This is a genomic window from Flavobacterium agri (genome assembly GCF_013401995.1).
In the GTDB taxonomy this organism is placed as follows: Bacteria; Bacteroidota; Bacteroidia; order Flavobacteriales; family Flavobacteriaceae; genus Flavobacterium; species Flavobacterium agri.
Map to the genome: position 1 here is coordinate 173,015 of NZ_JACBJI010000004.1, position 230,686 is coordinate 403,700.

Sequence of the window (230,686 nt, forward strand, 5' to 3'; positions counted from 1 at the left end):
GTAAGGTTGGGCACTTTGCGCAATTGCATTTTTACGCGTTGCGACAAATCGTGCTTGATAAGCGGCGTGTTCGATTTGATTGCGGCCAACGTTTCGGCGGCTTTTTCTTGCGGGAAAATACTCAAATGCACCGATGCTACCGACAAATCTGTAGTCACGGAAACCTTTGACACCGAGATGACAAGGTTCGAAATCGCGTTCTTGCGCACTTCTCCTTGCAAAATATCGACCAAATCTTTTTGCAGTACGCCTGCGATTTTCTTTTGACGGTTTGTTTCCATGCGGCAAAGGTAGGGAAAGTTCGGGAGTTTGTGGTTCGGGAGTCGAGAAGAGCGTTTCAGGATATAGGGATTGAGGATGGTATTTTAAGATTTGGTGTAGAAAAACTGTAAGGGAGTGAAGGGCGAAATTGATAATTTTAGCCCGGGTGGGCGCGAAAGCCGTCGTCCAGAATTCGCTTTTGAAGCTGATCCGGCTACCGCTTCAAGGTTCTTTCCAAAATCCGTTTGCCGCAACGCACAAAAGTAGCTTCCGTCGGTCGCTCTTTTGTCGCGGCGACAAATCGGTTTTCGGTTCAAAACGCTTTCCGCTTGTATCCGGGCTAGGAGTAATCGTCTCCGAAAGAAGTTTATCTTTACGGTCAAATCCAATGCAATGAACAAAATCGAACACATCGGCATCGCCGTAAAATCTCTGGCCGAATCGAACATTCTTTTCGAAAAACTGCTCGGCGTAGCGTCTTACAAAGAAGAAGAGGTCGCGAGCGAAGGTGTCAAGACTTCTTTCTTTCAATCCGGCCCGAACAAAATAGAACTGCTCGAAGCCACGAATCCAGACAGTCCGATTGCGAAATTCCTCGAAAAAAAGGGCGAAGGCATCCACCACATCGCTTTCGACGTGACCGATATCATCTCCGAAATCGAACGCCTCAAAAACGAAGGCTTTACCGTACTTAACGAAACGCCCAAAAAAGGCGCCGACAATAAATTAGTGGCATTTCTTCACCCGAAAGGCACGAACGGCGTGCTTGTCGAACTTTGTCAGGAAATCAGATAGATATGGAATTCGGTACAAAATCCATTCGGCCGTTTTTAGGCGCGAAAGACTTCGAGATTTCGAGGCGTTTTTATCGTGATCTAGGTTTTGAAGAGGTTTCGTTAGGCGCGCAGATGTCGGTTTTCAAGACAGGAAATTTCGCGTTCTACCTGCAAAACGCTTACGTGAAAGACTGGATCGACAACACTATGGTTTTTATGGAAGTCGCCGATACGCGCCAGCTTTGGAGCGATTTGTCCGCGCTCGATTTGCCTTCGAAATATGAAAACGTGCGTCTTGTCCCAATCCGTGAAGAAGCTTGGGGAAGGGAATTTTTCGTGTACGACCCGTCGGGAATTTTGTGGCATTTCGGAGAATTCAATCAACCGTAACCCATCGATTCCTGAATGAAGAACAAAGTCAAAATTCTTCGCGAGCAAAAAAACCTCACCCAAACCGAATTGGCCGAAAAGTCCGGGCTGTCGCTGCGCACGGTCCAAAGAGTCGAGTCGGGCAGTCCGCTCAAAGGGTTTACGCTCAACGCGATTGCGAAAACGTTGGGCCTTGAGCCGCAGCATCTTTTTCTTGATACAGAAGAAAACGCCGCCGTCGACCGGGCGAAACTCATCAATTTGTCGGCTTTGTCCGGTCTGATCGTACCGTATGGAGGCGTGATTTTTCCGCTGATCCTCATCTATCGCACCAAAGACCCAAAAAACAAGGAGCTCGGCAAAGGGATACTTGGCGTCCAGATCGTTTTGGCGACCGTGCTTTCTATATTGATGATTGCGAGTCCGTTCGTGCAACACGCATTTTCAATCAAATTTCCGCTGTTCCTGATCTTCCTGATCGCATTTCTGTGCGTAAAATTGTTGGTGATTCTCAAAAACGGCATCACCCTGAATCAAAAACACGAGCTTAGTATTAAATTGAAAATCAACTTCTTATAAACGCGACGTGCTATTGTCGTAAAACTGTCGTATCGATTTTGTGTGAAAATGGTGGGTAACATCCGAATGTTGCACCAAAACATTCACATGAAACTCTTCAAGAAAATTGCGCTAGCTTTCGTTATTCTTTTTGCACTTGCTCTTTTGGGCGGTTATTTCTATTTCGAGAACAAGTTTTCGCCTCCCGAAAATTATTTGACCGTTTCAGGATCGGTTCAAGACATACCGCTAAAATGGCATCCGGACGGTTCGCATTCGGCGGTTTATTTGCCCGTCAAGATTTCGGGAATCGACAAAACGTTCTATATGCAGCTCGATTCGGGTTCGCCTGTCACGTTGTTTTACAAGACTTCGCTTGAATCGATTGAAGGATTCCGTCAGAAAATCGATGTCGAAAAAAAGCAGGTTTCTCTGAGTTTCAACCTCGGAGAAATGCAAGTTTCTTCTCAAAATTTCCAGGTTTTGGAGTACGGCGAAAAGGTAGATTTTGAAAATCCATCCGCCAAAAATATCATCGGCACTATTGGCACGGATTTGTTCGAAAAACGCGTCGTTACGCTCGATTTCAAGGCAAACTCTTGTTCGTTTGAAAGCACATCCGAACAAAAAGGCTTCGAAGAAATGGAATTCAAAAAACGACGTATGCTGTTTCCGGCATCAATCGAAAATCGGGAACTCAAATTACTTTACGACTCGGGAAGCAGCGCGTACGAACTTATTACGAACCAGGAAGAATGGACAAAATTCAAATCTCCGAACGCCCAAATCAAGACCGAAAGCGGAAATTCGTGGGGAAATACGCTCAAAGTCATTTCTGCTGCGGCAAATCGGCAAATCGGAATCGGGAAAACGACGCTAAATCTGTCGCAAGTGACGTATGTGGAAGGCACTTCGGCATTTCAGGATTTCCTGATGAAAAGCTCGGGAATGCAAGGTATGATCGGCAATAAACTCTTTATAAACCACAAGTTGATATTGGATTGCAGAAACGAGCGATTTAAAATCGATTGATCCTATTTGTTTTATGATGTGGTTTTTAAACCGAAAATTCGTTTCGATTCTCAAAGAAGAAAATTTTTTAGGCCCTGATCTATATGAGATACCGTATGATTTTGAGTTGCTTCCGACCGTGCGCAAAAATGCCAAAAAACCCTTGCAACCCTTAAAAAATAGTGTAAATTTGCAGCCCTAACCCGGTCCTATAGCTCAGTTGGTTAGAGTCCCTGACTCATAATCAGGTTGTCCTTGGTTCGAGCCCAAGTGGGACCACTTCAAACCGCAATCAGTATTCTTTGATTGCGGTTTTTTTATTTTCAAGGCAATTGGAAAAATTAACGTTTAATACAGTTTTTCTGTAACAGAGTCTTACTCTGCATCTCTACCTTTATAGAATACACGCCAAAATCCGTTTTTATGAAAGCTTCAGCACTTATCTCGTTTTTGCTACTGCCTGTTTTTGCTTTTTCCCAATCCGATATCGAAAAAGTCATGCGTGGCGGTGAAATCATCCTTAGCGGCTTGACCATCCTGAAAATGGCAAGAGCCGATGATACGAAAAAGGATTCGAAAACCGTCCAGAGTTTATGCGTCAAGAACAAGCTGCTTCAAAAAGTGACCTTCCGTCTTGTGGGCAAAGACACCGAAGACAACGAGATAAAGAAAGAACTTGTCGTTCCCAAAGATGGGAAAGAATGCCTTTTTGAGATTCCCAAGGCGATTTATACCTACGAATTTGTGTTCGCGACAGGCGAGATATATAAAAAAGGAGAATATAAAGTAGAGGATGAGGTGACTTTCACCCTAAAAGACCCATAACCGTCATGGCTGTTTTTCGGTGAGGTATTTCCAATATCGTTTGGGCACGTGCTGAATATGAAGTTTCATGTTCTTGCGTGCGGGAATATTGGTGTTCTTGAAATAATCGTTCCACAGCAAACCATACAATTCTTCCTTTTGGTGTAAAGTGCCAGACGGAAGAGAAATCCCGCTTTGTTGAATTTCCGAAACTATGTCAAAAGTGATTTCTTCTACTTTTTCCAAATCATAGAACAAGCCATATTTACGCTTTACGTCATAAATGATCCATTGTTGGTCGGCATATCGGTTTTTGAAAAAAACAGAAATGAGCGGAAGCACGTTATAATCGGGTTCGATAGGAGCGTAAAAAATCCCGTCGGCCGTTTCCTGAAATCGGATAAACGCTTTCATGCGATGGCGTTCGCGGTCTACGCTATGGGCTATTTTAGAAATCGCCATGACCGACGCATGACCGTAATTGGTTTCCACGCCATCGGGATTGTCAAAAGCATATCGTGCGAAGTCGAACAAATGTTGGAAGCTTTCGGGTAATTCCGAGAGATAAGCTTTATAGAAACGCTGCTGCCAGTCTGGCGAAATTTTCTTTTTAAGACCGGCCCAAACGCGTTTTGCTTTCGTCTCATCGGTTATCACATCGTGTTTTTCATCCAAAACCCCAGGCTGATAATTGGCATCCGAAAACAATCGAACACTTTTCGGCTTAAAATCGTAAAAATCAAAAATTGAGGTGAGCAAACCCTCAAAACTACCATCGAAAACAAAAGTCATCTCGGGGATCAAAATAAGGTCAATTGGTTTTGGGGTATCTTGAGGTATTTGCTGTTGCCTTTAGTCAGTATGGACGATTTGACCTTGAATGCATCGGGCGAATTCAACTGGAAAATACTGTCGGCGCAGCGTATGAAATGTTTGGCTCGGTTCCAGGAAATTCCTATCCGCTGCAGTTGATCCGAACGAAGCTTACCGAATTTTCTCGCTTCGACGATTTTTTTGGCCGAACCGACACCGATTCCGGGAACGCGCAGTATCATTTTATAATCGGCGGTGTTTACGTCTATCGGAAAATATTCCATGTTGCGCAGCGCCCATGCCAATTTCGGGTCAATATCGATGTCGAGATGAGGGTTTTTCGGATTGAGGATTTCGCTCACGTCAAAACCGTAGAACCGCATCAACCAATCGGTTTGATACAATCGATTTTCGCGCAATAAAGGTGGTTGCGATCCGATTATTGGCATACGCGAGTCGTAACTGATCGGAATATATCCCGAATAATAAACGCGTTTGAGATCGTAATTTTTATAATAAGCGTCGGCACTGTACATGATTTCCATATCCGTTTCGGGCGTCGCGCCTATAACCATCTGCGTGCTTTGTCCCGCAGGAACGAATTTTGGCGAATGGCGAAGGATTTTCTTCTCTTCCTTATATCGTACAATACTGTTTTGGATGAAATCGAGCGGCTTTTTGACGTCTTCGTGCGATTTGTCGGGAGCCAGAAGTTTGAGGCCCGCTTCGGTCGGCATTTCGAGATTGATACTCATCCTGTCGGCATAAAGACCAGCTTCGGTAAGAAGTTCCTGACTTGCTCCGGGAATCGTTTTCAAATGGATGTATCCGTTGAATTTGTGCTCAAGGCGCAGCTTTTTGACGATACGCACAAGACGTTCCATCGTAAAATCGGCATTTTTGAAGATTCCGGAGCTTAAGAAAAGTCCTTCAATATAATTCCTGCGATAGAAATTCATCGTCAGGTCTACGACTTCCTCTACCGTAAAAGCGGCACGTTGTACATCGTTACTCTTGCGCGAAACACAAAAGGCGCAGTCGTAAATGCAATGATTGGTTAACAGAATTTTAAGGAGTGATACACAGCGTCCGTCCTCTGTATACGTGTGACAAATGCCCGAAGCGCTGCTGTCGCCTAACCCTTTATTAGTGTTTTTCCTATTACTGCCACTCGAAGAACAGGAAACGTCATATTTGGCGGCATCTGCGAGGATGGCCAGCTTTTTTCGGATTCTATCGGACATTTGGGGCGAATTTTCCTTAAAAATACGGGAAACCGTAACGATTAATTGTCCAACAATCGTTAAAATTGCAATATCAATGATTACAATTAGTAATTTTTGATATTTTGCACGTTCTCAAACTGTAATAAAAACTAAATTGCTGAATTGTACGTTAATATGATTTAAATGTTGAATGGTTTGATATGAAGTCGTACATTTGCCACCGCGAAATTTCGGAAATGTTCGGTTTATGACAAGAAATTGTTAATTCTGTCGATTTATTTCGGCTTTGGTAGATTAATATTGGATTATGTTTAAAAAATTAATTTATTTGCCGAAAAATTTTGCTAAAAAGATTTTTTATTTACTTTTACGGCCTATGAAATTTGTCCCAAAAACAACTTTAGCTATTCAGTCTAAGGCATTGCTATCGCTTGCCCTGACTATGGTTTCGGGTATTTCATTGGCAGCTCCAAACGAACCGCCGCCGCCATCTCCGGGGCCAGTTCCTCCGGGAACGCCAATAGATAATGGCGTAATCCTGTTGGTAATTTGCGCCGTCGTATTCGGATTCTATAAGATACACCAGATAAAAAATAAAAAAGCCCAGATGTAAATCAGGGCTTTTTCTTTTACTGTTCGCGCATTGCGTATAATCGCGATATATATTTTCCGACAACATCGAATTCAAGATTTACTTTTGTGCCGACCGTAAAATGCTTGAAGTTGGTGTGTTCGAAAGTATACGGGATGATTGCCACGCTAAATTCGCCCGGTTCGGAATCCACCACGGTAAGACTTACACCATTCACGGTGATCGAACCTTTTTCAATCGTGATGTTGTTGATTGACTGATCGTACGAAAAACGGAATTCCCAACTGCCGTTTCCTTCTTCGGCGGCTATGCACAGACCGGTTTGGTCAACGTGACCTTGCACGATATGGCCGTCTAGTCGGTCGCCAAGCCTCATGCCTCGCTCCAGGTTGATTTCGTTTCCTTCTCTCCAATCGGAGATGTTCGTCTTCAATATGGTTTCGTGGACGGCCGTGACCGTATATTGTTTTCCGTTGATGGCGACGACAGTCAGGCAGATGCCGTTGTGCGATACGCTTTGGTCGATTTTGAGTTCCGAAGTGATTTCGGAAGTAATGGTCAAATTGAGGTTGTCCCCGTCATGCTCTACGCGTTGGACAATCCCCATCGTTTCTATGATTCCCGTAAACATTGGCTTTTATTTCCTAAATTTGCCATCAAAATTACCAAATAATAACGTCTGGGCATGACCAAGAAAGCAGAAAATATACTTGTAGGAATATCGATAGGAGACCTGAATGGGATAGGGAGCGAAGTAGTTCTCAAAACCTTCGAGGATTCCCGCATGCTTGAGCTTTGCACGCCCGTGATTTTTGCCAATGTCAAGATTCTTTCTTTCGTGAAGAAGACATTCGATTCGCAGTCGACACTTCACGGAATCGATTCGATTGACCAACTTATTACTGGAAAAATCAACGTACTTAATGTTTGGAAAGAGCCCGTAGATCTGAACTTCGGGGCGAACGACGCCAAAGTGGGCGAATATGCCGTAAAATCGTTCAAGGCCGCAGTTGAAGCTTTGAAAGATGGGAAAATCGACGTTTTGGTCACGGCACCCATCAATAAGTACAATAGTCAATCCGAGGAATTCAAATTCCCGGGACATACTGATTATCTGGCTCAAGAGCTCGAAGGAGATGCTTTGATGCTGATGGTTCAGGAGGGATTGCGAGTTGGATTGCTCACCGATCACGTTCCTGTAAACGAAGTAGCGTCGCATCTCACGGAAAACCTCGTGCGCAAAAAAATCGAGACGATAAAGAAAACCCTGATTCAGGATTTCAGCATCAATAAACCGAAAATTGCGGTGTTGGGCCTGAATCCGCACGCCGGAGACAATGGCGTCATCGGAAAGGAAGACGAAAACATATTGAAACCGACGATCAAGAAAATGTTCGAGGCGGGAACAATGGTATTCGGGCCTTATCCGGCCGACGGTTTCTTCGGAAGTGGCCAATACGAAAAATTCGACGCGGTTATCGCAGCTTACCACGACCAGGGTTTGGTTCCGTTCAAGACGCTGGCTTTCGGTAAAGGCGTGAATTATACGGCAGGCCTGGATAAAATCCGTACGTCGCCAGACCATGGTACGGCCTACGATATCGCAGGCAAGGGAATTGCCGACCACAGCTCGTTTGCGGAAGCGGTTTATCTCGCGATCGACATTTTTCACTCGCGAAACAATTATGCTGAAATCGCAAAAAATCCTCTGAAAATCAAGGAAAAACACCTCGAATCAAAAAAAGGCAATTAAGTCTTTTGTTGTTGTAAATATTTTTTATCTTTGCCCACCCGAAATACGGGGCAAATTGTGTGATGATGAAACAGTTGAATGAATTTTTAATTTCGTTCGCGGGATTAAAACTAGGAAAGCACCAATTTGAGTATCAGATTGATAAAAAGTTCTTTGACGAGTTTGGTTACGACGAATTCGAATCGTGCGACATCACTGCAAATGTGGTGCTCGAGAAGAAAACGACAATGTTGGAACTCAGTTTCAAGCACAAAGGAACGGTTTACGTGCCTTGTGATTTGACGGGCGAGATGTTTGATCTTCCGATAAAAGGGAAGCTCAAAGTGATCGTGCAGTTCGGGGACGAGTTCAACAGCGACAACGAAGAATTGCTGATTTTGCCTCATGGCGAACATCAGGTAGACGTTTCTCAATATATATATGAGATGGTCGCGTTATCGATCCCGCAGAAAAGAGTGCATCCAGGAATCAAGGATGGCACGCTCAAATCGGAAGCTTTAGATAGGCTCAACAACATGAACGTAACCCACAAAGAAGTCAAATCAGACGAGAAAGAAGAAAATACCGACCCGCGTTGGGATAAATTAAAGTCACTGTTAAAAGAAAAATAAAAGAATAAAATGGCACATCCTAAGAGAAAGGTTTCCAAAACCAGAAGAGACAAGAGAAGAACACACTATAAAGCAACCGTAGCTACAATCGCAACTTGTCCTGTAACAGGGGAAGCTCACTTGTACCACAGAGCTTACTGGCATGAAGGCAAAATGTACTACAGAGGCCAGGTAGTTATCGATAAGACTGAAGCAGTTGCCTAATACGCTGTGATTCAGAACATATAAACTCTCACGTTGTGGGAGTTTTTTTTATTGCCCTGAATTTTAGTCGGAAATAACGATTTCGGAAGCAGCCGGTTTCCGAAATTTTTTGTAATTTCAACACCTTTTACGGGAAAATTCCCCAAAAGAAAATTACCGATCCTATGAACAAAATCACAGCCGCAATCACTGCTGTAGGAGGTTACGTACCAGATTTCGTACTCTCCAATAAAATCCTTGAGACCATGGTCGACACCAACGACGAATGGATCACTTCAAGAACCGGAATCAAGGAAAGAAGGATTTTGAAAGAAGCAGGAAAAGGGACTTCCTATCTTGCCATCAAAGCGGCCGAAGACCTCATTAAAAGAGGGAATGTCAACCCGGCCGAAATCGATATGGTTTTGCTTGCCACGACAACTCCCGACATGCCCGTAGCGGCTACTGCCGTTTATGTGGCTACGCAAATCGGGGCGGTCAACGCATTCGCTTACGATCTGCAGGCGGCCTGTTCGAGCTTCCTTTACGGAATGTCGACGGCGGCGGCTTACATCGAAACCGGACGATACAAGAAAGTGCTCGTGATCGGAGCCGACAAAATGTCTTCGATCATCGATTATACAGACCGCGCGACCTGCATCATCTTTGGGGATGGCGCAGGCGCTGCTCTTTTTGAGCCAAACGAAGAAGGCCTCGGATTCCAGGACGAATTCCTTCGTTCAGATGGAATCGGACGCGAATATTTGAAAATCGACGCGGGCGGATCATTGCTTCCTCCATCGAAAGAAACCGTCGAGAACCGCCAACATTACGTGTTCCAGGACGGTAAAACCGTTTTCAAATACGCCGTTACCGGAATGGCCGACGTATCCGAAAAGATCATGCAGCGCAACGACTTGTCGAAAGACGACGTGGATTGGCTTATCGCACACCAGGCGAACAAGCGTATCATCGACGCGACGGCACACAGGATGGAACTTGACGACGCGAAAGTGTTGGTCAACATCGAAAAATACGGAAATACTACCTCGGGAACTTTGCCATTGTTGCTGAGTGATTTCGAACACAAGTTCAAGAAAGGCGACAACCTGATTTTCGCGGCATTCGGCGGCGGATTCACTTGGGGCGCGGTTTACTTGAAATGGGCATACGACGCTAAATAACTAAAACATACCAAATTACAATCTTATGGATATCAGAGACATTCAGAACCTTATCCGCTTTGTAGCCAAATCGGGAGCTACCGAAGTTAAACTGGAGATGGACGATTTCAAGATCACCATCAAAACCACAACCGAAGCCAGTGCGCCCGAGGTGACCTACATCCAGCAAGCACCTGTTGCCGCATTGCCGCAAGCTGCCGCTCCGGTTGCCGCTCCTGCCGCTGCTGCAACGCCGTCTGCTCCTGCTGCCGCTGCATCGGAAGATTCGAAATACATCACGATCAAATCGCCGATCATCGGAACTTTCTACCGCAAGCCAGCACCAGACAAGCCGACTTACGTTGAAGTAGGAAGCAACATCCAGAAAGGCGACGTGCTTTGCGTGATCGAAGCGATGAAGCTTTTCAACGAAATCGAGTCTGAATACTCTGGAAAAATCGTGAAAATCCTTGTGGATGACATGTCTCCGGTAGAGTTCGACCAACCGTTGTTCCTTATCGATCCGTCTTAAAAATATTTTGAATGTTGAACATTGACTTTCGGATAGGGGCAACCTTGTCAGAATGTCGGTATTCAACATTTTTCATTTAAAACAGACTACTATGTTCAAGAAGATATTGATCGCAAACCGAGGGGAAATCGCATTGCGCGTGATCCGTACTTGCCGCGAGATGGGCATCAAGACCGTTGCGGTTTATTCGACTGCCGATGCGGAAAGCCTTCACGTGAAGTTTGCCGACGAAGCCGTTTGTATCGGACCTCCGCCAAGCAACCAGTCGTACCTTAAAATGTCGAATATCATCGCGGCTGCCGAAATTACGAATGCCGACGCGATACATCCGGGTTACGGCTTCCTTTCCGAAAATGCGAAATTTTCGAAAATTTGCCAGGAACACGGTATAAAGTTCATCGGAGCATCTCCCGAAATGATTGAGAAAATGGGTGACAAGGCCACGGCAAAAGCTACGATGAAAGCGGCTGGAGTTCCTTGCGTTCCGGGTTCTGACGGCTTGTTGGAATCGCTAGAGCACGCCAAAAAAGTCGCCAAGGAATCGGGTTATCCGGTGATGATGAAAGCGACAGCCGGTGGCGGTGGAAAAGGAATGCGCGCAATCTGGAAAGAAGAAGAGCTTGAAAAGGCTTGGGAAAGTGCGCGTCAGGAAGCTGCGGCTGCCTTCGGGAACGACGGTATGTACATGGAGAAACTGATCCAGGAGCCACGTCACATCGAAATCCAAGTCGTTGGCGATGCTTACGGAAAAGCATGTCATTTGAGTGAGCGCGACTGTTCGGTACAACGTCGTCACCAAAAATTGACCGAGGAAACGCCTTCTCCGTTCATGACGGACGAATTGCGTGAGAAAATGGGAAAAGCTGCCGTACGCGCTGCCGAATATATCAAATACGAAGGTGCAGGAACCGTCGAATTTTTGGTCGACAAAGACCGCAATTTCTACTTCATGGAAATGAATACGCGTATCCAAGTCGAACACCCGATCACCGAGCAGGTCATCGATTACGACTTGATCCGCGAACAAATCCTTGTGGCTGCAGGTGTGCCGATTTCAGGAAAGAACTATCTTCCGCAATTGCACGCGATCGAATGCCGTATCAACGCCGAAGATCCGTACAACGATTTCCGTCCGTCACCGGGCAAAATCACCACATTGCACGCTCCGGGCGGACACGGTGTGCGTCTCGATACACACGTCTACGCGGGTTATACGATTCCGCCGAACTACGACTCGATGATCGCCAAGTTGATCACGACGGCCCAGACGCGCCAGGAAGCCATCAACAAGATGAAGCGCGCGCTCGACGAGTTCGTGATCGAAGGCATCAAAACTACGATTCCGTTCCACCGTCAATTGATGGATGAACCTGCTTACGTCGAAGGAAATTATACGACGAAATTCATGGAAACTTTCAAGATGAACGATCCGGAATAAATCATAAGTCAATAAAGGAAACCTGTCAGAAATGGCGGGTTTTTTTTATGCCGTTACCGCACTTGTTGGATCGTAAAAAACGAATCCTCTTTCGCACTCAGCAAACCTACATTGATCAGGTCGCTGCTTACCTGAAAACGGATGGTGTCGTCTGTGTTCAATTTGACCAAAGTTTGCACCGTGCGGATAGGAGGCGTCACGTTTATTGCCGTTACCACAACAGTTATTCCGATATTGGCAAATGAACTGCGAGCAATCACCACATTGTTTTTCAAGATGTTGACGCCGAAATTCGTCGCGACACTTACCGCGCTGTTGGCTTTGATCTGGACGCTCACGGCATAAATTCCGGCTTCTTTTGCCTTAAAGGTATTCGTGCCCGTATCGAATTCATCGTTTTCGTCGAAATCTTCCTGATTGAACGGGATTTTGACCGTACCCGAGGTGAGGCTCAACGATTGGTCCGAACTCGAACTGAATCCGCCTTTCACAAACGATTTCAAATGGCTTTGCACAACCTTTTTAGAAGAAATGCGTTGGACGTTGCCTTGGCTGTCCGAAACCATGATCGAGTCTTTGGCAGCCGTTTCCCGTGAAATTTGCGAAGTGGTGCGTATTCGCATCGTGCCGTTGACGTCAAGAGTGGCAGTAGGAGAAACCGTATTGATTCCGATTTGGGCGCATAAGGGCGACCCTGCCAGGATGAGCAAAAGTAGTAACGCTTTCATGATGAGGTGATTTGGGACTAGAAAGATACTACTTATTTAAAAATAATCGCAATATGCGAATTATTATTCTGTGTGATAATCGCAAAAAACACAACAGCCGACCTCTGAAATTTCAGAAGTCGGCCGTGAAATGTGATTGAAAAATTCTGCCTTTAGAGTGTTTCCTTCAACCATTTAAAGAATTCACGTTGCCAAACCATGGCATTCTGAGGTTGCAAAACCCAGTGATTCTCCTCTGGAAAATAAAGGAATCGGCTTTTGATGCCAAGCAGTTGCGCCGCCTGGAACGCCTCTTGTCCTTGACCGATCGGCACGCGATAGTCCTTTCCGCCTTGGATGATCATGATCGGCGTGTCCCATTTGGTCACGTTGTTGATCGGGTTGAATTCGCCATACGTCTTTTGTGCCGCGGCATTGTCTTTTTCCCAATACGCGCCGCCGGCATCCCAATGGTTGAAGAACACTTCCTCGGTAGTTCCGTACATCGATTGCAGGTTGAAAACGCCGTCGTGCGCGATAAACGTCTTGAATCGCTTGTTGTGGATTCCGGCGAGGTAGAACACCGAATAACCGCCATAACTCGCGCCCACGCACGCCAAACGGCTTTTGTCGACGTATTTTTCTTTTGAAACATCATCGATAGCGGCCAAATAATCTTGCATGACCTGTCCGCCCCAATCTTTGGAAATCTGTTCGTTCCAAGCGACGCCGTGACCCGGCATTCCCCGTCTGTTAGGTGCGACGACTATGTAGCCTTGCGCCGCCATCAACTGGAAATTCCATCGGAACGAATAGAACTGCGAAAGCGCCGATTGCGGTCCGCCCTGGCAATATAGTAAAGTCGGATATTTTTTGTTAGGATCGAAATTCGGAGGCAAAATCACCCAAACGACCATTTTCTTGCCATCGGTCGTATTCACGATGCGCTTCTCGATTTTGCTCAAAGCCAATTCGTCATACGTCGATTTGTTCACGAATGTCAATTGTTTCCACGTTTTTTTCTTCAGATCGTACGCGTACAATTCGGCCGCGTGGTTCATATCGGTACGGCTCAAAATAGCGGTGTTTCCGGTAATGTCTACGATTCCGGCCACGTCAAAAACGCCGTCGGTGATCTGTTTTACCTGAACCGCGATTTTGGTCAATCCCGGGAAATTGACTTCGAACAACTGTTTCGTTCCGCCAACGGCAGCCGTAAAATAGATCTTCTTTCCGTCTTTGCTCCATACGAAATCGTCGACGGTTCCGTCCCAATTCGCGGTAAGATTCATGTTCATGCCTTTGAAGCTGACGATGATGTCGTTCTTGTCGGCTTCATAACCGTCGCGTTTCATCTGAAGCCACGTCAAATCGCCATTCGGGGAAAACTTCGGATGCGTGTCGTAACCCAAATTCCCTTCGGTGCGATTGATGGTTTCACCCGTCGCGAGATCGTATTGGTAAATGTCCGTATTGGTGCTTTTCGCATATTCCGTACCCGCTTTTTTCTTGGCGACGTACACGATGGTTTTTCCGTCTGGCGACCAATTGTAATCGGAATCGTCACCGAAAGGTTTCTGTGGCGAATCGAACGGCTCGTCCTTCAAAATGTCTTTTCCTTTCGAACCTTCTTTGTTCTCACGGAAGAAAACATGGTTGTACGAACCCGTATTCCAGGTGTCCCAATGGCGGTAATCGAGTCCGTCGTAAATCTGCACGTCCGACTTTTGGAGTTCCGGATAGAAATCTTTCCCGTTTACCTTGACGAGCTTCACTTCTTCGTTATAAACGATGTGTTTTCCGTCCGAAGAAACGTTTTTGTCGTTGAGCAGCGATTTGTAATCGGCCACTTCGACAGGATTTCCACCTGCGACGGGAATCGTATAATACTTCGAATTCGATTTGTTTTCCTCGACCGACGGGGTCGAAACTTTGTACACGATGTTCTTTCCGTCCTTGGAAATGCCCAGTCCGGAGACGCGGCCCAGTTTCCAAAGCGTTTCCGGCGTCATCGTGCTTTGTGCCTTGACAGCGGTCATACTCAAGATGGTAAGGGTTATTAAAGCGGCTTTTTTACTCATTTTTTTTACTGTTTTTTTCAGGAATCCGAAAACCTAGAAATTCCCATGCGTTGTTTGAAAATGTGCCTAAAAGTAGTAAAAAAAGAAAAGCTGCCCGAGTGAGGCAGCTTTCCGTATTGAGTTAAAATGTGCTTATTGTTTTACGAAACGCTTCACGTTCGAATTGATTTCGAGCAAGTATGTTCCGGCGTTGACCGTTCCTACCTGGATCGCTCCGCCGTTTACTTTTCCTGTAAGGATTTGTTGTCCGAGAAGGTTCACGATGCGGAAAGGCGTATTGTCTTCTACATCGGTTACATTGAGGATTTCGCCTTTTACAGGGTTAGGGAAAACGTTGAAAACAACAGGAGCGACGCCGCTTTCATCCATTCTCGCAGACGATACGATGTTGACCGTATAATCCTCGACTTGTCCGTACGTGAACGTCTCGCACGAAGTCGGTACGCCATTGTATTTCATCGAAACGCGCATTCTTGTCGCGCCCAAAGCGGCCGTTGCCGGAATCGTGATCGATCCGCTTACCGGAGTCGTGGTCGTTGCCGTGCGTGTCCAGGCCGTTTCGCCTGAATCCGAGAAATCTCCGTCCTGGTTCCAATCGATGAAAACGGCGTAACCTTCGCTGTAAACAGATCCCGTCCAAGTTGGCGTAACCGTGACGGTGTAGGCCGAACCACGCGTCACGTTCGTAGAGATCGCGGTAAAGTTCGTGTAACCCGTTCCGCCTGTAGACGGATTGTTGATCGTGCCGAATTGTACGCGCCCGATCAATTCGTCCTGGACGTTATTTCCTTGAGACGTACAATACGTTACGGAATTCGACAACGTAGTCACCGAAACCGTGTTGCTATTGGTCGATACGTTTCCGGCGGCATCTTTCGCACGAACATAGAAACTGTAAGTCGTTGCAGCGGTCAATCCGGTCGCGGCATACGAAGTTGTCGTAGTCGAAGCGAGGAAAGATCCGTTTCTGTAAACGTCATAGCCCGTTACGCCGACATTGTCTGTAGAAGCTGTCCAAGACAAATTGGTCGCGGTTTGGGTTGTTCCCGAGGCGGCCAAATTTGTCGGAGCCGATGGAGCCGTCGTGTCTGCAGGAGCAGCCGAAGTCGTCACAGAAACCGTGTTGCTGTTGCCCGAAATATTTCCGGCCGCGTCTTTTGCACGCACATAAAACGTATACGTTGTCGAAGCGGTCAAACCGGTAGCAGCATATGAAGTCGTGGCCGATGATGCGAGGAAAGCCCCGTTTCTGTAAACGTCATATCCTGTAACGGCGACGTTATCGGTTGAAGCTGTCCAAGATAAATTCGTGGTTGTGGATGTAGTTCCCGAAGCGGCCAAATTGGTCGGAGCCGATGGAGCGACCGTGTCGGTAGAACCTGCCGTAATCGTAAAGTTCGCGTTCGACATGTCGAAGAAGATATGGTTCGTTCCTTTTACCATGATGCGGTTTTGCGTTCCCGCGGTATTCGGGATCGTAACGGCTTGCGATCCGTCGTTAGGCGTTGCAGCCAAAAGTACGGTCGGGAACGTATTTCCGCCATCTGTAGAAAGCAAAATGTCGACATTGGCGCAGTTCACACCGTTTGCGGTAGTTCCGGCAACGGCCCAAGTCACGGTTTGGGTAGATCCGCCAACATAAGAAACCGCTGTGTTCGGTGCGCTAACTGTAAACGGTCCGGCCGTAGCATTTACGGTTACGACCATGTCATCCGAATTGTTGGCTGCGAACGAACCTTGGTTATCGCGAACCGTAAAACGGAAATTCATCGTACGTGCAACCGTCGGAACAGCTTCCCATGTCCAAGAAGTCGCACCTGTTTTTACGGTTTCCAATCTTGGGAACATGTGCGCCGGGCTTGTGATTGGCGAATACGAACGGAAAGCCGGTCCGCCTGTTTTGGTCGGGCTTGGCATCGAATTGCTTGTCGTACGCTTGTCCATTTGTTCCCAACAATAAGTGAGCGCGCCTCCGTTGGCATCGGTTCCCGTTCCCGTCAGGATGAATGGAGTGCCTTTTGGAATCGTATAATCTGCGCCTGCGTTAGCCGTCGGAATCGCGTTTCCGGTCACGGTCATGGTTTGGCAAGTCGTCGATTTCACATAATTCGTGATTTGTTGGATAGAGACCGCATGGAAATATGCGTCGGAATGCGCCTGAACATCGGTAGAGCCCGTAATTCCGGCATAACCCATGATCGTCGATCCAGAACCCGGCTCGCACTGGGCGATCGTACCTTCGTTGCTCATAGAGAACGTGTGGTTGCCTCCGAATTGGTGTCCCATTTCGTGGGCTACATAATCGATGTCGAAATTGTCGCCCGACGGAATTCCATCGGCTGGAGACGTATATCCCGAACCTTTTCCGAGTGGCACGGAAGTCGTCGGATTTTTGCACACGCAACCGATACAGCCTGCGTTTCCGCCGCCTCCGGTCGCACCGAACAAGTGCCCGATGTCGTAATTCGCGCTTCCGATGTTATTGGTCAAAGTCGTCTGCAATTCCTGGTTCCAGGCGCCGCCGGCTCCGGTCGAAGCATTCGAGTAGGGATCCGATGAGGCCGAAGTGTAAATCACGACGTCCGTATTCGAAATCAGGTTCATGTGCACGCCCATATCGATCTCGAAAACACCGTTCACGCGTGTCATCGTATTGTTGATCGCGGCCAGCGCAAGGGCTTTCGTGCCTCCGAAATAAGCGGTGTATTCGCCAGTTACCGACATCGCAAGGCGGTAATTGCGCAGGTTTCCGTCGTCTGCGTTCGGACGCAAAAGCTCAGCTTCGTTGAGTTCGTTCGTGGCTTGTTGGATTACGCGGCAATCCCATTGATTAAGCGAGGCTGCCTTGTCCGATTTTTTATAAACCGTGTAAACACTTTGGTCAGTAGTGTACGGTTCGATGAACACGGCCGATTTGTCGCCGTTGATCACCATCGACTGCAAGCCGAGTGGCGAAATGCTGAAATATACCGTGGCACGCGGGTCGTCAACACCTTTCCCTGTGTACGATCTGATTTCGGGATAACGGGCCGCGAGTTCCGGATCCATGTTTGAGAATTCGGTCACGCGAAAGCGGTCGAAACCGCCGTCGGCATTGGGCAGCGATACGATCAAGTTCGATTCCTTGACCGAAAACCGTTGGGGCGCCGTGGTCAGCGATTGCCGCAACTGGTCGGTGTTCAGGGCAAACAGCCTCGGATTCTGGATCGAAGTCTTGTTTGCCACGATTTGTGATTCGGGGCTTTTCACAGTGGGCCTCCAAACCTGTCTTCCTTGCTGAGCGAAGGAAAACCCGGTAATTGCGACGAATGCAATGGAGAGTAATCTGTTCTTCATAAAATCTAATTTGGGTTAATAGTGAATAGTTTAACTCAAATATAGAAGGATTTGACTTTGAGTGATTCAGAATTCTAAGAAAAAAATTGACAAATCGACAAAAGGCAATCTATGATTGTGTTAAATCGATAAAGATGTCGGAAAATACTTGAAATATCGTCAGTTGTAATGTTTCAGTTGAAAAGCCTATTTTTAGCAAAAATTTGAAAATGGAACTGAGTTACTGGGAACTGAAAAACTGGTTTTCCAACGTCGATTTTACGATTGTCGGAAGCGGTATCGTCGGGCTTCACACGGCTTTGCGATTGCGCGAACGCTTTCCGAAAAGCAAAATCCTGATTCTTGAAAAAGGCGCTCTTCCGCAAGGCGCGAGCACGAAAAATGCCGGTTTTGCGTGTTTCGGAAGCCTTTCGGAAATCATCGACGACCTTGCGACGCATTCCGAAGAGGAAGTCATCCAACTCGTACAAAAACGATGGAACGGCCTGCAATTGCTCAGAAAAGGGCTTGGTGATTCCGTAATCGATTTCAAGCCTTTCGGCGGATACGAACTATTTTTGCAACAAGACGAATTTCTGTACCAGGATTGCCTGCAGAAAATGCCGTTCATCAACGATTTGCTGCGTCCGTTCTTTAAGGCCGATGTGTTTGCGAAACAAGTGGATCGTTTCGGATTCGGCAACATTCACGAAAATGTCGTCTTCAATCCGTTCGAAGCCCAAATCGATACCGGAAATATGATGCAGGCGTTGCTCAAGAAAGCGATCGAGAATGACATTTTGATCTTGAATCGCATTACGGTAACGGGTTTTTCCGACAATGGAAGCCATGTTTCCATATCGCTTCAGGACTTCGCTTTCAACACCGACAAACTGCTTTTCGCGACCAACGGTTTCGCCGGTCAACTGACCCAAAATGCCGTGAAACCGGCACGCGCCCAGGTTTTGATCACCAAACCGATTCCCGATCTCGACATAAAAGGCACGTTCCATTTTGACCGCGGGTATTATTATTTCCGCAACATTGGCGACAGAATCCTTTTCGGAGGCGGCAGAAACCTTGATTTCGAAGGCGAAACCACATCCCAATTCGGCAACACCGAAATCATCCAAAACCGTTTGGAGGAATTGCTAAAAGCAGTAGTTTTACCCAACACGCCTTTCGAGGTCGAACATCGCTGGAGTGGCATCATGGGAATCGGCGCGAGCAAACGCTCGATCGTGGAAGCGCTTTCGAACAATGTGTTCTGCGGTGTGCGTCTCGGCGGAATGGGTGTGGCCATCGGCAGCCTCGTAGGTCAGGAACTCGCCGATTTACTGTAATCTGATATGCTTAGAAAGATTTTCAACTTCATAAAAAAAGCGGCACTTTGGTTTTTTGCCGTTTCCATTTTTCTTGTGATCCTGTTCCGGTTCGTGCCGGTTCCGTTTACGCCTTTGATGGCTTTCCGATTTTTCGAGAACACCTTTTCGGACAAGACCGTGTATTTCGACCACGATTGGGAACCGCTCGAAAATATTTCACCCAATCTTCAAAAGGCCGTGATCGCAAGTGAGGACGCCACATTCATCGATCATTACGGATTCGATTTCAACGCGATCCAAAAAGCCATGAAATCGAACAAGAAAGGCCGAAAACTTCGCGGCGGAAGTACGATTTCCCAGCAAACCGCCAAAAATGTCTTTTTGTGGCAAGGCCGGAGCTGGGTGCGCAAAGGGCTTGAAGCCTATTTCACGGTTTTGATCGAAGTCTTTTGGCCAAAAGAACGCATCATGGAAGTCTACCTGAACAGCATCGAAATGGGTAACGGCGTCTACGGCGCACAAGCCGCTTCGAGGCATTGGTACAGCAAGGACGCGAACCAGCTCACCAAACGTGAAGCCGCCGGGATTGCCGCTATTTTGCCGAACCCGAGGAAATTCGAAGCCAGCTATTCGTCTTCGTACATCAACCGTCGCAAGACCAGGATCATGAACAACATGCGTGGGGTGAAACTCGATTATTGATGCGTACTCCGATTTTCTTCTTGTTGTTTTGCTCGATGGTTTTTGCCCAAAAAAAGCAAATCGGAGCCGTTTTCGAGAACGACCTGTACACGTCTTCGGTAAACGACAAATACTATACGAACGGCATCGAATTCTACTACAAATATCTGTCAAGCGACACGATCGGGAAAGCGGTCAAGAAAATCAACGAGGTCAGGATCGGGCAGTACATTTACAATCCACAGACCGTAAAGGCAGCCGATCCGGGTGTGCACGACCGTCCATTTGCGGGTTATCTGTTCGGTCAATTCCAGAAAGGATGGTTCTACAAGAAAGAATCGGTTTTCAAATTGACGGCACAAGTCGGCGTCATCGGGCCTTCTTCTATGGCCGAAGAAGTACAGCGCGGCATCCACGGCATCTTCAATTACAAACCTGTACAAGGTTGGGATTACCAGATTCATGATTTGATAGCGCTTCAGCTCAACGCATTCTATTCAAATCCGATTTTGAAGTCGGAATACATCGATTTGCATGCGAAGGCCAATGTTTTCGGCGGAACGGCTTTTGTCGGAACGAACGCTTCGTTGCTGTCGAGAATCAGCCTGAAACCGCTTTTGGACATTTACGATTCGGCACTTTACGGCGCATCGGTCAATTTCGACCCCGACGCCTTCAAAAACCAAAGCGAATTTTTCTTCTATATCGCGCCGGGTTTCAATTACCAAGCGTACGACGCGACCATCGAAGGCAGTATGTTCAACGACGACAGCCCGATCACGTGGGATTTGGTGCGCGCACGCTTTATTGGCGAGGCCGGATTCAAATACCGAAAAAACCAATGGGATTTGTCGTATGCGTTCGTCTACCGCGGAAAAGAAGTCGACAATTGGGTGAACAAAGGCTACTTTTTCGGATCGATACAAGTGGCTTGGCTCATCAAATAAAAAGCGGTCGGTACAATCTCCAGTGCTTGTAAATCAGGATTCCGTTGAAAATGGCGACCAAAAACGCAATCGCAACGCCCGGAATAGCCAAAAACAAATGGAAAAGCAAAATGTTGATCGAAATCGGCGCGAGCAAAATGATTACGAACGGCACCCATTTCTTTAGCAAAAGCATCAATCCGATAAAGACTTCAAGAAGCCCGACGATGGGGAAAATATAACCCGTCGCGCCCAAAGAGTTCATGAATTCGCCGGCAGCACCGGTTGGCGCGTCCATTGGCAGAAAGTGAAGGAATTTGTTGCTTCCGAACACGACGAGCATGATGCCAAGCGCGATTCGGACAATCATCGTAAATTTCGAATTCATAAAATTTGTTTTTACTGATTAGAGATATGGTAAAAATATAATTAAAAAAGTATAGGATAAGTAGTTATGAGTAAAATGTTGTGAACAATTAGAATTCGATGAATGAAAAACATCCGAATTGCGCAACCGCTTCATATCGTTCAAATCACTAATTTGCAGTATCAACAAAAACGTACAGAAAAATGACAGCACACGAAATTGATTACGAGATTTTCGGCGAGGAAATGCAATACGTCGAAATCGAACTCGATCCGCAGGAAATCGTCATTGCAGAAGCCGGAAGCTTCATGATGATGGAAAACGGCATCCAAATGCAAACGATTTTCGGAGACGGAAGCCAGCAACAATCGGGTTTTATGGGCAAATTACTATCGGCCGGAAAACGCATGCTTACGGGAGAAAGCCTGTTCATGACGGCTTACCAGAACCAGAATATGCGCAAGAGCAAAGTGAGTTTCGCTTCGCCTTATCCCGGAAAAATCATCGCTTTGGATCTGAGCCAGCAAAACGGCAAATTCATCTGCCAGAAAGATGCGTTCCTGTGCGCCGCGAAAGGCGTTGCGGTAGGCATCGAATTTTCGAGGAAACTCGGTCGCGGACTTTTCGGAGGCGAAGGCTTCATCATGCAAAAGCTCGAAGGAGACGGCATGGCGTTTGTCCACGCGGGCGGAACGTTGGCCAAGAGAGAACTCGCCGCTGGCGAAATCCTAAAAGTCGACACCGGATGTATCGTCGGGTTTTCGCAAACCGTTCATTACGATATCGAATTCATCGGCGGGATCAAAAACTCGATTTTCGGTGGCGAAGGTTTGTTTTTTGCGACGCTCCAAGGCCCGGGAACGGTTTATATACAGTCGTTGCCGTTCAGTCGTTTGGCCGACAGGATCATCGCATCTGCTCCGCGTTCCGGAGGAAGCAACCGAGAGGAAGGCAGTTTGCTCGGCGGGCTTGGAAACCTGCTCGATGGCGACAATCGATTCTAATCGAAGCCTAATAACTAAGCCACGAATGACACGAATTTCACCAATAGATTAGTGGAATTCGTGCTATTCGTGGCTAACTTTTTAAAATAGGAGACCGACGGCTAGATGTTAAAATTCACGCCCAAAACGACATTCCTTCCAATATTCGGAACGCCATCGACTTTAAGGCGCGACAAATGCGCGATATACGTTTTGTCCGTCAGGTTGTTTCCGTTCAGACTTACTTCAAAAGCGGTTTTTCCAAAAGTCACTTTTCCGCCGAAACCTGCATTGAATAAGGTGTAACCGCCGCTTCTGGTCTCGAATCCGCTCACGTTATCTTGATCGAAAGTCGTCGAAACGTTGAAGCGCGCGAACCCGTTTTTGAGCCAATTTTTGATGTTGAACTCAGTGCGGATCGTGTTGTTCCAGTTGTTGGCCGGAATCAACGGCAAATAATCCCCATTCTGCTTTTTTCCGGTGACGGATTCGAAACTGCTCTCGACGTGTAGCCAATCGAGCGGATGCGGATGGAAATGAATCCCGGCCTCGCCGCCAAAAAGCTGTGCATTGTCCTGAGTGTACGCAAAAACATCGTTGTCTTCCAAAACCTCGCCCGTCGGTTGGGTGTAGATGTAATTGTCGATGTGGTTGTAAAATCCGTTCACGAAGATTTCGAAATGCGTGCCTTTGAATTCGAGGTTCAGGTCGGCTTGCACATTCTGCTCGTTGTTGAGGTTGGCGTTGCCGATTTCGTATCGGTTCGTGCCTTCATGGACGCCGTTCGAGGTGAGTTCGGCCAGATTCGGGGCGCGGAAACCCGAAGCCAGGTTGAGGCGTAAAATCCATTTCGGAGACAAATCGGTTTTATAACCCAAGGACGCGTTGAAGCTGTCGAATTGGCGATCGATAGCGGCAAACGAGCCTTCTTCGCCGATGATTCCGTTGGCCTCGGAGGTAATGTGCCTATTGTCGTAGCGGATTCCGGCCTGGATCACATTCGAATTCCAGGTGTAGTTCGTCGTTCCGAAAACCCCGAAATCGTTGACTTCGGCATTCGGGATCAGATATTCTTCACCAAAATTATCATTGGTTTGGTGCATGCCTTGGATTCCGGCGATGATTTCGAATTTGCCGAATTGCGGAAAATGATACTTCAAATCGTAATTCAACGTCTGGAGTTTCATGCGCAATACCGCGTCGTTGCTGTCTTCGAACTCGCTTCGGTCGTTAAAGATGTAACCGATGTTCGCATCCAAAGACGATTTTCCGAAGAAAAAACTGTTGTGAAGGCTTGCGATGTGGTTGTCGATGCCTTGACGCGGGAATTCGGTGTTTTTGCTCGTGGATTGTTCGGCTATGCCTTCTTCGGGAATGCCTAAATCCAGACGATTGTAATTGTATCGGAACACACTCGACATTTTTTGGTTGTTGTAACCGATTCCGGCTTTGATATCGGTTTCATTGTAACGTGTGTTGGTAACGCGGTCGCCGTCTCCGGTTTCGTAATCGGAATGCGTGTTGTAGCCGCCTCGCAACGAAAATTTCCAATTGTCGGTAGAACCTTTTACGCCAAGCGATGTGCTGCTTCCGAGCGTATTCGAATAAAAACGCTGTCCGAAATCGGCTTTGACCGTATTCGCATCGGCAAACTTTTCGGGATTCACATATAGAACGCCACCAAGCGCATCCGATCCGTAAAGCAAAGACGCCGGACCTTTTATGACCTCGACGCTTTCAACGCCCGAGTCGCTCAAACCCAAACCGTGCTCGTCTCCGAATTGCTGGTTTTCAAGCCGCACGCCTTGCGAATACACGAGAATGCGATTCGAGCTCAATCCGCGGATTACGGGTTTTCCGATCGAAGTTCCCGTAGAAACCTGGGAAACTCCTGGAATCGTCGTAATGCCTTCTGCCAAAGACGTGATGCCTTGTTGTTGCATCTGCTTCACGCCCGCATGCTCGACTTTCATCACGTTCTGTGATTGCAGTTTGTTGAATCCTGTCGAGACGACGACTTCGTCGAGTTTGTGCTCGCTTTCGGTCATTGTGATGTTCACGGGCGATTGGGAAACAGAAACGTTGAGGTTTTGGGTTTCGAAGCCGATGAACGAAAAAACGATCTGCAGTTTCCCCGTCGGGATGTTGTTGAACTCGTATTGACCTTCGATATCGGTAACCGTTCCTTTGTGCAGTTCGGGAAGATAGACCGAAACGCCGATCAACGGTTGGTTTTGCGCATCGGAAACCTTTCCCGACAGCGTGTTCTGGCCATAACTCATAGCCGCAAAGCCCATGAACAGGGCAAAGAATATGTATTTCATTTGATTTTCAGTTATCGTTAAAACAGCTTTGTCCGGATATTTCGGACGGTCATATTTAAGCGATAACTATTGGCGGGCCGCGGTGAGCGAATAAGCTTCCGACGAAATACGAAGTGATTTCTTTCGAACGGAAATACGAATATCCTTGATGGATTTGGACTTTCTGAACCGGAATTCTCGTGATTTCGGTACCGATGAAACCGCTGAAGTTGAAATGGCACACGAAACAATTGTCTTCCTTGTGGTGCTGGTGCGACAATTCGTGCTTCGAATCGGTTTTGGCGTGATGGCACTTAGGCGTCTGGAATTCCTCGACAATATGCTCAACCGAGTGCACCGACTGGAACACGACCGAGAAAAGCACGGCCGCGACGGCGAAAAGGTTGAATATGGCGAATCTGGATTTCACGACGGTAAATTTAGCCACGAATGGCACTGATAAACTCTAATTATTTGTGAAAATTAGTGTCGTTCGCGGCTCAAAAGTTACACGAGCTTGTTCGTTACAAGATATTCCGCGATCTGAACCGCGTTAGTAGCCGCGCCCTTTCTCAAGTTATCGGCAACAATCCACATGTTCAACGTATTCGGCTGGCTTTCGTCCCGACGGATTCTGCCCACGAAAACCTCGTCCTTCTGGTGCGCGAACAACGGCATCGGATACTCGAAAGCGTCGATGTTATCCTGAACGATGATTCCCGGAGTTTCAGACAATATTTTTCGGATATCGGCCACTTCGTAATCGTTCGCAAACTCAATGTTGACCGACTCGCTATGTCCGCCCATGACCGGCAAACGCACGGCGGTCGCGGTTACGTGGATGGTGTCGTCCGAAAGGATTTTCTTGGTTTCGCGCGTCATTTTCATTTCCTCTTTCGTGTAGCCGTTTTCTTCGAACACATCGATTTGAGGAATGATATTTTGGTGGATTTGGTATTTGTACGCTTTTTCGCCTTCGATCCCGGCGTATTCGTCCTGCAATTGCTTCACGGCTTTGACGCCCGTTCCCGTAACCGATTGGTACGTGGAAACGACGACGCGTTTAATCGTGTATTTTTTGTGCAAAGGCGCAAGAGCCAAAACCATCTGAATCGTCGAACAGTTTGGGTTTGCGATGATTTTGTCGTCTTTTGAAAGTTCGGAAGCGTTGATTTCGGGCACGACCAATTTCTTTGTCGGATCCATTCTCCACGCCGATGAATTGTCGATTACCGTGGTTCCGGCCTCGGCGAATTTCGGTGCCCATTCCAACGAAGTTCCGCCGCCTGCCGAAAAAATTGCGATTTCCGGTTTCATGTCGACCGCCGTCTGCATATTCACGACCTTATACTTTTTCCCTTTGTACTCGATTTCCTTTCCGACCGATTTCTCGGATGCGACTGGAATCAATTCTGTAATCGGGAAATTTCTTTCAGCAAGGACTTTCAGCATGACTTCGCCTACCATTCCGGTAGCGCCTACGACGGCAACTTTCATAATGTGTTGTGTTTAAAATGAGTTGCAAAAGTAGTGAAAGTTCAAAGTTGTTGTTCGATAAATCTCACGCAACGAATCGGTGCTATTCGAGAATTATCTTGTGACTTCCGACAAATTTGCCTTCAACATCCGTGATTTTTGCGATATACATGCCTTTGGAAAAACCAGACAGAGAAATCGCTTTGCCATCGGATACGATCTGTTTGAGGACCGATTGTCCGAAAACGGTGAAAAGCTCGATCGTATATTGACCTTTTTGCGACTCACAATGAAGTTGGCCATGTGTCGGATTCGGATACAGCCTGAAGCGGATCGGCGAGGATTCACCGGTTTTCAGTCCGGAATCTTTTAAAAAACGGATGGCATACCCCGCAGTGGCCGGATAGTATCCATTGTTTACGGCTGTAGTTGCCGATGACATCGAAAAACTGTAAACGGCGCCTGGGGTGAATTCGGTAGTCGTCCAAAACGCATTGGACGATCCAAAATAGGCAGGAAGTGAAAAATTGCCGTCATAATAGCGGATACCGTTCGGAATGGCCGAAAATCCGCTGCTGTTCGTCGCGCCGACATTCGGAGTGTTCCAGAGCGTCGTCGATTTGAGTGCAATCCCTGCCGTAGCGGGCCCGCCTACAAAGGCGATCAGTTCATCCCATTCCGCTTTTGTGGGAATGTGCCATCCTTCGGGAGCAAGACCACGCGGATCAGTTACAGAATCCCAATCGTAAATTTTGCCGTAAATAGTACCATTGGAAGGATCGTTCAAATAATTGCTCCAGGCACCGTTAGGGGAATCGTGCCAATTATTCGCAGTCGTACGTTCGGGAATTATGTCGCCATTGTTGTATTTTGTGACATTCAAGTTTCCGACAGCCCATTCCTGGTTTCCTATAATCACGGACGCATACGTGTTTCCATCAATATCAACAACACCGACTCCTGGAGTTTGGGCCAAAGCAATTGAAACAAAAAGCAAAAACGGGTAGAGCTTCAACATGTTTTTTTTAGCTAAAATACGATTTCTCAAGTTGTTCCAAAAAAAGACCACGCCTTTCGAGCGTGGTTTAATTAGAATATGTAATGTAGCGTACGGTAACGTGTTTTAAGGACGGTTTTTCAAAGCGTCGCGGATTTCCATAAGCAATTTTTCCTCGTTGGTCGGGCCAGCAGGCGCGGCAGGCGCAGGCGCCTCTTTTTTGCGCATACTGTTGACTCCTTTTACGAGCAAGAAGATTACGAATGCAATCACGACAAAACCTATCACGGCCGCGATAAATTTGCCGTAGAGAATCCCGCCATCGGTCTTGAGTTGTTCGATGTTTTCGAGTTGGGCCGCCTTGAGCGCCGGAGTGAGCAATGCCGGAGTTATCACATCTTCTACCAAAGACGTTACGATTTTACCAAATGCCGCCCCGATGATGACCCCGACCGCCAAATCCATGACGTTACCCTTGGCAATAAACTCCTTGAATTCTGAAACCATTCCCATAAGTTAAAGTGTTTGAAAATTAATACTGTGTTTTATTGGCTGTATCGAAGTTAGCTAAAAAAATGTTAAAACAACCGTATCATTCCCGATAAAATACGCGTTTGACCCGTTGTGAAATACTCGTCAGAATCTCATAAGGAATCGTCCCGAGTTGTTTCGCCATATGGATCACGCTAGGATCTTCGCCGAAAATCACGACCGGATCGCCTTCTTTGCACGTAATTCCGGTCACGTCGACCATAAGCATGTCCATGCAGACGCTTCCTGTGATCGGCGCTTTTTTGCCGTTGACGTTCACATATCCGATGCCGTTGCCCCAATGTCGTGAAATACCATCGGCATAACCGATCGGAATGGTCGCGATCTTGGTTTCGTGCTCGGCCATGAATCGTCGGCCATAACCCACGCTGTCTCCGGCCGGAATCGTCCTGATTTGCGAAAGGATCGACTTTAATGTCCCGACATTTTCAAGGTATTTCTGTTCCGACGCATCGTTCGAAATGCCATACAACCCGATGCCCAAACGCACCATGTCGAATTGTGCTTCTGCGTAATTGCTGATTCCCGACGTATTCAAGATGTGGCGTATCGGATCGATTTCGAGTTCGGCAATCATCAGCGACGACATTTTTTCGTACAAAGCGATCTGTCCGAGCGCGAACGCATGATGTTGCAAATCGTCGCTCGTGGCCATGTGCGACAGGATACTTTTTATCTTGACCGATTTGTTTTCCTTCAAAACCGAAATCAATTGGGCAAGTTGCGGCTCTTCGAAACCCAACCGGTGCATGCCCGTGTCAAGTTTGATATGGATCGGATACTGCTCGAGTTTCTTCTCGTTGGCGATTTTCAAAAACGCGTCGAGACCTTTCAGACTGTATATTTCGGGCTCGAGTCCGTATTGGATGATCGAGGTGAAACTCGTCGATTCGGGATTCATCACCATGATCGGAAGCGAAATGCCCTGTGTTTTAAGCGCGATTCCTTCATCGGCGAAAGCCACGCCCAAGTAATCGACCTTGTGGTGTTCGAGCAAACGCGCGATTTCGAAACCGCCGTTTCCGTAGCTGAACGCCTTGACCATGATCATCATTTTGGTTTCGGGCCTTATTTTGGATCGGAAGAAATTCAAATTGTGCGAAATCGCGTTGAGGTTGATCTCGAGTACGGTTTCATGCGTCTTTTCCTCCAGAAGCGATACGATTTTCTCGAATCGGAACTGGCGCGCGCCTTTGACGAGAATGGTTTCATGACCGAAATTGAGTCCGTCGAAAGCGGCTAAAAATTCGTTCGTCGTATCAAACGTGACGCAATTCACGAATTTGTGCTTGAAAGCCGAAATCGTCTCGCCAATCCCGATCACACGGTTGATCTTGTTCGAAATCACGAGTTGGGAAACCCGCGAATACAATTCTTCGTTGGTCAATCCCGACTGGAAGATATCCGAAAGTATAAGTGTTTTTTTCTTGTGCTGTTTCTGGGTTTCGAGAAAGTCGAGCGCAATTTTAAGCGATTGAAAATCACTGCTGTAACTGTCGTCGATTACCGTAGAATTGTCGATGCCGTTCTTGACTTTAAGCCGCATTTCGACCGGGAAAAGCATCGCCAGTCGGTTCTTTATCTCCAAATTATCGTATCCGAAATGCAGCAACACCATCAAACAATGCATCGCGTTCTCAATGGAAGCGTCGTTGCGGAACGGAATCTCGACCTCGAATGCGCGTTCGTTCCAGGTCACCGAAATAAACGTGTGCTCGCCTGCGTTTCTTCGGACCAAAAACACATCGGCAGATTCGTCTTTGAAACTCCACGAAAAGCGCTTAGTCGTTGACGGAATGAACGCTTCGATCGTTTTGTTCGAGTTGTAAATCAGCAATTCGGAATGCTTGAACAACTTGAGTTTTTCCTTGATTTTTTCGGCGATATTCGAAAATCCTTCGTCATGGGCGGTTCCGATATTGGTCAAAATTCCAATCGTAGGCGTAATGATCGGTTCGAGTTTTTCCATTTCGGAAATCGTGGAAATCCCCGCTTCGAAAATCCCGAGATTGTGTTTTTCATTGATAGAAATCACAGAAAGCGGCACGCCAACCTGCGAATTGTAGCTTTTCGGGCTTCGGATGATGTTGAAATCTGGCCCGAGCAAAAAGTTGAGCCATTCCTTGACGATCGTTTTTCCGTTGCTTCCCGTAATACCGATTACAGGAAACTTGAAATGGTTGCGATACCAGGTCGCGAATTGCTGCAAAGCCGCCAAAGTATTGGGAACGACGAGAAAATTCGCCTGGTTCTTGACTTCTTCGGGAATGTACGAAACCACGAAATTCATCACGCCCGAATCAATCAATTCACCAATGTAATGATGCGCGTCGTTGTTCGGGCCCGAAAGCGCGAAGAACAAGGTTTCAGGGCCGTTTTGAAGTGATCGGCTGTCTATGGAAATGTGCGAGATATCGGCAGAATCGAATTCCCCGACCCATTGGGCGCCGAGAACCGACAAGATGTTTTTTAGCGTGAGATTCATCAAAGACGGACGCTGTTTGACGCGTACCACCACAAAAATAACACAATCGGTGCTAGGCTCGCATCAATTTTTAACGACAATCTTAAACGTAGCCACAATTTTGGAATTGGTTTTGAGCTCTGCGAAATACAATCCGTCTTGAACGGTGGACAATTCGATTTGGAAATGATCGCCCGCGGTTTTTCGCAATCGGACAGATTGGACTTTCCTTCCGGTCACATCGAAAAGTGTCATTTCTGAATCTTCCGGAAAATGACCTGTTATGCTAAAATGACCATTGTTCGGGTTTGGGTAAAGCGAAAAAGAATTGATATTGGTTTGGGAAACGGACAGAAGAGTGCTTTCGAACTTCGTGATCATGGCATTTCTCATGAAGTTCAAAGTTGGTTGGACAGCACCGTTTGTGGCGATTCCGGTATCGCTGTCGGTAAACCCGACGAGGTAAATTTCGTTGTCGGCGTTCAAATGGATCTGCAATGCGCCATCAGTATCTTCGCCTCCGTATAGATTCGCCCAAACAAGGCTTCCGCTAGGCCCGAATTTCATAAACAGCGCATCGGCATTTCCGTTCAGGCTTTCCTGGAACGAGTCCGGAGTGACTATTTGAGGATTGGAACTGACGGTCGCGAAATACACATTGCCGTCTCCGTCTAGCGAAATGTCGGGTTGATGCGGCTGGGTCGCATATCCGTATGGAATGTAAGTACCCCAAAGGCGCTGGCCTTCAGAATCGAATTTGGACAGGAAGCAATTGTTCACGCCAAGACTCGAATACTCCGGCAAATACGCATTTTCGGTCGCGATTTGCGTCTCGCTTTGGGTTTGGCCCGCAATATAGATGTTGTTTGATTTGTCTATTTGCAAATCTAGTGTCTGATCGGAGCCATCGCCTCCGTAATACGTGCTCCAGACACGATGTCCGGTAGCACTGAATTTAGAAAGGAAAGCGTCCCATCCGCCCGATCCTGTCTGCTGGAAAGCACCCGGTGCGGCATAATAACCCATGTCGTCCCCGCTTCTTTCGGTAACGACAATGTTTTGTTCCATATCTACCGCGATTCCGGCAATGAAAAGTGCCCAGGCTGCGGTATTGTTTTGGCTCATGTCAGGCCCGTAATATGTGGCCCAAACCCGGTTTCCGTCGTTGTCGAATTTTGAAATAAGCGGATACGTCCCATACCAATAGAGAACATAAGGTGGCACTGGTAACGGGATTTCTACCGGAGGCGGCACGGTTTCGCGAAAAGCGCCCGGTGTTCCCAAGTTGGAACTTCGGGTTGTGCCGGCACAATAGATATTCCCGGAATCGTCTATGTCTAAATATCCTACGAAATTGGATTGGTCGCCGTTGTAATAGGTTGCCCAGGCAAGTTCACCATCCTCAGTAAACTTCGCAATAAAGGCATTGTTCATAGTTTCGGGGGAAACGCTCGGATTGGACAACTCCTGCTGATAAGCACCGGGGGTGACTATATTTTGAGATGAGCTGGTCTTACCGACCAAATACACCGAAACTTCCTGTCCGATCGTTTTTGTTTTGATGGCATGCGGAACCTCATTGCCTTGGCCTCCGTAATAGGTGGCGTACAACAATGCTCCGTCTGGAGAAAATTTAGCCAATACCAAATCGTAATAGCCCAAATGTTGCGATTGATGAGAGTCCGGCCCCATGAAACCGTCATAAGCCGATGGCGTTTCCGTTGCGGTGACAACCCACAGATTGCCGCGGCTGTCAAGGTCGCTCAAGACAATATTGCCTTCATTTGTGCCAAAATAGGTTCCCCAAGCCTTATCGTATTCGAAAGGTTCGGTGTTTTGGGATTCGACACTAACTGAGAAAAAAAGTAAAAAAATAAAGATGTTTTTCATGGTCTGCATTTTTATGCAGATACCATGATACTGAAAAGGTTGCGTAAGAAATCAATGGCTCAATTCAGACAAATCGTCTTTTTCATCTGTAGTAGAAGCATCGCGCATCGCGTTGAAGTAAGCCGCGCGGCTCAACGGCTCGTATTCTTCGGTTTCGCCCAAAAGGACTAACCTTTCAGAATCTGATTTACGGAAAGAATAATGCGCCAAATTCCCGGTTCGTGTACAAACCGCGTGTACTTTCGTCACGTATTCGGCAGTTGCCATCAAAGCAGGCATCGGCCCGAACGGATTGCCTTTGAAATCCATATCGAGACCGGCGACGATAACGCGGATTCCCTGGTTTGCCAAGTCATTACAGACGCGAACGATCTCGTCGTCGAAAAACTGCGCTTCGTCAATCCCGACGACATCGCAGCCTTGAGCCAAAATCGAAATGTTCGCCGCGGCCGGAACCGGAGTCGAGCGAATCTCGTTCGAATCGTGGGAAACGACCATCTCGTCGTGATAGCGCGTGTCTATCGCAGGCTTGAAGATTTCGACCTTTTGCTTGGCGAATTGGGCACGTTTGAGGCGTCGGATGAGTTCTTCGGTCTTACCCGAAAACATCGAACCGCAAATGACTTCTATCCAGCCGAATTGTTCTTTGTGGTTAACTGTATTTTCGAGAAACATTTCGTAATTTTCGCGGTGTAAATGAAACGGTTTTCTTTAATTTGCGGGAGCGGAAACCGTCGTAAAATTTGTCTATTTCACGCCCTGAAAGCGTCGATTCCAAAAGTAGAAAATTTTTGTCGATTACGGCTTCCGACCAAAAAAAATCAAGTCAACTCACGCCTTACCATACCATAATCTCCAAGTCATGAAAAAGAAGCTCGAAGCCGAACTTATCAGCCTTGCACACCGAATTTTACAACTCAAGAACAAAGAAGACATCGCGGTTTTGCAAGAAGAAGCGCGTAAACTGTACGAGAAATTGTCGGTGCTTCGATTCGTAGAGGAGAATTTTTCTGATGCCAAACCCACGATCGGCCAACCCGAAATAGAAGAAAAACTCGACAAGGCGTTCGATTACGAACAAAAAATCGTCGTGGGCGAAATTCCGGCAGCCGAAGAAGTGCCTGCGGCCGACGAGATTTCATCGATGATGGAGAATTTGGCCGCTTCGAAATCTGTAACCGACGAACCGACGGCTTCCGAGGAAGAAACGTCCGAAAAAGAAGAGACGCCATCCGAAGAAGTTTTATCTGAAGCGACGGAATCGGAAGAAACATCTAAAGCGGAAACATCTGAAACGGAAGAACCCGCCCACGAAATAGCATCGCCTACATTCGAGGCAGCCGAAGCATACGTTCCCGCCGAGGCGACCGAAGAAATAAAACTGGCCGAAGAAGCCAATGAAGCGACCGCTTTGTTCTGGGAAGCGAAACCGGAAGAAATGCCGGCCGCCGAGACGAATACCGAAGCGCCGAAAGACGATGAGCAAGACGATATTTTCGCTCCGAAATTCGAGTTGAGTTTCGATGAAAAATCGGAAGAATCGCCTAAAGAAGATACGCCATCGCCGACTTTCACGTTCGACGATCTTCTCGGGAAAGATTATGCCGACCCGGTTTTTGTGACGCCCGAAGAATTGCAAGGTTCGATCGAGGCATCCAAACCCGAGGAAGGGACACCCGAAGAAATCCCGGCCGAAACCGCGAGTGAAGTCATTCCGATTTCGCGTTCTTTCGACAAAGGCAACGTGATTCCGCTCAACAAAGACGAACGTGGCGTGACGCTAAACGACAAGTTGTCGAAAGGCATTACGATCGGGCTCAACGACCGTATCGCGTTCATGAAACAGCTTTTCAACAATTCGAGCGAAGACTACAACCGCGTACTTTCGCAGCTTATCACGTTCGATAATTATACGGACGCCAAAGATTTCATCGACACCATGGTGAAACCCGACTACGACGATTGGAAAGGCAAAGAGGAATACGAGCAGCGCTTTTTGGAAATCATCGAAAAACGTTTCCAGTAAATGGGTAAGCTGTTCCTCGTCCCGACGCCGATCGGCAATCTCGAGGATATGACCTTCAGGGCGATCCGCGTGCTCAAGGAAGCCGATTTGATTTTGGCCGAAGACACGCGCAATTCGGGCAAACTGCTCAAGCATTTCGACATCGCGACACACATGATCTCGCACCACATGCACAACGAGCACAAAACCGTTGAGCAATTGGTGTCGCGCATGAAAGCGGGTGAGACGTTCGCTTTGATTTCGGATGCGGGCACGCCAGCGATTTCCGACCCCGGATTTTTACTGACACGCGCCTGTGTCGAAAACGGAGTGGAAGTAGAGTGTTTGCCGGGCGCGACGGCTTTTGTTCCGGCCCTTGTGAATTCGGGACTTCCGAACGACCGATTCGTGTTCGAAGGCTTCCTTCCTGAGAAAAAAGGCCGCCAAACGCGATTTTTGGCACTAGCCGAAGAAACGCGTACGATGATTTTTTACGTTTCCCCACACAAACTCGTCAAGACTTTGGGCGAATTCGTGCAGTATTTCGGCGAAGACCGACAGGTTTCGGTATCGCGCGAACTTTCGAAATTACATGAAGAAACGGCGAGAGGAACGGCTGCCGAAGTTTTGAAGCACTTTGAAAAAGGAACGGTTAAGGGTGAAATTGTGGCGGTTGTGGCCGGAAAAACCGGCAAGTGATTTTGGCCACGAATTACACAAGTACCACCAATTACAATCCTCACTAAATCTCGCGATGGACAAAACATTTAATGGCGAATACAAACCCTTTTACCTAAGATTATTCAAAAAGATTTCACCAGTAATTTTGATAGCGTTCATCGCGGTTCTCAATGTGTTTTATGGACGACGATCCGGAATATTCGCCGATTACAAAATCGAATTTTCGGTCGTCATGGCCATCGCTGCGACAATCGGTTTTTTTTATCACATGAATCGCATTCGGACTGTTGTGACCGAGGTTCAGATATCCGATTCGAAATTCAAAATTTTCGGGTACGATTTCAACTCGAAATTCGAGGACGATCTCGATTTAAGCAAAACGTTTATAGAAGTCGTCGAGGAATACGTCGGTAAAAACAACAGTGTTTATTGTTTGGAAATAATGTGCGAGGACAAATTTTATTACATCAATAAATCCTCCGATTGGAATTATCAGGTACTTATCGACCTGATCAACGAATACAGCTTAAAAACCGGAAAAGTGATTCCCAGCTTAGGTTTGTTGAAAGGTGCCTAAAACGGCGCATAGTTTAACGGGAGCCAGATTATTCGCCCAAGTCTACAAACTCGAACTTCTTTCCGCTAAACAATCCCAAATCGCTCAATTTCAAATCGGGGATCACCAATAAAGCCATAAACGACAACGTCATGAACGGCGCTTTCAACGAGCTGCCCATTTCTTTTGCCATCGCGTCGATTTGCTGATAAAGTCTTCCCGTTTCGACGCAATCTTTGTCGCTGATGATTCCGGCCACGGGTAACGGCAAATTCCTTTTCGCATTTCCGTTTACCGCGCAAATCCCGCCTTTGTTCTCGATGATGAGGTTCACGGCCGAACAGATTTCCTCGTCCGAAGCGCCGACCGCTATGATGTTGTGCGAATCGTGTGCGACCGAACCCGCGATCGCGCCTTTTTTGAGTCCGAAATTCTTGATGAAAGCGACGGCTGGTTTGGCTTCGCGGTAGCGGTTGACGACGACGATCTTGAGCATGTCGTTTTCTACATCGGAAACCAATTTTCCGTTGTCGATTTTGGGTTGCAGATGCAATTCGTTCGTGATCAATTGCCCGTCCAGAGCCTCGATGACGCGGATTTTGTCGGAAGTGGCATTCACTTGGAAATCGACGGGATTTTTAAAACCGATGTTGAACGCATTGGGTTTCTCGAATGCAACCGATCCGATGAAGGATTTTCCGTTTTCGGCGACCAGATTTCCGTCGATAAACGTCTGCAAAACCTTGAAGTCGGTCAAATCCTCGACGACGATAAAATCTGCGGAAGCGCCGACCGTGAGATTCCCTACATTCATGCCGTAATGTGAAATCGGGTTCAGGCAAGCCGCCTGCAACACGTTAAAAACGTCGATGCCTTTCGCGACGGCACGCGCACAAAGTTGGTTGATGTGACCCAAAAGCAAATCGTCGGGATGTTTGTCGTCTGAACAGAACATCATGTTTTCGAAATTCTCGTCCAAAAGCCCGATCAACGCCTCGAAATTCTTGGCGGCACTGCCTTCGCGGATGATGACTTTCATGCCGAGTGACAGTTTTTCGGCGGCTTCTTCGTACGTAAAGCATTCGTGATCGGTCGTGATGCCCGCCGAGACGTATTTTTTGAGCTGTTCGCCGCGAAGTCCGGGCGCATGTCCGTCGATCGGTTTGTTGAAATGCTTGGCCCATTCAAGCTTTTTGTGCACTTCGGCGTCGTCGAAAATCACACCGGGATAATTCATCATTTCGGCGAGGTAGTAAATGTCGGGCGAGGCGAGGAGTTCGCGGATTCCGTCCGAATCGATCGTTGCGCCAGCGGTTTCGAAACTTGTCGCGGGCACGCACGACGGCGCACCGAAATGGAACTTGAACGGTGTTTTTTTACCGTTTTCGATCATGTAACGCACACCATCGGAACCCAAGACGTTGGCAATTTCATGCGGGTCGGAAATCGTAGCGACCGTTCCGTGGGTGACGGCGATTTTGGCGAATTCCGAAGGCACGAGCATCGAACTTTCTATATGGATGTGTGCGTCTATGAATCCGGGAAGGATAAACCGATCGTAGTCGTGATCAACTTTTGTAATCGAGGTGATTTTTCCGTTTTCGACAAGTATTTCGCCTTTGTAGATGTAACGGTTTTTTATGTCGACAATTTGGCCCTGAATGCGCATGATTGTTGGTTTTGTGACGGCAAGTTTGTGATTTTTTCTGAATCCGAAGGTAAATCGTCCATCAAAATTCGTCTAAAATATAATTGCGCAACCAAACAATTGCATATATTTGCAACTGAATCATTGCGAATTATGAGAAGAGATGTATTCCAAGCAATTGCCGATCCGACGCGACGCGCGATTTTGAGCCTAATAGCGGTTCAGTCGCTTACGCCTAATTCCGTAGCAGAACATTTCGACCAAAGCAGACAGGCGATTTCAAAGCACATGCAGATTTTGGTCGAATGTGAATTGCTGAAACAGGAACAGAAAGGACGCGAAATCGTATATCATCTGAATCCGAAAAAAATAGACGAGGTCGAACAATGGCTCAACGCGTTCAAAAAATTGCTCGCGGGCCGATTCGAGCAACTCGACGAGGTATTGCAACAACTTAAAAACGACAACAAATGAAAACAGTACCGTTCATGTCCTTCGATGTCGATAAGGACAACAAGAAAATTACCGTGAACCGCGAGTTCGCAGCCAATAAAGATTTGGTCTGGAACGCCTGGACGAAAAGCGAAATCCTCGACAGATGGTGGGCGCCGAAACCGTATAAGGCCGTCACGAAATCTATGGATTTTTCGGTCGGCGGGCTTTGGCATTATTATATGTTGAGTCCTGAAGGCGACAAACATTGGTGTCGTGCCGATTATAAATCGATTGAAACCGGAGCGAGCTATTCGTATATCGATGCGTTTTGCGATGAGAACGCTAAACTCAACCAGGATTTCCCGAGCACGAACTGGAATATCAGTTTCGAAAGTAAAGGTGATACGACCATGGTCAACATCTTGCTTACGTACGATTCGGTAAATGATCTTGAAAAAATCCTCGAAATGGGCTTCAAGGAAGGATTTACGATGTGTATGACGAATTTGGATGAGGTTTTGGGAGAAAGCGGGAAGTGATTTTGTGCGATATTTTTGGACTTCTACTTTGGATCCAGACCTAACAGGTTTTCAAAACCTGTTAGGTCTTTCCCGAAGTTAAGGTTTTTTCAAAACATTGATTTACAGATTTCCTGCCGTTTTTGTTAAACGCGAAATTTTCTCCAAGCGCGATTTTTTGTGATGGAAATATGCTTACTTTTACCACATCTGCACCATCCAAATTTTTAGTATATGCGCTGGACTTTCCCTTCTTCCGTCGACTCCCAAACCGTTTCCGAACTCGCCCAAACGCTCAATGTAGAACCGCTTGTCGCGCAATTACTTGTGCAAAGAGGTATCACAACTTTTGACGATGCGCGCAAGTTTTTCCGTCCTACATTAAACGATCTGCACGATCCGTATCTGATGAAGGATATGGACAAAGCGGTTGCGCGTATCGAGCAAGCCATCACAGCAAACGAAAACATCTTGGTTTTCGGAGATTACGACGTAGACGGAACGACTTCGGTCTCTCTCGTTTCGACGTATCTGCGAACGCATCATCCCAATGTCGCGACGTATATCCCGGATCGATACAAAGAAGGTTACGGAGTTTCCTATCAGGGCATCGATTATGCGCACGATAACGATTGTACGCTGATCATCGCGCTCGACTGCGGCATCAAATCGCTTGACCACGTCGATTATGCCAAAAAGAAAGGCATCGATTTCATCATTTGCGACCACCACCGTCCCGGTGACGAATTGCCCGATGCGGTTGCGGTGCTTGATCCCAAACGTTCCGACTGCGAGTATCCGTACGATGAATTGTGCGGTTGCGGCGTCGGATTCAAGCTTGTACAGGCGTTGGGGAAAAATAGGGGTGAAACCATTGAAGATTTGCTGCAATACCTCGACTTGGTCGCCACGGCCATTGCAGCAGATATCGTACCGATGACGGGCGAAAACCGTATCCTGGCGAAGTTCGGTCTTGATGTAATCAATTCGAATCCGCGGCCGGGTATCAAAACATTGGTCCAACAATCCAAAAAAAGCCGTTTCGATATTACCGATGTCGTGTTTATCATCGCGCCCAGAATCAACGCCGCCGGAAGAATCCGACACGGGCATCATGCGGTAGATTTGCTGACGGAATCCGATTTGGATCTTGCCGAAACGTATGCTTCCGAAATCGAGAAATACAATGCGGACCGCAAAACACTCGACAAACGGATAACGCTCGAGGCTTTGTCCCAGATCGAAGACAACAATGAAACCGAACGCTCCACGACCGTTGTTTTCCAGGACGATTGGCACAAAGGCGTCATCGGGATCGTGGCTTCGCGTCTGATCGAGACGTATTATCGACCGACATTGGTCTTCACGAAATCGGAAGGGAAGTTGGCGGCATCGGCTCGTTCTGTTCCTGGATTCGACGTGTATAACGCTTTGGAAGCCTGCGCGGAACACCTCGAACAATTTGGCGGACACATGTATGCGGCCGGATTGACATTGAAAGAGGAAAATTACCTGATGTTCAAGGAAGCTTTCGAAAAAGTCGTGTCCGAAACCTTGCATCCCGATTTGAAGACACCCGAAATCAATATAGATGCCGAAATAGAATTTGACGACATCACGCCCAAATTTTTCAGGATACTCAAGCAATTCGAACCGTTTGGACCTCAAAACATGACACCGGTTTTTTTGACGCGCGACTTGTTCGATACCGGATTCGCCAAACCGATAGGGGAAGAGAGCAAGCACCTCAAGCTTTTCGTACGCCAGGGTGATTCAGGCGGAATTGGCGCAGTCGGTTTCGGGTTGGGCCATAAATTCCCGATGGTCCAAAACCAAAAGCGATTCGACGCCGTGTATTGTATCGATGAAAACGAGTGGAACGGCAAGGTTTCGCAGCAATTACGCGTCAAGGATATCAAGAAAACGGACGATGTGGGGTGATTTTTTTGGTGAAATCGTAATTTTTGGGATTCTCGATGTGATCGGAGCCACCGTCCGATGGTTGTTCTTCGCCATTTGGAATGCCTTATTCGACAGGCCTTACCGAAATATGAAATACTTTTTGACAGGATCACGTCGCAATAACGAAGAATACGACGAATCGATAAGCCAAGCAATCAATTGGATAATAGCGATTCTTTTTATAGTTGGGATAATGTTTCTTTTCGTTAGTTAATTATTTAGAATCAATTTAAATAAATTTTATATTTGCGTGAATCGCTTACGCAAAGCCATGAGACAAATCGCACCACTTTACTATAACGACCTCGGAACAGCATTTTATTGGAAGAAAGACGGGAAAACCCTAACGGACAAAGTCCAGATCGTGTTCAAGGAAACGGGTTTCCATTTCGACGAAGCGGAATTGGACACTTTTGCCAAACTCATTGACGAAAGTTGTCGCAAAAACACGTGCGACGGTTGCGGATTGCGTCACGAATGCATGAAATTCCTTCTCAAAACGCCGGTTTCCCAAATCGACCTGGCTGTTTCGAAATACGAGCTAGACGGAATCAAAGACTTGGTTCTCGGAACTTTGTTCAAGATGCGATTGCAGAAATTCGTGTACGGGATCGGACAGAATTAATTCTCGTATTTGAGAAGTTCGAACGAATTCCCGTCGAAAACCCCATATGTGAAATACGTGATCCAATCGCCGAGGTTCACGTAAGAAGAATGTTCGCCCACCTTGATGTTCATCGGCAAATGACGGTGTCCGAAAATCAGATAATCGTAGTGTTTCGATTCGAGTTTGCGCTTTGAGTACTGTACGAGCCACTCTTTGTCTTCGCCCAAAAACTTCACGTCGGCGTCGCCCGAAATCAATTTGTTCTTGACCGAAAGGTATTGGGCGAGCTTCACGCCCAAATCGGGGTGCAGCCATCTGAACAGCCATTTCGAAAACGGATTCGTAAATACCTTTTTCATGCGTTTGTAACCCTTGTCGCCCGGGCCTTTTCCGTCTCCGTGACCAATCAGGAAATGCTTGTCGTTGAACGTGAATTCCTTGTTGTCGTGATAGACCGGGATGTTGAGTTCCTTCTCGAAATAACCGTTCATCCACAAATCGTGGTTGCCGACGAAAAAATAAATCGGGACGCCGCTGTCGCGTATTTCGGCCAATTTGCCCAAAACGCGAACGAAACCTCTCGGGACGACCATTTTATACTCGAACCAAAAATCGAAAAGATCGCCCAAAATAAAAATGGCGGCCGCGTCGTGCTTGACTTCATCGAGCCAGGCCACGAATTTCTTCTCGCGCGGCAAACTCGTTTCCATCGTAGGCGCGCCCAAATGCTGGTCTGAGGCGAAATATATTTTTTTGTTTGGAGGTAACTGCATCTTATTCGTTGTCGCTAGCGTACCATTCGGCATAAGAAGTCTCGGTTTCCTGGAGACGCAGCGAATGCAATTTGATGTTTTCGGGAAGACGCGATTTTATTTTCGAAGCGAAATCGATCACCATGTTCTCGCTCGTCGGCTGATAATCGACCAAAATGACGTGATGCCCGCGCGTTTTGAGTTCGTCGGCCAATTCCACATGAGGTGTATTTCCGTTAAAAACCGTGGCGTGGTCGAATTTGTCGACGATTTCTTCACGTACGATGCGTTTGAGGTCGGTAAAGTCGATGACCATCCCGAATTTTACGTGGTTTTTATCCTGGTTCGGTTTTCCGATGACGGTGACCGAAAGTTTATAACTGTGGCCGTGCACGTTTTTGCACTTGCCGTCGTATCCGTAAAGCGCGTGCCCCGTCTCGAAACTGAACTGCTTGGTGATGCGGATGTTCGCCATTGTCTTGATTTTGGGCAAAGGTACGGAAAAGTGCTAAAGTGCTGAGGTGCGAACGCGCTTAAGTCTTGCTCTGCAAAAAGCTTGTTTATTAAGTTGTTCCAATCACTTTTTCTTGAACTGATTCAGCGCGTTTTTCGTAAAATCGGAAAGCACGAGGTTGCCCGAAATCGCGGCGCGTTCGTACAACAGCGTTCCCCAATGGTCGGTGTCGTGCCACAATGTTTTCTTCATTTGCGTCAAAGCTTCGGGATTGTAAGATGCGAGCGTTTTGGTAAAACCGTCCAAAGCCTCATCGAGCGAGTCGGTATTCTTGTAGACATTCTCGTAAAGCCCTTTTTCTTTTGCCCAGTATGCGCTTTTCCAGTCGGTGGCGCAAAGCGTGAGTTCGGAAAGCGCGGCCAGTCCCATTTTGCGTTCTACGGCCGGCGCGATCACGAAAGGCCCGATCCCGATGGCGAGTTCAGACAATTTTATCAGCGCTTGTTCGGTCGCCAGAACGTGGTCACAAGCCGCGGCCAAACCAACGCCTCCGCCGACGGTTTTTCCTTGGACGCGTCCGATGATTAGTTTCGGACAGCGTCGCATCGCATTGATCACATTGGCGAAACCCGAAAAGAAACGAGTTCCTTCTTCAAGATTTGAAACCGCAAGTAGCTCATCGAACGAAGCGCCTGCACAAAAAGGTCCGTCGCCTTCGCTTTTGAGCACGATTATGCTGATATCGTTGTCTTTTCCCAAAGCTTCGAAAGCTTCGGTAAGTTTTTGCAAAGCCGCCGACGGAAACGAATTTCCCGAAGGATGACCAAAAGTAACGGTTGCGATTCTGTCTGTTTTTTCGATGCGGAGCGTTCCGGGAACTGTCATGGGATATTTTTGGTTAAAATTACGCTTTTTGAAAAAACTGTTTTGTGCTTTTGACTAAAAGACTATCTTTGCCCTCGCTTTGGGGATGTAGCTCAGTTGGCTAGAGCGTTTGGCTGGCAGCCAAAAGGTCGTGGGTTCGAGCCCCATCTTCTCCACAGAAATACTTCAAAGCACAAGACCCTCGGATCATATGATTTCGAGGGTTTTTTGTTTCCAAAGACCTATGTTCGGAATAATTTTTTTGTAAACCCAATCGTCGGGAAGCCGCATGAGAAAATGCAGGACATAAAACCCGCTTCCATACACCAGCCATCAAACTATTGTACTTAAATTTCCTACATTTACGCGCAATTCCTACAAACCTGCCAAGTCTAAATATGTACAAGATTAGTCGAATAACACTTTTTATCGCTTTCCTTTTTGGTTTTTCAGCAGCCTATTCCCAGGACAAAATCATCGATTCGTTAAAAATTGTGCTTCGAAATCCTAAACTTCATGACACCACCAGATTACGGGTCATTTCGGATGTCATGGATGCCAACTACCATGACCAATACGACAAGAACTACTTGCATCTGAACGACATGATGGGAGAACTGGCACTTAAGAACTATCAAAAAAAGACCGGCGCCAAGTTGCACAAAATATACGCCGAATGGCTAGGTGCGTATTATTCGGCTGTAGCGGCTGACTATTCCCACCAAGAAAAAAACGACGAGTCATTGCGCTACCACAATTTGGCGATTGAGACTTTAAGGGCGGTTAAATCGTATGACGACATGTACGCCGCCAATCTTAATAAAGCCCAATTGTATACGTTGATCAAGGAAGAGGACAAAGCGATCCCGCTCATATTTGCTTCGCTTAAGTATTACGAGAAAAACCCTCAGCGCAATTTGCAGCAATTGTCGTTTGCGTTATCTATGATGTCGCACGTGTACCGAGAGCAAAAAAAATGGGAGACATCCATTCAGTATTGCGCCCAGGCCGTGAAATATTACGACCTGTCTTACGCCCAAAACCCGAATAACCGCACGCTTAGCCTAAAGGCAACGTGTTACAGCAATATGGCTAACGCCTACAGCAAGCTCCAACGCTATGACGAAACGTTGCGATATTGCGACAAAGCGCTCGAAATTGCCAGAAAGATAAAGTCGAACGGGCAAATCGCGCAGATTTTGTCGAGGATTGCCGACACGAAAATGAAACTTTCCAAATTCGAGGAGGCGGAACAAACATACCAGCAAGTGCTGGACATGAAAAATCTCCAGCCTAACAGCATCCCCGTCGCCCTTTGCAATTTTGGCATGGGCATCCTGAATTTCAAAAAAGGGAATCCGGACAAAGCCCAGCCTTTTGCCGAAAAAGCCATGGAAATAAGCAAGACGACTGCAAACGTAACGCTGCAGAAAGACATCGCGACCTTGCTGTACGACATTTACGTCGCCAAAAAAGAGCACGAGAAAGCTCTTGCGATTTATCGTTTCCACGAAAAAATATCCGATTCCAGCCAAATCCAATCGTCGAGGAATGAACTGGCGCAACAAATCCTTAAATACGATTTCGAAAAAAAGGAACTGCAGCAAAAGATCGTACAGGACAAGAAAGTGTCCGACCTGAAACTCGAAGCGCAACGAAAATCGGCTCTGCAAAACTCCAAGAACAAACTGGCCCGTCAGCAGTTGGTCTACGATTTCGAGAAAAAGCAGTTGAACGAAAAACTGATCCAAGGAAAAAAACTTACCACGCTCAGGTTAGAGGCCGAAAAGAAAACGGCCGAAAAGAACAATTTGCTTTTGGGCCTTTCCGCGCTCCTTGTGTTGTTTGCATCGGGCGGCTATTTCTATTATCGACACAACAGACAGAAACAGGCCATTACGGTATTGGAGAAAAATCAGATAAAACAGAAACTGCTCATCACACAGATGAATCCACATTTCATATTCAATTCTGTACAAAACATCACGAGTCTGATCAACAACAAACAAAACAATGAAGCGGTAGATTATTTGGGTAAATTCTCGAAACTGACCCGGCAAATCCTCGAAAACTCGAACGAAAACTACATATCGCTCGAAGAAGAGGTAGAAATGATCGAAAACTACCTTTCGATACAACAGCTTTTATATGAAGACAAATTCACCTACACCGTAATCGTCGAAGAAAACATCGATGTCGAATCGATGTTCCTGCCGCCTATGCTCGCCCAGCCGTTTATTGAAAATGCCATAAAACACGGATTGAGCAATACGTTGGAAAACGGAAAAATAGCGGTTCATTTCTATTTGGACGACAACAAACTGTTTTTCGAAGTGACCGATAACGGCAAAGGATTCGACACCGAGAAAAAAGTGAGCAATCACAAGTCGTTGGCGATGACCATCACCAAAGAGCGCCTCGTCAATTATACCAAGAACAAAAATTTTGTCGTGCAGACAGACAACCTTTTGAATCCGGAAGGCACGATCAGAGGTGCGAAAGTCGTGTTCGAGGTTCCTTATATTTACGAAAACTAAACACTATATGTTACGAGCCGTAGTCATCGATGACATCGAAAAGATCCGCAAGGGAAACATCGCGTTGATCAACGCCAATTGCCCCAATATTTCGATTGTCGGGCAAGCCGATTCGGTAGCGTCCGGAATAAAATTGATCAAACAAGCGACGCCAGACTTGGTTTTCCTCGATGTCGAAATGGCGGACGGGACCGGTTTCGATTTGTTGCAAAAAGTAAGTCCGATAACGTTCAAGGTCATCTTCATCACGGGCTACGAAGACTTTGCGATCAGGGCGTTTCGCTTTTCGGCTATCGATTATCTGTTGAAGCCTTTAGACAGCAAGGAGTTGAGAGATGCCGTCCTGAAAGCCGAAAACGCGTTGAGCACCGACGTCTTCGAGATGAAACTACACAACTTGCTTACCAATCTTGAGCGCCCTAAAAACCTCCAGAAACTGGTGCTCAAGACCAACGACAAAATATATTCGGTCAACATACAGGACATCATCAACTGTGAAGCGGACAAAAACTATACTACGTTTTATTTCGTAAACGCGCCTAAACTACTGGTTTCCACGAACCTCAAAGAATACGAAACCATGCTCGGGCCGCACAATTTCTTCAGGACGCACAAATCGCATTTGATCAATATGGCGTATTTCGATCACTTCATCAAATCGGAAGGCGGAAATACCATAGTGATGAAAAACAAGGCTTCTATCCCGCTTTCGGTGCGCAAAAAAGAAGAATTCCTGATTTTGCTCGACAGCCTCTAATACGTTTATACGCTAATCAGCAACGTTAATCTGCGAAAGCCGAACGCTGGTTCATTGACCGAATTTTCCGTTTTTCTTTGATTTAGTTTTGCCCTGTATTCCTATCGAATGATGGTTTCATCAGTAACAAAATAACAGAATCAAATGAAAAAACAAGTAGTATTTATCGGGTTGCTATTGCTTTCTTTCAGCAATACCAATGCACAATTATTGGGTAAACTCAGAGGCGCCAAAAACCAGACGGAGAATGCCGCAGAGGTAGTTTCGGAAGGAAGCAAAGCGGTCAAAGGAGCCAAAAAGAAAGCGGGAAGCGCAGCGGCTAGCGGACTCAAACTGGACTGGAACGAGTTTCCGCAAACGCCGGCAATCACATTCAACTCGCTGCTTTACGGAACCAGCGGCGGAAGGTGCGACAATTACACCGGCACGTTCATTCCGCACAAAACGGCAAGCGGGAAAGACGTTGACCCTATTTACGACCAGGCCGAATACTTGAAAATTAAGATATACAAGGATGGCAAGTATCTGAATTATTTCGAATATGAAGGCGACCAGGTTTTCGACGACGGAAAGAAAACAAAGTTCAATTCCCCTAAAGACCGTTACAAACGCGATGGCGAATGGGTCGGATGGTCCGAAATGTTTATCAACCAATGGGGACCGGGCAATTTCAGGCTGGATTTCATAGCCGGCGACAAAATGTTCTATTCGTTCGATTTCGAGTTGCACAAATTGACGAACGATGATCCTTACGGTTCAATTAAAGAATTATGGGTGACGCGCGGGCCGTGGAATAACTTCGCCTACATGAATTACGCCGATACAGGCAACCTACTCTTCGGTTTTTATATCACCCATGAGGAATTCAAGCCATTCCCGGAAAACCCGAAGAAAACGACGAAAAGCGTCAAATGGTCAGCGAAAATTTTCAAAGACAACAAATTGTACGCCCAAAACTATGGCAACGGACCGAGTACTGCCCAGGTTGAGCAAGCCAAATGGAATGAAGTCCAGTGTGCCTTCAAACTGGTAGACAAACCGGGCGAAATCAAATTTGCGAGCCTGACGGATGGTGCCTATAGAGTCGAACTTTCAATTGATGGAGAAGCCAAGCCAAGAAAGTACAACTTTAATGTGAAGGACAAAAAAATAGTACAAATCCCGGAACAGGACCGAACCAAAAACACAGATCCGACGCGTCTGATAGAAGGATGGAATGACTACTTCTGGATGAAACTGGAAAAATAATATTTTGTTGTTTGAAGGAGCAGGGGAAGCACCGGCTGCGTTTTCGGGTAGATTTTACGGTCTGCCCGAAAAAGCCGGAGTTAAAATAATATTTTTCCTACTATAAATTTCCTACAAAATAAAATTATACATTCGCGCCACTTATAAATTTTTAAATCAAATGAAACAAAAATTACTATTTGCCTTTATCATTTCACAGGCTTTTTTCGGTGCCAACGCGCAACAATTCGGCAGCCGCACCGTGTTGAATTCCAGCCTTCATCGGCACTCGTCTTTTGTTTTTCACGACATAGACGACGACGGCGACATCGACATCCTTGCGACGACGTCTACCGGAACCGTATCGTCCTCTGCTAACCAGGTGTGCTGGTATAAAAACCTTGGGAACGAAACGTTCTCTGCTAGAACGATGATCAGTTCTGCCTATGAAGACGTGACAACCGTGCGCTTGCTCGATGTAGACGAGGACGGAAAGAAAGACCTTGTCATAGGCGACAGAGAAATCGGACTGTCGTGGATCAAAAATATGGGATCGGGTTTTTTCGGTACGAAACAGGATTTGCCGTACAACAGTTATCTGACGACGTTCGAGGTCGGCGATATGAACAACGACGGCAAAGAAGACATCATCGTAGCGCAATTGAACGGTGACAGCCTGCATTTCGTACGCAATACCGGTAACGGCACTTTCGTGTATGATAGCATGATTTACGCCATAACCGACAATATCTATTCGATAGCTTTCGGCGACCTGGACCAAGATCAAGTAACCGACCTGATCGTTTCCACAGGCGGCACGACAACCCAGAAAATCATCAAGTTCGAATACGTGAATAACGCTTTCGTGCAATCGTTCATTTATTCAAGTCCGACATCGCCGTATGTGTATCAGTCGTTTTTGTACGATGTAGATAACGACGGCAAAGACGATGTTGTAACCGGCAGTTCCGATTGCGGCAGCTATTGGTTCAAAAATTTCGGGAACAACGTGTATTCCGGAATCACGCCTTTAAGCATGACCAACTGCAACAATTACAATTTTGGCCATGTTGCAGATCTTGACCTCGACGGCTTTCAGGATCTTGTGTACTTCCGATATGGCCAGATCAACTATAAAAATGGGACGGGAATTGGCGAACTCAGTACGACCATTACCTCAATAACCGGAAATTCTGCCATAGAAGGCGAAATCGGCCGCACGAATCTGTTCGACATCGATGAGGACGGCGACCTTGACGTCTTCTACAGTACCGACAACGAATTCGGATGGTTTATGAACAACGCTTCCGCTTTGAGTACGCCTGAAAGCGAGGCTGTAAAATTTATGGTTTACCCGAACCCGGCAACGTCAGAGCTCAACATCGTTTCGATAAAAGCCGTCGACAGCTATAAAATCTACGATAACGCCGGAAAATTGGTGGCAAACGCAACTTTTTCAAACGCGATCACCGATTGTAAAATCGACCTTGGCCAATTGAGCAGCGGATTCTATTTTATCGATATCCAATCCGGATCATCGCGTGAAATCAAGAAGTTTGTGAAAAACTAAAATCGCAACGCGTTACTTCAAAGCACAAAACCCTTGAATCATACGATCTCAAGGGTTTTTTATTTTGGGTCAATCGGTTTTTATGCGTTTCATGATATCGGCGAACTCAATACCATCGAGAAAAGCAACGACTTCGGTAATCTTCCCATTCTTCATTTTTATATACCAGGAATAAGATGATTTGTACGGTCGGCCGTCGAGTGCGATGGCTTCTCCGTCCCAAAGCGCGATCACCATATCGCTGTCTGCAAAAATGCTCCGAACGGTAGGTTTTATCTTCACTTTGAGTTTTTTATTGAGCGGAATGATCACCTTGTCAAGGAATTCCTGTTTTGAAGTGTAGACTTTCGAGTACGGGGAAGATCCTGTGATTTCCCAATGTACGTCATCGGTAAGTAAGTCGAAAAAATTGCCGTTCCCATTGTGCCATTCCTGAAAGGCTTTGACGATGATTTCTTTGTTTGAAGATTCTTCGCCGCTGTAATGCTGCGCGTTTGCTGAGGTTGCGAAAATGATCATGATGAGTGTCGTGGTTAAAAGTTTCATCGGGATGTTTTTTAAGATTGGTTTCAATAAAGGAAACAAGCCCGAAAATATCGGGCCTGCTTTAGGGTTTTGGCATCAGATGGTATTTTCCCAAGCTTTGAGCTGATGTTCTTTGAGCATGTCTTCGATGACTTTAGGAACCACATTCCTGAATTTCCCTTCGTCCGACGGAACGATGTCGATCATGCGGTCGATCATTTCTTTAGGATCCATTTTTCCTTCGGGAGTGGCAAAGAAATCGTCGAAGCCTTTGCGCAAGTCGGCTCTTTTCGTGAAGTTCACCTCGTCATCGAGCCAACGGAACGGATTGTCGGCCATGGTTTCGTTATAGCCGGTGTAATAAGCGCCGGGATTGATGGTTTGGACTTTGATGCCGTATGCCGCAAGTTCCTGTTGCATGGCTTCTGCGAGAGATTCCAAAGCGTGTTTTGTCGACACATAGGTTCCCCAATTCGCAGGTGTGAACAAGCCTCCCATCGAAGAAGTGAAGACGACTTTCCCTTTTTTGCCTTCCCTTACCCACTTTTGGACGACGCCCTGGGTAAGAACCAATGGTAAAAAGACGTTCACCTCATAATTTTTCCTGACGATGTCGACCGGAATTTCCCAAACCGGTCCGGCTTCTCCCATCCCGGCGTTGTTCCAAAGGATGTCGAAGTCCCACTTGAGTGCTTGTTTGATGTCGTATTGATCGGTAAGATCCAAACGTTCTACCCTGATTTTGTCGGATAATCCCAATACTTCGACTTCTTCGCGAAGCGGGGTTACTTGTGACGATACGTGCACGGTGGCGATGATGTTGTGTCCGTTTTTTGCCATTCCTATTGCAGCTCCTTTTCCGAATCCTGAACCTGCACCTGTGATTAAAATCGTTTTCATGATGTAAAAATTTAGTTGTTATTGAATTGATTGATTATTGGATTTGATTTAAAATTTCCGCTCCTGCCGTGGCGATTTGAAGGTCTTCCGGGACTGCACCTCCCGAAACCCCGATGTATCCGATGATTTCGTTGTCCTTGAGGATGGGAAGCCCGCCCGCGAAACCAACCAGTCCGTCATTGGTGGCCGACATTCCGTAAGTTCCGGCTTCGGGTTTGAGGTATTCGCCTACGTTTGCACTGCTCGTCCTGAAAAGGCTTGCCGTTTTCGCTTTCTTGACGGCGATGTCTATCGATCCTAAAAAGGCGTCGTCCATTCTTTCAAAAGATTTTAAATGCCCCGCGGTATCCAAAACCGCGATGTTTGCATTTACGTTGAGTTGTATCGCTTTCGCTTTTGCTTGCTGTACAACCTGTCTTGATTCGTTGAGATTGATTTCCATGATGTAGTATTTTTTTTGTGTTTCAAATTGTTATTGCAAAGTTGCATCGCGAAAGGGAGGATGTTTATAGGAAAAAAATGCACGTTTTTATGAAAATCAAACCTTACAGTTTGCTATTTCTTTAACTTTATAAGCCAGTATCCGACTATGAAAACAAGTTTAGACCTCAAGGAAATAGATATTCTGCGCGGCTTCCCAGACCTTACGCCCATTTACAGGGAATCTCATGATTCCAAACAGATAAAGGTGTTCAATCGGGAAATCGAGGACTGCAGGAATTATCTTTCGGCGAACCGAAGGGAATTCTATAAGATCTTGATGATTACGGGAGGTGACGGGATTTTTACGTTGGGTCTCAATAAATACCACATCGATAAACCGACCATCATTTTCATCCATCCGAACGAAATCATCTCATGGCAGAAGACTTCGGGTGAATCGGCCGGATATTATTTGCTGTTCAAAAGAGATTTCATCCATCATAATCCGGTATTGAAAGCCACGATAGAACGGCTGCCGCTATTCAATGAAAAAGGGAAAAGCGTGATCTGTATAGACGAAAACGATTTGCCGGGATTCATTCGGCTTTGGGAAAGCATGTATAACGAACAGGCCAATCAATTTGGTCACGAAGCGATTCTGGCCTATATGCAATTGTTGATGATTGACAGTGCTAGGATGTCGAAATTCCCGATTCCCGAAAGTACGGGAGAAGAATACGACCACATCCATCGGTTTTTCGAATTGTTGGAGAAAGAAATGTCGGGAATCAACTATACGAATCCTATCAGGTTGAGAACGGCCTTGGAATTCGCGGATTGCCTCAAGCTCCATCCGAATTATTTGAACAGGGTTCTTAAAAAAAGAACCGGACAGAATGTGAGTACCCATATCAAGGGCAGGCTTCTCGACGAATGCAAAGCGCTTCTTTTACAGACCACCTGGACTTTGGAGCAGATCAGTTATGCGGTCGGTTTTTCGGATCAGCCGAATTTCAATTTCTTCTTTAAAAAGAATACGGGTTTTACTCCGAATGAATTTAGGAAAACGACTTGAAGGCATGGTTTGACCTTGTCGAAAATCTATTCAATTCCAATAAAAACCCTCGAAATCACAAGGTCTCAAGGGTTTTTATTTGGTGGATATCGATAAACTAAGCGGCCATCATCCGGAATTCCCGTGGCGACTGTCCCGACTGTTTCTTGAAAAAACGGCTGAATCCGTAGATGTCGTCGAAACCCAGTTCGTATCCGATTTCCGAAATGTCCTTTTTGCTGTAGTGCAATAGCCGGCGCGCTTCCAACTCGATGCGATGATGGATCGTATTCAAAGGTGACGGTTCGCCCATGCGATTCAATACATTGGTAAGCGTCTTGGGCGATTTGTGCAACAATTCGGCGTATTCGGACACACTGTGTTTATCCCTGAAATGCTTTTCGACAAGAAAATTGAACTCCCGTACCAAATCGTTTTGGGCGTCGCCTAAACCGGCCATACCACCTTGATTCTTGTAAATACGCGTACACAGGATCAAGATCCGCTTGAGCATCATCTGCAGCATTTCGAGTTGCAGGTCGTCCTTCATCATAAATTCGAGCCGCGCCATGTGCCATGCGGTTTCCACGATCTCGAGATCCATTTCTTTAAGCTTCACCAGAGGAATCCGTCCGGCGGCGTAATACAGAATTCCTTTGCAGCCGACTTCGCTGTCGTGGTTGATCACGCAATAGAATTCGGTATTGAAACGAAGCAGTTCCACGCGGTCGATCTTGACGAATTCGACGCGATGGAACTGCGAAAGCGTAATGATGTCGTTGGCGTCGAACGAATGGCTCGCGCCGTCTATCCTGATCTCGTTCCCATTTGAGCGGAACCACAGCAATTGTAATGTTCCCGGAACATTAACGGCAAACGACGAGGCGTTTTTCTCTGTTATTGTCTCCAATTCAAAATATTCGTTTTGTGCACCTCTGAATATCATACACCAACTATTAAAGGTAAGTGCCGAAGCGTTCGAAGTGGCACGTATACCCGTTCGGATTACGTACCAAATAATCCTGATGCTCGGGTTCGGCAGCCCAGAATGTGCTATAAGGTTCCAATGTCGTCACCACTTTGGCAGGCCATCTGTTCGAATCGTTTACGATGCCGATGACCTCATGTGCGGTCTGCAGCTCTTCTTCGTTTTGGAAAAAAATCGTAGAACGATAGCTCGAACCCAGGTCGTTGCCTTGTCTGTCAACGGTTGTCGGGTCGTGCACCCTGAAAAAATAGTCGAGGATTTCCTTGAAGGAAGTTTTCGCCGCATCGTACGTGATTTCGATACCTTCGGCATGTCCCGGATGGTAGCGGTACGTAGGATGGTCGTTCTGGCCGCCTATGTATCCTACTTCTGTATCGATGATGCCGGGACGCACTCGGAACAAATCTTCCATGCCCCAAAAACAGCCGCCGGCTATATATGCTTTTTTAAAATCGGTCATAATTCAATATTTGGTTATACATACATTAATAAGACGCAGATGAAGCGCCCTTGATCGCACTATACGATTACTTTTTTACCAAAGATAACGCGTTGATGCAGTAACGAAGTCCGCTTGGCGCAGGTCCGTCGGGGAAAACGTGTCCCAAATGTGCGTCACATATATTACAGGTCGTTTCCACACGCACCATTCCGTAACTGACGTCCTTGTGGTAGGCTACGTTCGCCACATCGATCGGTTGGGTAAACGAAGGCCATCCGCTTGAGCTTTGGTATTTTTCGGTAGAGTCGAAAAGTGGTGTTCCGCAACACGCGCACGCATACACGCCCGGTTCGAAAAGATTGCACATTTCTGAGCTGTGTGCCCTTTCGGTTCCTTTTGCGCGAGCGATCGCGTATACTTCGGGTGTCAATTCACGCATCCATTCCTGATCGGTTTTTTCTACGCGTCGCGGCGATTCGGGGTTGCCTCTCGAGGCGAATCTGACAATATCATTCCAGTTGAGCATAATTCGGATTTTAGTTGTTAAACTTCATCACATCAGACCAATGTCTTGTGAAGTTCGTGATTTTTAGTTTGTGAGCGTTTTTCCACCAATCGTTTATAGACCGATTTCGTATAGCGCACGAACTTTTTCTCTTGATTATCGTATCCTACGAGCGAAAAATGGTTGCCGTAAGGACATAAAGGCGCGCCGGGCGTTGAGCCTTCGACTAGCGTGAACCGCGTAGGATCTGCATCGAAAATGCCCGAGTCGACTTTCTTAGTTTGCATGCAAATGCAATATGCGTTTTTCGATTTCCGCTCTCGTTTGCAGCCCGACAGTCCTGTCTACGACACCTTCGTTGTTGATGTAAAGCAGTGTTGGGATGCTGCGGACACCGTAACGCACGGCGAGATCCGGATTGGCGTCTACATTCACCTTGACGATTTCGGCCTGATCGTGATATTCGGTGGCAAGACCGTCTACTATTGGCAGAAGCGTCTGGCACGGTCCGCACCAGTCGGCAAAGAAGTCTACGACTACGGGTTTGTCTTGGGTGAGCAATTGGTCGAATTCCTCGGTATTGTTGATCGTTTTCATAAGATTGAGCTTTTTGATTATTATTTTTTTTTGCTCAACAAAATTACGCCCGACATCAGCTCTTTTGCTTATCTTTTTCGCCCCGATATTTGGCAATTTTTCCCTTTTAGAAATCATCGCGCGTTTGTTTGGTATAGCGCTCGCGCAAAAGCTTTAATTTCGGATTGATGTAGGTTTCGCAAAAAGGAGCATCCTTGTGGTTCAGATAATAATTCAACTGCTCTTCACGGTTTTCTTTGAATGCGTCGAATCGCAAAACTTGCGTTACATATTGCACATTGTTGGCTGCCGAAAGCGCCGATATACGATCGATTAGGTATTGTCGCTGCCCGTCCTCGAAATAATAAATCGCAGATCGGTATTTGTTTCGCATGCTGTGGTTGCTCGTACTGCTGTGCGTCAAAAGATGGATTTCGATGAGGTCGTCCAAGCTGATTCCGTCGCCGTACGTCACGATGACCGCTTCCGAGAATTGTTCGTTTGGAGGCGTCGATGCAATCCAGCCTTGTTGTACTTGTGATACATCGTTGAGCGATTGGAATACGGCTTCCGTACACCAATGACAACCGCCGCCAAATCCGATCCTGTTCATATTGTTTTCGGGACACATGTTAAAAATCCATGCTGGAATCACTAAAATATCAAAACCTTAATTTGGCGATTTTTCCATTTTTGGCAATTTCCCACTTGTCGTGTTAAAACAAGACATAAAGGTAATCGATATATGATTTTGCAGCGCGGATTTTCGATGCCTTATTTTCCACCGGTTGCGTTTTTCGCCGCGTTTTGCTTAAATTTAATAGACAGCAATACGTTTCGGGATGCGCCAATTAGATGATTATCCGGGCCTCGTGCTATTTTTTATAGTTTCAGTCCTCGGATTGTTGCTGCTCGATTTGGGCGTGTTCCATAAAAAAAACGTTCGTATCAGCAACCGCTCGGCTTTGATTTGGTCGATGGTCTGGATTGGACTTTCGATGCTTTTCAGTGCACTCATCTACTATTTTTCGGGTCTCGAGAAATTCAGCCAGTTCCAGTCGGCGTATTGGATCGAGAAAATGCTTTCGGTAGACAACCTGTTTATTTTCCTGCTCATTTTCGGATATTTCAAACTGCCGAGGGAATACGAGCACAAAGCGCTTTTTTGGGGGATAATAGGAGCCGTCGTGTTGCGCGCCATTTTTATTTTTTTGGGGACGGGACTCATCAAAGTGACCTATTTACCCGAAATGCGGCTGTTCGGACAACTGGTCAGGATCAATGCGGTTCTGAGCATTTTTGGGATTTTCCTGATGTATGCAGGAATCAAATCGTGGGTAAATAAACCCGACGAGCAAAAGGATTTCGGCAAGTCGGCACCGGTTCTTTTGATGCATAAATTGTTTAAGATCAGCAACGCATACGACGGCGACCGTTTCTTCACGATCAAAAACGGAAAAAAGTACGCCACGCGTTTTTTATTGGTCGTGGCCGTTGTAGAATTCACCGATTTGCTTTTCGCGATCGATTCGATTCCCGCCATATTCGCGATCGCGCCCGACGATCCTTTTATTCTGTACACTTCGAACATCTTTGCGATACTCGGGCTGCGCTCGTTGTACTTCCTTTTGGCGAATTCGATGCATCTGTTCGGCAAACTCAAATACGGGCTCGCGATCATTTTGGTATTCATCGGGATCAAGATGATCATTGCGCCTTTCCATCACATACAAACCACGCATTCGCTGATTTTCCTGTTGACCGTATTGATAGGCGCGATGGTGTGGTCGCTGCTCGCCAAACCCCAAGCCGAAGATTCTTCCGATTAAAGGTATTTGAGCTTTTCTTCTTCGAGGTCCAAACGCAATAAGTGTTTGCGGATGATGTCTTCATCGAGCAGTTTCTCGTCTTCGTTCTTGCCGATGAGCCACGCGCGTTGTTTCGCGATCATGTCTTTATAAATGGAAACGCATTCACGTGTCATCGCCTTGGCTTCGTCGGCGTTTTTGGGATGCAGCTTCCGTGCGAGATCCTGAAGCACCGGAATCCGATCGAGCTGTTCGCCGTAGTGTTCTTTGAGATAAGCCAACGTAAAGGCCGAAAGCTGCGTCTTGATACGATGGTCTTCCTCTTCTTCGGTAAGCGCGTGGTCCATGTCGGGTAAATCGATTTTGCGGATCAGGTAAGGCAACGTCAATCCTTGGCCGACCAAAGTGATCAAAATGACCACGAAAGTGATGAACAGGATCAGGTTGCGTTGCGGAAAAGGCGAGCCGTCGGCCAACGTCACGGGAATCGACAAGGCCGCAGCAAGCGAAACGACACCTCTCATGCCGCACCAACCGAGTAAAATCGGCACTTTGAACCCCGGATGTCTCGAATCGGCCACGGTAATGAAATTGCGTGCGATCAACGTGATGATCACGGCCGAATATGCCGAAATCATACGACCGATAACCAAAACGAACGTCACCAGAAGCCCGTAACCTATCGCCGTACCGAGACCGATGCCTTCGTGGTCGAGGCCTCGCGTGATTTCGGGAAGTTCGAGTCCGATCAGCGTGAACACCAATCCGTTCAAAATAAAACTCAGGCTTTCCCAAACGCTGTGTTCGCGAAGCCGTGACGTGCTGCTCAAAAACGAATGCCTGTGCGTAGACAGGAACAAACCGCCGCTTACGGTCGCCAAAACGCCCGAACTGTGCAATTCTTCAGCCGAGAGATACATCACATAAGGCGCGACCAGACTCAAAACGGTGTCTATGTTGGCATCTGTCGGCAGATATTTGTGGAATTTCTTGAACGCGAACGCAACCGCCAAACCGATCCCGATTCCGCCGATGACCATCCAACCGAAGCTCACGATCGCGTCGCTCCAAATGAATTGGCCCGTGGCCACGGTAATCAACGCAAACCTGAAAATGATCAGCGAAGACGCATCGTTGAGCAAACTTTCACCTTCGAGGATACACGAGAAACGCTTCGGAACCCTGACGAACTTCATGATACTTCCCGCGCTTACGGCATCGGGAGGCGATACGATCCCGCCCAAAAGGAATCCGAGCGGCAAGGTAAACCCAGGAATGCAACGATTTACGATGAGCGCCACGACGAGCGCGCTGAAAAATACCACGACGAAAGCAAAACTGCCGATAATGCGTCTCCAGCGCCACAATTCTTTCCACGAAATCGCCCAGGCCGCTTCATATAGCAAAGGCGGAAGGAATACCACGAAAATCAATTCGTGGTCTATTTGCAAATTCGGGATTCCGGGAAGGAAACTCAATCCCAATCCCGCCAAAACCAACAGCACCGGATAAGCGACCTTGATTTTTTTGGCCGTCATGATCAATATCACGATGGCTAAAAGCAGTGCGAGGTAAAACGGGAAATGGTCGAGCATGGCAGTTGGTATATGCCTTAAAAATACGGTTTTTGTTTAAAATTCTAAACTTGTCAGCATTCCCGAGGTTCAGGAGAAAGCAACGCTTGTTGATAATACCGGCTCAATGAAAATAGATGCTCGGCCACAATCATTGCAAGTATCGGAAGCCAAAAATAAATCTCATCCCCTTGCGAATACAACCAATACAGGCTCAAAATGAACAATCTGACGTATTCGAGATAGTACAGCCACTTGCGCTGTTCGAGCAACGCACCGCAATTTACGAGCGTGATCAGGATGAAAAGCGAGGCGAGTACGGTTTCGTAGGTTTCCAATCGGTCGAAATGATAGGTGAGAAGCGTGAGCATCACAACGGCCACGCCCAATTGTATGTACAAGTAGTTGCGGAATTTAAGCCGTGACCTGTCGTGTTTCTTGTCTTGAAGGAAGCGTTTTTCGAGCATCGGACGGATGTCCTGGTCCATGTCGGCCGGACTTCCGAAAACGGCTTTCCATTTGGCGCGGAATCCGTCGCTGCGTTGCCAAAGCGCGTAAATCTCAAAGTAATAATGAAAGTGCTGCCATAGGAAACTATAGCTTTTTAGCGGATGCGTGAGCCCGTATGTGGGTTTTTCCTCTTCGGCCTGGAATGTACCGAAAAGCCTGTCCCAAAACGTAAACATGTCGCCGTAGTTCTTGTCGAGGTATTTTTCGTCCGATGCGTGATGCACGCCGTGAACCGAAGGCGTAACCAACACATATTCGAGCCATTTGATGCGCCCTATGACTTGCGTATGGGTAAAAAACGAATACGCTCCGTGAACCACGAGCATCGCAATGACCATCGTGGGATGGAAGCCAAAAAGCGGCAAAAGACACCAAAAACCAGTTCGGATAATAGCTTGGAACGTCGTAATGCGGGCGGCCGCGGTAAAATTGAATTCCTCGCTTTGATGGTGTACGATATGCGCTGCCCATAAAAAATTCACTTCGTGCCCAAGCCGATGGTACCAATACCACACGAAATCGGTGGTCAGCAGCAATCCGATCCAAACCAATGGCGTTTGCGGGATTTCGAATATCCGGTAATGATCGTACACGAAAAAATACAATTGGTAAAAACTGCCCGTCACGAAAAGGTTCAGCAACCGTTCGGCAATCCCGATGCTGATGTTCGAAACCGAACTTTCGTAATTGAAGATGTCTTTTCGTCGTTTATAAGCCGCAATCCGGAATTCGATGAACAGGAAAATGAAAAAAGCCGGCATGGCAAAGGCCAAAAAATGAATGTGTTCCATGTTTTTAGGTTGAAATCAATAAAAAAAGCCACTTTCGGAAGTCGCGAAAATGGCTGGTAAGGTTACTACACGCACATTCAGCAACAGGGAATTTTCCTGCGGCAACAACAAGCGGTTTGGTTACATTTTGTAGAAACGGTCGGTTTCATTCGCATTGGAATAAAAAAAAGAAGGCCCTTCAATGTATGAAAGGCCTTCCAGGTAAGTGCCGAAGCACGATTATCGATTTGCCGATCCATACGAACGAATGATTTTGCAACACTTGTCGCTACAGCAAACGCAATTCGTATGAAAGGATTTTTTGTTCATGTGAAGCGTAAATTTACGAAGTTTTTAAAAGCGCGGTCCAAAATTAACACCGACTTTATCGAGCGATTTCGTAAGTGCTATTTTTCTTCGGTCTTGATCTTTTCTGCCGTTTTGTCGATGGCCTTGGCTGTGGCTTTTGCTCCTTTTTTGACGCCTGTCTTGGTCGCATCGTAACCTTTTTCTACGCCTTTGGCGGTAGCGTTTGCGCCTTTCTTGACTCCTTTTTTAGTGGCATCGTAACCTTTTTTGACACCTTTCTTTGTGGCTTCCGCACCTTTTTTGATGCCTTTTTCGGTAGCGTTGGCCGCTTTCTTGATGCCGCTTTCGGTTTTTTGGGCGGTTTGGTTCACATCTTCTTTGGCTTTTTCGGTCTTGGTTTCCTGTGCGGAAAGGCTGAAGGCGAACATCAGCGCGATTCCCATTATCAACTGTTTCATATCGTGTCGTTTTTAAATGATAGACTTGCTTAAAGTTACCCAAAACCGTTGGCGCGCCCATGCATTTTATTTTATCTTTAAGGAAAATCCCCAATCATGAAGAAGTTGCTGTTCCTGCTTTTCGCGTTTTCGGCCGTCGCCCAACAGCCTGCATTCAAAGTGCTTGCTTTTTATACGGGCAAAAACGATCTGGCGCACGTGAGTTTTGTAGACGAGGCCAACAAATGGTTTCCGCAGATTGCGAAAGCGAACAATTTCTCGTACGAGGCCACATCCGATTGGAGCAAACTCAACGCCGAAAACCTCAAAAACTACAAAGTCGTATTGTTCCTCGATACGCGTCCCGAATTGCCCGAACAGCGTTTGGCTTTCGAGAATTACATGAAATCGGGAGGCGCGTTTTTGGGTTTCCATTTTTCGGCGTTTGCGTTGGATGGCTCAACCTATCCGAACGACTGGCTTTGGTACAACAACGAATTTTTGGGCTGCGGACAATACGCGAGCAATACCTGGCGTCCGACCTCGGCGGTTTTGAAAGTCGAAAAACCATTTCATCCGGCGGTCAAAAACGTGCCGTCCGTATTCCATTCCCAACCCAATGAATGGTATAGGTGGGAAAAAGATCTGCGATTGAATCCGGATATAGAAATACTGCTTTCGATCGATCCTAAAAGTTTTCCGCTCGGAACAGGACCGAAAGCGCATGAAATCTGGCACGAAGGTTATTATCCTGTGTTTTGGGCGAATAAAAAATACAAAATGGCCTACTGCAACATGGGCCACAACGACATGGATTACGAAGGCGGTACCAACGCAACGCTTTCCAAAACATTCGGCAACGTGAACCAAAATGCGTTGATCGTAAATACGTTGCTGTGGCTCGGTTCTAAATAGTTGCATTTCGATTTCTCATTGATATCGTCCGTTTGCTCAATTGTTGTGGCGAAATTCCTTCATCTGTTTAAATTTGAGGAAAACCACCACAACGATGAGAAAAACTTTACTCTTATTTTCCCTTATAGGCGCTTTTTCCACTTCGGCTCAAGAAGATCCCATTTTTCATTGGTCGAAATCGGCCGGGAATATCGGTTTTGATATCGGTTATGGGATGAATTCCGATAGTCAGGGCAACGTGTACACGGTAGGCGTATTCAACGGTACGGTCGATTTCAATCCGGGCGCTGGCACATCGAACATGACGGCACAAGGCGCTGCAGCCGATGCGTTCGTGCAAAAACTCGACAGCCAGGGCAATTTCGTATGGGCCAAGCGAATCGGGGGAAGCTCAGGCAATCACATTTCCCACATAGGATTCGCACAAAACGGCGACCTTATTCTTGGCGGCAGCTTCAATGAAACGGTAGATTTCGATCCGAATGCGGGTACTACCAATCTTACGGCCGTGCCCCAACCCAACCCAATTTATTCTTCAACCGATGTGTCTATCGTGCGGCTCACGGCCGAAGGCAATCTGGTTTGGGCCAAAAAAATAGGAGGTCCGGGTTACGAAGAGATATTGAGTATGGAAGTAGATGCTCAAGGCAATGTTTTTGTGGCCGGCTTTTTTGAGCTGAGTTGCGATTTCGATCCCGGCGTTGGGAATTATTCACTGACAGCGACCGGTTCGCGCGATGGTTTTATCTTGAAGCTCGATCCCGATGGGAATTTCGTATGGGCAAAACGTATCGGTGGTGCGAGCGAAAGCAGAATCAATAAGATTGTTTTGGATGCTCAAGGTAATATTTATGCGACCGGAAATTACTTTCAGGCGATAGATGTCGATCCGAATGCCGGCCAAGTCATGTTGCAACCCTCACCACCCGACAATTTCAACCAATACAGCCAGGACGCTTTCGTGTTCAAATGGAATGCGGCCGGAGAATACCAATGGGCCAACAGAATGGCCGGCAGCATGAGCGAAAGTAGTTACGGCTTGGCCGTAGGCAATGATGTCGTTTATGTTTCGGGTTGGTTCTACGGCAGTGTCGATATGGATCCGGGAGCTGGCGAAGCGATTCTTTCCACATCAAACGGAGGTTCGATTTTTGTTTGTAAATATGATACGTCGGGAACGTTCCAATGGGCGAAACAAACAGGAGCGGCGCTTCAGCCAGAGGTAAGGAAAATCCAATTGATGGAAGACGGAGACCTCGCGATGTACGGAACTTTCAAAGGCAGTTTTCCTTTTGCGCCCGGCATGACCATGGAAGCTCAAGGTGAAAATGACTTATTCGTGGCGCGTTTTGACGCAGACGGCAATCCCGAATGGGCGAATGCGTTTGGCGGTACGGGAGACGAATATCCGGGTGATATCAATATCGCGTCGAATGGCGTATGGCTGATAACAGGCGCATTTGCAACGACATCCGATTTGAATCCGTTTTATCCGATAAACACTGCGACATCGGTAGGAAGTCAAGATATTTTCACGGTGCGGCTTGCACCCGAAGCATTGAAGACTCAAGATTTTCAAATTGACGGCGCGTGGTCTGTATATCCGAATCCGTCAAACGGACAGGTGTCGTTGCATTTCGACGAGGCATTGTTCGGTGCGAAAGTCGACATCCATACGATTTTGGGACAGAAAGTTTCGGAATACGAAATCGGCCAAACCGAAACCAACTTGCAGTTGCGTCCCGGAAATTATATAGTGAAGACGCAACTCGGAAATTCGTCTAGCATCAAAAAGTTAATAGTGTTTTAGGGACATATTTAAACCTGTTGTCCGGTTCGATACCGCTTTCCGGACAAAAAAAGACCGCTTTGTGTAGGGCAAGCGGTCTTTGTCTTTTATACGATTTTATTCTGTGTCGTCGGGGGTTTGTATGTCGCGGATGCACAAGTATTTCCCGTTGCGCTTCTCGAAAACCGAAAAATAATTGCCCGCTCCGTAATTGACGCCTTTCGGGTCCGAAATCTTGTAATGCCCGATTTCGATCACTTGGCTGCCATCACCCGACGGGAAAACTTCCATGACCGTATACTTGATCCCGGCGCGTTTCGGGAAACCTTTGGCGAGTTCCTGCATGCTTTCGCGGATTTCATCCTTTCCGTGCAACGGTTTGGAATTGCTGTCGTAACTCACGGCGTCGTCGGCGTAGTACGTCATGATCGAATCGACGTTCTTCGAATTCACGTTTTTGGCGTATCGGTCTTCTATCGACTGGATTTCCATTTTGACCGCGCTGATCTGTTCCGCGGTAAGCGACGTGCGTTCTACGGGTTTCTCGCAATTCGAAAAAATAAATATAGGGGCGATAAGGAGTAAAGCTCTCGACTTCATTTCGTTTCGTTTCCGCGAATTTACTCCAACAAAAAAGCGCCTGAAATCCAAGCGCCTGCGAGTTTGTAACAATTATATTAACAGTTACGGTTTTTTGGTGGTTTTTGGCGTGTCGGGCGTCTGCATGTCGCGGATGCACAAGTATTTTCCGCCTCGTTTTTCGAAAAGCGAGAAATAATTGCCGCTTCCGAAGGCGATTCCCGCATCGTCCTTGATTTCATATCGACCTATTTCGACCACCTGGAACTTGTCGCCCGAGGGCAGAACTTCCTGCACGGTGAAGTAAATTTTTGCCGTTTTGGGGAATTCGCTCGATAATTTCCTGATGTCCGACCGTATGGCGTTTTTGCCTTTGAGCGGCGGCCCGTCCGAATTGTAGCTCACGGCATCCTCGGCGTAATAGTTCATGATCGCCGATGTATTGTTGTCGTTGACGGCTATGGCGTAAGCGTTTTCGAGTTTTTGTATCTCATCGCGGATCTCGTCGGTTTCGGCAGACGAAATTTCGGAACGCTCAGAAGGCGACGTGCACGATGCGAGCAAAGCGATCGAGGCGAAAAGTAAAATGAAGTTGATTTTCATGGCACAATGATTTCGGATTGTGTTAAAATTAGTTCGACCCAAGCCGTTTCGTCTTATACCATTTTCGTCCGATTTTGTAAAGTATGTGCCTAATGTCTTACTTCAAAATCGGGACAATGCCTAAATTTCAACATTTCGTGTAACCTTTTTGAAAACGCTTCCTCTAAGCGATATACTCATTGATATGGAAACTTTCTGGAACAACCTGCCGTTCATCCTCATTTTTTTGCTGACCGCGATTTTGCTTGGCTTTCATCTGCGAAACGTGCATCGCGAAAAAATGGAATACCTAAAAAGAGGCGAACTTCCTTTTTTGCCAGCCGATTGGATCGAACAGATCAAATACCGCAACCTGTCGCGAGGCGTTTTGGCTTTGTCGTTGGCTTTGGGGATTTTCTCGGCCCAGGCAATGATCGGCTCGGGAGCGATGCAACCCGTGGCCGCCTACATTTCGATGTGCCTGCTTTGGTTCGGGATCGGATCGCTCGCGTTCTATCTGTTCATCCGTAAGCGCTGAAGCCGTGGCAGACGAGTTGATAAAAAGAGCTCGAGACGGCGATTCCTCGGCTTGGAACGCACTCATCGACCATCACAAGGAACTCGCGTTCTCGATCGCTTTGCGTTATCTGAAGAACCGAGACGATGCGCTCGACGTGGTCCAGGACGCGTTCGTATTGGCGTTCCGGTATATTTCGGGTTTTCGCGATGAGGCCAAATTTTCAACATGGTTGTACAAAATCGTGTATCACGAATGCCTTCGGATGCTCAAAAAGCGAAAGACGACGACCGAATTCGAATCTGGATGGCTCGATTCCGAATCATCGGATGAAGACGAAATCGCACAGGAAACCGACATTTCGGCGTTGATGCAAAAACTCAACCCTAACGAATACCTGATCATCCAACTGTTTTATCTCGAGGAGAAAAGTATAAACGACATTTCCGAAATCACCGGATTCAGCAAATCGAACATCAAAGTGATGCTGCACCGCTCGCGCGAAAAAATGCGGATTTCGGCACAAGATCCAACGTTATGAAAAATCAATTGAAACAACAGCTAAAGGCGAATCTGGAAATGCCTTCACAACTTTTGAACGATGCCATCGTCGCGAAACTGAACATGAAACGCGCCACACGCAAACCGTCGACGGGAAACTCGTGGCTTGTGGGTTGTTTTATGGTATCGGGCGTTTTGGCGATTCTGGTGCTTTCGGGCACGGTCAACATTATGGACGAACAGGTCCGACTTACGCTATTGACGGCCGCGTTCCTTCCGTTAGGGCTTTTGTCGTGGGAATTCCTGTTGCGCAGAACTCATCCGAAAGCAAAGCCATGAAAAGCGTATTCGTTCTTTTTTCGGTATTGTTTTTCGGATTCGCGAATGCATCCACATTCAACAATTACAGCAAAAATGTAAACGGCATCGATTTACGCATCGACTGGCGTATCGAGCTTTTCAATTGTATCGCGATGCAGGCGGGGCATACGGGCATGTCGGCTACGAACATCGGCTATCGCCAGCAATGCATCGAATTTTTTTCGGGTCATGACGATCTCCAGGCACCAGCAATTTTGATGGAAACCTGGCGAAAAGGCTGGACCGTGGACGATCCGATCTTTTTCCTGTTGCATCTCAACGACGATTTTTCGCTTCGGCCCGGCATCGACAAAGGCATCATTGAAAGAGCCGGCGGAATTACGCAAATCAAGAAATTGTGCGAGGCGATGAAGATTTTTGCGCAAAAGACGAATTTCCAGGAGTTCTTCAACCGCATCCAAAAACCTTTCTACGAACAGGTCATCTCACAAACGGCCTATCATTTCAGGGATTTTGACGGCATCCGGACTATGGAAAAGTACTTCGGCACGAAATGCAGATCCTATACGCTTGTGCTCAACCTGAACGGCGGTTACGGCAATTTCGGCACAAGTCTCCAAAACCATAACGGGAACGAACTTGTGGCTGTCGTAGAAACCGGAGAAGCCGTCGGAGGAATTCCCGTTTTTACGCCCAATATCGCGACCGTCGATTTGGTCTTTCACGAGTTCAGCCACGGATTCGCCAATGCGTTCCTCGACGCCTACGCCGAAAAAGTAAAACAGACCGAGAAATTATACGAGCCGATTTCGGCATCAATGCAATCGCAAGGGTACTGGAATTGGAGCGTGACATTGAACGAACACGTGATCCGTGCGCTTGTGGTGCGTCTTGCGGCCAACCAATACGGCGAAGATTTTTCACGAATGACGTTTTACAAAATCATGTTAGGAAGGCGTTTCATTTACGGCGATCGCTTGCTCGAAAAACTCGAATCGTACGAAAAACAGCGCGACCGTTATCGCGATTTCGCCTCGTTCGTTCCCGAATTGCTCGAATCGCTATCGCCCGTCGATTCGAATTATGTGGCCGAAAAGCAGCAAAAAACCGAGAGAATGAGAGTTCCTCAAATCGCATCGATCCCGAAATCGAACGAATTTGCGCACGACAGCACGACGGTTTTTATCGTAAGCTCGCATGAAAACGATGTGCAAAGACAAACTGCAATGATCGAATTCGTGAAGCGTTACCGCGATATGCATTCCGGTAAAATCCGTATCATGACCGATGAACAGGCGTTGCAATCAGATTTGACGGAGAACGATCTCGTGGTTTTTGGGACGATCGAAGGGAATACGTTCCTAAAGCGTTATATCGACAGGTTCCCCATTGTGTTGCAATCGGACAAAATCATCACGAACAAAGTCGTCCGTGGCAAGAACCTACAACTCGTCATGTCGTGGACAAGTCCGCTTAACGACAAGAAAAGCATGGTTGTTTATACAGCGCAAAACATCGAAGACGTGAACGATTTTTATAAATCGCCCGTAAAAGACAACTATCATTTTTGGGTGGCCGAAAAACTCATTACGGTCGACAAAGGTTCGTACGGCCGTTATTTCGAGGTTTGGATGCCCGAGATTTTCTGATCAGCGCAAACGCTCGCCCAATTCGCGTCTGTATGTGATCCCGACGGGAATTTTCTCACCTTTTACAACAACCGTATCGCGTTCGAAGCTCTCGATATTCTTGAGCGAGACGATGTACGATTTGTGTACGCGCACGAATTTGTCCGACGGAAGATTGTGTTCGAGTTCATTCGTCGTAATCGTCGCGAGCCACGTTTTCTGAGGTGTGAAAATCTTCACGTAATTGCCGTAACTCTGGGCGTACCAGAAATCGTCGAACGCGATGTCTTCGAAATGGCTGTCGACTTTTACCGAAATGTGGCTGCGGTTGTCCTGTTTCCACTCTTGTTTCGGATACATCTCGAAAAACCGGCCGATGGCTTTCTCGAACCTCGGGAAGTAAATCGGCTTGAGCAAATAATCGATCACGCCGAAGTCGTAGCTTTCAAGCGCAAATTCCGAATACGCTGTCGTAAGGATGGTTTTTGGTGGTTCGTCGAGTTGCTGCAGCAATTCCAAGCCTGTCATTTCGGGCATGTCGATGTCGAGGAACATCAAATCTACGCGATGCGATTGTAGATATTCGGCCGCTTCGAATCCGTTGAAGCATTTGTGTACAAGCTCGAGTTTCGGATTTTGGCCGATGTACTTTTCGAGCACGTAATGCGCCGCCGGTTCGTCATCGACGATCAAACACTTACGGACGGCTGACATGTCGCGATTTTTTTGAGTTTGAGTTCGAGCGTGACCTCGTAACGACCTGATTTTTCTTCGATTTGCAGCATGTGTTCGTGCGGATACAAAAGATTCAAGCGCTCGGTCGTGTTCTTGAGTCCGATTTTGGTCGAAACCACTTTGTTTTTCTTCTCGGGAATCGAATTGACAAGCTGCAGTTTGAGCATGCCTTCTTTTACCGAGATCTTGAGGTGTACGAAACAACTTTCGATCGTGCCCGTACCGTGTTTGAACGCGTTTTCGATGAACGTGATCAAAAGCATGGGCGAAATCTTGTAGCCGTTTTCCTTATCGGTCTTGAAATCGAATTTGATGTCGCAGCGATAACCCAACCGTTCGCGTTCGAGTTCGATGTAACTCGCGATGAATTCGAGTTCTTCCTCGAGCGTCACGCATTGTCTTCCGTCGCTTTCAATTTGATAGCGCAGCATTTGCGACATGCGCATGATCAAATCGCTCGTGCGTTCGGGATATTGCAGGCTGATTCCGTATAGCGTATTGAAGGTGTTGAACAAAAAGTGCGGATTCAATTGGCTGCGCAACGATTTGAGCTGCATCTCGTTGAAAAGCAAGGCCTCGTCCTGTTTGCGCTTCTGCTCGCGGTACAATTTGAGCAATACGGTCGGGCCGAGATACAAAATCAGCGTTCCCGACAGCGATGCGATCAGATACACATAGCTTTTTTGGTGAGAAACCTGATAGGACACGAAATTCGAGAGCCAATTGATCGAAACCTCGTGCATAGCGCCCGAAAAAAGCAGGATCAGTCCGACCGATAATCCGAGGTAAACGATGGGCTTTTGCTGCTTGAGCAGAATCGGCAATAGGAAGAAACGGTTGGTCTGGGCATGCGCGTACAACATCGCGAAATACGTGAATCCAGCCAATACCGATTCGGCCGACGTATACTCGATCCAATCGTTCTTGAGCAAATGGATCGTGAGCATGAAAACGAAAATCGCGATTTCCTGCCACCATTTGGAGTCGAGTATGGAGTTGATTCGGGTATTCATCAAGTGCCTGAGTGCAAAAGTACCTGAGTACCTGAGCTGTTTGTGCAAAGTTCGGCTTTTTATGCATTGGTCGCATGTTCAAATGACGAATGCAACTCATCATTTAAACGCCCGTTTGAATCCATCGTATTGCAAAACCGATATAATTTTGTGCCACTCTAAGAACACACAAAATGTCTAAACTTCAGAACCTCATGTTTTTACTGTTGCTGACGGCGGTTTCGGGTTCGGCCCAAATCCTGACGATGCCCGAAGCGATACAGACCGGAGTGGCCAATTACGGCACGGTGAAAGCCAAGGAAAATTACGCGAAAGCCTCGGGTGAAACCGTGAAGCAGACGCGTCGCGATTATCTTCCGAACCTTGTGCTTTCGGGCCAGCAGGATTACGGAACGGTCAACGGGCAGAACGGTCCGCTATACGGATACGGCGGCTACGGCGTCGCATCGTCGGGGATTCCGCTCGATCATCAAAACTGGAACGCGGCTTTCGGAGCGCTTTATCTGGCCAACGTCAACTGGGAATTCTTCACTTTCGGACGTTACCGCGAGCGCATCAACCTTGCAAAAGCCGATCTGGCGCGCAACCAAGCCGATTACCAACAGGAACTTTTCCAACACCAGATCCGCGTGGCGGCCGCTTATCTCAATTTGCTAGCGAGCCAACGATTGGTGCGTTCCCAACAGAAAAATCTTGATCGTGCTAAAGTTTTCCTGAACACTTCGGGAGCGCGTGTCAAAAACGGGCTCAATCCGGGTGTCGATTCTACATTGGCTTCGGCCGAAGTGTCTCGCGCCAAAATCGAACTCAACCGCGTGCTCGATCTGGTAAAAGAGCAGAACAACCGTCTCGCGTTTTTGATGGGAACCGATGTACGCGATTTCCAGCTCGACACGTCTTTAGTGACCAAAATCCCGAACAACGTGCTTGCGCTGCAAACGTCGGCCGATTCAGTGAATCCGATTCTTAAATACTACAAAAGTCGTCTCGATTTCAGCGACCAGCAAGTGAAGCTGTACCGAAAGAATTACTATCCGTCGTTCAGCCTTTTCGGAGTTTTCCAGACGCGTGCTTCCGGATTCGAACCTGAATACACGCAAGACCAGACGCAGTTTTCCCGCAATTATTTCGACGGAATCAGTCCTGATCGCCAGAATTACCTCGTCGGAGTCGGCGTTACCTGGAACCTCACGAACATTTTACGTACGAGCAAACAGGTTTCGGCCCAAAAGTTCGTGTCCGAAGGCTTGAAAAACGAATACGACGTGATCGACAAGCAACTCAAGACACAATCGGATGCCGCCGACGCCAAAATCCGCTATGCGATGGACAATTACAACGAATCGCCAAGGCAGGTCGCCGCGGCGAAACAAGCCTATTTACAGCGTACGACTTTATACAAAAACGGGTTGACGACGTTGACCGACGTGACCCAAGCGCTTTACATCCTCAACCGCGCCGAAACCGACAACGACGTAATTTTTACCAACGTGTGGCAATCGCTTCTGCTAAAATCGGCGGCCACGGGCGACTTCAATCTTTTCCTAACCGAATTCCAGTAACATGAATCTTATACGTTTCGCTTTACGCAAACCCATTTCCATCCTCGTGCTTGTCGCCGGACTGTTCTTTTTCGGGATAGGTGCCGTGCGCGACATCAAAGTGGATATTTTACCGAAGATGAACCTTCCGGTGATTTACATCGCGCACCCGTTCGGCGGTTACACACCCGACCAGATGGAAGCTTATTACGCCAAAAACTACATCAACATCCTGTTGTTCGCCAACGGTATCAAATCGATCGAGACCAAGAACATACAGGGTTTGATGCTCATGAAATTGACTTATTATCCGGGAACGAACATGGCGCAGGCCGCGTCGGAACTTTCGGCTTTGTCGAATAGGATACAAGCGATTTTCCCGCCGGGTTCGCAGCCGCCGTTCATCATCCGTTTCGACGCTTCGTCTTTGCCTGTCGGACAATTGGTTTTGAGTAGTCCGATCCGTTCGAACAACGAACTTCAGGACATGGCGAACATTTACGTGAGGGCGAGTTTTACGCAGATTCCGGGATTGCTCGCGCCTGCGCCTTTCGGTGGAAGCCCGAGGACGATTCTTGTAGACGTCGATCCGTATTTATTGCGTTCGCACAATTTGACACCGGACCAGATCGTCGAGGCCATCCGACTCAATAACCAGACCGCGCCTCCGGGCAACGTCCGCATCGGCGATAAAAATTACCTGACGCCGACGAACTTTACGATTCGCGAGATTGCCGATTTCGAGAAAATCCCGCTGTTCAAGAACAATGTTCAGAATTTATATCTGGGAGATGTGGCCAAAGTGCGCGACGGAGCCGATGTGGTCGCGGGTTACGCGCTCGTCAACGGAAAGCGTTCGGTGTATATGAGCATCGCCAAATCTGCGGATGCTTCGACTTGGGACGTCGTGAAAAACCTCAAGGCCGCGCTTCCTAAAATCAAAAGTACGTTGCCCGAAGACGTGCAGCTTTCGTACGAATTCGACCAATCGGTTTACGTGATGAATTCGGTCAAGAGTTTGGTCACCGAAGGTATTATCGGTGCGATTTTGACCGGACTCATGGTGTTGCTGTTTTTGGGTGACCGACGCGCGGCGCTTATCGTTATCCTGACGATTCCGATCTCGATCATTTCGGGCGTTCTGTTCCTGCAGCTTTTCGGATTTACGATTAATCTGATGACACTTTCGGGACTCGCGCTCGCGATCGGTATTTTGGTCGACGAAAGTACGGTCACGATAGAAAACATCCACCAGCATTTCGATATGGGCAAACCGAAAGCCCTCGCGATTTGGGACGCGTGTAAGGAAATCGCGCTTCCGAAATTGCTGATTCTGCTGTGTATTCTGGCTGTTTTCGCTCCGGCGTTCACGATGGCCGGCATTCCGGGATCGTTGTTCCTGCCGTTGGCTTTGGCGATCGGATTCTCGATGATCACATCGTTCTTGCTTTCGCAGACGTTCGTTCCGGTCATGGCCAACTGGCTCATGAAAACGCATCACAAGGAAAAAGAATTCCCGGCGCATTCGGCAGATACGTTCGAATCGCACAGCATTCTCGTAGAACGCGACGACTTTAACGACGACGGGAAAATATCGAGGTTCGAACGTTTCCGCAACCGTTTCATGAAACTTATCGACCGCTTGTTCACAATCCGAAAAAAGGTGGCGTTGGTATATTTGCTAGGCGTGACGGCGCTTGCGGTCGTGGCTCTGAACTTGATTGGACAGGACGTTTTCCCGAAAGTCAACGCGAGCCAATTCCAGCTCAGGATGCGCGCTCCGGCGGGAACTCGTGTAGAACGCACCGAAGAAAAGGCAAACGCCGTTTTGGCCGAAATCAAGAAATTGGCAGGTGAAAATCATGTGAGCGTGACGTCGGTTTATGTGGGACAACACCCGTCGTTGTTCTCGATCAACCCGATTTATTTGTTCACGGCAGGTCCGCATGAAGCGGTTTTCCAGATCGGATTCAAGGACAACGAACTTGACCTCGACAAATTCAAGGACAATCTGCGCAACAGCTTGGCCAAGAAACTTCCCGACGTGAAACTGTCGTTCGAGCCTATCGAATTGACCGATAAAGTGTTGAGCCAGGGTTCGACCACACCGATCGAGATCCGCATTTCGGGCAAAGTCAAGAAACTCAACGAGGAATACGCGCAGAAACTTGTAGAAAAACTTCAGAAAACACCGTATTTGCGCGACGTACAAATTGCGCAACCCGTCAAATATCCGTCGTTGAACATCGATATCGACCGCGTACGCGCCGCTCAACTGGGCGTCGACATGAGCGATATCTCGAGGTCGCTCGTGGCTTCGACATCATCGTCGCGTCTCACGGAAAAAAACAACTGGATCGACGAGAAAACCGGACTTTCGTATTCGGTACAGGTCCAAGTGCCGCTCGACCAGATGCGCACCGAGAACGACATCAAGGAAATTCCCGTTGCAAGAAACCAGGCGCGTCCGGTTTTGGGCGATGTAGCGACGATTTCACCTTCGTTCACGCATGGTGAAAACGACAACTTGGGTGCGATTCCGTACGTTTCGGTCACCGCGAATATCAGCGACAAAGATTTGGGGACGGCCGTAAAAGACGTGCGTAAAGACATCGCATCGCTCGGTGAATTGCCGCGTGGTTTGTTCGTCGAACCTGTCGGGATGGGCATCGTGCTCGAAGAAACCATGGGAAGTCTGCAATCTGGACTTTTGGTCGCGATCGTCGTGATCTTTTTGATGCTGGCCGCGAATTTCCAATCGTTCAAAGTATCGTTCGTCGTCTTGACAACCGTACCGGCCGTGGTTTTGGGCTCGTTGCTAATGCTGTTCATTACGGGTTCGACCCTGAATCTGCAATCGTATATGGGCATCATCATGTCGGTTGGGGTTTCGATCGCGAACGCCGTACTTTTGGTCACGAATGCCGAACATTTGAGACGCGTGAACGGAAACGCGATGCAATCGGCCCGTGAAGCTGCCGGTTTGCGCTTGCGTCCGATCATCATGACGAGTATTGCGATGATTGCGGGTATGCTTCCGATGGCGATCGGACACGGAGAAGGCGGCGACCAGGTTTCACCGCTCGGACGCGCCGTTATAGGAGGATTGTTGTTCTCGACATTCGCGGTTTTGGTGATCCTGCCGATGATTTTCGCGTGGGTTCAAGGCAATGCCACGACACAATCCGTATCGCTCGACCCAGAAGACGAACAAAGTAAATTTTATGTTGCACCGAATACACCTGACAATGAAAAATAACAACATCATTTTCGCCTTATTCCTCGCGCTTGCCGTTGGCTGTAGCCCGAAAGAAGAAATCAAGCCTGCCGTCGAGGCCGCTCCCGCACTCGAAACGGTGGCGCTCACCAAAGAAAAACTGTCTACCGAAATGCGCGTTCCGGCAGAGCTCACCGGAATGAAGCAAGTCGATCTGTACGCGAAAGTTACGAGCTTCGTCAAAGAGCTCAAAGTCGATATCGGTTCCGAAGTCACACAAGGCCAATTGTTGGTCGTACTCGAAGCACCCGAAATCTCATCGCAGCTTTCGGCCGCCGAATCTCGATTGAAATCCCAAGAAGCCGTATATCTCGCGAGCAAATCGACGTATAACCGACTTTTCGAGACGAGCAAAGTAGAAGGCACGATTTCCAAAAACGATCTCGAACAGGCCGAAGCACGCAAAAATTCCGACTTTGCCCAATACCAGGCTGCGAAAGCGTCGTATGCCGAAGTGAGCAACATTCGCGGTTATTTGCAGATCCGCGCGCCGTTTACAGGTGTGGTTTCGGCGAGAAACGTCAACCTTGGCGCTTATGTCGGCCCGACCGGAAAAGGTTCGGATTTACCACTTCTGACCATCCAGCAACAAGACAAATTGCGTCTTTCGGTATTCGTTCCCGAGCAGTATTCGGGTTATCTTAAAGACGGTGACGCGCTTTCGTTCAACGTGAAGTCGCTTCCGGGACAAAAGTTCGACGCCAAAATCGCGCGTATGTCGGGTGCTCTCGATGCAAGATTGCGTTCCGAACGCGTCGAAATGGACGTTGTCAACAGCAAGAAAAACCTCAAACCGGGCATGATTGCCGAAGTATTGCTTCCGCTGAATGCGCCCGATAGTACGATCGTCGTTCCTAAATCGGCAGTCGTGACCTCGAGCGAAGGCGTTTATGTGCTGCTTGTCGACAATGGCGTGACCAAACGCGTTCCCGTGACCAAAGGACGTGAACTCGAAGACCGCATCGAAGTTTTTGGTGAATTGCCCGAAAACGGCAACGTAGTCAAAATCGCTTCCGAAGAAATCAAGGACGGAACGCCAGTGCAAATCTCGTCCGCGAATAAGCAATAAGAATAAAAGAATAACTCAACTAACCCAAGCAAAAAGGCACCGTATCATGACGATCGGTGCCTTTTGTGATTTTGTTTAACGCTCGGTTATTTCGATTCGGTCGTTGTCGCTGCCGGTTTCGGGTTCGGATCCTGCAAAAGCGCAGGCGTGTTCGATGTCGTGATCTTGACGCCGGAACCCGGAGTGACTTTTCCGTCGGCCGAAATCGTAGACGGCGTAATTGTGACGGGTTGTCCGTTGTTTGAAGAACTTACGTTTTGCACCGATGTCGGTTTCACGGGTTGGCTCAAAGACGAACCTACGGGAATGTCGCATCTGTGGCCGGGTTGCCCGTGTGGCGGGTTCATGCCCGGAGCGGTTTTTACCACCGGAGGAGTTGTCGTCACCGTCGCCGTGCCAGGTTTTGCGGCCGTTACGGTCGGAGTTGCTGTCTTTACGGGTTGGCTCAAAGGCGAACCTACCGGAATGTCGCAGCGGTGGCCGGGTTGCCCATGTGGCGGATTCATTCCTGGTGCGGTTTTCTGCACTTGTTGTATCTGTTGCGGCTGAACCTGCATTTGCTGCGGTTGCTGCATTTGTACCTGTTGCGGTTGAGGTGCGGCCGATTGAGCGTTAGGTTGCGGCGCAGCAGCATTCGTCGCCGTCAACGGAACCGAGCTTTCCTGTGGCTCGAGTTCTTTTTTGCAAGAAGCGGTTGCCAAAGCCAATGCCAAAGCCGCGAATATGGAAGTTTTGAATGTCATGTCGGTTTTTATTAAGGATTTCAAATATAAACGATTGCCGCTGATTGCACGCATCGGCCGATGTTAAAAAAACGCGCGTAATTGTACGCTTCCCGTATGGATCGCCTTGCTCGTCTCGCTTTTGCGTCCTTGGTAATTCACGTTCACGTCGAGGTATTGGGTGAGGTTTTTCTGCAACAGCAAACGCCACGTCAAATTCTGGCCGGGCTGCAAACCTTCGAGCATGGTATAGGCGACGGGCGAGAGCGCATCTCCGCTGAAATCGTTTTTGTACAGCGAGAATTCGCCGTTGGCCGTGAATTTCTTTTCGCTCGCATATGTGAAAGACGTACCGAAACGATCTTGGCCCAGCTTTTCGCGGTTGTTGATTTTGTTGTCTTTCTGCTGTCGTTCGTAAAAAATATCCCAACTCGCGTTTTTGTTGAACAGGTACGAGATTTTGGGTTGGATTTTATATCCGTCGAGTTCGTAATTCTTCGTTTCGTAATTCTCTGATTTGGATTCCGAAAAAACCGACTGCCCACTAAAGCTGAACAGCCACGTTTTCTGCACCAGATGCGCATATTGCACTTGATGCGAACGGTTGCCGTTTTCCTGCGAACCCACGTTGAGCAAACTTTTAGAACGACCCGAAACATACGTGTACGTCACCGAATGGTTTTGTTTTCCGCGGTTATAATACAAACTGTTGCGGAAACTCGAGGTAAGTCCGAGCAAATCCTCATCCGAGGAACTGAACGGATTCAAGTCGAAATTGTCACCTTTGCGTTCAATCTTTCGTTCGCTCAAAAAAGACGCCTGGTCGTAGAAATACGAAAGCACTTTGAGAAAGCCCGTCTTGTTTTGCCATTGGGCAGGATTGAGCGTGAGCGAAGGCGAGAATTTATTCTGGTGCGTCTTGATGAACACCTGGTTCGGAAGGAAAACCCGCACGTATTTCGCCTGATCGGGGAAAGGCGCGACCTCGAATTCCTGCAATTCCTGGATCCCGTTGCCGTTGTAGTCGTTCCAGGTGTAAATCCCTTGTCCGGGCTCGACCTCGATGTACGTGAATTCCTGTTGTGGAATCGTACCCGAAGTAGTTTCGTAAGCGGCCGTGACGGCAATCAATTGGTCGAAAAAACGATCGCTGTACAACAATCGGGAATTCAGTGAAGGTTCGGTGCCCAAAGCCGCGTCCTCAAATTTCAATCGGCGGTAATTCACGAAAACCGACAGGTTCGTGCGTTCGTTCTTGATCAGTTGCGATTTGAGGTAATACGAATTCGACCTGTTCACACGCTCGAGGATCCCGTTCTGCAAACTGTCGTTGACGCGTCCCAAATAACCCAATTCCATGTAGACTTTCGTGCTATCGCCGCGTCCGATGAAAGCGCCGTATTCGGTAAAACGCTGGCTCAAGGCCGAAAGCGCGCCCGTGGTTTTGATGACTTCGTGGTTGTCTTCGAAACGTTGGCTGCCGCCGACCCAATTCTTTCCGAAGTGATATTTTGCCTGAAGATTGTTGCGCGAAAACTGCGATTCGGCATAATCGCCGTCGCTTTTCAAGAAACTTCCCGAGTTGCGGACCGTAAATTTGTTGAGCTTGATCTGGGCTTCCACGACATGGCGCGTTCCCGAAAAAGCGCTTGAAAAATCGAGTTTTTCGAATTTGTATCGCGCGAAACCTTTTTCAGGATTGTTGAATTCCACGCCCGATTGCAGATAGCTTTGGTCGTTGACGCCCGTCGTGTTGGTCGTGCCTGTCAAGTTCCAGTCGCGATCGAATTCAATCGAAAACAAACGCTCGATCGTGCGGAATTCCTTCTGCACGAATTGGTAGTTCGCAAAAGCGTCCACGGTCGATTTATTTCGTGTGAAAATGCGTTGCTTCGCGTTGATTTTCCCGGCGAGGCCTTGGTTGTTGCCGTCATCCATGCGCGAAAAAAGGTTGAGGTCGTTGTTGCTCAGACCCGCTTCGAAATCGATGTTCGTCTTCTCGCTCGGATTCACGCGTCCCATAAGCGAGACGATCTGGATTTTGGTCGGTGCGACAAGCCGTATGATCGGTTCGTAATTGCCTTGCAGGATTCCGTTTATCGGTGCAACATATTCGTATATACGACCTACGGCGGCGTTATTGGCGAGAATATAGTTCCCTTGGTTGTTTCCGACGAGCGTGAAGCGCACATTGAACAAATCGTCGTCGGGATTGTTCGAAAACTCGAAAACCTCGACGCCGTTGACCGTGATTTTCCGATACAAAATCTTGTTTTCGGAATACGAATCGGCGTAAGCGGAAGGCGCTGTCATCAAACTCGGGTCATCGCCCGCATCGACAAGGATTTGCGCCTGTTCTTCGGACAAATTCTGCTGCAACGGCTGGTTTTTCACGTCGCTTTCAGAATACACGTAACCGCCGATACTCCATGTTTTGTGCTCGTGGACGGCGCCTCCGTAAGCCACGAAACGCGTGTAATTCCTATCCGAATATTGGTATTCGATGTTGATGCGCATCTCGGACGTGATCGGAAACAAAGACGTGAACGTGATCTCGCCCGCGTTGTAATCGATCACGTAATCGGCATTCTCGCCTCGTTTGAGCAGAATTCCGTTCACGTACACGCGTTCTGAACCCGAAATCACCAAAATGTACAATTCGCCGTTCGGACCTCGCAGTTTATACGGGCCTTGATTGCCTTCCTGACCCACGAACGTACTTTTGGCGTATTGGCCGCGCACCAAGGCCGCCGATGCGAAAATCGTGGTCTGGCTTTCGGGTTTTCCGAACGTGACCTGGCCCGAAACGCCTTGCACTTTCTTGCTGAAATTCAAAAAGCGCGACTTGCGGTTCTCGAGGAAAAGATCGCCTGCGCGGATGTTCCATTTGTCGGAAAACAATTCGATGAAAATCTGGTCGAATTCGTCGAGTTTCTGCGAATATCCGCCTTCCTGAAGCGGCACGTTCGAATCCTGGATCGACGCGCGAAGGCTGACTTTGTCGGAGATTTTGCCCGTAATCTGCAAGTCGAGGGATGAATTCGTCACCGCGTTCTGGTTGTTTCCGACCGTGATGCCGCGCGTGATCGAGCCCGAAGTGTTCAATCCTTCAAAAGGCACGAAGGCTTTCTTGACCGATTTGTCGACCTGATACAGATTGCCCGCTTGGTTCGAAACGATGCGCGATTTGTCGTAAATGCTGTATTCTTTGGTGAGGTATTGCGGAAGCTTGAGGAATCGGACGTTGACCGTGTCGTTCAAAAAAGGCGCGTTTTCATTAAAAACCAAAGTGGATTTCGAGAAATCGATTTTGTAAAAGGAAGCGTCAATAGGTTGATTCAGGCGATCCGAAATCTTGAAAAATTCGGGGTTTATGCTCAAGCTGTCGAGCTTTATCGTATCGCGCGTGACGAAATACTTGCGATTGCGGTAAGGCGTATCGGTTTCCTGCGACCAAAGCGCGCACGAAAAGCACAGCAATACGACCCAAAGCAATTTTTTCAGCATAGCAATTATAACGCCTTGTGGTCAAAAGTAGTGTATTCGTGTGAAGTTCGCGATGCGATGTTGCGGAATCGGCTCAGTCTATGGCCAAATCCTTTTTGATGCGGCTCAAACTTTCCGAGGTGATGCCCAAATACGAGGCCACGTGGTAATTTTTGACGTTTTTTTGGATGTCGGGATAGGTGCTGATAAACGTCAGGTAACGTTCGGTGGCCGATTGTGCCAGGTTGGCAAGCACTCTTTCCTGAAAACTGATCAGGTAACGCTCGAAAATCAGGCGGAAAAAACTCTCTACCGAAGGCACCGATCTGTAAAGTTCTTCGAGATTGTCCTTCGAAAGCCGGTAGACGATCGCATCCTGCAGGCATTCTATGTTGAGGATGGCTCTTCCGTTGACGAGAAACGCCGTGTAATCGCTGATCCACCAATCATTCACGGCGAATTGAAGCGTGTGTTCTTTGCCCGACGCGTCCACGTAAAAAGCCCTTAAACAACCGCTGCACACGTAATATTGATAGCTTGCAGGTTGTCCTTCCCTTAAAATAATGTGTCCTTTACCGATCGAAAGTTTCTGAAAGTTATCCCTAAGGATCTCCGTTTCCTTTAGGGAGAGCGCGACGCCCTTAAATATGTCTTGTATGTTGCAAGGCTGCATGGTTCCCAAAGGTTTGTGTGGATAATTGGCCGCTGAATATCGATGCGCTTTTCAACACAGATCCGTGTTGCGGAAACTTGCCGGATTCGGTTTCATGTTTCTGGAAAGCTCACCTTCTCGGACAAATGTATATGTAGCAGTAATCAAAAAAATTGATGTATGGTAAGAAAGCCTATCTAAGGTTTTTCTTTCTTTGAGCGTTGGGATTTCAATCAAAATATCTACTGCGGATAGTTTTGTAAATCAATATTTTAACTTGTTTTTTTGTCGTAACTTGACGTTTGGTTACATCTGTACGATTGATTCGGAAGTAGCTGTTGGAATGTCCTTACATTTAAATTCAAATTGCAGTCAATCAACGTCAAAGCATTCTGTTTTTTATGAATAATTGTACCGTAAGGGAGATTTTTAAAGGGGTAGATTTTTCGGATGCCGACTTCAATATTGCCCAATCGAAGTTTGAGCGGATTTCGGTCAAAAAGGGAGATATTCTTTTAATTGCGGGGCAGTCTGTACCTTACCAGTATTACGTAGAAGATGGATGTATGCGTACCTATCACATTACCGATACCGGAAAAGACGTCACGATACAATTCGCTATAAAGGATTGGTGGATCAGCGATTACACGGCATTTTTTACCGGTGGGAAATCGGTTTTGAACATCGAATGCATACAGGACGCGATCGTATACCGCCTCGCCAAGCAAAGCATGGAAGAACTGTATGTCGAAGTACCCGGGATCGAGAGTTTTTTCAGGATCAAGATGGAACGCTTTTTCGGCAGTTTCCAAAGGCGCATCCTGTCCGATCTGGCGTTGTCGGCTAAAGACAAATACAAGACGTTTCTCAAGGCGTATCCGAATATCGAAAAACACATCAAGAATTACCATCTCGCATCCTATTTGGGCATCACGACCGAAAGCCTGAGCAGGATACGACACGAACTTGCCCACGAATAGTTTCTTATCCTACATCAATTTTTTGCAGATGACGGCCGCCTAATTTTGGTTTGTCATGAATCGGTATTCCCCAAATCCGGAAAATAGACGACACTGTTTTCTTATCCTACGTCAATTTTTTTGGACGCTGTTAATCAGAACTTTGAATAACAATCGAACGTAAAATTAAAGTCACGATCATATGGAAAAAGAACTCATCGTAAAATGGAAAATCAAGCAGACGGAAGTCTCTAATGTCTTGAAATTGTTGCCCGAACTGGCGCAAAAATCAAAATCCGAAAAAGGGAATCTTACTTACGAGATTTTCCAGTCGGAAACCGAACCCACGGAATTCGTGCTGCACGAACGCTATGCGAACGAAGAGGCTTTGGAGTTTCACAAGAATTCCGACCACTATCAAAATATCGTCGTAAAACAAATCATCCCGCTTCTCGAAGTGCGCGAACTCATGTTCGTGAAAAAATTATCGTAAACAACACTTATCAATCATTTTAAAGAATTTCATCATGTCAAAAAAAATCCTAATTATCGTATCGAACACCAACGCGATTGGTCCGAACAACAGAAGAACAGGCAATTTCCTGCCCGAAGTCGCACATCCTTACGCCGAATTTGACCGTGCCGGTTACCAAATCGATTTTGCGAGCCTTAGCGGAGACACGCCTTACCTCGACGCGCTTTGGATGGCCGCCGATCCCGACAATCTTGCGTTCCTCGTCGGAAAAGGCTGGGAAACCATGCAAAAAGCCAAAAAACTTTCTGATGTAGACGTAAGCGGTTACGACGCCATTTTCGTTCCCGGCGGTCTAGCGCCGATGGCCGACATGCCCGAAAACCCATTGCTCAAGCAAGTCGTCAGGGAAACCTATGAACGAGGCGCGGTCGTAGGTGCGGTTTGTCACGGACCGGTTGCGCTGCTCAACGTCAAGCTCAGCGACGGCAGTTATCTCGTGAATGGTAAGAACATCTCGTCTTTCACCACGGCCGAAGAAGACAATTACGCAAGAGCCGACGTGCCTTTCGATCTTCAGACGGCGCTTACCGAACAAGGCGCGATTTACCATGTAGCCGAACCGTGGCAGCCGATGAGCGTAGCCGACGGCAACTTGGTGACCGGACAAAATCCTGCATCGGGTAAAGGAGTCGGAGAGAAAATGGTCAAAATCCTTGAGGGCAAATAAGACGCGATCGGACAAAAAAATTAGAGTCGGTTCCGAAATTAAGGAGCCGACGCCAATTCGTTTTACAGATTTTCTGTAGTTTTTTTACATCAGGATTCGAGCGTTACGATCTGCAACGTCTCACGGCTGATTTGCTTCACGAGTACTTTTTTGTCCTTTTCGACCATTTTCGACGCCTTGTCATCGAAATGGCGGATCGTGTAAAGCGACACGTTTTCATTGTACGACACCTTGAATTTCTTGGAAAGCGTCGCCTTGAGCTCTTGGAAATTCCCGAATTTATCGTCTACGCAAACCGAAAAACTGATCGCCGAATTCTGTATCAACGACACTTTCATCTTGTATTTGTGCAACAACGCGAAGATTTCACTGATGTTTTCTTCCATGATGAACGAAAAATCGATGGACGAAAGCGAAATCAATAACTGGTTTTTCTTGACGATGAAACACGACAATTGCGGATCGAGGTCGGCGCCTTTGGAAACGCTGGTTCCGGGCAATTTCGGATTCAGGAACGATTTTACGTAAAGCGGGATTTCCTTGCCCTGTAACGGCTGCAGCGTTTTCGGGTGGATCACGGTAGCGCCGTAAAACGCCAATTCGATGGCTTCGCGGTACGAGATCTGGTTCAACAGCGTGGCGTTCTCGAAATAACGTGGGTCGGCATTCATCACACCGGGAACGTCTTTCCAGATCGTGACGCTGTCGGCGTTGAGGCAATAAGCGAAAATAGCGGCCGTGTAATCGGAACCTTCGCGCCCCAAAGTCGTCGTGAACCCGTTTTCGTCCGAACCCAAAAATCCTTGGGTGATATTGAGTTGCTTACGCTTGACGTTCTTTGAAATGTTCTTTTGCGTCTGTTCCCAATCGACGTTTGCATCGCGGAACGTACTGTCGGTCTTGATGAAATTGCGCACGTCGATCCAGGTGGTCGAAATGCTGCGGTAATTCATGTAATGCGACAGGATCACGGTCGATATCAATTCTCCGTAACTCACGATCTGGTCGTATACGAAGTTGTAATTCGGTGATTTGTTGTGGCCGAGAAAGTATTCCATATCGGCAAAATGTGCGGCGACATCCGAAAAAACCTTGTGTTTGTCGTCTTCGAACAGGTCGAGCAAAATCTCGCTGTGGTATTTTTTTACATCCTGAAGCGATTCCTTTAGCTCCTTCGATTTGTCCATGTAGTTTTTCACGACGACCTCGAGTGCGTTCGTGGTTTTTCCCATGGCCGAAACGACGAGCAAAACGTCTTCGTGTCCCACAATCTGCAACACTTCGTATACGTTGCGGATTCCTGCTGCGTCTTTTACGGAGGCGCCACCGAATTTGAAGATTCTCATTTCAGTAAAATTCCGATGTTGAAAAATTCCAAATTCCTAACTGTCTTAAAGAACGATTGGGATTTGGATTTTGGGATTTGAGATTTATTTAAAATTATTGATTCCGGTCTGGTCCATGTGCACGACGCGCCAATCGGTAAGGATTTTGGCTCCGGATTTCTCGTAGAATTTCACCGCGGGTTCGTTCCAGTCGAGCACGTTCCATTCGATTCGTCTCACGTTGTCGATTTTTCCCTGTTCGATGATTTTGGAGTACAAAGCCAAGCCGACTCCGGTTCCGCGCGCTTTTTCGGTCACGATCAGGTCTTCGAGATGGATGGTTTTGCCTTTCCACGTCGAATAACGGTAATAATAAAGCGCCATTCCTACAATCTCGTTGTCAAGTTCGGCTATGAACGTGTAAAAAAGCGGGTCGTTTCCGAAACCGTCGCGAATCAAGTCGTCTACCGTGACTACGACGGCGTCGGGTTCGCGCTCGAAAATGGCGAGTTCGGTTATCAGACGCAACACGTCTGGCATGTCTTGTTTTGTGCCGGGGCGGATGATCATGGTGGTGTGTTTGGGCAAATATACGAAGTGCGTCGTCGCGGAAAAACTTCGATTCCCGCTTTTGTTGTACGTCATCCGAAAATACACGATTATAATTAATATTTATGACTTCAAAAAATTATCAATTTGATTTATGAAAATACGCGAACTAGTTTTGTCCTGTCAAATCGCAATAACGACCCGACAATAACAATATCAATCTAATCTTCCACTTTAAAAATCTTTATCATGAAAACGACAAGTTTCAAAAATCTCGTAAAAAGTCTGCTGGTAGCGACAATGTTAGTATTCGGAGTTTCATCGTTCGCCCAAAAGGCGTCAACCCCGAAAATCAAGAATGTAGTACTCGTACACGGTGCTTTTGCCGACGGATCGGGCTGGAAAGGCCTTTATGAATCATTGACCCAAAAAGGTTATGACGTGACCGTGGTGCAAAATCCGTTGAGTTCTTTGGAAGACGACGTAAGAGCGACACAATTGGCACTCGACAAACAAGACGGACCGACAATCCTCGTAGGACATTCATGGGGTGGCGTCGTGATCACCGAAGCTGGTAACCATCCTAAAGTGGCGGCTTTGGTTTATGTGGCGGCTTTGCAACCTGATGCCGGAGAATCAGCGTTGACTTGGCTGCAATCGGCTCCGCCAGCTTCAGAAAACGGGGTGCTTGCTCCAGACGACAAAGGAATCGTGTATTATGACAAAGCCAAATTCCACGCTGGTTTTTGTGCCGATCTCAGCAAGAAAGACGCCGATTTCATGTACGCTTCACAAGGTGCGTTCTATGCAAAAGGCTTCGGAACCAACGTGACCAAAGCTGCTTGGAGAACCAAGCCGTCATACGGTGTAGTGGCGACAGAGGATAAATCGATCAATCCCGAAATCCAACGCAACATGTACAAAAAAGCGAATGCCAAAATCACCGAAATCAAAGGAAGCCACGTGGTTTTCATTTCGCAACCCGAAGCCGTCGCTAAAGTGATCGTAGCGGCGAGCAAAGAAGTGAGCGTGAAATAACCAACTTCATATTTCCATAAAAAAGCCCGGTAATTGCCGGGCTTTTGTGTTTTTTTGATTTTTAAGGCAGGTCAATGTTTTAGCATATTGCGCGCATATTGGATACCGATGCCGTAACCGCCCGCGTATTTCTGCATCAGGTCGTTGACGGGCGTATACGTTTCTTGTCGCGCCCAATCGCGTTGCAGTTCCAAAACGTATTGTACGGCGGTCATGGGTTTCGCCCCGGCTTGTATCATGCGTTCGACCGCTCTTTCATGCGCTTCGGGCGTGACGTCTCCGCAGGCATCTGCAATAAAATACACGTCGTAACCTTCAGAAATGGAAGAAAGAACCGGCCCGACTATGCAAACGCTCGTCCAAAGACCGGCGAACACGATTTTCTTTTTATTGGTTCCCGTGATGGCTTTATAAGCGTTGACGTCTTCCCAGGTATTCATCGTCGTGCGGTCGATGTAACCGGACGTTTGCGGATACGCTTCGAGAATTTCAGGAAAAACCGGACCGCTGAACGAATTCTCGGCCACGGTCGTGTTGATTGTCGGCACTTTGAAAATTTTCGATCCGAACGCCAGCAAAGCTACATTGTTGCGCAAGTGATCGATCGGAATGCTTTGGGTCGCGAACGCCATCTGTCCTTCGAAATCGATAAGCACAAGCGCGTGATTCGTCGGATTGAGCAATTGAGGTGACGGTTTTTGTGCGTGCAACAACGACGCACACAAAAGGATTGCTGAAAAGAAAAGTGTTTTCATGATGTAAAGTTTAAATGATTGTTGAAGATTAAAATTGAAGTTGCATCGTAAGTCCCGTAAAAATGATGTCGTTTCCGGGCGTGACCGATTGCAGGTATTTTCCGGCTTTGAACCAGGTGAATTCGGCGCGGAACGAAAGAAACGCATTCGCATCCCACGTAAAATCGGTGGCGAGTTGCTGTCCGATTTCCTTTTCGCCCGAATCGCCCGCAGGATAAATCAGAGAAGCGTTCGGCGCGTACAAACCATCTTGTTCGCTGAACCGCCAAAAAGCGTCGTAATCGATCGTCCAGTCCAAACCTTCGGCAATATTGAAACTGATCGAAGGATGTACGTCGATGAGGTTCGACGGGCCGACCAAAGCCGCCAATCCGAAGTAAGCGCCTCGAGGGAAAAGCGGATTGAACGTTTGGGTTTTGTCGTCGGTAACGTCGCGGTCGCCGCTGATGATTTCGGTCTTCAAACCGATTTCGGGCTTGAATTTGAGCGAATTGAACCGGAATGCCGTATTGACCGAAGCCGTCCACGCACTGATGTCGGTCATCGCGAAACGCCCGAACTGGTAAACGCCTTCGAGGTCGTAACGCCATCCGCCGATTTGGTTGGCGAGTCGCATGCCCACGGAATGACGTGTCTCATTGCCCGTAATTCCGGAATCGAACGCAACCGATTCGCGATAAAGTCCTAAATAATACAATTCGGTCGTGCCGATGTACGGAATCTTGTCGTACCTGAAATAACTTCCCCAAAACTGACGACTGTCGTTCGATTCGTCGTCGAAAATATCGTCGGAAGCGCGAACGTAATGCGTGTAGAAAAAATCGGCCTTGAAGTTGGCGACTTTGAGCATCGCTTTTGCGCCGTCGAACGACTGCCGGTTGTTCGGGCCTTCGCGCACGGCGACCAAGCGCTGGCTGCCATAGGAGAGTTCCTGTCGTCCGATGCGCAACAGCAGTGCGGTTTTTTGGGTCGGATTTTCGAGCAAACCGAAATCGGCAAATCCCTGGTGAAGTTCTAGCGGATTTTGATCGACGGGACTCGGATCGAGCCTTCCTTCGGCCAAACTGCTTTGCGTCTGCACGAAAAAGCGAACCCGTTTTCCCAAGTGCAAATCGGCGTGAAACAGAAAGCGCGACAAGATATAGCCGTCGTGATCCTCGGGCGAATCTCCCCAATTTTCGTTTTCGACGTAAAAATACTGGTAGCGCACATCGCCTCCGAAAGACAGGTAGCTCCGGCGGTTTTCACTCAAATTCAAATGCTTCATGCGACTGTACCATTTTGAACCGAAAGTGGAGTCGTTTACAGTCGAATAATCCTCGTCGAACCGCATCGATTTGAAATCGGGCGATTGTTGGGCCGAGGCTACACATCCGATAAAGACCATTAAGAAGCATGCGATTGTTTTCATGGTTGGTGTTTTCATCTCGATTTATTTTTGGTAACCGCCGAAATATTTTACAGGTGACCAATCGGGGATAACGACAGGAACGACGGGTTGCAGCGTCTTGAATTCATCGGTTGCATAAACGACTTTTCCGTTCACGACGGTGAGTACCGATTCGATTTGGCGCACGTCGTCGGGCGCAATCGAGAAATAGTCGTGGTCGAGCACGGCAAAGTCGGCGTACATGCCTTTGATCAGTTTGCCTTTGACGTTTTCTTCTCCCGAAAACCACGCGCTTCCCGAAGTGTAAAGCTTGAGCGCGTCGAATTTATCCAGTGATTCCGAAACCGGCCAAAACTGCATGCCGCCGAGCGTTTTTCCGGTAAGCAGCCAATGCATCGCCATCCACGGATTGTAGGTCGAAATCCTCGTCGCGTCGGTTCCCATTCCTACGGGAATCCCGATTTTGAGCATTTGATTGATCGGCGGAATCTGAACGGTAGGCGCACCGTACATTTTTTCGTACAATTCGCCCTGGAAGTACATTCGGAACTGGACGGCAATGCCGCCGCCAAGTTTTTTGACGCGTTCCATTTGGGCAGGCGTGATGGTTTCGGCGTGGTCGAACAGCCAACGCAATCCGTCGAACGGAATCTCCTTATTCACTTTTTCGAATACGGTAAGCATGCGCTCGATCGATTCGCCATACGTGGCATGCAGGCGGAACGGCCAGCGGTTTTTGACCAATAAGCGGATGATGGGTTCGAGGTCTTGTTCCATTTCGTCCGAGAGAACGATCCTTGGTTCGAGGAAATTCTCGAAATCCGCGGCGCTCGCCACGAGGTTTTCGCCCGCGCCTTCTTCGGAATAGCCATTGGCGACGAACAAATTGTCGTTCTTGTTGATTTTGGTTTCGTAAACCCATTTTTCGTAATCCTGCAATTCTTTGCCTTTTTGCTGGGCGAACAGGTAATACGAAATGCGCAACGTGAGCTTGTTTTGCTTGGCGAGTTCGAGCGATGTGGCGTAATCGGCAGGGAAATTTTGTCCGCCACCGGCCGCATCGATGGCACTTGTAAGCCCGAAACGGTTGAGTTCGCGGTTGAACTGGATCGAGCTGTTGAGCTTTTCCTCTGGTGACAATTTAGTCGTCAGTCCAAGCGTCGTATAAATGGCTTTTGGGGTTTCCTTTGCGTACATCACACCGGTCAGGTTGCCATTCGCGTCCTTTTCCAGCAGACTTCCTTCGTATTTGGTGTTGTTGTCATACCCCAAAACCTCGAGCCCTTTTTTGTTGACGAACGCTTTTCCGTACAGGTAACTGATGAAAACCGGCCTGTCTGGCACCGCGGCGTTGATTTCTTCGATCGTGGGTTGGCGCTTTTCGGCGAATTGGTATTCGTTCCAACCTCCGACGACTTTGATCCACACACCTTGGGGCGTCCGGGCTGCCTGTTCGCGCAACATTTCCATCGCTCTTTTCAACGTTTTGACGCCATCCCATCGCAATTCGGCATTGTAATTCAAACCTTCGCGGATTACGTGGATGTGGCTGTCGTTGAGTCCGGGAATCACGGTTTTGCCTTTGGCGTCGATTTTTTGGGTGGCGTTGCCCGAATGTTTTTTGAGGATGTCCGAACTTTTTCCGATGTCGAGTATCAAACCGTCTTTTACGGCGACAGCCTGCACAAACTCATTGGGCTTGTGCATCGTGGCTATCTTTCCGTTAAAGACGATCAGGTCGGCTGTCTGCGCGATCGAGCTGAAAGCGCAGAACAGTAATACGATAAGTAGTGACCGTTTCATTTTTGTGGTTTTTGTTATTTCGATAGGAAGAAAGCGAGCAGATCTTTTTGTACCTGTGCCGTATTTTCTTGCACGAGCCAGTGTCCCGAACCTGCAATTTTGGATTCGCTCACGTTTTCGGCCACCAATTTCGAATGGTCTTTGAGGAAAGCGGCCGCGAAATATTCGCCACCCATCGCCAATAGCGGCATTTTGAGTTTGGTTTTCATGAATTCCTTGTTGTCTTTGCCGTCCTGTTCGAATGCGCCGAACCATTTGAAGCTGTCGGTCGTGGCGTCTTGTGTCGCATAGGCGCGTACGAATTCGTTGGTTTCTTCGGCTGTGAACGGATCTTTCACATGACCGACCATCGGCCAGAAATTAGTCAGGAACTCGCGTTCTTTCCCTTTGACGATGTTGCCCGAAGCCGGCCAGTTGAAGAATCCGAACCACCATGCGGAGGCTGAAACCTGTGACCATACGGGTTCGATTCCAGGCAAGAGCGCATCCATAAGCGCCAGTTTCTTGACTTCGGTCGGAAATTGGGAAGCGTAGGCGTAGGCGACCATCAAACCGATGTCGTGTCCGGCGAGGTTGATCTGTTTGTAACCCAATTGGGAGACGAGTTCGTGTATGTCTTTTGCCATGTTTTTCTTTTCGTAGCCCGATTCCGGTTTGCCCGATTCGCCGACGCCTCTCAAATCGGGAGCGATTACGGTGAAGTGTTTCGACAATTCGGGCAAGATGCGGTTCCACATGTACCAATTCTGGCCGAATCCGTGTACGAGAACCAAAGGTTCGCCCTGGCCGCCAATCACGTAATGGATGCGCACTCCGTTCACCTGTGCAAAATCGCTTTTGAATCCTTTTGGTGGTGCGGCCGGAGTTGTTGCAGCCGTAGTGTCGGGCACGGACTCGACATGAAGTGCGATTTTTTCTTCTTTTTTGGAGCATCCGACAACCGTCGACGTCAAAGAGAAAATTACTAATGTCGTGCTGGCGATCAGGGCCAGACGGCTTTTCTGGAAATAGTTTTTTGTTTTCATAAATATTGATTTTTAAGGGTTTTATGATTGTATTGTAGGCGTTCTTGTTCTTTGATCCAGTCGGATATGTACGAAGCGATTTCTTCCCATCCGGGTTGTCCGAGCACGAAATGGTTTCGTCCGGGAAAAAGTTTGAAATCTGTGATAGAATCGAGATCGCTGTACTTTCTGTAATTGTCTTCGTTGAGCGAAGCCGGAATCGTATTGTCGTTTTCACCTGCGATGAACAGCAATGGCGCATGCTCACTCGAGAAATCGACGCTTGCATCTTTGGTGATCGTGTCGCGCACCACGAGTTTGGATTCGGGGATCGCATAACTGAAATACGAAGCTTCCTGCCAATCTTCGGGCATGCCGTTCGTGAAAGCGTATTTCCATTGCTTTAGCGACATGAAGAAGGTTTTCTTTGGCGAAGTGAAGAATCCGAGCGGACCCCATCCGGCTTTGTAAAAAGAAAAGCGGAACGTGAAGATGCCGCGAGGCGGTACGGAATGGATCGCGACGGCCATGCTGGCTTTTTTCTTGACCGCGAGCAGTTGTGCGATCAGTCCTCCGATGGAATGTCCTATGACAATTGGCGGTTCAGGCTGTTTGTCGCAAATGTCTTCGTAGAATTCGATGAGGTCGCGCAGCCTGATGGCGGCCACTTGTGCATCGGGATGTCTTTTGCGCAATATGTCGGGACTCGCGTCTTTTCCGGGCCATGCAGGCGTGATGGTCGTGTAGCCGTGTTCTTCGAAATACGCAATCCAGTTGTTCCAGCTGCTGTGGCCGATAAAAGCTCCGGTTATGAAAAGGATCGTTTTGTTGGCATTGGGTAACATGATATGATCGTTTAGTGTTGACATCACTTAGCCAATACTCATGCCTTTGTTTTAAATTATTGATTTTCAATTATTTATATGTATTTGTATTTATTGATTCCAACGACATTTGGTTGACATGTCGCCTTGCCAACGATATTTCGTCGGTTTTTGGATTCAAGCAGTTTTGTTTCCTTTCTTTTTGAGATACAGATTTTTATATCAAAATTGCATGGGAATCGCGATACTTATGATGAGAAAGGTCTCCATATCGACTTTGGTTTTGCATGCCATGACGCTTTTATTCGGCTTTCAACTGAACGCGCAAGCCGTCTTTAAAAATGAAGATGACGTATTAAAGTCCGAAAAAATGTTGGCGAAGCAAGACAAAGACACGGTGCTCGCGAACCGCTATTTCGAAATTTGTTTTTGGTATCTCGACAATAAAGCGTCCGAATCCCAAAAAATCCGCAAATATTGCAACGCGGGCGGGAAAATCAGCAACGAGCTCAAGTTTTCGTCGGGTAAAGGCAAGTATTTCCTGATCATGTCGCGGCTTTACCAAAACGACCATAAGTACAATGATGGCATCAAAGCATCGACAAGTGCGATCACCATGTTCACAGCCGTGCGCAATTACAATCTGTTGGGTGAATCTTGGGTGATGTTGTGGTCGAACCATTCGCTTAACGGTCTTGCGAATGAGAAACGCATCCCCTATCTTTTAAAAGCCGCTACCTTTTTCAGTAAAGCCCGTAATTTCAAGCGCGAAGGCGATTGTTACAAAGAAGCGGGCGACATGAGTCAAGTCGTAGGCAAAGCCGGTGAAGCGTTGAATTATCTCAAGCTCGCCGCCGCCGCTTACAAAAAAGCCAAATACGACCGATTGCATGAGGTTTACGATTTGCTCGGACGCGTCTATGCCACGTTAGGAGATTACAAAGAAGCGATCAAATACGGTTGGCTTGCGGTAAAAACCGCCGAAAAATTGGGCGACGACAGTTTGCTCATGTGCACGATCTACAACAGGCTCGGTTCGTCTTATGTGCAATTGCAGCAATTTGACGAAGGCTTGAAGCATTACAAGAAAGCATTGGCCTACGCCGAACGTTACCATGACATGGACGGCATGATCACGATGGTGTTCAATATTGCCGAAGTGCTGCTCGCCCAAGGCAAGGAAAAGGAAGCGCTTACATTTACGAAGACGATGCTGGCGAAATATCCCGGATTCGCCAAAACCGAAGGCACGCTTTGGGATTCGTTGCTGCTGCATCTGTACGCGGTCAACGGGCACATGAAAATGGCGCAGAAACACGCACTGCAAATAGAGCGGACGTTGTCTTCGGAACCTACAGATTACAACAGCTACAGCAATACGGTAAATACGCTGCTCAAATATTACGACTACATCAAAGACTACAAGAAAGCCCAATTGTGGGTCGCGAAACTCGACAGCGTTTCCAAACGCACCGATTCGGGAATCAACCGCGATAAAATAGAGTTCTGGAAGTTCAAATTGGATTCCATCAACGGCAATTACAAAGAAGCGCTGGCCAGTTTCCAACGACTCAAGAAAATTACCGACAAGGTACTCACCGAAGCAAAAAGCAGGCAAATCAACCAGCTCGGCGTGCTCTACGAAACCGAAAAGAAAAGCAAGGATATTTTGGTGCTCAAACGCCAGGCGCTGATCCAGCAAAGCAATCTCGAAAGGGAAAAACTCATCCGAAACATAATCCTCGGCGGATTGGTGTTGTTGACGATCATCGCGTTCCTGTTGTACAAAGGCTATCGGCTCAAACAACGATCGAACGCGATGCTTAAGACGCAACAGGCCGAAATCCACGATAAGAACGCCTCGCTCGAGCATTTGCTTCAGGAAAAGGAGTGGTTGTTGCGCGAAATCCATCACCGCGTAAAGAACAACCTTCACATGGTGACGGGCCTTCTTGAAAGCCAGACCGAATTCATCAAAGGAAAAGAAGCGAAAAAAGCCATTTCAGACAGCCAGCACAGGATCCAGGCCATGTCGCTGATCCACCAAAAACTGTATCAGACCGAAAACCTGTCGATGACCGACATGCCTTCGTACATAGCCGACCTCGTCGATTACCTGCAACAATCGTATGAGGAAAATTCGGGCGTGCGCTTTATTTTGGACATCGAGAAGGTCGATTTTCCACTGTCGCACACCATTCCGCTCGGGCTTATATTGAACGAGGCGATCACCAATTCGTTCAAGTATGCGTTTCGGGACCGTCAGGATAAGTTCATCCGCATCCATCTCAAAAAAGAAGCTGACGGTCGTTTCCTTTTGGAAATCATCGACAACGGCATCGGGCTTCCAGAAGGTTTTGAATACGAGAACGCCTCGTCCTTGGGCACGCGCCTCATTTACGGCCTGAGTCAGGACATCCATGCCGATATCGCCATGTATTCCGATAAAGGCACGCACATCGACATCCGTTTCACTTTGCCGCAACACCATGAATAAAGAGACCAAAATACTTATCGTAGAAGATCAATTCGTAGAAGCCAACCACTTGCAGCTGATGCTCAAGCGCGCGGGTTATCAGGTAATCGGCATCGCGAGGACGGTTCCCGACGCCAAAAAAATAATCGCACAACAGCGGCCCGGTCTTGTGTTGCTGGATATTTTCCTTTCGGGAAAGGAAACGGGTATCGACCTGGCACGATTCCTCAAGGATGAAAACATCGCGTTCATCTATCTTTCGGCCAATTCGAACGAAAAAGTGCTCAACGAAGCCAAAGCCACGCATCCGTACGGATTTTTGGTCAAGCCGTTCCGCGACCGCGATTTACTCGTGGCGATGGAAATTGCGCAATATCACCAACAGAACGGCATCGAGGCCATGATGCGTATGGAATCGACATTCCAAAAGAAAGTGCGCGAACTCATTCCCGATGCGCTTACTTGGGACGACCGTATTTTTGCGCTGTCGAAAGCGATGCAGCCGTTATTGCCGTTCGACGTCGTCGTCGCCGTTTATCGCACGGGTTCGCAAGACACCGACAAGACCGTGGGTTTTATGAGGACGGGGTTTTCGGAATATCAAAAACTCGGAATGCCCGAATTCCAAAACATCACGACGCTCAAGGAACACGAAGTAAAGAAATTGCAGTACGATATTCCAATCGACCAAAAAATAACGTTGTACGCGAACGACGATTTCGCCAAACTGTGCCGTACGGTTTCGATGAAACAGCTTATGGCGACTTCGTTCGGTGCGCGAAGCAACATCACGTTTCCGGTAGACTTATCGGTTGACGGGGCAAGTTTTTTCCTGTCGTTTTTCAGTCGCAAACCCAACGGATTCGATGATTCGCATGTCGAAATGTGCACGCGTATCAAGCCTACGGTCGCTTCTGTGGTTTCTGAATTTATCGCTGCCGAAAAACACGGAAAATCGAAAGAAAAAAACCAACAACAAAGCAAACCCGAGTCTGGAGATTTCGAAGGGATAATCGGCAAAAGTCCGGTTTTATTGTCGGTATTCGATAACATTCTTCAGGTTGCGGCCGCCGAGACCACGGTGCTTATTTTGGGCGAAAGCGGTACGGGAAAGGAACGCATCGCTTCGAGTATCCACACTATTTCTCCTAGAAAATCGGGGCCTTTCATCAAGGTGAATTGTTCGGCTCTTCCGGCAAATCTTATCGAGACCGAATTGTTCGGACACGAGAAAGGATCGTTTACAGGTGCATCCGAAAGACGCATCGGCAAATTTGAACAAGCGCACAAAGGCACGTTGTTCCTTGATGAAATTGGCGAAATGCCGATAGAAATCCAGGCCAAACTGTTACGTGCGATTCAGGAAAAAGAAATCGAAAGGATTGGAGGCACCACGACGATCAAAGTAGACGTCCGCATCCTGGCCGCGACGAATCGCAATCTGGAAAAAGAAGTCGCCGAAGGCCGTTTCAGGCTCGATTTATATTATCGCCTCAATGTTTTTCCTATAGAAATCCCGTCGTTGCGCGAGAGGAGAGAAGACGTGCCGCGATTGGCAAAACATTTTCTGAGACACTTTGCGGCGAAGAACAACAAACCCGTCGAACGCTTGTCGGAGCAAGCTTTGAAAAGCCTTCTCAATTACAACTGGCCGGGCAACATACGCGAACTCGAAAACCTTATGGAACGCAGCGTATTGTTGAGCCGGACCGATACGATCGAGGAAATTCCGCTTCCGCAAAAAAAGGAAATCGACGAAACGAGCAGCGGTTGGTATCTGAAAACCATCGAAGAAAACGAGCGCGAACACATTGAAGCCGTCTTGAAACGCGTCAACGGACGGATTCGCGGTGTTGGCGGAGCTGCCGAGATTTTGGGCGTCCCGCCGACCACTTTGGCTTCCAAAATCCAAAAACTTGGCATAAAACGCATCAACGGGGAAATCGACGAGTGATTAATCCGCATTGATGGGATAATCAGGCTAATTATAAAAGATTCACAAACTCCCATTTGAAAACGAGGGCAAAAACACGATATTTGCACCACTATATCGATTTCGAAATGGAAGAACGCAACAAAACCCTCGGTGAGTTCATCATCGAAAAACAGGAGGATTTCCGATATTCTACAGGAGAACTTTCCCGAATCATCAACTCTATACGCCTCGCGGCCAAGGTCGTGAACTACAAGGTCAACAAGGCTGGATTGGTCGACATCATCGGTGCGGCCGGTGAAGTCAACATACAAGGTGAAGACCAGCAAAAGCTCGACGTTTACGCCAATGAAATATTTATCCAGACGTTGATCAACCGCGAAATCGTATGTGGAATCGCGTCTGAGGAAAGCGACGATTTCATCACCGTTTGCGGATCGGACAACTCGCACAGCAACAAATATGTCGTTTTGATGGATCCGCTTGATGGGTCGTCCAACATAGACGTGAACGTTTCCGTCGGGACTATTTTTTCGGTCTTCAGACGCGTAACGCCAGTGGGGACGCCGGTTACGTTAGAAGATTTCCTTCAGCCCGGAACGCAACAGGTTGCGGCGGGTTACGTGATTTACGGCACGTCAACGATGTTGGTTTATACGACGGGCCACGGCGTGAACGGTTTTACGCTCAATCCGGCGATCGGGACGTTCTACCTGTCGCATCCGAATATGAAATTCAAGGAAGATGGCACGATCTATTCGATCAACGAAGGCAATTACGTGCATTTTCCGCAAGGCGTGAAAGACTACATCAAATATTGCCAGATGGAAGAGGGCAACCGTCCGTACACGTCGCGTTATATCGGAAGTCTGGTGTCGGATATCCATCGCAACATGATCAAAGGCGGCATCTACATCTATCCGACAAGTTCGAAAGCGCCCGACGGGAAACTGCGCCTCATGTACGAATGCAACCCGATGGCGTTCATCACCGAACAGGCCGGAGGAAAGGCGTCGGACGGTTTCAGACGCATTCTCGAGCTCAAACCGACCGAACTTCACCAACGTGTCCCGTTTTTCTGCGGAAGTAAGAAAATGGTCGAAAAAGCTGAGGAATTCATGGCGAAAGCAGAGTCGAACAGTTAACAAAACAAGTTTTTACGTTAGGAGTGCGGGGCAAATGTCCCGCATTTTTTTTGGATAAGATCGGACAAGATGTTGACGCAAAATGGTTTAACAGTTTTTTAATTTGTCATATCGAGAAATGTCGATATATTTGTGTCATGAAACTGAAACAAGTAGTAGAAATCGGTAAATGCCTGTCGAACCAAACGAGGGTCGAGATATTGGAATGGCTAAAGAATCCCGAGGCAAATTTTCCGCCGAACGAATCCGGAATATCCAATAAAGAAGGTGTTTGTGTAGGTAATATCCAAGAAAAAACGGGTTTGTCGCAATCGACGATCTCGACGTATCTGGGAAGTATGGAGCGTTGTGGTTTACTCCATATGGTGCGCAACGGCAAGTGGTCGTATTTCAGCAGGAATGAGGAAACCATTCAGGAATTCATAAGAAGCATCCAATAAAAAAATTTAAAATAACGTATCGACAAATAGCGATATATAAAAGAATAAAAGTCAAAATTAAAGCACATTAAAAATGGAAAAGCAAGCAGTACAACATAAAGGATATCAACGGCTTTTTGAGCCGCAAAAACTCAGTTTCGGATTGATTGCGCCGATGAAAGGGTATGCGAACAGCCCGTTTCCCGACATGAACGATCACGAAAATTTGGTAAAAAGGACAGAAGACGCCGGTTTTGGCGCAATTTGGTTGCGGGACGTGCCTTTTTACGATCCGGGTTTCGGAGATGCCGGACAACTTTATGACCCGATGGTTTACGCCGGATGGCTCGCCGCCAAAACAAAAGACATCGTCATCGGTACGGCTGGTGTGGTGTTGCCGTTACGCGACCCTATTTTATTGGCGAAACAAGCGCTAAGTCTGGATCACCTGACCAACGGTCGTTTTATTTTAGGAATCGCAGGCGGTGATAGACCCGACGAATATCCGGCTTTTGGAATCGATTTTGAAAATCGGGCCGAGCGTTTCCGCGATGCCGTAGAAGTGATGAAAGCCGTATGGGAACAGGATTTTCCTGTCCATAAAAGTGAATATTACGGTCAATTGACGGGAAACCTCGACATGGTTCCGAAACTCAAAAGCGGGCATCTTCCGCTTATCAATATCGGACGGGCGCGCCAAAGCCTGACCTGGATAGCCGAAAATACCGACGGCTGGATCTGGCACGGACCGCAAGCGCGCGATGTAGCCGGTGTCATGGACATGTGGCAAAGACGAAACGAGAATGAATACAGTCCGTACGGTTATGCGCATTTTTTCGATCTCGACGAGAATCCGGATGCGCCGGTACAGGTTTCGGGAAACTTTTTGACGGGCGGAAGGAATCATCTGATCGAATACTGGGAAAACCAACGCGAGCAAGGTCTTTCGCACATGCTGATGAATCTGAAACCGTCACAACGCGACCCGAAAGCGATACTCGACGAATTCGGCGAACATATTCTACCCGTATTCAAAAAATGAGAATTGACAAAACAAAAAAGCCGGACTGTGGAAGTTCGGCTTTTTATTTTTATGTTTCTCAGGCACTACTTATTCATGTGCGTCATCTCGTACATAAACGTATCCGAATCCACTTTTCCGTCTACAAGCTTCAACGCTTTGTCTACGATATAATCGACGTTACCCGGCGTGAAGCCAAGCGCCAAACCGAACTTCCTGAGAAGTATTTCCTGCTTGTCGCCCAATTGGTGGTCTACGTGTACCATGCGCGCCAAATCGTAAAGACGCTCTAAACGCTGAGAGTACAAATAAGGCGGGTTGATCGGGTATTTTAAAGGGTTTTCGAGGATTTCCTCGTATTCTGAAGATGAAATTTCAAGTTTGTCGGCCAATTTGTTGAGGAAGCTCTTTTCCTCGGGATTCATGATCCCATCGGCCAATGCCACACGTACGATGGCAGAAAAATGTCCTTTGTTGCGTGTTTTGAATTCGCTGTCGAACAAATCGGAAAATGACATGGTTTTGCTGTTTTTTAATTTGTGCAAATATAGCCGTATTGTGCATTTTAACTTGGTGTTTTTGCGAAAAAATTAAAACAATTCGGGCAAAATCCCGTTTGCTGTACAAACCTGCAAAAGCAAGGCTTATGCAAAAAAATCGTATGTTTACCCAAATCCCAAGTCACTAGAAAAGAGTTTGCCCTAAAGCTCTTCTGACGACACAACGAACAAAACATGTCAGAATTCCAAATCTACCTTGAAACCGGCCTGCATCACGTGCTCGACATCGACGCTTACGACCACGTACTTTTCCTGATCGCCTTAACCGTTCCGTATACGTTCAAAGACTGGAAGCGCCTGCTTTTGCTGGTCTCTATTTTTACGATCGGACATACGCTTGCGCTGATATTGTCGGTGTTCGGAATCGTGATGATAAAAGCGAGCCTCGTCGAATTTTTGATTCCGATCACGATCCTGGTCACGGCCGCGTTCCATCTTTTTACCGCCGGAAAGACCGCGAAGTCAGACAACATAAACGTCGTGGGCTTTATCACGCTTTTTTTCGGACTGATCCACGGGCTTGGTTTTTCTAATTATTTTAAGTCAATTTTACCAGGAAACCCATCCGAAAAGCTAGTACCTTTGCTCGAGTTTGCCCTTGGCATCGAAATCGCCCAACTGATTGTCGTACTGGCCGCTTTGATCGTTTCGTACATCGTCCAGACGTTTTTCAGGTTCAACAAACGCGATTACGCTTTGGTGGTTTCGGCCTTCGTGATCGGAGTTGTGATCCCGATGATTCTGGGCAGCGAGATTTGGAAGTAATTCATGGAAGAAATAAAACTGAACAAATATGACAAGGCCTACCTGCGTATCGCACGCGAATGGGGTCAATTGTCGTACTGCAAGCGCAAAAAAGTGGGCGCCATCATCGTAAAGGACCGCATGATCATTTCGGACGGTTACAACGGTACGCCATCGGGTTTCGAAAACAACTGCGAAGACGCCGAAGGACTCACGAATTGGTACGTGTTGCACGCCGAAGCGAACGCGATCCTCAAGGTTGCCAGTTCGACCCAATCGTGCGAGGGAGCGACGTTGTACATTACCATGTCGCCTTGTCGTGAATGCAGTAAACTGATCCATCAGGCGGGAATCAGACGCGTGGTTTATCAGGAAGCTTACAAAGACAATTCTGGCATTATATTTTTGCAGAAAGCCGGAGTGGCGACCGAGCACATCGCCGATCTTGACGAATGAAGAACAACCTGAAATATTTGCCGATTTTACTTTTCGGGACGCTCGCTTTGGGCATCCTGATTGGCGGCATGCTCAATTTTCCGACGCAATCGCTTACGCCTAAAGCAAGCCTTCACAAGAACAAGCTCGACCGGCTGATCGACTTCATCGACAACGAATACGTCGATAAAGTCAATACGGACTCTATCGTAGACGTGACCGTAAACAGCATTTTGGGGCAGCTCGACCCGCATTCGGTCTACATTTCTCCCGATGAGCAGGAAGAAGTCGCCCAAAGCATGAAAGGGGATTTCGTGGGAATCGGCGTGAATTTTTACATGTACAAAGACACGGTTGCCGTGATCATGCCTGTGGAAAACGGGCCGTCCGAAAAAGCCGGGATTTTGCCCGGAGACCGCATTCTATACGCGGGAAAAACCAAACTTTTCGGAAGGAAATTACCGACAGACAGCCTGTTCACCAAACTCAAAGGAGCCGAAGGTTCGGCCGTACAACTGACGGTTTTCCGCAAAAGCACGAACAAGACGTTCAAAGTGAACGTGACGCGCGACATCGTACCGATCAAAAGCGTAGACGTAGCGACGATGCTTAACGCGACGGTCGGTTACATCCGCATCAACCGCTTTGCCGAAACCACTTACGACGAATTCGAGGATGGTTTACAAAGACTCAAGAAAAGAGGCGCCAAAGAAATCGTGATCGATCTTCGAGACAACGGTGGCGGTTATCTTGAGAAAGCCGTCGAAATTGCCGATGATTTCCTTTCGGACAAAAAACTCATCGTGTTCACTAAAAACAAGAAAGGCCGAACTGACCGCACGTACGCGACTTCGGGCGGAAGTTTCGAAAACGGCAAAATAGACATCCTTATCAATGAAAATTCGGCTTCGGCCAGCGAGATTTTGGCAGGCGCGATACAAGATAACGACCGCGGTACGATTATCGGAAGGCGTTCGTTCGGCAAAGGTCTCGTACAACGCGAAATGGATTTCGAAGACGGATCGGCCGTACGACTGACCATCGCACGTTATTACACACCGACCGGGCGTTCGATCCAAAAAGCGTACGACAAAGGCAAAGACGACTATTTCAAGGATTTCGACAAGCGTTTCGAAAGCGGCGAATTGTACGAAAAAGACAGTATCCACATTGCCGATACGCTCAAATTTAGAACCCCGAAAGGTAAAATCGTATACGGAGGCGGCGGTATCGTTCCCGACGTTTTCGTACCGTTAGAAGTCGAGCACGGTGACGAAGGCGTGGCTTATCTGATGCAATCTGGAGCCGTGAGTTACTTCGTTTTTGAACAACTCGACATGCATAGAAACGATTTCAAAGGCTTGTCGTTCGAACAATTCAAGGACAAAATGGAAAAAGATGAGGTGTATTACGTCAATTTCCAAAAGTACCTGCAACGCAACGGGCTAGAGCTTAAAATCGATAAAAACCGCTCACTCGTGAAGCGTTATCTCGCCGCGGAATTCGCGCGACAACTGTTCGGTGAAGAAAAATACTTCGATATCGTTTTGCCCGGAGACGCGATGATCAAGGCGGTTCTGGAAGGCAAAACCAATTAGAAAAGCAAAAGATTAAGCCACGAATTACACGAATAGCACTAATGATTAGTGTAATTTGTGTAATTCGTGGCTTTAAATTATTCTACTCTGTTATTGTTTTTTGTCGTGGCTCTGTGCATCGATTCCGTTGTTGAAAACAGTCATGATGTCCGTCGCGACCGCAGCTCCGCTTCCCGCTGCAATCGATAATTGACTTCTCCAACCCGCCAAAGTCCCGGCGACGTAAATCCCTTCTTTTACTTTGTGGTCGGTGTTTTTGAGTTGGATGCGCTGCTTTTCGACGATCGATTTTTTATGTGGCTCGACAAAGTCCATCAAACCATCAATCATAAAAGTGTTCGAATAGCCGACCGCGACGACGATGTTTTTGGCTTGATATGAATTCTTGTTCGTAACGACCGTATATTCGGGGAATCCGCCTTCTATTTTCATCACTTTTTCGGCTGGAATCTGATCGATGTGCGGATACAATCCGGACAACTGTTCCAAACTCGACACCAACAAATCCGCGCCAAGCGTACCCGGTGCGATTCCGTAAGCGTTGTTGAAAAGCGCTTCCTGTAAATTCGATGTCTTTTGGTGGGTGATGATGCCGATTTTCTTGTCGGCCATGAAGTGTTTGTTTTTTGCAGATCCGAAAATCAAGGCACTGGAAACGCCTGCGACGCCTCCGCCGATAATCAAAACGTCGTACATTCTAGCGATGGTTTTTGGATTTTTCCTCGATCAGTTTCGACATCCTGAAAATAAGCAGGATGCATACCGCGCAAAACGAAGCGACGATGCCGATAAGTCCGACAAGGCTGTCACCTTCGAAAAGATTCTTGAAATCCAGCAGCGTGATATTGAAAATGATCAGGGCAATAGCGATTACGACCAGTATGGAAGTGAAAATTTTCATTGTTGGGTGTTGTGAAACTTCAGGGTGTGAAATTAGTGAAAATCGCCCTACACGAACAGGCCTTTAACGTTTGCGGCGAATAATTTAACAGCGATCGCGAGCAGGATTACGCCGAAGATTTTGCGTATGATCCCGATGCCGTTCACGCCCAGCCACTTCTCGATTTTTCCCGAAGATTTAAGTACGCCGTACACGATAATCACGTTGATCAGGATGGCGATTATGATGTTGATTTTGTCGTAGGCCGAACGCAACGAAAGGATCGTGGTCATCGTTCCTGCACCGGCGATAAGCGGGAATGCGATCGGTACGATGGAAGCCGTGCTCGGATTGTCGTCTTTGTACAACCGTATGCCCAAAATCATTTCGAGCGCCATGAAAAACAGCACGAACGCACCTGCTACGGCAAACGAATTGGCATCGATCCCGATCAGCTTGAGCATGCCTTCGCCCACAAAAAGGAACGCGATCATGATGATAGCCGCCACGATAGTCGCTTTTTCCGATTGGATATGTCCGAGTCGCGAGCGCAAATCGACGATCACGGGAATACTTCCCACGACGTCGATTACGGCGAAAAGTACCATGGTTACGGTGGCTATTTGTTTGAAATCGAGTTCCATTGGCGTTGTGTTTTTGGAGGTGCAAAAGTACGACGTTAATACTTTGGAAAAAGCTAATGTAGAGTTAATGTTGCAATCCGCTATATTTGGCAGAAAAAAGGATGAAAAAATTCTACGCGATTGCACTATTATTAAGCGTTTTTGGGCTGTATGGGCAGCTTTCTTTAGAACATAACTACAGCTCCGGAAGCGTGACACGCAAGAAATTCGAGTATTCTGGCGAGAAATATTACGTGTTCAACAGGGTTTCGAATACTGTCGAGTTCTACAATGCCGACCATTCGCCTTGGAAGCAAGTCACACTGCCGCTGCCCACCCAAGGAAATATAATGGAAGTTGTTGTGGTCGAAGTGTCGGATTCGATTATAAATCAGGATGAAGAGATCGAAATCGCTTACTGGTATTCCGTTGATGAGCAGACACAATTTTACAGCGAGTCCAAAGTAATTACTTCTGAAGGAGATGAACTGTTTTCTGCAATGGGAGTCATACAGGTCAATATCATTCCGGGTTTGTCTCCAAAGATTTTCGTAATCGAGGAAATGGCATCCGAAAGTGTGTATTCCCTGCCTGGCTTTACGCTCGAGCAAACCTTTCCGACGCGTTTCCTGAGACGCGGGAAAATGGAAATTTCTGGCGAAAAATATTTTTATTTTGACGATGGGGCAAATTTGCTAAGGATGTTCAACGTGGATTTTTCGGTTTGGAAAACAATCAATGCACCAAAACCAGCTAATTATCTTTACGATCCCGGAGCGACCGTTTCAGAAACGCTGATGCATCCGGACGCACAAATCGAAGCCATTTATCTGTCCGGTTTTTACGATGTTTTTACCAATACGTCGATGAGTGAAATTAAAGTGGTGAACGAATCAGAGACGCTTTTGGAATTGGGTAATGATTTTTCGTTTAGCATCGACCAGATTGAAGGCCTTCAACCCAAACTAGTGCTGCGATCAGGTACCAATCAGGATCCCGTTACGGGTTTTTACGGCTTGCCGGGAATGCAGCTCGAGCACGAGTACCAAGGTGCCGTCTACAGGAGAAAGTTCGAATTGTCAGGCGAGAAATACCTCAAAAATGTACCGGGCGGTCTTGAATTCCATAATTCGGACCATTCGTTTTGGAAATCGGTGTCGTTTCCGGTTGTTCCTGATTTCGAGTTTGACAATACGGGCCATATTTCCGAAAATCTGATTCAAGCCGATTCTCAAATGGAGTTTGTTTTTTCGTATCGGAAAATTGAAAACAACCTTCTCTATTTCACTACAAAAGTTGCAAAAGAAGACGGCACGATCCTTAATACATTTCTTGATGTTCAAAATATGCAGCGAAGCGATATCGAAGGTTTGGACACGAAGTTTATAGGTGTCGGGTTTGCTCCAAATTTCAGCAACGATTTCGGTTCGGTCTATTCCATAAACGCTTTGAAAACACCAGAATTTAACCATGAAAGTGCCGGATTTTATCCAAATCCTGCGAGCCAATTCGTGCATTTTCAAGGAAGTGTATACAAAGTGAGGTTGTTCGATGTCTCGGGAAGGTTGGTTAAGGCTGCAAACGGCTCATTAGAATCCTTGGATGTGAGCGACTGTCCGAATGGTGTTTATGTTTTGCAAGCTTCTGATTCCGAAAACAGAATGTCGGTTTCCAAACTCGTGATTTCGCGCTGAATCCGATTCTGAAACCGAAAGTTGTCGTACTTTTGCGACCTGAATCCGAAACCATGTTCCAACTCGGCAAGACCATAGTATCCGAAGCCATTCTCGAAAATGAATTCGTGTGCAACCTTTCGTCCTGTCACGGCGCTTGCTGCGTCGGAGGCGATGCGGGTGCGCCTTTGCTCGAAGACGAAACGCGTATCATGGACGAGATTTACGACAAGGTAAAACCGTTTTTGCGTCCCGAAGGAATCGCGGCCATCGAGGAACAAGGCAAATGGATCATCGGCACCGACGGCACTCTCGAAACGCCGTTGATCGACAACAAAGATTGCGCTTACGTCATCTTCGACGGAAAAACTGCGCTTTGTGGCATCGAACAGGCGTACAACCAAGGATTGATCGATTGGAAAAAACCGGTTTCCTGTCATTTGTACCCGATCCGAGTGAAGGATTTTTCGGAATTCGCGGCCGTCAATTACGACGAATGGGACATTTGCGATCCGGCTTGTGCGCTCGGAAAGGAATTGGAAGTTCCCGTGTATAAATTCGTCAAGGAAGCGCTCATCAGACGTTTTGGCGAAGATTGGTATATGGAGCTCGAAAAAGTAGCTTCGGAACTCAAAAACAATCCGAATCCGCGCAAGCGTTAGGCTTTTCGTTTAAAATATTCGAAGACGGAATTCGTTATCTTTACGACCCGAGGCCTTTTTGGCCGAACGGTATGAAATAAAAATTCCATTTTATGCAGTTTACCGAAAGACGGAATGTGAAGCGAGGCGTGCTCATCGGCATTTCGTTTCTTATAGTTGTCGGGATCATTTGGCAGACCTACGTTTTCTTCAACATCTTCAAGACCGAAGAACGGGCCAAAATGGAGCTTTGGGCGCAAAGCCTCAAGACGATCAACAATGCCGATCTCGAAACCCAGGACATCAGTCTGCCGAGCAAAATCATTCAGGAAAACTCCACAATTCCGATCATCCTCGTGCAAGGCGATTCGATCGTAAGCCACGTAAACATCGGCGATTCGCTTGCAGAACTCGATAAGGAAAAGCTGGCGTCGTATCTTCAGAAGTTCAAAAAGGAAAACGAACCTGTGAAAATGGAGATTTCGCCGGGAACGTTTCAATATCTGTATTACGGGAATTCGAAATTGCTCAATCAGCTCAAGTATTATCCGATTGCGCTTTTGACGATTATCGTGATGTTCGTGTACATCATCGTGACATATTACCGCACGAGCAAACTCGAAAGCCAAAGCAAGTTATGGGCTGGAATGGCCAAGGAAACGGCTCATCAAATCGGAACGCCTCTGTCGTCTTTGATCGGTTGGATCGAAATCATGAAAGCCGACGACGTAGACGAAACGACGGTTACCGAAATTGAGAAAGATGTAGCGCGTTTGCAGACGATTGCCGATCGTTTTTCGAAAATCGGATCGGAGCCGGCTCTCGAAACCCGCGATATAATTGCCGAAACGCAGGAATCATACGAATATCTGAAATCGCGTTTTTCGAACATCGATTTTTCGTTCAAGGCGCCGAACCATGCGATTATGGTGTCTTTCAATCCGATTTTGCACAGCTGGACGATCGAGAACCTCGTCAAGAACGCCATCGATGCGATGAGAGGTCGCGGAAAACTCGACGTGCGCATTTCTGAAGACAGCAAGTTTGTCAAAATACAGGTTTGCGATTCGGGTAAAGGCATATCCAAAAGCCAATTCAAGAAGGTTTTCGAGCCTGGTTTCACGACCAAAAAACGCGGATGGGGATTGGGCTTGTCGCTTACCAAACGCATCGTCGAGGATTACCATAAAGGCCGCATTAAGGTTCTGAGTTCCGAAATAAACCGCGGTACGATCATGCAGGCGAGTTTCCCCAAAATTTAAAATTTAGAAGCCACGAATAACACGAATGCCACTAATAAACTCATATTAGTGGCATTCGTGTTATTCGTGGCAAACTTTTATTACAACAAAAGTTTCTCGCGTATGTCGTGAACGATTTTTTCGAATTCTTCGGGCTGTAATTTCACTTTTTGCTCGAAACGCATCTCATCCATGTGGTTCAACGGAATCAGATGAACGTGCGCGTGTGGCACTTCCAATCCGATTACCGCCATCCCGACGCGTTTGCAAGGCACGGCTTTTTCCAATGCTTTGGCGACGCGGCGTGAGAATTTCATCAATCCGATATACTCGTCCGAATCCAGATCGAAAATCTTGTCGACTTCCTTTTTAGGAATGCACAACGTGTGGCCTTTTGCATTCGGGTTGATATCCAAAAAGGCGAGATAATGCTCGTCTTCGGTTATTTTGTAGGCGGGAAGTTCGCCCGAGATGATTTTTGAGAAGATGGACATGGATTAGCGGATGAGTCAATTAGTGAATTAGTGAATGAAGATTCCGAGCGCAGTCGAGGAATCCAAACAATCAATCCCTTGAGATTTCTAACACCTCAAAGTTCAATTTTCCGTTAGGAACCGTAATTTCGGCAACATCACCAACCGATTTCCCCAGTAATCCTTTTCCGATAGGAGACGTCACTGAAATTTTGCCGGCTTTCAAATCGGCCTCGCTTTCGGCCACCAGCGTATAGGTCATTTCTATCTTGTTGGCCTGATTGCGGATTTTCACTTTCGACAACACCAAAGCCTTCGATGTGTCCAATTGAGATTCGTCGATCAAACGCGCGTTGGCGTGCAGTTCCTCTAGTTTGGCGATACGCATCTCGAGCAAGCCCTGGGCTTCTTTCGCTGCGTCGTATTCGGCATTTTCAGAAAGGTCGCCTTTGTCGCGTGCATCGGCTATATCTTGCGATGCCTTCGGGCGCATCACGTTTTTGAGGTGGTCTAGTTCTTCGCGCAGCTTCTTTAAGCCATCTGCGGTGTAATACGATACGGTACTCATAATTTATGCATTTTTGTCAATCCTGATGTTGCTTTTTCGCAACTCCTACACTTATAAAAACAGAAAAAATCCCACTCTTGCGGGATTTCTTTATACAAAGATAAAAGTTTTCGCGTTATGTGTTTTTGACGCCTCTATATTTAAATGTTAAGGCATCACATCCCAAATTTAAATAAATTAAATTTGCGGGCATCATTTTTTATAAAATTTTAAAATGAAACGTTTTTTACCACTTTTATTGATCGTTTTCCTTTTCGGATGCGACGACTCCAACTTCAACAACCACAATCCGTATATTGCCAACCAACATTTCTCGGTCGACGTGAATTTGAGCCTTCCGGCATACAACGACCTGAATTATCCGGGGAATGCCGCGTATGTTGGCGGCACGACCGCGCGTGGGATTTACGTTTTCTGCATTAGTGATGGAAACTACACCGCATACGATGCCGCTTGTCCGAATCAGGCCGCCTCATCGTGTTCGACACTGCAAAAACAAGGGATAGTCGCCGTTTGTCCGTGTGATGATGCCGAATACAACTTCTACACGGGCCGGGCACCTGGCATGGAATATCCGATGAAACCGTATCGCGTGCAATATTTGGGTGGAGTGGTACGGGTTTACAATTAATTCTTCTCTAATGATAACGAGTAAGGCGCATCTTCATCGGTTGTGCCTTTTTTTGTATTGGGTTCGTTCGACATATCGAATTTGAGTTCGACGCCTTTAATGATTTCATCGTGCCTCAAAAAGTTTTCGGTAAATGGCTGCCCATTTTTAGTCGCCGATTTTATGTAGCGGTTTTCGGATGAATTCGCTTCCGCGGATATGGAAATCTTCTTTCCGCCGTCTAAAGAAATCTCGGCCTTCCTGAACAAAGGAGCACCCAAAACGTATTCGTTGCTTGCCGGTGTGACCGGATAGAATCCCAAAGCCGAGAACACGTACCAAGCCGAAGTCTGTCCGTTATCTTCATCACCGCAATAACCGTCTGGCGTAGGCAAATACATACGATTCATGATCTCGCGCACCCAATATTGCGTTTTCCACGGTTTTCCGGCGTAATTGTACAGGTACGGCATGTGCTGGATCGGTTGGTTGCCGTGTGCATATTGGCCCATGTTCGCGACTTGCATCTCGCGGATTTCGTGAATCGTTCCGCCGTAATAGCTGTCGTCAAAAACCGGAGCAAGTGAAAACACCGAATCGAGCTTCATCGCGAATTTTTCCTTTCCGCCCATAAGTTCCGCCAAACCGTTCACGTCGTGGAAAACGCACCAGGTGTAGTGCCACGAGTTGCCTTCGGTGAACGCGTCGCCCCATTTGAACGGGTTGAAAGGCGATTGGAATTTTCCGTCTTTGTTCTTGCCGCGCATCAAACCTGAAGATTTGTCGAACAGTTTTTTGTAATTGAGGCTTCTGTTTTTATAGAATTCGATTTCCTTTTTGGGCTTTTTGAGCAGTTTAGCGAGTTGGTAAATCGCAAAGTCGTCGTATGCGTATTCGATTGTACGCGCAGCATTTTCATTGATTTTGACGTCATACGGGACATAGCCAAGCGTTTTGTAATAATCGGCACCGAAACGTCCGACGGCTTCCATCGGACCTGCATTGTTAGCACCTTTGAGCAAGGCTTCGTACAATTTTTCGATGTCATATCCGCGAAGCCCTTTGAGATACGCCTCCGAAACGATCGAAGCCGAATTGTTGCCGACCATGATGTCGCGATACCCCGGACTTGCCCATTCCGGAAGCCAACCGCCTTCTTTGTAGGCATTGACGAGACCTTCCTGCATTTTGGCGCCCATTTCTGGGTATACGAGATTCACGAACGGGAAAAGCGCGCGGAACGTGTCCCAAAATCCGGTATCGGTAAACATATAACCCGGCAAAACTTGACCGTTGTAAGGACTGTAGTGAAACGGATTTCCTTCTTTGTCGAATTCGTAAAACTTGCGCGGAAACAACACGCTTCTGTATAGACACGAATAAAACGTGCGCATCTGGTCGATCGTGCCGCCCGAAACCTTTACTTTTCCGAGTACGTCGTTCCATTGCTGCTTGCCTTGGTTTTTGATCGATTCAAAACTGCGATTCCCTACTTCCTTAAGGTTCAATTCAGCTTGTTCGGGGCTGATGAAAGACGAGGCGACCCTAGCGACCAACTGTTCGCCTTCGCGGATTTTGAACGTCAGCACGGCTCCGGCGTGATCGGCTTGGATTTCGGTATTTCCGGCAGAAAAAACATCGCCCGAAAAAGTGCCTGAAGCGTCGAATTTGCGATCGAACTTAATCACGAAATAATTCTTGAAATTGGCGGGAACGCCGCCCGAATTCTTGGTTGTATAACCGATGATCTTGTTTTCGGAAGCGATGATCTTCACATATGAACCTTTGTCGAATCCGTCGATGATCACGTTCGCGGAATCGGTTTTCTTGAATGAAAAGCGAAACATCGCGGCGCGTTCTGTGGGTGCGATTTCGGTCGTCATGTCGTAATCCGCCAAATAAACCGAGTAATAATATGGTTTTGCGATTTCGGCCTTGTGCGAGAAAAAACTTTCGCGGTCGTCTTCCTTGACTTTTATTTTTCCGACCGTTGGCATAATCGAAAATTGCCCGTAATCGTTCATCCAAGGCGACGGTTGGTGCGTCTGCTTGAACCCGCGGATTTTCATGTCGGTGTATCCATACATCCAGCCATGACCCATTTTGTTGGTTTGTGGCGACCAGAAATTCATCGCCCACGGCATCGCGATCGCGGGATAGGTGTTTCCATTTGAGAATCCGGGATTGGATTGCGTACCAATGAGCGGATTGACCCATTCGACGGGATCGGTGATTTCGTTTACCATTTGGCTGGATGCCGATATCGTGAAAAGGAGGAAGGCTATTTTTTTGAACATGGTTTGTGGTTTTGGGTGGTTCCTCGACTGCGCTCGGAACCTAGGCTTAGATTCCGAGCGCAGTCGAGGAATCACCAAATGAAAACAATTATTTCTTTGGTTTGGGCGACATATAAAACGTCAATTCGCCTCCATTTACTAGTTGCGAATGCGAAATGAAATCACGTGGAATTTCCTTTCCGTTCAATTCAATTTTACTCACATACACATTCTTTTCCGATTGGTTTTTAGCCGAAATCACAAGCGTTTTCCCATTCTCGAACTTCAACGTCGCCTTTTTCACGAGAGGGCTTCCGAGCGCGTACTGATCCGAACCCGGCGCAACCGGATAAAATCCTAACGATGTGAAAATATACCAAGCGCTCATTTGTCCCGTATCGTCATTCCCGCCCAATCCGTCAGGCCCGGAATGGAACATTTTTCGGATGATCATTCTGACTCTTTCCTGTGTTTTCCAAGGCTGTCCGAGGTAATCGTACAAATAAGCGACGTGGTGCGAAGGCTCATTTCCATGCACGTAATTGCCGATGATCCCGTCGCGCGTGATGTCTTCGGTATTCTCGAAATACTTGTCGGGCAACTGCATCGTGAACAAAGAATCGAGATGTTGGGTGAATTTCTCTTTTCCGCCGTTCAGATCGGTCAATTTTACAACGTCGTGCGGGACATAAAGGCTGTAATTCCACGCATTTCCTTCGATGAAGCCTTGTCCGTGGGTGTCGAGCGGATCGAATTCCTTCTTGAAAGTTCCGCCAGCCAATCTCGGACGCATGAATCCCGATTTTTTGTCAAACACATTGTTGAAATTCTGGGCGCGTTTCGAATACGTCTCGTAAACGTCATTTCTTCCCAATTTCTTTGCCATTTGCGCGATTGCCCAGTCGTCGTAAGCGTATTCCAAAGTTTTCGAAACCGATGCACCGCTGCGATCTTCGGGTACATAACCCAATTTTACATAGTCGCCGATTCCATCGTTGTAAAGCATATTTGACGACGAAACCACGGCTTCCAAAGCCTTTTTGGTGTCAAAATCGTCGTTGCCTTTCGCGATCGCATCGGCAATTACGGAAACGGAATGATAGCCGATCATGCACCAATTCTCGTTGGCATAATGCGACCAGATCGGCAAAGCGTGATGCACCGATTGATCGTAATGCGCCAACATCGATTTGATCATATCGCGATTGCGTTTGGGCTGAACCAGATTGAAAAGCGGATGCAGCGCGCGATACGTGTCCCAAAGCGAGAACGTGGTGTAGTTCGTGAAACCGTCGGCTTTGTGTACATTTTGGTCGAGGCCTTTGTATTGTCCGTCCGCATCCATGTAAACCGTCGGATTGATGAACGCGTGGTACATCGCAGTGTAGAAGTTGACTTTATCTTCGTCATTTATGGTTTCGACGGTGATTTTGTCGAGTTCCTTTTCCCACAAATTTTGTCCGTCCGACTTCGCTTTTTCGAAATCCCAATGCGGAATCTCGGCTTTCATGTTGGCCAAAGCTCCGGCCGTTGAAACGGGAGAAAGTGCGAATTTGATCTTGATTTTCTCGCCTTCCGCAGTTGCGAAATCGAAATATGCCTTCAATTTCGGGCCGGCCGCTTCAGGAAAATTTTTCGATTGATCAAACTTGCGCCAAAAACCGTTGTAAATGTTTTCCTGATCGTAATTCTTGAAGCCGTAATTCTTAATCGGTTTGGAAAAACTCATTGCGAAATAAACCGTTCGTGTTCTTGCCCAGCCGTTCGTTTGTCGGAAACCCGTGACCAACGTGTCGTTTTCTACTCGGATAAACGTCCACACATTCTTTTCTTCGTGGTTGTAAATGTTGGCCATCAAATCGAGGATGATGTGCGCCTGATCCGATTTCGGAAACGTGTATTGATGGAAGCCGACGCGTTGGGAAGTCGTCATTTCGGCCAAAATATTGTCGTCTTCGAGCTTGACTTTGTAGTAATTCGCCTGTGAAACTTCGTTGGTGTGGGAGAATTTAGAACGATAACCATTTTCGGGATGATCGGCCGTTCCCGGATTCAATTGTAGTTTCCCGACAGTCGGCATAATCAGGAAATCACCCAGATCAGAATGTCCGGTCCCGTTGAAATGCGTGTGCGAAAACCCACAGATGGTTTTGTCCGCGTATTGATAACCCGCACAGTATTCGTAGACCTTGCCGTTGTATTTTCGGTCTTTTTCGAACGCGACTGTATCGGTTTCGGGACTTAGTTGCACAGAACCGAAAGGAACGGTCGCACCGGGAAATGTGTGTCCCATTTTAGCGGTTCCGATAAGCGGACGGATGTAGGTGAACTTGGGTTTTTGTTGGGAAAAAGCGATTGAAAAGGCAAGGAGTGCGGTAATCGCGAGGAGTTTTTTCATGGTTGTTGCGTTGAAATGCTAAAGGTAGCAAAATGGGACGACGAGAAAAATGCGATTCGTATCGGGGTGGAGAATGTTTAACAAAAGGTACAGTTTTTCTGTAGCAAAATGGCATGCAAAAATCTTACGTTCGTAGACCTAACAGGTTTACAAAACCTGTTAGGTCTACGACCCCCAAAACCTGATGTGTTTTTGTAGTGGTGTCGACCTAGAAACTTCTGCCGATAAGACACACCATTAACGACAAAAAAATCCCGACCAGCCAAAACCGATCGGGATCCATAACTAACTTGAGTAACGCTAAAATTTCAAAGTCAAACCAGCCAGAAAATTGATTCCGGCCTGCGGATAAAAGCCCGCGCCTTCTACCGTCGTGACCGTACCCGGATTCGAGAAATCGTCATCATACGTGTAGAAATATCCGTTCGACTCGTATTCATAATCAAAAATATTATTCACGAGGCCAGACGCCAAAATCGAACGGAAGAACCAAATATTTTTCCACTCATACGAAACGCTCAAATCTGAGGTCGCATAACTGTCGAGTTTCGAGGTTTCCGAGTCGATGTTGCCCATGTATTGTTCGCCGACGAATTTCGAAAGCAAAGTCACCTGGAAATTTTTTGTTGGCGCAAAAGTGATTGCGTTTGCCGCTACGACGTTCGGTGAAAATGCGATGTTCGTGTCGCCCAAATCCGTCAAAACGCCATCGCGCTGGAACACGAAATCTTGGTTTTTGTTCGTACTTACCGTTACGTTCGGACGAATCGACCATTTATCGGTAATCGCTACGGCAGCTTCGACCTCGAGCCCTAAACGGTAACTTTTTCCACTGTTTTCGCGAATCGGAGCACCGACGTTATCCAAAGCGCCCGTCAAGACCAATTGATCGTTGTATTTCATGTAATACGCATTCACGTTGACTTTCGCTTTCGCGGATGCATAACGCCAACCCAATTCGAAATCGTCCAATTGCTCTGGGCGAGGATTGCCATTCTCGTAATCGGTGCGGTTCGGTTCGCGGTTGGCACGCGCATACGAAGCGTAAATGTTCTGGCGATCGTTAACCGAATAGGTCGCTCCAGCCTTCGGATTGAAGAAATCGAAACGGTCGTGAACGAATCCCGTTTCGGGAGAATTGGCATCATATCCGACGCGACGGTATTGCAAATCGGCGAACAAATTCAATTTTGGGATCACTTGGTAATTCGCTTTGGCAAAGATGTTTCCGTCTTTTTTGACACCACGGTCGCTGTAATAACGCTGTCCGTACATCGGAAGCACGACGTTTCTCGTCCACAGCACTTTGCCATAGTGGTCGCCGTCGTATTCGTTCCAGCCGCCGCCTAAGATCGCGTCGACTTTGCCTTTGCGGTAATTGACCGAAAACGTACCGCCATAAAAGTCATTGTCGAGCCATTTTTGGTCGATGAGATCGGTTTCGTCTACGAGATTCCCGTCAATGACCTGCGGTTCGATGCCATAGTCCGAAACGGATTCGCCCGTGCGGTAATTCTCGTAATATCCTTTCCCGATCGTATAGTGCAAAGCCGCGGTCGAGCTCCAGGCGTCGCTCCATTTTTGCGTCCAGTGCAATTGGTAGTGGTCTTGTTGGTAATTGTCGGTCTGATTGTCGTAGAAACGCGTCAAGCCATTGTCGTCGACATATTCTCCGGCAGTGTTGTATGTGCGGTCGTCGCGAAGTTTTTCGGGATCTTCGAGGCCGTTCCACGACTGGTACGTCTTTTCTTTTCCGCCAAAGACAAGCGCTTTGATGAGCGTGCCTTTGTTGACGTAAGTCCCTTGCAGGAAGTACGATTTCAAACTCGAAAAAGCACGGTCGATATAGCCGTCCGATTCAATATTCGACAAACGACCCGCAAGTTCGAAATGATCACCGAGCAAACCGGTGCTGAATTTTACCGTGTGTTTTCGCGTGTTGAAGCTTCCGAACGAATTTGAGATTTCGCCGTTGGCTTTTTCGGAATACGAATCGGTAAGCACGTTAAGGCTTGCGCCGAATGCACCCGAACCGTTGGTCGATGTCCCGACGCCGCGTTGCAATTGCAGGTTTTCTGTAGACGAAGCGAAATCGGGCATGTTGACCCAAAACGTTCCCATCGATTCTGCGTCGTTGTACGGAACACCGTTGATCGTGACGTTCACGCGCGTCGCATCTGTTCCGCGGACCCGGATTCCCGAATAACCGATCGAGTTCCCGGCGTCTGAAGTCGTGACGACCGACGGCAAAAAGTTGAGCAATTGCGGGATGTCCTGACCTAAGTTGCGCTTTTCGAACTCTTCTTTTTTCATGTTCGAGAACGTGACGGGTGTTTTAGACGTCGCGCGCACCGATTGCACGATTACCTCGTCGAGTTTTTCGGTTTTGGTCGTGTCTTGCGGTTGCTGTGCGAAAGTGTTGATGGAGAACAGAAGCGCTGTTGCGGAGACGATTGCGTGAGGGATTGGAGTGGAAATCCTTTTTGAGGTTCCGAGCGCAGTCGAGGAACCTTCAAAAAGATTGAAGCGGAAAGCCCGACGGCGGCCAATCGATTCTTGATTTTTGCCGTGCGTTTCAAGGCCGCCGGCACGCCCAAAAAAAGAAAATAAAGGTTTCATCCGTAAAGGTTTACGAATAAAAGGGGGAATTATTCTTGGTTTAAATTGATTTTTGCGACGTTTCAGCGTGCACCCTGCTCGTTTCGCGATCCCTTGGCAGCATTACCCGCCCAGGTTCATTGGGTATAATCTCAGCCCTTGGTAGAGCACCCCTTTGAGACGGGGCAAAGGTAAATTGAAATTCCAAATCCAAAAAACAAATTCGAATTTTCTTTGGGTGGAGTCGGGAATTGTAGTTTTAACAATTTCGGCAGAAAATCTGTACCGATTTTGACTTGACAAGATTGACCTTTGTAGACCTAACAGATTTTCAAAATCTGTTAGGTCTTACAACCTTTCAAAAGTGATGTGTTGTTGATGTGCCGGAGAAGCTCTAATTACTCAGAATAATTTCCTGCGCGATTGTTTGATTTCGGAAGCGTTGCGTTTTGTTTTAAGCCGTTTTTCCACCACGGCTCTCGGTACTTTCGTCGCTTTTCGGATTTTGGGTACGTGCAGCGCTTTTTCTATAAGCTCGAAAAACCGTTTGGTTACGATTTCTTTGTTCTTGAGCTGGCTTCGGTCTTCATCGGATTTCAAGACAAGTTGGCCCGATTTGTTAAGGCGTGTGGCGAGTTTCTCGAACAGGCGCGTTTTTTCTTCGTCAGTAAAGCAACAAGAGTTCTGCAGGTTGAATATCAACTCGACTTTGGACGAGACTTTGTTTACGTTTTGTCCGCCGGCTCCGCTCGAACGGACTGCTTTGTATTGGAATTCCGATTGGATTTTATCCTTGTCCATTTTGTGGCTGGTGCGCGGGTTTCAAAAGATCGTTCACCGTTTTCACCGGATTGAAGGTCACGAGAGGCACTTCGACGAAAATCGTGTTCCATTTGGCCATCGCGCCATTCCAAAGGCCGGGAAGTTCATAAGCCTTGAGATCGCGTCCGTTTTTGGTCTTGTTGACGATGAAGCCACGCTCGTGGTCGATGAAATCGGTCAGGTCGAATTTTTCGCCTTTGAAATTCTTGATCGAACAAACGATGTCGACGGGATTGAAGTGTGTCGACTGGTCAATGATCGCCACTTGTTGCGGATTCTGCAACTCGACTTGCGAAGTTTCTACGATTTGAAGCGAAATATTGCCTTGCTGGCCACGCACCCAAAACGGTCCGCCTCCGGGTTCGCCTTCGTTCTTGACCATGCCGCAAACGCGCAACGGGCGATCGAGCTTTTGCTTGATATAGGCCAGTTTGTTCTCGTCGGTAAATTTCTGGAAATCGGAAAATACGACGATATTCAATTCGGTTTTAAGGAAGCGCATCATTTCGTCAATGTCGTCGGCTTCGGCATAGCCGCTGTCGATCCGTCTCAGGTAATCGAAAATTTTTTCCTGAGTTTGGATCAGGATTCCGCCAAGCGCTTTTTTGTAAAGCGTGATGATTTCGATATGGTTTTGTATGACGTTGTCGATGTTCTTGATGAAAATGATGTCAGCATCAATCGCATTGAGATTGTTGATCAGCGCGCCATGTCCGCCTGGACGGAAAACCAGTTTGCCCGAATCGTCGCGGAACGGCTTGTTGTGCGGATCGACGCCAATGGTATCGGTGGCTTTGTCCTGATATGAAAAATTCACTTCAAGACGCACATTCGATTCGGATTCTATTTTGTGTCGTATCGATTCGATTGCGGCCTCAAAATCGGATTGATGGTCTTGGGATACGGTAAAATGCAAATGGGAAACCCCATTGGAACTCGCATATCGTGCGCCTTCCCTCAAATGTTCCTCGATCGGTGTGGCGATGTGGCCGTCGTATTTGTGGAAAGGCAAAATACCTTTCGGTTTGCTGCAATAGTCAAATTGTTGCGGATCGAGCAAAGTCTTGATCAAATCGTAATTGCGACGGTCGCTTTCACGCAATTCGCCGTCTTTTTTGTTGAAATCGACTTTGGTTACGAGTTCTTTGTAGAACGGGAATTTGTCTTTTCCCGCGAGGAAAACAGACAAAGCCGTAGTGTTGTTGCGATTGATATAAGCATTTATGGTATCGCTTGTAATGTCGAATTCGTTGAGGAAAGTCGACAGGAATTTGAACATACGGCTCGCCGCACCCGAAGCCGGAACGAATTTCTTGAGCTTGAAACCGTCTTTTTTGGCATCGAAGTATCGTGCCGCGGTCTCAAAATCGCCATCGGACAATTTTCTGATGCCGTCGCCAAGCATGGCCGGACGTTCAAGCCATGATTTGGGGATGCCTTTCTTGAAAATCTGGAGTTCCTTTTCAATGGTTTCCAATGACAACCCGTGCGATTTTATCTGGATCAGATCATCTTTGGAAAAGCCCAGTCTCTGCAAAAGTTGTTCTTCGCGAATTATATCTTGTTCAATGTTTTTCTCCATTCTGCGTACGCCATGATGGCCAATACCGTAAAAATCACATATTGAAGCGCAAGTATCCCGAGGCCGCGATAGGCATAAATCGGGACGGCGATGAAATCTCCGATGATCCACAGCGTCCAATTCTCTATTTTCTTCAAGGCCATGAACCACATGGCGGTAAAGAACAGTCCCGAAATGAAAATGTCGAGGTAATTCTCGGGCATTATTGGCGTTCCGGTCGCTTTGTATATTGCGAAAATAACCACAATCGTCACGAAAAACATCGCGATGCCTGTTAATTTTTCTTTGCGATTGGTTCTCGAAATTGGTAAATTATCGTCGTTAGGACCTTTTGTCGTCCATTTGTACCAGCCGAAAACGCTCATCACCGAATAGTATACGTTGATCAGCATATCGCCCACGTAATCGGCCCTGAACAACAGGTATACGGTAAGTATCGTGGCGATAAGTCCTGTCGGATAGACCAAAATGTTCTCTTTCCGCGCATACCACACGCTTAAAATCCCGAAGATGAATACGACGGCTTCGGTCGCGATGACCCAAGATGGTGTGTTTTTGTAAGAGGCAAGGAAGAAATCGTACAAATCAGTCATTCCCGAAGAAGTTGAGGTCGTTTTCGAAAGCGGTCCCGATGACTACCAAATCGGCACCCGCGTCGTAGGCATTTCGGATTCCGGCATTGGTTTTTATCCCGCCTCCGACAATCAACGGGATATCGAGATTTTCGGAAACCGATGTTATGATCTGCGTATGAACGGCGTTTTTGGCACCACTTCCGGCTTCCAGGTAAATCAGTTTTTTTCCGAGCATCTGGCCGGCGATCGCTGTAGAAACGATTTCGTTTTCATCGGACAACGGATTTGTGCCCGACACTTTCGCAACCGCGGTTTCGCTTCCCGAATCGATTAAGATATAGCCTGTCGGAATGATTTCGAGTTTTGAATTCTTGAGTGTAGGTGCGGCTTTTACATGATGTCCGATCAAAAAATCGGGGTTGCGTCCAGACAAAAGCGACAGGAACAATATGCCGTCGGCTTCGTGTGAAATTTGAGACGGATTTCCCGGGAATAGCAAAATCGGTAAGGCGCAACGATCCTTGATTTCTACGATCAGTTCATCTATACGGTCGGTAAAAACCCGGCTTCCTCCAATGAAAACATGAGTGGCCGGAGAAGAACAGATCTTGCCAATCAGAAGCTCCAGGTTTTCCCAGTCGATTTTATCGGGATCGAGTAAAATCGCGAGCAGTTTCCTGTTTTGGTTTTTGGCCGAAAGGATGTCGTTATAAAGCATTTGCATCGGTGGTTTCGAATGCGTACACAAGCATATGGTCCTCGACATACTGGAATTTGACGTCGAAATGGCGGTGCACGTTCTCGAAATCGAGTCGAGCAGAGGCTTGTCCGGAATTGATATCGAACGTAAAAGTAGTGATGTGGTCCTTAAAACTAATGCCGATTTCGTTTCGGATCTTGAAAATTGCCTCTTTCACACCCCAAATCACAGTAAGTTTGGAAACGTAATCTTCGGAATTTCGGTCGAGATAAGTTTCTTCCTCTTCCGATGTGAACTTGTCGGCAATGCGTACGATTTTGTCACGCATGAGTTCCAGGTCGATGCCGACGGTAACATCGGAAACGATAATCGCCGAAAACCCGTGCGAATGCGAGATTGAAATGTGATGGCCGTCGGGCAGGTGCGGTTTTCCGGTTTTGTCATAGGTGACATCGAAGTCGGTATAACCCGCGGCTTCGAACAATTTGCGGACGGAAAGGAAACCGCGTTGATGCTGTTCGGATTTCATCGAATGCACACGAATCACGTTCCAATCGGTCAAATGGATTTCGTCGAAAAGATCTTCGAAAGTTTCTTCGATGCGCCAAACGTAGAGTTTCGTTTTCGGGCCTATGTTCTGTTGGAGGTGGAGCGGCATTTTTTGCAGAAAGTCGCACTGCCGGAGCATATGCGCATAAAATTTAATTTAAGGCGCTAAGTTAGGGAAAGTTTTTGGGTTCGAGTTGTCAAAATCGGGGCCTGTCGGGTTTATTAAGAAGTGACAGATCTGGATTTAGAGTTCTCTTAGTCATTTTTTAGGTAGGAATTTTTGACACATCAAAAGCCCATCAAATTTTTGGGTTGTAAGACCTAACAGATTTTCAAAATCTGTTAGGTCTACAAAGTTCGAAGTTGTCAAGGCCAATCCGTTACAGGTTTTCTGTACATTTTGTTAAAGTTTCGAATCGGTTAACGGCAATTCCAGTAAAGTTTTTTTCGTGTCCGTCTTTATGGGAAATGGATTTTCCTCACTGCAAAACGCCTAGCCCGGATGCAAGCGGTTACCCCGCAGGTTCGCGGTTTTTGTGCGGCGCCCGACGGAAGCCTGTGCAAAAGCCTGTAAAAACCGATCGCGAACCGAGGAGTAAAAGCAGGTAGCCGGAATAAGCTACAAACCAAATATTTAACCTTGGAATCTGTTTCAAATAATGCGTAATTGCGTTTTTTGTTCCCAAAGTTAATACGTACTTTTGCGCCAAATTTCCGACCATAATAATTTAAGATATGAGTACTACGACAATGCCTTATGTGGCCTACAAAGTGAAAGATATTTCCCTTGCGGCTTGGGGACGTAAAGAAATCGAATTGGCTGAGGCCGAAATGCCGGGTTTGATGTCGCTTCGCAAAGAATTCGGAGCCGAACAGCCGCTTAAAGGCGCGCGTATCGCCGGATGTTTACATATGACGATCCAGACTGCGGTCCTGATCGAGACTTTGAAAGCGCTGGGAGCAGAAGTGACTTGGTCTTCTTGTAATATTTTCTCTACTCAAGATCACGCTGCTGCTGCAATCGCAGATGCCGGTATCCAGGTTTATGCTTGGAAAGGCTTGAACGAAGAGGAATTCGACTGGTGTATCGAGCAGACGCTTTTCTTCGGTGAAGACCGCAAACCATTGAATATGATTTTGGACGACGGAGGCGATTTGACGAACATGGTTCTCGATCGTTATCCGGAATTGGTTGCCGATATCAAAGGATTGTCTGAAGAGACTACAACCGGTGTTCACAGACTTTATGAGCGCGTGAAGAACGGAACTCTTCCTATGCCTGCGATCAACGTGAACGATTCGGTTACAAAATCGAAATTCGACAATAAATACGGCTGTAAGGAATCTGCGGTTGATGCGATCCGTCGTGCGACCGACTTGATGCTTGCCGGAAAACGCGTTGTAGTTTGCGGATACGGAGACGTCGGTAAAGGAACTGCCGCTTCTTTCCGTGGGGCCGGTTCAATCGTAACGGTAACCGAAATCGACCCGATCTGTGCGCTTCAGGCTGCAATGGACGGTTACGAAGTCAAGAAACTCGACACGGTTGTCGGAAACGCCGATATCATCATCACGACTACAGGAAACAAAGATATCGTCGTAGCGAAGCATTTCGAGGCGATGAAAGACAAGACTGTGGTTTGTAACATCGGTCACTTCGACAATGAAATCGATATGGCTTGGCTCAACAAAAACCACGGTTCTTCTAAAGTAGAAATCAAACCACAGGTTGATAAATACACGATCGCAGGAAAAGACATCATCATCTTGGCCGAAGGTCGTTTGGTGAACCTCGGTTGCGCGACCGGCCACCCGAGCTTCGTAATGTCGAACTCATTTACGAACCAGACGTTGGCCCAGATCGAGTTGTGGAAAAACAGCGCCGCTTACGAAAACCAGGTTTACATGTTGCCTAAGCATCTTGACGAAAAAGTGGCCGCTTTGCACCTTGCGAAATTGGGTGTCGAGTTGGAAACTTTGAACCAGGAGCAGGCAGATTACATCGGGGTTGAGGTTCAAGGACCGTTCAAACCGGAATATTACCGTTACTAAGATTTACAGTTTTTTATACAATAACCCTTGCAGAAATGTGAGGGTTTTTTATTGGTTTTCAGTTTCAGAACAGAAGAATTGAACCAATACTTGTAAGACACGATCGTGTTCCGAATTAAAAGGCGAGGCCGATGCACCCATTTGTAATTTCCGCAAATAAAAAAACCCGCTCATAAGAACGGGTTTTCTATTTTCAAGTCGATTCTGATTAAGCTTGGAAAGGCTCAATTGAAACATAAGACTTATTGTTTGCTTTTTTCTGGAATTTAACCACTCCGTCAACACGAGCGTGAAGCGTGTGGTCTTTACCCATGTAAACATTTTCTCCGGGGTTGTGCTTAGAACCGCGCTGACGAACGATGATGTTACCAGCGATGGCAGCCTGACCACCGAAAATCTTAACGCCTAGACGTTTCGATTCTGATTCGCGTCCGTTCTTGGAACTACCGACACCTTTCTTGTGAGCCATGACGTATATCTTTTTTAAATGTTATTCTTCTGTTGCAGTTTCTTCAGTCTTCTTAGCGGCAGCTTTTTTGGCTTTTGGAGCAGCTCCACCGAAAGTGATTCCTGAAATTTGGATTTGTGTCAAGGATTGACGGTGTCCGTTTTTCTTTTTGTAGCCTTTTCTGCGCTTCTTTTTGAAAACGATCACTTTGTCTCCTTTTAGGTGTTGCAACACCTTGGCTTCTACCGAAGCACCTTCTACAGCCGGGGCGCCCAAAGTTACCGTTCCGTTGTCGTCAACAAGAAGGACTTTCGCGAATGAAACCGCGTCTCCTTCTTTGCTGTCCAAACGGTGAACGAAAACCTTAAGGTCTTTGCTTACTTTAAATTGCTGCCCTGCTATCTCTACGATTGCGTACATAACAATATGTTTGAAATTGATTAAAAATGGGTGCAAATATACGATTAAAAGACAAAGGTGCAAGAGGTTGGGTGAAATTTTCGGGATTTTTATTGGGGCGCGTCGGCGGTTTGGGAAATTTAGGGTAAAATGTTGGTTTTGAGTAGCCGCCGTCGGGCTGTCCGCTATATCTTTCGGGTTAGTGTCGGGCGCGCCCGACACTAACCCGAAAGGATGCCGCTGCCATCCCTCGCGCAATCGTTTCGTTTTGAACGATCGCGTCAAATATGGTGTAATTCCACACGAGTCAGGAACTCCGTTACACCAGATGGCCGTAAAAAGCTCCTTTCCGAAATCGATTGCACACGAGCCGCCTACGCGTTCCAAAAATCAAAAAATCCAATCACTTACACCTAAAAAACCTACTTTTGGCGTAACAAACATTTCCCAATACATACAAACACGCAATTATTAATCAATTAACTTTATGAAAAACACAATAATGGCTTTGGGTTCTGCACTATTGCTTTCGGGAACCGTCACTGCCCAGAAGGTGGCGTTCGAGGAGTTTGACCTCGACAACGGCATGCACGTGATTTTGCACAACGACAACTCGGCTCCGGTCGTGATCACTTCGGTGATGTACCACGTGGGCGCCAAAGACGAGAATCCTGACCGAACGGGTTTTGCCCACTTTTTCGAGCACCTTTTGTTCGAAGGCACGAAGAACATCGAGCGAGGGCAATGGATGAAAATCGTCACGTCTAACGGCGGAACCAACAACGCCAACACTACAGACGACCGTACGTATTACTTCGAAGTGTTTCCGTCGAACAGCCTGGAACTTGGTTTGTGGATGGAATCGGAGCGTTTGATGCATCCGGTGATCAACCAAATCGGCGTCGATACGCAGAACGAGGTGGTCAAAGAAGAAAAACGCCTTCGCGTCGATAATCAGCCTTACGGAAACCTTTTGGCCGAAGTCAAGAAAAACATGTTCAAAAAACACCCGTACCGTTGGGCGACTATCGGTTCGATGGAACATTTGGACGCCGCCAAACTCGAGGAATTCCAGGCGTTCAATAAGAAATTCTACATTCCGAACAACTCGGTTTTGGTAGTGGCCGGACAATTCGACCCTGCGCAGGCCAAGACTTGGATCAAGCAATATTTCGGTTCTATCCCGAAAGGACCGGCTATTACGCGCCAAACGTTCAACGAAGATCCGATCAACCAAACCATAAAAGCGACGTACACAGACCCGAACATCCAGGTTCCTATGGTAGTCGCCGCTTACCGCACGCCTTCGATGAAGACGCGCGACGCCCGTGTTTTGGATATGATCTCAACGTATTTGACAGACGGAAAATCATCCAAACTTTACAAGAAAATCGTAGACGAGAAAAAAATGGCGCTTCAGGTAGGTGCGTTCTCGTTCTCTCAAGAAGATTACGGCATGTACATCATCTACGGCATGCCGCTTGGCCAAACTCCGACGGCAGACATCCTGAAAGAATGCGATGACGAGATCGTGAAACTTCAAACCGAGCTTATTTCAGATAAAGACCTCCAGAAGTTGAAGAACAAATTCGAAAACCAATACGTGAACAGCAACGCGAGCGTAGAAGGAATCGCAGAAAACCTCGCTTCTTACTATTTGTTGTACGGAGACGTAAACCTGATCAATACCGAAATCGACATCTACCGTTCGATCACTCGCGAAGAAATCCGCGATGTCGCGAAAAAGTACCTGAATTCGAACCAGCGCTTGCTGCTTGATTACGTTCCAGCCAAAGACAAACAAAACTAAGAGAGATCCACGACATGAAAAAAATAATCATAGCCGCAACAGGTTTGTTTTTAACCCTTTCTATGCAAGCACAAGACAGACCGCAACCAAAACCGGGACCGGCTCCGGTAATCAACGTAAAAGCGCCCGAAACGTTCACTTTGCCGAACGGTTTGAAAGTGCTCGTCGTAGAAAACCACAAATTGCCACGCGTTTCCTATAACCTGACGTTAGACAATGCGCCTTATGCTGAAGGCAACAAAAAAGGAGTTGCCGATCTTACAAGCGAACTTATCGGAAAAGGCTCGAAAAAGATCGCCAAAGACGCTTTCAACGAAGAAGTAGATTTCCTTGGTGCGAACATCAACTTTTCTGCCAACGGCGCCTATGCGACTTCGCTGTCGAAATACGGAAACCGCGTGCTCGAGCTTATGGCCGAAGGCGCGCTGAATCCGAACTTCACCCAGGAAGAATTCGACAAAGAGAAAACCCAACTCGTCGAAGGTTTGAAAACCCAGGAGAAAAGTGTGCCTGCGGTTGCGGAGCGCGTTCGCGGAGTTTTGGCTTATGGCAAGAACCATCCGTCTGGGGAATATTTGACCGAAGAGACGATCAACAACGTAACGCTTCAGGACGTAAAGACAAACTATTACACGTATTTCGTTCCAGGAAACGCCTATTTGGTCGTAATCGGAGATGTCAAGCCTGCCGATGTCAAGAAACAAGTGACCAAACTTTTCGGAAACTGGAAAGCCCAAAAAGCGCCGAACATTTCATATTCTGATCCGACTAACGTACAATTTACCCAGATCAATTTCATCGACATGCCGAATGCGGTACAATCTGAAATCGGTATCGTGAATACAGTGCGTTTGCAGATGAAAGACCCGGATTTCTTCCCGGTTATCTTGGCAAACCAAGTTTTGGGTGGCGATTTCAACAGCTACTTGAACATGAACCTTCGCGAGGCCCACGGTTGGACGTATGGAGCGCGTTCGTCAATCGGCGGAAGCCGTTACGTGACTTCGTTCTCGGCCGCTTCTCAGGTGCGCAACGCTGTTACAGACAGTGCCGTTGTCGAATTCATGAAAGAGATCAAACGCATCCGCACAGAAAAAGTGACCAAAGAAGTTTTGGACGCGGTTAAAGCGGGTTACATCGGACGTTTCGTAATGCAGGTAGACAAACCGCAAACCATCGCACGTTATGCGTTGAACATCGAAACTGAAGGTCTTCCGGCAGATTTCTACAAAAACTACATCAAGAGTATCGAGGCCGTTACCCCAGAGGACATCCAACGTGTGGCCAACAAATATTTCCTTGCCGACAACCAACGCATCATCATCGTAGGTAAAGGTTCTGAGGTATTGCCAGCTCTCGAAAAATTCAGCGCTGCCAATAAAGTGCCGATCTTGTTCTTCGACAAATTCGGTAATCCGGTAGCGAAACCAGTAGAGAAGAAAACACTTCCGGCTGGTGTTACCGCAAAATCGGTTTTGGAAAACTACATCAAGGCGATCGGCGGCGACAAAGCTGTAACTGCAGTAAAGACCACTTCGACTACTTACGCCGGAACGATCCAAGGTACGCCATTGGTATTGACCATGAAGACATCTGCCGCCGGGAAATTGTCGGCCAACATGAACGCGATGGGTATGACCGTGATGAAACAAGTGACCAATGAAAAAGGTGCTTACATCGAGCAACAAGGCCAGCGCAAGGATTTCTCTGGCGAAGATTTGGCCGCGATGAAAGAATCGGCTTATCCTTTCAAGGAATTGCAACTGATGAAGAAAGCAGATGTGACGTTGACCGGAATCGAAACCATGAACGGAACCGATGCCTATGCCATCAAATCTGGAAAATCGACGTTGTATTTCGATACCAAAACCGGATTGAAAGTAGCCGAGACCAAAACGTCTGAACAAGGAAGCCAAACCTTGAATTACAGCGATTACAAAGATGTGAAAGGCGTGAAGTTGCCACACAAACTTACGATGAGCGCAGGTCCGATGGAAATCGAGTTTACCGCAAGCGACGTGAAAGTGAACGAAGGCGTTACCGACGCCGACTTCCAATAATATCGATCATCGATCAAAGAGGAAAGGCTGCCGTAAATGGCGGCCTTTTCTTATTTGCGGCTGCTGAGCCAAACGCCGACCAATACGATAAGCGCACCCAGGATTTGCCAGACGTTGAGCGTTTCGCCGTCCAAAATGCCCCAAAAGAATGCTACGATCGGGATCAGGTATGTCACCGATGAAGCGAAGACAGGCGTCGAAATCTTGATCAGTCGGTAAAAAAGCAGGTTCGCGATTCCCGTGCCCACGATGCCCAAAATGGCCACGAATCCGGCCGAGTGCAAAACCTTCGTTTCGTGCCAATGGTCAAAAAAGCCGGAGAACGTCAAAATTCCAAGAGCAGGTAAAATCAAGACCGCGAGATTGCCCGTGGCGATGCTCATAGGCGGTAAATCGGAAATGTATTTCTTGATGAGATTGATGTTGATGCCGTACGAAAGTGCACCTGCAAACGCCAAAAGCGCGTACCAGTTGTTGTTGCCCGCATTCGACGACTCGCCTCCCAAAATCAGTAAAAGGCAACCCGCGAATCCTACGGTCACGCCGATGATTTGAGTGCGTTTATAGTCAAGGACGAAGAACAAGATTCCGATAAGCAAAGTGTTGAGCGGCGTAAAAGCGTTCATGATGCCGCTAATCGTGCTGCTGATATGCGTTTGCGCCATCGCGAAAAGGAACGCTGGCATAAAGCTGCCGAAAAGAGCCGTAAGCGCCACGTATTTCCATTTGTCCAACGGGATTTGCGTAAGTGACCTAAATCCCACGATCAAAAAGAAAGTGGACGCGAAAATCATGCGAAGGGAGCCGAGTTCGTAAGGTGAAAGCCCGACCAATCCACGTTTGATTAAAATGAACGAGCTTCCCCAAATCAGGGCAAGGATCGTGATGAAAACTATCTTGTTGTTGTTCAGACCCATCGAATTGTTAATTAACACCCCAAAATTGTAATAAATTTAGGACTTACGGCATGTGTTTTTGCTATTTTTGTAATCCGTTCCCATAGAACGTGTTAACCCAAACATAAAACATCAGTTATGAATTTCAAGAAATCTTTGTTGATCGCTGCTTTGCCCGTTTTGTTCCTTACGGCTTGCAAGCAGACAGAAAGCGCTGCTCCGGCAACTTCCGATAATGCGTCTGCTTCGACCGTTGCGGTAGCCGCCAAACCGGAAACGGCAAGCTTTAAAATTGACGGAATGGTTTGCGCCGTCGGATGCGCCAAGACCATAGAGAAAAAACTTTCGGGATTGGAAGGCGTGACCAAAGCCACGGTGAACTTCGACAAGAAAGAAGCTACGGTAGAATTCGATGCGGCCAAGCAATCTCCGGAAAAATTGGTAGAAGCGGTCGAAAAGACAGGTGACGGAAAAACATACAAAGTATCCGATCTTAAAGCGTCCGGCGATCACGCTGCCGTTTTCGTAAGCCACGAAAAAGAAAAGGAAAAAGAGAAAGCCAAAGACAAAAAGAAATCTTCTAAGGATAAGAAAGCGACCGACAAAAAAGAAGGTTGTGGCGATGCCAAAGAAGCGAAAGGCGGATGTTGCGCAGCTAAGAAAAGCTGCCACTCGGCTTAAATTTTGCTGAAGATAAAAGAAAAGGGATTCGAAAGAGTCCCTTTTTTATTTTTTGGCGTTGAGGTAGCGCAATATCGCATCGGCTGGATATTCACCTTTACAGACAATATAGGAACGATCGGGCCATAAAATCGCGAAGCTACCGCAGTTGTAATGAGAAGGGAAGAAAACAGAGGCAATTAGTTCATTTTGGTCTTCTAAGGCCGATTTTTTTTGAAAGCCATGTGTTTTCTGTTCGGGTTTGTATATGAAATATTGTTTCACGTCCGGGCGCTTTTCCAAGATTTTGACCAACGGTGTCCAATAGCTTCCATTTGTGCCTAAGCCTCTCGGATTACATGGGTCTTTTCCGTGGTAATAATGTATGACGAGAATCTTGTTTTCGAGGTCTGAAGTGTCTTTTGAAATGATTTTGAGAGTGTTCGTGAGTTTCTTCGATTTCGCTTCGGATAAAACAGCTTCGACGCTTCTATATTCGATTCTATATAATGTGGCGGTGTCGGTTTTTTTCTCGCATTTGAGCAAATCACCGGTGGTCATCATGCCATCGTAAGTTTTTTTGTCAATCGGTTTCGAATCGATGTCAAAATAAAGATGGTTCTGGGCAAATGCGCATGTGGTGAACAAAAGCCATAGAAAAAGTGTCCGAATCATTTCCAATACATCGTTTCCATCATCGTCTGCATATCGTTCTTGATATAATCCGCGGCCGGCATGATCGAATCGAAATTCGGTTTTGCATAGAAATACAGCGAACCCGTTACGAAATGTTTAGTGCTGTCGGTCAAATAGAATTGCGAATTCGTCGCCGCATTTCCGCCAACGCTGTAGAACATGCCGTACACTTTTTTGTCGGGGTTGACGAAAGGCTGTTCGGTGATCGCGTCGGCCTTGATCACGTGCTCGTACGTGAGTTTTTGGGCGTCTCTTAGCAATTTTTCGATGTCGCCGTTCACGTTTTTATACGTCAGGTAAACGGTCGCCTTCATTTTCGGGTAATGGATTTCGAAACTGCAGCCTTTCGCTTTTACCGTCGCATCTCCGTTCACGTAAAAACCGTACGGGCAATCGCTGTCGAACGTGCCGTATCGCGCGATCGGATAATCGAGGCGCAGCATTCCCGTCGGTTTCGGAAGCACGTCGTCCTTACATCCGAAAATCGAGAACAACATGGCAAAAACTAAAATATACGGTGTAATTTTCTTAATCATTTTCAATCGAAGCTTTGATTTGTTTGATGCGTTTGCGGTCTATGGATTCGATGGTAAAACGGATATTCGCGAAATTTATTTTCTGGCCTTTTTTCGGGAAGTTGCCCAGGATTTCGAGTAAAAATCCGGCGAGCGTTTCCGCTTCACCTTTGCTTTCCTCGAATTCGGTCTCGTCGAGGTCAATGATACGGTAAAAATCCTTGAGATTGATCTTACCTTCGAACAAAAACGTCTTGTCGTCTATTTGCGAATACGAGATGTTGTCGTCGTCGAATTCGTCCGAAATATCGCCCACGATTTCCTCAATCACGTCTTCAAGCGTAACGATTCCCGAAGTGCCGCCGTATTCATCGACTACCACAGCCAAATGGTTTTTCATGCCTTGGAAATCCTTCAAAAGGTTGTCGAGTTTTTTGTTCTCGGGTACGAAAAACGGCTCGCGAATCAACGCTTTCCATTCGAACTCTTTTTTGCCGATGTGCGGAATCAGGTCTTTCACGAACAAAACGCCTACGATATGGTCGATGTTTTCCTCGTAAACCGGAATCCTCGAAAATCCTTTATCGATGATTTCGGAAAGGATTTCGGCATAAGTATCAGAAATCTCTATCGCGAAAATATCGATGCGCGGGCTCATCACCTGGCGCACTTCGGTGTTGCCGAAAGAGACGATGCCTTCGAGGATTTTTTGTTCCTGTTGGGTCGTGTCGTCCGATGAAGTCAGCTCGAGTGCCTGCGACAATTGGTCTACAGATATGTTCGATTTCTGTTTTCCGCCGAGCTTATCGTTGAGGAAATTCGTCAACGAGCGCAACGGAATGCTTATCGGCGTGAGCAACGTGTCGAGAAACGCGATCGGACCGGCGATGAATAAAGCGAACCTCAAACTGTTGCGGTTTGCGTAAATCTTCGGCAAGACGTCTCCGAAAAGCAAAATGAAAAACGTGACGACAATGATTTCGACCACAAATTTCAATGTAGGTATCGAGATAAAAGCGAACACCGAAGTCCCGATCGTAAAAAACAACACAATGACGGCCATGTTCACGAAACTGTTCGTTACCAAAATCGTCGCCAAAAGCTTTTTCGGGCGTTGAAGAAGCCGCGACAGCACTTTGGTTTTTTTCGGATCTTTTTTAGTCGAGGAATCCAAATCCTGTGGCGAAAGCGAAAACAACGCGACTTCGGCCGCCGATACGAGAGCCGAACAGAAAAGCAACACGAAAATGACCGCGAAACCTACGGCAATGCCAATTTGGGTGGAAAGGAATTCGGGCTCGGGGTCCAAATTTGTAAAGGTTGGTTAAACTTAGAACGGAAGGTCGTTTTCGGGCAAATCGCCTCGCTCGTAACTCGTTCCTTTTGGTGCGCTCGCCGATGGTTGGCGGTTTGAATCAAGGTCTTTCTTGACGTTGAGGAACGTGAATTCGGTCACCTGGATTTCGGTCGTGAACTTGGTCGTGCCGTCTTCGGCCTGCCATTGACGCGATTTGATTCGGCCTTCCACATAGATTTTGTCGCCTTTGGAAAGGTATTTTTCGCAGATTTCGGCCGCTTTGTTGCGAACGACCAGATTGTGCCATTCGGTAGACGTGATCTTCTCGTTGGTCGATTTGTTGATGTACGTCTCGTTGGTTGCCAGCGGAAATCTTCCGATGCAGTTGCCGCCGTCGAAATAATGCATTTTGACTTCGTCGCCCAAGTGGCCTATCAGCATGACTTTATTTAAGGTTCCGCTCATGTTTGTATGGATTAGATTTTCAAATATAGTGTTTTTTTGAGCGCTTGGGTTGAGGTGGCGGTTTGCTTTTTACAAACCTCAAAGGTTTTTAAAACCTTTGAGGTTTAGAAAACAAATCCTCACTTCCAAAATAACGTTCCATAAAATTGTGCAACACGATCGGAACGGGAAACTTCATCATTTCCGTTGTAGAAATCCCGTTTTCCAATTTACCATCCACGTCGACTTCCCAAAACGTCAAGAACAACTGCTGATGCGACAATTTGTGCACGATCGGAACTGAATTGATGCGTGATATCGACAAAATTTCATTCTCGATTTTATCCGAAACCATCATTAAATCGGCTTCCGCATCGGTTTCGATCAAAGGGAATTCGTATAAATTCTGCCAAATGCCTTTTCCTTCGCGTTTCTGCAAAAGCGTATTGCCTTTTTCGTCGCGGTACACCAGATAATTAAAGTAGCGGTTCGTGACCTTTTGCTTCTTGAGCTTTACGGGAAGTTTGGCGACTTTGCCTTTTTGTAAGGCGAGACAGGAATCGTTCATCGGGCAAACGGCGCAATCGGGATTTTTCGGCACACATTGTAAAGCACCGAATTCCATGATCGCCTGATTGAAAATCGCAGGGTTGTCTTTAGGCATGAGCTCGAACGCCAACGTCGCGAATTCCTTTTTTGCCTTGGGCGAGGCGATGTCGGTTTCCACGTCGAAATAACGCGCCAAGACGCGGAATACGTTTCCATCCACAACCGGAACGGCTTCACCATAAGAAAACGAAGCGATGGCGGCGGCCGTATAATCGCCAACGCCTTTTAAATGCAACAGTTCTTTATAGGATTCGGGGAAATTTCCGGTGTAATCGAAAGCTATGGTTTTAGCGGTCGAGTGCAGGTTGCGTGCACGAGAATAATACCCGAGGCCTTGCCAGAGTTTGAGCACTTGCTGTTCATCGGCATTGGCCAGGTCGAATACGGTCGGAAAAGCCTCGGTGAAAGCAAAATAGTAAGGCATTCCTTGTGAAACCCGCGTTTGCTGCAGCATAATTTCGCTGAGCCAAATTTTGTAAGGATCGACTGTTTCGCGCCAAGGCAAATCACGTTTGTTTTGTAAGTACCAATCTATAAGGCGTTTAGCGAAGTCCATGATAGCGCGGGAAAGCGGTCAAAAGTAAAGTTTATGTTATTAAATTTTAATTAATTATGGTTGAATTATTGGTTTTTTAATTCTTATATTTGCACCTCAAAAAATATCACACAATTATTAAAACGCAAGAAAATGACGAAAGCAGATATCGTAGCGAAAATTTCTGAGAAGTTAGGTCTTGAAAAAGGCGATGTACAGGCAACTGTAGAATCATTCATGGATGAGGTAAAGACTTCTCTCGAAACAGGAGACAACGTTTATTTGAGAGGTTTCGGAAGCTTCATCATCAAGACAAGAGCCGAAAAAACCGGAAGAAATATCTCCAAAAACACCACGATCAAAATTCCTGCTCATAACATCCCGGCATTCAAACCTGCAAAGGTGTTTGTTGAAGGTGTTAAAACCAACAACGAAGCAAAATAAACCTATCATTAATTCACAAACAATCGCATTATGCCAAGTGGTAAAAAGAGAAAAAGACATAAGGTAGCGACGCACAAAAGAAAAAAACGTGCAAGAGCTAACCGCCACAAGAAGAAAAAGTAGTTCTTTAACTACTTTTTCTTTTTAGAACCCATTTTGAAATCGGTTCTGGAAAAACGTTCATTGAAATTGGAAGGAAAATTCCAAAATCCAAATTCCAAAATTACCTGCGGCCAGTTCGGCTGCGCCTCGGGTCAAAAGCAAGCTGCATAAGAACTTCGTGAAAACGCGCCGTTCGGGCAGTTGTTGTTTTTGAAAGATTGGGATTTGGAATTTTATTATTGGAATTTTTTAACCACCGGGTAATTACTACCTGTTATTGTTTAATCCATCCCCTATTCTGGAAGACGTGTATCACGTCTTTCGTTGTATCGGATAAAAATTTACAAGGTGAATAAAGAATTAATCATCAGATCGAGTTCTGAAGCCGTAGATTTTGCCTTAACCAAAGATGGAAAACTAATTGAATTACACAGGGAAGAAGAGAAAAGCGACTTTCAGGTCGGCGATATTTTCATAGCGAAGATCCGCAAACCCGTCGCCGGACTTAACGCCGCGTTCGTAAACGTAGGATTCGAGAAAGATGCGTTTTTGCATTATCACGACCTCGGGCCGAACCTGTCTTCCCAGTTGAAATTCTTAAAGCTTGTAAGCGCAGGTAAACTAAAAGATTCTTCACTCAAAAACTTTCAGTTCGAAAAAGAGATAGACAAGAACGGCGTCATCACAGACGTTTTGGGATCTAACCAATCCGTACTCGTTCAGGTCGTCAAGGAACCGATTTCCACGAAAGGCCCAAGGATAAGCTCAGAACTCTCCTTAGCCGGCCGATTTATCGTACTCGTTCCGTTCTCAGACAGGGTTTCCATCTCGCAAAAGATAGAGTCCAAAGAAGAGAAAGACCGTCTTAAACGTCTCGTGCAAAGCATTCGACCGAAAGGATTCGGCATTATCGTCCGCACCGTTGCCGAAGGGCAAAAAGTCGCTGAGATCGACAAAGACTTGCAGAACCTGCTCACGCGTTGGGCTGCAATGTGCAAAAAAATACCAACTGCCCATCATCCGTCCAAAGTATTGGGAGAGCTCAACCGGGCATCTTCGATACTGCGCGACGTTTTCAACGATACGTTTACGGGTATCATTGTAGATGACGAGGAGTTGTTTTACAACATCAAGGAGTATCTAAGTGAGATCGCTCCGACCAAACAGAATATCGTAAGGCTTTATCAGTCGAGGGATACGCCGATTTTCGAAAGGTATCATATCGAAAGACAGATCAAGACGTCTTTCGGGAAAACCGTTTCGATGAGTCGCGGAGCGTATCTTATCATCGAGCACACCGAAGCCCTTCACGTTATCGACGTGAACTCAGGCAACCGCTCGAACAAGGCGACCAACCAGGAAGCCACGGCACTCGAAGTCAATATGATCGCCGCTACCGAAATCGCACGCCAATTGAGGCTGCGCGATATGGGCGGAATCATCGTCATCGATTTTATCGACATGACGAACCCAGACAATCGCAAAGTGCTTTTCGACCATTTGCGTCAGGAAATGTCCGACGATAAAGCAAAACACAAAATCCTGCCACCTAGCAAGTTCGGGCTCGTCCAGATAACCCGACAAAGAGTTAGGCCGGAGGTGAACATCAAAACCAACGAAGAGGATCCGAACAACGGAAACGGCGAAATCGAGGCACCGATCCTCATCGTCGACAAAATCGCCTCCGACTTGGAACGCCTATCCAAAATCCACAAGAAGATCGTGCTTAACACGCATCCGTTCGTGGCTGCTTACCTCAGTAAAGGTTTTCCATCAATGCGCTCCAAGTGGTTCTTTGAGCACAAAAAATGGGTGAAGATCATACCGCGTGACGCTTACACGTTCCTCGAATATCATTTCTTCGATAAAGAAGGCAATGAGATCGAGTAAAAATAAACCGCCTTTCGAGAGATTGGCGGTTTTTTTATTTTTGTGCCTGAGTGCCTGAGTGCCTGAGTGCCTGAGTGCCTGAGTGCCTGAGTTTATTTCACGATCAATTTTTTGGTTGCGCTTGCCGTTCCCGAATTGATTTTCACGAAATAGATTCCCGAATGCAAACCTGAAACATCAATCGCTTCATCATTATGTAACAGTATTTTGGCGAATACTATCGCGCCACGTACATCGGCAATCTCAACATCGAAAATAGTATCGGTTGCCAAATGGATTTTCACCGATCCTGACGTGGGATTCGGATACAATTCCAAAGATTCCAGAGCCGTTTCCGGCGCCGACAATTGTGCAACCGTCGTTTCCACTTCGTTGGTCGGCACTGCTTCGTTGAAATCGAAAAAAATATTGGCCGAATTTGCGATGATGTCACCAATTTCTATACCCGCAATCGGTTTGATTTCATAGGTTACGAAACCTTGGCTGTCGATTTCGCTCACCGATTCGGGGACCAAATGAATTTGAGGCATCGAGAACGTCACCTGATTGCCCGAACGGCTCGCGTAATATCCATGACTGCCAAAAATCGGCCTGAACGTCGACCAATCGAGCAAATCCGAAAGTTCGTTCTCTATACGCACGTTCTGTGCTTCGGCGGTTCCCATATTCTGGAATCGGATGGTGTAATGCAAATAACCCTGCGCTTGAGTCGGCGTTATCGTCGCGCCCTCGTGCACCGTTATGTCGTTCGGGTCATAGGAATTGATCACTGTTTGCGTCCCCGAAGCCGTGTTGTTTTCCGGGTTCACATCCGAAGCGTTGGTTACGGTCGCCGAAAGCACGACGACATCGCCTGAGTTTGCCGTTGGAGGCGTGGCTACATCGAAATAGACATAGAATTGCAATCCCGTATAGGCCGGAATCGACGAAAAAGTATATGTCAGGCTATTGAACGACGCGCTGGTAGGCATGGGAGTCGAGTTGCTGAAATCGAATTTCGCCCCATCAAAATCAATGACGACCGTTGCACCCATCGAAACTGGTGAACTGTTCATGACTTTTATGCGATATGCAGTCTGGAATCCGGGTACGACTTGTGAATTTGGAGAAACCGTGATAGACAAATCGTTCGTGCTGCCATCGGTCGTAACGCAAAACGAAACATTTTCATTCTGTTCTTCGGTGAACGTGATGGTTTGGGACGAGGCGGTGCCACTTACACCGGCAGGTAAGGTAGACGGGTCGAGCGCTACCGTATTATCGCCCGGCAATACGTTTTGGATATAGTAAATACCGAACGAATTCGTGTAGTACAGTGTTTCCTGTCCGTTGAAGGTGTGGATGATCGCGATTCCGGATAAATCGGGGTCGGCATTCGTGCATCCGTTGTTGTCGATATCCACCGTCACGAAACCGTACAAAGCATTGCCTGTACAAAAATCGTAAATCAGCGACAAAGGCACGATTTCAAAACAATTTCCGGACTGTACGCGTACCCAAAGTGTTGCGGTTCCACTTAAAAACGGCTCGGAAGTGGCAATGTCATTCACGCCGGCCTGCGCGTCCGCCATCGTCACATAAATCGTTACGATAGCACTAGGATCAGAAGTCGCGCTTACGGCAATTCCCGATAAATCGAAAGTGCCAACGCCTTCAGGTCCGCAACCGTGTATCGGGCTCAAATCATTCACCTGGATTTCGCCTATCGTTACCGTAAATTGTTCTTCGGCCGAGCACGATCCGATTTCGGCGTATACATAAACCGTCATCGACTGCGTAATTGCCTGTCCCGGAGCCATCAAGTTTCCGGTGCCCATCGGACCCGAAAAATAGGAAGCGCCCGGAGGCAAATCGGGAAGTATGAACGATTCGCAGGCGTAAACGTCGGGCATGCTCAAATCAGGAAGTCCGATTACGGTAACCGTAAAGGCTTGCTGGGCCGTGCAACCGCCATTCTGTGCATACAAATACAAAGTTTGTGTCGAGGTAATCACCGTTCCCGGTGCGATAGGGAGACCGCCTCCATTAGGACTTGCGTAAAAATTTCCTGTCGATGGTGTAGGCAACGCATAGGAGCCACAGACCGTGACGTCCTCGGGCGCATAAACCACAAGGCTGCCGTCAAGATTCCACGAAATATTGAATGAGGTTACCGCAAATGCGTCGGTCTGGACATTGGTCACGCGTGCGAAAATGATTTGGGATGCGTTTCCGACGAAGTTCGCAGGATTTGCAATCGCATTTACATTCGCGTTCGCATTGCTTATGTTCGTGAAATAGCTCACCGAAAACAAAGAAGGGTTCTGGTTGCCGAGAATAATATCGTTCTGCACGGTCAAATCGAAAACTTCCCAACCGCATTGATGGATGTTCGGTGGAGTGTTGGCGACTTGCGATTTGGCCGAAAGGCTGAAAAGGCACCCGATAAGAAGCAGAAGTAGTTTTTGTTTCATTGGTTTTTTACAAATGTATCTTTTTATGCCCATTATTTTGAGCGAAAGCCACTTGGCGAAATTATTTCACCATCAGTTTCTTAACGGAAGATCCGTTTTCCGAAGCCATCTTTACAAAATACAATCCCGAACTCAATCCCGAGATGTCGACGGAAACTTCATTCGAAACCAACGATAATTTTTTGGACAGGACTTTCGTACCTCTTGCATCGGTAATTTCCATATCGAGTTGGCTTGTTTGCATAGATCGGATCGTGAATTTGCCGATCGTCGGGTTCGGATAGATCGCGAATATATCGGCGCGGCTTTCATGAGTCGAAAGCTGTTGTACGGTTGTCGTTACCGTATTGGTATCGATCGCAGGGTTCGTGTCGAAATAAATGAACGCCTGGTTCGAAATCACATCACCGACCTCGATTCCCGCTACCGGCTTGACTTCATAAATCACCCAACCATGACTGTTCGGCTCGTCGACACTTGAAGCTGGTAAATCGATATTCGGAAAGCGGAACGAAACGTTGCTGCCCGTCCTTTCGGTAAAATACGTATGGCTCGCGGCAACAGGCCTGAATGTGTCTGCATCGAGCAGTTCGTTCAATGGGTTGTCGATCCTTATGTCAAATGCCTCGGCCGTTCCCGTATTCTGGAAGCGCACGATATAATGCAGGTAACCCGTCGCCTGGGCTGGCGATATGAATGCGCCTTCGGCAACCGAAATATCGTTCGGGTCGTATGAATTCACGACGGTTTCACTCATGGTCGCGCTATTGTTGGTCAAATCCTGGTCGCCCGAAAGCGAGGCGGTCGCGTTGAACGCAAGCACATCGCCCATAACGGTAGTCGTAGGCGTGTAAAAACTCACATAAATCGGTTGTCCGTAATTCGGTTGGACGTTGTAGTTGAACGTCAACGTGCCCGGCACGTTCGAAACCGGCGCGAGCGAAGAAGAAACGTAACTTGTTTTAGACGCGTCGTACGTCAAAGTCACCGTTCCCGAAGCCGTAAAATTCCCCAAATTCGCTACCTGAAGGAAAACCTGTGTCGTGATGTTGGGCCTGAAATTCCCCATGGACTGCATGATCATGCGCACATCTCCATAAGGCGATTCGTTCACGCAAAAATTGGCCTGCAGTTGAGAATTGGTGAACGTATTGATGACCGTGGAAGTAGGGTTCAATACCGTAATATAAGGTTGTGTCGGCACCGGCGCGACGGTATTGGCTCCAACGGGAACATTCGTGAACATATAATTGCCGTTGGCATTGGTGTAAGCATAGGATGTCTGGCCATCGAACGTGCGCGACATTTTGCAGTTTTGAAGCCCCGGATCAGAGACGTCGCAAGTCGATCCGTTTTGGCTGATGCCTACTTTTCCGTAAATCGTGTTTGGCGTGCAGGTTTGGAAATGAAGCGTCAGCGGTTGGATGTTCGTACAGAAAGATTGCAGCAATACCCAAACGATTTCGCCTTCCGTTCCTGGATAAGCCTCGGGGTTAGCAATGGGATTGATCATGTTCATCGCATCTTCCTGCGTATGGTAAAACGTCATCGCACTTGTGGTAGAAATTGCCTGCGTCAAGTTGAAATTTTCGTCTCCTACGCAATTGGTCATGGTAGGTTCCCACAAAATAGGCGTGGTGTCTACCAAAACATAAAACTGCACTTCAGAATAACAATCGTCGTTGCCCGCATACCAATACATGTAACCGTTCGTACTTGTCCACGGGGTAATCATGGCGCCCGGCGGATATTGAAATCCCGTACCGAAAGGACCCGTGTAGAAAGCACCGAATTCGACATCAGGCAACTGGGCCGTCTCACATGCCCAAATATCTCCGATTATCGGGGTGTAATTGGGTAAATCCCAAACCGTCTTGAAATTCGAAATAGCAAAATTCGCTGAACTGTTAGATGTGACGCGCGCGTATACCGTGACCATTCCGCCGCAACAATAATTCAAAAGACCGGGAATCGCATTTACATTGGCAACGGCATCGGCTTCGTACAAGTGGTACGTCACGGTGAAATTAGCCGGATTTTGCGCACCTAGAACGAAAGGCGTCATCGATTGCACATTTGCGGGCGCTTGGTTGCACACATAAACGCCGGGCGCTTGATAAGCCGTTTGTCCGTTGGAGAAAACAAAACAGATCAAGGCGAAAATCGAGAGTAAAGTTTGTTTCATGGTTAGGATGTTTTCTCAAATATACTTTCGCAATCAAATAGTTGTATACTGACATTGATGATATGACAGTTTTTGATGAGAATTTGTTCCTATTTAAAAAAAAAATCCCGAACTGTGTCGGGATTTTCTTATAGGATGATTTTAGTGATTATCTGATTATGAGCTTTTTCGTCAAAGAAGCGTTTTCGGAAGACAGTTTTACAAAATAAAGCCCCGAACTCAATCCAGAAATATCGACAACGCTTTCATTTTGAATAGGTGTAAGTCGTTTAGACAATACGGTTGAACCGCGCACATCGGTTATTTCCATGTCCAATTGATTGTTTTCGACAGATCGGATTATAAAACTTCCAGAAGCCGGATTCGGATACAGCACGAAAACATCGCTTTGATTTTCGGGCGTTGAAAGTTGCTCGACGGTCGTCGTTGCCGTATTGGTTACGATCGCAGGATTGAAATCGAAATAGATTTCGGCCGTATTTTCGATAGTGTCACCGAGTTGGATGCCCGCAACCGGTTTGATTTCGTAGACGATGTATCCGTGACTTGCAGGTTCGTCATCCTGTTCGGCCGCCAAATTGATGCCGTAAAAATTGAACGTGACCTGGTTGCCATCGCGATTGGCCAGATAAGCATGGCTCGACGCGACAGGCCTGAACGTATTCCAATCGAGCAGGTCGGCTAGCTCATTTTCAAGTCTTACGTTGACCGCAGGCGCCGTGCCCGTATTTTGGAAACGGATCGTATAATGCAGATAATCTGAAGCCTGTTGAGGCGTGATCGATGTTCCTTCATGTACGGTAATGTCGTTCGGATCGTATGAATTTACGACCGTTTGGTTCAACACGCTTACGTTGTTGTTAGGATTGATGTCGTTGGCGATAGAAACCGTGGCGTTAAAATGCAACACATCGCCCGAATTGGCCGTTGGTGGCGTCTCGACATTGAATTGTATGGGAATGTACAAAGATCCGAACGCTTCGATATCGGTAAAATTCACGGTAATCGAACCTGTGCTCGCAGAAGCCGGAGCCGGAGAACTCGAAACAAAATTGAGTTTGGCCTCGTCGTATGTAAGCGTTACGCTTCCCGAAATCGGCAAAGCGCCACCATTGTGCACATAAATCGTATAATGTGCGGCAAAACCCGGAACGGCGCCCCAATTGGCGTAGAGGAATATACCGGCATCCATGAAATCATTTGCATCATTCACGCAGAAATTCGCGTCGAGTTGCTGGCCGTCGCCCGTAACGTTGACGGTTTGGGTCGGATTGCCGATTAAAATCGCGCCTGTCGGTAAAGTAGAATTGACGACAGAGATGAAATTGTTCCCCAAGAATACGTCTTCAAACGTATATTCGCCCTGGGCGTTGGTATAAGCATAAAATACGTGGTTGCCATTGGTACACGTGATTTGTATGCCTTCCAAACCTACGTCGGAAGCATCGCAACCATCGGAGTCGGCATCGAACTGCACGACACCCGAAATAGAAGAATTTGTACAGGCGAACGTTTGTAATGTCATGCCATGAATAGAAAAACATCCGGTAGCCATATTCTCTATGCGTACATACACGACTTGGAAAGACGACATGGCAGTGTAAATCGGAAGCACTGGTGCGGCTTGAGCCAAAGCATCGGCAAGAGTAAGGTAAATCGCGACGTTGGCGCTTGGGCTTAACGCATTGATTTCGGCATAAAGCGCATTGAAATCGAACGTTCCGAAACCGTTTAACGAACAGGCTGTCATCGGTTGCGGGTCGAAATCGAAATCGCCGACGGTAACCGTAAACGAGGCAAAGTTTCCGCAATTTCCGTTTTGAGCGCCCACATACACGTCTTGAGTTTCATAAATTATAGTTCCCGCTTCAACCGGAGCTGCTCCCGGAATCAAATAATACATTTGCCCGTCAGGTAAAGCAGGCAATTGGTAAGGTGTACAGGAAGTGACGTCTTCCACATCGATATCAGGCGCAGATTGCAGGATTACCTCAAAAGAAGATTCATCGGTACAAAAACCGTTCGTCACGAAAACATAAATCGTCATCGATTCGGTAACCGTCGTGCCGGCCTGTAACATCGTTCCTGTTCCGCCAGGACCGGTATAGTAATTTCCTGCGTTCAATTCGGGCAACACATATTGCGAGCAAATGGTGACATCGTTCATCATCGGAGCTGTCGGAAAAGGAAGGATGAACACCATAAAACTGTCTTCGAAATCGCACTCAGAGCCGCTGCCATGTACATACACCATCATCGTTACGGCAATGGTCGTTCCTGCGGGCAAAGGTTGTCCCTGCGCATTGGGTTGCGAATAATATTGTCCGGCATTTAAAACAGGCAGTGTATAAAAACCACAAGCCGTTACGTCGGGCAAAGGCGTAAAGGTCATTCCCGTAAGGTGAAGCGTGAAAGAAGTCACGTCGAATTCCTGAGTCGTCATATTCGTTACGCGCAACCACACGACTTCTTCATTCGTGCCATAAAAAGCATTGGGATTGGCTATGGGATTGACGTCATTGTCGGCGTCCATCATGGTCATATACCAAGACACCGTAAATTGGTTGGGCGATTGATTACCGAGCGCGGCGTTGGCAGTGACAGTCAAATCGAAAATAGTGTTTCCGCATTGCGTCAAATCGCTTACAGGATTGGCGACCGCTTGTGCGAAGCTGTAGTCCGAAATCAAAAAAGCCGCCAAAAAAAGGAGTAGTTTTCTTTTCATGAGATTTGTTTTGACCAAATGTAGACAAACCTCAATCGCGTATGATCTCTAATTTACGATTCGCCTCGTTTCCTCGAGAATCCGTCACGGTTACATAGTGGATTCCGGTTTCGGTGTCGAGCTGCATTTCATGGAAATGTTGGGTTTGGCCCTTAAAAACATTGTCGACGTACCAAAAAAGCGTGGCTTTTGGATCGGAATGTGCGACTTTTAGGATCACGGGCTGGACTTTTCCGTTGAAATCTTTCGCAAGATAGATTTTGGCGTTGTAATTCTTCGGATAGATGAAATCCATCACGCCTTTTTCGTTGTGCTGGCAATCGTCGCGATACGGCGGAAGCGGTAAATAATCGATATGATGGCTTTTGTAATACCATTCCATGACCGGCGGAAGCACGAACCATTTTTTGTTGACGATGTTCCCGACGTCTTCGCAGCTTGAATTCACGCGGAATTTCTGCGTCCGATCCAAATGCACGAGCTTGTGATACGGACACGCTTTGGTATTCTTGCCACGGATCGGTACAAATTGTGAAACCTTCGGGCAGTCGTCTTGGGCGAGGTAACCGCTTTGGGTGCAAATTTCGACTTCCTCGAGGTCGTTCAAAGGCTTTGCGAACCATTTTTTTCTCGGAAGCAGGTTGAAAACGTCGAATAAAATCGGCGCGGCATAATTCACGCCGGTCAATTCGGGCCTGCCTTCGCCCGAAGCGTTTCCGACCCAGATGCCAACGACGTAATCGGAATTCGTACCGATGGCCCAAGCGTCTCTGTTGCCGAAACTCGTACCGGTTTTCCACGCGATTTCCATAGACGAATCATAGAATTTCCAGGCTTCGTCTCCTTCGGGCCGGTTGACTTCCTTCATGGCGTTATACGTGAGATAGATCGATCCCGCGCCAATCATGGTTTTTTGATAGGTTTCCGATCCGAAATCGGGTTTTGATTCTTCGTAAAAATTCAGTTCCGAAAATTCTTTCGTGCGATATTTGGCCTGATGCGAATTGAAATAATTGAGCGTGGACGTCCAGTTGGCGTACGTTCGGCACAAATCCCATAAATTCGATTCGGCCCCGCCTAAAATCAGCGACAGGCCATAATGATCGGGTCGGAAAGTCAAATCCTTGAGTCTGTATTTTTTGAGCGTTTCATAGAATTTGTTCACACCGTGTTCCTGAAGCATCAACACCGACGGAATGTTCAACGAGCGCGCCAAAGCCCGTTGTGCGGGAACGGCACCGTCGTAAGTCATGTCGAAATTCTGGGGCGCGAAACCCGAAATCTGGACCGGGACGTCGGCGACAAGCGTATTGGGCAAAATTTCGCCTTCGTCGAGCATGCTCGCGAACAGCAACGGTTTGAGTATACTTCCGGTACTTCTGGGCGCCGAGATGATGTCGACATCCTTGTCGTGGTCGGAATCTGTAGGTGAGTTGCCCACATATGCCACGATGTTGCGGGTCTTGACATCGATGACCAAAATCGACATGTTGTAAATCTCGTTCTGGCGGTATTGGTTGTAATAGGTTTTTGAAATCTGGTTCACGCGTTCCTGCAGCGAAATGTCGACCGTCGTGCGGATGCGCTTTCCTTTGTCTTTTTGTTCGACGCGATCGAGCAGGTGAGGCGCGGTTTGCGGTAAATCGAACGGTTTTTGCGGAAGTGGTTCGGTGAGAGCGAGATCGTACGTCATTTTGTCAATCACGTTCCGATTCAGCAACTTCAATAGCAAAGCATCGCGTTTTCTACGCAAATTTTGTTGGTTCTTTCCCGGATAGATCAAACTCGGCGCGTTAGGAAGCACGGCCAATGTCGCGCTTTCGGCCCACGAAAGTTGGTTGGACGGAATCCCGAAATAACGCCACGAGGCCATTTCCAAACCGACGACGTTTCCGCCGAAAGGTGCATGGGCCGCATATAACTCGAGAATTCTTTCTTTGGAATGCCGAAATTCCAATCGCGTGGACAAAACCACTTCGATCAATTTTTCGGAATAACTTCTCACTTTGTTCTTGCGCGACAAACGGATGACCTGTTGGGTTATCGTACTTCCGCCGCGACGCACTTTTCCGGCTTTTCGGTTTTCTATGAACGCCTTCCACATCGATATCGGGTTGAATCCGGGATGCCAATAAAAATTCTCGTCCTCGAAATGGACGATGCATTGCTTGAATTTGTCCGGGACGCTATCGGCTGCGGGAAAACGCCATTGTCTGTCGTCGGCGATTTTCGCGCCCAGGAGTTGTCCGTCGTCGCTTTCGATTACCGTTGAGAATGGTTCCTGGAACAACGTCCGCGGAAGCGAGAAATAATAAACGATAAGTAAGACAAACGCAATGGCCGATTTGATGCGGTTGCGTTTTATGGTTTGCCAAATGTTCGAAAAGAAAGCTGAAATCTTGCTCACTTGAGTTGGAAATTATCGTCGAAAATGTGTTCGATAACGTAGCGATGTGCTTTGTTTTTGCGGCTGTAGGACTGGTTGAATATTTCGACCATCGCATCGTCCTGGAACTTTTTGTTTTGCTCAAAAATGATTTGCCTGGCGTTCGTCTTTTCGGGATTTTTCAGATGCAACGTCACGCTCCTCACGGGAAGCAGCTTGTCGTCTTTCCATTGGTATAAGGTGTAAATGTTGTCGGAATACCAACTTCCTTCGTAGGAATAAGCGAGTTTTTTGCCTGGAATCAATTGGTAACGCCCAAAAAAATCACATACACGTTCGATTTTTCCCGATGTTGAGAACAGACGAAAAATCGTGTATTCGCGATTGCCGTTCATGTTCGTGCCCGATTGGGCCACGAGTTCATTTTTGGTGTCGCCGTCCATATCTTCAAAATAGAATTCGTCGAAATCCACGAGTTTTTCCTTACCGACGATTTTCCATTCCGGCTTTTGATATTCGTAAAATGTGATGGAACTGTCTTTCGCGGTCGCACTGATCGCATGGATGGCCTTGTCGTCTACAAACCTGCCGATGACCATATATTTTCCTTCTTGTTCGTCGTAAAAGGGCTCGTACGGGAAAATCAGTGAATCTCTTGACGTGCTTTCTTTCAATTTGGGAAGATAGGTGTAAAGGATTTTTGGTATGGTATCGTTTACGGATCGGAGTTTTTCGGGTTGCTTTTGCGCTGCACAGAAAGAGTTCAGTGTAAAAAACAGCGCAATCGACGCCGCGATCGTGAACGGTTTTCGCAACAATGCCAATTTGGATTCGCGACGGATTTTCATATTAGGCGAACGAAGATGATCCGGAACTTTATGTCGGATTTGGTTTTTTGCCGTTACAGGCTGTTCGTTCATGGAATTCTTTAGTTTTTGGACTAATCCGTCATCGATCCTGATACGCTTGAAGTGTTCGCGGAAAAGACTTCCGGAGCGGCCGTACATCTTGTTTATAGCCTTGCAATAAGCGTTGAAAAAATTCGAGAACGGCTGGTGTAGGCGATCTTGGTATTTGGGCGGAATTTGTGAGCTTTCCTTGATTCGGATGAGCAATTCGAATTTGTTGCTGAAGAAACGAAAGGCTTCAAGCGTGGCGATTTGTCCTACGTGCTTTTCAAAAAGCGCGAGGAAATAGCTGTAGTTTCTTGGTTCGAGGAACAAGGTTTCAAAGTTGTTGCCCGAGTTTTTGATCAGGTAATTGTGGTTGGGAAGAAAAGGCTCTTTTTTCATGGCTTGGATTGATTTTCGATGGCGTTGATATATGGTTTTTTGGAGGTTTTGAGACCTAACAGATTTACAAATCTGTTAGGTCTTACAAATAACCTTGATTTTCCGAATATCCCATTACAGTTTTTCCACCTATTTTGTTAAAACCGATCAACGCAACACCTCAATCCACATCCCCTTATTCCTAGCCAAATAATCATTGTCGTACATTGCTTCGCACTGCAATCCCGGCAAGTAATAAGCACCCAGATACGACGCGTTCACAAGCATGCTGAACTTCTTGCTTTCACCTGCCTTAAGTCCGAAATAATAATTGGCGCGGTCATCGCGAATATCGATATAATCGGCTGTATTTTGTGTAGAGGAGCCATAATCGGTATAACGCGTATTGACGATTTCGAATCCCGAAGGCAAAATTTGCGTCAACGCCACATTGTCCACATATTCGTTGGTCTGGTTCGTCACCCAAATCTCGGCGATGAATTCCGTGCCTTGCTTGATTTTCGAAACGTTTACCGAATTCCCTTTGCGATCCTTGAACACCGTAGCGATTTTCAGGTTGCGTTGTCCCGCAAGTTCTTTGCCTACCGGAAGAATACCGCTGTTCAACACTCGGACGTAAACCGTATTTCCTTTCGTATTCCGCAATGTGATCGAATTCTTGCCGGGTTTTGCGACTAGGCTGCGTCCTGCGAGCGATTTGGCGGTTTTGATCGAAATGTTCTTGCCGTTTTCGGCATATTCCAACTCCAGTCCGCCACCGCCGTTCGATTGAGCGAATTGCGACATCGCATATAACGAATAGGCTGTCGTCTGCGTGCTCATCCATCGGTTCGAAGACATTTCTTTGGCGAGTTTGTTGGCCATGGCGAACGCTTGTTTTTTCTGTCCGAGCAAAATCAACGTTTCCAATGCCATCGCACGATTTCGGTCTTCCGATCCGTAATACCAATAATGTCCGTCGTATTCGTCGATTTTCGATTTCGACAACAAGGCCAAACCGGCCGAAGATTGTTTCACAAGCGCATACGTCGCGGCCAATCTCAATTTGCTTTCATTCGAGATTCCGGCCGTTTCGCGCAATCGGTTCATCGAAGCCAGATCGGGCGAACCCGCCAAAGCCAACGTGTACAATCGGTATGATTGCGCCAGATCGTTGCCGTATTGCGGTTCGTAACGCCATTGTTTGGCCGTGCGCTGTTGGTATGAAATCCATTTTTGCTTGAATCCGATAGGCAATACATATCCTTTTTTCTCGGCTTCGATCATGAAATGTCCGGCGTACGAAGTTCCCCAATCGTCCGCATACGAATTGCCCGGCCAATAGACGATGCCGCCGCTTGCAAGCTGGAAACTGTTGAGGCGTTGGATGCCCGCGGTCACATTGCGTTGGATGCTTTGTTTGCGCGTCGGTTCGATGTCCATAATATCGGCGAGATACAATTGAGGGAAAACCGACGAAGTCGTCTGTTCGACACAACCGTGCGGATATTCGATCAAATATTTCAATCGTCGGTTCAAATCGATCATCGGAACAGATGAAACCTCGAGCGCGGCTTTAATGCTCGAGCGTTCACCAAATCCTTCCCAAGCGATGGTTTTGGAGCTGTTCGGGCCTAAAATCACATCCGAATAAGTATTGGTAACCGGATTCGGATTCATCACGTCGAGCTCTACGTCGTATGTCGATTTTTCGTTGCCCGAAGTCGCGATTACCTGGACTTTTCCGATTCCTGTGGCGCTGTTTACCGCAAGACTGAAATACGCCATTTTCTCGTCCGGACGGTCAAAAGTCAAGGTTTGCGCGGCATTTCCGACGATGCGGATGTTGTTGCTCGTCTTGATTTCTACCTTTACATTCTTCACGTTTTCCTTCATCGCGAACACCGTTACCGGAAGCGTGACTTTTTCGGAAGGCGTGATTTTGCGCGGAAGCGATGCCAAAACCATAAGCGGGCTGCGCACCGGCGTCGTTTTCTCGACCGAACCGTAAGCGCCCGTATTCGCATTTGCGGCCACGATCATCGTCCTGACCGAACCGATATAGCGCGGCAACGTGACTTTGTGTGTCTGCGTTTGTCCCGATTCGAGTTTGAACGGCCCGAGATACATCACGACCGGTTTGAAACGGTTCGCTTTTTTGGCTTTTCCGCCTCCGAGCGCCGCGTCACCGCCGATTCCGAAAACCTGGTTGATTTTTCCGCCGTATGCGCCGATCACATCGTCGTAAATATCCCAAGTACGCACGCCCAGCGCTTCTTTGACATAGAATGCATCCCAGGCGTTGGGAGTTTTGAATCGCGTGAGGTCGAGCAGACCTTCGTCGACAATCGCGATCGTATACGACATGCCGCGTCCGTTCTTTTCAGAGACTTTAAGCGTCGCGGTTTGAGCCGGTTTGAGTTCCGAAGGCATCGAAAGCTGCGGTTCGAGGATCGTGTTCTTATCTACGACTTCAATCGGTACGACGCCATACAATCGGATAGGTGAATCGTTTATCGTATTGGCGTGCGGTTGCAAAAGCGTGATGTTGATATACACGTTCGGCGCCATCGCGGCCTCGATCGGGAGTTCGACCTGGGTTTCGCCTTTTTGGGTTTTGGCCCATAATGTCTTGAGGACTTTCGTTCCGTTTTCAATCGAAATCAACGCTCGTCCGCCGGCGCTCGACGGGAAGAATATTTTGGCTTTTTCGCCAACGGAATATTTTTTCTTATCCGTTGAGAACATTAGGATTGTGGCCGATTGTCCGTCGGTCTGGCGCGTTTTTCCCGACCATGAAGGCCAGTCGATGAATACGGTTTGCGATGTGGCGTGGCCTCCGTCAGATTCCACTGCGCGAATCAAATAACGGCCCCAATCATCTTCGGGAATGTTGAGGTTCACGAAAGTCTTGCCCGATGCGTTCGTCGTCGCCTTGAACTGTTTGTAAGGCGTGATCGATGTGCCGTTGCTGTAGCGCGACAGGTTATCCGAAGATGCATCCCACCACCAACGCGATTCCAATCGGTATACGTAAACATCTATCGAAGCATTTGCCGCCGCCGATCCGTTTTCGTTCACCGACGCGATCTCGAAACGATTGGTTTTACCGGTTTCAAGCATTCCGTAGCGGTTGCCTTCGGGTTCTTTGATTCCGATATAGGTCGAATAAGGCGAAAAATCGACCGAACTCACGTCTGTGCTCACATCGCCGCCCGCTTCGTAAACCTTGGTGATGAACGCGGCCCTGAGCATTCCCGGAGAATACGAGGCGATATTGGGCTTTATCGAAAAAGTCGCCATGCCGTTCTGGTTGACTTTGCCCGAGAACAGGTTAATTTCCTCGTCGTAGAACGTGCGCGTAGCGTCGTCGAAATTGTAATTATCGTAGCCTTTGAACGATGTCGGTTGTTGGGAAACCTTCATCTGTACTTCGGTCTTCAGGTCTTTCGCGATCGCTCCGTGAAGCCACGTGACCTGGATGGTGTTGCTGTTTTCTTTGGAAGCCGAAAGGAACGTGCCGTTAAAACTGTTTTTGATTTTGAGGCGGTTCGGTTTTATCGTTTCGACCTTGATGTTCTTGTAGAATCGCGCACCTCCGACGTTCACGACGGCTTCCCAACTTCCGGTCGGTGCGTCCATCGCGGTCGGAACCACGAATTTGTAGTGGTTCAGCGCGTTGTGGGTTTGCACGGTTTGGAAGGTTACTTTACCGCGCGCATCGGTTACGCGCAATTTGATCGGATGGTTCGCCGGCAGTTTATTTGCGTTGTCGTTCAAAATAAACGACAGGTAAATATTGTCGCCAGGCCGCCACACGCCGCGTTCCCCGTAAATATAACCTTTGAGGCCTTTCTGCAACGTTTCGCCCGATACGTCGAAATTGCTCACCGAAAGCGACAATTCGTCGTCTAGTTTCAAATATGTGCTTTGTTTGTCTTTTGTGACGATTGCGAAATAGGCGTATTTGTTCGGTCGGAAAGTGGCCGTGCCGTCGGTTCCGGTCGCGCCTGAAGCGATTTTCTGTTGTTGGTAATTGTAGAGTTCGACAGTCGCACCCGTGATCGGTTCGGTCGTCAGGATGTTGTTCGCCGCGATCAGGTACGATTTGTCGAGACCGCGCTTGGCGATTACGCCGATGTCTGAAGCGAGAAGGTTCGTGGCCGTACGGCTTCTGTGATAATAGTAATCGCTGCACGCATCGGCGTCGGCCTGCCAGTCGTAATCTTCTTCGTAATAGTAGTAATCGTCGTAGTTTTCACCGCTGTAATTCACGTCGTCCTCGTTTTCCTCCTCTTCTTCAGAATCGGATTCCGAAGTCGATGAACCGCTGCATTTATAAAGCGAATATTTCTTCTTGAAGCTGAATTCGACGCGATAGATCGCACCAGGCTCGACGTTGATGATTTTCGACAAATCGAGCGCATACGTATTCCACTTGAGGTAATTGAGGATCGTATTCTGCTTGAGCGTGATGGTTTTTTTCGCGATAGGTTGGGCGACTTGCTTCAGGTTGCGGCTGCCGTTGAGTTTGTTGTCCTGAAGGAACTGCATGATGTTGTTCTTGTAAATCTTGTAGATTTTGACATCGACCTGTTTCAGGCTCGCCGCTTCAAAATTGAGTTTGAGATTGGTCGAACTCGGTAAAATATTCCCGCTTTTGACGAGTCGCACGCCGGGTTTTATCTGTTCGAACAGCAGTTTTTGCGAATAACTTTTCTTCATTTTCTGGCCGTCGCTGTTGCGGATGCCTTGGAAAACTTCTACAAGCCGTTCCGACGAGGCCGTTTCTTCCGATCCGTAACTATAATCGGATTCGGTCGATTGTGGCGCATTCACGTTGTCGTAAAACACTTTAAGCACGTTGCCTTCGGTGGCAAAACGCAGGTTTTCAGATTTTTCGATCGCGACAAGACCCGAAAAATCCTGGTCTTTGTCGAGCGGATCGGAGAAGTTGATGAGCAACGTCTGGTTGTTCTCGTCACCGACTTCGATCTGAAGCACCTTGAACGAATTCCTGCCCGAAATCGGGAATTTGAGCGAGCCTTTGCGGTCGATATCGGCGGGATCGCCATCCCAGAAAATCTCGATTTCGCCGTCGTCTTCAGGCCGCGCGATGCTGTCTACGACGAACTTGAATTCGGTTGCCGTGCTTTTGTTTTTGTCGAATTTGACTTTGAGCGGTTTCCCGTCCTGACGCGCGATGACGAGTTTTTGGGCGTCTTCGAACGAAAGTCCGTCGGCGGTTTTGAGCGTCGCGTTGAGGTATTGGTACTCTTTGCTGTACGACTGCAAATCATCGGTATTCACGACAAAATCCTGCTTGATGGTTTTGATCGTGAATTTGAATTCGGACAGTTCTTTTGGCGTTTTGATGATTTCGCCGAGCTTGAGCTTGATTTGGTAAACCGTGTTCGGATCGAGCTTTTTCTCGGGAATGAAAGCGATCGTGTTTTTCGACAGCGCTTTTACCTTGCCGCCGACCGACGGCGAAATGTCGAAAAGTCCCGAATCGAGTTCATCGCCGGGCGTCCATTCTTTTTTGGAGAAAGCGAGCTGCACGCGTACATCGGAACTCACAGAGACGATTCCCGAGGTGTAACCCGTAATGAATTCCTTGTAAAGATCGGGGTTGGAGTTGAAATCCGCTTGGGATTTTTTGGAACAGGAGTGCACGATCAGGAGCGCGCACAGCAAACCGAGGAATTTTCCGGCTTTCATGGTGTTTGAGAGAGGTTAGGTTATTGAATCTGAACGATTTCGGTAATTATCGCCATAACACAAAATGTATCCGATTTATTATTTTAAAGTACGGATATTTTTATGTGATTTTAAGAAAATTTCTTAAAGCCTTTATTTGCGGCGTTCCGCGAAAAAGCGCAGCATCAGGTCGGCACACTCATTTGCCATGACACCTTGTACGACTTGGGTTTTCGGATGCAGTTTCGTACCCATCGAAATAAATCCTCTTTGTTCATCCCTCGCACCGAACACGATTTTGGTGATCTGGCTCCAATACAAAGCGCCCGCGCACATTTGGCAAGGCTCCAAAGTGACGTAAAGCGTGCAATCCTTAAGGTATTTTCCGCCGAGGAAATTAGCGGCCGAAGTGATGGCCTGCATCTCGGCGTGTGCGGTCACGTCGTTGAGCATTTCGGTCAGGTTGTGCGTGCGTGCGATCACGCGATCGTTCACGACAATCACCGCACCGACTGGAATTTCGCCTTTTTCATACGCCAGTTCGGCTTCCTGATAGGCTTTTTTCATAAAGTACTCGTCGGTGAAAATGTTTTCCATACGGCAAAAATACGATTTGAAGCTCAGGTTTTAAAATGAAGTATAGGTCTGATACTCTTAATTTTAAGTAACTTTAAGGGTGTTAAATCTATTCGTCATGGGAAAATTCGTCATCAGCAAAAGGTCGAACGGACAGTTCCAGTTCAGCCTAAAAGCGGGAAACGGGCAGGAAATCCTGTCGAGTGAAAGTTATACCACCAAATCTGCCTGTGAAAACGGCGTGGAATCGGTAAGGAAAAATGCACAGAACGAGGACATGTTCGACAAAAAATTGTCGGCTGGCGGCAAACCGTATTTCAACCTCAAGGCATCGAACGGACAAGTGATCGGCACCAGCGAAATGTATGAAACCGATAACGCGCGAGACAACGGCATCCGTTCGGTGATGGAAAATGCGCCATCGGCCACGGTAGACGACCAATCGTGACGATAACCGAAACCTAGTAAAATCGTACATTTGCCATTATACCTGAAAATGGCGACTTCATTGCTTGAACATATTTCGTTTCCGTCAGACTTGCGAAAAATAGCGCGTGAGAAATTGCCGTTATTGGCGACCGAACTGCGCGATTTCATCATCGATGTCGTTTCGAAAAAAGAAGGACATTTGGGTGCGAGCCTCGGCGTAGTCGAACTTACGATTGCACTTCACTACGTTTTCGACACGCCCCAAGATTTACTCGTTTGGGATGTCGGACACCAGGCTTACGGTCACAAAATCCTTACCGGAAGAAAAGATGTTTTCCACACCAATCGGCAATACGATGGGATTTCGGGCTTTCCGAAACGAAGCGAAAGCGTTTACGACACGTTCGGGACTGGACATTCGTCTACCGCGATTTCGGCGGCTTTGGGCATGGCGATCGCTTCAAAACTAAAAGGCGATGACGAAAAAAATCACATTGCGGTAATCGGCGATGCGTCTATTGCAGCCGGAATGGCGTTCGAAGGATTGAACCATGCCGGCGTTTCGGACGCGAATCTCCTTGTCATCCTCAACGACAACGCGATCGGGATCGATCCGAGTGTGGGCGCTTTGAAGGATTATCTGACATCGGTGAAAGAAGGCCGCAACCCGAAGGCGAACAACATGATCAAGTCGCTCAATTTCGATTATTCGGGCCCGATCGACGGACATGACTTCGATGCCCTGATTTCGGAACTGGAACGCCTCAAGAAAAAGAAAGGCCCCAAATTCCTGCATATCATCACCACAAAAGGAAAAGGAATGGCTTTGGCCGAAGAACATCAGGTGAAATACCACGCGCCTGGGAAATTCGACAAGGAAACGGGTGAAATCCTCGCGAAACCGGAAGAAAACCTGCCGCCTAAATTTCAGGACGTGTTCGGGTTGACCGTTTTGGAACTCGCGCGTCAAAACCTGAAAATCATAGGGATTACACCCGCGATGCCAACCGGAAGTTCGCTCAAGTTCATGATGGATGAAATGCCCGAACGCGCCATAGACGTCGGGATCGCCGAACAGCATGCCGTGACGTTATCGGCTGGAATGGCCACGCAAGGCATGACGGTTTTCTGCAACATTTATTCGACTTTCCTGCAACGCGCTTACGATCAGGTGATACACGATGTGGCCTTGCAAGATCTCCCGGTGATTTTCTGTCTTGACCGCGCTGGATTGGTAGGCGAGGACGGAGCGACGCATCACGGGGTTTTCGACATCGCTTACCTGAGATGCATCCCGAATATGATCGTGTATTCGCCTTTGAATGAGGTTGAACTGCGCAATATGTTGTATACGGCTTCTTTAGGGCTAAATCATCCGATCGCGATTCGCTACCCGAGAGGACGCGGTGTTATCGTCGATTGGCAAAAATCTTTTGAAGAAATCGAAATCGGCAAAGCCAAACGCCTCAGAAAAGGCAATCGAGTGGCTGTGCTGACAAATGGTTTCATCGGCAATAATGTGATCGAAGCATTGGGAAACATAGACAATTCCGGAAAATTCTCGCATTGCGATTTCGCTTTCGTCAAACCGTTGGATGAGCAAGTCCTTCATGACATTTTCACGTCGCACGAAGCCGTGATTACGGTGGAAGACGGCGTGGTGGCCGGCGGTTTCGGAAGTGGAGTACTTGAATTCGCTTCGACACATGGTTATTGCCTTCCTGTAAAGAATATCGGACTTCCCGACCAATTCATAGAACACGGAACCGTTTCCCAATTACAACAATTGGTAGGTCTGGACGTTAAAAGTCTCGAATTTATTTTCGGGAACTATTGAATTTGCGATTTTTGCAACTTCAAAAAAACTACAGCACAATGAAATTATGCCGAACGTTCGGCCTGTTGCTTTTTATAGGCGTAGCAGGCTATTCGCAAGACATTAAACCCATCGTGATCGACACTACTTCGCATTGGGAAAAAAAGAACACCTTGAGTTTCGATTTGAGCGAGATCGCGTTCGTGAACTGGAATCCCGGCGGGACGAGTTCGGTTTCGGGTTTGGCCAAGGGCATCTTCTTCAGGAAATACGAAAAAGACCAGACCAAATGGAGCAACGAGCTTATCATGCGTTACGGTATGAACAAGCAGGACGGCGTCGAATGGCGTAAAACCGACGATGCGTTCCAGTTCAACTCGACTTTCGGTTATCGAAGGGATACCGTTTCGCATTGGTACCATTCGGCCAAGCTTACTTTCAATACGCAATTCAGCAACGGTTACAATTATCCGAACACAGCCCAACCGATTTCGAAACCTTTCGCTCCGGCCTATACGTTTCTGGGTGTAGGTGCCGAATATTCGAACAAGGCCAAAAAAGTCAATTTCTACCTTTCTCCGCTTACGATGAAAAACACGCTCGTACTCGACCAGCGATTGGCCAACCAAGGCGCATTCGGGGTTGATAAGGCGGTGTATGACGACGTGACCGGTGAAATCCTCAAAAAAGGAAAACAAGCGCGTACGGAGCTCGGTATCTTGATTACGGGTCATCACAAGCACGAACTGTGGAAGAACATCACGCTCGAGGACCGCATCAGCCTTTATACCGATTACCTGAACAAGTTCGGCAATGTCGATATCGATTGGCAGATGCAAATGGATTTCGTCGTGAACGAATACGTCAAGGCAAGCATCGGTACACAATTGGTTTACGACGACGACATCAAAGCCAAAGAAGAGCGCGATGGCGAGCAAGTCACCGTGGGGCCAAAAATACAGCTCAAACAGATTTTGGGAATCGGATTGGTCTACAACTTCCAATAATAAAAAAGCCCGCTTGTTATAACGGGCCTTTTGTTTTGATCTAGTTCTTGATAATTTTTTGGGCAAAGGTCATATTTTGTCCACTCGCGCTTAAAACGTATACGCCTGATTGGAGATGACTCAGGTCGATTGTTTTTTCGGTTTCGAAATTTTCCTCATCTTTTTCGAATACCAACCTTCCGTTGAGATCGAATACCTGGAGATTGAATTTTCCCGAGAATTTTTCTACATGTATGTTGAAAAGGCCATGTGAAGGATTCGGTTTCACGATTGGCCTTGCTATCGGTTTAGGATGTTGCAAGTGCGTGTTTGTTTTAGAGTTGCCAGTTCCACCTCCTGGCCCGCCAGGTCCCGATCCAGGCCCACCTGCAAGTACGGGGAACGAAATTGTCGTGGTACAGCCGTTTAAGGTTACGGTCGCCGTTACGGTATAAGTCGCTGTCGCAGGAAACTGATGTGAAGTCACATTAGTCGGTGGCGTGCCGTCACCATAATTCCAGATGACGGTACCGCCTTCCATAAGGTCGCAATCTACTTCGTTGTCGAGGTAAATTTCGAACGAAAGCGCCGATCCGAATTCCATCGGATAAACACCATATGTAATATCGTCAAAACAAGGGCAACACAATTGGCCGATTTGTTTGGTGACCGTGCTGGTACAGCCTGCCGAATTGGTGACCGTGAGTGAAATCGTACCCGGCAATGATGTCCAGGCGATTTCGACCGCAGATTGGTTGCTTTGCCCGATGATCGTTCCGCCGCCACCGGTAATCGACCATTGTGCCGTTTGGCCGTCGAGCAAATTCACCGAGTTGTATGTGTGGTTGTCGATTGTAGTACAAGCCGTGGCGCTTCCGTCTATTACTGGCATAGCCATTGGCGTAATGGTGACGGTGGTTTGTGCGATAAAGACATTCGTGCTGCTGTTGAGCGTTATGGTATACGTACCCGGAGCCGTGAAGTTGTGTGTCGGCGTGTTTGCCGTAGATGTGTTTGCTGCGCCAGACGACGGATCCCCGAAATTCCAGATGAACGATGTGTAACATGAACCTTGTGCGACGTTCGGGAAAAATTTATACGAGCTACAACCATTTACGACCGGACTGATCGAATTCAATCCCATAGGCTCAACAATATTTGGCATTGCAGTATATAGCGAACCCGATCCGAAAACCGTATTCGGAAATTGTGGGCCTTGAGGAGAGTATGCACAAGCATTCGGATTGGCTTCGGTCACGAGATTATTCGGATTGTGGATTACCGAGAACGAGAAGAGATCGGCTTTTAATGGGTCCGAAAAATAAATTTTACCGTCTGGGCCTAATTTCATTCCCCTACTTGCGACAGAATGCGCGACGATTCTCTTAGTGGCTCCGGGATCGGGACTGTTCAGGTTGAACTGATAAAGATCTTTGAACAAATCGGCCGTGTACAATAATTTGGAATCGGGACTGAAAGCGAAAGTTTGGGTTACATACTGCGGAGGTGCGGCGAACAATATTTTCGGATTGCTCAATACGCCCGTGAATTTGTCGAAATCGTACAAAACAAGTGGCGAGTAATTGTTGTTCTGATACACCAACCTGTTTCCGTCAGGCGAAACTTTGATGGTCTCGTTGTTGTTGAAGTTAGGCTGAGTGACCGGCGTGGTAATACTACTCGAATAAGTCAATCCCGCCGATGTCAGCGAAAACACGACAAGAGCCAATTCGGTGCTGCTTTTTCGCAGTGTCGTGAAAATCCAGTAGCCTCCGCATTTTTGCGACGCGCAAACGGCCTGGCCTCCATACATGGCGTTGTTGTTGCCGAGCAAATAACCTGACATACCCGACAAAGGCGTGACAGGAACGTTCATATTGGCGACGGGCATCGTCAACGTAGTGCCCGAAACATTGATACGCGTGTAACGAAGACCATCCAAAGGGTTGGCAGCCTCGCCTGGAACGGTAGTTATATTGGAACCTTTGGTAAAGATGTAATAATCGGTAGTGTTCGGAATCGGAACGGCCACGACAGCGTTTTGGCCGCCACTATGGCCTTTCATCGCGACATAAGATCCGGAACTCGCATTGACCAAACTGTGATTGGCCCTCCAAACTTTTACGCCGTTGGTGTAAAACAACACGCTGCCGCTAGATGTATTTGCGACAGAACTGCTCGAATACGTCTTGTTCGCCGATGGGAAAACAGGATCCACGACCGGTACTCCAGATCCGAAAGCCAGTCCGTTGGCAGACGACAAATACCAATTGGCCAAGCCTCCAGGAATTGGCGTATTGCATGGTGAAACATAGATTTGGGACGAATAGACCGCACTTGATCCACCGCTTGTCAAGGTAAGCGTGACCGTATACGGAGAATTCGCACTTGATGCAAAAGTATGGCTTACCGCGGTAGATGCCGAAGAGGTAGTACCGTCGCCAAAATTCCACAAGTAAGTTGTGTTAGGGTTGGAAATCAGAAGCGGGGTGAACGTAACGGCCGAGTTTTGGCAAGTTTGATACGTGCTAGGCGTATACGTAGCTGAAATCAGGTTTTGATAGCCACAGATGCCCGTATAAATAAGATTGTCGGTAGAACCCAACATGACTCGCGGAACGGCCAATGCAGCCAACATGCGTTCCTGTTGTCCAGCCGAGAATTGTGTGCGGCATGCATCGTTGGTGTACTGCATGAAATTATGGATGTCTTGCGCAACGTCGTTCGGACAAACCGTAACCGAAACCGGGCAGCCAAAAATCATCGCGCCTTGCGGTGTGTCGCATACTTTGTCGCCATTCTTATTGCACAGCAGTACGCCATTCGAATCCATGGTTCCATCATTCACGCCCGAGCATCCGCCTTGGAACGTGTGATAAAGGCTTAGGTAATGCCCGACTTCATGCGTCAGGACTTTTCCTTGGTTGTTCGAAGCAAGTAGGTTGCATCCTCCACAAGTCGCCGCATCTCCAAACGCATCGTAACGCATGAGCACGCCGTCGAACAATGGTGAGTTGGGGAACGGAGCAAAACCCAAAATTCCCGAAGACGCCCCGTCTATGCTTTGCACCACATATATTCTCATGTATCGCGAAGGCATCAGGTTCGACGAAGCGGTAGCCGAAATGAGCGCATCGAGAGAGGCTTGCGTAAGCATCGGATTTGAAGATGTTGCATTATTCACGTGGATGATACCCGGAATTGTTTGGGTCGCGCCACTCGGCATCGGGATGGAAGTCGAGTTCACTCCTCTTCGTGTGGCCAAACAAAACGTAATGCCCGACAACGAGAAATGGTCGTTTAGCGCAGAAATTTGGCTTTGTACCTGATTGTCCGAGATATTTGTGCCGGTTCCTTCGGGTACACCGTTGTGTACGACATATACGATTACCGGAATTGTAATGTTGGCCTGCGTGCTTTTGCGGCCTCGCCCTTGTTGGATGTACTCCTGAATTTGTTGGTCGGTGGCGTCGAATCGCGCTTGGGCCTCGGGGAATTCCTTTGCGATCGTTTTGGCAAAAACGTCCGTTCCGCAAGGTTCGGTTTGCGAAAAGGCCAAGCAGCCGTAAAAAAGTAAAACTAGGTTAAGAATTTTCTTCATAAATGATACTGATTTGGTTGAGTATCAAATATAAAGAAATGTTAAATTCATATGTAAGAAAAATTTTAAAAAAATGACAAATTGCGATTATTAAAAAAGCCCGTTCTGTTAAACGGGCTTCTTGATGGTTTTCTTTGGAATTCGATCAATTCACGATGAGTTTTCGCGATATGTTGATGTTTTCCGCATTTACTTTAACCACATACATCCCAGTTTGCAGATGGCTTAAGTCGATGGAATGTTCGTTGTTGAAAGCGGCGTTCGGCTTTTGGAAGACCACACGTCCGTTCACGTCTACAACCTGAATGTTCACGTTGCCCGAATAGTTGTTGATGCGGATGTTGACCGTACCATTGGTCGGGTTAGGATACACGCGGATGTCGTCTTCATTGTGGAAGTAGTCCAGTCCGAGCGTACAGTTCGCCCCTGGAGTCGGTTCTGTAAAATCTTCTACCTGATCGTTCGCATTCGACGTAGATCCAGACGATGCGTTAACGCCAAGACCTCGTCTTGCAAACACTTCCCAAATCATACAATAATCCTGGCCTCCTGTCGTGGCTTGATCGGCAGCGATGATCGCATTACGTGCTGAAACGAATCCCGGGCTGCAAGGCTGTAGTTTGAGTCCGTCGAGAACAAGGCGCATGACTTTGTTGTTTCCGCCTGTTCCGGTATATACGTTAGGGTCGAATCCGTATTTGTTGATGTAAGCCCACGTCAAGTCCCAAAGCATGGAAGCCCATACTTCACCTACGTCGTATCTGTAATTGCCCGAAGTGGTATTTGAATCCCCGAATGTCTTTCCGTTGATTGCCATATCGGTAGAATAAGGAAGTGACCGAATTCCACCGCCATTTTCTGCTGGCTGGTTTGAGGCGAAAGCAGCGATACCTTTAGGTGTAGTTCCTACGTCTCCGGCCTTGAGCTGCATCATCAATGCAAACCAATCAGACCAGCCTTCTCCCATGGCTTCATCGTTGAATAGGCATGATGAATTCATTGGCCCGCCGGTCAAGCGCGTGGAAATCCCGTGGCCGTATTCGTGTGCGATGATGCCGTTGTCGAAATCGCCGTCGGCATTCACGAAATCATTCGGAGGTGAAGACAACTTCACGTTCACAGTCGAAGTTTGCATGGCCGCAATCAAAGCATCTCCCAATTCTTTTGTAATGAAAATCGCCGGAATGGTGATGTTGGCGTTTGCACCCGACATGTTCACGAGTTGCATAGGGACGTTGTCTGTAATCACAACCGCGACGGCGCCAGCGTTTTGTGCATTTTCCACTTTGATCGTGAAATCACAGTTTCCGCGACGAATCAGAACGATTTTTCCAGCCATTTGGGCTGCATTAGAAGGCGCGACACAGGCTTCGTTCGTGCTGGCTCCGGTATCTTGGTACAACACGAGGTCTGTTTGGATCATGTTAGGCGATACGGGCACGTCGACATGACCCGGATTGAACTGATTTTGTGTGGCCTGATAACCGCCCGTTAGCGCAGCTGGTGAGTTCACGAAGAAAAAGCGAGGTGCGTAATCCCACACATACATTTGCATTCTTGGACGAGTACCGTCGTTAAATGTTGCGAAATTCGCATTGTTCCTGTTTGTCGGACTCGGCTCCTGATCGGCGGAATCCTGACTGTCGGCAACAACCGCATCTCCTAAGAATGAGGTAGCGCCGCCATTTCCGTAATTGTTCTGCTGAAAATTCCCATTTATTTCATTAAACCCGTACTGATACCAAACGTCGTGCATGATATTGTTCATGTAAAACAGGTTGGTAGTGGCGGCCGGCGTATAGGTGTTGGTCTCGACATTAGTTCCGGTGTATGGGAAATCGAATGTCAATGAAGCGCCGCCTTGGGCGAAAGTTCCGGCTGTAGAATCGTCTCCATCACGGTCTTCGGAAGCAGCTACGTTATTGCCGCGCGAAGTCGTGAATTCGTTTCCGGCCGATCCGTTCGTGTCGTGCCATCCGTAAGGAGAAGCCGTGACGTTATGAGGGGAAACTACCAATTGGCGTGGCCCGAACGCAGGACTTTCGGTACCTCTCGGAATGACGCGGTAAGAACCCGATTGGATTTCGAGCGCCGATTGCGGTTTGAAAAAATCCTTTGAAAATGAATACGCCCTATTGTCAGCGAGCACGGGCTTGTCTAACGGCGCGTCGAAATTACACGAAACCACCATGTCGTTTTGAGCAAGGATTGTACCCGAAACCGCGTCCACACGGATGCTCCAAACATGGTGATGTCCTTTGGTTTCTATCGTGAAATCCCAAGCAAGGCGCAAATTCCCGTCTGGGGTGACCTGATAGACAAGTTCGGCCGTAATAGGTTCGAGGCCGTCGTTGCTGATCACGAAGTTTTTTGGCGAAATGGTTTCAACAACCGTATGTGCACGCGATTGGATTCCCAAACCTGAAAGCCCGGAAGCCAAAGCTTGCAGTACATCCAATTGCGGATTTACCGTGTTTATTTTTTGGGAGAGGTTCGCGACGAAATTTTCTCCGGCTACGTTGATGACTTGCCCGTTCTTGATCCAAAAGTTAGAGGATGAGGCAAAAACTTCGGTGCCGTTGAAACGTTGCTTAACGAAGTAATTGTCTATTCCCGTACTCTCGGAGTTGAGCTTTCCGTCTACGACCCAATCTGAAACGTCTTGGGCGCTAAGTCCTAATTTAGAGCGATTAGCGTCGAGATAAGCTTGAATTTTCTGCTCGGCGTTTTGGGAAATTCCCAATAGCGGAATCAGAAAAAACAACGCAGAAGTAATTTTTTTCATTGGATTAAAGTTGGTTTAGTTTAGCTGAACGCAAACATAACTTTATTTTTCCGCAAAATTGTTAAATCGCTGGGCAAAAGAAACTTCAATAGATTTAGGAAGTCACGATGCGGTTATAGATGAGCGCTTTTCCGTCGGTTAGCATAGAAACGAAATGGCAGATGTGCAGCAACCGTTCATACAGCGTTTCTTTTTCAACCAAATGTTTTTCGGGCAACACCTTGAGCAACAGGTTGTCGTAATTGGTCGCGTTTCCGTCGAACTTGTTGTTGTAGGCCGTGATGAAACGGTCGAGCAGGTTGTTGATCACCTGATAACCCGTAAGCTCTTTTTCGATGACCTCGCGGCTTTGGTAAATGTTCTTGACCGACAGCTTGATGATGTCGTCCATTTGCGCCTTGTATTTGCTTTTGTCCATAAGCGCGTGATGGAATTTTCCTTCAAGGATAAGTTCCTCGTTTTCCATAAAGACGCGAACCGCATCGCCGATCAAGCTACCGATGGCCAAAGCGCGCAGGTAACTCAAACGGTCTTCCTTGGTTTGCTGTTCGTTGTATTTTTCGAGGTTGATCGTGTCCTTGACGAGTTTGATCAGGTATTCGAGCGCGTAATCTTCCGAAATCAATCCGAGGTTGATGCCGTCCTCGAAATCGATGATCGTATAACAGATGTCGTCGGCGGCTTCGACCAAAAACGCGAGCGGATGGCGTTCGAAACCGATGTCGTTTCCGGTTTTGTTCGCAATCAACCCGAGTTCCGAAGCGACGTCTTTGAAGAATTCCTTGTCGGCCTGGAAAAATCCGTACTTCTTGTCCGAAATGTTCGACGTGGGTTTCTTCGGAAGGCTTTCCTTCGGATACTTCATGAAAGCGCCCAAAGTCGCGTACGAAATGCGCAATCCGCCTTCGTTTCCGGGACGCGAACCCGCGAGCACCGAAAATCCGTTGGCGTTGCCTTCAAAATCGATGAGGTCTTGCCATTGCTTGTCTGAAAGCTGGTCCTTGAATTGTTTTCCTTTTCCGCTCTTGAAATATTCGCCTATGGCTTTTTCGCCCGAATGCCCGAACGGAGGATTTCCGATGTCGTGTGCCAACGCTGCCGCGGCGACGATCGCACCGAAATCGTTCATATGGAAACCGTGCGATTCCGAAAGGTGCGGATATTTCTCGATGATCTGTTTCCCGGCCAAACGTCCAAGCGAGCGCCCAACGACCGAAACTTCGAGCGAATGCGTAAGGCGCGTGTGCACGAAATCGGTCTTCGACAACGGAATGACCTGTGTCTTGTCCTGCAAGCTGCGAAACGCCGACGAAAAAATGATGCGGTCGTAGTCGACTTCGAAACCTAATCGCGTGTCGGCTTCTTCCTTGCGAAGGCGTTTGTTTTTGTCTCCTTGTTTTTTGAGGGAGAGAAGTTGTTCCCAGTGCATCATTGGTTCAATGTTCGTTATTCGTTATTCAATGTTCGTTGTTCAAATCACTTCTTGTCGTTGGCCAAAAAGAAGTTTCGCGATTTCATCGGATATTTCTCGTTTGATGCATTGCTGGGATTCGCGACCACGGTCTTGAGGTTGATCTCGTCGCCTACCTTGAAATTCCCGGCTTCGGTATATTGGTAATCGAGCAGGTATTTCCCGCAGAAATAATTCCCTTTCTCGTCTTGTTCTATTTTTCCGGTAAAAACACCTTTTTTTTCTTTTGCCATGTTATAATAATTCGCTGTTTTGCCCGATTTCGTCGAGTTCGATGATTTCGTTTTGCCTAAGGATATAAATGTGTTTCTTGACGACACAAGTGCCCGAAATGCTGTCGTGCCAACCCGTGTCTCCTAAGAAACTGAACGCTTCGAAAGGGATGAATCGGCAAAGTGTACGTATGAAAATGGTTCGGGGCGTAGGCTTCTCTCCAGATTCGTGTATCACGATAGTTCCGGTGATGAGTTTCCCCAAAGTGCGTCCTGCCAGAGCTTCCCACACGAAATAATAGGCGAAGTACGGCAAAAACCAAAGCAGCAAGCTCAATGCGATATTGGTGGTTGGGTAACTTTGGGATGGCATTCCGCCGGTAGCGATCACGATCAGCGTGAAAGCGATCGAAAGGATCACGTACAATGCGATGATGGCGAAATAGTCGATTAGAAAATGAGCGAGCCTTAAACCTTTCGGGGCTTGCATTTCGTGTGTAACTTCAAATTGTGCCATTGTTTTTTATTGTTTGTTAAAGAGATTCTTGGTTTTTTCCGATTTCATCCAATTCATCGACCTGGCGAATGTATTGCTCATAATCCGATTTACGCACGACCCTTGTTTTGGGAATGCGATCGTGCCAACCCGCAGACATAAACAGGAAACTGAAAGCATCGAGCGGAATCAAACGGCTCAACGAACGACCCAAAATTTGCAAAGCGGTCGGTTTCTGTGCAGTTTTGCTCACTACGATGGTGCCGGTCACGAATTTTCCGAGCGTGCGTCCGGTTAACAATTCGAACATCGTGTAATAGGTGAGCGACCAAAACAAGCCGATAAATACTTGGAGCAACGACGTGGAACGCCAAAAAAAGAATCCGTCAGAAGAAGCGCTTATCGTATCCATGAAATATCCCAAAATGATAATAATTCCAAAATTCATGGCGTTTTCGGCAATGTAATCGACGATGTAATTGGCAAACCGCTGACCCGATGAAGCCAGCAAATGATCGGGAATCTCTAATTCGCGTAGGGCGTATTCCATAATTTTTTCTACAATATAAAACATAAAAAGGAAGCCGAAACTTCCTTTTTACACAAACTATATAATTGGTTAGGAGCCGCACATTTCGCAGTCTTCCGGATCGGCATTGCGCGAACGCTCTACCATGGCACGGAATTCTTCTGCCGACATTTCGCCTTCGGCCTGTACTTCTACGGCGACCGGTTCTGCAACTGGTTCTGCTTTGCCTACGGCCAGTTCGCCTACGGCTCGGGTCTTGTCGTTGTTGAGCGTGAACTTGATCGCATCTACCGCCGACTTGGTACGCAAATAATACATTCCCGTTTTCAAGCCCGACTGCCACGCGTAGAAGTGCATCGAAGTCAATTTCGCATAGGTTGCGCCTTCCATGAACAGGTTAAGCGATTGCGATTGGTCGATGAAATAACCACGTTGACGCGACATGTCGAGGATGTCTTTCATAGACATTTCCCAAACGGTCTTGTACAAATCCTTGATGTTTTGCGGGATGCCGTCGATGTTTTGTACCGATCCGTTGTGGCGCATGATTTCCTGCTTCAAAGATTCGTTCCAGATGCCCAATTCAACAAGGTCTTCGAGCAAGTGCTTGTTCACGACGATGAATTCGCCCGAAAGCGTTCTTCTCGTGTAAATGTTCGAAGTATACGGTTCGAAAGCTTCGTTGTTTCCGAGGATTTGCGAAGTTGAAGCCGTAGGCATCGGCGCGACCAAAAGCGAGTTGCGCACGCCGTGTTCCATCACTTCTTTTCTCAACGAAGCCCAATCCCAACGTCCCGAAAGGTCGCTGTCTTTCAATCCCCAAAGGTTGTATTGGAATTCACCTTGCGAAATCGGCGAGCCTGCGAAAGTCGAATACGGCCCTTCTTCTTTTGCCATTTCCATAGATGCGGTAACACCTGCGAAATAAAGCGTTTCGAAGATTTCCTGGTTCATCTGCTTGGCTTCGTCGCTTGTGAACGGCATGCGCAATTTGATGAACGCATCGGCCAATCCCTGAACGCCCAATCCTACCGGACGGTGGCGCATGTTCGAGTTCTCGGCCTCAACCAACGGATAATAGTTGCGGTCGATGACTTTGTTGAGGTTTCTTGTAACGCGCTTGGTGACATCGAACAGTTTCTGGTGGTCGAATTTTCCGTTTTCGACGAACATCGGAAGCGAGATCGAAGCGAGGTTACACACCGCCACCTCGTCTGCAGACGTATATTCGATGATTTCCGTACACAAGTTGGACGAACGGATCGTACCCAGATTCTTCTGGTTCGACTTGCGGTTCGCCGCGTCTTTGTACAACATATAAGGCAATCCGGTCTCGATTTGAGATTCGAGGATTTTCTCCCAGATTTCACGAGCTTTTATGGTTTTTCTGCCTTTGCCTTCCGATTCGTATTTGAGGTACAAGGCGTCGAATTCTTCGCTATGTACGTCGTACAATCCGGGGCATTCGTTCGGACACATCAACGTCCATGAAGCATCGTCCTGAACGCGTTTCATGAACAAATCCGGAATCCACATGCCAAGGAACAAATCGCGCGCGCGCATCTCTTCTTTTCCGTGGTTCTTACGAAGCTCGAGGAATTCGAAGATATCGGCATGCCATGGCTCGACGTAGATCGCGAACGATCCTTTACGTTTTCCGCCGCCTTGATCGACGTAACGCGCCGTGTCGTTGAACACGCGAAGCATCGGTACGATACCGTTAGAGGTTCCGTTCGTGCCGCGGATGTAAGAACCCGTAGCGCGTACGTTATGGATAGAAAGACCGATTCCTCCCGCCGATTGCGAGATTTTGGCCGTGTTTTTCAACGTGTCGTAAATACCGTCGATCGAGTCGTCTTTCATAGACAAAAGGAAGCAAGACGACATTTGCGGTTTTGGCGTTCCGGCATTGAAAAGCGTAGGAGTTGCGTGCGTGAAGAATTTCTTCGACATCAATTCGTACGTCTCAATTGCAGCGTCGATGTCGTTCATGTGGATTCCTACCGAAACGCGCATCAACATGTGCTGCGGACGCTCAACGATTTTTCCGTTGATTTTCAATAGATACGAACGCTCAAGTGTCTTGAATCCGAAGTAATCGTAATTGAAGTCGCGGTTGTAGATGATGGCCGAATCGAGTTTTTCGGCGTTCTCCATAATCGCGGTATGTACTTCGTCCGACAACAAAGGCGCTTCTTGTCCGGTACGCGGATTCACGTAATGGAACATGTCGCTCATGGTCTCGCTGAACGACTTTTTGGTATTCTTGTGCAGGTTGGAAATCGCGATACGGGCCGCGAGTTGGGCAAAATCAGGGTGAGTGACCGTCATTGACGCCGCGGTCTCGGCAGCTAGATTGTCGAGTTCAGACGTAGTCACGCCGTCGTAAAGGCCTTCGATCACGCGCATGGCCACTTTTACCGGATCTACAAGGTCGTTTAGCCCGTAGCACAAAATCTTGATCCTGTCGGTGATTTTGTCAAACATTACCGGCTCTTTCTTGCCGTCTCTTTTAACTACAAACATAGGTCACACTTTAGAGATTAATGAATGGTTTTGGTGCGGAAACTCGTTCCGAATTAGTTGGAAATCCGGAATTTTCCGGGCAATTGGTTGGTTATGAGCTTTCCCTCGCGTGAGCTTCAGGATAGGGATTTTTGCTAGAAATCGGCGTCGAAACTGATTTTTTGGGAATCGGTATCGTTGTTCATGACGCCCGCTTTCTGGTATTCCGAAACGCGCTTCTCGAAGAAGTTCGTCTTGCCCTGAAGCGAGATCATGTCCATGAAATCGAACGGATTCGTGCCGTTGTACTCGCGGTCGCAGCCCAGTTCGACAAGCAAACGGTCGGCTACGAACTCAAGGTATTGCGTCATAAGCGTCGCGTTCATCCCGATAAGGCTTACCGGAAGCGACTCGGTAATGAATTCGCGTTCGATGTTCAACGCATCGACGATGATTTCCTTGATGCGCGCTTTCGGCACTTTGTTCACCAAATGGTGGTTGTGTAAGTGTACGGCGAAATCGCAGTGCACGCCTTCGTCTCTTGAAATCAATTCGTTAGAGAATGTAAGTCCGGGCATCAAGCCGCGTTTTTTAAGCCAGAAAATCGAGCAGAACGCACCCGAGAAGAAAATTCCCTCGACGGCGGCGAACGCGATCAATCTTTCGGCGAACGAATCGGACTCGATCCAACGCAACGCCCAATCGGCTTTCTTTTTGATTGCGGGAAATACTTCCAACGCGGTGAAAAGCTGGTTCTTTTCGGCTTCATCCTTAACATAAGTATCGATCAGAAGCGAATACGTCTCGCTGTGGATGTTTTCCATCATGATTTGGAAACCATAGAAAAACTTGGCTTCCGGATATTGCACTTCATTGACGAAGTTTTCGGCGAGGTTTTCGTTCACGATACCATCCGAAGCCGCGAAAAACGCAAGAATGTGCTTGATGAAATACTTCTCGTCCGAATTGAGCTTGTTGTTCCAGTCGTTCAAATCCTGGTGCAGGTCGATTTCTTCGGCAGTCCAGAAACTAGCTTCCATTTTCTTGTACCATTCCCAAATATCGTGGTGCTTGATCGGGAAGATAACGAAGCGGTTTTTGTTTTCTTGGAGTATCGGTTCTATCGCTGCCATTTTGCTCTTTTTCGTTTGGGGATTTTAACAAAAATTTTTGTTTTATCGTGATTACAAAGATTGCCATTTGGGGCGGTTTAAAAAAGTCAAACTTTTCCACAATCAGCCGTAGTTTTTAACAAACGACAGTATGCGGAACGTTATTTTTATTAAACGTAATTGCTTGTGAATTAATGGTTTGTAAATTGTTAAATTTCGTAATTCCCTGTAAAATCAAGGTGGTTTGAAAAGTCTGCGAAATTAGTTTCGTAAAAATCCGGGCCTTCTGAAACGATACGACTTTACACAAAAAGGTTTGAGGACTTTTCTTCGTAAAATAGGTGTTCCTTTTTTTGTTTCCTTGTTGTGCGATTTGACCACGATCCGATTTACCTTTGGAAAAACAGCAAGATGAGTCAACTCGAAATAGTAAGCCGACGAGAATTTGCGCATCCGATAAATAAACTGTGGCGCGCCTGGACAAACCCAGAACATCTTAAAGTTTGGTGGGGGCCGAACGGATTTACCAATACGATCCACAAACACGACCTGCGCGTCGGTGGTACTTGGCGGCTCACCATGCACGGCCCTGAAAAAGGGAATTACGAGAACGAAGCCAGATTTACCGTCGTCGAACCCGAAAAGCGCCTCGAATGGGATCGCGTTTCCCAGCCGTTGTTTTATGTAACGGTCGTTTTCGACAAAATAGACGAAGACAAAACGTCCGTCACGTTCAAAATGAAGTTTTATGAACAAAAGATGTACGACACGATCGTGAAATTCGCTCCCGAAAAAAACGAGGAGAATTTCGACAGGCTCGAATCGGAACTTGAAAAAATGTAAAAGCCTTGTCCTGCGTGGTTTTGTACAAACAGTTGATAACTTCCGGCCCGTTTTAAAACGTAAACCGATTCGCGATTGCTACATTTGCCACAAACCTAATTGAAGCATGATCAGTATCGTTCCGGGCGAAATGACGACCCAGAAATTGCACGGTTATTTGCAATCTGCCGTCGGACCGCGCCCTATTGCGTTCGCGAGTACCGTAGATAAGGACGGAAATCCGAATTTGTCGCCTTTCAGTTTTTTCAACCTGTTCAGTTCGAATCCGCCGGTCTTGATTTTTTCGCCTTCGAGACGGGTGCGCGACAATACGATAAAGCACACGTTGATCAATGCCGATGCGACGCGCGAAGTGGTCATAAACGTCGTGAATTACGACATCGTGCAACAAGCGTCGCTATCGAGTACCGAATATGCCGACGGCGTGAATGAATTCGTGAAATCGGGCCTGACCGCGATCGCTTCAGATTTGGTGAAGCCGTACCGCGTGGCCGAATCACCCGTGCAGTTCGAGTGTAAGGTCAACGAGATCATCAGCCTCGGAAATGAAGGCGGAGCGGGCAATCTGATCATTTGCGAAGTGCTCAAGATGCACATCAGCGAAGAGATTCTCGACGAAAACGGGAACATCGACCAACACAAGATCGACTTGGTTTCGCGATTGGGCGCAAATTGGTACTCGCGCTCGAACATGGGCTTGTTCGAAGTGCCGAAACCGCTCACGACGTTAGGGATAGGTGTTGATGCGATTCCCGAAAAGATTTTGAAAAGCCCGGTTTTCAATGGCAACGACTTCGGTATGTTAGGAAATGTCGAAGCCTTGCCGACACCCGAGGAAGTCGCTATATTTGTAAAAGAAGATTTCGAGGTCAAAGGCGTGTTGAGTTCAGACGATGAACAGAAGCAACACGAACTCGCCAAAGAATATATAGATAAGAATGAGGTGCTTTCGGCATGGAAGGTCTTATTAGCCAAAAGAGTTTAAATTTAAAGAAAAGAAAAGATGGAAGTTACAGGAAAAATCAAAGTCGTAAACCCGACCCAACAGGTGAGCGCCTCGTTCAAGAAAAGAGAATTGGTCGTCACTACAGATGAGCAATATCCGCAACATATCATGATCGAGTTCACCCAGGACAAAACCGATCTGCTCGACCAATACCGCGCCGGTGAAGACGTAAAAGTGTCGATCAACCTTCGCGGACGCGAGTGGGTCAGTCCTCAAGGGGAAACGCGTTATTTCAATACGATTCAGGGCTGGAGAATCGAAAGAGTACAGGCTGGAGCGCCAGAGCAGCAACAGTATCAACAACAGCCGCAGTACCAACAGCCGCAAATGCCGCCGGCCCAATCGTTCGCGCCTGCGCAGAATTTCAACGAGGAAGAGCACGACGATCTGCCGTTCTAGTCCAAATCCTATAATTATCACGACCCGGCGTTTCAAAAAGGCCGGGTTTTTTGTACGATGTATTTTTTAAGTAAAGAGCTTATTTTTCCCGATCCCGATGAAGCCGATTACGACGGATTGCTTGCCATTGGCGGAGATTTGTCTACAGAACGGTTGTTGCTGGCTTACCAAAACGGCATTTTTCCTTGGTTCGACGAAGACGACCCGATTTTGTGGTGGTCGCCCGATCCGCGAATGGTGTTGCTGTTCGACAATCTGGTCGTTTCCAAAAGCATGAAAAGCATTTTGCGAAAGGGAATTTTCGAAATCACGTTCAATCAAGACTTCGAAGGCGTGATTTCGAACTGCCAAAAGACCGAGCGCAAAGGACAAAGCGGTACATGGCTCACGGACGAGATGAAAGAAGCCTACCTCGAACTGCATCGTCTGGGTTATGCAAAATCTGTAGAAACCTGGCAAGACGGAGAACTCGTCGGCGGTTTGTACGGCATCGACCTCGGTCATGTTTTTTGTGGCGAAAGCATGTTCTCTAAAGTTTCGAATGCTTCAAAAGCCGCTTTCATCACGTTGGCCAAGAAACTCCAATCCGAAAATTATCGTCTTATCGATTGCCAGATCCACAACGACCATTTGGAAAGTTTGGGTTGTTCCGAAATTCCGAGAGCGTTGTTCATTGCGGCGTTAAAATTGTGATTTTTATCGAAAAAATAATTATACCCCTATTTTTTGAAGGGTAAAAATTTATATTTGGTTAAATATTAAATTTTGACCCCATGAAAATTGGATTGCCAAAAGAAATCAAGAATAATGAGAATCGCGTGGGGCTTATTCCCGCAGGCGTTTATGAATTGGTAAAAAACGGACATTCCGTTTACGTGCAATCCTCGGCGGGCGTCGGAAGCGGTTTTGTCGATGCCGATTATGCTTCGGTCGGTGCCCAAATCGTACCCGACATAGAAACCGTCTACGATTTGGCCGAAATGATCGTCAAGGTCAAGGAACCCATTGCTTCAGAATATCCGCTGATCAAACAAGATCAAGTCATTTTTACCTATTTCCACTTCGCCTCGAGCACGGAACTCACGCGCGCGATGATCGATAGCAAAGCGGTCTGCATCGCCTATGAAACGGTCGAAGACGAAGACGGGACATTGCCGCTTTTGACGCCGATGAGTGAAGTCGCCGGACGCATGGCAATCCAACAAGGCGCGAAATATCTCGAAAAACCCATTAAAGGACGCGGTGTTTTGCTCGGTGGCGTTCCCGGAGTTCCGCCCGGAAAAGTACTGGTTCTCGGAGCTGGAGTCGTCGGGTTGCAAGCAGCGAAAATGGCCGCCGGATTGGGCGCTCACGTCACGATCCTCGACATCAACATGAAACGGCTGCGTCACGTGAACGACATCATGCCGAGCCACGTCGTGACCGAATATTCGAGCGAATACAACATCAAACGCCATATCAAGAACCACGATCTGATTATCGGCGGCGTACTCGTAAAAGGCGGGAAAGCGCCCAAACTCATCACGCGCGACATGCTCAAGGAAATGCGCCCCGGAACGGTCATGGTCGATGTGGCCGTAGACCAAGGCGGTTGTTTCGAGACCACGCGCGCCACGACACACGAAAATCCGACGTACATCATAGACGACATCGTGCACTATTGCGTCGCAAACATGCCCGGAGCCGTGCCGTATACGTCGACTTTGGCGCTTACGAACGTGACGTTGCCTTATGTTCTGAAGCTTGCGAATCTCGGATACGAGGAGGCTTGCGCGAAAAACAACGATTTGGCGAAAGGTCTCAACATCGTGAAAGGGGAAATCGTTTACGACGAGATCAAGGAGTTTTTCGAGGATAAGGTTTAGGAGCTTTTTCCAGCTGTGCGCTATTAGTCCTCGGTCTCAAGCCAGGTTTTTGTAAAATTAGCGATGGCTTCCGCTGGTCGCCGCGCCAATTTTCAAAAAGCCAAGTCTTGAACCCTGTGGGCTAACCGCTTCCATCTGGGCTAGACAATCGTTTGAGGCACGGATTTTGTTGCGATGGCACGAAAAATCCTATATTCGGGAACAAACTCTACTTCTGTTGAAATCGGCAAAACTTTCAGGATCCACAAAAAATCTCACTTACCTTTTGATGCTCACGGGTTTCTGTGCTTATGCGCAACCTGTCGATACTGAAGGTACATCTGCGCGTACCGTCAAAGATTCGGTAATCCAATTCATTGAAATAACAGGCACGGTCGAAGATTTGGGCCCGGTTCACAATGCGCACGTATTCGAAATCGGGAAAAGCAACGGTACAAAAACCGACAAAGACGGGAAATATGCCATCCGCATCCCGCTCGAACATTTTAAAGATACCGTTCGCCTACAGTTCGAAATTAGCGGGACGGTGCCTGTAGAAAGAATCGTTTCACCCACTACTAAAAGCCTCAAAGTCCGTCTTAATGAGAGAAGAACGAAAACGCGTACCAAGTGGGTTTTTACGACCGAAATGCAAAAACCCGACGTAGGTGAGATCGTTTTGTACTCGCTTGAGAAAATCATCCATATCGTAAAAAACGCCAAACGCGATAAGAATGATGACGAACCAAAACCAAGGGAAGTCCGTTCTAAAACACCGCGCTTCTAATCTGGTGTTTCTACGTGTTCATGCACGAACTTGTCGATGATCCAATGCGCGAGGTAAATCACGGGTGTGAGCAGAATCGCGATTCCCAATTTTACGCTATATCCCGTCAATCCTGATTTTATAAAGGTTTCGGTATCCATTTTTCCGGTTAGGTAAAACGCGATGCCGAGTACGATGAAGCTGTCAAAAAACTGCGAGATCACCGTCGATCCCGTCGTGCGCAGCCAAATCATTTTATGTCCGGTGCGTTTTTTAACGAGGTGGAAAATCGTCACGTCGATGAGCTGTGAAACCAAAAACGCCGTGATGCTTCCTACGATGATCCATAAACTTTGGCCGAAAACGGATTGGAACTGTTCGTCGGTTACATTGGTCAACCCGTCCATTTTCGCGGCCGGAATCTGCAAAGCGAAATACAGTACGATAAAACAATACGCGATTAAGCCGGCGGTAATCATCGATAGTCGGCGCACGCCTTTCTGTCCGAAGTATTCGTTGATCAAATCGGTGGTGATGAAAACGACGGGCCACGGCAAAATCCCGATACTCATCAGATTCGGACCTACGAAAATGAGTTTCCCGCCAATGAGTTCGGCCACGACCGCATTCGTGATGAAAATTCCCGCAAGGATAACGTAAAGCGTGTCTTTTTTGGTTTTGAACATCAGGATTTGGTTTTCTTGAAGCAGGCGTCGATGTGGTCGTCTACCATTCCCGTAGCCTGCATGTGTGCGTAAACGACCGTCGAGCCCACGAACTTGAATCCGCGTTTTTTCAAATCCTTGCTGATTTCGTCCGAAAGCGGTGTCGTTGCGGGCACGTTTTTGTGGTTCGGCATCGGGTTTACGATCTGTTCACCGTTCACGAATCCCCAAATGTATTTCGAGAAACTGCCGAATTCCTTCTGGACTTCCATAAACGCCAGCGCATTGGTCACGGCCGCTTTTATTTTGGCGCCGTTGCGGATGATGCCCGCGTCTTGCATGAGATCGGCTATTTTGTCGTCGTCGTATTTCGCGACTTTTTTGTAATCGAAATTGTCGAAAGCCTTGCGGAAATTCTCGCGTTTGCGCAACACGGTAATCCAACTCAGGCCCGCCTGGAACGTCTCCAAAGTCAGGAATTCGAACAGCATTTTGTCGTCGCGCACGGGAACACCCCATTCTTCGTCGTGGTATTTCACATAAAGCGGGTCGGTTCCGCACCAACTGCAGCGTATTTTTTCCATATCAATAATCGGATTCGGGATAGTATAAATTGTTTTCGGCCTGTTTGCCGAACGAAGCGCGCGAGTGACCGGAATTAAGCAATCGATCTATAATCACGTCGTACTCTTCGTCGAGTTTGGATTCGTCCGAAATATCGGTAGAACCTAGGAATTTCCAAGCTTGTGGGTCGATGCCGTGTTCGTCGCCAAGGAAAGCTACCGTTACGAGTTTCGAACTTTGTAAACCGTAGTTCGGATTTTTCGGGGTCTGGTTTTGCCTGAAAAAGAACAACGTCGCTTTTCGGTTGCCGACATCGGTAGTGCGCGTGGTCAGGAATTCGATTGTCGGGGCATTTTCATCGGTATCCGAAAACGAAGCGACAAGAGCTTTCGCAATTTCGTCGTCGGCCCATTTCGCACCCGACTTATCGTCGTAAAACAAACGATAGGCAGTGAAACCCGTTGCCGGATCGCCGAGCAAAGCGGCAACCCTATCCTGATCGGGTTTGGCGCCATTGGCCAGGTCGAGACGCACCAATTCCAGATTGATTTCGGGCAAATCGAGTGCCGCCGCCTTTTTGAACCATTCGGCAACTGCTTTGTCTTTTTTGAAAGCGTACAAAAGATTGGCGTAATTCTTCAGGTTTTCGGTCGGAGAACCGTAGAAATAACTGTCGTCTGCCGCTTGTTTGGTTTTCCAGACCGAAACGCGTTTGGCTTCGAGACGTGCGTCGGCAAGCAATAACTTTCGGTAGGCTTTGAGTTTTTTCGGGTTCACCTGGTTTTCGCTTATGAGGCGTGTAGTGAACTGCACGATCGGATCCTGATACTCCGAAACGCCATAGTATTGGAAGATTGCTGGATATAAAACCTTGCTGTTTTCGGCATCCTCTCCAAACATGAAGAACAATCCTGCGATTTCCGATTGGTTGTTCGACAGCGGCAGATCGTATTCGAGCAATTCGGCGATTTTTTCATAACCGGCTTTCGATTTCTGCTTCGCGAGCGCACGGATTATCGCGAGCTGCAACACTGCGTTCACGTTATCTTTTCGGTAACAGCTTTCCAAAAAGGGCACGACCTGCGGATCTTTGATGTTTCCGATGCGTTCGAGCAAAGACGAAAGCGCCTGGGTTTCTTCCGGCCTGAATTCGAAAGTCGTCAGGAACTCTTTAAGCGCGGGCAAATCGGTTTTGTCGAGTTGAAGCAAATCGACCGATTCGAAAGCCGAATATCGGATGCTGTCGTTTTCACTTCGCGCATCGGCTATAAAAATTCCGGTCTTCTTCATGAAAAGCGAGTGTTCGGGCGCTTGGGTCAAAGGCTCGAACGAATCGGCGAGTCGATCGATGAAATCCTTGTCTTTTTGTGCTTTCGGCACGAGCGAACGGATGTACCAGATAAAACCGTCCTGCACAAAGGCGACATAGCGCGCGGCTTGTTCCGATCCGGGACGTTGGGCCGTTGCGTCGAGTCGGGTCAATTGTCTGGTTTCGTCGAACGTGAGTTTTTCGTTTACAAGTTCGGCTTTGTGTTGCTTGTTGTTTTTGTCTTTCGAAGGTTTGAGCAATTTGTCCCAGGTCGAAAAAGGCAAAACGGACTGTTTTCCGTCAAGGTCATAATCGTCCGAACCGAATGCCTGTGCAACGGGAATGCTGTCGTCGTCGGTTGCGGTTTTGTTGTAATCGTCAAGGATATTTCGTCTGATGTTGACCAAAAGCGTATCGCGGTTGCGCACGAAATCATACCGGTGATACGACCACGCGAACACATCGGCGGTCTGGCCAGAAGGTGAAACGAAATTATACTGCTTGTCGCGCGTCTTGAAGATGTTTTTTTTGTCTGGCGAAAAATTTTGGGCTTTTTCACTGATTTTCCAGAAGTAATGTTCGTTTTCCTTTTCGGGAAGATCCATTGAGAAATGCGCTTGTTCGTCAGCGAATTTTTTGACGGAATAATCGGTCCTGAAAGGTTTTACCGTGAAAGATCCGAAGAATTTTTTGGTATTTTCGTTCGAAGCGTTTATCGTTCCAAGCAGGTAATAATGTTGCCCGTTCACGATGGTCTTGAGCCTGAAATGTTTTTGCCCGAGCCGGCCGGCCGATTCGTAACTGTTGTCGAACAAGACCGTATCTTCGGGCGAAGGCACGATCTGGAGTTGCGTAAAGAATTCCTGTTGGATACGCTTGAGTTCAAACGCCGTATTTTCTAGCGTTTCGTTGTCGTTTACCGCATACTCAGAAAGGAAATACCAGGATTTTTCTGTGGCGTCGAACGCATTGATTTCTATATTCTCTGGGTTGGATGAGTCGCGATTCCCGTAAATGGTGTGATAGGCGGGAAGGTTGACCGAAAATCCGCCTTTTGCAGGACTGACGGTTTCCCAGGCCGATGTCGATTTTTTGAGCTTTATGTTCGCGAAAATCTCGTTCTCATATTTGCGCACATAATTGCCGTTGCCGTTCATGCTCACGCAAATGATTTCCAAAGGTGTGATGTAATAGCGCGAATGCTGGGCGTTTCCGGTTTTGGTTTTGTTGGTGATGTCGTAAACCGAATAATTGTCTTCGGAATAGAAGCGCTTTTGCAAGATCGTACCCGGAATATTCTCATAAAAAAGGCTGTCGAGCGTTTGCGGGTTAAACCCGTCGGATTCGCGCAGATAATCGCGCAAAGGCAACCGTTTGAGGTTGATCATCGCGCCATTCGCCAAATCGGGAGTGCCGATATCTTGGTTGTTGTAAATCGGTTTAGTGAGCATCGGTAGCGAAATCATCGCATCGGGAGTCGATTTGACGCTGAAATCGGGTTTGATGAAATAATTGTCTATAGTCTTTTTGGTGGTGCGGCCTTTTTCGGTATATCCGTCGATGACGGCCTTCACCGTGTAGCCTTTGTCGCGCAGCAGTTCGATGATACCTTTCTTTCCGGGTAAATGCGCAGCTCCGACGGCGGCGAACAAACTGCCTTTACGCGCGAGCGAATCGATGCTTTTCACCATGACCAGATTGCGGTCGAGGATAAGCGCCTTGTGGTAATTGGCGGGCGTCATAAGTACGTAAAGCGAATCGAGCATGTCGAGGTTTTTCTCGCGGTAAAAGTCGAGCATGGCCTGATTGAAGGTGCGTTCGCGTAACACTTTCGTAATCGCCTGCATGTTTTCTTCGCGGTTCTCGTCTTGCGCAGGTTCGGCGTTCATCACTGAAATCATAGAGGTTTTGGCGTTTTCGAGCCCGACCACTTTTTTCTTGTACTTGCGGCCGGTCTGATAGATGAACATGTCGAGATACGTGTCCTCTTGGTAATCTTTTTGGTTTTCGGTGGTACGCGACAGCAGGTTGTTGACGATGTTGTTATCGTTCTGGAAAAGCGGCAAAAGATTCTCACGTGTAAGCGGCTTTTGGTAAAACCTCGAATAGAATGGGCGACTGTTGAGCAAATCGTCGAATTGGTTCATGCCCAATGCGTCGTAAAGCGTGATCCAAGTAGAAGGATCGCTTTCGGTGGCCACGAAATCGGAGGCAAGCAAATGCGTGAAAAACGAATCCGACAAATGATAAGAAACCTTATCGCTCACATGCATCGAGCCGTATACGTACGATTTCTGTCCAAGACCGTTACCCGAGATTTCCCATAAGAGACTCTGGTATTTTTTGGGTTGGGCGATTACCGACGTCGCCAACAGCAACAAAACGAGTGAAATCTTTTTCAAAACCGGATTTTTTTAGGAGAAATGCCTGGATAGTAAAAGTAACAATACTTTACATCAACTCCAACAGCGTATGGTTTAGTGCATAAAAACGTGTAAAAACAAAAAACCCCGCCGTGAAGCGAGGTTTTTCTATCAATAGTTGAATTATATTAACCTAGAGCAGCTCTCTTGAAGCCAGTCACAGTAAGGTTTGAATCTACTGATTTTACATAAGATGTAACCGTCATAGATCCGTCTTTGATGTATTCTTGATTCACCAAAGTGTTGTCTTTGTAGAAACGCTGGATTTTTCCTTTTGCGATGTTGTCAAGCATAGCCTCCGGCTTGCCTTCCTGACGCAATTGGTCTTTTGCGATCTCGACTTCTTTTTCGATGATTGACGCGTCAACGCCAGCCTCGTCAAGGGCAATCGGGTTCATCGCGGCAGCTTGCATCGCTACGTTACGTGCAGCTTCTTCAGCACCGGCAACATTAGCGGACAAAGAAACCAAAGTAGCGATTTTGTTACCGGCGTGGATGTAAGATCCTACGAAAGCTCCAGAAAGTTTCTCGAAAGAACCGATCTCGATTTTCTCTCCGATGACACCTGTTTGCTCGATCAATTTGTCGGCAACTGTGATTCCGTTGAAATCTGCGGCAAGGAAAGCGTCTTTTGAATCGAAGTTGATTGCAAGGTTAGCCAAGTCTGTAGCCAATTTTACGAAACCTTCGTTTTTACCCACGAAGTCAGTTTCACAGTTCAAAGTGATGACAACGCCTTCAGTCTTGTCAGCGTTAACAACAGCGATTGCAGCACCTTCTGTAGACTCGCGGTCTGAACGGTTAGCAGCAACTTTTTGTCCTTTTTTGCGAAGGATCTCGATCGCTTTGTCGAAATCTCCATCGGCTTCAACAAGGGCTTTTTTGCAGTCCATCATACCCGCTCCGGTAACGGTGCGTAGTTTGTTTACGTCTGCAGCAGTGATAGTTGACATATCTCTTAAGTTGTAAGTTTATAATTTGTGTAAAAGAAAAAATTCCAAACTCCAAATCCCAAAATCCAACTTTAAAAAACCGTTATTTCGGCAATCCATTGGAATGTGGGACTTGGCGTTTTGGAATTTTAAAGGATTTATTCTTCAGTTTTTTCTTCAGCTTCTACTGCAGGAGCTTCAGCAACCGGAGCCTCAACAGCCGGAGCTGCCGCTACTTCTACAGTTTCTGCTTCTTCTCCTTCAGGAGCATCTTCGAAAGCGGCGTCAGAATTGCGGTTTTGCAAACCTTCAATTACTGCTGCGGATACCAAAGAAAGGATTTTGTCAATTGATTTTGAAGCGTCATCATTTGCAGGGATAACGTAGTCAACTTCGCGTGGATCGGAGTTGGTGTCAACCATTGCGAAAACCGGAATGTTTAATTTTTGCGCTTCTTTTACTGCGATGTGTTCAGCTTTGATGTCTACTACGAAAAGTGCAGCAGGCAAACGAGACATATCAGCGATAGAACCTAAGTTCTTCTCTAGCTTTGCACGAAGACGATCGATTTGCAGTTTCTCCTTTTTAGAAAGAGTGTTGAAAGTACCGTCTTTCTTCATCTTATCGATAGAAGCCATTTTCTTTACGGCTTTACGGATAGTCACGAAGTTAGTCAACATACCACCTGGCCATCTTTCTGTGATGTACGGCATGTTAGCGGCTTTCGCTTTGTCGGCTACGATGTCTTTTGCTTGTTTTTTGGTCGCAACGAAAAGGATTTTGCGGCCAGAAGCAGCGATTTTCTTCAAAGCTTCGTTAGCTTCTTCGATTTTGGCTGCTGTTTTGTACAGGTTGATAATGTGGATTCCATTACGCTCCATGTAGATGTAAGGGGCCATGTTCGGGTCCCATTTTCTGGTCATGTGCCCAAAGTGGACACCTGCTTCCAGTAAGTCTTTAACTTCTACTTTGTTTGCCATTTTGTAAATAGTTTACGTTCTGTTGACATTAGCAATGTTTCTGTGGCTTACGCCTTTACTCCATTTAGATGCTAAACTAATCTCAGGCCGCAGCCTGATAACAACAATAACTCGTTTTAAATTTTTTACTAATTGAAGGTTCAGATTAACGTTTAGAGAACTGGAATCTCTTACGCGCTTTCTTCTGACCGAATTTCTTACGTTCAACCATACGTGGGTCGCGGGTAAGCAATCCTTCTGGCTTCAGGATAAGACGGTTCTCAGCTTCCACTTCGCACATTGCGCGAGCGATTGCCATACGAACTGCTTCTGCCTGGCCGTTTGTACCACCTCCGTACACGTTCACTTTCACGTCGAAGTTAGAAGCGTTTTGAGTCATCTCAAGCGGCTGCAAAACTTTGTACTGAAGCGTAGCAGTTGGGAAGTAAGTCGCGAATTCTTTTTTGTTAACCGTGATTTTACCAGAACCTTCAGTTAGGTAAACACGGGCTACAGCAGTTTTTCTTCTGCCGATTTTGTGAATTGTAGCCATTACTTAATTTCGTTTAGATTAATGGTTTTAGGCTGTTGAGCAGCGTGTTTGTGCTCAGAACCTACATTAACACTCAGGTTGCGGAAAAGTTCTGCGCCCAATTTGTTCTTAGGCAACATTCCTTTTACGGCTTTCTCAACCAAAGCAGCAGGGTTTTTCTGCTGAAGAACTTTGGCAGTAAGGGATCTTTGACCACCTGGGTAACCTGTGTGACGAATGTAAGTCTTGTCGTCAAGTTTGTTACCGGTAAGGTTGATCTTTTCTGCATTGATAACGATCACGTTATCGCCACAGTCAACGTGCGGTGTGTAACTCGGCTTGTACTTGCCGCGCAAGATCATAGCGACCTTAGACGCAAGACGCCCCAAGTTGTGACCTTCAGCATCAACAACAACCCACTCCTTTTTCACAGTGGCCTTGTTGGCTGATACAGTCTTGTAGCTTAATGTGTTCACAATAAATTTATTTAATTAAACATTCCGTCCCCAATATAAGGGGCTGCAAAAGTACAATTAATTATTATAAATGCAAACCGCTATAAAAGATAATTTTATGGGATGAAAAAAGGTAGGAAATTTCAAAATATTAAGTGCCAAATTCCAGTTTTTGAACCGGAAAGTCAAATGTTGGATTACTGCGAAAATTTCATTTGATAGTTTCACAATAAAAAACCGCCCATCAATTGACAAGCGGTTTCTTGCAAAAAGTCACACTATAATTATACGATAAACAGATTCGCGATGTTCACGGCCGTTTGCGTACTGATGGTTTCGTCGTACGCTTCCGATTGCGCCGCCGCGTCGAATTGCCCCGCGCCGAGAGCCGTGCTTTCTTCTCCGTCATACACGACTTGTACCTGAGGAGGAAGGCCGCCGCTGTTGTTCAAAGTGATCCAGCCTTTTTGTCCGCGCATGCGACGGATTTGAGAAGCGTGTCTTGCCTCGACCGAATGTATCTGAAGCGCCGCAGTCAGAAAATCCGAACCCATCAAGTAACCGGCCTGGCCTTTATAAGCACGAACGCCCGTATCTTCGAACGCTTGGGCTACGGCAAGGAACTGGTCGTAATTGTTGAAAGGATCAAGTCCGATACCGCCCGAAAAATCGAAAGTCGGCATTGCCGGAATCGCGATCCCGTTGGCTTCCATCGCGGTTGTCAAAAACGAAACGTGATCGGCTTCATGGTCGCGGATCAATGTGATCGCCGCCTGGTCTTCTGCCGGAATCAACCCGGCCGAATCGACCGCGGTCGCATAAAACGCACTTTCCAGATATTCCAATGTCAGCGCCAATTGCAAGGCGCCCGCTGCGGTTGCCGGAGTCGGCGTGATGTCTGCGGCAAAAGCCTTATTCGACAAGGCCGAAAGACCGAACGGAAGAGATGCCAATGCGAGTCCTTTGCCTAAATTCCCGAATTGCGAAAAGCTATTTCTTCTCGAAGTTCCCGTTGCGTATAGTTTGTCGTCGGTAAACGATTCTAAAAATTTTATCAGATTCATGATGATGGGTTTTAGGTTATGGTAAATACGTAGCGGTGAATTGGGTCGTGATGAACTGTTGCGCCACCGGAGCGATTTCCGAAGGTTTTTTCGCCGGATCGAGTCCGTTCGCGTCTGCGGTATTGGCGAAATCTGTCGAACCTGGGTTTCTCAAATCGCGCACAGCCGACGCGTGACGGGCTTCAACCGAAACGATTTGGCCTGCAATCACAAGATAGTCAGGATTGGTAATCAGTTTTCCCGCACCGTTATAAGCCGAAACGCCCGTGTCTTCGAGCGCTATGGCCGTATCGATTACACTCGATTGGCTTGAGAAGTTGACGCCCGGATAAGTAAACGCCAACGCTGGCAACAATTGTGTCGTCGGATTCGGAAGCGCGTCGGTCAATGCGGCCTTGAAGAATTCGCGATGGATGACTTCGTGTTTCTGAAGGTCGGAAAGAATGTCTTTGGCTTGTTCACTGAATGAGGAAAAAGCCGCGTCGTTGACCACTTTCGTGTAGAAGTCGGCTTCGAGCTGTTCGAGTGCATATGCGTAGGTCAACACGCCGAAGTCGCCTCCGCCAAGATCGAAAACGCCGTTGCGGATTCCCGGCAATTGGTTCGACGATCCGCCCGAATTATCGTCGTCATTGTTACAGCCAGCTAACAGCAAGCCCGTACCGGCCAAGGTAAGGCCGCTGATTTTAAGGAAATTCCTGCGACTGGTCAACGTCGGGTTTTCGTCCTTAGTGATTACTCTGTTTTCCATAATTAACATTTTAAGAATTAATAGTCGTGGTTGGCACGAATACGTATATTTGTACTTAACCTAAACCTACGTTGCCAATTCAATTATGGTTTTGAAGAATTTCGGATTTTTGTAACGTTTTTTAACTGTTTTCGAAACTTTATTTTTACCGTTGCACTATTTTCCTGAAAAATTGTATAATTTCCCTTTAAATGCTGAAATCGTTCCATTATGAAGTCTAAGGCCACGCTTAAACAAATCGCAAAAGATCTGCATGTATCCGTTTCAACCGTTTCGAAAGCGTTGAACGACAGTCCCGAAATCAGCGAACAGACCAAAGCCAAAGTCCAGGAATATGCCAAACTCAAGAATTACAAGCCGAATGTCATCGGATTGAATCTTAAGAACCGCAAGACCAAAACGATTGGCGTGATCATCCCGAACATCCTCAATCCGTTTTTCGCCAAAGTTTTTACCGGAGTCGAAAAGATCGCCGACGAGAAAGGCTACAACATCATCACGTGTATTTCGAACGAGTCGCTCGAGAAGGAAGTGCATGCACTCGAAATGCTGAGCAACGGTACGATCGACGGTTTTATCCTTTCGATATCGGAAGAAGCGCAAAAACTCCAGGAATTCAACCACTTCAAGCAAATCATAAACGAAGGCACGCCAATCGTGATGTTCGACCGTATTTCAGATGAAGTGGATTGCGATAAAGTCATCGTAGACGATTACGAATCGGCCGAGAACGCCGTGCAGCATTTGGTAAAAACCGGATGTAAAAGAATCGCTTTGTTGTCTTCTATCGACAATTTGAGCGTCGGAAAACTTCGCGCCAAAGGTTTCTACGCCGGACTCGAGAAAAAAGGCGCGAAAGTAGACGAAACGCTTGTCGTGCTTACCGATTCTACCGAAGATTTCGACAACAAGCTCGCCAAACTGTTCGCCGACCAAAAAATCGACGGGGTTTTCGCCGTAGACGAGCACGCCGCGGTTTCGGCCATGAAAGCCGCAATCAAGAAAGGTTATAAGATTCCAGAAGAACTTTCGATCATCGGGTTTGCCGACGGCGTATGGTCAAAACGACTCACGCCAAGTATGTCGACCGTAAGCCAGCACGGACCAGAAATCGGGGAAGCCGCGACCAAATTGCTCATCGAACGTCTCGAAAGCCAAGATGACGACGAACAGAAATACAAGACGGAAGTCATCAAAACCGAACTTCGCCAGCGCGAATCGACCAAAAAAATATAAGCGGCCCGAAAGCCGCTTTTTTTATTCCTTGTTGAAATCTACATTTATTCCCGCTTGCTTGAGGTTCATCTTTCCGGGTGAAAATTCGAGTACGATTCCCGCGCCTTTGAACTCGAACCTCGTTTCGCTTTTGGCTTCGAGCGGAAACGCCGATTGGCCGTCGGCTTGGGCGATCAACTTTCCGTTTTCGGTAGAGATCGCGATCTTCAAAGGGAAATTGGCCGCCGAATATTTTCCGACATAGCTTTTGAGTATGGTCTCGCCGACTTTGAATTCGGTTAGATCCGGAAATTTGTAATCCTTGCCATAGTAGATCGATAGGATTCCGATCATGATGTCGTTGCGGTTGTAGTTGTCGCCGTTCACGCAGAGCGAAACCCCGAACTTTGAGTTGGGTTCATACCCGACGACAGAACGGAAATTCTCGATGCCGCCCGTATGTCCGTAAAACATCTTATCATCGAACGGGACGGAGATCAACCCCAAACCATACGTGTCCTTGAGCGTTTTCATTTTCTCGAGAGAAGCGGCGTTGATCAGTTTTCCGTCGAACAATCCCTTCATGAACGCTGTCAAATCGGATGGTGTCGAAACCAAAGCGCCCGCAGAATACGCAAGCGAGTTCGACCATTCCGGAATCGTTTCCCAGTGTTTGCCGTCGTAAATCGCAGAAACCGCCTCGTTTTTGGCAAAATCGATTTTTTCGGGCAAGTAGGTGTTCTTGAGTCCGAGTTTGGAAATGATGCGTTTCTGGACGTTTTCAGAATACGATTTCTTCGTCACGTCTTCGATAATATAACCCAAAAGGATATAATTGGAATTGCTGTACGTGTATTTCGAATCGGGAGCGAAATCGGAAGCATAACCCGCAATCCTGTCTACGATTTCCTGTTTGGAATGCGGGCGTCCGATATTTTGTGCGGTTATCGAATCGGCTAGGATCTCGTGGATTCCCGTGCGATGGCGCAACAGCATCTCGACGGTGATCGCGTCTGCATTCTTGATTTTGGGGTAAAATTTCGAAAGTTTATCCGAAAGGTTGAGCTTTTTTTCTTCGACAAGCTGTAAAACCACGACCGCGGTAAAAGGCTTGGTGATCGAGCCCACTTTGTATTTAGTGTTTTCGTCCGATGGTTTTTTGTTGTAGACGTCCGAATAACCGTAAGCTTTCGCAAAAACGACCTTATCGCCTTCGCGCAATGCGACCGATCCCATGAATTTATTATTGGCCGAAAGCAGCGTCAACAGGCTGTCTATTTTCGGAAATTTCTGATTTGTCTGCGCCTTGATTCCAAAAGCGACGAACAAGAGCAAAAAAATGTAAGATTTTTTCATCTGTTTAAGGTTTTTACAAAGATAATTACACAAAACTTATTGTGCTAATTCTCGACGATAAGCTGTAAATACTCATAAAACGGCTACATATTCTCAATGAAAAGCATGATTTGATGATTTTGAAACAATCTATCGTTCGGAATTTCACTAATTTAGGAGCTAAAATTCAAGCTATGAAAAAAATGTACTTATTCCTGTTCTTGTCCTTTTTCGGATGGTCGGCCTCGTCCCAGAACGCCGATATTTTCGATGTGGCAAGAACAGGCACGGTTGAGCAGGTTAAACAACTGCTAAAATCGGATTCCAAACTCGCCAATGCCAAGAATGCCGATGGTTATACGCCTTTGATCCTTGCGTGTTACCGCGGAAACAACGAAGTAGCGAAAAGCCTGCTCGAAAACGGTGCCAACATAGACGCGATCAGCGGTATGGGAACCGCGTTGATGGCCTCGGTCGTGAAAGGAAATGAAGAGATGGTAAAATATCTCATCGAACGCAAAGCCAATCCGAACCTCGCCGACGCCAACGGTACGACCGCACTTTTGTATTCGGTCATGTTCAAAAAGCACAATTTGGCTACGATTCTGGTAAAAGCAGGCGCAAATCCGGAACATAAAGACAACCGCGGACAATCGGCCATCGATTACGCCATTCTGGCAAACGACGACAAATTAATTGAAATCTTAAAAACCAAAAAGCTATGAAAAAAATTACCTTTTCCGTTCTCGCCTTGCTCGGCATGACCTCTGTTTTCGGGCAATACAGCACAGGTACGTTGACCTTGAGTTCTTTCGGGTCGACGTCTCTCGGGATGACCGCAAAAATAGACGTGAGCGCGACGCTCGTAACATTGACACTTACCGGCGCTTCTACCGATTGGCTCGGAATAGGCTTCAATGCCACTGGCATGGGCAATGTCGGAATGGATTGCGTCATTTTTGACGGAACCAATTTAAGCGACAGAACATTTAACGGAGTAGGTGTAACGCCGCCTTTGGATGCACAACAAAACTGGACGGTAACCTCCAATACGGTCAGTGGCGGAACGAGAACTGTAGTCGGCACACGCGCCCTTAACACAGGTGATGCAAACGATTACACGTTTACGGCAGCGGCGAGCTCCTTGAGCATCGTTTATGCAAGACGTTCCGGAAGTTTGACCATCGGATATCACGGTGGCGACAGTTGTGGTTCTACAACTGCGAACCTGGTATTGTCTACCGAAGATTTTAAAGCCGAATCGGTAAAAATGTACCCGAATCCGGCAAGAGGATCGGTAAACTTCCAAACGCCGTCTTATGTTTCAACTGGAGAGATCAAGTTTTACGACGTTCAAGGGCGTATGGTAAAACAACAAGAAATAAATTCCATGGAGACTGCAGTTTCCACATCGGGAATGATAACGGGCACTTATATGGTCGTTGTCCGAACGGAATACGGCAATGTGACCAAAACGCTTGTCGTAGAATAAAAACGAACTTTGTTAATTGAAAAGGCCGGAGTCATCTTCCGGCCTTTTTTTTATTTTCTCTTGAGCTCGATTTCCATCGATTTGTATTCCTTGCCCGTCGGGTCGCTGTCGAACATTTCCATTTTGCGTGTGTTGTCGTCGACGAACGTGTAAACTTCGCGGAAACCTTTCTCTTTTTTGGTCATCGGATCGACCGAAGAACCTTTGAACGTAATCGATTTCGAAGCCGGATCGTATTCGCCGGTCGTGTACATTACGCCTGTTCCCATGTTGTCCATCCACGTCGATTCAAACTTTTTCGAAGCGTTGTTGAATCCGACGCTTGCTACGCCTTCAAAGTCCATTCCGTCTATTTTTCCTTTGTAGTGCGCTTCCTGATAGCGTCCGCCCATGACCATTTTGATGTCTGCGGTCGATTCGGCTTTCGTAGGGTTAGTCGGATCCATGTACATCGTCATATTGGCTTTCCAGCTTCCTACGTCCGATGCCAACAGTTTGTGCATTTCGCCTGGAGTCATGTATTCGCCCCAAGCTTTTTCCATTTCCTCTTTTGAAGGCGGCGCAGCAGTTTCGGCCGTTTCAGCGGCCGGCGCCTCTACTTTGACCGTGTCGGCCGAACCGGTTTCTACAGCTTTGTCTTCGGCTTTTTTGCAGCCTGTCACGGTCAAGGCCAAAACGGCTGCACATAATAGTAATTTTTTCATATTCCTTGTTTTTAAGTTGGTCGATTAAAGATAGTTAAAATCAGGCGGTCCCGGAAATCGAAATATTAGGAAATGACAGGTTTTTGAACTTTATGAAAAAGGACAGATTTTCTGTAAGTGAATGTGTTTTGAAAAATGTATGTTCGTAGACCTAACAGGTTTACAAAACCTGTTAGGTCTACGGCCAGAAAAAGTGATGTGTTTTTGTAGTATTAAAATAAAACAATTAATGCGCCTCAAGCCAATCGTTTCCTACGCCCATATCGACTTCTAAAGGAACGGCAAGCTCGAAAGCATTTTCCATCTCGTGCTTGATCATCGGTTTGATTCTCTCGAGTTCGTCTTTGTATACGTCGAACACCAATTCATCATGTACCTGAAGCAGCATGCGGCTTTTCCAGTTTTCCGAAGTCAATTTTTTATGGATGTTGATCATCGCGATCTTGATGATGTCGGCCGCACTTCCCTGGATCGGGGCGTTTACCGCGTTTCGTTCCGCCGCACCGCGAACCACTTGATTCGCCGAGTTGATGTCTTTCAAATAACGCCTCCTTCCCGAAATCGTAGAAACGAAACCTTGTTCGCGCGCAATCTCGATCTGTTCGCTTATGTAATTGCGAAGTTTCGGATATGATTTGTAATACGCGTCGATCAAAGCCGCGCTCTCGCTTCTCGTGAGTGACGTCTGATTGCTCAGTCCGAAGGCCGAAACCCCGTAAATGATTCCGAAATTCACGGTTTTGGCGTTGCTTCGTTGTTCGCGCGTCACTTCATCCAAAGCCACGTTAAATACTTTTGCGGCTGTCGATTTGTGAATGTCTTCGCCGTTTTTGAACGCGTCGATCATGTTTTCCTCTCCGCTCAAAGCCGCGATGATACGCAATTCGATCTGGGAATAATCGGCAGAAAGCAACGTGTAATTCTCGTCTCTCGGCACGAACGCTTTACGGATTTGGCGTCCTCGTTCGGTCCTGATCGGAATGTTCTGCAAATTCGGATTGTTCGAACTCAAACGTCCCGTCGCGGCCACGGCTTGCATATAATCGGTATGGACGCGTCCGGTTTTGCCGCAAACCTGCGTCGGAAGCGCGGTCACGTATGTACTTTGCAGTTTCACGAGCTGTCGCCAATCCAAAATGTCTTTTACGAATGGGCTTGAAAGCGCGAGGTTCGACAGGATTTCTTCGCCCGTCGCGTATTGTCCGGTTTTGGTTTTCTTGATTTTTCCGCCTCCGATTTTCATCTTGTCGAACAAAATCTCACCCAATTGTTTTGGTGAACCCAGGTTGAAACGCTCACCTGCGGCTTCATAAATCTGGCCTTCGAGTTTCTTGATGTCGCTGTCGAGTTCCGAAGAAAGCTGGGCGAGGAATTCGGTGTCGAGGCGAACGCCTTCCATTTCCATGTCGGCCAAAACCTGCACGAGCGGGATTTCGATCTCGTCGAACAGTTTTTTGGTCGATGTCTGTTCCAAAATAGGGGCGAAGTGCTGTTTGAGCTGCAAGGTCACGTCGGCGTCTTCGGCTGCATATTCCTTGATGTCGTCGAGCGGTACTTCGCGCATCGTCTTTTGTCCTTTGCCTTTTTTGCCGATGAGATCCTCGATCGGTTTCGGGGAGTATTTGAGATAGGTTTCAGACAATACGTCCATATTGTGGCGCATGTCGGGATTGATCAGGTAGTGTGCGAGCATCGTGTCGAAAATCGGGCCTTTGACGACGATCCCGTAATTCGACAAGATTTTCAAATCGTACTTTACGTTTTGTCCGACCTTTTCGATGGTTTCATTTTCGAAAAACGGACGGAATTTATCGACGAGCGCTTTCACTTCGTCGTAATTTTCAGAAACCGGCACGTAAAAGCCTTTTCCTTTTTCCCATGAGAATGACAATCCGACAAGTTCGGCAGTGATGGGGTCAATTCCCGTAGTTTCGGTGTCAAAACTTACCGAAGTCTGCTTGAGCAAATTGTTCACGAGAAGTTTTATCGCGAAATCACCTTCGACCGATTGGTAGAAATGCTCGGTATTTTCAAGCGTCGCATACGGATTCGTGGAAATGCCTTCGCTGGTTTCCTCACCGTGTATCTGCGCAAACAAATCGAATTGCTGTTCGTTCTTGACTATGGTTTTGGTAGGTGCCAATCCTTGTGTTTCGGCGGTTTGATACGTTTCGTGTTTGGCGAAGAATATGGTGTTGAATTGTTCGGCCATGCGTCGGAACTCGAGCTCGCGGAACAATTCCTCGACTTTTTCGCCGTCGGGTTTGGTCAATTCGTAATCCTCTTCGTTGAATTGTACGTCGCAGTCGCAAATGATCGTCGCCAATTGTTTCGACAGTATGCCGAGTTCTTTGTTGGCTTCGATCTTTTCGCGCATTTTGCCTGTGAGTTTATCGGTGTTGGCCAACAGGTTTTCCATCGTTCCGAATTCGGCAAGAAGTTTTTTTGCGGTGACTTCGCCAACTCCGGGAAGTCCGGGAATGTTATCGACGGCGTCGCCCATCATGCCCAGGTAATCGATCACCTGTTCGGGACGTTCGATTCCGAAACGCTCCAAAACTTCGGGAATTCCCCAAATCTCGATGCCGTTGCCGAGTCGGGCCGGACGGTACATGAACACGTTTTCGGACACCAATTGCGCATAATCCTTATCGGGAGTGACCATAAAAACCTGGTAGCCTTGTTTTTCGGCTTGTTTGGCGACGGTTCCGATCAAATCGTCGGCTTCGCAACCGGCCAATTCTATGATCGGGATGTGCATGGCCTGCAGGATTTGTTGGATCCACGGCACGGCGATACGGATCGCTTCGGGCGTTTCATCGCGGTGCGCCTTGTATTCGGCGTACATTTCGGTACGCACGGTACTGCCTTCCTTGTCGAAAGCGACGGCCAAATGGTCGGGTTTTTCGCGTTTGATCACATCGAGAAGCGAGTTCATGAAACCCAAAATGGCAGACGTATCCATGCCTTTCGAGTTGACTCTCGGATTTTTGATCAAGGCGTAATATCCACGGAAAATAAGGGCGTAAGCGTCGAGAAGGAAAAGGCGTTTTTGTGCAGCCATCGGTAAAAAGTTTAGTCCGTAAAAATAACAAACAGCATCCGAAATAAAATCCCGAATCGATTAATTATAAATCAAATGTTAAATATTGCGTTAACCTAATCAGGTAGAAAGGGCAAATGCAATAATTTTGAAACTCTTACAAAATAAACATGTTCCGCTGGCTTTTCTTTATTCTTTTTGTGGCTGTTATCGAGACGTATGCGTATCAGGCATTTCGCACCGTTACGAAGATTAAGTGGTTTCTTCTCGCGTATCAACTCATCTCGTTGTTCAGTATCGTTTATATCATATACCAATTTACCCAATTCGACCGTAAAGTCGGGCAAACACGTCTCACATTGTTCACATTGGGTTTGGTGCTTATTATTTATATCCCGAAAATCCTGCTCACCGTTTTTATGTTTACCGAAGACGTGTACCGCATGATCGCCGCATTGGTAAACGTGGCGACAAAGGAGAGACAAGGCGATTTTTTGCCTGAAAGACGCAAATTCATAAGTACGGTTGCGCTTGGCGTGGCTTCGATTCCGTTCGTTTCGCTTTTGTATGGGATGAAATGGGGCAAGTACAACTTCAAGGTCATCAAACAGCCGATTTATTTCCCCGATTTGCCCGATGCGTTCGACGGATTTACGATCTGCCAGATTTCGGATGTGCACAGCGGAAGTTTCGACAATGCCGAAAAGATCAACTATGCGATCGACCTGATCAACGAACAGCAAGCCGACATGTGTTTGTTTACGGGCGATATCGTCAACACGCACGCTACCGAAATGCATCCGTGGATAGACACGTTCAATCGCATCAAATCGTACAAATACGGTAAGTTTTCGGTGCTTGGAAACCACGATTACGGCGAATATGTTGAGTGGAACCATCCGAAAGACAAAGAGGATAACTTTAAGGCGATCAAGAATCTTTACGGCCAAATCGGTTTCGATCTGATGCTCAACGAGCACAAATTCATCGAAAAGGACGGGCAGCGCATCGCTTTGGTCGGTGTCGAAAACTGGGGAATCGGATTCAAGCAGGTAGGCGATTTGGGCAAGGCTTCACACGATTTGACGAATGATGACTTCAAGATCCTGATGTCACACGATCCTTCGCATTGGGACGTCGAGGTGAAAAACCATCCGAAAAACTATCAATTGACGCTTGCCGGACACACGCATGGTTTGCAATTCGGAATAGAAATACCGGGTTTTATCAAATGGAGTCCAATCCAATACCGTTATCCGCAATGGGCCGGATTATACGAAAATCTAGGACGCTATTTATATGTGAATCGCGGTTTCGGATTCCATGCTTATCCAGGCAGAGTGGGCATTTGGCCTGAAATAACGGTCATTGAGCTAAAAAAAGGGGCAAAATTAGCGTAATATGTTAAAAACCCTATATTTGTAATGCAAAGGTTAAATTTGTAAGACTATGTCAAAATTTGGCGAACTGATCAACGCGCCTGTTCCCGTACTCATTGACTTCTACACCGAGTGGAACGAACAGTCCGTTGCCATGCACCCTGTTATTCGCGATGTTGCCGCCGCTTTAGGCGATAAGGCGAAAGTCATCAAAATAGACGTCGATAAAAATCAGGAATTGGCCGATGCGCTTCGCATCAAAGGCTTGCCTACGCTGATGATTTACAAAAGCGGGCAGATGATCTGGAGACAATCGGGAGAGCTAGACGCCAATACGATCATCGGGTTGGTGCAGGAGCAAATCTAACGCAACGCTTCGCAGGTAAAGCCGTTTTCCTTTAAGTATTTCAAAGTTTCGGGTAACGCAAAACTCATATTGCGCAACGCTTTTTGGCTGTCGTGGAAAATCACGATGCTACCCGGACGGATATTCTTCAACACGTTTTCAAGACATTTTTCGGGCGTGATCGATTGGTCGAAATCGGCGCTCAAAACGTCCCACATGATTATTTTGTAACCGAGTTTCCTCAATTCGCGCGATTGGGCCGAGGTCACTTTTGCATAAGGCGGACGCATCAGACGGGATTCGTCTGTTGTCAACGCGTCTATTTCATCCTGGCAAAGCCGAACGTTCTCGAGATAATCGGCCTCGGGCGTTTTCCAGCCGTTGAGATGGTTGAACGTGTGGTTTCCGAACGTGTGTCCTTCGGCTAAAATTTGGCGGAAAATATCGGGATTCTTTCGGATGTTGTCGCCTATGCAGAAAAACGTGGCTTTTGCATTGAAATTTCGCAGTTGCTCGAGAACGAAACCGGTGGCTTCCGGAATCGGGCCGTCGTCGAAAGTGAGGTATACTTTCTTGTGTTGCGAAGCGATGCTCCACACGAATTGCGGGAACAGCTTTTTGATGAGCCAATGCGTTTTTATCCAATAGAATTTCATGGTTATAAGATAGGAAAGACGTGTGGATTTTAAATGAAAAACCTCAAAGGTTTTTGAAAACCTTTGAGGTTTAAAGCAGTCCAAAACTGCATTTTATTACTCAGGATCACGTCCGAAAAGCTTGAACTTGTCGTTATACGAGTTGAACGTCGCTCGGTTCTTGTTGTAGAACTCGATATCGCCTCTTTCCTTCATCACTTGCAGCAGGCTTCTGTAGCGTTCTATGGCACTTACCACATCAACTGCGATCAGGCTTTGCTCGGAATTCCTCAAACCTTTGTAGAACATGAGTTCCTGTTGGTATTTCACCATGAGTTTTTGCAGCAATTCACGTGCTCTTTCTTTTTCGCCCACTTCGTACAATCCGCCTGCGAAAGGCTCGACCATCGTGTAGTAGCCGTAATAATCCATCGGCATTTTGGAAAGCGCGAGATTGATGATGTTCTTGGCTTTGTCGGTCTTGCCTTCGTTGATGAGTTGCTCCATCAAACGCGCCATATTCGTGCGGTACGTGATGCTGTTTTTGCGTGTTTCCGGATCGTGGTAGATTTTGGTGCTTTCGCCGTTGCCCCAATCCCATTTGGTGACGATGCCGTACATTTTTTCGGAATCAATGCTGCCCATGTCGAGCATGCTAGGCGCTTTCTCCAACGATGTTTTCATCGGGACGAGTTTGTAGACGACACCGTCCAACTGCAGATAATCCTTCATCCACAGATAATCGTCGTCGCCGAAACTTCCACCCGTGAAATAAATCGGACGTTTCCAGTTGTTGTTCTGCAAGATGTCGAGCATCATGATGCGGTTCTTGTAAATCGCCGGCCCTTTGATCTCGATGTCGATATACGGAACGATCGAATCATTGTATTTCGAATCGATGGTCTTATTGGCGATGATCGCGTTCTTGTCTACCGGAATCCTGATTTTGTTCGTCGGATAGAAATGATATTTCTGGCCGTTCTGCATTTCGACTAGCGCACGCGGATCTTCGAGTTTCAAGAAATCGAGGAACTGTTTCAAGCCGATGGCTTCCTTGGTCGTTTGCTGGAATACGGCATAATCGAGCTTGTCACCCACATATTGGTCGTGGCTGAACGAAATCGGAGCACCTTCCGCATCCCAAGTCTTCATTTTGGATTGGTCGATGTACCAATCGGTCATGAAAAGGCTCGTATTGATGATCTTGATGTCGCGTCGGACGCCTTCGATTTCCTGTGCGTACCAAAGCGGGAACGTGTCGTTGTCGCCAATGGTGAACAGAATCGCGTTCTTATCGCACGAATTCAGGTAGTTTTTGGCCATCGCGATTGCGGTGTAACGACCCGAACGATCGTGGTCATCCCAGTTTTGGGAAGCCAGGATTAGAGGCGAAGCAAGCAAGCATACGCCGATTGCAATTTGTCCGGCGATTTTTGGCTGCAACCATTTACGCACGGTTTCGTAAATCGCATAAACCCCGAATCCGACCCAAATCGCGAAAACGTAGAACGAACCTACCAAAGCGTAATCGCGCTCACGAGGCTCGAAAGGACGCTCGTTAAGGTAAATCTTGAGCGCCAATCCCGTGAAAAGGAACAGCGCGAGCAAAACGTAGAAACTCTTGAGGTCTTTGTTTGCGTGCCATGCCAATCCGATGATGCCCAAAATCAAAGGCAGGAAGAAATAGACGTTGCGGCCTTTGTTGTTTTTGGCGTCGTCTGTAAGGTTGTCTTGAGAGCCCAAATGCATTTCATCGACGAACTTGACGCCGCTGAGCCAGTTTCCGTCGAGGTTGTCGTATTTGCCTTGGATGTCGTTTTGGCGTCCGGTGAAATTCCACATCAAATAACGCCAGTACATGTAGCCGAACTGGTATTCGAACATAAAGCTCAAATTGTCGCCGGTCGACGGTTTTTTGATCGTCAGGAATTCGCCGTAATGCTTCAGAAAACTCACGTAGCCTTCGTTGTCGATCTGTCCGCTTGCATAAGCTCTGCGGAATTCGGAAACGATATTAAGGAGTTCTTGTTTGTTTTCTTCTTCGATTACTTCATCGATGTCGGCGCGGATAGAAAACTCCGGCGGACTCGTGAAATTGATGTAATTCTCTACGTGTTCGGTGCTCCAAAGTCGCGGCAAAATCGCTTTTTGGTTGTCGTCACTGTTCTGTTCGGCGTTTTTCCAGTTGTTCGTGATGACGTATTTGCCGGTTTTGTAGTCGCGCTCGTAGTTCGGTTTCTTGTCGAGATACGGTTCGTCTTCGTCAAGCCCGGCGAACATGTCGGTATATTGAGGTCCATAGAACAATGGATTCACGCCGTACTGCTCGCGGTTGTAGTACGCCAAAAGCTCGGCCGCATCCGAAGGTTTGTTCTCGTTGATCACGGTGTTGGCATTGGCGCGTATCGGAAGCATCATCCAGGTTGAGAATCCTAGGAAAATGAACAATATGCAAAGGATGACCGTGTTGTAGAAAACGAGTCCTTTTTTGCGTGTGTATTTCAATCCGAAATAGAACAAAGCGACCATCACCAGAACGGCGAAAATCGTTCCCGAATCGAACGGAAGCCCGAAACTGTTGACCATGAAAATTTCGGTTTTTCCGAAAATGGCCATCGTCCAGGGCAACATCAATTTAAAGATGAACAACAGGATGCCCACCACGACGATATTGGCGACGATGAAATTCTTGATCGTGATCGTCTTGTAATTCTTGAAGTAATACAGATAACCGATCGACGGAATCGTAAGCAAAGCCATGAAGTGAACTCCGAACGACAATCCGATGACGAGTGAAATGATCAGCAGCCATTTGTTTCCGCGAGGCGTGTGCATTTCCTCTTCCCAGCGTAAACCGAGCCAGAAAAGAAGCGCGATCAGCAACGAAGCGGCCGCGTAAACCTCGGCTTCTACGGCGTTGAACCAAAAACTGTCGGTGAACGTGAAAGTAAGTGCGCCGATGAAAGAAGCGCCGAGAACGACGATGGCGTTGTTTTTATTCCAATCCGAAAATTGGGTGATGATTTTCCGGAGTACGATAGATGATGACCAAAACAAGAATAAAATCGTGAAGGCGCTCGAAAACACCGAAATCATGTTCACCATTACCGCTACATATTGGTCACTGGGTGCGAACATCGCTAAAAAGGCGCCCAGCATTTGGAACAAAGGTGCTCCCGGCGGGTGGCCTACCTCAAGATTGGCGGCGGTGGCAATGTATTCGCCACAATCCCAAAAACTCATGGTCGGCTCGACGGTAAGAACATAGGTGATCAAGGCAATAGAAAAAGCGACCCATCCGGTAATCGTATTCCACTTGCGGAAATTGAAATCTGTCATCGTACAGAGGTTATTAATGCGTTACAAAGAAACTGTTTTTTTACCAACGGCATGGGCGGTTAACAAAAAATTCTATGGCCGGACCGATCAGAAAGAAAGCTAAATTGTTGTAATAGACAGTTCTCTGAAAAAGATGTCACAGAAGTTTAGAAAAAAAACAAAAAAATTTGCGAAGAACAGATTTTGTTTTAAATTTGCACTCGCAATCAAGCTATGCTGGTCCATGGTGTAATGGTAACACTACGGTTTTTGGTGCCGTCTTTCTAGGTTCGAGTCCTAGTGGGCCAACAGGAAAGCCTCCCGATCGGGAGGCTTTTTTTATTGTGGAAACTCCAAATCCCATTTCTTTTTGCAGCAATCTTTAGAATGTTTATAAAAGCAAAAAGTCCGCAGAAAGCGACGGACTTTTTACATTCATACTCCAAAATTGGGATTTGCTCAGATTTTAAAAGTCACCACCGGACGGATCGCGTGATTCACCAAATCTTCGCTGATGCTTCCGTTAAAGAAGTGTGCGAAACCGGTGCGTCCGTGCGTGCACATGCCGATAAGGTCTGCCTTTACGCTGTTGGCGAAGTTCAGGATGCCTTTTTCTACGTTCACGTCGTTGTAAATATGAAGAGAGTAATTCGTGAAGTTCACGTCGCGCATGAAGTCGTTCATGATGTTTTCGGCGACTTGGGTCGGTTTGAAACTGTTCGGCGTGTTGATCATGACCAGTTTCAGGTGGGATCCGAAATGTGAAGCGATATCGACCAATTGTTTGAACGGTTTTTTGATCTCGTCCGAGAAATCCGAAGCGAAAACGAAATTATCCGCTTTGAATTCGGCCATCTCGTTTTTGATCACGAGTACCGGAATGTCTGAACTGCGAACCACTTTCTCTGCGTTCGAACCGATGAACATCTCGTGGAAACCGCTCGCGCCATGAGAGCCCATAACGATGAAATCGGCATTCTCTTTCTTGGCGACGCTATTGATCCCTTCGTAGACTTTTCCGAAACGCGTGGTTTCCGTAACGGTGAGTCCTTCGAGGTAAGGAGCGTCGAGCAGGCCTTCGAATTTGGCCATCGCCTGGTTTTTGAAAAAGATGATTTCGGGTATGTCTGCCCCTTTTACCGCTGCGTCGCTGCCTTCGTGAGGCAACTCGAGCATGTGGAGCAATAAGATTTCGCAGTGTTGTTTTTTGGCGATTTGAGCGGCCACCTTAAGGGCGTATTCCGCCTGATCTGAAAAGTCGGTAGGCACTAAAATTTTTTTCATGTGAAAGTGGTGAATAAGTGTTTAATGATTGTTTGTTTCTCTAGAAATAAAGTTACGAATTATTTAACTGTTAACGCTCATTTTTGGTTTATAAAAAAATAACTATATTTGCATCGTTATTTATTTGAAAACTAAATAATGAGGGGACGAGAGTCCCCTCTTTTTATACCCTATGACGTTTAAAGACAAAGTCGCGGAACTTTTGAATGCCGCACTCGAGGAAAAACCATCGGTATTCTTGATAGATCTTTCTGTTAATGAAGCCGGTAAAATCAACGTGACCCTAGATGGAGACCATGGTGTGACGCTTCAGGATTGCATCGACGTGAGCCGTGCGATAGAGCACAATCTAGACAGGGAAGAACAGGATTTTTCTCTTGAAGTGGCATCCGCAGGAGCGACATCGCCGTTGAAGTTGGTTCGCCAATACAAGAAAAATATCGGGCGCACGCTACAGGTGAAAACCGCCACCGAAACCATCGAAGCCGAAATCACAAATGCCAACGACGATTTCATTACGTTGGAATGGGAAGCGCGCGAACCCAAAAAAGTAGGAAAAGGAAAAGAAACTGTTCAAAAGAAACAGGAAATCAAATATTCAGAAATCAAAGAAGCAACCGTTACAATTAAATTTTAAAGTAATATGGAAAATCTCGCATTAATCGACTCGTTTTCAGAGTTTAAGGATGATAAATTGATCGATCGCGTTACGCTGATGGCCATCCTTGAAGATGTGTTTAGAAATGCCTTGAAGAAAAAATTCGGATCCGATGAGAATTTCGATATCATCATCAACCCAGACAAGGGTGATATGGAAATCTGGAGACGTCGCGTAATCGTTGCCGACGAAGACCTGGATTTGGAAAACGAAGAGATTACACTTACCGAAGCCCGTAAAATCGAACCCGATTTCGAGATTGGCGAGGAAGTTTCCGAAGAAGTAAAGCTCATCGATTTGGGAAGACGTGCCATTTTGGCTTTGCGTCAGAACCTGATCTCGAAAATACACGAGCACGACAATACCAACCTCTACAAACAATTTAAAGATTTGATAGGGGAAATTTATACTGCCGAAGTGCACCACGTTCGCCCTAGAGTCGTAATTTTGGTCGACGACGAAGGAAACGAGATCGTGCTTCCGAAGGAAAAACAGATCCCGTCCGACTTTTTCCGCAAAGGAGACAACGTACGCGGAATCATCGAAAACGTGGAGTTAAAAGGGAATAAGCCGCAAATCATCATGTCGCGTACCTCAGAAAAATTCCTCGAGAAATTGTTCGAGCAGGAAATTCCGGAAGTATTCGACGGACTGATCACCGTGAAAAACGTAGTGCGTATTCCGGGTGAAAAGGCGAAAGTTGCAGTAGATTCTTACGACGATCGTATCGATCCCGTTGGAGCCTGCGTCGGTATGAAAGGCTCGCGTATCCACGGAATCGTGCGTGAATTGGGCAACGAGAACATCGATGTCATCAACTATACGAATAACATCCAACTCTTTATAACACGTGCCCTTAGCCCGGCAAAAGTGTCTTCGATCAAACTCAACGAAGATCAGAAAAGGGCAGAGGTTTATTTGAAACTCGAAGAGGTTTCGAAAGCCATCGGACGCGGCGGACATAACATCAAACTGGCAGGGTTGCTTACAGGTTATGAGCTTGATGTCATCCGCGAAGGAAACATCGCAGAAGAAGAGGACGATGTGGAATTGACCGAATTCTCGGATGAAATCGAAGGATGGGTCATCGAGGAGTTCGCCAAAATCGGGCTTGACACGGCTAAAAGCGTGTTGAAGCAAGACGTGGCGGATCTTGTTCGAAGAACCGACCTTGAAGAGGAAACCATCCTGGACGTGATGCGTATCCTCAAGGAAGAATTCGAAGGATAATTACGAATAACCACAACAACACGACCACAGTAATAACTAAAAAGATTTTATGTCTGACGAAAGAGTAATAAGAATTAACAAGGTTTTACGGGAGCTGAACATTTCCTTGGACCGTGCCGTGGATCATCTCAAAGACAAGGGTATTGCCATTGAGTCGAATCCGAACGCCAAGATTTCGCAAGGCGAGTACGACCTGTTGATGAACCAGTTCGCGGGCGATCGCGGAAATAAGGTTGCATCACAGGAAGTAGGCGAGGAGAAACGCAAGGAAAAAGAAGCGCTTCGCATCGAAAGGGAAAAAGAAATCGAGGACAAACGCAAATACGACGAGGAGCGCGCGAGGCAGCAGCAGGAAGTAATCCGTGCAAAAGCTAATGTGACGGGCCCTAAAACCGTAGGCACAATCGACCTTGAAAAGAAAACCCCTGCGATGCCGGAAGCACCTAAAGCCGACTCAACCGTTAGCGAACCGGTGAAGCCAGCCGCTCAGGAGCCGACTGCTCCGGTCGAGTCAGTTGCGCCTGTACAAAAACAGGAAGAAGCCAAGCCAGAAGCGCCTGCCGCTGCGGTAACTCCGCCGGCACCAGCATCTCCTGCGCCAGCTGCGGCAGCGCCTGCAACACCTTCTGCGCCGGGCGAGGAAACTTTCGCGACCCAATACCAAAAGCTTACAGGTCCTGTCATTTCGGGTAAGACCATCGACCTTTCGCAATTCGAGCGCAAGAAGAAGGAAACGCCGAATACTGGCCAAGGCAATAACAACAATAACGAGAAGAACAAGCGCAAGCGCATCGTGAAACCGAATCCGGGAGCTCCGGGACAACGTCCTCAAGGCGGTCCAGGCGGGCAAAACAGGCCAGGTGGTCCAGGCGGACAGAACCGTCCGGGCGGAGGTTTCCAAAAAGGGCGTCCTGCGATTGTTTCCAAAGTCGAACCGACCGAGGAAGAAGTTAAAAACCAAATCCGTGAAACCCTTGAAAAACTTCAGGGAAAAGGCGGAAAATCAAAAGCAGCCAAGTATCGTCGCGACAAACGTGATACGCACCGTCAGAAATCAGAAGATGAACAACGTTCATTAGAAGAAGGAAGCAAAGTGCTTAAGGTAACCGAATTCGTTACCGTAGGTGAAGTTGCGCAAATGATGGATGTGCCGATCACGAAAGTCATCGGAACCTGTATGTCGCTCGGAATCATGGTGACACAAAACCAACGTCTCGATGCGGAAACGCTTACGATCGTTGCCGATGAATTCGGTTATGAAGTGGAATTCATCACTACGGATATCGAAGAGAATATCCAGGTTGTCGAAGACCGCGAAGAAGATTTGGTCAATCGTGCGCCGATCGTTACCGTAATGGGTCACGTCGATCACGGTAAAACGTCGTTGCTCGATTATATCCGTAAGGAAAATGTAATCGCTGGCGAATCGGGAGGAATCACGCAGCACATCGGAGCTTACGGCGTAACGTTGGAAGGCGGACAAAAAATCGCATTCCTGGATACTCCGGGTCACGAAGCGTTTACCGCGATGCGTGCGCGTGGTGCTCAGGTTACCGATATCGCGATTATCGTTATCGCGGCAGACGACGACATCATGCCACAAACAAAAGAAGCGATTTCTCACGCCCAAGCGGCCGGAGTTCCTATCATATTTGCGATCAACAAGGTCGATAAACCGACGGCGAACCCTGACAAAATCAAGGAACGTCTTGCGGGAATGAACTTGCTCGTCGAAGATTGGGGCGGAAAAATCCAATCGCACGATATTTCTGCAAAAACAGGTCTTGGCGTCAAGGAATTGCTCGAGAAAGTATTGCTCGAGGCCGAAATCCTTGACCTGAAAGCCAATCCAGACCGTTTGGCTTCCGGAACCGTTGTCGAAGCGCAATTGGACAAAGGTAAAGGCTACGTTGCCACTATTTTGGTACAGAACGGTACTTTGAAGATCGGAGATTATATGCTTGCCGGTAAAAATCACGGTAAGATCCGTGCGATGCACGACGAGCGTGGCCATGCTTTGAAAGAAGCGGGTCCTTCAACCCCGGTTTCCGTGCTTGGTCTCGACGGAGCGCCAACCGCAGGTGACAAATTCACGATTTTCGACGATGAGCGCGAAGCCAAGCAAATTGCGGTAAAACGTACGCAATTGCAACGCGAGCAGTCGGTTCGTACGCAGCGTCACATCACGCTTGCCGAAATCGGTCGCCGTATCGCTTTGGGTCAGTTCAAGGAACTCAACATTATCATCAAGGGTGACGTGGACGGTTCGGTAGAAGCGCTTTCGGACTCGTTCTCGAAATTGTCTACAGAAGAAATCCAGGTCAATATCATCCACAAAGGTGTTGGTGCGATCACCGAGACCGACGTGAACCTGGCTTCGGCTTCGGACGCGATCATCATCGGATTTAACGTGCGTCCTTCGGCTTCTGCCAAGCAATTGGCCGACAAAGAGGAAATCGATATCCGAAACTATTCGATCATCTACGACGCAATCGACGATTTGAAGGACGCTATGGAAGGAATGCTTTCTCCTGAAATCAAGGAAGAAGTTACCGGAACGGCCGAAATCCGCGAGTTGTTCAAGATTTCGAAAGTGGGTACGATTGCCGGATGTATGGTTACCGACGGAAAGATTTTCAGAACTTCCAAAATCCGCCTGATCCGCGAAGGTGTTGTTATCCACACCGGAGAACTTACTGCGCTTAAGCGTTTCAAGGACGATGTGAAGGAAGTTTCGAAAGGATACGATTGCGGTATCCAGATTAAAGGTTACAACGACATTGAATTGAACGATTTGATCGAGGCTTTCCAGGAAGTAGCGGTCAAGAAGAAGTTGAAATAAGAACTTTAATAAAAAAAAGCCCCAATTACGGGGCTTTTTTTATGTAGTGTCGTGAAATTACTTGTTGGGTTTGATAATGATCGCGTTCGGATATTTCTTGCGAAGATCGGCAAGGTTCTTTTCGGCCTCTATGCGCGATTTGAAATTGCCGACCCATACTTTATAGGCAGGTGTGCTGAAAACCACCGTAGCATCTAAATTTTTGAAGTCTTTGCGGAAGTCAGTCAGGATTTTTTTGGAGCTTTCGCTGTCGCCGTTGAAAATTTGGATCTTGTATTTGTCGTTGACCGTGATCGATGAATTGATGCGTCGTTTTTCATTGAGCAGCTGTTCGAATTTAGGATCTTGGGAAACGGTGACGGAACCGCTTTGCGCCCATGTCGAAGTGCTAAAAATGCAGCAGGTCAAAACAGAAAAACAAACAGGTTTGGCGATGTGAAATTTCATAAATGCGTGATTTTTATACAAATGTAAACCTTAATGATTAAGCGCCCCAAAAAAAATTATTTAGAATTATTATAAATTGATTATTAAGACTATTTTAAGGTTTTCAGACAAGTCTATAAATTGTATTTTTGCTCAAATTTTTAAGCGAAGTACCGATTTTACAGCGAAAATTGCTGTGAAAACCGTGCCAAAAACTTCAAGTCGATAATCATTTACAATATGAAAAAAGTGGGTAACCATAATTCGATTCTAAAAACTTTGTTCTTTAGTTTAGCGCTGATTCTCACGTCGTCCTCGGTCGTTTTGGGTCAAGAAGCTGCTCCTGCGGCTGCTGCTCCTGCTGCTGAGGCTGCCGCCGCTCCTGCCGGAGCCGGGGATCCTGTAAAAGGAAAGGCTTTGTTCAATACGAACTGCGCGGCATGTCACAAACTTGACGCAAAGTCTACCGGTCCTGCACTTCGAGGTGTAGCCGAAAAACACCAAATGTCTTGGATTTACGACTGGGTGCACAACAGCTCGGCCATGATCAAGGCGGGTGACGCTGCGGCTGTCAAGCTTTTCGAGGAGAACAACAAGTCTGTAATGACGGCTTTCCCACAGCTTTCTACCGCCGATATCGACAACATTATTGCCTACACGTCGCAGCCAAAAGCTGAACCTGCTGTTGGTGCTGCCGGAACTGCAGGCCCTCCGGGAACTGCTGCTTCAGATAGCGGAATTTCAAACAACGCCATTCTTATCGCGCTTTGTGTTGTTCTTTTGATCCTGGTAGCTGCTTTGGTTATGGCGAACCGCGTCTTGACGAACATCGCTGCTAAAAACGGTATCGAGGTTGCTCCGAAAGAAAAATCGCTTCCAATTTGGGTGGCTTTTGCGCGTAACCAATTCCTGGTTTTGGTGAGCTCGATTTTGTTGTTGCTTGCTGCTGGTTATTTCTTCTACGGTTGGGCGATGCAAGTAGGCGTCGATCAAGACTACGAGCCGATCCAGCCAATCCACTACTCACACAGGATCCACGCCGGAAGCAACGGTATCGACTGTAAGTACTGCCACTCTGCGGCACGTGTCGGTAAAAATGCTGGAATCCCGTCGCTTAACGTTTGTATGAACTGTCACAAGAATATCTCTGAAGTGTCGGATACGACTGCGACTGCAGAGCACTCGAAAGCATTCTACGACGGAGAGATCGCCAAACTTTACGACGCTGTCGGATGGGACAAATCGACTCAAAAATACACAGGTAAGACTCATCCTGTAAAGTGGGTCCGTATCCACAATCTTCCAGATTTCGTTTATTTCAACCACTCTCAACACGTGACGGTTGCCGGTATCGAGTGCCAAACTTGTCACGGTCCGGTTCAGACGTTCGAACTTATGAAACAATTCTCTCCGTTGACTATGGGCTGGTGTGTGAACTGTCACAGAAAGACCGACGTGAAGATGGAAGGAAACGAGTACTATGCCAAAATCCACGATCAACTTGCCAAGAAATATGGCGTCGATAAGTTGACGGCTGCCCAAATGGGAGGTCTTGAGTGCGGTAAGTGCCACTATTAATCAATTACTAAGAAGCTAATTTTTATATACGATGTCATCAAACAAAAAATACTGGAAAAGTGTTGAGGAACTAAACGAAGGCAGTTCTATTGTTGAGACGCTTAAAAACAACGAATTCGTTGAAGAGATTCCGGTAGAGGATTTTCTAGGCGATAAGGAAGCTTTGACTTCTTCATCGACTTCACGACGTGACTTCTTAAAATTCGTCGGGTTCAGTACAGCTGCGGCTTCTTTGGCAGCTTGTGAGGGTCCGGTTCACAAATCGATTCCATATGTAGTGCAACCTGAGCAAATCGTTCCGGGGGTTTGGGATATGTATGCCACGACTTTCTTCGACGGTTTCGATTTCGCCAACCTGTTGGTGAAGACGCGCGAAGGTCGCCCTATCAAAATAGAGAACAACAAAATTGCGGGTGCTAAGTTTTCGGCAAACGCAAGGGTTCACGCTTCAATCTTGTCGATGTACGACAGCATGCGTTTGAAGCAACCTAAAGTAAACGGCAAAAACGCTACTTGGGATGAAGTGAACGCCGCTGTTAAAGCAGGTTTGGCAAAAGGCGGAAAGAAAGTGGTCCTTACGGGAACTATCGCTAGTCCGACTACGCAAAAATTGATCAATGAATTCTTGGCTGCTCATCCGGGCGCCGAGCATATCCAATACGATGCTGTTTCTTCTTCGACCGCTTTGGATGCTTTCGAGCAGGTTTACGGCGAAAGAGGATTGGTGGATTACGATTTTGGAAAATCTGACCTTATCCTTTCGATAGGTGCCGATTTGCTTGGCGATTGGCAAGGTGGCGGATATGAAAACGGTTACACCCAAGGTCGTATCCCGCATCAAGGAAAAATGTCGCGCCACATCCAGTTCGAGGCGAACATGACGCTTTCGGGGGCAAACGCCGACCGTCGTGTCCCGATGACGCCGACACAACAAAAACAAGCTTTGGCTTTGGTTTACAATATCGTTTCGGGAGCCGGAGATGCTTCTTCCCTCGATGCAAAATTGAAAGCGGAAGTCGTGAAAGCCGCACAACAATTGAAACAAGCCGGATCGCGCGGAGTCGTGGTTTCCGGAATTGACGATAAAGATGCCCAACTCGTAGTTTTGGGAATCAACCAGACATTGGCTTCGCAAGCTTTCGTGAATGCGCCGATCCGTCAAATCCGCAAAGGATCTGACAGTAAAATCCAGGCTTTCCTTTCGGACTTGACTTCTGGAAAAATCGGATCGCTTATCATGAGCGGCGTGAACCCGGCCTATACGTTGCCAAATCCGCAGCCTTTTGTGGATGCGGTCAAAAAACTTCCGCTTTCGGTATCGTTCACGACTCGTGAAGATGAGACTGCCGAAATCTGTAAAGTGGCTGCGGCAGCACCTCACTTCCTGGAATCTTGGGGTGATCTGATGCTTACGAAAGGCACTTACTCGCTTACGCAACCGACTATCCGTCCATTGTTCAACACGAAACAATTCGAAGAATCACTTTTGGAATGGAACGGAAGCCAGGCTTCTTACTACGATTACCTAAGAGCGAATTCTGCGGCTTACTTGGTTGGGACTTCTTGGAATAAAGCGGTTCACGACGGTGTTTTCGTTAATGCTGTTCAGGGTGTCGCTGGCGGAGCCGGTAATTTCTCTGCTTCTGCTTCGGCTTTGGCTGGTGCGAAATCGCTTGGTAAGTTCGAGCTTACGCTTTACACCAAAACAGGTTTGGGAGACGGCCAGCAGGCCAACAACCCATGGCTCCAGGAATTCCCGGATCCGATCACTCGTGTGTCTTGGGATAACTACGTGACCATTTCGAAATTCGACGCCGACAAACTCGGTCTTGAAAATAAAATCGTTGCCAATGGCGGTTTGAACGGTAGTTATGCTACGATCACCGTCGGAGACAAAAAATTGCAGAACGTTCCTGTGATCGTCCAACCGGGCCAAGCTCACGGAACTATCGGTATGTCGGTAGGTTACGGTCGCAAGGCTTCGATGCAGAAAGAAATGCAGGTCGGTATCAATGCGTATGCGCTTTACAACGCTTTCAACAGTGTTCAAGGTGCCGACGTAAAAGCGGAATCCGGCGAACACGAATTCGCTTGCGTTCAATCGCAAAAAACATTGATGGGTCGCGGAGACATCATCAAGGAAACTACACTGGATGTATTCAACAAAGAGAACGCCGAGGTTTGGAACCCAATGCCGATGGTTTCTCTTGACCATAAAGAAACGCCGGTTACCAAAGTAGATCTTTGGGAATCGTTCGACAGTACGACCGGTCACCACTTCAACCTTTCTATCGACCTTAACGCCTGTACAGGTTGCGGGGCTTGCGTCATAGCTTGTCATGCCGAGAACAACGTTCCGGTAGTGGGAAAATCGGAAGTGAGAAGAAGCCGCGATATGCACTGGTTGCGCATCGACCGTTACTATTCTTCGGAAGAGACTTTCGAGAAAGACAACGAGAAGAAAGACAACTTCGACGGATTGTTCGGTGACAAAGGTTCATTGGGCGGATTCGGAGAAATGGAGTTGCCTGCGGACAACCCGCAAGTGGCGTTCCAGCCGGTAATGTGCCAGCACTGTAACCACGCTCCGTGTGAAACGGTTTGTCCGGTTGCCGCTACGTCGCACAGCCGTCAAGGTCACAACCACATGGCGTACAACCGTTGCGTCGGAACACGTTATTGCGCGAATAACTGTCCGTACAAAGTGCGTCGTTTCAATTGGTTCTTGTACAACAACAATGAGGAATTCCCATTCCATATGCAAGACGATCTAGGACGTATGGTTCTAAACCCAGACGTAAACGTACGTTCGCGTGGGGTTATGGAGAAATGTTCGTTCTGTATCCAAAAAACTCAGGCTACGATCCTGGCCGCCAAACGCGAAGGACGCGCTGTAGGTAAAGATGAATTTGAAACGGCTTGTTCCGCTGCTTGTTCTACTGGCTCGATGAGTTTCGGGGATGTGAACAACCAGGATGATCCAATCTTCGCTCTTAAGAACAGCGACAGGATGTATCACTTGCTCGAGCACGTCGGTACGCAGCCTAACGTATTCTACCATGTTAAGGTGAGAAACGTCTAAATCAATCACGAATTAATTACGAAAACACGATAAAGTATGTCATCGCACTACGAAGCACCCATCAGAAAACCCTTAGTTATAGGTGATAAGACATATCACGATGTAACGGTAGACGTTGCCTTTCCTGTTGAGGGACGTGCCAACAAACAATGGTGGACCGTATTTACAATTGCACTTGTCGCTTTCCTTTGGGGAGTAGGTTGCATCACTTACACCATCGCTACCGGTATCGGTTCATGGGGTCTCAACAAGACAGTAGGTTGGGCTTGGGATATCACCAACTTCGTTTGGTGGGTAGGTATCGGTCACGCCGGGACCCTGATTTCTGCCGTACTCTTGTTGTTCCGTCAACGTTGGAGAATGGCGATCAACCGTTCTGCAGAGGCGATGACGATTTTCTCGGTAGTCCAGGCCGGTTTGTTTCCGGTAATCCACATGGGTCGTCCATGGCTCGGATATTGGGTACTTCCGATTCCTAACCAGTTCGGATCGCTTTGGGTGAACTTCAACTCACCGCTCCTTTGGGACGTATTCGCGATCTCGACTTATCTTTCGGTATCACTCGTTTTCTGGTGGACAGGACTTCTTCCTGACTTTGCGATGCTTCGCGACAGAGCCGTGACTCCGTTTACAAAAAGAATCTACACAATCTTGAGCTTCGGATGGAGCGGACGCGTAAAAGACTGGCAGCGTTTTGAGGAAGTTTCCCTCGTTCTTGCAGGTTTGGCGACTCCACTTGTACTTTCGGTTCACACGATCGTATCCTTCGACTTTGCTACCTCGGTAATCCCAGGATGGCACACGACCATCTTCCCTCCTTACTTCGTTGCGGGTGCGGTATTCTCCGGATTCGCGATGGTGAACACGCTCCTTATCATCATGCGTAAGGTGTGTCACTTGGAAGCTTACATCACGTTGCAACATATCGAATTGATGAACATCATCATCATGATCACCGGATCTATCGTAGGTGTCGCCTACATCACCGAATTGTTCGTGGCGTGGTATTCGGGAGTGGAGTACGAACAGTACGCTTTCCTTAACCGTGCGACAGGACCTTACTGGTGGGCCTACTGGTCGATGATGACTTGTAACGTATTCTCTCCACAGTTCATGTGGTTCAAGAAATTGCGTACATCGATCATGTTCTCTTTCGTAATCTCGATCGTCGTAAACATCGGTATGTGGTTCGAGCGTTTCGTAATCATCGTGACGTCGCTTCACAGAGATTACCTTCCGTCTTCATGGACGATGTTCTCTCCGACGTTCATCGACATCGGAATCTTTATCGGAACCATCGGATTCTTCTTCGTATTGTTCCTACTTTACTCTAGAACTTTCCCTGTAATCGCACAGGCCGAGGTTAAGACCATCCTGAAGACTTCAGGCGAATATTTCAAAAAACGCAGAGACGAAAATCCTTCACACCATGAGCACCACTAATAAAGTACTACACGCCATTTACAACGACGACGACGTCCTGATGGATGCCGTGAAGAAAACACGTGCGGCCCATCACCATATCGAAGAGGTATTCACGCCTTTTCCTGTACACGGACTCGATAAAGCAATGGGAATCGCGCCAACGCGTTTGGCCATCTGCGCGTTCATCTACGGATGTACAGGTTTGTCGGTCGCTACATGGATGATGAACAATATCATGATTTCCGACTGGCCTCAGGATATCGGAGGTAAGCCAAGTTTCAGCTACATCCAGAACATGCCCGCTTTCGTACCGGTAATGTTCGAGATGACGGTATTCTTCGCTGCCCACTTGATGGTCATCACTTTTTACATGAGAAGTAGATTGTGGCCGTTCAAAGCAGCCGAAAACCCAGACGTTCGTACTACCGACGATCATTTCCTTATGGAAGTAGCCGTAAAAGGAGACGAAAGCGAAATGGTTTCTTTCTTTGAGAAGACCGGCGCAGTTGAAGTTAAAGTAATCGAAAAGCACTAACTGTAGTTATGAAGACAGTATTCAAAATAACACTATTGGCCGGGATGGCGTTTTCCGTTACCTCTTGCTTCAACAAGAGAGAGCCGAATTACCAGTACATGCCAAATATGTATGAGTCTACGGCTTATGAGACCTATTCGGAATCACCTTCTTTCAAAAGAGGTGGCGTAGAGGCGCAATTGCCTGCTCCGGGAACGATCAAAAGAGGCTACACGCCTTACGAAATCCCGAACACTACAGAAGGTTATAACTTTTCCAAGACCGTAAGTACATCTCCTTTGGATTCTACCGAAGTGGATATGGAGAAAGCAAAAGGTCTTTTCGACATCTACTGTGCGATCTGCCACGGTACGGCCGGAGACGGAAAAGGTAAACTCGTAAAGCAGGAGAAATTCCTAGGGGTTCCAAGTTATAAAGACAGGGTCGTAAGCATCGGAAGCGTGTACCACGTACAGACTTACGGTTTGAACTCAATGGGTTCTTACGCCAACCAGCTTAGCCAAAAAGAGCGTTGGATGGTTGCCGCCTATGTAATGAAACTCAAGAGCGAATTGAAATAATCGAATTAACTGATCGTAATAGATATGTACACCATTTCAAGTAAATTAAAAACATTTTCGATAGTCCTGATGGTCGTTGGCCTTCTCGGGATCGGATACGGGTTTTTAACTGCACCAAAAGACATTAAGGAAGTGGAAGCGATCCTGGCTGCCGAAAGCCATGGTCACGGAGGCGGACACGGTGAAGCTCACGAAGCTGCTCCGGCTCATGCCGAAGAAGCCCACGCAACTGAAGCGCACGAAGCAGAGGCTGCAAAGCCTGAGGCTCACGCTACAGAAGGCGAGGCTGGAGTGGCAGACCAAGCTCACGACGAGCATGCTGCTACCGGCGATGCTGCCGCTTCTCACGATTCTGTTACTACATCAGTTGATACTGCTGCCGCACCAGCTGTTGCCGAAGCTCCGGCTGAAGAACATCGCGAGGTGGCTGCTGCGCATGCAGAACCGGCTCACGCTGATGCACATGCCGAACACGAAGCACACTTGGAGCACGTATTGCACCAATTGCAGAACAAACCTTGGGCTGCGCTTTATGTCGCATGTATCTTCTTCTTGTTGATTTCTATGGGAGTTCTTGCTTTCTATGCGATCCAGCAAGTTGCCCAGGCAGGTTGGTCTCCGGTCTTGTTCCGCGTTATGGAAGGTATCACGGCTTATTTGCCGGTAGGATCTATCCTGTTCCTTATTTTCCTTATCACTTGCGCCGCTCACCTGAACCACTTGTTCGTTTGGATGGCCGATGGCGTTACAGATCCGAAGAGCGAAAATTATGACGCTCTTATTGCCGGTAAATCGGGTTATCTGAATATTCCTTTCTGGTTGATCCGTGCGGTAATCTTCATCGCAGGATGGAACTTGTACCGTCATTTCTCAAGAAAGACAGGGTTGGCTCAAGATGAGGCTCACGATGATGCCAACTACAAAAAAGTATTCAAGATGTCTGCCGGATTCCTGGTGTTCTTCATCGTATCTGAATCGATCATGGCTTGGGACTGGATCATGTCACTTGATCCACACTGGTTCTCTACGTTGTTCGGATGGTACGTTTTCGCATCATTCTTCGTAAGCGGAATCACTGTAATCTGTATGGTGACGCTTTATCTCAAAACAAAAGGTTATTTGGAATATGTGAACACAAGCCACATTCACGATTTGGCCAAGTTCATGTTCGGTATCTCTGTTTTCTGGACGTACCTTTGGTTCTCTCAATTCATGTTGATCTGGTACGCGAACATTCCTGAAGAGGTCACGTATTTCATCACACGTATCAACGATTACACATTGCCTTTCTGGGGCGCGGTAGTGATGAACTTCGTTTTCCCTATCCTAATCCTTATCAACACCGATTTCAAGCGTGTTACCTGGATTTTGGTCGGAGCCGGATCTATCATTCTCGTAGGACATTACATCGACTTCTTCAACATGATCATGCCGGCTACGGTTGGCGATCAGTGGTTCATCGGAATTCCTGAAATCAGCTCTGTGCTGTTCTTCCTCGGATTATTCCTTTTGGTAGTCTTCACCGCGTTGACAAAAGCGCCGTTGATGCCGAAACGCAATCCATATATCGAAGAAAGCAAGCATTTTCATTATTAATATTTAAAGACATCACAGATGACAACGTTGTTGGTAATTGTAATTTTAGTCCTTTTATCCATTGCACTTTGGCAATTGACTAAGATATTCGACTTAACACAAGCAGGGAAGGTTGCTCAAGGTAATTCGCAGGTAGCGAACGATACCGATAACAACATTCAGGGTTATTTGATGTTCGGATTTCTTGCTTTCATCTACATCTTCACGATTTACGGATTGATCAAATGGGGACATTTCGTCTTGGGTACGCCGGCTTCGGCTCATGGTGCTCAGGTTGATAACCTCATGAACATCACTTGGGTGTTGATTTTCACGGTTCAGACGATCACACAAGGATTGTTGCACTGGTTTGCATTCAAATACCGCGGTAAAGAAGGCCAAAAAGCGCTTTATTTCGCCGATAACGATAAATTGGAATTCGTTTGGTCGGTTATTCCTGCAGTCGTTCTTGCCGGTTTGATCCTTTACGGATTGTACGCCTGGACCAACATCATGTTCGTCGACGAAGACGAAGACGTATTGGTTGTTGAAATCTACGGAAAGCAATTTAGCTGGGAAGCTCGTTACGCCGGAGAAGACAATGTTCTAGGAAAAGCGAACGTACGTTATATCGAAGGTGTGAACACGCTTGGTGTGGACCTTGCCGATCCGCATGCACAAGACGATAAAGTCGTAAACGAACTTCACTTGCCGAAAGGGAAGAAGGTGTTGTTCAAAATCCGTTCACAGGATGTTTTGCACTCGGTTTACTTGCCGCACTTCCGCGCCCAGATGAACGCCGTTCCGGGTATGGTGACGCAATTCGCTTTCGAGCCTATCTACACGACAGCCGAAATGCGCGATATGGACCATATGCGTAAGAAAGTACACGACATCAACGAGATCCGCGCCAAGAAAAGCGCCGAGTTGATCGCGAAAGGACAACCGGGTCTTGATCCGTATACATTCGATTACTTGTTGCTTTGTAATAAGATTTGCGGTGCTTCCCACTACAACATGCAAATGAAAGTGGTCGTAGACGAACCGGAAGATTTCAAAACTTGGTTGGAAGCAAAAGAAACGCTTGTAGCGGCAGTAAAAGCCTCACAGGAAAAACCTGCAGACGAAACTGCCGACGCTACGCCAATGGTGAAAGACTCAGCCAAACCAGCTGCTCCGGCCGCAGATTCTTCTGCAGTTAAGAAATCGGCGACGCAAGCGGTCAAGAAATAATAAACTCAAGAAATTAAAAGTAAGCATATATGTCAGCAGTAGCTCACGCACACGACCACAGTCACGATCATGATCACGCTCACGATCACGAGCACCACCATAAGGATACTTTTATCACGAAATACATCTTCAGCATCGATCACAAGATGATTGCCAAGCAATACCTTATCACGGGTATCATCATGGGCGTTATCGGAGTGGGAATGTCATTGCTTTTCAGGATGCAGTTGGCATGGCCGGAAGAATCGTTCAAAGTATTCAGCTTTTTCTTGGGCGACAACCACGCTCCGGACGGTGTCATGAAAAACGACATGTACCTCGCTTTGGTTACCATCCACGGAACCATCATGGTATTCTTCGTATTGACGGCAGGTTTGAGCGGTACGTTCAGTAACTTGCTCATTCCGTTGCAGATCGGTGCACGAGATATGGCATCTGGTTTCCTTAACATGGTTTCGTACTGGTTGTTCTTTACTTCTACGGTTATCATGGTGAGCTCTTTGTTCGTAGAGGCTGGTCCTGCATCTGCCGGATGGACGATTTATCCGCCTTTGAGCGCGCTTCCGCAAGCTATCGGAGGTTCAGGAGCCGGTATGACGCTTTGGTTGACGTCTATGGCCGTGTTCATCGCTTCTTCACTTTTGGGATCTTTGAACTACGTCGTAACCGTTGTCAACTTGCGTACGAAAGGTATGTCGATGACACGCCTTCCGCTTACGATCTGGGCGTTCTTCATTACGGCTATCATCGGTATCATCTCGTTCCCGGTCCTTTTATCTGCAGCGTTGTTGCTTTTGATGGACAGAAGCTTCGGAACGTCTTTCTTCCTATCTGACATTTACATCGCCGGAGAAGTCCTCCACTACCAAGGCGGTTCACCGGTATTGTTCGAGCACTTGTTCTGGTTTCTCGGACACCCGGAAGTATATATCGTTATCCTTCCTGCGATGGGATTGGTTTCCGAGATCATGGCGACCAACGCCCGTAAACCGATCTTCGGTTACCGCGCGATGATCATGTCAATCTTGGCGATCGCATTCCTTTCGACTATCGTTTGGGGTCACCACATGTTTATGTCGGGTATGAACCCGTTCCTCGGATCGGTGTTTACGTTCACGACGTTGTTGATTGCGATTCCGTCGGCGGTAAAAGCCTTCAACTGGATTACGACACTTTGGAAAGGTAACTTGCAGATGAACCCAGCGATGTTGTTCTCTATGGGCTTCGTTTCGACATTCATCACAGGTGGTCTTACAGGTATCATCCTTGGAGACTCGACACTCGATATCAACGTTCACGATACGTATTTCGTTGTGGCTCACTTCCACTTGGTAATGGGTATCTCTGCACTTTACGGAATGTTCGCCGGTATTTACCACTGGTATCCTAGGATGTTCGGACGCATGATCAACAAAAACCTTGGATACGTTCACTTCTGGGTGACTACGGTTTGTGCCTACGGGGTTTTCTTCCCGATGCACTTCATCGGTCTTGCCGGATTGCCGCGTCGTTATTATACGAACACGAACTTCCCATTGTTCGACGATTTGCAGAACGTAAACGTTTTGATCACGTTGTTCGCACTTGTGGGTGGAGCTTTCCAGTTGGTGTTCCTTTACAACTTCTTCAGCAGCATCTTTTTCGGAAAACGCGCGCCTCAGAACCCATGGAAATCGACTACCCTCGAATGGACTGCACCGGTTGAGCACATGCACGGTAACTGGCCGGGAGAAATTCCACATGTACACCGTTGGCCATACGACTACAACAAACCAGGACACGATGAGGATTTCGTACCTCAAAACGTCCCGATGAAAGAAGGTGAGCAGCAATTGCATCACTAATTTCAAAATATAAAAGAGAGCCTCCCGACACCGGGAGGTTTTTTGTTTTTATGCGTATCTTTAGCCAAAAGGAAGCATTGGCCATGGGCATTACCAAAGAATATTCGAATAACGAGATTACCATTGTCTGGAAGCCCGAAATGTGTATCCATTCCACCAAATGCTGGAAAGGGTTGCCGTCGGTTTTCAGGCCTAAGGAAAAACCTTGGATGCATCCGAACGAAGCTCCGAGCCAGCAGATAATGGATCAGATATCCCAATGTCCGTCGGGTGCGCTTTCCTATTACCTCAATAATCAAAAACCAGACAACCATGAATGACGATTTTAGATTCAATCCCGAGAAAAAACGTTTTGAACTTGATGTGGACGGGCATACCGCCATCATCGAATCCATCCTCGCGAAAGGCGACATCATGTTTTTGACGCATACCGAAGTTCCGGTCGCGCTCGAAGGCAAAGGCGTCGGTAAACGCATTGTAGAAAGTGCATTGAATTACATCAAAGACCATAATTATAAACTCGCGCCTTTGTGCCCGTTCGTTGCCGCTTATTTGAAGCGCCATCCGGAATGGGAACCTATTTTGGCCGACGGGTATCACATAGGATAATGGAACTCATCAAAAACGAGTCGGAAAAACAGTACGAGTTCCACCTCGATAACGGAACGATCGCATTTGTCGAATACCTCACGGAAACGGATAAAGTGTATTTGACTCACACCGAAGTTCCGAAGTCGATGAATGGACACGGGATCGGGAGCGAGCTCATCAGGCAAACATTACAGGAAATCAAGAAGGATGGTAAAAAACTCGTTCCTCTTTGCGGGTTTGTTTCTTGGTATGTGAACAATCACGACGAATGGCATTCGCTGCTTTCGGACGGCTATCAAATGTAATTTCACCGACCTCATTTTCGCTATCTTTGCGCCATGAACGAACACCTTGATCCGACCAATTCCGGTTACAATAACGAAGAACTCGATCTCGAAAAGAAGTTAAGGCCTTTGAGCTTCGACGATTTTGCGGGTCAGGATCACGTGCTCGAGAATCTCAAGGTTTTCGTGGCTGCGGCCAATCAAAGAAATGAAGCCTTGGATCATTCGCTTTTTCACGGGCCTCCGGGTTTGGGGAAAACCACGCTTGCGAATATTTTGGCCAATGAACTTGGTGTCGGGATCAAGATTACTTCCGGACCTGTTTTAGACAAACCTGGCGATCTTGCCGGATTGCTGACGAACCTCGAAGAACGCGACGTGCTTTTTATTGATGAAATCCACCGTTTGAGTCCGGTTGTCGAAGAATATCTGTATTCGGCCATGGAAGATTTCAAGATCGACATCATGATCGAATCGGGTCCGAATGCGAGAACCGTACAAATCAACCTCAATCCGTTTACGCTTGTTGGCGCGACGACGCGTTCCGGATTGCTCACCGCTCCGATGCGCGCGCGTTTCGGCATTTCGTCACGACTTGAATATTACAACACCGAATTGCTTACGACGATCGTCCAACGCAGTTCCGCTATCCTCAAAATGCCGATTTCAATGGAAGCCGCAATTGAAATAGCAGGCCGCAGCCGCGGTACGCCGCGTATCGCTAACGCATTGCTGAGACGAGTGCGCGATTTCGCACAAATCAAAGGCAACGGAAAAATCGACATCGCAATTGCACAATACGCATTGAAGGCGCTCAATGTAGACGCTCACGGTCTTGACGAGATGGACAATAAAATCCTCACGACGATAATCGATAAGTTCAAAGGCGGACCGGTGGGTCTTTCGACATTGGCCACGGCAGTTTCCGAAAGTGCCGAAACGGTAGAGGAAGTGTACGAACCTTTCCTGATCAAAGAAGGTTTTCTCGTGCGTACGCCTCGTGGACGTGAAGCGACCGAAAAAGCATACAAGCACTTGGGCAAAATCCGTACGAACATTCAGGGCGGATTGTTTTAGGAGGTTCCTCGACTGCGCTCGGAATCCAAACCTCAAAGGTTTTCAAAACCTTTGAGGTTTATAAATTCAAATGATCCAAAAATCCAAATATACGGCCTTCATCAAATCCGAAGCAAAACGCCTCGGTTTCCTGTCGTGCGGCATTTCTAAAGCCGGATTCTTGGAACAGGAAGCACCGCGTCTCGAAGCCTGGCTCAACCAAAACATGCAAGGCGAAATGTCGTATATGCAGAACCATTTCGACAAACGGCTTGACCCGACCAAACTTGTCGAAGGTTCGAAAAGCGTGATTTCGTTGTTGCTCAATTATTTTCCTTCTGAAGTTCAAAATCCCGAATCGTTCAAAATCTCGAAGTATGCATATGGACAGGATTATCATTTCGTGATCAAGGAAAAGCTGCGCGAACTTCTGGTTTGTATGCAATCGGAAATTGGCGAAGTGGAAGGGCGTGCGTTCATAGATTCGGCTCCCGTATTGGATAAAGCCTGGGCAGCCAAAAGCGGTTTAGGCTGGATCGGCAAGAATTCAAATCTGCTCAGCAAACAGGTCGGTTCTTTCTTTTTCATTGCCGAACTCATTGTCGATCTCGAACTCGATTACGACCATGCGACGACCGACCATTGCGGTTCGTGCACCGCCTGTCTCGATGCCTGTCCCACGCAAGCCATCGTTGCGCCTTACGTGGTCGATGGCAGCAAATGTATTTCGTATTTCACGATTGAGCTCAAAGACAATCTGCCGCAGGAAATGAAAGGCAAATTCGACGATTGGATGTTCGGATGCGACGTTTGCCAGGATGTCTGTCCTTGGAACCGTTTTTCGAAGCCGCACAATGAGCCGCTTTTCAATCCGAATCCCGAATTACTATCGATGTCCAAAAAGGACTGGCATGAAATCACCGAGGAAACCTTCCGCAAAGTTTTCAAGGATTCTGCTGTCAAGCGAACCAAGTTTTCGGGCTTGAAGCGCAACCTTGATTTTTTAGAATCTTGAGTAAATGCAACGTTTGACCATAGGATTCGGCAGAGTGTTTAGGAAGGTTTTTTTTAATTCGAGAAAACCACTTGCGTGAAAAACACTACTTTTTCTTTTTTCCATTTGCCGCCTTTTCACAAATGCCACAGTAGATGGCAAAAACGCATTTCGTGAGCCTTTGGGTGTAGACGATGACTTCAAGTTTGGAAAATGCAACGGTCGTGCGTGAAATCGTAAGATGTAAAACCGTAACTTTTAGCATATCGTTAAATTTCCCGATCGCAATTTATACTGTTCTAAAAAACCTTACTTTTAAGCAAATCTTAAGCAAATCTTAAGAATTGAAAATAAGTGATGGTCGTCAAGAAAATTTACGCGGTTGTATGTGTTTTGGCTGTTTGTGCGCTCTTCGGTTTTACACTTCCACAGAAAAACACAGGTCATTATGAGCAATGGCTCGATAAAAACCACATCGGACACAAAATCAAAATGTCCAAAAAAGGAAGCAAGGATGTTTATTGGGTAGATTATCTGGGCGATGTCCAAAGCATCAAGAAAGAAGTTTTCAAGTTCGTCACGATCACATACGATACCGCAGAAAAGCACGGCGTGCAGTCGAAGCTTTTGGCTTTTAATTCGAAAAACGAATTGCTTGGCGGCTATTTCATCGGTTCGGCAAACGACCTTCCGACCAAAATCTGCCACAACCGACTCGTCTTCGATTACAAGCAAAGCAAAAATGCGTGCCAACAGATTACCAAAGTCGATTTTTTCAAGGGCATTCCGCCGCGGCTTTTTGTGGCCTGCCAAGACAAAGAAGCGACGATTTACGAGTTTTATCCCGATATGAAGGCCGAAAAATAACAACGCAGGCGATTTGGGGTTCAACCTCTGGCATTTTTTACTTCTTCTACTTTTACATTATCGCTACCTTTGCCATCCTAAAGGTTTCTTATGAACAAGTACAGCAAACGAAGGGAAGCGCTTCTCTACCACGCAAAACCGCAACCCGGAAAGATAAAAGTAGTTCCAACCAAAAAATACGCTACGCAGCGCGATTTGTCGCTTGCGTATTCGCCCGGAGTGGCCGAGCCTTGTCTTGAAATCGCCAAAGATGTCAGGAATGTCTACAAATACACGGCAAAAGGCAATCTTGTTGCCGTAATAACAAACGGAACGGCGGTTTTGGGCTTGGGCGACATCGGTCCAGAGGCTTCAAAACCCGTCATGGAAGGGAAAGGTTTGCTGTTCAAGATTTTCGCCGACATCGACGTTTTCGACATCGAAATCAACGAAAAGAACGTAGACGAATTCGTAGAAACCGTGAAACGCATCGCCCCGACTTTTGGCGGCATCAACCTCGAGGACATCAAAGCGCCCGAGTCGTTCGAAATCGAAAGAAGGCTCAAGGCAGAACTCGACATTCCGGTGATGCACGACGACCAGCACGGAACGGCGATCATCTCGTCGGCTGCGTTGATCAATGCGTTGGAGCTCGCCAAAAAGAAAGCCGATAAGATAAAAATCGTGGTTTCGGGTGCGGGATCGGCGGCTTTGGCCTGCGCGAACCTGTATTTGCTGCTTGGCGTGAAAGTCGAGAACATCATCATGTTCGATGTGAACGGTGTTTTGACCACCGATCGAACCGATTTGTCCGATCTTCAGAAAATCTACGCGAAAAACATAAAGAACATCAGTTTGGGCGAGGCTTTGAAAGGTGCCGACGTTTTCCTCGGACTTTCCGCCGGAAATATCCTTTCGCCCGAAATGTTAATGGGAATGGCTAAAAATCCGATCGTTTTCGCGATGGCCAATCCGATTCCCGAAATCGACTACGATCTGGCGATCAAAACGAGAAAAGACATCATCATGGCGACGGGCCGTTCCGATCATCCTAACCAGGTGAACAACGTGCTCGGCTTCCCATATATTTTCCGTGGGGCGCTCGACGTCAGGGCGACCAAAATCAACGAGGAAATGAAAATGGCCGCCGTGAAAGCGTTGGCGGCACTTGCCAAAGAATCGGTTCCCGAGCAGGTGAACATCGCTTACGGCGAGACCAAATTGCTTTTCGGACGCGATTACATTATCCCAAAACCGTTCGATCCGCGCTTGATTACACACGTTGCGCCGGCTGTTGCAAAAGCTGCGATGGATTCGGGTGTCGCGCTGCATCCGATTTACGATTGGGACAAATACGAAGAGGAATTGCTCGACAGACTAGGTTCGGACAACAAAATGGTGCGTTTGCTTACCAATCGTGCCAAAACCGATCCGAAACGCGTGGTTTTCGCCGAAGCGGACCAACTCGATGTGCTCAAGGCTGCACAAATCGTGCATGAAGAAGGCATCGGTCATCCGATTTTGCTCGGAAACATGGAAACCATTCTAGAACTCAAAGAAGAAATAGGCTTTGACGCCGACGTGCCGATTTTCGATCCGAAGACAAAAGAAGAGGACAAACGCCGCCTGCGTTATGCCGAAATTTTCTGGAAGGCACGCCAACGCAAAGGGATTAATCTTCTAGACGCCCAAAAATGGATGCGCGAACGCAATTATTTCGCGGCCATGATGGTCAACGAAGGAGAGGCCGATGCGCTTGTCACGGGCTTTTCGCGCAGTTATCCGGCGACGGTCAAGCCGATTTTGCAATTGATTGACCGCGCTCCGGGCATTTCGCTTGTGGCCACGACGAACATGATGATGACCAATCGCGGACCGATGTTCTTATCGGATACGGCGATCAATCCTGAACCGACGGCCGATGATTTGGCGAAAATCGCGTTGATGACGGCCAAAACGGTACGTCTTTTCGGGATGGAACCGGTCATTGCGATGATTTCGTTCTCGAACTTTGGGTCTTCATCGGATCCTGCCGCGAAAAAGGTGCGCGAGGCCGTGGATTATCTGCACAAATATTATCCGGAACTCATCGTCGACGGCGAACTCCAAGCCGATTTCGCGTTGAACCAGGAAATGCTCAAAAAGAAATTCCCGTTCTCGAAACTGGCCGACAAAAAGGTCAATACGCTGATTTTCCCAGACCTGGCTTCGGCCAACATCACCTATAAGTTGCTCAAGGAACTCGACAAGGCCGATTCCGTAGGGCCGATCATGCTCGGACTCGACAAACCGGTACATATTTTCCAGCTCGGCGCAAGCGTTGAGGAAATGGTCAACATGGCCGCCGTTGCCGTGGTCGACGCTCAGGAAAAACAGAAAAGGCTCAAGAACCTGATAGTGAAAAAATAGCCAAAACGCGCGGTTAAAGGCGTTTAAAGTTTTTTCATATATTTGGCAATTACTTAACAATTGATGATTGCGCATATTCAGGGCAGATTGGTCGAAAAAACACCTACCGAAGTAGTCATCGACTGCAATGGTGTCGGGTACCAAATCCATATTTCACTTCACACGTATTCGCTGCTTCCGGCATCCGAAAATGTAAGACTTTACACGTATCTTCAAATCAAGGAAGATGCCCATACATTGTTTGGTTTCGTAGAGAAATCGGAACGTGAGATTTTCAAGCTTTTGTTGTCTGTTTCGGGCATTGGCGCGGGAATAGCGCGCATGATGTTGTCGTCTTTGGATCCTAAACAAATCATCCAGGCGTTGGCTTCGGGCGATGTGGGAACCATACAATCCATCAAAGGAATCGGAGGCAAAACCGCACAGCGCGCGATACTTGACCTCAAGGACAAAGTGTTAAAAGTGTACGATTTGGATGAAGTTTCAGTTTCGGCAAACAATACAAATCGGGAAGAGGCGTTATCTGCTTTGGAGGTGCTGGGCTTTAACAAAAAATTATCTGAAAAAGCCGTCGATAAAGTCGTTAAGGAAAATCCGGGAGCCACGGTAGAGGCCATCATCAAATCAGCGCTTAAAAACTTATAGGAGTTTGAAAACAGATTACAACCGAACCAAGATACATTTCCCAAAAATCCTGTTTTTCTGCTTTATGCTGGCGGGTTTTTCCGTTCAGGCACAGGTAGACGAAGAAGACGATACGCCACAGGATACCATCGGGTACAACCAAGGGAACATGCAACTCCCGAACCCGCCGAGCATCGTGGATGCCTATACTTACGATCCGGTGACCAATCGCTACGTGTACACGAGCAAGGTCGATGATTTCAATATCAATTATCCGATCATTTTAACGCCGGAAGAATACCAGGAATTGGTACAACGCGAGCGCATGCGTGCCTATTTCAAGGAAAAGTCGGATGCGATCGACGGCAAGAACGAAGAGGCCAAGAAAGACCTTTTGCCGCGTTATTACGTGAATTCGGGCTTTTTCGAGACGATTTTCGGAAGCAATACCATAGACGTGAAACCCACAGGATCCGTAGAAATGGATCTCGGCGTGCGCTACACCAAAACCGACAACCCGTCTTTATCGCCAAGGAACCGCAGCAGCACGACATTCGATTTCGACCAACGCATCAGCATGAGCTTGATGGGGAAAGTCGGGACGCGCCTGAACGTGACCGCGAATTACGATACAGAATCGACGTTCGCGTTCCAAAACCTGATCAAGCTTGAGTATACGCCGACCGAGGACGACATCATCCAAAAGATCGAGGTCGGTAACGTGAGCATGCCGCTCAACAGCACGTTGATCCGTGGCGCGCAAAGCCTTTTCGGTGTGAAAACACAGTTGCAATTTGGCAAGACGACGTTTACGGGTGTTTTCTCGGAACAGAAATCACAGACCAAAACCGTATCGGCACAAGGCGGCGGAACGATTCAGGATTTCGAATTGTTCGCGCTCGATTACGACAACGACCGTCACTATTTCCTTTCGCAATATTTCCGCGACCGATATGACGATGCGATGAAAGCCTATCCGCTTATCGATTCGCGCGTCCAGATCACGCGTATCGAGGTTTGGGTCACGAACAGGCAGAACCGCGTCAACACAACCAACAACAACATGCGGAACATCATCGCGTTGCAGGATTTGGGTGAATCGAGATTATCCGGGGAAGCCGATGCCGATGTGGTGGCGATCCAAAACCCACCTGTCGGGTTCTTCAACCAATTCACGCCTCCTAATGGTGGCGCGATTACCGATACCGATCTTCCGCCCGATAACCGAAACAACGATTACGATCCTGAACTCATAGGCGCAGGCGGTTTGCTAAACGCCAACATCCGTGAAATCGTAACGGCTTCTACAGGGTTCAATAACGCGACTCCTGTTAGCGAAGGGCGCGATTATTCGAAGTTGGAGAACGCGCGAAAATTGACTTCGACGGAATTTACGTACCATCCGCAACTCGGTTACATCTCGCTTCAGCAGAAATTGACGAACGACGAGGTGTTGGGTGTGGCTTTCCAGTATACGATCGGGGGCGAAGTGTTCCAGGTCGGGGAATTCGGAACTGATGGAGTAGAGGCCACGAGTGCGACTACCGATCCGAACACGGGAGAGACGTCATCGGTTTCCACACAAAGCCTTATCGTGAAGATGCTTCGCAGTAGCTTGACGAATGTAAACCTTCCGGTTTGGGATTTGATGATGAAGAACATCTACCAGATTCCGGGTGCTTTCCAGCTCGAGCAGGAAGATTTCAGGTTCAACATCTTGTATACCGACCCGTCTCCGCTGAATTACATCACTCCGGTTCCGGGAACGCCATTCCCAGCCGATCCGCCTGTAGCCGAAACCCCGCTTTTGAAGGTTTTCAACCTCGACCGATTGAACTACAACAACGATCCGCAGGTCGGGGGAGACGGTTTCTTCGATTATTATCCGGGGCTTACCGTAGATCAGCAATACGGACGTATCATCTTCAGTACTGTCGAGCCTTTCGGGGAATTGCTTTTCGAGAAATTAAGGACGGCTCCGACCCAAAATTACGACGGTAGCCAGGCTTCACTTACAGATTACAACGACAACCAGCGAAAATACGTTTTCAAACGGATGTACAAGGACACGCAGGCTCAGGCTTTGCAGGAATCCGAAAAGAACAAATTCCAGCTCAAAGGACGTTTCAAGTCTACGGGTGGCGACGGAATACCTATCGGTGCGTATAACGTACCACAAGGTTCGGTCGTGGTAACCGCCGGCGGGCGCGTGCTTGTGGAAGGCGTCGATTATTCGGTGAATTACCAATTGGGACGCGTGCAGATACTCGATCCTTCGCTCCAGAATACGCCGATTGAGGTTTCGGTAGAAAACAATTCGGTATTCGGACAACAGACGCGTCGTTTTTGGGGTGTCAACGTCGAGCACAAATTCTCTGATAAAGTCGTGCTCAACGCGACCATGCTCCGCTTGACTGAAAGACCGTTCACCCAAAAGTCGAATTACGGGCAGGAATCGGTAAACAATACGATTTTCGGAGTCGGCGGACAGTATTCGTCCGAACTTCCGTTCCTGACGCGCTGGGTGAACAAATTGCCGAATATCGATACGGACGTACCGTCTAACATCTCGGTTCGCGGTGAAGTAGCGTTCCTGAAACCCGATACGCCTAAAGCCGACCGCTTCGAAGGAGAATCGACCATTTACGTCGACGATTTCGAGGGCTCGCAAACGACAATCGACTTAAGAGGTGCGCTTTCGTGGTTCCTTTCGTCAACTCCGGAAAGAAATGCCGATAGCCAATACGATTTCAACGGTTCTTCACTCAATTTGGATTACGGCTACAGAAGGGCGAAAATGTCGTGGTATTCGATAGATCCCATATTTTATGCACAACGTCCGGGAGGCGTATCGGTACAAGACATCAGCTACAATTCGACGCGTCGTATCTACAGCGAGGAATTGTATCCGAACGTAGACATCGCCGTCGGACAAAGTACAGTCGTCAATACGCTCGACTTGACCTATTATCCGCAAGAACGCGGTCCTTACAACTTCAATCCGGCTGCGGCCGCAGATGGCACGTTGCCCGATCCTCGCGAGAATTTCGGAGGTATCATGCGTGCCTTGAACTCTACGAATTTCGAACAAGGTAACGTCGAATACATCCAGTTCTGGATGCTCGATCCTTACTATGATCCAGGTAACCCGACTGCGGCGACTCCAAGTGACAATAACGGATCGCTTTACATCAACCTGGGTTCGATTTCGGAAGATATCCTCAAGGACGGGCGCAAACAATTCGAGAACGGTCTCGGACCAGGACAGGTTTTGGTACCTACGATTTGGGGTAATGTTCCGGGTTCGCAATCGTTGATCTATGCGTATGACGCCGACGGAAGCAATCGTGCGGCACAAGATATCGGTCTCGACGGTTTGAGCGATGCCGAAGAAGCGACGAAGTTCCCGGCTTTTGCAGGTCTTGCCGATCCGTCGGGCGATAATTACCGCTATTACCTCAATGCGCAAGGAAACGTGCTCGAACGTTATCGCGACTACAACGGTACGCAAGGCAACTCGCCTGTAGATGTTTCGGACACAAACCGCGGATCGACGACTTTGCCCGATATCGACGACATCAACCGCGACAACACGATGAATACGATCAATGCGTATTACGAGTACCGCATCCCGTTGACGAACAACATGCAAATTGGCGCCGCCAACCCATATTTGGTCGATATCCGTACCACTCCGGCTTCTCAATTGCCGTCGGGCGCGAACAGTACCGAGGCACGTTGGTTGTTGTTCAAGATTCCGGTCGACCAGTTCGAGAACAATATCGGTGACCTTGCCGATTTCAAGACGATCCAGTTCATGCGTTTGTTCCTTACCGATTTCAAGGATCCGGTGACGCTTCGTTTCGGAGCCCTCGATTTGGTAAGAGGCGAATGGAGAAGATACACGAGTTCGCTCGAAGCCTCCGATCCTACCGTGACCGACGACGATACGAATTTCGACGTGCAGGCGCTCAACATCCAGGAAAATACCACGCGTTGTCCGGTGAACTACGTTTCACCTCCGGGAGTAAGTCGCGAGCAAATGTTCCAGAATCAAACCGTCATCAACCAAAACGAACAGTCTTTGGCTTTGAATATAGACGGAGCAGGCGGACTAGAGCCAGGAATCAATGAGTCTACCGGAGACGCACGTGCGGTTTTCAAGAATGTGAGCGTCGACATGCGACAATTCAAGAAACTCAAAATGTTCCTTCACGCCGAGTCTTTGGCTTCCGACAGCGAAGCGGAAAAACTCAAGGACAACGAGATGATCGCATTCATCCGATTCGGTAACGACTTTACGCAGAATTATTACGAGGTGCAGATCCCGCTAAAAGTCACGCCTTATACGTATACACCGGGAGCGGGAACGTGTACGCCGATAGCCGAAGACATCGTGTGGCCAGAAGCCAACGAAATGGACCTTTCGCTCGATTTGCTTACCAAACTCAAGATCATGGCGCTTAATAATACGGCGCCTGCACCAGATGAAAACGGGGTGCGCTTTATAAACGAAGGTGAACTCAACGCAGCCTTGGCCGGACGTGAAAACGAATTACGCATCGGTATCAAGGGTAATCCGAACTTTGGTTTGGTGCGTACGCTTATGATCGGTATCAAGAACAACACAAGGGCGCCGCTGATTCCGACAACGGGAGCGACTGCGTCTAACAGGGTAATCAGAGGAGAGGTTTGGTTCAACGAATTGCGTTTGGCCGATATGGACAACCAAGGCGGTTGGGCTGGAGTGCTTAACGTAGACTCGAACATAGCCGATTTCGCGACGATTTCTGCAGTCGGACGCATGAGCACGATCGGTTTCGGATCGCTCGAGCAAGGCCCGAACGAACGCAGCCGTGAAGACCAGACGCAATATAATGTCGTGACGAACGTGAACGTAGGGAAATTGCTTCCGAAGAAATGGGGCGTGAACCTTCCGTTCAACTATGCTGTGGGAGAGGAAATCATCACGCCTCAATACGATCCGTTCTATCAGGATATCAAACTCGACCAATTGCTCGACAATACGCCCGACGCGAACGAACGCGAGAACATCGAGAACCGTGCGATCGATTATACCAAACGCACGAGCATCAACTTTATCGGCGTGCGTAAAGAAAGAGCGCCAGAGAAAAAAGCGCGCATTTGGGATCCTGAAAACCTTACGTTGTCGTATTCGTACAACGAGGTCAATCGCCACAATTACGAAATCGAAAGCTATATCGACCAACAGGTCAGCACCACGGCCGATTATGCGTACAGTTTCCAAAGCAAGCCGATAGAACCGTTCAAAAAAGTCAAGTATTTCAAGAAATCGGATTATTGGAAGTTACTCAGCGACTTCAATTTCAATTACGTACCATCGAACATCACGTTCAATACGAACATCATCCGCCAGTACAACAAGCAGCAATTCCGTCAGGTAGATGTGGAAGGCATCCCGATCGATGCGCTTTACCAACGCAATTACCTGTTCAATTACCAATACGGGTTCAACTTCCCGCTTACGAAGGCGCTCAAGATCAATTACAATGTGACTTCGAGCCATATCGTGCGCAACTATATGAACGATGAAGGCGTGCCCGACAACACGATTACCGTTTGGGACGATTTCTTCGACGTGGGTATTCCGAACCAACATTCGCAACAATTGGTCGTGAATTACGATTTGCCGATCAACAAGATCCCGGCGTTGAGTTTCATCAAGTCGACGTATTCGTATACGGGCGATTACAGCTGGCAGCGTGCTTCTTTGGCGTTGTCCGAAGTGGATGGCTACAGCCTAGGAAACACGATCCAGAACGCGGCTTCGCACAAATTGAACACGTCTTTGAACATGGATTTGTTCTACAAGTACATCGGATTGGGTAAAAAGACCCCGAAAGCGCCTGCAAAACCTGCCGGTCCGCCTAAACCTGGAGAGAAAATCACGAATACTGCACAACCTGCGCAAGCCGGACGAGGCGTGTTCCTCGACGGATTGATCGGAGTACTCACGAGTGTCAAGAACATCCAGGTCAACTATACCGACAACCGCGGAACTGTATTGCCGGGTTACTTGCCAGGACTCGGATTCTTCGGAACTTCGAAACCGACGCTTGGTTTTGTATTCGGTTCCCAGGACGATGTGCGTTATGAAGCGGCTAAACAAGGTTGGTTGACGCAATATCCGGAGTTCAACCAGAACTACACCGAAGTCGTGAACAAGACGCTCGACTTTACGGCTAACGTCGATTTGTTCCCCGATTTGAAGATCGACCTGACCGCGAACCGCACGTATGCCGAGAATTATTCGGAACAATACGACGTAAGCGACGAAGGCGGGACATTGCAATACAACTCGCGTTCTCCTTACAACTACGGAAATTTCTCGATTTCTACGGTGATGCTTAAGACGTCGTTCAAGAAAAGCGACGAGAATTTCTCTTCGGCTTTCCAGGATTTCCGCGAAAACCGAATCATTATCGCGAACCGTTTGGCAACGTCGTTTTACGGCACGACATCGTTCCCGACCAACCCGACCGATGGTTTCCCTGTAGGATTCGGAAAGAACAGCCAAGCGGTATTGCTGCCGGCTTTCCTTGCTGCCTATACAGGTTTCGGAATCGGTAACAGCGGATATGGTGAAGCGGCGAAAGACATTTCGTTGAGTTCGTTCCGAGACATCCCGATCCCGAACTGGACAATCAAATATAACGGTTTGATGCGCTATAAATTCTTCAGGGACAAGTTCAAGCGTTTCTCGTTGCAGTCGAATTACCGCGCTTCGTATACGATCAACTCGTTCCGTTCGAATTTCGAGTACGATCCGGTGAACAACCCGACCGATCTTTCGGGCAACTTCCAGAACAAGACGATCATCTCGAACGTGAACCTGGTCGAGCAGTTCAATCCGCTTATGCGCGTCGATTTCGAGATGAAGAACGCGTTCAAGTTCCTCGCTGAGATGAAGAAAGACCGCGCGCTGTCCATGAGCTTCGACAACAACTTGCTTACCGAAGTCATCGGTCAGGAATATGTGGTCGGAATCGGATACCGTTTCAAGGACGTGATCTTCTCGACGCGTCTGGCCGACAATCCGCAAGGCATCATCAAGAGCGACATCAACCTCAAGATCGATGCGTCGTACCGAAACAACAAGACGATCGTGCGCAACCTCGATTACGACAACAACCAACTTGGAGGCGGACAAAACATCTGGTCGGCGAAATTGACGGCCGATTACGCGTTCAGCAAAAACCTCACATTGATTTTCTATTACGACCACCAATTCTCGAAAGCGGTGATTTCGACTTCGTATCCGATGACGAACATCCGCGGCGGATTCACGTTGCGATATAATTTCGGTAATTAAGGGCGCGAAAGATTTTAAATCCCGCATCTAAAATTTTACATTTGCGGTACAAACCAAAAAATACGACACATCATGAACATTCCAGCCGATTTGAAATACACCAAAGAGCACGAGTGGATTCGCCTTGAAGGTGATATCGCAACCGTTGGCATCACCGATTTCGCCCAAAAAGAATTGGGAGATATCGTATACGTTGAAGTAGATACGCTCGACCAAACCTTAGACAAAGACGAAGTTTTCGGTACAGTGGAAGCCGTTAAGACCGTTTCAGATCTTTTCTTGCCATTGGCTGGCGAAATCGTCGAATTCAACGAAGAATTGGAAACGAACCCAGAGGCGGTCAACGCCGATCCTTACGGAAAAGGTTGGATGATCAAAGTGAAAGTTGCCGATGTAGCCGATTTCGATTCTTTGCTTTCGGCCGACGACTATAAAAACCTTGTGGGTGCTTAAAAAGTTATGGCTTATTGCGGCTTCGGGCTGGACGCTTTCAATTGCGGTCCTTTGCCTGGTAAGCTTTACCGATTTGCCAACCGTAAGCGTTAGTGACATAGACAAATATGTCCATGCCACTTTCCATTTCATCTTTACTTTATTGTGGTATTTGTATTTGCGCACTGAAGACCGATCGGTCGGCAATGCGCAAATATTGTTTAAGATAGTCGCGTTTTCGCTTGTATTCGGAATCGCGATCGAACTGGCGCAAAGTCTGTTCACCAAGACGCGACAGGCCGATATAAAAGACGTCGCGGCGAATTTGACGGGTGCGCTTTTGGCTGCCGTTTGCCTTTTCGTCTATCGAAAATGGATCAACAAACACAGTAATTCGGATTAACTCCCGCCGCCAAGCGGGATTTTTTTACTTTTATCGCATGGATGTCAGGCAATATCTCGATTCGACTTATCTGAAAACCGCGGAACAAGCGGGCATTTCCGAACAAAAGAACACCGAAGTCGTGAAGCGGACGATACAGGAAGCCATAGATTTCGGTTTCAAGCTCGTCATGATCCGTCCCGAGCATGTCGCTTTGGGTCGTGAGATGATCGACAAAACCGCATCGAAAGTTTTGGTTGGTACCGTAATCGATTTTCCGCTAGGCTTGTCATCGACCGATAAGAAGCTTGCTGAAGCCGAAAAGGCAATTGCCGACGGAGCCGACGACCTCGATTTCGTGGTCAATTACGCAGCGTTCAAAAACGGCGATGTCACATCCGTAAAGGAAGAAGTCCTAAAAGGAACGTCGCTCGGGCTTTCGCATCACAAAACCGTAAAATGGATCATAGAAGTCGCGGCTCTCGACGATTTACAGATTGCGAGACTTTCGGCTTTGATCAAAAATGTGGTGGTTTCGAATTTTAAGGAAGACCAATACGCGAACGTCTTCGTGAAATCGTCGACCGGATTTTACAAAACCGCAAACGGATTGCCAAACGGCGCCACCGTAGAAACAATTGTCATCATGCTTGAGAACGCTTGTCCGTTGCCTGTGAAAGCCGCGGGTGGAGTTCGCACTTTTGCCGAAGCTCAGGACATGATAAAACTTGGAGTGAAACGCATCGGAACTTCATCGGCCAAAGCCATAGCCGAAGGGAAAATTTCCGAAGCCGATTATTAAAATGGAATACATGAAAAGATATTTCGCATTGATTTTGATGTTCGTCGGCTGTCTCAATTTGTCGGCTCAAGGCGAACAGTTTCCGGTGATGTCGGGTTGTGAAGGCAAGAACGGGACAGATTTGGAAGCTTGTTTCTACAATGGCGTGCAAGATTATGTCTACAACAATTTCAAGGTGCCATCGGATTTGCCATCGGGTTATACCGGAAATGTTTTCGTGTTGTTCGAAGTGAACGCCGAAGGTAATTTCAAGGTGCTTTATGTCGATGCAAACCAACCGCAGCTCGCCGAAGAAAGCCGACGCGTTTTTGGCCAAATGCCCAAAGCGACGCCAGCCAAGTACAACGGCAATCCGACGTATGCCAAGTATACGATCAATATCGCGATCCCTTTGTTGAAGCCCGGAGAAGTTCCGGTAAAAGCAGTTGCTAATACAACCAAAACCGATGCCCGGAAGCAACAGGCGCGCATCGATCGCAACAAAGAGTTGGGCGAATTCGACAGCGTGGCCAAAATGTATACGAAGACTTTCGACAATCCGCAGTTCCGAAGCCATTTGAACATTCCGTTCTCGCACAGTTACTATTCTCAGTTCGATGCCGAATTGAACCAGGTCGGTTCGAATAACCACACGGCTTCCAAACCGTACGCATATGCAGACGTCGACCGCTATTACAACCTGCAATCGGCTTACGACAAGATCAAGAAAAACAAATCGGGTTGGTACGGGCGCAAGCTTTGGAACGAAAATACCGTGCAGATCCAAGGCGAGGATTATTGGTTTACGCTGAATCCGATTTTCGATCTGCAACTCGGTAAAAGCAGCGACGACAAAGTCGATTATACGTATATCAACACACGCGGTTTAAGGCTCGAAGGCGGTTTGGGAAGCACGATCAATTTTTCGACGACGATTTTCGAAAGCCAGGGCCGTTTTGCCGATTACTTCAACCAATATGCCGAATCCTTGAAGCCCGACGGAGGAAATCCGGCAATCATTCCGGGAATGGGAATCGCCAAGTCGTTCAAGACCGATTCGTACGATTTTCCGTTGGCCGAGGCGAATCTCGCGTTCACACCGTCAAAGTTCCTCAATCTGAACTTGGGTTACGGGCGCAATTTTATCGGAGACGGTTACCGTTCGCTTTTGTTGGGCGACGGTGCGAGTCCGTATCCGTATTTCAAGATCAACACGACGTTCTGGAAAATCAAGTACACGAACATTTACACCTGGCTCAAGGACGTGCGTCCGGGCGTGACTGAAGACGGTACCTATGCGACGAAATTTGCGGCGAGTCATTATTTGAGCATCAATTTGACCAAAAGATGGAACCTCGGGTTTTTCGAGTCGGTGATCTGGTCGAAACAGAACGACAGAGGTTTTGACATGAGTTTCGTGAATCCGATCATTTTTTATCGATCGGTAGAATTCGCCTCGTCTTCAAGAAGCGGAAATGCGATGTTGGCCGCGACGACAAAGTATAAAATCACGAACCAGTTCACGTTTTATGCGCAATACCTACTCGATGAGTTTTCGCTCGAAGACATGAAAAGCGGCAATCAAAGCTGGAAGAACAAATTCGGCTATCAATTGGGGTTGAAATATTTCAACGCGTTCAATATCGATCACCTGATTTTGCAGGCAGAATACAACCACGTGCGTCCTTATGTGTACGCGCACAGCGACGCGTTGACGAATTACGGCCACAACAATCAAAGTTTGGGACACCAATGGGGTGGGAATTTCCAGGAGTTCGTCGCGATCGGTCGCTATAGCAAAGGAAGATTGTATGCCGATGCGAAATTCACCGTCGGCGTTCGCGGTCTCGATTTCGATCCGGCCGAAAATACCGCCAACTACGGCAGCAACATCTATCTGAGTTACGATGACAACCGACCTTTGGACGAAGGCGTCGTAATCGGGCAAGGAAACAAGACGCATGTGTTCATCGCCGACGTCCAGGCAGGCTATCTCGTGAATCCGTCTACAAATTTGCGTTTGTTCGCGAACTTCATCTACCGCAATTTCGATCCTATGGCCAATACGCCTACGTTCTCGAAAGACACGACCTCGTGGTTTACGATAGGGTTGAGGAGCGATGTGTTCAACTGGTATTTCGATTATTGATTCAATTCGACTGTCGTGAAGCATAAATCCTATATTTTTTTGGTGTGGTTCGCGACGTGTTAATTCCGCCGTTTATTACGCAAGCTGTCTTGCTGGCACTGGGCCACATTTCGTTTCTTTTGATGATTCCGTTTATGATCGGAGTCGGTTTTTTTCTTTCGATTCCGACAA

Annotated in this window: 198 protein-coding genes and 3 tRNA genes (2 of these 201 cut by a window edge); 101 read left to right on the forward strand and 100 right to left on the reverse strand. The window is 47.4% G+C overall.

Annotated features, from left to right (window positions below):
- Nucleotides 1-281, reverse strand: partial view of a 30S ribosome-binding factor RbfA gene (gene rbfA / locus HZF10_RS10900; RefSeq protein ID WP_176006238.1) — the 5' portion only. It extends 112 nt beyond the left edge of the window; the window shows 281 of its 393 coding nt (coding positions 1-281); it begins with the start codon at nt 279-281; its stop codon lies off the left edge, out of view.
- Between the two features lie 373 nt (nt 282-654).
- Here rbfA and mce point away from each other — a divergent pair, with 373 nt between their 5' ends.
- From mce to HZF10_RS10930, 6 genes are all read left to right on the forward strand, one after another.
- Nucleotides 655-1,056: a methylmalonyl-CoA epimerase gene (mce, locus tag HZF10_RS10905; protein WP_176006239.1), complete on the forward strand. Its 402-nt coding sequence runs from the start codon at nt 655-657 to the stop codon at nt 1,054-1,056.
- Nucleotides 1,057-1,058: 2 nt separating this feature from the next.
- Complete coding sequence (locus tag HZF10_RS10910; RefSeq protein WP_176006240.1) at nt 1,059-1,427, forward strand: VOC family protein; 369 nt, start codon at nt 1,059-1,061, stop codon at nt 1,425-1,427.
- A 15-nt stretch (nt 1,428-1,442) separates the two neighbouring features.
- A complete protein-coding gene (locus tag HZF10_RS10915) occupies nt 1,443-1,985 on the forward strand; it encodes a helix-turn-helix domain-containing protein (RefSeq protein ID WP_176006241.1) in 543 nt (180 codons plus the stop codon).
- 87 nt (nt 1,986-2,072) lie between these two features.
- Nucleotides 2,073-2,996, forward strand: a complete 924-nt coding sequence (locus HZF10_RS10920; RefSeq protein WP_176006242.1) for a hypothetical protein — start codon at nt 2,073-2,075, stop codon at nt 2,994-2,996.
- Between the two features lie 184 nt (nt 2,997-3,180).
- A tRNA-Ile gene (locus HZF10_RS10925) sits at nt 3,181-3,254 on the forward strand.
- Nucleotides 3,255-3,398: 144 nt separating this feature from the next.
- Nucleotides 3,399-3,800, forward strand: a complete 402-nt coding sequence (locus HZF10_RS10930; RefSeq protein WP_176006243.1) for a hypothetical protein — start codon at nt 3,399-3,401, stop codon at nt 3,798-3,800.
- Nucleotides 3,801-3,803: 3 nt separating this feature from the next.
- Here HZF10_RS10930 and HZF10_RS10935 read toward each other — a convergent pair whose 3' ends face one another.
- Nucleotides 3,804-4,571, reverse strand: a complete 768-nt coding sequence (locus HZF10_RS10935) for a TIGR03915 family putative DNA repair protein (protein ID WP_176006454.1) — start codon at nt 4,569-4,571, stop codon at nt 3,804-3,806.
- 8 nt (nt 4,572-4,579) lie between these two features.
- Nucleotides 4,580-5,836, reverse strand: coding sequence for a putative DNA modification/repair radical SAM protein (locus HZF10_RS10940; protein ID WP_176006244.1), 1,257 nt, complete (start codon nt 5,834-5,836; stop codon nt 4,580-4,582).
- Between the two features lie 289 nt (nt 5,837-6,125).
- Here HZF10_RS10940 and HZF10_RS10945 point away from each other — a divergent pair, with 289 nt between their 5' ends.
- On the forward strand, nt 6,126-6,431 hold the full coding sequence (locus HZF10_RS10945) for an Fjoh_0651 family PID-CTERM protein (RefSeq protein ID WP_176006245.1): 306 nt from the start codon (nt 6,126-6,128) through the stop codon (nt 6,429-6,431).
- 16 nt (nt 6,432-6,447) lie between these two features.
- Here HZF10_RS10945 and HZF10_RS10950 read toward each other — a convergent pair whose 3' ends face one another.
- Entirely contained in the window at nt 6,448-7,041 is a 594-nt protein-coding gene (locus tag HZF10_RS10950) for a riboflavin synthase (protein WP_176006246.1), read from the reverse strand.
- A 54-nt stretch (nt 7,042-7,095) separates the two neighbouring features.
- Between HZF10_RS10950 and pdxA the strand changes: the two genes are divergently transcribed.
- The 6 genes from pdxA to accC all read left to right on the forward strand — a co-directional run bounded on the left by pdxA (nt 7,096) and on the right by accC (nt 12,090).
- Complete coding sequence (gene pdxA, locus HZF10_RS10955; protein WP_176006247.1) at nt 7,096-8,163, forward strand: 4-hydroxythreonine-4-phosphate dehydrogenase PdxA; 1,068 nt, start codon at nt 7,096-7,098, stop codon at nt 8,161-8,163.
- A 65-nt stretch (nt 8,164-8,228) separates the two neighbouring features.
- Nucleotides 8,229-8,774, forward strand: a complete 546-nt coding sequence (locus HZF10_RS10960; protein WP_176006248.1) for a YceD family protein — start codon at nt 8,229-8,231, stop codon at nt 8,772-8,774.
- Between the two features lie 9 nt (nt 8,775-8,783).
- A complete protein-coding gene (rpmF, locus tag HZF10_RS10965) occupies nt 8,784-8,978 on the forward strand; it encodes a 50S ribosomal protein L32 (protein WP_176006249.1) in 195 nt (64 codons plus the stop codon).
- 164 nt (nt 8,979-9,142) lie between these two features.
- Nucleotides 9,143-10,141, forward strand: a complete 999-nt coding sequence (locus tag HZF10_RS10970) for a beta-ketoacyl-ACP synthase III (RefSeq protein WP_176006250.1) — start codon at nt 9,143-9,145, stop codon at nt 10,139-10,141.
- Nucleotides 10,142-10,166: 25 nt separating this feature from the next.
- On the forward strand, nt 10,167-10,652 hold the full coding sequence (accB, locus tag HZF10_RS10975) for an acetyl-CoA carboxylase biotin carboxyl carrier protein (protein WP_176006251.1): 486 nt from the start codon (nt 10,167-10,169) through the stop codon (nt 10,650-10,652).
- A 91-nt stretch (nt 10,653-10,743) separates the two neighbouring features.
- On the forward strand, nt 10,744-12,090 hold the full coding sequence (gene accC, locus HZF10_RS10980) for an acetyl-CoA carboxylase biotin carboxylase subunit (protein ID WP_176006252.1): 1,347 nt from the start codon (nt 10,744-10,746) through the stop codon (nt 12,088-12,090).
- 53 nt (nt 12,091-12,143) lie between these two features.
- On the opposite strand, the gene HZF10_RS10985 is transcribed toward accC, so the two are convergent.
- The 3 genes from HZF10_RS10985 to HZF10_RS10995 form a co-directional block, all read right to left on the reverse strand.
- On the reverse strand, nt 12,144-12,818 hold the full coding sequence (locus tag HZF10_RS10985; RefSeq protein WP_176006253.1) for a hypothetical protein: 675 nt from the start codon (nt 12,816-12,818) through the stop codon (nt 12,144-12,146).
- 152 nt (nt 12,819-12,970) lie between these two features.
- Complete coding sequence (locus HZF10_RS10990; protein WP_371315657.1) at nt 12,971-14,836, reverse strand: S9 family peptidase; 1,866 nt, start codon at nt 14,834-14,836, stop codon at nt 12,971-12,973.
- A 174-nt stretch (nt 14,837-15,010) separates the two neighbouring features.
- A complete protein-coding gene (locus tag HZF10_RS10995) occupies nt 15,011-18,214 on the reverse strand; it encodes a reprolysin-like metallopeptidase (RefSeq protein ID WP_176006255.1) in 3,204 nt (1,067 codons plus the stop codon).
- A gap of 209 nt (nt 18,215-18,423) precedes the next feature.
- On the opposite strand from HZF10_RS10995, the gene HZF10_RS11000 reads away from it, so the two are divergent.
- Genes HZF10_RS11000 through HZF10_RS11010 form a run of 3 tightly spaced genes read left to right on the forward strand, consistent with a single transcriptional unit; the run spans nt 18,424 to nt 21,146 of the window.
- Nucleotides 18,424-19,536, forward strand: coding sequence for an NAD(P)/FAD-dependent oxidoreductase (locus HZF10_RS11000; RefSeq protein ID WP_176006256.1), 1,113 nt, complete (start codon nt 18,424-18,426; stop codon nt 19,534-19,536).
- Between the two features lie 6 nt (nt 19,537-19,542).
- The gene (gene mtgA / locus HZF10_RS11005) at nt 19,543-20,220 is read left to right on the forward strand and encodes a monofunctional biosynthetic peptidoglycan transglycosylase (RefSeq protein WP_176006257.1); all 678 of its coding nucleotides are present in this window, start codon (nt 19,543-19,545) and stop codon (nt 20,218-20,220) included.
- On the forward strand, nt 20,220-21,146 hold the full coding sequence (locus HZF10_RS11010) for a lipid A deacylase LpxR family protein (RefSeq protein ID WP_176006258.1): 927 nt from the start codon (nt 20,220-20,222) through the stop codon (nt 21,144-21,146). The genes mtgA and HZF10_RS11010 overlap by 1 nt, the downstream gene beginning before the upstream one ends.
- Here the strand turns inward: HZF10_RS11010 and HZF10_RS11015 are convergent.
- Nucleotides 21,139-21,513: a DoxX family membrane protein gene (locus tag HZF10_RS11015; protein WP_176006259.1), complete on the reverse strand. Its 375-nt coding sequence runs from the start codon at nt 21,511-21,513 to the stop codon at nt 21,139-21,141. The two genes, HZF10_RS11010 and HZF10_RS11015, sit on opposite strands and share 8 nt — an antisense overlap.
- A gap of 182 nt (nt 21,514-21,695) precedes the next feature.
- Between HZF10_RS11015 and HZF10_RS11020 the strand changes: the two genes are divergently transcribed.
- On the forward strand, nt 21,696-22,496 hold the full coding sequence (locus tag HZF10_RS11020; RefSeq protein WP_176006260.1) for a TIGR00266 family protein: 801 nt from the start codon (nt 21,696-21,698) through the stop codon (nt 22,494-22,496).
- Nucleotides 22,497-22,597: 101 nt separating this feature from the next.
- Here HZF10_RS11020 and HZF10_RS11025 read toward each other — a convergent pair whose 3' ends face one another.
- The 8 genes from HZF10_RS11025 to HZF10_RS11060 form a co-directional block, all read right to left on the reverse strand.
- Nucleotides 22,598-24,799 carry a TonB-dependent receptor gene (locus HZF10_RS11025; protein WP_176006261.1) on the reverse strand — a complete coding sequence of 734 codons (2,202 nt, stop codon included), beginning with the start codon at nt 24,797-24,799 and terminating at the stop codon, nt 22,598-22,600.
- Between the two features lie 55 nt (nt 24,800-24,854).
- Nucleotides 24,855-25,208, reverse strand: coding sequence for a hypothetical protein (locus HZF10_RS11030; RefSeq protein ID WP_176006262.1), 354 nt, complete (start codon nt 25,206-25,208; stop codon nt 24,855-24,857).
- 77 nt (nt 25,209-25,285) lie between these two features.
- On the reverse strand, nt 25,286-26,275 hold the full coding sequence (locus tag HZF10_RS11035) for an aspartate-semialdehyde dehydrogenase (protein ID WP_176006263.1): 990 nt from the start codon (nt 26,273-26,275) through the stop codon (nt 25,286-25,288).
- Between the two features lie 82 nt (nt 26,276-26,357).
- Nucleotides 26,358-27,272, reverse strand: coding sequence for an FISUMP domain-containing protein (locus HZF10_RS11040; protein ID WP_176006264.1), 915 nt, complete (start codon nt 27,270-27,272; stop codon nt 26,358-26,360).
- Nucleotides 27,273-27,377: 105 nt separating this feature from the next.
- Entirely contained in the window at nt 27,378-27,764 is a 387-nt protein-coding gene (gene mscL, locus HZF10_RS11045) for a large-conductance mechanosensitive channel protein MscL (protein ID WP_176006265.1), read from the reverse strand.
- Between the two features lie 79 nt (nt 27,765-27,843).
- On the reverse strand, nt 27,844-30,288 hold the full coding sequence (locus HZF10_RS11050) for a bifunctional UDP-N-acetylmuramoyl-tripeptide:D-alanyl-D-alanine ligase/alanine racemase (protein ID WP_176006266.1): 2,445 nt from the start codon (nt 30,286-30,288) through the stop codon (nt 27,844-27,846).
- 63 nt (nt 30,289-30,351) lie between these two features.
- On the reverse strand, nt 30,352-32,157 hold the full coding sequence (locus HZF10_RS11055) for a T9SS type A sorting domain-containing protein (RefSeq protein ID WP_176006267.1): 1,806 nt from the start codon (nt 32,155-32,157) through the stop codon (nt 30,352-30,354).
- Between the two features lie 51 nt (nt 32,158-32,208).
- The gene (locus tag HZF10_RS11060) at nt 32,209-32,832 is read right to left on the reverse strand and encodes a thymidine kinase (protein ID WP_176006268.1); all 624 of its coding nucleotides are present in this window, start codon (nt 32,830-32,832) and stop codon (nt 32,209-32,211) included.
- Nucleotides 32,833-33,019: 187 nt separating this feature from the next.
- On the opposite strand from HZF10_RS11060, the gene HZF10_RS11065 reads away from it, so the two are divergent.
- The 3 genes from HZF10_RS11065 to HZF10_RS11075 all read left to right on the forward strand — a co-directional run bounded on the left by HZF10_RS11065 (nt 33,020) and on the right by HZF10_RS11075 (nt 35,420).
- Nucleotides 33,020-34,183 carry a DUF8457 domain-containing protein gene (locus HZF10_RS11065; protein WP_176006269.1) on the forward strand — a complete coding sequence of 388 codons (1,164 nt, stop codon included), beginning with the start codon at nt 33,020-33,022 and terminating at the stop codon, nt 34,181-34,183.
- Nucleotides 34,184-34,861: a 16S rRNA (cytidine(1402)-2'-O)-methyltransferase gene (rsmI, locus tag HZF10_RS11070; RefSeq protein ID WP_176006270.1), complete on the forward strand. Its 678-nt coding sequence runs from the start codon at nt 34,184-34,186 to the stop codon at nt 34,859-34,861.
- A 127-nt stretch (nt 34,862-34,988) separates the two neighbouring features.
- Complete coding sequence (locus HZF10_RS11075; protein ID WP_218833181.1) at nt 34,989-35,420, forward strand: hypothetical protein; 432 nt, start codon at nt 34,989-34,991, stop codon at nt 35,418-35,420.
- Nucleotides 35,421-35,448: 28 nt separating this feature from the next.
- Here the strand turns inward: HZF10_RS11075 and ade are convergent, their stop codons facing one another.
- Nucleotides 35,449-37,068, reverse strand: a complete 1,620-nt coding sequence (gene ade, locus HZF10_RS11080) for an adenine deaminase (RefSeq protein WP_176006272.1) — start codon at nt 37,066-37,068, stop codon at nt 35,449-35,451.
- A 132-nt stretch (nt 37,069-37,200) separates the two neighbouring features.
- Here ade and HZF10_RS11085 point away from each other — a divergent pair, with 132 nt between their 5' ends.
- From HZF10_RS11085 to HZF10_RS11100, 4 genes are all read left to right on the forward strand, one after another.
- A complete protein-coding gene (locus tag HZF10_RS11085) occupies nt 37,201-37,521 on the forward strand; it encodes an ArsR/SmtB family transcription factor (RefSeq protein ID WP_176006273.1) in 321 nt (106 codons plus the stop codon).
- Nucleotides 37,518-38,021, forward strand: a complete 504-nt coding sequence (locus tag HZF10_RS11090) for an SRPBCC family protein (protein WP_176006274.1) — start codon at nt 37,518-37,520, stop codon at nt 38,019-38,021. Before HZF10_RS11085 ends, HZF10_RS11090 begins: the two co-directional genes overlap by 4 nt.
- A 213-nt stretch (nt 38,022-38,234) precedes the next feature.
- A complete protein-coding gene (gene recJ, locus HZF10_RS11095; RefSeq protein ID WP_176006275.1) occupies nt 38,235-39,941 on the forward strand; it encodes a single-stranded-DNA-specific exonuclease RecJ in 1,707 nt (568 codons plus the stop codon).
- A gap of 292 nt (nt 39,942-40,233) precedes the next feature.
- Entirely contained in the window at nt 40,234-40,587 is a 354-nt protein-coding gene (locus tag HZF10_RS11100) for a hypothetical protein (RefSeq protein WP_176006276.1), read from the forward strand.
- Here HZF10_RS11100 and HZF10_RS11105 read toward each other — a convergent pair.
- The 3 genes from HZF10_RS11105 to HZF10_RS11115 form a co-directional block, all read right to left on the reverse strand.
- Nucleotides 40,584-41,342, reverse strand: coding sequence for a UDP-2,3-diacylglucosamine diphosphatase (locus HZF10_RS11105; RefSeq protein ID WP_176006277.1), 759 nt, complete (start codon nt 41,340-41,342; stop codon nt 40,584-40,586). The genes HZF10_RS11100 and HZF10_RS11105 overlap by 4 nt on opposite strands.
- A gap of 1 nt (nt 41,343) precedes the next feature.
- Nucleotides 41,344-41,796, reverse strand: coding sequence for a 6-pyruvoyl trahydropterin synthase family protein (locus tag HZF10_RS11110; RefSeq protein WP_176006278.1), 453 nt, complete (start codon nt 41,794-41,796; stop codon nt 41,344-41,346).
- Nucleotides 41,797-41,898: 102 nt separating this feature from the next.
- The gene (locus HZF10_RS11115) at nt 41,899-42,660 is read right to left on the reverse strand and encodes an enoyl-CoA hydratase/isomerase family protein (protein ID WP_176006279.1); all 762 of its coding nucleotides are present in this window, start codon (nt 42,658-42,660) and stop codon (nt 41,899-41,901) included.
- A gap of 81 nt (nt 42,661-42,741) precedes the next feature.
- Here HZF10_RS11115 and HZF10_RS11120 point away from each other — a divergent pair.
- The 5 genes from HZF10_RS11120 to HZF10_RS11140 all read left to right on the forward strand — a co-directional run bounded on the left by HZF10_RS11120 (nt 42,742) and on the right by HZF10_RS11140 (nt 48,730).
- A tRNA-Ala gene (locus tag HZF10_RS11120) sits at nt 42,742-42,815 on the forward strand.
- 375 nt (nt 42,816-43,190) lie between these two features.
- Entirely contained in the window at nt 43,191-45,176 is a 1,986-nt protein-coding gene (locus HZF10_RS11125; protein WP_176006280.1) for a tetratricopeptide repeat protein, read from the forward strand.
- A gap of 7 nt (nt 45,177-45,183) precedes the next feature.
- Nucleotides 45,184-45,933 carry a LytR/AlgR family response regulator transcription factor gene (locus tag HZF10_RS11130; protein WP_176006281.1) on the forward strand — a complete coding sequence of 250 codons (750 nt, stop codon included), beginning with the start codon at nt 45,184-45,186 and terminating at the stop codon, nt 45,931-45,933.
- A 144-nt stretch (nt 45,934-46,077) separates the two neighbouring features.
- Nucleotides 46,078-47,181: a hypothetical protein gene (locus HZF10_RS11135; RefSeq protein ID WP_176006282.1), complete on the forward strand. Its 1,104-nt coding sequence runs from the start codon at nt 46,078-46,080 to the stop codon at nt 47,179-47,181.
- A gap of 160 nt (nt 47,182-47,341) precedes the next feature.
- Nucleotides 47,342-48,730: a T9SS type A sorting domain-containing protein gene (locus tag HZF10_RS11140; protein WP_176006283.1), complete on the forward strand. Its 1,389-nt coding sequence runs from the start codon at nt 47,342-47,344 to the stop codon at nt 48,728-48,730.
- A 69-nt stretch (nt 48,731-48,799) separates the two neighbouring features.
- Here the strand turns inward: HZF10_RS11140 and HZF10_RS11145 are convergent, their stop codons facing one another.
- The 3 genes from HZF10_RS11145 to HZF10_RS11155 form a co-directional block, all read right to left on the reverse strand.
- Nucleotides 48,800-49,276 (reverse strand): nuclear transport factor 2 family protein, encoded by a 477-nt coding sequence (locus HZF10_RS11145; protein WP_217703376.1) that lies wholly within the window; start codon nt 49,274-49,276, stop codon nt 48,800-48,802.
- 75 nt (nt 49,277-49,351) lie between these two features.
- On the reverse strand, nt 49,352-50,155 hold the full coding sequence (locus HZF10_RS11150; protein WP_217703377.1) for an SDR family oxidoreductase: 804 nt from the start codon (nt 50,153-50,155) through the stop codon (nt 49,352-49,354).
- A gap of 34 nt (nt 50,156-50,189) precedes the next feature.
- On the reverse strand, nt 50,190-50,597 hold the full coding sequence (locus tag HZF10_RS11155) for a GlcG/HbpS family heme-binding protein (RefSeq protein WP_176006284.1): 408 nt from the start codon (nt 50,595-50,597) through the stop codon (nt 50,190-50,192).
- Between the two features lie 147 nt (nt 50,598-50,744).
- On the opposite strand from HZF10_RS11155, the gene HZF10_RS11160 reads away from it, so the two are divergent.
- The gene (locus HZF10_RS11160) at nt 50,745-51,653 is read left to right on the forward strand and encodes a helix-turn-helix domain-containing protein (protein ID WP_176006285.1); all 909 of its coding nucleotides are present in this window, start codon (nt 50,745-50,747) and stop codon (nt 51,651-51,653) included.
- Nucleotides 51,654-51,750: 97 nt separating this feature from the next.
- Here HZF10_RS11160 and HZF10_RS11165 read toward each other — a convergent pair whose 3' ends face one another.
- The 6 genes from HZF10_RS11165 to HZF10_RS11190 all read right to left on the reverse strand — a co-directional run bounded on the left by HZF10_RS11165 (nt 51,751) and on the right by HZF10_RS11190 (nt 54,756).
- Nucleotides 51,751-52,578, reverse strand: coding sequence for a helix-turn-helix domain-containing protein (locus HZF10_RS11165; protein ID WP_176006286.1), 828 nt, complete (start codon nt 52,576-52,578; stop codon nt 51,751-51,753).
- A 10-nt stretch (nt 52,579-52,588) separates the two neighbouring features.
- On the reverse strand, nt 52,589-53,080 hold the full coding sequence (gene msrA / locus HZF10_RS11170; protein ID WP_176006287.1) for a peptide-methionine (S)-S-oxide reductase MsrA: 492 nt from the start codon (nt 53,078-53,080) through the stop codon (nt 52,589-52,591).
- Between the two features lie 67 nt (nt 53,081-53,147).
- On the reverse strand, nt 53,148-53,588 hold the full coding sequence (msrB, locus tag HZF10_RS11175) for a peptide-methionine (R)-S-oxide reductase MsrB (RefSeq protein ID WP_176006288.1): 441 nt from the start codon (nt 53,586-53,588) through the stop codon (nt 53,148-53,150).
- Nucleotides 53,589-53,620: 32 nt separating this feature from the next.
- Complete coding sequence (locus tag HZF10_RS11180; RefSeq protein ID WP_176006289.1) at nt 53,621-53,854, reverse strand: hypothetical protein; 234 nt, start codon at nt 53,852-53,854, stop codon at nt 53,621-53,623.
- Nucleotides 53,844-54,164 carry a thioredoxin gene (gene trxA / locus HZF10_RS11185; RefSeq protein ID WP_176006290.1) on the reverse strand — a complete coding sequence of 107 codons (321 nt, stop codon included), beginning with the start codon at nt 54,162-54,164 and terminating at the stop codon, nt 53,844-53,846. The genes HZF10_RS11180 and trxA overlap by 11 nt, the downstream gene beginning before the upstream one ends.
- A 106-nt stretch (nt 54,165-54,270) precedes the next feature.
- Nucleotides 54,271-54,756, reverse strand: coding sequence for a peptide-methionine (S)-S-oxide reductase (locus tag HZF10_RS11190; RefSeq protein ID WP_176006291.1), 486 nt, complete (start codon nt 54,754-54,756; stop codon nt 54,271-54,273).
- 229 nt (nt 54,757-54,985) lie between these two features.
- Between HZF10_RS11190 and HZF10_RS11195 the strand changes: the two genes are divergently transcribed.
- Nucleotides 54,986-55,972, forward strand: a complete 987-nt coding sequence (locus HZF10_RS11195) for a TerC/Alx family metal homeostasis membrane protein (RefSeq protein WP_176006292.1) — start codon at nt 54,986-54,988, stop codon at nt 55,970-55,972.
- Here the strand turns inward: HZF10_RS11195 and HZF10_RS11200 are convergent.
- The 3 genes from HZF10_RS11200 to HZF10_RS11210 form a co-directional block, all read right to left on the reverse strand.
- Complete coding sequence (locus HZF10_RS11200; RefSeq protein WP_176006293.1) at nt 55,969-57,546, reverse strand: Na+/H+ antiporter; 1,578 nt, start codon at nt 57,544-57,546, stop codon at nt 55,969-55,971. The two genes, HZF10_RS11195 and HZF10_RS11200, sit on opposite strands and share 4 nt — an antisense overlap.
- 53 nt (nt 57,547-57,599) lie before the next feature.
- Nucleotides 57,600-58,826 carry a sterol desaturase family protein gene (locus HZF10_RS11205; protein WP_176006294.1) on the reverse strand — a complete coding sequence of 409 codons (1,227 nt, stop codon included), beginning with the start codon at nt 58,824-58,826 and terminating at the stop codon, nt 57,600-57,602.
- A gap of 386 nt (nt 58,827-59,212) precedes the next feature.
- Nucleotides 59,213-59,572, reverse strand: coding sequence for a hypothetical protein (locus HZF10_RS11210; RefSeq protein ID WP_176006295.1), 360 nt, complete (start codon nt 59,570-59,572; stop codon nt 59,213-59,215).
- A gap of 96 nt (nt 59,573-59,668) precedes the next feature.
- Between HZF10_RS11210 and HZF10_RS11215 the strand changes: the two genes are divergently transcribed.
- Complete coding sequence (locus HZF10_RS11215) at nt 59,669-60,466, forward strand: ThuA domain-containing protein (RefSeq protein WP_176006296.1); 798 nt, start codon at nt 59,669-59,671, stop codon at nt 60,464-60,466.
- A gap of 94 nt (nt 60,467-60,560) precedes the next feature.
- Nucleotides 60,561-62,276, forward strand: a complete 1,716-nt coding sequence (locus HZF10_RS18205) for a T9SS type A sorting domain-containing protein (RefSeq protein ID WP_176006297.1) — start codon at nt 60,561-60,563, stop codon at nt 62,274-62,276.
- 96 nt (nt 62,277-62,372) lie between these two features.
- Here the strand turns inward: HZF10_RS18205 and HZF10_RS11225 are convergent, their stop codons facing one another.
- Nucleotides 62,373-62,855 carry a YybH family protein gene (locus tag HZF10_RS11225; protein WP_176006298.1) on the reverse strand — a complete coding sequence of 161 codons (483 nt, stop codon included), beginning with the start codon at nt 62,853-62,855 and terminating at the stop codon, nt 62,373-62,375.
- A gap of 84 nt (nt 62,856-62,939) precedes the next feature.
- Entirely contained in the window at nt 62,940-63,437 is a 498-nt protein-coding gene (locus HZF10_RS11230; protein WP_176006299.1) for a YybH family protein, read from the reverse strand.
- A gap of 184 nt (nt 63,438-63,621) precedes the next feature.
- Between HZF10_RS11230 and HZF10_RS11235 the strand changes: the two genes are divergently transcribed.
- From HZF10_RS11235 to HZF10_RS11250, 4 genes are read left to right on the forward strand one after another with little or no spacing between them, the layout of a single operon-like run.
- On the forward strand, nt 63,622-63,954 hold the full coding sequence (locus tag HZF10_RS11235) for a hypothetical protein (protein WP_176006300.1): 333 nt from the start codon (nt 63,622-63,624) through the stop codon (nt 63,952-63,954).
- 4 nt (nt 63,955-63,958) lie between these two features.
- A complete protein-coding gene (locus HZF10_RS11240) occupies nt 63,959-64,474 on the forward strand; it encodes an RNA polymerase sigma factor (protein WP_176006301.1) in 516 nt (171 codons plus the stop codon).
- Nucleotides 64,471-64,773, forward strand: coding sequence for a hypothetical protein (locus HZF10_RS11245; RefSeq protein WP_176006302.1), 303 nt, complete (start codon nt 64,471-64,473; stop codon nt 64,771-64,773). Before HZF10_RS11240 ends, HZF10_RS11245 begins: the two co-directional genes overlap by 4 nt.
- Nucleotides 64,770-66,404 (forward strand): DUF4932 domain-containing protein, encoded by a 1,635-nt coding sequence (locus HZF10_RS11250; protein ID WP_176006303.1) that lies wholly within the window; start codon nt 64,770-64,772, stop codon nt 66,402-66,404. Before HZF10_RS11245 ends, HZF10_RS11250 begins: the two co-directional genes overlap by 4 nt.
- Here the strand turns inward: HZF10_RS11250 and HZF10_RS11255 are convergent, their stop codons facing one another.
- Complete coding sequence (locus tag HZF10_RS11255; protein WP_176006304.1) at nt 66,405-67,097, reverse strand: LytR/AlgR family response regulator transcription factor; 693 nt, start codon at nt 67,095-67,097, stop codon at nt 66,405-66,407. It abuts the gene before it with no gap.
- Complete coding sequence (locus tag HZF10_RS11260; protein WP_176006305.1) at nt 67,073-68,131, reverse strand: sensor histidine kinase; 1,059 nt, start codon at nt 68,129-68,131, stop codon at nt 67,073-67,075. Before HZF10_RS11260 ends, HZF10_RS11255 begins: the two co-directional genes overlap by 25 nt.
- 173 nt (nt 68,132-68,304) lie before the next feature.
- Here HZF10_RS11260 and HZF10_RS11265 point away from each other — a divergent pair, with 173 nt between their 5' ends.
- The 3 genes from HZF10_RS11265 to HZF10_RS11275 are packed head-to-tail and all read left to right on the forward strand — an operon-like array spanning nt 68,305 to nt 74,018.
- Nucleotides 68,305-69,693: a TolC family protein gene (locus HZF10_RS11265; protein ID WP_176006306.1), complete on the forward strand. Its 1,389-nt coding sequence runs from the start codon at nt 68,305-68,307 to the stop codon at nt 69,691-69,693.
- A gap of 1 nt (nt 69,694) precedes the next feature.
- Entirely contained in the window at nt 69,695-72,931 is a 3,237-nt protein-coding gene (locus HZF10_RS11270; RefSeq protein WP_176006307.1) for an efflux RND transporter permease subunit, read from the forward strand.
- A complete protein-coding gene (locus HZF10_RS11275; protein WP_176006308.1) occupies nt 72,921-74,018 on the forward strand; it encodes an efflux RND transporter periplasmic adaptor subunit in 1,098 nt (365 codons plus the stop codon). The genes HZF10_RS11270 and HZF10_RS11275 overlap by 11 nt, the downstream gene beginning before the upstream one ends.
- Nucleotides 74,019-74,104: 86 nt before the next feature.
- On the opposite strand, the gene HZF10_RS11280 is transcribed toward HZF10_RS11275, so the two are convergent.
- The 3 genes from HZF10_RS11280 to HZF10_RS11290 form a co-directional block, all read right to left on the reverse strand.
- The gene (locus HZF10_RS11280; protein WP_176006309.1) at nt 74,105-74,761 is read right to left on the reverse strand and encodes a hypothetical protein; all 657 of its coding nucleotides are present in this window, start codon (nt 74,759-74,761) and stop codon (nt 74,105-74,107) included.
- Nucleotides 74,762-74,824: 63 nt separating this feature from the next.
- The gene (locus tag HZF10_RS11285) at nt 74,825-78,247 is read right to left on the reverse strand and encodes a DUF8818 domain-containing protein (protein WP_176006310.1); all 3,423 of its coding nucleotides are present in this window, start codon (nt 78,245-78,247) and stop codon (nt 74,825-74,827) included.
- Between the two features lie 73 nt (nt 78,248-78,320).
- On the reverse strand, nt 78,321-78,899 hold the full coding sequence (locus HZF10_RS11290; RefSeq protein WP_176006311.1) for a Crp/Fnr family transcriptional regulator: 579 nt from the start codon (nt 78,897-78,899) through the stop codon (nt 78,321-78,323).
- A gap of 380 nt (nt 78,900-79,279) precedes the next feature.
- Here HZF10_RS11290 and HZF10_RS11295 point away from each other — a divergent pair, with 380 nt between their 5' ends.
- From HZF10_RS11295 to HZF10_RS11305, 3 genes are all read left to right on the forward strand, one after another.
- Complete coding sequence (locus HZF10_RS11295; RefSeq protein WP_176006312.1) at nt 79,280-79,858, forward strand: Crp/Fnr family transcriptional regulator; 579 nt, start codon at nt 79,280-79,282, stop codon at nt 79,856-79,858.
- Between the two features lie 181 nt (nt 79,859-80,039).
- Nucleotides 80,040-80,330 carry a putative quinol monooxygenase gene (locus tag HZF10_RS11300; RefSeq protein WP_176006313.1) on the forward strand — a complete coding sequence of 97 codons (291 nt, stop codon included), beginning with the start codon at nt 80,040-80,042 and terminating at the stop codon, nt 80,328-80,330.
- 34 nt (nt 80,331-80,364) lie between these two features.
- A complete protein-coding gene (locus tag HZF10_RS11305; protein WP_176006314.1) occupies nt 80,365-81,039 on the forward strand; it encodes a type 1 glutamine amidotransferase domain-containing protein in 675 nt (224 codons plus the stop codon).
- Between the two features lie 89 nt (nt 81,040-81,128).
- Here HZF10_RS11305 and HZF10_RS11310 read toward each other — a convergent pair whose 3' ends face one another.
- Both HZF10_RS11310 and HZF10_RS11315 read right to left on the reverse strand, forming a co-directional pair.
- Nucleotides 81,129-82,385 (reverse strand): aspartate kinase, encoded by a 1,257-nt coding sequence (locus tag HZF10_RS11310; protein ID WP_176006315.1) that lies wholly within the window; start codon nt 82,383-82,385, stop codon nt 81,129-81,131.
- A gap of 84 nt (nt 82,386-82,469) precedes the next feature.
- Nucleotides 82,470-82,934 carry a GNAT family N-acetyltransferase gene (locus HZF10_RS11315; RefSeq protein WP_176006316.1) on the reverse strand — a complete coding sequence of 155 codons (465 nt, stop codon included), beginning with the start codon at nt 82,932-82,934 and terminating at the stop codon, nt 82,470-82,472.
- Nucleotides 82,935-83,162: 228 nt separating this feature from the next.
- Here HZF10_RS11315 and HZF10_RS11320 point away from each other — a divergent pair, with 228 nt between their 5' ends.
- Nucleotides 83,163-83,951 carry an alpha/beta hydrolase gene (locus HZF10_RS11320; protein ID WP_176006317.1) on the forward strand — a complete coding sequence of 263 codons (789 nt, stop codon included), beginning with the start codon at nt 83,163-83,165 and terminating at the stop codon, nt 83,949-83,951.
- 71 nt (nt 83,952-84,022) lie between these two features.
- On the opposite strand, the gene HZF10_RS11325 is transcribed toward HZF10_RS11320, so the two are convergent.
- From HZF10_RS11325 to HZF10_RS11345, 5 genes are read right to left on the reverse strand one after another with little or no spacing between them, the layout of a single operon-like run.
- Nucleotides 84,023-84,706 carry a hydrolase gene (locus HZF10_RS11325; protein WP_176006318.1) on the reverse strand — a complete coding sequence of 228 codons (684 nt, stop codon included), beginning with the start codon at nt 84,704-84,706 and terminating at the stop codon, nt 84,023-84,025.
- A 28-nt stretch (nt 84,707-84,734) separates the two neighbouring features.
- A complete protein-coding gene (locus HZF10_RS11330; protein ID WP_176006319.1) occupies nt 84,735-86,117 on the reverse strand; it encodes an alginate export family protein in 1,383 nt (460 codons plus the stop codon).
- Between the two features lie 21 nt (nt 86,118-86,138).
- A complete protein-coding gene (locus tag HZF10_RS11335; protein WP_176006320.1) occupies nt 86,139-87,899 on the reverse strand; it encodes an amidohydrolase in 1,761 nt (586 codons plus the stop codon).
- A 14-nt stretch (nt 87,900-87,913) separates the two neighbouring features.
- Nucleotides 87,914-88,924: an alpha/beta fold hydrolase gene (locus HZF10_RS11340; protein ID WP_176006321.1), complete on the reverse strand. Its 1,011-nt coding sequence runs from the start codon at nt 88,922-88,924 to the stop codon at nt 87,914-87,916.
- Nucleotides 88,921-89,748: an alpha/beta hydrolase gene (locus HZF10_RS11345; RefSeq protein ID WP_176006322.1), complete on the reverse strand. Its 828-nt coding sequence runs from the start codon at nt 89,746-89,748 to the stop codon at nt 88,921-88,923. The genes HZF10_RS11340 and HZF10_RS11345 overlap by 4 nt, the downstream gene beginning before the upstream one ends.
- A gap of 229 nt (nt 89,749-89,977) precedes the next feature.
- Between HZF10_RS11345 and HZF10_RS11350 the strand changes: the two genes are divergently transcribed.
- The 5 genes from HZF10_RS11350 (at nt 89,978) to HZF10_RS11370 (ending at nt 96,742) form a co-directional block, all read left to right on the forward strand.
- A complete protein-coding gene (locus HZF10_RS11350) occupies nt 89,978-92,224 on the forward strand; it encodes a histidine kinase dimerization/phosphoacceptor domain -containing protein (protein ID WP_176006323.1) in 2,247 nt (748 codons plus the stop codon).
- A complete protein-coding gene (locus HZF10_RS11355; RefSeq protein ID WP_176006324.1) occupies nt 92,217-94,157 on the forward strand; it encodes a sigma 54-interacting response regulator in 1,941 nt (646 codons plus the stop codon). Before HZF10_RS11350 ends, HZF10_RS11355 begins: the two co-directional genes overlap by 8 nt.
- Before the next feature lie 107 nt (nt 94,158-94,264).
- The gene (fbp, locus tag HZF10_RS11360) at nt 94,265-95,281 is read left to right on the forward strand and encodes a class 1 fructose-bisphosphatase (RefSeq protein ID WP_176006457.1); all 1,017 of its coding nucleotides are present in this window, start codon (nt 94,265-94,267) and stop codon (nt 95,279-95,281) included.
- A gap of 137 nt (nt 95,282-95,418) precedes the next feature.
- A complete protein-coding gene (locus HZF10_RS11365) occupies nt 95,419-95,721 on the forward strand; it encodes an ArsR/SmtB family transcription factor (protein ID WP_176006325.1) in 303 nt (100 codons plus the stop codon).
- 73 nt (nt 95,722-95,794) lie between these two features.
- Nucleotides 95,795-96,742, forward strand: coding sequence for an LLM class oxidoreductase (locus HZF10_RS11370; protein WP_176006326.1), 948 nt, complete (start codon nt 95,795-95,797; stop codon nt 96,740-96,742).
- 65 nt (nt 96,743-96,807) lie between these two features.
- On the opposite strand, the gene HZF10_RS11375 is transcribed toward HZF10_RS11370, so the two are convergent.
- Nucleotides 96,808-97,239 (reverse strand): tellurite resistance TerB family protein, encoded by a 432-nt coding sequence (locus HZF10_RS11375; RefSeq protein WP_176006327.1) that lies wholly within the window; start codon nt 97,237-97,239, stop codon nt 96,808-96,810.
- Nucleotides 97,240-97,455: 216 nt separating this feature from the next.
- Between HZF10_RS11375 and HZF10_RS11380 the strand changes: the two genes are divergently transcribed.
- The 3 genes from HZF10_RS11380 to HZF10_RS11390 are packed head-to-tail and all read left to right on the forward strand — an operon-like array spanning nt 97,456 to nt 100,058.
- The gene (locus HZF10_RS11380) at nt 97,456-98,046 is read left to right on the forward strand and encodes a HupE/UreJ family protein (RefSeq protein ID WP_176006328.1); all 591 of its coding nucleotides are present in this window, start codon (nt 97,456-97,458) and stop codon (nt 98,044-98,046) included.
- A gap of 3 nt (nt 98,047-98,049) precedes the next feature.
- Entirely contained in the window at nt 98,050-98,481 is a 432-nt protein-coding gene (locus HZF10_RS11385; protein ID WP_176006329.1) for a deoxycytidylate deaminase, read from the forward strand.
- Nucleotides 98,478-100,058 carry a S41 family peptidase gene (locus HZF10_RS11390; protein ID WP_176006330.1) on the forward strand — a complete coding sequence of 527 codons (1,581 nt, stop codon included), beginning with the start codon at nt 98,478-98,480 and terminating at the stop codon, nt 100,056-100,058. The genes HZF10_RS11385 and HZF10_RS11390 overlap by 4 nt, the downstream gene beginning before the upstream one ends.
- Nucleotides 100,059-100,148: 90 nt before the next feature.
- Here the strand turns inward: HZF10_RS11390 and HZF10_RS11395 are convergent, their stop codons facing one another.
- The 3 genes from HZF10_RS11395 to HZF10_RS11405 are packed head-to-tail and all read right to left on the reverse strand — an operon-like array spanning nt 100,149 to nt 101,582.
- Entirely contained in the window at nt 100,149-100,754 is a 606-nt protein-coding gene (locus tag HZF10_RS11395; protein ID WP_176006331.1) for an FAD-dependent oxidoreductase, read from the reverse strand.
- A gap of 1 nt (nt 100,755) precedes the next feature.
- The gene (locus HZF10_RS11400) at nt 100,756-100,959 is read right to left on the reverse strand and encodes a hypothetical protein (protein WP_176006332.1); all 204 of its coding nucleotides are present in this window, start codon (nt 100,957-100,959) and stop codon (nt 100,756-100,758) included.
- 47 nt (nt 100,960-101,006) lie between these two features.
- Complete coding sequence (locus tag HZF10_RS11405) at nt 101,007-101,582, reverse strand: MarC family protein (RefSeq protein ID WP_176006333.1); 576 nt, start codon at nt 101,580-101,582, stop codon at nt 101,007-101,009.
- Nucleotides 101,583-101,683: 101 nt separating this feature from the next.
- On the opposite strand from HZF10_RS11405, the gene HZF10_RS11410 reads away from it, so the two are divergent.
- The 3 genes from HZF10_RS11410 (at nt 101,684) to HZF10_RS11420 (ending at nt 105,137) form a co-directional block, all read left to right on the forward strand.
- On the forward strand, nt 101,684-103,255 hold the full coding sequence (locus tag HZF10_RS11410; protein ID WP_176006334.1) for a T9SS type A sorting domain-containing protein: 1,572 nt from the start codon (nt 101,684-101,686) through the stop codon (nt 103,253-103,255).
- Nucleotides 103,256-103,308: 53 nt separating this feature from the next.
- Nucleotides 103,309-103,896 carry a DUF3109 family protein gene (locus HZF10_RS11415; RefSeq protein ID WP_176006335.1) on the forward strand — a complete coding sequence of 196 codons (588 nt, stop codon included), beginning with the start codon at nt 103,309-103,311 and terminating at the stop codon, nt 103,894-103,896.
- A gap of 92 nt (nt 103,897-103,988) precedes the next feature.
- Nucleotides 103,989-105,137 carry a sensor histidine kinase gene (locus HZF10_RS11420; RefSeq protein WP_176006336.1) on the forward strand — a complete coding sequence of 383 codons (1,149 nt, stop codon included), beginning with the start codon at nt 103,989-103,991 and terminating at the stop codon, nt 105,135-105,137.
- 80 nt (nt 105,138-105,217) lie between these two features.
- On the opposite strand, the gene HZF10_RS11425 is transcribed toward HZF10_RS11420, so the two are convergent.
- Together HZF10_RS11425 and greA are read right to left on the reverse strand one after the other, a co-directional pair.
- Entirely contained in the window at nt 105,218-105,610 is a 393-nt protein-coding gene (locus HZF10_RS11425; protein WP_176006337.1) for an HIT family protein, read from the reverse strand.
- 70 nt (nt 105,611-105,680) lie between these two features.
- A complete protein-coding gene (gene greA / locus HZF10_RS11430; RefSeq protein WP_176006338.1) occupies nt 105,681-106,157 on the reverse strand; it encodes a transcription elongation factor GreA in 477 nt (158 codons plus the stop codon).
- Nucleotides 106,158-106,371: 214 nt separating this feature from the next.
- Here greA and HZF10_RS11435 point away from each other — a divergent pair, with 214 nt between their 5' ends.
- Nucleotides 106,372-106,788, forward strand: a complete 417-nt coding sequence (locus HZF10_RS11435) for a Rieske (2Fe-2S) protein (protein WP_176006339.1) — start codon at nt 106,372-106,374, stop codon at nt 106,786-106,788.
- On the opposite strand, the gene HZF10_RS11440 is transcribed toward HZF10_RS11435, so the two are convergent.
- From HZF10_RS11440 to HZF10_RS11475, 8 genes are all read right to left on the reverse strand, one after another.
- The gene (locus HZF10_RS11440) at nt 106,785-109,064 is read right to left on the reverse strand and encodes a GH92 family glycosyl hydrolase (protein WP_176006340.1); all 2,280 of its coding nucleotides are present in this window, start codon (nt 109,062-109,064) and stop codon (nt 106,785-106,787) included. The genes HZF10_RS11435 and HZF10_RS11440 overlap by 4 nt on opposite strands.
- An 88-nt stretch (nt 109,065-109,152) precedes the next feature.
- The gene (locus HZF10_RS11445) at nt 109,153-111,441 is read right to left on the reverse strand and encodes a GH92 family glycosyl hydrolase (protein ID WP_176006341.1); all 2,289 of its coding nucleotides are present in this window, start codon (nt 111,439-111,441) and stop codon (nt 109,153-109,155) included.
- A gap of 300 nt (nt 111,442-111,741) precedes the next feature.
- Nucleotides 111,742-114,060, reverse strand: coding sequence for a TonB-dependent receptor (locus HZF10_RS11450; RefSeq protein WP_176006342.1), 2,319 nt, complete (start codon nt 114,058-114,060; stop codon nt 111,742-111,744).
- A gap of 381 nt (nt 114,061-114,441) precedes the next feature.
- A complete protein-coding gene (arfB, locus tag HZF10_RS11455) occupies nt 114,442-114,840 on the reverse strand; it encodes an alternative ribosome rescue aminoacyl-tRNA hydrolase ArfB (protein ID WP_176006343.1) in 399 nt (132 codons plus the stop codon).
- On the reverse strand, nt 114,827-116,443 hold the full coding sequence (locus HZF10_RS11460) for a DUF4301 family protein (RefSeq protein WP_246282569.1): 1,617 nt from the start codon (nt 116,441-116,443) through the stop codon (nt 114,827-114,829). Before HZF10_RS11460 ends, arfB begins: the two co-directional genes overlap by 14 nt.
- Nucleotides 116,416-117,027, reverse strand: coding sequence for a nicotinamide riboside transporter PnuC (gene pnuC, locus HZF10_RS11465; RefSeq protein WP_246282579.1), 612 nt, complete (start codon nt 117,025-117,027; stop codon nt 116,416-116,418). Before pnuC ends, HZF10_RS11460 begins: the two co-directional genes overlap by 28 nt.
- A gap of 1 nt (nt 117,028) precedes the next feature.
- Complete coding sequence (locus HZF10_RS11470) at nt 117,029-117,742, reverse strand: geranylgeranylglyceryl/heptaprenylglyceryl phosphate synthase (protein ID WP_176006345.1); 714 nt, start codon at nt 117,740-117,742, stop codon at nt 117,029-117,031.
- The gene (locus tag HZF10_RS11475) at nt 117,726-118,376 is read right to left on the reverse strand and encodes a 4'-phosphopantetheinyl transferase family protein (protein ID WP_176006346.1); all 651 of its coding nucleotides are present in this window, start codon (nt 118,374-118,376) and stop codon (nt 117,726-117,728) included. The genes HZF10_RS11470 and HZF10_RS11475 overlap by 17 nt, the downstream gene beginning before the upstream one ends.
- 626 nt (nt 118,377-119,002) lie before the next feature.
- Here HZF10_RS11475 and ahcY point away from each other — a divergent pair.
- Complete coding sequence (gene ahcY, locus HZF10_RS11480; RefSeq protein ID WP_176006347.1) at nt 119,003-120,319, forward strand: adenosylhomocysteinase; 1,317 nt, start codon at nt 119,003-119,005, stop codon at nt 120,317-120,319.
- A 208-nt stretch (nt 120,320-120,527) separates the two neighbouring features.
- On the opposite strand, the gene rpmA is transcribed toward ahcY, so the two are convergent.
- Nucleotides 120,528-120,788 carry a 50S ribosomal protein L27 gene (rpmA, locus tag HZF10_RS11485; protein WP_176006348.1) on the reverse strand — a complete coding sequence of 87 codons (261 nt, stop codon included), beginning with the start codon at nt 120,786-120,788 and terminating at the stop codon, nt 120,528-120,530.
- A 21-nt stretch (nt 120,789-120,809) separates the two neighbouring features.
- Nucleotides 120,810-121,187, reverse strand: coding sequence for a 50S ribosomal protein L21 (gene rplU, locus HZF10_RS11490; RefSeq protein WP_176006349.1), 378 nt, complete (start codon nt 121,185-121,187; stop codon nt 120,810-120,812).
- 466 nt (nt 121,188-121,653) lie between these two features.
- On the opposite strand from rplU, the gene HZF10_RS11495 reads away from it, so the two are divergent.
- Together HZF10_RS11495 and HZF10_RS11500 are read left to right on the forward strand one after the other, a co-directional pair.
- The gene (locus tag HZF10_RS11495) at nt 121,654-122,976 is read left to right on the forward strand and encodes a M16 family metallopeptidase (RefSeq protein WP_176006350.1); all 1,323 of its coding nucleotides are present in this window, start codon (nt 121,654-121,656) and stop codon (nt 122,974-122,976) included.
- Between the two features lie 14 nt (nt 122,977-122,990).
- On the forward strand, nt 122,991-125,036 hold the full coding sequence (locus tag HZF10_RS11500; protein WP_246282571.1) for an insulinase family protein: 2,046 nt from the start codon (nt 122,991-122,993) through the stop codon (nt 125,034-125,036).
- A 50-nt stretch (nt 125,037-125,086) separates the two neighbouring features.
- On the opposite strand, the gene HZF10_RS11505 is transcribed toward HZF10_RS11500, so the two are convergent.
- Nucleotides 125,087-125,953 (reverse strand): DMT family transporter, encoded by an 867-nt coding sequence (locus tag HZF10_RS11505; RefSeq protein ID WP_176006351.1) that lies wholly within the window; start codon nt 125,951-125,953, stop codon nt 125,087-125,089.
- 117 nt (nt 125,954-126,070) lie between these two features.
- Between HZF10_RS11505 and HZF10_RS11510 the strand changes: the two genes are divergently transcribed.
- Nucleotides 126,071-126,613: a heavy-metal-associated domain-containing protein gene (locus HZF10_RS11510; protein ID WP_176006352.1), complete on the forward strand. Its 543-nt coding sequence runs from the start codon at nt 126,071-126,073 to the stop codon at nt 126,611-126,613.
- Between the two features lie 45 nt (nt 126,614-126,658).
- Here HZF10_RS11510 and HZF10_RS11515 read toward each other — a convergent pair whose 3' ends face one another.
- From HZF10_RS11515 to mutY, 5 genes are all read right to left on the reverse strand, one after another.
- Nucleotides 126,659-127,156 carry a hypothetical protein gene (locus tag HZF10_RS11515; protein WP_176006353.1) on the reverse strand — a complete coding sequence of 166 codons (498 nt, stop codon included), beginning with the start codon at nt 127,154-127,156 and terminating at the stop codon, nt 126,659-126,661.
- A 107-nt stretch (nt 127,157-127,263) separates the two neighbouring features.
- Complete coding sequence (gldD, locus tag HZF10_RS11520) at nt 127,264-127,824, reverse strand: gliding motility lipoprotein GldD (protein ID WP_176006354.1); 561 nt, start codon at nt 127,822-127,824, stop codon at nt 127,264-127,266.
- Entirely contained in the window at nt 127,817-129,112 is a 1,296-nt protein-coding gene (locus HZF10_RS11525; protein ID WP_176006355.1) for a gliding motility-associated protein GldE, read from the reverse strand. The genes gldD and HZF10_RS11525 overlap by 8 nt, the downstream gene beginning before the upstream one ends.
- 21 nt (nt 129,113-129,133) lie before the next feature.
- A complete protein-coding gene (locus HZF10_RS11530; protein WP_176006356.1) occupies nt 129,134-129,565 on the reverse strand; it encodes a single-stranded DNA-binding protein in 432 nt (143 codons plus the stop codon).
- A gap of 88 nt (nt 129,566-129,653) precedes the next feature.
- On the reverse strand, nt 129,654-130,709 hold the full coding sequence (gene mutY, locus HZF10_RS11535) for an A/G-specific adenine glycosylase (RefSeq protein WP_176006357.1): 1,056 nt from the start codon (nt 130,707-130,709) through the stop codon (nt 129,654-129,656).
- Between the two features lie 105 nt (nt 130,710-130,814).
- On the opposite strand from mutY, the gene HZF10_RS11540 reads away from it, so the two are divergent.
- Both HZF10_RS11540 and HZF10_RS11545 read left to right on the forward strand, forming a co-directional pair.
- Nucleotides 130,815-131,132 (forward strand): HU family DNA-binding protein, encoded by a 318-nt coding sequence (locus HZF10_RS11540; protein WP_290839563.1) that lies wholly within the window; start codon nt 130,815-130,817, stop codon nt 131,130-131,132.
- A 450-nt stretch (nt 131,133-131,582) separates the two neighbouring features.
- A complete protein-coding gene (locus HZF10_RS11545; RefSeq protein WP_176006358.1) occupies nt 131,583-133,124 on the forward strand; it encodes an Rne/Rng family ribonuclease in 1,542 nt (513 codons plus the stop codon).
- Between the two features lie 92 nt (nt 133,125-133,216).
- On the opposite strand, the gene HZF10_RS11550 is transcribed toward HZF10_RS11545, so the two are convergent.
- The 7 genes from HZF10_RS11550 to HZF10_RS11580 all read right to left on the reverse strand — a co-directional run bounded on the left by HZF10_RS11550 (nt 133,217) and on the right by HZF10_RS11580 (nt 150,441).
- Nucleotides 133,217-135,577, reverse strand: coding sequence for a T9SS type A sorting domain-containing protein (locus HZF10_RS11550; RefSeq protein ID WP_176006359.1), 2,361 nt, complete (start codon nt 135,575-135,577; stop codon nt 133,217-133,219).
- Between the two features lie 61 nt (nt 135,578-135,638).
- Complete coding sequence (locus tag HZF10_RS11555) at nt 135,639-137,762, reverse strand: T9SS type A sorting domain-containing protein (protein ID WP_176006360.1); 2,124 nt, start codon at nt 137,760-137,762, stop codon at nt 135,639-135,641.
- A 148-nt stretch (nt 137,763-137,910) separates the two neighbouring features.
- Nucleotides 137,911-140,487: a T9SS type A sorting domain-containing protein gene (locus tag HZF10_RS11560; RefSeq protein WP_176006361.1), complete on the reverse strand. Its 2,577-nt coding sequence runs from the start codon at nt 140,485-140,487 to the stop codon at nt 137,911-137,913.
- A 31-nt stretch (nt 140,488-140,518) separates the two neighbouring features.
- Complete coding sequence (gene pbpC / locus HZF10_RS11565) at nt 140,519-142,894, reverse strand: penicillin-binding protein 1C (protein ID WP_317171621.1); 2,376 nt, start codon at nt 142,892-142,894, stop codon at nt 140,519-140,521.
- Complete coding sequence (locus HZF10_RS11570; RefSeq protein WP_176006362.1) at nt 142,891-144,165, reverse strand: hypothetical protein; 1,275 nt, start codon at nt 144,163-144,165, stop codon at nt 142,891-142,893. Before HZF10_RS11570 ends, pbpC begins: the two co-directional genes overlap by 4 nt.
- Before the next feature lie 147 nt (nt 144,166-144,312).
- On the reverse strand, nt 144,313-149,865 hold the full coding sequence (locus tag HZF10_RS11575) for an alpha-2-macroglobulin family protein (RefSeq protein WP_176006363.1): 5,553 nt from the start codon (nt 149,863-149,865) through the stop codon (nt 144,313-144,315).
- A 132-nt stretch (nt 149,866-149,997) separates the two neighbouring features.
- Complete coding sequence (locus tag HZF10_RS11580; RefSeq protein ID WP_176006364.1) at nt 149,998-150,441, reverse strand: nucleoside deaminase; 444 nt, start codon at nt 150,439-150,441, stop codon at nt 149,998-150,000.
- A 97-nt stretch (nt 150,442-150,538) separates the two neighbouring features.
- On the opposite strand from HZF10_RS11580, the gene HZF10_RS11585 reads away from it, so the two are divergent.
- Genes HZF10_RS11585 through HZF10_RS11595 form a run of 3 tightly spaced genes read left to right on the forward strand, consistent with a single transcriptional unit; the run spans nt 150,539 to nt 153,672 of the window.
- On the forward strand, nt 150,539-150,868 hold the full coding sequence (locus HZF10_RS11585; RefSeq protein WP_176006365.1) for a YegP family protein: 330 nt from the start codon (nt 150,539-150,541) through the stop codon (nt 150,866-150,868).
- Between the two features lie 48 nt (nt 150,869-150,916).
- Nucleotides 150,917-152,686, forward strand: coding sequence for a 1-deoxy-D-xylulose-5-phosphate synthase (locus HZF10_RS11590; protein WP_176006461.1), 1,770 nt, complete (start codon nt 150,917-150,919; stop codon nt 152,684-152,686).
- A 38-nt stretch (nt 152,687-152,724) separates the two neighbouring features.
- Complete coding sequence (locus tag HZF10_RS11595) at nt 152,725-153,672, forward strand: DUF3078 domain-containing protein (RefSeq protein WP_176006366.1); 948 nt, start codon at nt 152,725-152,727, stop codon at nt 153,670-153,672.
- Nucleotides 153,673-153,712: 40 nt separating this feature from the next.
- Here the strand turns inward: HZF10_RS11595 and HZF10_RS11600 are convergent, their stop codons facing one another.
- The 8 genes from HZF10_RS11600 to HZF10_RS11635 all read right to left on the reverse strand — a co-directional run bounded on the left by HZF10_RS11600 (nt 153,713) and on the right by HZF10_RS11635 (nt 166,383).
- Entirely contained in the window at nt 153,713-157,252 is a 3,540-nt protein-coding gene (locus HZF10_RS11600; protein ID WP_176006367.1) for a PKD domain-containing protein, read from the reverse strand.
- A 145-nt stretch (nt 157,253-157,397) separates the two neighbouring features.
- On the reverse strand, nt 157,398-160,037 hold the full coding sequence (locus HZF10_RS11605) for a T9SS-dependent M36 family metallopeptidase (RefSeq protein ID WP_176006368.1): 2,640 nt from the start codon (nt 160,035-160,037) through the stop codon (nt 157,398-157,400).
- Nucleotides 160,038-160,131: 94 nt separating this feature from the next.
- On the reverse strand, nt 160,132-161,466 hold the full coding sequence (dgt, locus tag HZF10_RS11610; protein WP_176006462.1) for a dGTP triphosphohydrolase: 1,335 nt from the start codon (nt 161,464-161,466) through the stop codon (nt 160,132-160,134).
- A 47-nt stretch (nt 161,467-161,513) separates the two neighbouring features.
- Complete coding sequence (locus HZF10_RS11615; RefSeq protein ID WP_176006369.1) at nt 161,514-161,741, reverse strand: hypothetical protein; 228 nt, start codon at nt 161,739-161,741, stop codon at nt 161,514-161,516.
- A 1-nt stretch (nt 161,742) separates the two neighbouring features.
- Complete coding sequence (locus HZF10_RS11620; RefSeq protein WP_176006370.1) at nt 161,743-162,237, reverse strand: RDD family protein; 495 nt, start codon at nt 162,235-162,237, stop codon at nt 161,743-161,745.
- A 16-nt stretch (nt 162,238-162,253) separates the two neighbouring features.
- Nucleotides 162,254-162,766, reverse strand: coding sequence for an RDD family protein (locus tag HZF10_RS11625; RefSeq protein ID WP_176006371.1), 513 nt, complete (start codon nt 162,764-162,766; stop codon nt 162,254-162,256).
- Between the two features lie 69 nt (nt 162,767-162,835).
- Nucleotides 162,836-165,271, reverse strand: a complete 2,436-nt coding sequence (locus tag HZF10_RS11630; protein WP_176006372.1) for a ribonucleoside-diphosphate reductase subunit alpha — start codon at nt 165,269-165,271, stop codon at nt 162,836-162,838.
- Between the two features lie 134 nt (nt 165,272-165,405).
- Nucleotides 165,406-166,383 (reverse strand): ribonucleotide-diphosphate reductase subunit beta, encoded by a 978-nt coding sequence (locus HZF10_RS11635; protein WP_176006373.1) that lies wholly within the window; start codon nt 166,381-166,383, stop codon nt 165,406-165,408.
- Nucleotides 166,384-166,773: 390 nt separating this feature from the next.
- Here HZF10_RS11635 and HZF10_RS11640 point away from each other — a divergent pair, with 390 nt between their 5' ends.
- From HZF10_RS11640 to HZF10_RS11665, 6 genes are all read left to right on the forward strand, one after another.
- Nucleotides 166,774-167,205, forward strand: coding sequence for an SRPBCC domain-containing protein (locus tag HZF10_RS11640; RefSeq protein WP_176006374.1), 432 nt, complete (start codon nt 166,774-166,776; stop codon nt 167,203-167,205).
- 106 nt (nt 167,206-167,311) lie between these two features.
- Complete coding sequence (locus HZF10_RS11645) at nt 167,312-168,190, forward strand: flavin reductase family protein (protein ID WP_176006375.1); 879 nt, start codon at nt 167,312-167,314, stop codon at nt 168,188-168,190.
- A gap of 18 nt (nt 168,191-168,208) precedes the next feature.
- The gene (locus tag HZF10_RS11650; RefSeq protein ID WP_176006376.1) at nt 168,209-168,610 is read left to right on the forward strand and encodes a DUF3127 domain-containing protein; all 402 of its coding nucleotides are present in this window, start codon (nt 168,209-168,211) and stop codon (nt 168,608-168,610) included.
- Between the two features lie 57 nt (nt 168,611-168,667).
- The gene (gene aat / locus HZF10_RS11655; RefSeq protein WP_176006377.1) at nt 168,668-169,303 is read left to right on the forward strand and encodes a leucyl/phenylalanyl-tRNA--protein transferase; all 636 of its coding nucleotides are present in this window, start codon (nt 168,668-168,670) and stop codon (nt 169,301-169,303) included.
- An 80-nt stretch (nt 169,304-169,383) separates the two neighbouring features.
- Nucleotides 169,384-170,475, forward strand: coding sequence for an alanine dehydrogenase (ald, locus tag HZF10_RS11660; RefSeq protein ID WP_176006378.1), 1,092 nt, complete (start codon nt 169,384-169,386; stop codon nt 170,473-170,475).
- A gap of 217 nt (nt 170,476-170,692) precedes the next feature.
- Nucleotides 170,693-171,241, forward strand: a complete 549-nt coding sequence (locus HZF10_RS11665; protein WP_176006379.1) for a hypothetical protein — start codon at nt 170,693-170,695, stop codon at nt 171,239-171,241.
- On the opposite strand, the gene HZF10_RS11670 is transcribed toward HZF10_RS11665, so the two are convergent.
- The 9 genes from HZF10_RS11670 to HZF10_RS11710 form a co-directional block, all read right to left on the reverse strand.
- Nucleotides 171,238-171,906, reverse strand: a complete 669-nt coding sequence (locus tag HZF10_RS11670; protein WP_176006380.1) for a queuosine precursor transporter — start codon at nt 171,904-171,906, stop codon at nt 171,238-171,240. The two genes, HZF10_RS11665 and HZF10_RS11670, sit on opposite strands and share 4 nt — an antisense overlap.
- Nucleotides 171,906-172,469, reverse strand: a complete 564-nt coding sequence (locus HZF10_RS11675; RefSeq protein WP_176006381.1) for a DNA-3-methyladenine glycosylase I — start codon at nt 172,467-172,469, stop codon at nt 171,906-171,908. The genes HZF10_RS11670 and HZF10_RS11675 overlap by 1 nt, the downstream gene beginning before the upstream one ends.
- Before the next feature lies 1 nt (nt 172,470).
- Complete coding sequence (locus tag HZF10_RS11680) at nt 172,471-176,160, reverse strand: TraB/GumN family protein (protein ID WP_176006382.1); 3,690 nt, start codon at nt 176,158-176,160, stop codon at nt 172,471-172,473.
- Between the two features lie 149 nt (nt 176,161-176,309).
- Nucleotides 176,310-177,134, reverse strand: a complete 825-nt coding sequence (gene tsf, locus HZF10_RS11685; protein ID WP_176006383.1) for a translation elongation factor Ts — start codon at nt 177,132-177,134, stop codon at nt 176,310-176,312.
- A 137-nt stretch (nt 177,135-177,271) separates the two neighbouring features.
- Nucleotides 177,272-178,093: a 30S ribosomal protein S2 gene (rpsB, locus tag HZF10_RS11690; RefSeq protein WP_176006384.1), complete on the reverse strand. Its 822-nt coding sequence runs from the start codon at nt 178,091-178,093 to the stop codon at nt 177,272-177,274.
- A gap of 145 nt (nt 178,094-178,238) precedes the next feature.
- On the reverse strand, nt 178,239-178,625 hold the full coding sequence (gene rpsI / locus HZF10_RS11695) for a 30S ribosomal protein S9 (protein ID WP_176006385.1): 387 nt from the start codon (nt 178,623-178,625) through the stop codon (nt 178,239-178,241).
- Nucleotides 178,625-179,080: a 50S ribosomal protein L13 gene (gene rplM, locus HZF10_RS11700; RefSeq protein ID WP_176006386.1), complete on the reverse strand. Its 456-nt coding sequence runs from the start codon at nt 179,078-179,080 to the stop codon at nt 178,625-178,627. Before rplM ends, rpsI begins: the two co-directional genes overlap by 1 nt.
- 263 nt (nt 179,081-179,343) lie before the next feature.
- On the reverse strand, nt 179,344-180,123 hold the full coding sequence (locus HZF10_RS11705) for a ferritin-like domain-containing protein (protein ID WP_176006387.1): 780 nt from the start codon (nt 180,121-180,123) through the stop codon (nt 179,344-179,346).
- A gap of 16 nt (nt 180,124-180,139) precedes the next feature.
- Nucleotides 180,140-180,874: a ferritin-like domain-containing protein gene (locus tag HZF10_RS11710; RefSeq protein WP_176006388.1), complete on the reverse strand. Its 735-nt coding sequence runs from the start codon at nt 180,872-180,874 to the stop codon at nt 180,140-180,142.
- A 210-nt stretch (nt 180,875-181,084) separates the two neighbouring features.
- Between HZF10_RS11710 and HZF10_RS11715 the strand changes: the two genes are divergently transcribed.
- Nucleotides 181,085-182,110, forward strand: coding sequence for a LacI family DNA-binding transcriptional regulator (locus HZF10_RS11715; RefSeq protein ID WP_176006389.1), 1,026 nt, complete (start codon nt 181,085-181,087; stop codon nt 182,108-182,110).
- A 21-nt stretch (nt 182,111-182,131) separates the two neighbouring features.
- Here the strand turns inward: HZF10_RS11715 and HZF10_RS11720 are convergent, their stop codons facing one another.
- Entirely contained in the window at nt 182,132-183,445 is a 1,314-nt protein-coding gene (locus tag HZF10_RS11720; RefSeq protein ID WP_176006390.1) for a serine hydrolase domain-containing protein, read from the reverse strand.
- 173 nt (nt 183,446-183,618) lie between these two features.
- Here HZF10_RS11720 and HZF10_RS11725 point away from each other — a divergent pair, with 173 nt between their 5' ends.
- Both HZF10_RS11725 and HZF10_RS11730 read left to right on the forward strand, forming a co-directional pair.
- Entirely contained in the window at nt 183,619-184,149 is a 531-nt protein-coding gene (locus tag HZF10_RS11725; protein WP_176006391.1) for an ankyrin repeat domain-containing protein, read from the forward strand.
- On the forward strand, nt 184,146-184,916 hold the full coding sequence (locus HZF10_RS11730) for a T9SS type A sorting domain-containing protein (RefSeq protein ID WP_176006392.1): 771 nt from the start codon (nt 184,146-184,148) through the stop codon (nt 184,914-184,916). The genes HZF10_RS11725 and HZF10_RS11730 overlap by 4 nt, the downstream gene beginning before the upstream one ends.
- Nucleotides 184,917-184,966: 50 nt before the next feature.
- On the opposite strand, the gene HZF10_RS11735 is transcribed toward HZF10_RS11730, so the two are convergent.
- The gene (locus tag HZF10_RS11735; RefSeq protein ID WP_176006393.1) at nt 184,967-185,620 is read right to left on the reverse strand and encodes a DUF1579 domain-containing protein; all 654 of its coding nucleotides are present in this window, start codon (nt 185,618-185,620) and stop codon (nt 184,967-184,969) included.
- 226 nt (nt 185,621-185,846) lie between these two features.
- Nucleotides 185,847-188,684: a DNA polymerase I gene (polA, locus tag HZF10_RS11740; protein ID WP_176006394.1), complete on the reverse strand. Its 2,838-nt coding sequence runs from the start codon at nt 188,682-188,684 to the stop codon at nt 185,847-185,849.
- A 149-nt stretch (nt 188,685-188,833) separates the two neighbouring features.
- Between polA and HZF10_RS11745 the strand changes: the two genes are divergently transcribed.
- Complete coding sequence (locus HZF10_RS11745) at nt 188,834-190,063, forward strand: metallophosphoesterase (RefSeq protein WP_176006395.1); 1,230 nt, start codon at nt 188,834-188,836, stop codon at nt 190,061-190,063.
- Nucleotides 190,064-190,112: 49 nt separating this feature from the next.
- On the forward strand, nt 190,113-190,409 hold the full coding sequence (locus HZF10_RS11750; protein WP_176006396.1) for a thioredoxin family protein: 297 nt from the start codon (nt 190,113-190,115) through the stop codon (nt 190,407-190,409).
- Here the strand turns inward: HZF10_RS11750 and HZF10_RS11755 are convergent.
- Nucleotides 190,406-191,044 carry a polysaccharide deacetylase family protein gene (locus HZF10_RS11755; RefSeq protein WP_176006397.1) on the reverse strand — a complete coding sequence of 213 codons (639 nt, stop codon included), beginning with the start codon at nt 191,042-191,044 and terminating at the stop codon, nt 190,406-190,408. The genes HZF10_RS11750 and HZF10_RS11755 overlap by 4 nt on opposite strands.
- Nucleotides 191,045-191,140: 96 nt before the next feature.
- Nucleotides 191,141-194,362, reverse strand: coding sequence for a glycosyltransferase family 117 protein (locus tag HZF10_RS11760; RefSeq protein ID WP_176006398.1), 3,222 nt, complete (start codon nt 194,360-194,362; stop codon nt 191,141-191,143).
- Nucleotides 194,363-194,579: 217 nt separating this feature from the next.
- Between HZF10_RS11760 and HZF10_RS11765 the strand changes: the two genes are divergently transcribed.
- Nucleotides 194,580-194,650 (forward strand) — tRNA-Gln (locus tag HZF10_RS11765).
- Between the two features lie 150 nt (nt 194,651-194,800).
- Here HZF10_RS11765 and HZF10_RS11770 read toward each other — a convergent pair.
- Nucleotides 194,801-195,625, reverse strand: a complete 825-nt coding sequence (locus tag HZF10_RS11770; protein ID WP_176006399.1) for a universal stress protein — start codon at nt 195,623-195,625, stop codon at nt 194,801-194,803.
- Between the two features lie 172 nt (nt 195,626-195,797).
- Here HZF10_RS11770 and rimP point away from each other — a divergent pair, with 172 nt between their 5' ends.
- From rimP to infB, 3 genes are read left to right on the forward strand one after another with little or no spacing between them, the layout of a single operon-like run.
- Nucleotides 195,798-196,262, forward strand: coding sequence for a ribosome assembly cofactor RimP (rimP, locus tag HZF10_RS11775; protein WP_176006400.1), 465 nt, complete (start codon nt 195,798-195,800; stop codon nt 196,260-196,262).
- A gap of 6 nt (nt 196,263-196,268) precedes the next feature.
- Nucleotides 196,269-197,513: a transcription termination factor NusA gene (gene nusA / locus HZF10_RS11780; RefSeq protein ID WP_176006401.1), complete on the forward strand. Its 1,245-nt coding sequence runs from the start codon at nt 196,269-196,271 to the stop codon at nt 197,511-197,513.
- Between the two features lie 49 nt (nt 197,514-197,562).
- Nucleotides 197,563-200,355 (forward strand): translation initiation factor IF-2, encoded by a 2,793-nt coding sequence (gene infB, locus HZF10_RS11785; protein ID WP_176006402.1) that lies wholly within the window; start codon nt 197,563-197,565, stop codon nt 200,353-200,355.
- A 57-nt stretch (nt 200,356-200,412) separates the two neighbouring features.
- Here the strand turns inward: infB and HZF10_RS11790 are convergent, their stop codons facing one another.
- The gene (locus HZF10_RS11790; RefSeq protein ID WP_176006403.1) at nt 200,413-200,802 is read right to left on the reverse strand and encodes an SPOR domain-containing protein; all 390 of its coding nucleotides are present in this window, start codon (nt 200,800-200,802) and stop codon (nt 200,413-200,415) included.
- A 219-nt stretch (nt 200,803-201,021) separates the two neighbouring features.
- On the opposite strand from HZF10_RS11790, the gene HZF10_RS11795 reads away from it, so the two are divergent.
- From HZF10_RS11795 to remB, 21 genes are all read left to right on the forward strand, one after another.
- The gene (locus HZF10_RS11795) at nt 201,022-202,359 is read left to right on the forward strand and encodes a c-type cytochrome (protein WP_176006404.1); all 1,338 of its coding nucleotides are present in this window, start codon (nt 201,022-201,024) and stop codon (nt 202,357-202,359) included.
- A gap of 31 nt (nt 202,360-202,390) precedes the next feature.
- Nucleotides 202,391-205,441 carry a TAT-variant-translocated molybdopterin oxidoreductase gene (locus tag HZF10_RS11800; RefSeq protein ID WP_176006405.1) on the forward strand — a complete coding sequence of 1,017 codons (3,051 nt, stop codon included), beginning with the start codon at nt 202,391-202,393 and terminating at the stop codon, nt 205,439-205,441.
- Nucleotides 205,442-205,477: 36 nt separating this feature from the next.
- Nucleotides 205,478-206,884 (forward strand): NrfD/PsrC family molybdoenzyme membrane anchor subunit, encoded by a 1,407-nt coding sequence (nrfD, locus tag HZF10_RS11805; RefSeq protein ID WP_176006406.1) that lies wholly within the window; start codon nt 205,478-205,480, stop codon nt 206,882-206,884.
- On the forward strand, nt 206,871-207,401 hold the full coding sequence (locus tag HZF10_RS11810; protein ID WP_176006407.1) for a DUF3341 domain-containing protein: 531 nt from the start codon (nt 206,871-206,873) through the stop codon (nt 207,399-207,401). Before nrfD ends, HZF10_RS11810 begins: the two co-directional genes overlap by 14 nt.
- A gap of 8 nt (nt 207,402-207,409) precedes the next feature.
- On the forward strand, nt 207,410-207,961 hold the full coding sequence (locus HZF10_RS11815; protein ID WP_176006408.1) for a c-type cytochrome: 552 nt from the start codon (nt 207,410-207,412) through the stop codon (nt 207,959-207,961).
- A gap of 24 nt (nt 207,962-207,985) precedes the next feature.
- Nucleotides 207,986-209,557, forward strand: a complete 1,572-nt coding sequence (locus tag HZF10_RS11820; RefSeq protein WP_176006409.1) for a quinol:cytochrome C oxidoreductase — start codon at nt 207,986-207,988, stop codon at nt 209,555-209,557.
- A gap of 18 nt (nt 209,558-209,575) precedes the next feature.
- Entirely contained in the window at nt 209,576-210,769 is a 1,194-nt protein-coding gene (locus HZF10_RS11825) for a cytochrome c oxidase subunit II (RefSeq protein WP_176006410.1), read from the forward strand.
- 29 nt (nt 210,770-210,798) lie between these two features.
- Entirely contained in the window at nt 210,799-212,613 is a 1,815-nt protein-coding gene (locus HZF10_RS11830) for a cytochrome c oxidase subunit I (protein WP_176006411.1), read from the forward strand.
- An 83-nt stretch (nt 212,614-212,696) separates the two neighbouring features.
- Complete coding sequence (locus HZF10_RS11835) at nt 212,697-212,933, forward strand: (4Fe-4S)-binding protein (RefSeq protein WP_176006412.1); 237 nt, start codon at nt 212,697-212,699, stop codon at nt 212,931-212,933.
- Entirely contained in the window at nt 212,926-213,222 is a 297-nt protein-coding gene (locus HZF10_RS11840) for a GNAT family N-acetyltransferase (RefSeq protein ID WP_176006413.1), read from the forward strand. The genes HZF10_RS11835 and HZF10_RS11840 overlap by 8 nt, the downstream gene beginning before the upstream one ends.
- Nucleotides 213,222-213,509, forward strand: a complete 288-nt coding sequence (locus tag HZF10_RS11845; protein WP_176006414.1) for a GNAT family N-acetyltransferase — start codon at nt 213,222-213,224, stop codon at nt 213,507-213,509. Before HZF10_RS11840 ends, HZF10_RS11845 begins: the two co-directional genes overlap by 1 nt.
- 33 nt (nt 213,510-213,542) lie before the next feature.
- On the forward strand, nt 213,543-214,565 hold the full coding sequence (ruvB, locus tag HZF10_RS11850; protein ID WP_176006415.1) for a Holliday junction branch migration DNA helicase RuvB: 1,023 nt from the start codon (nt 213,543-213,545) through the stop codon (nt 214,563-214,565).
- A 70-nt stretch (nt 214,566-214,635) separates the two neighbouring features.
- Nucleotides 214,636-215,559 carry a tRNA epoxyqueuosine(34) reductase QueG gene (queG, locus tag HZF10_RS11855; protein WP_176006416.1) on the forward strand — a complete coding sequence of 308 codons (924 nt, stop codon included), beginning with the start codon at nt 214,636-214,638 and terminating at the stop codon, nt 215,557-215,559.
- Nucleotides 215,560-215,895: 336 nt separating this feature from the next.
- Nucleotides 215,896-216,405, forward strand: a complete 510-nt coding sequence (locus tag HZF10_RS11860; protein ID WP_176006417.1) for a hypothetical protein — start codon at nt 215,896-215,898, stop codon at nt 216,403-216,405.
- A 90-nt stretch (nt 216,406-216,495) separates the two neighbouring features.
- Nucleotides 216,496-218,793 (forward strand): NADP-dependent malic enzyme, encoded by a 2,298-nt coding sequence (locus HZF10_RS11865; RefSeq protein WP_176006418.1) that lies wholly within the window; start codon nt 216,496-216,498, stop codon nt 218,791-218,793.
- A 63-nt stretch (nt 218,794-218,856) separates the two neighbouring features.
- Nucleotides 218,857-219,438: a Holliday junction branch migration protein RuvA gene (ruvA, locus tag HZF10_RS11870; protein ID WP_176006419.1), complete on the forward strand. Its 582-nt coding sequence runs from the start codon at nt 218,857-218,859 to the stop codon at nt 219,436-219,438.
- A 64-nt stretch (nt 219,439-219,502) separates the two neighbouring features.
- Nucleotides 219,503-226,771 (forward strand): T9SS outer membrane translocon Sov/SprA, encoded by a 7,269-nt coding sequence (sov, locus tag HZF10_RS11875; protein ID WP_176006463.1) that lies wholly within the window; start codon nt 219,503-219,505, stop codon nt 226,769-226,771.
- A 72-nt stretch (nt 226,772-226,843) separates the two neighbouring features.
- Nucleotides 226,844-227,224 (forward strand): glycine cleavage system protein GcvH, encoded by a 381-nt coding sequence (gcvH, locus tag HZF10_RS11880; protein ID WP_176006420.1) that lies wholly within the window; start codon nt 226,844-226,846, stop codon nt 227,222-227,224.
- Nucleotides 227,217-227,606 (forward strand): VanZ family protein, encoded by a 390-nt coding sequence (locus tag HZF10_RS11885; RefSeq protein ID WP_176006421.1) that lies wholly within the window; start codon nt 227,217-227,219, stop codon nt 227,604-227,606. Before gcvH ends, HZF10_RS11885 begins: the two co-directional genes overlap by 8 nt.
- Nucleotides 227,607-227,643: 37 nt before the next feature.
- Entirely contained in the window at nt 227,644-228,387 is a 744-nt protein-coding gene (gene deoC / locus HZF10_RS11890; protein WP_176006422.1) for a deoxyribose-phosphate aldolase, read from the forward strand.
- A 10-nt stretch (nt 228,388-228,397) separates the two neighbouring features.
- Nucleotides 228,398-230,515, forward strand: a complete 2,118-nt coding sequence (gene remB / locus HZF10_RS11895) for a gliding motility outer membrane protein RemB (protein WP_176006423.1) — start codon at nt 228,398-228,400, stop codon at nt 230,513-230,515.
- Nucleotide 230,516: 1 nt separating this feature from the next.
- Here remB and HZF10_RS11900 read toward each other — a convergent pair whose 3' ends face one another.
- Nucleotides 230,517-230,686, reverse strand: partial view of a hypothetical protein gene (locus HZF10_RS11900; RefSeq protein WP_176006424.1) — the 3' portion only. 97 nt of this gene lie beyond the right edge of the window; the window shows 170 of its 267 coding nt (coding positions 98-267); its start codon lies beyond the right edge, outside the window; its stop codon occupies nt 230,517-230,519.

Coding starts and splice junctions, on each gene's coding strand:
- HZF10_RS11835 (WP_176006412.1), top strand. CDS start 212,697: ATGGGCATTACCAAAGAATATTCGAATAACGAGATTACCATTGTCTGG.
- accB (WP_176006251.1), top strand. CDS start 10,167: ATGGATATCAGAGACATTCAGAACCTTATCCGCTTTGTAGCCAAATCG.
- HZF10_RS10930 (WP_176006243.1), top strand. CDS start 3,399: ATGAAAGCTTCAGCACTTATCTCGTTTTTGCTACTGCCTGTTTTTGCT.
- HZF10_RS11735 (WP_176006393.1), bottom strand. CDS start 185,620: ATGAAAAAATTACTATTATGTGCAGCCGTTTTGGCCTTGACCGTGACA.
- HZF10_RS11205 (WP_176006294.1), bottom strand. CDS start 58,826: ATGGAACACATTCATTTTTTGGCCTTTGCCATGCCGGCTTTTTTCATT.
- HZF10_RS11225 (WP_176006298.1), bottom strand. CDS start 62,855: ATGAAGTCGAGAGCTTTACTCCTTATCGCCCCTATATTTATTTTTTCG.
- HZF10_RS11705 (WP_176006387.1), bottom strand. CDS start 180,123: ATGAATCTGATAAAATTTTTAGAATCGTTTACCGACGACAAACTATAC.
- polA (WP_176006394.1), bottom strand. CDS start 188,684: ATGGCTGCACAAAAACGCCTTTTCCTTCTCGACGCTTACGCCCTTATT.
- HZF10_RS11375 (WP_176006327.1), bottom strand. CDS start 97,239: ATGTCATTTTCCGATTTGTTCGACAGCGAATTCAAAACACGCAACAAA.
- HZF10_RS11210 (WP_176006295.1), bottom strand. CDS start 59,572: ATGAAACAGTTGATAATGGGAATCGCGCTGATGTTCGCCTTCAGCCTT.
- HZF10_RS11400 (WP_176006332.1), bottom strand. CDS start 100,959: ATGAAAATTTTCACTTCCATACTGGTCGTAATCGCTATTGCCCTGATC.
- HZF10_RS10935 (WP_176006454.1), bottom strand. CDS start 4,571: ATGACTTTTGTTTTCGATGGTAGTTTTGAGGGTTTGCTCACCTCAATT.
- HZF10_RS11750 (WP_176006396.1), top strand. CDS start 190,113: ATGTCAAAATTTGGCGAACTGATCAACGCGCCTGTTCCCGTACTCATT.
- HZF10_RS11710 (WP_176006388.1), bottom strand. CDS start 180,874: ATGGAAAACAGAGTAATCACTAAGGACGAAAACCCGACGTTGACCAGT.
- HZF10_RS11840 (WP_176006413.1), top strand. CDS start 212,926: ATGAATGACGATTTTAGATTCAATCCCGAGAAAAAACGTTTTGAACTT.
- HZF10_RS11635 (WP_176006373.1), bottom strand. CDS start 166,383: ATGGCAGCGATAGAACCGATACTCCAAGAAAACAAAAACCGCTTCGTT.
- HZF10_RS11310 (WP_176006315.1), bottom strand. CDS start 82,385: ATGAGAATCTTCAAATTCGGTGGCGCCTCCGTAAAAGACGCAGCAGGA.
- HZF10_RS11155 (WP_176006284.1), bottom strand. CDS start 50,597: ATGGAAATCAATCTCAACGAATCAAGACAGGTTGTACAGCAAGCAAAA.
- HZF10_RS11345 (WP_176006322.1), bottom strand. CDS start 89,748: ATGTTACCCAATGCCAACAAAACGATCCTTTTCATAACCGGAGCTTTT.
- HZF10_RS11675 (WP_176006381.1), bottom strand. CDS start 172,469: ATGGAAAAAATACGCTGCAGTTGGTGCGGAACCGACCCGCTTTATGTG.
- HZF10_RS11020 (WP_176006260.1), top strand. CDS start 21,696: ATGACAGCACACGAAATTGATTACGAGATTTTCGGCGAGGAAATGCAA.
- HZF10_RS11630 (WP_176006372.1), bottom strand. CDS start 165,271: ATGTTTGTAGTTAAAAGAGACGGCAAGAAAGAGCCGGTAATGTTTGAC.
- HZF10_RS11380 (WP_176006328.1), top strand. CDS start 97,456: ATGTCAGAATTCCAAATCTACCTTGAAACCGGCCTGCATCACGTGCTC.
- HZF10_RS11215 (WP_176006296.1), top strand. CDS start 59,669: ATGAAGAAGTTGCTGTTCCTGCTTTTCGCGTTTTCGGCCGTCGCCCAA.
- HZF10_RS11620 (WP_176006370.1), bottom strand. CDS start 162,237: ATGGCACAATTTGAAGTTACACACGAAATGCAAGCCCCGAAAGGTTTA.
- HZF10_RS11000 (WP_176006256.1), top strand. CDS start 18,424: ATGGAACTGAGTTACTGGGAACTGAAAAACTGGTTTTCCAACGTCGAT.
- HZF10_RS11830 (WP_176006411.1), top strand. CDS start 210,799: ATGTCAGCAGTAGCTCACGCACACGACCACAGTCACGATCATGATCAC.
- recJ (WP_176006275.1), top strand. CDS start 38,235: ATGCGCTGGACTTTCCCTTCTTCCGTCGACTCCCAAACCGTTTCCGAA.
- HZF10_RS11050 (WP_176006266.1), bottom strand. CDS start 30,288: ATGAATCTCACGCTAAAAAACATCTTGTCGGTTCTCGGCGCCCAATGG.
- ade (WP_176006272.1), bottom strand. CDS start 37,068: ATGCGCATTCAGGGCCAAATTGTCGACATAAAAAACCGTTACATCTAC.
- HZF10_RS11800 (WP_176006405.1), top strand. CDS start 202,391: ATGTCATCAAACAAAAAATACTGGAAAAGTGTTGAGGAACTAAACGAA.
- HZF10_RS11570 (WP_176006362.1), bottom strand. CDS start 144,165: ATGAAAAAAGAGCCTTTTCTTCCCAACCACAATTACCTGATCAAAAAC.
- HZF10_RS11670 (WP_176006380.1), bottom strand. CDS start 171,906: ATGTTCAAAACCAAAAAAGACACGCTTTACGTTATCCTTGCGGGAATT.
- HZF10_RS11320 (WP_176006317.1), top strand. CDS start 83,163: ATGAAAACGACAAGTTTCAAAAATCTCGTAAAAAGTCTGCTGGTAGCG.
- HZF10_RS11150 (WP_217703377.1), bottom strand. CDS start 50,155: ATGAAAACGATTTTAATCACAGGTGCAGGTTCAGGATTCGGAAAAGGA.
- HZF10_RS11305 (WP_176006314.1), top strand. CDS start 80,365: ATGTCAAAAAAAATCCTAATTATCGTATCGAACACCAACGCGATTGGT.
- infB (WP_176006402.1), top strand. CDS start 197,563: ATGTCTGACGAAAGAGTAATAAGAATTAACAAGGTTTTACGGGAGCTG.
- HZF10_RS11265 (WP_176006306.1), top strand. CDS start 68,305: ATGTCTAAACTTCAGAACCTCATGTTTTTACTGTTGCTGACGGCGGTT.
- HZF10_RS11590 (WP_176006461.1), top strand. CDS start 150,917: ATGGCGACTTCATTGCTTGAACATATTTCGTTTCCGTCAGACTTGCGA.
- HZF10_RS11285 (WP_176006310.1), bottom strand. CDS start 78,247: ATGCTGAAAAAATTGCTTTGGGTCGTATTGCTGTGCTTTTCGTGCGCG.
- HZF10_RS11040 (WP_176006264.1), bottom strand. CDS start 27,272: ATGTTGAAGCTCTACCCGTTTTTGCTTTTTGTTTCAATTGCTTTGGCC.
- HZF10_RS11725 (WP_176006391.1), top strand. CDS start 183,619: ATGAAAAAAATGTACTTATTCCTGTTCTTGTCCTTTTTCGGATGGTCG.
- HZF10_RS11595 (WP_176006366.1), top strand. CDS start 152,725: ATGAAATTATGCCGAACGTTCGGCCTGTTGCTTTTTATAGGCGTAGCA.
- HZF10_RS11715 (WP_176006389.1), top strand. CDS start 181,085: ATGAAGTCTAAGGCCACGCTTAAACAAATCGCAAAAGATCTGCATGTA.
- HZF10_RS11195 (WP_176006292.1), top strand. CDS start 54,986: ATGCGCCAATTAGATGATTATCCGGGCCTCGTGCTATTTTTTATAGTT.
- HZF10_RS11745 (WP_176006395.1), top strand. CDS start 188,834: ATGTTCCGCTGGCTTTTCTTTATTCTTTTTGTGGCTGTTATCGAGACG.
- HZF10_RS11470 (WP_176006345.1), bottom strand. CDS start 117,742: ATGCAAATGCTTTATAACGACATCCTTTCGGCCAAAAACCAAAACAGG.
- HZF10_RS11160 (WP_176006285.1), top strand. CDS start 50,745: ATGAAAACAAGTTTAGACCTCAAGGAAATAGATATTCTGCGCGGCTTC.
- HZF10_RS11645 (WP_176006375.1), top strand. CDS start 167,312: ATGATCAGTATCGTTCCGGGCGAAATGACGACCCAGAAATTGCACGGT.
- HZF10_RS11605 (WP_176006368.1), bottom strand. CDS start 160,037: ATGAAAAAAATTACTTCTGCGTTGTTTTTTCTGATTCCGCTATTGGGA.
- sov (WP_176006463.1), top strand. CDS start 219,503: ATGCTGGCGGGTTTTTCCGTTCAGGCACAGGTAGACGAAGAAGACGAT.
- HZF10_RS11085 (WP_176006273.1), top strand. CDS start 37,201: ATGAGAAGAGATGTATTCCAAGCAATTGCCGATCCGACGCGACGCGCG.
- HZF10_RS11550 (WP_176006359.1), bottom strand. CDS start 135,577: ATGAAACAAAAACTACTTCTGCTTCTTATCGGGTGCCTTTTCAGCCTT.
- HZF10_RS11025 (WP_176006261.1), bottom strand. CDS start 24,799: ATGAAATACATATTCTTTGCCCTGTTCATGGGCTTTGCGGCTATGAGT.
- HZF10_RS10960 (WP_176006248.1), top strand. CDS start 8,229: ATGAAACAGTTGAATGAATTTTTAATTTCGTTCGCGGGATTAAAACTA.
- HZF10_RS18205 (WP_176006297.1), top strand. CDS start 60,561: ATGAGAAAAACTTTACTCTTATTTTCCCTTATAGGCGCTTTTTCCACT.
- HZF10_RS11140 (WP_176006283.1), top strand. CDS start 47,342: ATGAAACAAAAATTACTATTTGCCTTTATCATTTCACAGGCTTTTTTC.
- HZF10_RS11350 (WP_176006323.1), top strand. CDS start 89,978: ATGATGAGAAAGGTCTCCATATCGACTTTGGTTTTGCATGCCATGACG.
- HZF10_RS11385 (WP_176006329.1), top strand. CDS start 98,050: ATGGAAGAAATAAAACTGAACAAATATGACAAGGCCTACCTGCGTATC.
- HZF10_RS11250 (WP_176006303.1), top strand. CDS start 64,770: ATGAAAAGCGTATTCGTTCTTTTTTCGGTATTGTTTTTCGGATTCGCG.
- HZF10_RS11505 (WP_176006351.1), bottom strand. CDS start 125,953: ATGGGTCTGAACAACAACAAGATAGTTTTCATCACGATCCTTGCCCTG.
- HZF10_RS11090 (WP_176006274.1), top strand. CDS start 37,518: ATGAAAACAGTACCGTTCATGTCCTTCGATGTCGATAAGGACAACAAG.
- HZF10_RS11865 (WP_176006418.1), top strand. CDS start 216,496: ATGAACAAGTACAGCAAACGAAGGGAAGCGCTTCTCTACCACGCAAAA.
- HZF10_RS11845 (WP_176006414.1), top strand. CDS start 213,222: ATGGAACTCATCAAAAACGAGTCGGAAAAACAGTACGAGTTCCACCTC.
- greA (WP_176006338.1), bottom strand. CDS start 106,157: ATGAGTACCGTATCGTATTACACCGCAGATGGCTTAAAGAAGCTGCGC.
- HZF10_RS11295 (WP_176006312.1), top strand. CDS start 79,280: ATGAATAATTGTACCGTAAGGGAGATTTTTAAAGGGGTAGATTTTTCG.
- HZF10_RS11245 (WP_176006302.1), top strand. CDS start 64,471: ATGAAAAATCAATTGAAACAACAGCTAAAGGCGAATCTGGAAATGCCT.
- nrfD (WP_176006406.1), top strand. CDS start 205,478: ATGTCATCGCACTACGAAGCACCCATCAGAAAACCCTTAGTTATAGGT.
- HZF10_RS11015 (WP_176006259.1), bottom strand. CDS start 21,513: ATGAATTCGAAATTTACGATGATTGTCCGAATCGCGCTTGGCATCATG.
- HZF10_RS11180 (WP_176006289.1), bottom strand. CDS start 53,854: ATGCAAACTAAGAAAGTCGACTCGGGCATTTTCGATGCAGATCCTACG.
- rpmF (WP_176006249.1), top strand. CDS start 8,784: ATGGCACATCCTAAGAGAAAGGTTTCCAAAACCAGAAGAGACAAGAGA.
- HZF10_RS11200 (WP_176006293.1), bottom strand. CDS start 57,546: ATGCTCGACCATTTCCCGTTTTACCTCGCACTGCTTTTAGCCATCGTG.
- HZF10_RS11110 (WP_176006278.1), bottom strand. CDS start 41,796: ATGGCGAACATCCGCATCACCAAGCAGTTCAGTTTCGAGACGGGGCAC.
- rplU (WP_176006349.1), bottom strand. CDS start 121,187: ATGTACGCAATCGTAGAGATAGCAGGGCAGCAATTTAAAGTAAGCAAA.
- HZF10_RS11395 (WP_176006331.1), bottom strand. CDS start 100,754: ATGTACGACGTTTTGATTATCGGCGGAGGCGTCGCAGGCGTTTCCAGT.
- HZF10_RS11500 (WP_246282571.1), top strand. CDS start 122,991: ATGAAAAAAATAATCATAGCCGCAACAGGTTTGTTTTTAACCCTTTCT.
- mscL (WP_176006265.1), bottom strand. CDS start 27,764: ATGGGAATGGTTTCAGAATTCAAGGAGTTTATTGCCAAGGGTAACGTC.
- mtgA (WP_176006257.1), top strand. CDS start 19,543: ATGCTTAGAAAGATTTTCAACTTCATAAAAAAAGCGGCACTTTGGTTT.
- HZF10_RS11580 (WP_176006364.1), bottom strand. CDS start 150,441: ATGGAAAACATTTTCACCGACGAGTACTTTATGAAAAAAGCCTATCAG.
- HZF10_RS10940 (WP_176006244.1), bottom strand. CDS start 5,836: ATGTCCGATAGAATCCGAAAAAAGCTGGCCATCCTCGCAGATGCCGCC.
- HZF10_RS11370 (WP_176006326.1), top strand. CDS start 95,795: ATGGAAAAGCAAGCAGTACAACATAAAGGATATCAACGGCTTTTTGAG.
- HZF10_RS11555 (WP_176006360.1), bottom strand. CDS start 137,762: ATGAAACAAACTTTACTCTCGATTTTCGCCTTGATCTGTTTTGTTTTC.
- HZF10_RS11300 (WP_176006313.1), top strand. CDS start 80,040: ATGGAAAAAGAACTCATCGTAAAATGGAAAATCAAGCAGACGGAAGTC.
- HZF10_RS11035 (WP_176006263.1), bottom strand. CDS start 26,275: ATGAAAGTTGCCGTCGTAGGCGCTACCGGAATGGTAGGCGAAGTCATG.
- HZF10_RS11230 (WP_176006299.1), bottom strand. CDS start 63,437: ATGAAAATCAACTTCATTTTACTTTTCGCCTCGATCGCTTTGCTCGCA.
- HZF10_RS10920 (WP_176006242.1), top strand. CDS start 2,073: ATGAAACTCTTCAAGAAAATTGCGCTAGCTTTCGTTATTCTTTTTGCA.
- HZF10_RS11860 (WP_176006417.1), top strand. CDS start 215,896: ATGGTCGTCAAGAAAATTTACGCGGTTGTATGTGTTTTGGCTGTTTGT.
- HZF10_RS11280 (WP_176006309.1), bottom strand. CDS start 74,761: ATGACATTCAAAACTTCCATATTCGCGGCTTTGGCATTGGCTTTGGCA.
- trxA (WP_176006290.1), bottom strand. CDS start 54,164: ATGAAAACGATCAACAATACCGAGGAATTCGACCAATTGCTCACCCAA.
- HZF10_RS11445 (WP_176006341.1), bottom strand. CDS start 111,441: ATGAAAAAACTCCTCGCGATTACCGCACTCCTTGCCTTTTCAATCGCT.
- HZF10_RS10950 (WP_176006246.1), bottom strand. CDS start 7,041: ATGTTTACGGGAATCATAGAAACGATGGGGATTGTCCAACGCGTAGAG.
- rpmA (WP_176006348.1), bottom strand. CDS start 120,788: ATGGCTCACAAGAAAGGTGTCGGTAGTTCCAAGAACGGACGCGAATCA.
- HZF10_RS11425 (WP_176006337.1), bottom strand. CDS start 105,610: ATGTCCATCTTCTCAAAAATCATCTCGGGCGAACTTCCCGCCTACAAA.
- HZF10_RS11060 (WP_176006268.1), bottom strand. CDS start 32,832: ATGTTTCTCGAAAATACAGTTAACCACAAAGAACAATTCGGCTGGATA.
- mce (WP_176006239.1), top strand. CDS start 655: ATGAACAAAATCGAACACATCGGCATCGCCGTAAAATCTCTGGCCGAA.
- tsf (WP_176006383.1), bottom strand. CDS start 177,134: ATGTCAACTATCACTGCTGCAGACGTAAACAAACTACGCACCGTTACC.
- HZF10_RS11495 (WP_176006350.1), top strand. CDS start 121,654: ATGAAAAACACAATAATGGCTTTGGGTTCTGCACTATTGCTTTCGGGA.
- arfB (WP_176006343.1), bottom strand. CDS start 114,840: ATGGACAAGGATAAAATCCAATCGGAATTCCAATACAAAGCAGTCCGT.
- HZF10_RS11720 (WP_176006390.1), bottom strand. CDS start 183,445: ATGAAAAAATCTTACATTTTTTTGCTCTTGTTCGTCGCTTTTGGAATC.
- HZF10_RS11615 (WP_176006369.1), bottom strand. CDS start 161,741: ATGGCAAAAGAAAAAAAAGGTGTTTTTACCGGAAAAATAGAACAAGAC.
- HZF10_RS11530 (WP_176006356.1), bottom strand. CDS start 129,565: ATGAGCGGAACCTTAAATAAAGTCATGCTGATAGGCCACTTGGGCGAC.
- HZF10_RS11105 (WP_176006277.1), bottom strand. CDS start 41,342: ATGCAGTTACCTCCAAACAAAAAAATATATTTCGCCTCAGACCAGCAT.
- deoC (WP_176006422.1), top strand. CDS start 227,644: ATGGATGTCAGGCAATATCTCGATTCGACTTATCTGAAAACCGCGGAA.
- ruvB (WP_176006415.1), top strand. CDS start 213,543: ATGAACGAACACCTTGATCCGACCAATTCCGGTTACAATAACGAAGAA.
- HZF10_RS11055 (WP_176006267.1), bottom strand. CDS start 32,157: ATGAAAAACATCTTTATTTTTTTACTTTTTTTCTCAGTTAGTGTCGAA.
- HZF10_RS11130 (WP_176006281.1), top strand. CDS start 45,184: ATGTTACGAGCCGTAGTCATCGATGACATCGAAAAGATCCGCAAGGGA.
- HZF10_RS11270 (WP_176006307.1), top strand. CDS start 69,695: ATGAATCTTATACGTTTCGCTTTACGCAAACCCATTTCCATCCTCGTG.
- HZF10_RS11340 (WP_176006321.1), bottom strand. CDS start 88,924: ATGAAAACAAAAAACTATTTCCAGAAAAGCCGTCTGGCCCTGATCGCC.
- mutY (WP_176006357.1), bottom strand. CDS start 130,709: ATGGACTTCGCTAAACGCCTTATAGATTGGTACTTACAAAACAAACGT.
- HZF10_RS11335 (WP_176006320.1), bottom strand. CDS start 87,899: ATGAAACGGTCACTACTTATCGTATTACTGTTCTGCGCTTTCAGCTCG.
- HZF10_RS11435 (WP_176006339.1), top strand. CDS start 106,372: ATGAAACGTTTTTTACCACTTTTATTGATCGTTTTCCTTTTCGGATGC.
- HZF10_RS10910 (WP_176006240.1), top strand. CDS start 1,059: ATGGAATTCGGTACAAAATCCATTCGGCCGTTTTTAGGCGCGAAAGAC.
- HZF10_RS11770 (WP_176006399.1), bottom strand. CDS start 195,625: ATGAAAAAAATTTTAGTGCCTACCGACTTTTCAGATCAGGCGGAATAC.
- HZF10_RS10995 (WP_176006255.1), bottom strand. CDS start 18,214: ATGAAGAACAGATTACTCTCCATTGCATTCGTCGCAATTACCGGGTTT.
- HZF10_RS11585 (WP_176006365.1), top strand. CDS start 150,539: ATGGGAAAATTCGTCATCAGCAAAAGGTCGAACGGACAGTTCCAGTTC.
- HZF10_RS10970 (WP_176006250.1), top strand. CDS start 9,143: ATGAACAAAATCACAGCCGCAATCACTGCTGTAGGAGGTTACGTACCA.
- HZF10_RS11260 (WP_176006305.1), bottom strand. CDS start 68,131: ATGAATACCCGAATCAACTCCATACTCGACTCCAAATGGTGGCAGGAA.
- ald (WP_176006378.1), top strand. CDS start 169,384: ATGAAAATTGGATTGCCAAAAGAAATCAAGAATAATGAGAATCGCGTG.
- remB (WP_176006423.1), top strand. CDS start 228,398: ATGAAAAGATATTTCGCATTGATTTTGATGTTCGTCGGCTGTCTCAAT.
- HZF10_RS11165 (WP_176006286.1), bottom strand. CDS start 52,578: ATGATATTCAGAGGTGCACAAAACGAATATTTTGAATTGGAGACAATA.
- HZF10_RS11440 (WP_176006340.1), bottom strand. CDS start 109,064: ATGTTCAAAAAAATAGCCTTCCTCCTTTTCACGATATCGGCATCCAGC.
- HZF10_RS11560 (WP_176006361.1), bottom strand. CDS start 140,487: ATGAAAAGAAAACTACTCCTTTTTTTGGCGGCTTTTTTGATTTCGGAC.
- HZF10_RS11355 (WP_176006324.1), top strand. CDS start 92,217: ATGAATAAAGAGACCAAAATACTTATCGTAGAAGATCAATTCGTAGAA.
- HZF10_RS11730 (WP_176006392.1), top strand. CDS start 184,146: ATGAAAAAAATTACCTTTTCCGTTCTCGCCTTGCTCGGCATGACCTCT.
- HZF10_RS11405 (WP_176006333.1), bottom strand. CDS start 101,582: ATGGAACTCGATTTCAAACAAATAGCCACCGTAACCATGGTACTTTTC.
- HZF10_RS10985 (WP_176006253.1), bottom strand. CDS start 12,818: ATGAAAGCGTTACTACTTTTGCTCATCCTGGCAGGGTCGCCCTTATGC.
- HZF10_RS11275 (WP_176006308.1), top strand. CDS start 72,921: ATGAAAAATAACAACATCATTTTCGCCTTATTCCTCGCGCTTGCCGTT.
- rsmI (WP_176006270.1), top strand. CDS start 34,184: ATGGGTAAGCTGTTCCTCGTCCCGACGCCGATCGGCAATCTCGAGGAT.
- HZF10_RS11460 (WP_246282569.1), bottom strand. CDS start 116,443: ATGGAGAAAAACATTGAACAAGATATAATTCGCGAAGAACAACTTTTG.
- HZF10_RS11825 (WP_176006410.1), top strand. CDS start 209,576: ATGACAACGTTGTTGGTAATTGTAATTTTAGTCCTTTTATCCATTGCA.
- HZF10_RS11325 (WP_176006318.1), bottom strand. CDS start 84,706: ATGAAAACACTTTTCTTTTCAGCAATCCTTTTGTGTGCGTCGTTGTTG.
- HZF10_RS11600 (WP_176006367.1), bottom strand. CDS start 157,252: ATGAAGAAAATTCTTAACCTAGTTTTACTTTTTTACGGCTGCTTGGCC.
- HZF10_RS10990 (WP_371315657.1), bottom strand. CDS start 14,836: ATGACCGCTGTCAAGGCACAAAGCACGATGACGCCGGAAACGCTTTGG.
- HZF10_RS11315 (WP_176006316.1), bottom strand. CDS start 82,934: ATGATCATCCGCCCCGGCACAAAACAAGACATGCCAGACGTGTTGCGT.
- HZF10_RS11755 (WP_176006397.1), bottom strand. CDS start 191,044: ATGAAATTCTATTGGATAAAAACGCATTGGCTCATCAAAAAGCTGTTC.
- queG (WP_176006416.1), top strand. CDS start 214,636: ATGATCCAAAAATCCAAATATACGGCCTTCATCAAATCCGAAGCAAAA.
- HZF10_RS11290 (WP_176006311.1), bottom strand. CDS start 78,899: ATGCAGCCTTGCAACATACAAGACATATTTAAGGGCGTCGCGCTCTCC.
- HZF10_RS11510 (WP_176006352.1), top strand. CDS start 126,071: ATGAATTTCAAGAAATCTTTGTTGATCGCTGCTTTGCCCGTTTTGTTC.
- HZF10_RS11100 (WP_176006276.1), top strand. CDS start 40,234: ATGAGACAAATCGCACCACTTTACTATAACGACCTCGGAACAGCATTT.
- HZF10_RS11235 (WP_176006300.1), top strand. CDS start 63,622: ATGGAAACTTTCTGGAACAACCTGCCGTTCATCCTCATTTTTTTGCTG.
- HZF10_RS11810 (WP_176006407.1), top strand. CDS start 206,871: ATGAGCACCACTAATAAAGTACTACACGCCATTTACAACGACGACGAC.
- nusA (WP_176006401.1), top strand. CDS start 196,269: ATGGAAAATCTCGCATTAATCGACTCGTTTTCAGAGTTTAAGGATGAT.
- HZF10_RS11515 (WP_176006353.1), bottom strand. CDS start 127,156: ATGATGACCACCGGTGATTTGCTCAAATGCGAGAAAAAAACCGACACC.
- HZF10_RS11065 (WP_176006269.1), top strand. CDS start 33,020: ATGAAAAAGAAGCTCGAAGCCGAACTTATCAGCCTTGCACACCGAATT.
- HZF10_RS11415 (WP_176006335.1), top strand. CDS start 103,309: ATGTTCCAACTCGGCAAGACCATAGTATCCGAAGCCATTCTCGAAAAT.
- rimP (WP_176006400.1), top strand. CDS start 195,798: ATGACGTTTAAAGACAAAGTCGCGGAACTTTTGAATGCCGCACTCGAG.
- HZF10_RS11475 (WP_176006346.1), bottom strand. CDS start 118,376: ATGCCGCTCCACCTCCAACAGAACATAGGCCCGAAAACGAAACTCTAC.
- msrB (WP_176006288.1), bottom strand. CDS start 53,588: ATGCTCAACTGGAATGATATTGTCAGATTCGCCTCGAGAGGCAACCCC.
- gcvH (WP_176006420.1), top strand. CDS start 226,844: ATGAACATTCCAGCCGATTTGAAATACACCAAAGAGCACGAGTGGATT.
- pdxA (WP_176006247.1), top strand. CDS start 7,096: ATGACCAAGAAAGCAGAAAATATACTTGTAGGAATATCGATAGGAGAC.
- ahcY (WP_176006347.1), top strand. CDS start 119,003: ATGAGTACTACGACAATGCCTTATGTGGCCTACAAAGTGAAAGATATT.
- HZF10_RS11420 (WP_176006336.1), top strand. CDS start 103,989: ATGCAGTTTACCGAAAGACGGAATGTGAAGCGAGGCGTGCTCATCGGC.
- HZF10_RS11125 (WP_176006280.1), top strand. CDS start 43,191: ATGGATGCCAACTACCATGACCAATACGACAAGAACTACTTGCATCTG.
- HZF10_RS11650 (WP_176006376.1), top strand. CDS start 168,209: ATGGAAGTTACAGGAAAAATCAAAGTCGTAAACCCGACCCAACAGGTG.
- HZF10_RS11365 (WP_176006325.1), top strand. CDS start 95,419: ATGAAACTGAAACAAGTAGTAGAAATCGGTAAATGCCTGTCGAACCAA.
- fbp (WP_176006457.1), top strand. CDS start 94,265: ATGGAAGAACGCAACAAAACCCTCGGTGAGTTCATCATCGAAAAACAG.
- HZF10_RS11255 (WP_176006304.1), bottom strand. CDS start 67,097: ATGTCAGCCGTCCGTAAGTGTTTGATCGTCGATGACGAACCGGCGGCG.
- HZF10_RS11330 (WP_176006319.1), bottom strand. CDS start 86,117: ATGAAAACAATCGCATGCTTCTTAATGGTCTTTATCGGATGTGTAGCC.
- HZF10_RS11625 (WP_176006371.1), bottom strand. CDS start 162,766: ATGGAATACGCCCTACGCGAATTAGAGATTCCCGATCATTTGCTGGCT.
- HZF10_RS11450 (WP_176006342.1), bottom strand. CDS start 114,060: ATGAAACCTTTATTTTCTTTTTTTGGGCGTGCCGGCGGCCTTGAAACG.
- gldD (WP_176006354.1), bottom strand. CDS start 127,824: ATGATTAAGAAAATTACACCGTATATTTTAGTTTTTGCCATGTTGTTC.
- HZF10_RS11145 (WP_217703376.1), bottom strand. CDS start 49,276: ATGAAACTTTTAACCACGACACTCATCATGATCATTTTCGCAACCTCA.
- HZF10_RS11795 (WP_176006404.1), top strand. CDS start 201,022: ATGAAAAAAGTGGGTAACCATAATTCGATTCTAAAAACTTTGTTCTTT.
- rpsB (WP_176006384.1), bottom strand. CDS start 178,093: ATGGCAAACAAAGTAGAAGTTAAAGACTTACTGGAAGCAGGTGTCCAC.
- HZF10_RS11820 (WP_176006409.1), top strand. CDS start 207,986: ATGTACACCATTTCAAGTAAATTAAAAACATTTTCGATAGTCCTGATG.
- HZF10_RS11010 (WP_176006258.1), top strand. CDS start 20,220: ATGCGTACTCCGATTTTCTTCTTGTTGTTTTGCTCGATGGTTTTTGCC.
- accC (WP_176006252.1), top strand. CDS start 10,744: ATGTTCAAGAAGATATTGATCGCAAACCGAGGGGAAATCGCATTGCGC.
- HZF10_RS10945 (WP_176006245.1), top strand. CDS start 6,126: ATGTTTAAAAAATTAATTTATTTGCCGAAAAATTTTGCTAAAAAGATT.
- HZF10_RS11135 (WP_176006282.1), top strand. CDS start 46,078: ATGAAAAAACAAGTAGTATTTATCGGGTTGCTATTGCTTTCTTTCAGC.
- HZF10_RS11640 (WP_176006374.1), top strand. CDS start 166,774: ATGAGTCAACTCGAAATAGTAAGCCGACGAGAATTTGCGCATCCGATA.
- rpsI (WP_176006385.1), bottom strand. CDS start 178,625: ATGGCTACAATTCACAAAATCGGCAGAAGAAAAACTGCTGTAGCCCGT.
- msrA (WP_176006287.1), bottom strand. CDS start 53,080: ATGACCGATTTTAAAAAAGCATATATAGCCGGCGGCTGTTTTTGGGGC.
- HZF10_RS11115 (WP_176006279.1), bottom strand. CDS start 42,660: ATGACAGTTCCCGGAACGCTCCGCATCGAAAAAACAGACAGAATCGCA.
- HZF10_RS11815 (WP_176006408.1), top strand. CDS start 207,410: ATGAAGACAGTATTCAAAATAACACTATTGGCCGGGATGGCGTTTTCC.
- HZF10_RS11760 (WP_176006398.1), bottom strand. CDS start 194,362: ATGACAGATTTCAATTTCCGCAAGTGGAATACGATTACCGGATGGGTC.
- HZF10_RS10915 (WP_176006241.1), top strand. CDS start 1,443: ATGAAGAACAAAGTCAAAATTCTTCGCGAGCAAAAAAACCTCACCCAA.
- ruvA (WP_176006419.1), top strand. CDS start 218,857: ATGATTGCGCATATTCAGGGCAGATTGGTCGAAAAAACACCTACCGAA.
- HZF10_RS11410 (WP_176006334.1), top strand. CDS start 101,684: ATGAAAAAATTCTACGCGATTGCACTATTATTAAGCGTTTTTGGGCTG.
- dgt (WP_176006462.1), bottom strand. CDS start 161,466: ATGCACTGGGAACAACTTCTCTCCCTCAAAAAACAAGGAGACAAAAAC.
- HZF10_RS11575 (WP_176006363.1), bottom strand. CDS start 149,865: ATGAAAGCCGGAAAATTCCTCGGTTTGCTGTGCGCGCTCCTGATCGTG.
- HZF10_RS11390 (WP_176006330.1), top strand. CDS start 98,478: ATGAAGAACAACCTGAAATATTTGCCGATTTTACTTTTCGGGACGCTC.
- aat (WP_176006377.1), top strand. CDS start 168,668: ATGTATTTTTTAAGTAAAGAGCTTATTTTTCCCGATCCCGATGAAGCC.
- HZF10_RS11190 (WP_176006291.1), bottom strand. CDS start 54,756: ATGAACAGGATCGGATTTGGCGGCGGTTGTCATTGGTGTACGGAAGCC.
- HZF10_RS11790 (WP_176006403.1), bottom strand. CDS start 200,802: ATGAAATTTCACATCGCCAAACCTGTTTGTTTTTCTGTTTTGACCTGC.